This window comes from Nocardia macrotermitis (assembly GCF_009604405.1).
Taxonomy (GTDB): Bacteria; Actinomycetota; Actinomycetes; order Mycobacteriales; family Mycobacteriaceae; genus Nocardia; species Nocardia macrotermitis.
In genome coordinates this window covers 114888-345573 of record NZ_WEGK01000002.1, presented here as the reverse complement: position 1 = coordinate 345573, position 230686 = coordinate 114888, and the positions used below count along the sequence as shown (strand labels likewise).

The 230686-nt window shown below is 67.4% G+C and carries 178 protein-coding genes, 2 tRNA genes, 2 pseudogenes and 2 riboswitches (2 of these 184 only partly in view); of the genes and pseudogenes, 72 read left to right on the top strand and 110 right to left on the bottom strand.

Annotated elements, in window-relative coordinates:
- Positions 1-67 carry the final stretch of a DUF4190 domain-containing protein gene (locus tag NRB20_RS05345; RefSeq protein ID WP_153408687.1) on the top strand. The gene continues 236 nt to the left of window position 1, outside the view, so 67 of the gene's 303 nt are visible here — the last part of the coding sequence; its start codon lies beyond the left edge, outside the window; its stop codon occupies positions 65-67.
- 78 nt (positions 68-145) lie between these two features.
- Here NRB20_RS05345 and NRB20_RS05340 read toward each other — a convergent pair whose 3' ends face one another.
- Complete coding sequence (locus tag NRB20_RS05340) at positions 146-955, bottom strand: enoyl-CoA hydratase/isomerase family protein (RefSeq protein ID WP_153408083.1); 810 nt, start codon at positions 953-955, stop codon at positions 146-148.
- A gap of 291 nt (positions 956-1246) precedes the next feature.
- On the opposite strand from NRB20_RS05340, the gene NRB20_RS05335 reads away from it, so the two are divergent.
- From NRB20_RS05335 to NRB20_RS05325, 3 genes are all read left to right on the top strand, one after another.
- Entirely contained in the window at positions 1247-1987 is a 741-nt protein-coding gene (locus tag NRB20_RS05335; protein ID WP_319944497.1) for an alpha/beta fold hydrolase, read from the top strand.
- Between the two features lie 369 nt (positions 1988-2356).
- On the top strand, positions 2357-3529 hold the full coding sequence (locus tag NRB20_RS05330) for an acyl-CoA dehydrogenase family protein (RefSeq protein ID WP_153408082.1): 1173 nt from the start codon (positions 2357-2359) through the stop codon (positions 3527-3529).
- Between the two features lie 35 nt (positions 3530-3564).
- Complete coding sequence (locus NRB20_RS05325) at positions 3565-3879, top strand: antibiotic biosynthesis monooxygenase family protein (protein WP_153408081.1); 315 nt, start codon at positions 3565-3567, stop codon at positions 3877-3879.
- A gap of 88 nt (positions 3880-3967) precedes the next feature.
- Here the strand turns inward: NRB20_RS05325 and NRB20_RS05320 are convergent, their stop codons facing one another.
- A complete protein-coding gene (locus tag NRB20_RS05320) occupies positions 3968-4816 on the bottom strand; it encodes an ABC transporter permease subunit (protein ID WP_153408080.1) in 849 nt (282 codons plus the stop codon).
- Positions 4817-4872: 56 nt separating this feature from the next.
- Positions 4873-5790, bottom strand: coding sequence for an ABC transporter ATP-binding protein (locus tag NRB20_RS05315; RefSeq protein WP_153408079.1), 918 nt, complete (start codon positions 5788-5790; stop codon positions 4873-4875).
- 126 nt (positions 5791-5916) lie between these two features.
- On the opposite strand from NRB20_RS05315, the gene NRB20_RS05310 reads away from it, so the two are divergent.
- The 3 genes from NRB20_RS05310 (at position 5917) to NRB20_RS05300 (ending at position 9065) form a co-directional block, all read left to right on the top strand.
- A complete protein-coding gene (locus NRB20_RS05310; RefSeq protein WP_319944496.1) occupies positions 5917-7113 on the top strand; it encodes a sensor histidine kinase in 1197 nt (398 codons plus the stop codon).
- 398 nt (positions 7114-7511) lie between these two features.
- A complete protein-coding gene (locus NRB20_RS05305) occupies positions 7512-8189 on the top strand; it encodes a response regulator transcription factor (protein ID WP_153408078.1) in 678 nt (225 codons plus the stop codon).
- Positions 8190-8270: 81 nt separating this feature from the next.
- Positions 8271-9065 (top strand): LLM class flavin-dependent oxidoreductase, encoded by a 795-nt coding sequence (locus tag NRB20_RS05300; protein WP_153408077.1) that lies wholly within the window; start codon positions 8271-8273, stop codon positions 9063-9065.
- Between the two features lie 318 nt (positions 9066-9383).
- On the opposite strand, the gene NRB20_RS05295 is transcribed toward NRB20_RS05300, so the two are convergent.
- The 19 genes from NRB20_RS05295 to ftsH form a co-directional block, all read right to left on the bottom strand.
- Positions 9384-10247 (bottom strand): TrmH family RNA methyltransferase, encoded by an 864-nt coding sequence (locus NRB20_RS05295; RefSeq protein ID WP_319944495.1) that lies wholly within the window; start codon positions 10245-10247, stop codon positions 9384-9386.
- Between the two features lie 117 nt (positions 10248-10364).
- On the bottom strand, positions 10365-11144 hold the full coding sequence (locus NRB20_RS05290; RefSeq protein ID WP_153408076.1) for a phytanoyl-CoA dioxygenase family protein: 780 nt from the start codon (positions 11142-11144) through the stop codon (positions 10365-10367).
- Between the two features lie 278 nt (positions 11145-11422).
- Positions 11423-13963, bottom strand: coding sequence for an ATP-dependent Clp protease ATP-binding subunit (locus NRB20_RS05285; RefSeq protein ID WP_153408075.1), 2541 nt, complete (start codon positions 13961-13963; stop codon positions 11423-11425).
- Positions 13964-14640: 677 nt separating this feature from the next.
- The gene (locus tag NRB20_RS05280) at positions 14641-15264 is read right to left on the bottom strand and encodes an FHA domain-containing protein (protein ID WP_406603782.1); all 624 of its coding nucleotides are present in this window, start codon (positions 15262-15264) and stop codon (positions 14641-14643) included.
- A gap of 234 nt (positions 15265-15498) precedes the next feature.
- Positions 15499-15867: a histone-like nucleoid-structuring protein Lsr2 gene (locus tag NRB20_RS05275; RefSeq protein WP_153408074.1), complete on the bottom strand. Its 369-nt coding sequence runs from the start codon at positions 15865-15867 to the stop codon at positions 15499-15501.
- 116 nt (positions 15868-15983) lie between these two features.
- A complete protein-coding gene (gene lysS / locus NRB20_RS05270) occupies positions 15984-17450 on the bottom strand; it encodes a lysine--tRNA ligase (protein WP_153408679.1) in 1467 nt (488 codons plus the stop codon).
- A 242-nt stretch (positions 17451-17692) separates the two neighbouring features.
- A complete protein-coding gene (locus NRB20_RS05265) occupies positions 17693-18115 on the bottom strand; it encodes a rhodanese-like domain-containing protein (RefSeq protein ID WP_153408677.1) in 423 nt (140 codons plus the stop codon).
- A gap of 10 nt (positions 18116-18125) precedes the next feature.
- Positions 18126-18836, bottom strand: a complete 711-nt coding sequence (locus NRB20_RS05260) for a cupin domain-containing protein (protein ID WP_153408073.1) — start codon at positions 18834-18836, stop codon at positions 18126-18128.
- Positions 18837-19062: 226 nt separating this feature from the next.
- Positions 19063-19881: a type III pantothenate kinase gene (locus NRB20_RS05255; protein WP_153408072.1), complete on the bottom strand. Its 819-nt coding sequence runs from the start codon at positions 19879-19881 to the stop codon at positions 19063-19065.
- Between the two features lie 187 nt (positions 19882-20068).
- A complete protein-coding gene (panD, locus tag NRB20_RS05250) occupies positions 20069-20488 on the bottom strand; it encodes an aspartate 1-decarboxylase (RefSeq protein ID WP_153408071.1) in 420 nt (139 codons plus the stop codon).
- Positions 20489-20501: 13 nt separating this feature from the next.
- Positions 20502-21458, bottom strand: a complete 957-nt coding sequence (panC, locus tag NRB20_RS05245) for a pantoate--beta-alanine ligase (protein ID WP_153408070.1) — start codon at positions 21456-21458, stop codon at positions 20502-20504.
- Positions 21458-22438, bottom strand: coding sequence for a Rossmann-like and DUF2520 domain-containing protein (locus tag NRB20_RS05240; protein WP_153408069.1), 981 nt, complete (start codon positions 22436-22438; stop codon positions 21458-21460). Before NRB20_RS05240 ends, panC begins: the two co-directional genes overlap by 1 nt.
- 499 nt (positions 22439-22937) lie before the next feature.
- Positions 22938-23903 carry a DUF6779 domain-containing protein gene (locus NRB20_RS05235; protein WP_153408068.1) on the bottom strand — a complete coding sequence of 322 codons (966 nt, stop codon included), beginning with the start codon at positions 23901-23903 and terminating at the stop codon, positions 22938-22940.
- Positions 23904-23976: 73 nt separating this feature from the next.
- Positions 23977-24444 (bottom strand): DUF3180 domain-containing protein, encoded by a 468-nt coding sequence (locus NRB20_RS05230; protein WP_153408675.1) that lies wholly within the window; start codon positions 24442-24444, stop codon positions 23977-23979.
- Between the two features lie 213 nt (positions 24445-24657).
- On the bottom strand, positions 24658-25194 hold the full coding sequence (folK, locus tag NRB20_RS05225) for a 2-amino-4-hydroxy-6-hydroxymethyldihydropteridine diphosphokinase (protein ID WP_153408067.1): 537 nt from the start codon (positions 25192-25194) through the stop codon (positions 24658-24660).
- Positions 25191-25586 carry a dihydroneopterin aldolase gene (folB, locus tag NRB20_RS05220; RefSeq protein WP_153408066.1) on the bottom strand — a complete coding sequence of 132 codons (396 nt, stop codon included), beginning with the start codon at positions 25584-25586 and terminating at the stop codon, positions 25191-25193. Before folB ends, folK begins: the two co-directional genes overlap by 4 nt.
- Complete coding sequence (folP, locus tag NRB20_RS05215; RefSeq protein WP_153408673.1) at positions 25583-26419, bottom strand: dihydropteroate synthase; 837 nt, start codon at positions 26417-26419, stop codon at positions 25583-25585. The genes folB and folP overlap by 4 nt, the downstream gene beginning before the upstream one ends.
- A gap of 119 nt (positions 26420-26538) precedes the next feature.
- Positions 26539-27171, bottom strand: coding sequence for a GTP cyclohydrolase I FolE (gene folE, locus NRB20_RS05210; protein ID WP_319944494.1), 633 nt, complete (start codon positions 27169-27171; stop codon positions 26539-26541).
- A gap of 75 nt (positions 27172-27246) precedes the next feature.
- A complete protein-coding gene (gene ftsH, locus NRB20_RS05205; protein WP_153408064.1) occupies positions 27247-29601 on the bottom strand; it encodes an ATP-dependent zinc metalloprotease FtsH in 2355 nt (784 codons plus the stop codon).
- Between the two features lie 355 nt (positions 29602-29956).
- Here ftsH and NRB20_RS05200 point away from each other — a divergent pair, with 355 nt between their 5' ends.
- Positions 29957-30889 (top strand): hypothetical protein, encoded by a 933-nt coding sequence (locus tag NRB20_RS05200; RefSeq protein WP_153408063.1) that lies wholly within the window; start codon positions 29957-29959, stop codon positions 30887-30889.
- Between the two features lie 69 nt (positions 30890-30958).
- On the opposite strand, the gene NRB20_RS05195 is transcribed toward NRB20_RS05200, so the two are convergent.
- Positions 30959-31780 (bottom strand): DUF1266 domain-containing protein, encoded by an 822-nt coding sequence (locus tag NRB20_RS05195; RefSeq protein ID WP_153408062.1) that lies wholly within the window; start codon positions 31778-31780, stop codon positions 30959-30961.
- A 193-nt stretch (positions 31781-31973) separates the two neighbouring features.
- Here NRB20_RS05195 and NRB20_RS05190 point away from each other — a divergent pair, with 193 nt between their 5' ends.
- Positions 31974-32225, top strand: a complete 252-nt coding sequence (locus tag NRB20_RS05190) for a DUF2277 domain-containing protein (RefSeq protein WP_153408061.1) — start codon at positions 31974-31976, stop codon at positions 32223-32225.
- A gap of 100 nt (positions 32226-32325) precedes the next feature.
- Here the strand turns inward: NRB20_RS05190 and NRB20_RS37900 are convergent, their stop codons facing one another.
- Positions 32326-33885, bottom strand: a complete 1560-nt coding sequence (locus NRB20_RS37900) for a helix-turn-helix domain-containing protein (RefSeq protein WP_319944493.1) — start codon at positions 33883-33885, stop codon at positions 32326-32328.
- A 111-nt stretch (positions 33886-33996) separates the two neighbouring features.
- Positions 33997-34698: a hypothetical protein gene (locus NRB20_RS05180; RefSeq protein ID WP_153408060.1), complete on the bottom strand. Its 702-nt coding sequence runs from the start codon at positions 34696-34698 to the stop codon at positions 33997-33999.
- A gap of 157 nt (positions 34699-34855) precedes the next feature.
- Between NRB20_RS05180 and NRB20_RS05175 the strand changes: the two genes are divergently transcribed.
- From NRB20_RS05175 to NRB20_RS05165, 3 genes are read left to right on the top strand one after another with little or no spacing between them, the layout of a single operon-like run.
- Positions 34856-36445: an aldehyde dehydrogenase family protein gene (locus tag NRB20_RS05175; RefSeq protein WP_406603781.1), complete on the top strand. Its 1590-nt coding sequence runs from the start codon at positions 34856-34858 to the stop codon at positions 36443-36445.
- Positions 36442-37281, top strand: coding sequence for an SDR family oxidoreductase (locus NRB20_RS05170; protein WP_153408059.1), 840 nt, complete (start codon positions 36442-36444; stop codon positions 37279-37281). Before NRB20_RS05175 ends, NRB20_RS05170 begins: the two co-directional genes overlap by 4 nt.
- A 23-nt stretch (positions 37282-37304) precedes the next feature.
- Positions 37305-38189: a PfkB family carbohydrate kinase gene (locus NRB20_RS05165; protein WP_153408058.1), complete on the top strand. Its 885-nt coding sequence runs from the start codon at positions 37305-37307 to the stop codon at positions 38187-38189.
- A 330-nt stretch (positions 38190-38519) separates the two neighbouring features.
- Here the strand turns inward: NRB20_RS05165 and NRB20_RS05160 are convergent, their stop codons facing one another.
- Entirely contained in the window at positions 38520-39203 is a 684-nt protein-coding gene (locus tag NRB20_RS05160; protein ID WP_153408057.1) for a nucleoside/nucleotide kinase family protein, read from the bottom strand.
- A gap of 9 nt (positions 39204-39212) precedes the next feature.
- A complete protein-coding gene (locus NRB20_RS05155; protein WP_153408056.1) occupies positions 39213-41633 on the bottom strand; it encodes a serine/threonine-protein kinase in 2421 nt (806 codons plus the stop codon).
- Between the two features lie 140 nt (positions 41634-41773).
- Here NRB20_RS05155 and NRB20_RS05150 point away from each other — a divergent pair, with 140 nt between their 5' ends.
- Positions 41774-43189 carry an amidase gene (locus NRB20_RS05150; protein ID WP_153408055.1) on the top strand — a complete coding sequence of 472 codons (1416 nt, stop codon included), beginning with the start codon at positions 41774-41776 and terminating at the stop codon, positions 43187-43189.
- A 1-nt stretch (position 43190) separates the two neighbouring features.
- Here NRB20_RS05150 and NRB20_RS05145 read toward each other — a convergent pair whose 3' ends face one another.
- The 5 genes from NRB20_RS05145 to NRB20_RS05125 all read right to left on the bottom strand — a co-directional run bounded on the left by NRB20_RS05145 (position 43191) and on the right by NRB20_RS05125 (position 49249).
- Positions 43191-44087 (bottom strand): LysR family transcriptional regulator, encoded by an 897-nt coding sequence (locus tag NRB20_RS05145; protein WP_153408054.1) that lies wholly within the window; start codon positions 44085-44087, stop codon positions 43191-43193.
- Between the two features lie 950 nt (positions 44088-45037).
- Positions 45038-45595: a hypoxanthine phosphoribosyltransferase gene (gene hpt, locus NRB20_RS05140; protein ID WP_319944492.1), complete on the bottom strand. Its 558-nt coding sequence runs from the start codon at positions 45593-45595 to the stop codon at positions 45038-45040.
- A gap of 49 nt (positions 45596-45644) precedes the next feature.
- Positions 45645-46619, bottom strand: coding sequence for a tRNA lysidine(34) synthetase TilS (gene tilS, locus NRB20_RS05135; RefSeq protein ID WP_227833265.1), 975 nt, complete (start codon positions 46617-46619; stop codon positions 45645-45647).
- A gap of 8 nt (positions 46620-46627) precedes the next feature.
- Complete coding sequence (locus NRB20_RS05130; RefSeq protein WP_406603788.1) at positions 46628-47683, bottom strand: zinc-dependent metalloprotease; 1056 nt, start codon at positions 47681-47683, stop codon at positions 46628-46630.
- A 78-nt stretch (positions 47684-47761) separates the two neighbouring features.
- On the bottom strand, positions 47762-49249 hold the full coding sequence (locus NRB20_RS05125; RefSeq protein WP_319944491.1) for a D-alanyl-D-alanine carboxypeptidase/D-alanyl-D-alanine-endopeptidase: 1488 nt from the start codon (positions 49247-49249) through the stop codon (positions 47762-47764).
- 286 nt (positions 49250-49535) lie between these two features.
- Here NRB20_RS05125 and ppa point away from each other — a divergent pair, with 286 nt between their 5' ends.
- Positions 49536-50027, top strand: coding sequence for an inorganic diphosphatase (gene ppa, locus NRB20_RS05120; protein WP_319944490.1), 492 nt, complete (start codon positions 49536-49538; stop codon positions 50025-50027).
- Between the two features lie 2525 nt (positions 50028-52552).
- Here ppa and NRB20_RS37895 read toward each other — a convergent pair.
- A complete protein-coding gene (locus tag NRB20_RS37895; RefSeq protein WP_227833221.1) occupies positions 52553-54187 on the bottom strand; it encodes an AfsR/SARP family transcriptional regulator in 1635 nt (544 codons plus the stop codon).
- Between the two features lie 4 nt (positions 54188-54191).
- On the bottom strand, positions 54192-55013 hold the full coding sequence (locus NRB20_RS05110) for a crotonase/enoyl-CoA hydratase family protein (protein ID WP_153408051.1): 822 nt from the start codon (positions 55011-55013) through the stop codon (positions 54192-54194).
- Positions 55014-55114: 101 nt separating this feature from the next.
- Between NRB20_RS05110 and NRB20_RS05105 the strand changes: the two genes are divergently transcribed.
- The 3 genes from NRB20_RS05105 to NRB20_RS05095 all read left to right on the top strand — a co-directional run bounded on the left by NRB20_RS05105 (position 55115) and on the right by NRB20_RS05095 (position 56708).
- Complete coding sequence (locus NRB20_RS05105) at positions 55115-55519, top strand: 2-oxo-4-hydroxy-4-carboxy-5-ureidoimidazoline decarboxylase (protein WP_227833220.1); 405 nt, start codon at positions 55115-55117, stop codon at positions 55517-55519.
- A 40-nt stretch (positions 55520-55559) separates the two neighbouring features.
- Positions 55560-56033: a YbaK/EbsC family protein gene (locus NRB20_RS05100; protein ID WP_153408050.1), complete on the top strand. Its 474-nt coding sequence runs from the start codon at positions 55560-55562 to the stop codon at positions 56031-56033.
- A gap of 102 nt (positions 56034-56135) precedes the next feature.
- Positions 56136-56708: a flavin reductase family protein gene (locus tag NRB20_RS05095; protein WP_153408049.1), complete on the top strand. Its 573-nt coding sequence runs from the start codon at positions 56136-56138 to the stop codon at positions 56706-56708.
- Positions 56709-56774: 66 nt separating this feature from the next.
- Here the strand turns inward: NRB20_RS05095 and NRB20_RS05090 are convergent, their stop codons facing one another.
- On the bottom strand, positions 56775-57434 hold the full coding sequence (locus NRB20_RS05090; protein WP_153408048.1) for a LysE family translocator: 660 nt from the start codon (positions 57432-57434) through the stop codon (positions 56775-56777).
- A gap of 88 nt (positions 57435-57522) precedes the next feature.
- A riboswitch (SAM riboswitch) is annotated at positions 57523-57636 on the top strand.
- Positions 57637-57680: 44 nt separating this feature from the next.
- On the opposite strand from NRB20_RS05090, the gene NRB20_RS05085 reads away from it, so the two are divergent.
- The gene (locus tag NRB20_RS05085; RefSeq protein WP_153408047.1) at positions 57681-58994 is read left to right on the top strand and encodes an aminotransferase class V-fold PLP-dependent enzyme; all 1314 of its coding nucleotides are present in this window, start codon (positions 57681-57683) and stop codon (positions 58992-58994) included.
- A gap of 134 nt (positions 58995-59128) precedes the next feature.
- Here NRB20_RS05085 and NRB20_RS05080 read toward each other — a convergent pair whose 3' ends face one another.
- The 4 genes from NRB20_RS05080 to NRB20_RS05065 form a co-directional block, all read right to left on the bottom strand.
- The gene (locus tag NRB20_RS05080) at positions 59129-59317 is read right to left on the bottom strand and encodes a hypothetical protein (protein ID WP_153408046.1); all 189 of its coding nucleotides are present in this window, start codon (positions 59315-59317) and stop codon (positions 59129-59131) included.
- Between the two features lie 51 nt (positions 59318-59368).
- Positions 59369-59740 (bottom strand): DUF2752 domain-containing protein, encoded by a 372-nt coding sequence (locus NRB20_RS05075; RefSeq protein ID WP_153408659.1) that lies wholly within the window; start codon positions 59738-59740, stop codon positions 59369-59371.
- A gap of 885 nt (positions 59741-60625) precedes the next feature.
- Positions 60626-60997, bottom strand: coding sequence for a glyoxalase superfamily protein (locus NRB20_RS05070; RefSeq protein ID WP_153408045.1), 372 nt, complete (start codon positions 60995-60997; stop codon positions 60626-60628).
- Positions 60994-61629 (bottom strand): TetR/AcrR family transcriptional regulator, encoded by a 636-nt coding sequence (locus NRB20_RS05065; protein ID WP_227833263.1) that lies wholly within the window; start codon positions 61627-61629, stop codon positions 60994-60996. The genes NRB20_RS05070 and NRB20_RS05065 overlap by 4 nt, the downstream gene beginning before the upstream one ends.
- A gap of 117 nt (positions 61630-61746) precedes the next feature.
- On the opposite strand from NRB20_RS05065, the gene NRB20_RS05060 reads away from it, so the two are divergent.
- The 8 genes from NRB20_RS05060 (at position 61747) to NRB20_RS05025 (ending at position 98262) form a co-directional block, all read left to right on the top strand.
- A complete protein-coding gene (locus NRB20_RS05060; RefSeq protein ID WP_153408043.1) occupies positions 61747-62535 on the top strand; it encodes an SDR family oxidoreductase in 789 nt (262 codons plus the stop codon).
- 9 nt (positions 62536-62544) lie between these two features.
- Positions 62545-63609: an NAD(P)H-dependent amine dehydrogenase family protein gene (locus tag NRB20_RS05055; RefSeq protein ID WP_153408042.1), complete on the top strand. Its 1065-nt coding sequence runs from the start codon at positions 62545-62547 to the stop codon at positions 63607-63609.
- 883 nt (positions 63610-64492) lie between these two features.
- Entirely contained in the window at positions 64493-94633 is a 30141-nt protein-coding gene (locus NRB20_RS05050; protein ID WP_153408041.1) for a toxin glutamine deamidase domain-containing protein, read from the top strand.
- A 69-nt stretch (positions 94634-94702) separates the two neighbouring features.
- Positions 94703-95233 carry a hypothetical protein gene (locus NRB20_RS05045; RefSeq protein ID WP_153408040.1) on the top strand — a complete coding sequence of 177 codons (531 nt, stop codon included), beginning with the start codon at positions 94703-94705 and terminating at the stop codon, positions 95231-95233.
- 148 nt (positions 95234-95381) lie between these two features.
- On the top strand, positions 95382-96539 hold the full coding sequence (locus NRB20_RS05040) for an aminotransferase class I/II-fold pyridoxal phosphate-dependent enzyme (protein ID WP_319944489.1): 1158 nt from the start codon (positions 95382-95384) through the stop codon (positions 96537-96539).
- A 434-nt stretch (positions 96540-96973) separates the two neighbouring features.
- A tRNA-Thr gene (locus tag NRB20_RS05035) sits at positions 96974-97049 on the top strand.
- A gap of 214 nt (positions 97050-97263) precedes the next feature.
- Entirely contained in the window at positions 97264-97917 is a 654-nt protein-coding gene (locus NRB20_RS05030; protein ID WP_153408039.1) for a hypothetical protein, read from the top strand.
- Positions 97918-97920: 3 nt separating this feature from the next.
- A complete protein-coding gene (locus NRB20_RS05025) occupies positions 97921-98262 on the top strand; it encodes a hypothetical protein (protein WP_153408038.1) in 342 nt (113 codons plus the stop codon).
- Between the two features lie 729 nt (positions 98263-98991).
- Here NRB20_RS05025 and NRB20_RS05020 read toward each other — a convergent pair.
- Positions 98992-100155, bottom strand: coding sequence for an RNA-guided endonuclease InsQ/TnpB family protein (locus tag NRB20_RS05020; protein ID WP_319944488.1), 1164 nt, complete (start codon positions 100153-100155; stop codon positions 98992-98994).
- Between the two features lie 22 nt (positions 100156-100177).
- Here NRB20_RS05020 and tnpA point away from each other — a divergent pair.
- Positions 100178-100593 (top strand): annotated as a pseudogene (tnpA, locus tag NRB20_RS05015) (IS200/IS605 family transposase).
- Between the two features lie 102 nt (positions 100594-100695).
- Here the strand turns inward: tnpA and NRB20_RS05010 are convergent.
- Positions 100696-100962, bottom strand: a complete 267-nt coding sequence (locus NRB20_RS05010; protein ID WP_153408036.1) for a hypothetical protein — start codon at positions 100960-100962, stop codon at positions 100696-100698.
- 487 nt (positions 100963-101449) lie between these two features.
- Here NRB20_RS05010 and NRB20_RS05005 point away from each other — a divergent pair, with 487 nt between their 5' ends.
- On the top strand, positions 101450-102799 hold the full coding sequence (locus tag NRB20_RS05005; RefSeq protein WP_153408035.1) for an alpha/beta hydrolase: 1350 nt from the start codon (positions 101450-101452) through the stop codon (positions 102797-102799).
- 260 nt (positions 102800-103059) lie between these two features.
- On the opposite strand, the gene NRB20_RS05000 is transcribed toward NRB20_RS05005, so the two are convergent.
- The 4 genes from NRB20_RS05000 to NRB20_RS04985 all read right to left on the bottom strand — a co-directional run bounded on the left by NRB20_RS05000 (position 103060) and on the right by NRB20_RS04985 (position 108335).
- Entirely contained in the window at positions 103060-104259 is a 1200-nt protein-coding gene (locus NRB20_RS05000; protein ID WP_319944487.1) for a DNA polymerase III subunit delta', read from the bottom strand.
- Between the two features lie 53 nt (positions 104260-104312).
- Complete coding sequence (locus NRB20_RS04995; RefSeq protein WP_153408034.1) at positions 104313-104837, bottom strand: DinB family protein; 525 nt, start codon at positions 104835-104837, stop codon at positions 104313-104315.
- 82 nt (positions 104838-104919) lie between these two features.
- Complete coding sequence (gene topA / locus NRB20_RS04990) at positions 104920-107802, bottom strand: type I DNA topoisomerase (protein WP_153408653.1); 2883 nt, start codon at positions 107800-107802, stop codon at positions 104920-104922.
- Between the two features lie 326 nt (positions 107803-108128).
- Positions 108129-108335, bottom strand: coding sequence for a cold-shock protein (locus NRB20_RS04985; RefSeq protein ID WP_011206895.1), 207 nt, complete (start codon positions 108333-108335; stop codon positions 108129-108131).
- Positions 108336-108834: 499 nt separating this feature from the next.
- Between NRB20_RS04985 and NRB20_RS04980 the strand changes: the two genes are divergently transcribed.
- Positions 108835-111159 (top strand): DEAD/DEAH box helicase, encoded by a 2325-nt coding sequence (locus NRB20_RS04980; RefSeq protein WP_227833260.1) that lies wholly within the window; start codon positions 108835-108837, stop codon positions 111157-111159.
- 306 nt (positions 111160-111465) lie between these two features.
- Here the strand turns inward: NRB20_RS04980 and NRB20_RS04975 are convergent, their stop codons facing one another.
- The 7 genes from NRB20_RS04975 to ssd form a co-directional block, all read right to left on the bottom strand.
- Positions 111466-111831: an Rv3654c family TadE-like protein gene (locus tag NRB20_RS04975; RefSeq protein ID WP_153408032.1), complete on the bottom strand. Its 366-nt coding sequence runs from the start codon at positions 111829-111831 to the stop codon at positions 111466-111468.
- Complete coding sequence (locus NRB20_RS04970) at positions 111828-112142, bottom strand: TadE family type IV pilus minor pilin (RefSeq protein ID WP_319944486.1); 315 nt, start codon at positions 112140-112142, stop codon at positions 111828-111830. The genes NRB20_RS04975 and NRB20_RS04970 overlap by 4 nt, the downstream gene beginning before the upstream one ends.
- A 71-nt stretch (positions 112143-112213) precedes the next feature.
- Complete coding sequence (locus NRB20_RS04965; RefSeq protein ID WP_153408649.1) at positions 112214-112399, bottom strand: DUF4244 domain-containing protein; 186 nt, start codon at positions 112397-112399, stop codon at positions 112214-112216.
- Between the two features lie 90 nt (positions 112400-112489).
- A complete protein-coding gene (locus tag NRB20_RS04960) occupies positions 112490-113083 on the bottom strand; it encodes a type II secretion system F family protein (RefSeq protein ID WP_153408031.1) in 594 nt (197 codons plus the stop codon).
- A 393-nt stretch (positions 113084-113476) separates the two neighbouring features.
- A complete protein-coding gene (locus NRB20_RS04955; RefSeq protein WP_153408030.1) occupies positions 113477-114271 on the bottom strand; it encodes a hypothetical protein in 795 nt (264 codons plus the stop codon).
- A 587-nt stretch (positions 114272-114858) separates the two neighbouring features.
- Complete coding sequence (locus NRB20_RS04950; protein ID WP_153408029.1) at positions 114859-116046, bottom strand: TadA family conjugal transfer-associated ATPase; 1188 nt, start codon at positions 116044-116046, stop codon at positions 114859-114861.
- 252 nt (positions 116047-116298) lie between these two features.
- Positions 116299-117387 (bottom strand): septum site-determining protein Ssd, encoded by a 1089-nt coding sequence (gene ssd / locus NRB20_RS04945; protein WP_153408028.1) that lies wholly within the window; start codon positions 117385-117387, stop codon positions 116299-116301.
- A 769-nt stretch (positions 117388-118156) separates the two neighbouring features.
- On the opposite strand from ssd, the gene NRB20_RS04940 reads away from it, so the two are divergent.
- On the top strand, positions 118157-118939 hold the full coding sequence (locus NRB20_RS04940) for an HAD family hydrolase (protein ID WP_319944582.1): 783 nt from the start codon (positions 118157-118159) through the stop codon (positions 118937-118939).
- A gap of 369 nt (positions 118940-119308) precedes the next feature.
- On the opposite strand, the gene NRB20_RS04935 is transcribed toward NRB20_RS04940, so the two are convergent.
- The 5 genes from NRB20_RS04935 to NRB20_RS04915 all read right to left on the bottom strand — a co-directional run bounded on the left by NRB20_RS04935 (position 119309) and on the right by NRB20_RS04915 (position 125398).
- On the bottom strand, positions 119309-120049 hold the full coding sequence (locus NRB20_RS04935) for a Fic family protein (RefSeq protein ID WP_319944485.1): 741 nt from the start codon (positions 120047-120049) through the stop codon (positions 119309-119311).
- Positions 120050-120082: 33 nt separating this feature from the next.
- The gene (locus NRB20_RS04930) at positions 120083-121828 is read right to left on the bottom strand and encodes a dipeptide ABC transporter ATP-binding protein (RefSeq protein ID WP_153408027.1); all 1746 of its coding nucleotides are present in this window, start codon (positions 121826-121828) and stop codon (positions 120083-120085) included.
- A gap of 7 nt (positions 121829-121835) precedes the next feature.
- Positions 121836-122789 carry an ABC transporter permease gene (locus NRB20_RS04925; RefSeq protein WP_153408026.1) on the bottom strand — a complete coding sequence of 318 codons (954 nt, stop codon included), beginning with the start codon at positions 122787-122789 and terminating at the stop codon, positions 121836-121838.
- Positions 122782-123708 carry an ABC transporter permease gene (locus tag NRB20_RS04920; RefSeq protein ID WP_153408025.1) on the bottom strand — a complete coding sequence of 309 codons (927 nt, stop codon included), beginning with the start codon at positions 123706-123708 and terminating at the stop codon, positions 122782-122784. Before NRB20_RS04920 ends, NRB20_RS04925 begins: the two co-directional genes overlap by 8 nt.
- A gap of 79 nt (positions 123709-123787) precedes the next feature.
- Positions 123788-125398, bottom strand: coding sequence for a peptide ABC transporter substrate-binding protein (locus NRB20_RS04915; RefSeq protein WP_227833219.1), 1611 nt, complete (start codon positions 125396-125398; stop codon positions 123788-123790).
- Between the two features lie 375 nt (positions 125399-125773).
- On the opposite strand from NRB20_RS04915, the gene acs reads away from it, so the two are divergent.
- From acs to NRB20_RS04900, 3 genes are all read left to right on the top strand, one after another.
- Positions 125774-127726, top strand: coding sequence for an acetate--CoA ligase (acs, locus tag NRB20_RS04910; RefSeq protein ID WP_153408023.1), 1953 nt, complete (start codon positions 125774-125776; stop codon positions 127724-127726).
- Between the two features lie 717 nt (positions 127727-128443).
- On the top strand, positions 128444-128950 hold the full coding sequence (locus NRB20_RS04905; protein WP_227833218.1) for a phage holin family protein: 507 nt from the start codon (positions 128444-128446) through the stop codon (positions 128948-128950).
- Between the two features lie 22 nt (positions 128951-128972).
- Positions 128973-129941 (top strand): alpha/beta fold hydrolase, encoded by a 969-nt coding sequence (locus NRB20_RS04900; RefSeq protein WP_319944484.1) that lies wholly within the window; start codon positions 128973-128975, stop codon positions 129939-129941.
- Between the two features lie 497 nt (positions 129942-130438).
- Here the strand turns inward: NRB20_RS04900 and NRB20_RS04895 are convergent, their stop codons facing one another.
- The 4 genes from NRB20_RS04895 to nth form a co-directional block, all read right to left on the bottom strand.
- Positions 130439-131632, bottom strand: coding sequence for a MarP family serine protease (locus NRB20_RS04895; RefSeq protein WP_153408020.1), 1194 nt, complete (start codon positions 131630-131632; stop codon positions 130439-130441).
- Positions 131629-132345 carry an NUDIX hydrolase gene (locus NRB20_RS04890; RefSeq protein WP_227833259.1) on the bottom strand — a complete coding sequence of 239 codons (717 nt, stop codon included), beginning with the start codon at positions 132343-132345 and terminating at the stop codon, positions 131629-131631. Before NRB20_RS04890 ends, NRB20_RS04895 begins: the two co-directional genes overlap by 4 nt.
- 208 nt (positions 132346-132553) lie before the next feature.
- Positions 132554-133183, bottom strand: a complete 630-nt coding sequence (locus NRB20_RS04885) for a TlpA disulfide reductase family protein (protein WP_319944581.1) — start codon at positions 133181-133183, stop codon at positions 132554-132556.
- Between the two features lie 5 nt (positions 133184-133188).
- The gene (nth, locus tag NRB20_RS04880; protein WP_227833257.1) at positions 133189-133896 is read right to left on the bottom strand and encodes an endonuclease III; all 708 of its coding nucleotides are present in this window, start codon (positions 133894-133896) and stop codon (positions 133189-133191) included.
- A gap of 265 nt (positions 133897-134161) precedes the next feature.
- On the opposite strand from nth, the gene NRB20_RS04875 reads away from it, so the two are divergent.
- Together NRB20_RS04875 and NRB20_RS04870 are read left to right on the top strand one after the other, a co-directional pair.
- Positions 134162-134404: a hypothetical protein gene (locus NRB20_RS04875; protein ID WP_153408019.1), complete on the top strand. Its 243-nt coding sequence runs from the start codon at positions 134162-134164 to the stop codon at positions 134402-134404.
- 250 nt (positions 134405-134654) lie between these two features.
- The gene (locus tag NRB20_RS04870) at positions 134655-135329 is read left to right on the top strand and encodes a Crp/Fnr family transcriptional regulator (protein ID WP_040817786.1); all 675 of its coding nucleotides are present in this window, start codon (positions 134655-134657) and stop codon (positions 135327-135329) included.
- A gap of 77 nt (positions 135330-135406) precedes the next feature.
- Here NRB20_RS04870 and NRB20_RS04865 read toward each other — a convergent pair whose 3' ends face one another.
- From NRB20_RS04865 to NRB20_RS04855, 3 genes are all read right to left on the bottom strand, one after another.
- A complete protein-coding gene (locus NRB20_RS04865) occupies positions 135407-136201 on the bottom strand; it encodes an MBL fold metallo-hydrolase (protein WP_153408018.1) in 795 nt (264 codons plus the stop codon).
- Between the two features lie 74 nt (positions 136202-136275).
- On the bottom strand, positions 136276-136737 hold the full coding sequence (locus NRB20_RS04860; protein WP_153408017.1) for a RidA family protein: 462 nt from the start codon (positions 136735-136737) through the stop codon (positions 136276-136278).
- Positions 136737-136901, bottom strand: coding sequence for a DUF4177 domain-containing protein (locus tag NRB20_RS04855; protein ID WP_085997622.1), 165 nt, complete (start codon positions 136899-136901; stop codon positions 136737-136739). The genes NRB20_RS04860 and NRB20_RS04855 overlap by 1 nt, the downstream gene beginning before the upstream one ends.
- 322 nt (positions 136902-137223) lie before the next feature.
- On the opposite strand from NRB20_RS04855, the gene NRB20_RS04850 reads away from it, so the two are divergent.
- Both NRB20_RS04850 and NRB20_RS04845 read left to right on the top strand, forming a co-directional pair.
- Positions 137224-138270: an ArsA-related P-loop ATPase gene (locus NRB20_RS04850; protein WP_319944483.1), complete on the top strand. Its 1047-nt coding sequence runs from the start codon at positions 137224-137226 to the stop codon at positions 138268-138270.
- The gene (locus tag NRB20_RS04845; protein WP_153408016.1) at positions 138270-139472 is read left to right on the top strand and encodes an ArsA family ATPase; all 1203 of its coding nucleotides are present in this window, start codon (positions 138270-138272) and stop codon (positions 139470-139472) included. Before NRB20_RS04850 ends, NRB20_RS04845 begins: the two co-directional genes overlap by 1 nt.
- Positions 139473-139584: 112 nt before the next feature.
- Here the strand turns inward: NRB20_RS04845 and NRB20_RS04840 are convergent, their stop codons facing one another.
- Positions 139585-139908: a WhiB family transcriptional regulator gene (locus tag NRB20_RS04840; protein ID WP_153408015.1), complete on the bottom strand. Its 324-nt coding sequence runs from the start codon at positions 139906-139908 to the stop codon at positions 139585-139587.
- A gap of 366 nt (positions 139909-140274) precedes the next feature.
- Between NRB20_RS04840 and NRB20_RS04835 the strand changes: the two genes are divergently transcribed.
- Positions 140275-142638: a penicillin-binding protein gene (locus tag NRB20_RS04835; protein ID WP_319944482.1), complete on the top strand. Its 2364-nt coding sequence runs from the start codon at positions 140275-140277 to the stop codon at positions 142636-142638.
- 249 nt (positions 142639-142887) lie between these two features.
- Here NRB20_RS04835 and NRB20_RS04830 read toward each other — a convergent pair whose 3' ends face one another.
- Positions 142888-143352 carry a GatB/YqeY domain-containing protein gene (locus NRB20_RS04830; RefSeq protein WP_153408014.1) on the bottom strand — a complete coding sequence of 155 codons (465 nt, stop codon included), beginning with the start codon at positions 143350-143352 and terminating at the stop codon, positions 142888-142890.
- 116 nt (positions 143353-143468) lie between these two features.
- On the opposite strand from NRB20_RS04830, the gene NRB20_RS04825 reads away from it, so the two are divergent.
- The 5 genes from NRB20_RS04825 (at position 143469) to NRB20_RS04805 (ending at position 148736) form a co-directional block, all read left to right on the top strand.
- Positions 143469-144431 carry a metallophosphoesterase gene (locus NRB20_RS04825; RefSeq protein WP_153408013.1) on the top strand — a complete coding sequence of 321 codons (963 nt, stop codon included), beginning with the start codon at positions 143469-143471 and terminating at the stop codon, positions 144429-144431.
- A gap of 43 nt (positions 144432-144474) precedes the next feature.
- Positions 144475-146001: a hypothetical protein gene (locus NRB20_RS04820; RefSeq protein ID WP_153408012.1), complete on the top strand. Its 1527-nt coding sequence runs from the start codon at positions 144475-144477 to the stop codon at positions 145999-146001.
- A 56-nt stretch (positions 146002-146057) separates the two neighbouring features.
- Positions 146058-146131, top strand: a tRNA-Pro gene (locus tag NRB20_RS04815).
- A gap of 242 nt (positions 146132-146373) precedes the next feature.
- Entirely contained in the window at positions 146374-147921 is a 1548-nt protein-coding gene (gene istA / locus NRB20_RS04810) for an IS21 family transposase (protein ID WP_153408011.1), read from the top strand.
- A complete protein-coding gene (locus tag NRB20_RS04805; RefSeq protein ID WP_153408010.1) occupies positions 147918-148736 on the top strand; it encodes an ATP-binding protein in 819 nt (272 codons plus the stop codon). Before istA ends, NRB20_RS04805 begins: the two co-directional genes overlap by 4 nt.
- Positions 148737-148898: 162 nt before the next feature.
- Here NRB20_RS04805 and NRB20_RS38835 read toward each other — a convergent pair whose 3' ends face one another.
- Entirely contained in the window at positions 148899-149723 is an 825-nt protein-coding gene (locus NRB20_RS38835; protein WP_194289730.1) for a hypothetical protein, read from the bottom strand.
- A 39-nt stretch (positions 149724-149762) separates the two neighbouring features.
- Between NRB20_RS38835 and NRB20_RS04795 the strand changes: the two genes are divergently transcribed.
- Positions 149763-150500: a VC0807 family protein gene (locus NRB20_RS04795; RefSeq protein WP_194289729.1), complete on the top strand. Its 738-nt coding sequence runs from the start codon at positions 149763-149765 to the stop codon at positions 150498-150500.
- Between the two features lie 71 nt (positions 150501-150571).
- Here NRB20_RS04795 and NRB20_RS04790 read toward each other — a convergent pair whose 3' ends face one another.
- From NRB20_RS04790 to NRB20_RS04770, 5 genes are all read right to left on the bottom strand, one after another.
- Positions 150572-150754, bottom strand: a complete 183-nt coding sequence (locus tag NRB20_RS04790) for a hypothetical protein (protein ID WP_153408007.1) — start codon at positions 150752-150754, stop codon at positions 150572-150574.
- Positions 150755-151080: 326 nt separating this feature from the next.
- Complete coding sequence (locus NRB20_RS04785; protein WP_319944481.1) at positions 151081-151983, bottom strand: helix-turn-helix domain-containing protein; 903 nt, start codon at positions 151981-151983, stop codon at positions 151081-151083.
- Between the two features lie 123 nt (positions 151984-152106).
- Positions 152107-152559, bottom strand: a complete 453-nt coding sequence (locus NRB20_RS04780) for an SRPBCC family protein (RefSeq protein ID WP_153408005.1) — start codon at positions 152557-152559, stop codon at positions 152107-152109.
- Positions 152560-152561: 2 nt separating this feature from the next.
- A complete protein-coding gene (locus NRB20_RS04775; RefSeq protein ID WP_319944480.1) occupies positions 152562-152903 on the bottom strand; it encodes an ArsR/SmtB family transcription factor in 342 nt (113 codons plus the stop codon).
- A gap of 275 nt (positions 152904-153178) precedes the next feature.
- Positions 153179-154873 carry a GMC family oxidoreductase N-terminal domain-containing protein gene (locus NRB20_RS04770; RefSeq protein ID WP_153408003.1) on the bottom strand — a complete coding sequence of 565 codons (1695 nt, stop codon included), beginning with the start codon at positions 154871-154873 and terminating at the stop codon, positions 153179-153181.
- Positions 154874-155016: 143 nt separating this feature from the next.
- Positions 155017-155150, top strand: a riboswitch (adenosylcobalamin (AdoCbl) riboswitch).
- A 12-nt stretch (positions 155151-155162) separates the two neighbouring features.
- Here NRB20_RS04770 and NRB20_RS04765 point away from each other — a divergent pair.
- Complete coding sequence (locus tag NRB20_RS04765; protein WP_153408002.1) at positions 155163-156266, top strand: Nickel transporter NicT; 1104 nt, start codon at positions 155163-155165, stop codon at positions 156264-156266.
- Between the two features lie 254 nt (positions 156267-156520).
- On the opposite strand, the gene NRB20_RS04760 is transcribed toward NRB20_RS04765, so the two are convergent.
- Entirely contained in the window at positions 156521-158119 is a 1599-nt protein-coding gene (locus tag NRB20_RS04760; RefSeq protein ID WP_153408001.1) for a succinic semialdehyde dehydrogenase, read from the bottom strand.
- 124 nt (positions 158120-158243) lie between these two features.
- Between NRB20_RS04760 and NRB20_RS04755 the strand changes: the two genes are divergently transcribed.
- Positions 158244-159065 (top strand): crotonase/enoyl-CoA hydratase family protein, encoded by an 822-nt coding sequence (locus tag NRB20_RS04755; RefSeq protein WP_153408000.1) that lies wholly within the window; start codon positions 158244-158246, stop codon positions 159063-159065.
- A gap of 51 nt (positions 159066-159116) precedes the next feature.
- On the opposite strand, the gene NRB20_RS04750 is transcribed toward NRB20_RS04755, so the two are convergent.
- The 7 genes from NRB20_RS04750 to NRB20_RS04720 all read right to left on the bottom strand — a co-directional run bounded on the left by NRB20_RS04750 (position 159117) and on the right by NRB20_RS04720 (position 165692).
- Positions 159117-159809 (bottom strand): acetoacetate decarboxylase family protein, encoded by a 693-nt coding sequence (locus NRB20_RS04750; RefSeq protein WP_153407999.1) that lies wholly within the window; start codon positions 159807-159809, stop codon positions 159117-159119.
- 141 nt (positions 159810-159950) lie between these two features.
- Positions 159951-161558: an acyl-CoA synthetase gene (locus NRB20_RS04745; RefSeq protein WP_153407998.1), complete on the bottom strand. Its 1608-nt coding sequence runs from the start codon at positions 161556-161558 to the stop codon at positions 159951-159953.
- Between the two features lie 37 nt (positions 161559-161595).
- On the bottom strand, positions 161596-162831 hold the full coding sequence (locus NRB20_RS04740; protein WP_319944479.1) for a hypothetical protein: 1236 nt from the start codon (positions 162829-162831) through the stop codon (positions 161596-161598).
- Complete coding sequence (locus NRB20_RS04735; protein ID WP_153407997.1) at positions 162828-163379, bottom strand: nuclear transport factor 2 family protein; 552 nt, start codon at positions 163377-163379, stop codon at positions 162828-162830. Before NRB20_RS04735 ends, NRB20_RS04740 begins: the two co-directional genes overlap by 4 nt.
- 63 nt (positions 163380-163442) lie before the next feature.
- On the bottom strand, positions 163443-163634 hold the full coding sequence (locus NRB20_RS04730; protein WP_153407996.1) for a ferredoxin: 192 nt from the start codon (positions 163632-163634) through the stop codon (positions 163443-163445).
- Positions 163634-164440, bottom strand: a complete 807-nt coding sequence (locus NRB20_RS04725) for an SDR family oxidoreductase (RefSeq protein ID WP_153407995.1) — start codon at positions 164438-164440, stop codon at positions 163634-163636. The genes NRB20_RS04730 and NRB20_RS04725 overlap by 1 nt, the downstream gene beginning before the upstream one ends.
- Positions 164441-164486: 46 nt before the next feature.
- Positions 164487-165692, bottom strand: coding sequence for a cytochrome P450 (locus NRB20_RS04720; RefSeq protein ID WP_153408628.1), 1206 nt, complete (start codon positions 165690-165692; stop codon positions 164487-164489).
- Between the two features lie 364 nt (positions 165693-166056).
- Here NRB20_RS04720 and NRB20_RS04715 point away from each other — a divergent pair, with 364 nt between their 5' ends.
- From NRB20_RS04715 to NRB20_RS04680, 8 genes are all read left to right on the top strand, one after another.
- Positions 166057-166809 (top strand): SDR family oxidoreductase, encoded by a 753-nt coding sequence (locus NRB20_RS04715; RefSeq protein WP_153407994.1) that lies wholly within the window; start codon positions 166057-166059, stop codon positions 166807-166809.
- Positions 166806-167690 (top strand): NAD(P)-dependent oxidoreductase, encoded by an 885-nt coding sequence (locus tag NRB20_RS04710; protein ID WP_153407993.1) that lies wholly within the window; start codon positions 166806-166808, stop codon positions 167688-167690. Before NRB20_RS04715 ends, NRB20_RS04710 begins: the two co-directional genes overlap by 4 nt.
- Before the next feature lie 67 nt (positions 167691-167757).
- Positions 167758-168165, top strand: coding sequence for a carboxymuconolactone decarboxylase family protein (locus NRB20_RS04705; RefSeq protein WP_153407992.1), 408 nt, complete (start codon positions 167758-167760; stop codon positions 168163-168165).
- A 50-nt stretch (positions 168166-168215) separates the two neighbouring features.
- Entirely contained in the window at positions 168216-169691 is a 1476-nt protein-coding gene (locus NRB20_RS04700; protein ID WP_153407991.1) for an FAD-dependent oxidoreductase, read from the top strand.
- A 14-nt stretch (positions 169692-169705) separates the two neighbouring features.
- The gene (locus NRB20_RS04695) at positions 169706-170566 is read left to right on the top strand and encodes a TIGR03619 family F420-dependent LLM class oxidoreductase (protein WP_153407990.1); all 861 of its coding nucleotides are present in this window, start codon (positions 169706-169708) and stop codon (positions 170564-170566) included.
- Positions 170567-170599: 33 nt separating this feature from the next.
- Positions 170600-171835: a glycosyltransferase family 4 protein gene (locus NRB20_RS04690; RefSeq protein WP_319944478.1), complete on the top strand. Its 1236-nt coding sequence runs from the start codon at positions 170600-170602 to the stop codon at positions 171833-171835.
- Positions 171836-172567 carry a class I SAM-dependent methyltransferase gene (locus NRB20_RS04685; RefSeq protein WP_153407989.1) on the top strand — a complete coding sequence of 244 codons (732 nt, stop codon included), beginning with the start codon at positions 171836-171838 and terminating at the stop codon, positions 172565-172567.
- Entirely contained in the window at positions 172554-173627 is a 1074-nt protein-coding gene (locus tag NRB20_RS04680) for a glucosidase family protein (RefSeq protein ID WP_319944477.1), read from the top strand. The genes NRB20_RS04685 and NRB20_RS04680 overlap by 14 nt, the downstream gene beginning before the upstream one ends.
- A 243-nt stretch (positions 173628-173870) precedes the next feature.
- On the opposite strand, the gene NRB20_RS04675 is transcribed toward NRB20_RS04680, so the two are convergent.
- The gene (locus NRB20_RS04675) at positions 173871-174539 is read right to left on the bottom strand and encodes a class I SAM-dependent methyltransferase (RefSeq protein ID WP_153407988.1); all 669 of its coding nucleotides are present in this window, start codon (positions 174537-174539) and stop codon (positions 173871-173873) included.
- Positions 174540-174665: 126 nt separating this feature from the next.
- Here NRB20_RS04675 and NRB20_RS04670 point away from each other — a divergent pair, with 126 nt between their 5' ends.
- Positions 174666-175229, top strand: a complete 564-nt coding sequence (locus NRB20_RS04670) for a TetR/AcrR family transcriptional regulator (protein ID WP_319944580.1) — start codon at positions 174666-174668, stop codon at positions 175227-175229.
- A 322-nt stretch (positions 175230-175551) separates the two neighbouring features.
- Here the strand turns inward: NRB20_RS04670 and NRB20_RS37885 are convergent, their stop codons facing one another.
- The 3 genes from NRB20_RS37885 to NRB20_RS04660 are packed head-to-tail and all read right to left on the bottom strand — an operon-like array spanning position 175552 to position 177161.
- Positions 175552-176106, bottom strand: coding sequence for a hypothetical protein (locus NRB20_RS37885; RefSeq protein WP_227833216.1), 555 nt, complete (start codon positions 176104-176106; stop codon positions 175552-175554).
- Positions 176103-176417 (bottom strand): alpha/beta fold hydrolase, encoded by a 315-nt coding sequence (locus tag NRB20_RS37880; RefSeq protein ID WP_227833215.1) that lies wholly within the window; start codon positions 176415-176417, stop codon positions 176103-176105. The genes NRB20_RS37885 and NRB20_RS37880 overlap by 4 nt, the downstream gene beginning before the upstream one ends.
- Positions 176418-176471: 54 nt before the next feature.
- A complete protein-coding gene (locus NRB20_RS04660; protein WP_194289728.1) occupies positions 176472-177161 on the bottom strand; it encodes a Uma2 family endonuclease in 690 nt (229 codons plus the stop codon).
- A gap of 264 nt (positions 177162-177425) precedes the next feature.
- Here NRB20_RS04660 and NRB20_RS04655 point away from each other — a divergent pair, with 264 nt between their 5' ends.
- Positions 177426-178778 (top strand): cytochrome P450, encoded by a 1353-nt coding sequence (locus NRB20_RS04655; RefSeq protein ID WP_153407986.1) that lies wholly within the window; start codon positions 177426-177428, stop codon positions 178776-178778.
- Between the two features lie 78 nt (positions 178779-178856).
- Here NRB20_RS04655 and NRB20_RS04650 read toward each other — a convergent pair whose 3' ends face one another.
- Both NRB20_RS04650 and NRB20_RS04645 read right to left on the bottom strand, forming a co-directional pair.
- Positions 178857-179360, bottom strand: a complete 504-nt coding sequence (locus NRB20_RS04650; RefSeq protein WP_153407985.1) for a glutathione peroxidase — start codon at positions 179358-179360, stop codon at positions 178857-178859.
- A 52-nt stretch (positions 179361-179412) separates the two neighbouring features.
- Positions 179413-180645, bottom strand: a complete 1233-nt coding sequence (locus NRB20_RS04645) for a cytochrome P450 (protein WP_153407984.1) — start codon at positions 180643-180645, stop codon at positions 179413-179415.
- A gap of 268 nt (positions 180646-180913) precedes the next feature.
- Between NRB20_RS04645 and NRB20_RS04640 the strand changes: the two genes are divergently transcribed.
- The 6 genes and pseudogenes from NRB20_RS04640 to NRB20_RS04615 all read left to right on the top strand — a co-directional run bounded on the left by NRB20_RS04640 (position 180914) and on the right by NRB20_RS04615 (position 188556).
- A complete protein-coding gene (locus NRB20_RS04640; RefSeq protein WP_153407983.1) occupies positions 180914-182554 on the top strand; it encodes a GMC family oxidoreductase in 1641 nt (546 codons plus the stop codon).
- Between the two features lie 433 nt (positions 182555-182987).
- Complete coding sequence (locus NRB20_RS04635; protein ID WP_319944476.1) at positions 182988-183464, top strand: MarR family winged helix-turn-helix transcriptional regulator; 477 nt, start codon at positions 182988-182990, stop codon at positions 183462-183464.
- Entirely contained in the window at positions 183461-185323 is a 1863-nt protein-coding gene (locus tag NRB20_RS04630; protein ID WP_319944475.1) for a chloride channel protein, read from the top strand. The genes NRB20_RS04635 and NRB20_RS04630 overlap by 4 nt, the downstream gene beginning before the upstream one ends.
- 343 nt (positions 185324-185666) lie before the next feature.
- Positions 185667-186800: pseudogene (locus tag NRB20_RS04625) on the top strand (transcription termination factor Rho, short form); the annotation flags it as partial.
- Positions 186801-187107: 307 nt separating this feature from the next.
- Positions 187108-187755 carry an LUD domain-containing protein gene (locus NRB20_RS04620; RefSeq protein ID WP_153407981.1) on the top strand — a complete coding sequence of 216 codons (648 nt, stop codon included), beginning with the start codon at positions 187108-187110 and terminating at the stop codon, positions 187753-187755.
- Between the two features lie 363 nt (positions 187756-188118).
- On the top strand, positions 188119-188556 hold the full coding sequence (locus NRB20_RS04615) for a hypothetical protein (protein ID WP_227833214.1): 438 nt from the start codon (positions 188119-188121) through the stop codon (positions 188554-188556).
- Between the two features lie 214 nt (positions 188557-188770).
- Here the strand turns inward: NRB20_RS04615 and NRB20_RS04610 are convergent, their stop codons facing one another.
- The gene (locus NRB20_RS04610) at positions 188771-190141 is read right to left on the bottom strand and encodes a tetratricopeptide repeat protein (protein WP_153407980.1); all 1371 of its coding nucleotides are present in this window, start codon (positions 190139-190141) and stop codon (positions 188771-188773) included.
- 12 nt (positions 190142-190153) lie between these two features.
- Entirely contained in the window at positions 190154-191641 is a 1488-nt protein-coding gene (locus NRB20_RS04605; RefSeq protein ID WP_319944474.1) for an ATP-binding protein, read from the bottom strand.
- A gap of 434 nt (positions 191642-192075) precedes the next feature.
- Between NRB20_RS04605 and NRB20_RS04600 the strand changes: the two genes are divergently transcribed.
- A complete protein-coding gene (locus NRB20_RS04600; RefSeq protein ID WP_153407979.1) occupies positions 192076-193419 on the top strand; it encodes a serine hydrolase domain-containing protein in 1344 nt (447 codons plus the stop codon).
- A 259-nt stretch (positions 193420-193678) separates the two neighbouring features.
- Here NRB20_RS04600 and NRB20_RS04595 read toward each other — a convergent pair whose 3' ends face one another.
- Positions 193679-194095 carry a nuclear transport factor 2 family protein gene (locus NRB20_RS04595; RefSeq protein WP_153407978.1) on the bottom strand — a complete coding sequence of 139 codons (417 nt, stop codon included), beginning with the start codon at positions 194093-194095 and terminating at the stop codon, positions 193679-193681.
- A 90-nt stretch (positions 194096-194185) separates the two neighbouring features.
- Here NRB20_RS04595 and NRB20_RS04590 point away from each other — a divergent pair, with 90 nt between their 5' ends.
- Positions 194186-194776 carry a TetR/AcrR family transcriptional regulator gene (locus NRB20_RS04590; protein WP_319944473.1) on the top strand — a complete coding sequence of 197 codons (591 nt, stop codon included), beginning with the start codon at positions 194186-194188 and terminating at the stop codon, positions 194774-194776.
- Between the two features lie 30 nt (positions 194777-194806).
- On the opposite strand, the gene NRB20_RS04585 is transcribed toward NRB20_RS04590, so the two are convergent.
- From NRB20_RS04585 to NRB20_RS04570, 4 genes are all read right to left on the bottom strand, one after another.
- Positions 194807-195064 (bottom strand): Txe/YoeB family addiction module toxin, encoded by a 258-nt coding sequence (locus NRB20_RS04585; protein ID WP_319944472.1) that lies wholly within the window; start codon positions 195062-195064, stop codon positions 194807-194809.
- The gene (locus NRB20_RS04580) at positions 195061-195309 is read right to left on the bottom strand and encodes a type II toxin-antitoxin system Phd/YefM family antitoxin (RefSeq protein ID WP_153407977.1); all 249 of its coding nucleotides are present in this window, start codon (positions 195307-195309) and stop codon (positions 195061-195063) included. The genes NRB20_RS04585 and NRB20_RS04580 overlap by 4 nt, the downstream gene beginning before the upstream one ends.
- A gap of 60 nt (positions 195310-195369) precedes the next feature.
- Positions 195370-196404 carry an aspartate-semialdehyde dehydrogenase gene (locus tag NRB20_RS04575; RefSeq protein WP_153407976.1) on the bottom strand — a complete coding sequence of 345 codons (1035 nt, stop codon included), beginning with the start codon at positions 196402-196404 and terminating at the stop codon, positions 195370-195372.
- A gap of 232 nt (positions 196405-196636) precedes the next feature.
- The gene (locus NRB20_RS04570; RefSeq protein ID WP_319944471.1) at positions 196637-197902 is read right to left on the bottom strand and encodes an aspartate kinase; all 1266 of its coding nucleotides are present in this window, start codon (positions 197900-197902) and stop codon (positions 196637-196639) included.
- Between the two features lie 246 nt (positions 197903-198148).
- Here NRB20_RS04570 and NRB20_RS04565 point away from each other — a divergent pair, with 246 nt between their 5' ends.
- The 3 genes from NRB20_RS04565 to NRB20_RS04555 all read left to right on the top strand — a co-directional run bounded on the left by NRB20_RS04565 (position 198149) and on the right by NRB20_RS04555 (position 200258).
- Entirely contained in the window at positions 198149-198331 is a 183-nt protein-coding gene (locus NRB20_RS04565; RefSeq protein ID WP_153407975.1) for a DUF1918 domain-containing protein, read from the top strand.
- Between the two features lie 204 nt (positions 198332-198535).
- Complete coding sequence (locus NRB20_RS04560) at positions 198536-198994, top strand: SRPBCC family protein (protein WP_153407974.1); 459 nt, start codon at positions 198536-198538, stop codon at positions 198992-198994.
- A gap of 52 nt (positions 198995-199046) precedes the next feature.
- Positions 199047-200258: a low temperature requirement protein A gene (locus NRB20_RS04555; RefSeq protein ID WP_153407973.1), complete on the top strand. Its 1212-nt coding sequence runs from the start codon at positions 199047-199049 to the stop codon at positions 200256-200258.
- A gap of 5 nt (positions 200259-200263) precedes the next feature.
- On the opposite strand, the gene NRB20_RS04550 is transcribed toward NRB20_RS04555, so the two are convergent.
- The 6 genes from NRB20_RS04550 to NRB20_RS04525 form a co-directional block, all read right to left on the bottom strand.
- Positions 200264-201040 carry an ion transporter gene (locus NRB20_RS04550; protein WP_153407972.1) on the bottom strand — a complete coding sequence of 259 codons (777 nt, stop codon included), beginning with the start codon at positions 201038-201040 and terminating at the stop codon, positions 200264-200266.
- A gap of 61 nt (positions 201041-201101) precedes the next feature.
- A complete protein-coding gene (locus NRB20_RS04545; RefSeq protein ID WP_319944470.1) occupies positions 201102-202733 on the bottom strand; it encodes a GMC oxidoreductase in 1632 nt (543 codons plus the stop codon).
- Between the two features lie 224 nt (positions 202734-202957).
- Entirely contained in the window at positions 202958-203668 is a 711-nt protein-coding gene (locus NRB20_RS04540) for a type 1 glutamine amidotransferase (RefSeq protein ID WP_153407970.1), read from the bottom strand.
- A 145-nt stretch (positions 203669-203813) separates the two neighbouring features.
- The gene (locus NRB20_RS04535; RefSeq protein ID WP_153408608.1) at positions 203814-205034 is read right to left on the bottom strand and encodes a Mur ligase family protein; all 1221 of its coding nucleotides are present in this window, start codon (positions 205032-205034) and stop codon (positions 203814-203816) included.
- A 267-nt stretch (positions 205035-205301) separates the two neighbouring features.
- A complete protein-coding gene (locus NRB20_RS04530; RefSeq protein ID WP_153407969.1) occupies positions 205302-207038 on the bottom strand; it encodes a hydroxysqualene dehydroxylase in 1737 nt (578 codons plus the stop codon).
- Between the two features lie 135 nt (positions 207039-207173).
- Positions 207174-208163 carry an EamA family transporter gene (locus NRB20_RS04525; RefSeq protein ID WP_319944469.1) on the bottom strand — a complete coding sequence of 330 codons (990 nt, stop codon included), beginning with the start codon at positions 208161-208163 and terminating at the stop codon, positions 207174-207176.
- Between the two features lie 93 nt (positions 208164-208256).
- On the opposite strand from NRB20_RS04525, the gene NRB20_RS04520 reads away from it, so the two are divergent.
- The gene (locus NRB20_RS04520; protein ID WP_153408606.1) at positions 208257-209219 is read left to right on the top strand and encodes a LysR family transcriptional regulator; all 963 of its coding nucleotides are present in this window, start codon (positions 208257-208259) and stop codon (positions 209217-209219) included.
- A 68-nt stretch (positions 209220-209287) separates the two neighbouring features.
- Here the strand turns inward: NRB20_RS04520 and NRB20_RS04515 are convergent, their stop codons facing one another.
- The 4 genes from NRB20_RS04515 to NRB20_RS04500 all read right to left on the bottom strand — a co-directional run bounded on the left by NRB20_RS04515 (position 209288) and on the right by NRB20_RS04500 (position 215391).
- A complete protein-coding gene (locus NRB20_RS04515; RefSeq protein WP_319944468.1) occupies positions 209288-209791 on the bottom strand; it encodes an AAA family ATPase in 504 nt (167 codons plus the stop codon).
- A 210-nt stretch (positions 209792-210001) separates the two neighbouring features.
- Positions 210002-211867 carry a MinD/ParA family ATP-binding protein gene (locus NRB20_RS04510; protein ID WP_153408602.1) on the bottom strand — a complete coding sequence of 622 codons (1866 nt, stop codon included), beginning with the start codon at positions 211865-211867 and terminating at the stop codon, positions 210002-210004.
- 399 nt (positions 211868-212266) lie between these two features.
- Positions 212267-214066, bottom strand: coding sequence for a 2-isopropylmalate synthase (leuA, locus tag NRB20_RS04505; RefSeq protein WP_153407967.1), 1800 nt, complete (start codon positions 214064-214066; stop codon positions 212267-212269).
- A gap of 209 nt (positions 214067-214275) precedes the next feature.
- The gene (locus tag NRB20_RS04500; protein ID WP_153407966.1) at positions 214276-215391 is read right to left on the bottom strand and encodes a PLP-dependent cysteine synthase family protein; all 1116 of its coding nucleotides are present in this window, start codon (positions 215389-215391) and stop codon (positions 214276-214278) included.
- Between the two features lie 407 nt (positions 215392-215798).
- Between NRB20_RS04500 and NRB20_RS04495 the strand changes: the two genes are divergently transcribed.
- Positions 215799-216938, top strand: coding sequence for a DUF5685 family protein (locus tag NRB20_RS04495; RefSeq protein ID WP_153407965.1), 1140 nt, complete (start codon positions 215799-215801; stop codon positions 216936-216938).
- 319 nt (positions 216939-217257) lie between these two features.
- Here NRB20_RS04495 and NRB20_RS04490 read toward each other — a convergent pair whose 3' ends face one another.
- Genes NRB20_RS04490 through NRB20_RS04480 form a run of 3 tightly spaced genes read right to left on the bottom strand, consistent with a single transcriptional unit; the run spans position 217258 to position 218898 of the window.
- Positions 217258-217896, bottom strand: coding sequence for a hypothetical protein (locus NRB20_RS04490; RefSeq protein ID WP_319944467.1), 639 nt, complete (start codon positions 217894-217896; stop codon positions 217258-217260).
- A gap of 46 nt (positions 217897-217942) precedes the next feature.
- Positions 217943-218551, bottom strand: a complete 609-nt coding sequence (gene recR, locus NRB20_RS04485; RefSeq protein WP_319944466.1) for a recombination mediator RecR — start codon at positions 218549-218551, stop codon at positions 217943-217945.
- Between the two features lie 11 nt (positions 218552-218562).
- Positions 218563-218898, bottom strand: coding sequence for a YbaB/EbfC family nucleoid-associated protein (locus NRB20_RS04480; RefSeq protein WP_319944465.1), 336 nt, complete (start codon positions 218896-218898; stop codon positions 218563-218565).
- A gap of 122 nt (positions 218899-219020) precedes the next feature.
- On the opposite strand from NRB20_RS04480, the gene NRB20_RS04475 reads away from it, so the two are divergent.
- On the top strand, positions 219021-219596 hold the full coding sequence (locus tag NRB20_RS04475) for a hypothetical protein (protein WP_153407964.1): 576 nt from the start codon (positions 219021-219023) through the stop codon (positions 219594-219596).
- 160 nt (positions 219597-219756) lie between these two features.
- Here NRB20_RS04475 and NRB20_RS04470 read toward each other — a convergent pair whose 3' ends face one another.
- A complete protein-coding gene (locus tag NRB20_RS04470; RefSeq protein ID WP_319944464.1) occupies positions 219757-220188 on the bottom strand; it encodes an SRPBCC family protein in 432 nt (143 codons plus the stop codon).
- 588 nt (positions 220189-220776) lie between these two features.
- Here NRB20_RS04470 and NRB20_RS04465 point away from each other — a divergent pair.
- Both NRB20_RS04465 and NRB20_RS04460 read left to right on the top strand, forming a co-directional pair.
- On the top strand, positions 220777-222207 hold the full coding sequence (locus NRB20_RS04465; protein WP_319944579.1) for an FAD-binding oxidoreductase: 1431 nt from the start codon (positions 220777-220779) through the stop codon (positions 222205-222207).
- On the top strand, positions 222204-223520 hold the full coding sequence (locus tag NRB20_RS04460; RefSeq protein ID WP_153407962.1) for a class I SAM-dependent methyltransferase: 1317 nt from the start codon (positions 222204-222206) through the stop codon (positions 223518-223520). Before NRB20_RS04465 ends, NRB20_RS04460 begins: the two co-directional genes overlap by 4 nt.
- A gap of 24 nt (positions 223521-223544) precedes the next feature.
- Here NRB20_RS04460 and NRB20_RS04455 read toward each other — a convergent pair whose 3' ends face one another.
- The 3 genes from NRB20_RS04455 to NRB20_RS04445 all read right to left on the bottom strand — a co-directional run.
- The gene (locus tag NRB20_RS04455) at positions 223545-227225 is read right to left on the bottom strand and encodes a serine/threonine-protein kinase (RefSeq protein ID WP_153407961.1); all 3681 of its coding nucleotides are present in this window, start codon (positions 227223-227225) and stop codon (positions 223545-223547) included.
- 184 nt (positions 227226-227409) lie between these two features.
- The gene (locus NRB20_RS04450; RefSeq protein WP_153407960.1) at positions 227410-229554 is read right to left on the bottom strand and encodes a 3-hydroxyacyl-CoA dehydrogenase NAD-binding domain-containing protein; all 2145 of its coding nucleotides are present in this window, start codon (positions 229552-229554) and stop codon (positions 227410-227412) included.
- A 34-nt stretch (positions 229555-229588) separates the two neighbouring features.
- Positions 229589-230686, bottom strand: partial view of an acetyl-CoA C-acetyltransferase gene (locus tag NRB20_RS04445; protein WP_153407959.1) — the 3' portion only. Its footprint extends 114 nt past the window's final position; 1098 of the gene's 1212 nt are visible here — the last part of the coding sequence; its start codon lies off the right edge, out of view; it ends in the stop codon at positions 229589-229591.

The window sequence follows — 230686 nt, the reverse complement described above, 5'->3', positions numbered from 1 at the left end:
CGGGACGGTGCTGATGGTGCTGGTGGCGATCGTGTTCCTGCTGATGGTGCTCGGCGGACGCGCCTGACCGACGCGCCGACCGCACTGCTGCCAGCCGGCATTCGCACTCGCACGAATCAGCTCCGCAACCGCCGCGGGATCAGGGTCAGTCGAGCCCGGGGCGTTGCGGCTCGGACGGGACCTCCCACGCGGGCCATTCGCCGCTGATGCTGCCGGTCCATCGAGGCGGGCGGCGATCGCGGAATGCGGCCATTCCCTCGCCACCGTCGATGCTCTGTGCGACATAGCCGTTCAGCTCGGTCTCCATCCGGCCGACGGCCTCCTGGGTCATCCCCAGGCCCTCCCACAGCAGCCGCTTGGACAGTGCCGCGGGAAGCGGTGCGGATCCGCCCGCGATGTCGTGCGCGACGGACATCGCCGTGGGCAGCACCTCCCCGGCATGCAGGCAGCCGTTGGCCAGGCCCATGGCCTTGGCCTCCTCGCCGTCGAAGGTGCGGCCGGTGAGCATGATGTCGGCGGCGTTGGCCATGCCGACCAGCCGGGGCAGCGTCCAGTGCGCGTAACCGTCGGCCAGCACCGCGCGCCGGACCTGATTGAGCCCGTACACCGCGTCGCGCGCCATGTACCGCAGATCGCATTGCAGGGCCAGGGCCAGGCCGATGCCGACCGCATGGCCGTTGACCGCCGCGATCACCGGTTTGCGCACCCGCCAGGGCGGCGGATCGAGCGTCGCGCTGACCTCGCCGACCCGATGCGACAGATCCGCGCCCGCGCAGAACGCCGGCGGGGTGCCGGTGAGGACGACCGCGCGGATCGCGTCCTCGATATCGCAGCGGTGCAGCGCCGCGCTGAGTGCCTCGGTCATCGTCGGGGTCATCGCGTTCTGCTGCGCCGGACGGTTGAGCGTGAGCACCGCGACGCCGCCGGAAACATCGACGTGCAGTTCCGAACTCATGCATTGTCCTTCCGGCGCGAGCGGGCCCGTCGCGACACGACCGTCGCAGGTGTACCCGACCGCAATGTCTTTCCCGCACAGCCCGGCATTTGTTACGCAACGCTGCCGACCGGACGTGCTGTGTACCTACCGCGCGAGCCGATCCACATCCGCCCGCGCGTGCGAGATCATCCTAGGACACGGCCCCGACACGCCGTCGAGCGTCGGTGAACTGCGCCCATTTCGGACATATTCCGATACTTCGATCGACCGGCCGGGGCGTGCGACCGGGACGTCCGTAGGGTCGGGTCGGTGGTGATCGACGAGGGTGGCGCGGGTGTGCCGATTCTGCTGTTGCACGGGCTGATGGGGAGTGCGCGGACGTGGGACGGGCAGGTGGAGTGGTTGCGGGCGTTCGGGCGGGTGTTCACCTTCGACGCGGCCGGGCACGGGCGGGCCGCCCTCCCGGAGTTGAGCACCGAGGCGTTCGTCGCGGATCTGGCGGCGGCCACCGCGCGGATCGGGGAGCCGATGGTGGTGATCGGGCATTCCATGGGCGGGTTGCACGGGTGGATGTTCGCCGCGGCGTATCCCGAACGGGTGCGGGCGCTGGTGGTCGAGGATATGGCGCCGGATTTCCGGGGGCGGACCGCGCAGGACTGGGCGCGGATGATCGAGGCGTGGCCGCAGCCGTTCCCGGACGCGGACGCGGTGCTGAATTTCTTCGGTCCGGTCGCGGGGCGCTACTTCCTGCGGGCGTTCACGCACGGCCCCGACGGTTACCGATTGCACGGTGCGGTAACGACTTTCCGCGATATCTCCGAGGAGTGGGGCACCCGGGATTTCTGGGCGCAGTGGGATGCCGTACGGGTTCCGGCCCTGCTGATCGAGGGTGAGCACACCATCACCCCGGCCGGTCAGATGCGTCGTATGGCCGAGCGGCCGGGCACGCGGCACGTCGTCGTGCCCGATGCGGGACACCTCGTCCACGACGATCAACCCGCCGCGTATCGCGCCGAAGTCAGTCGCTTCCTCACCGAGGTTCTGGCCTGAGCGGTCGTCGAGGCCCCGACCTGAGTGGTCACCAACGCCCCGACCTGACCTGAACAGCCGACAAGACTCCAACCTGAGCAGTCGACGACGTCGCAACCTAATCCGTCGACGAAGTGCTGACCCGACGTGACCGGTCGTCGAGGTCCTGACCCGAACGGTCGCCGAAGTCCCAACCTCAGCGGTCGACGGAATCCTGGCTTGACCTGAGCAGTCGCTGAGGTCCTGAGCTGAACGGTCGCTGCGCCCGACGGGGCCAGTTGAGCCCGTGAGCTGCGGTGATATGCGTCTTCGGAGTTGATGGCGGCTGCCGTCAGTCCGGGGGCGGGTGCACCGTATGCTCGTCGCAGGCCAACGAACGAAGGTGATCCGATGATCGATTTCTCGATTCCCGCCGACCTCGCCGCCGAACGTGATCGGGTGCGGCAGTTCGTCATCGACAAGATCGTTCCGTACGAGCGCGATCCCCGGCTGACCTCGCACGGGCCGACCGACGAGCTGCGGCAGGAGCTGGTGGAGCTGGCGCGGGCGGAGAAATTGCTGACCGTGCAGGCCCCGGTCGAGCTGGGCGGACGCGGACTCACCCACGTCGAGCAGGCCGTGCTGTACGAGGCGGCGGGCTGGTCCACGCTCGGGCCGGTGGCGATGAACTGCGCGGCGCCCGACGAGGGCAATATGTTCCTGCTGTCCAAGGTCGCGAACCCGGAGCAGATCGACCGGTACCTGATGCCGGTGATCACCGGGCAACAGCGGTCGGTGTTCGCGATGACCGAGCCGGGCGGGGCGGGATCGGATCCCGGGCAGCTGAGCACCAGCGCCACCTTCGACGGTGAGAATTTCGTCGTCAACGGCCGCAAATGGCTGATCACCGGCGCGGACGGGGCCAAGACCTGGATCATCATGGCGCGGCTCGAGGCCAATCCGCATCTGCCCGAGGGGCCGACGCTGTTCCTCACCGAAGGTGATACTCCCGGCATCGTCATCGAGCGCACGATGAACACCATGGACCGCAACTACGTCGGCGGGCACGGTGTGGTGCGGTTCGAAAACCTCACGCTGCCAAAGGAATCCGTCCTCGGCGAGACCGGCCAGGCGCTGCGGTACGCGCAGTTGCGACTGGCCCCGGCCCGCCTCACGCACTGCATGCGCTGGCTGGGCGCGGCCGAACGCGCGCAGAGCATCGCGGTCGAGCACGCGCGCACCCGCACCGCCTTCGGCAAGCCCATCGGCGAGCACGAGGGGGTGTCGTTCCTGTTGGCGGACAACGAGATCGCGCTGCACCAGTGCCGCCTGACCATCTGGCACGCCTGCTGGCTGATGGACAACGGCCACAAGGCGCGGCACGAGAGTTCGATCGCCAAATCCAGTGTGTCCGAAGAACTTTTCAAGGTCGCGGACCGCTGTGTGCAGGTGCTCGGCGGGATCGGCATCAGCGACGAGACGGTGGTGGAGATGATCTTCCGGGATATGCGTGCCTTCCGGCTCTACGACGGCCCGACAGAGGTGCACAAGTGGGCGATCGGGCGGCAGGTGCTGCGGGGCTGAGCAGGGTGTCGGGGTAGGCGCGCTAGGGTCGGCTCATGGCTGTTGTGAAGATCAATGCAATCGAGGTTCCCGAGGGCGCGGGCCCGGAACTGGAGAAGCGGTTCGCCGGGCGGGCGCACGCGGTGGAGAACTCGCCGGGCTTCCTCGGGTTCCAGCTGCTCCGGCCGATCTCCGGGGACAACCGGTACTTCGTTGTCACGCAGTGGGATTCGAACGAATCCTTCGAGGCGTGGCGGGACGGTCCGGCGCGGGAGGCGCACGCGGGTGATCCGTCGCGCAAGCCGGTCGCGTCCGGCGCTTCGCTGCTGGAGTTCGAGGTAGTGCTCGACGTCACGGCCAAGTCCGAGTAGTTCTGCCGAACAGTTTCCGCTGATCAACGCGGTTCGAGCTCCCGGCGGGTAAGCCGGGAGCCGAACCGCATCCGGCGCGACGTCCGCGTCAGGCCATGTCCCGGCGACGCAGCGTCCAGATCATCGCGACCGTGAAGACGACGACGTACACCGCGAGAACCACGAAAGACGCTGGGCGCGAAAGGGTATCGAGCACACCCGGAGTGGACGCCCCCGAGACCGTGCGCATCGCACCGGCGAGCGAACCGGCCGCGGTGCCGGGCAGATGATCGGTGATCACCCGGATCGGCGAGAAGATCGCCGCCACCCCGCGCAACAGATTCTCCACCACCAGCACCCAGACCAGGCCCAGGCCGACCGCCAGGGCCGGACCGCGGGCCAGTACGCCGATCAGCGCACCCGCCAACGTCCACATCCCGAGAATCACTGTGCCCGTGACGATTCCGAGCAATGCCCGCCCGGCCCCCGGCAGCGCCGGCGACTGATGCTGCATCGCGCCGATGATCGCGGCCACACCGGTGTCGACCACGAACGCACTCAGCACCAGCGCGACCACGACGACCGCCAGCGCCAGCACCGTCCCACCGGCCACCCGGGTGCGTGACGGCCCCTGGGTGAACACGGTTTTCCAAGTGCCCCAACCGTATCCGCTGCCCGTCACCAGCGCGCCCAGCACCAGCATCAGCGCACCGCCGAACATCGCCATGCCCTGCGTGAACACCTCGGGCACCGCGGCGGGCAGCATCTGTTGCAGCAGAATCTCCCGGGGCTGCCCGTTGGACATGCGGCTCGACGAACCCGTGGTGTAGGCGAGATAGTTGAACAGATAGGCGAAGACCAGGTTGAGCACGAGCCAGGTGCTCAACAGGATCCAGAAGGCGGGCCAGCGTCGCAGACGGGCGAATTCGGCTCGGGTACAGGCGATTACGTCATTCATGAGAGATTCTCCGGATTGATGGTCTCGAACAGCGGGAGCAGCCGCCGACACCCCGGTCACGACGCCTGCTCCAGATTCGTCAGCTCGAAGAACACGTCCTCGAGCGAACGTTCGTCGGTGCGCAGTTCCAGCAGGTCCGCGCCGGACCCGACGACCGCACGCGCCACCTCGGCAGCCATTGCCGTACCGGCATCGACTCTGATGCCGTTGGCGGTCAGCAGTGCGGTGCGTCCGCCCAACACGGCGCGGACCGCCGGGAAGGCCAGCTCCACCGGTTCGGCTCGCAGGAAAAGCGTTGCGGTGCCGCGCAATTCGCTCACCGTGGCTTCGGTGAGCAGACGGCCCTGCGAGATGACGCCGACGCGGTCGCAGATCTCCTGCACTTCGCTGAGCAGGTGTGAGGACAGCACGACGGTGTGCCCGTCGGCGGCGAGTCCGGTGATGAGCTCGCGCATCTCGGCCATTCCGGCCGGATCGAGCCCGTTGGTGGGTTCGTCGAGGATCAGCAGGTCCGGATGTCCGAGCAGCGCCGCGGCGACCCCGAGACGCTGTTTCATCCCCAGCGAATAGGCGCGGAACCGGTCGTCACCCCGCCCGGCCAGCCCGACCCGATCGAGCGCCTCCTCGGCATCATCGCTGGTACAGCCCCGATACCGGGCCAGCACCCGCAGATTCTCCCGCCCGGACAGGTACGGATAGAACCCCGGCCCCTCGATCAGCACCCCGATCCGACGCAGCGCGCCGGGATCACCCGGCTCCCGCCCCAACACCCGCGCGCGCCCCGATGTCGGCCGGATCAACCCCACCAGCATGCGCAACGTGGTCGTCTTCCCGGCCCCGTTCGGCCCGAGAAACCCATAGATCTGCCCTGCCCCGACGGTCATACCAACCCCGTCGACAGCGATATGCGCGCCATAACTTTTCGTCAGCGCCTCGGTACGAACAACCGCCACGCCGGATTCCGATTCGTTCATACACCGAGAATCCGCCCCCGACCGGCCCTCATACATCCGCCGCCGAGCGCGACCCGGCATACGTATCTGGACGTAATTCGCCTTGTGGGAGGTCCGGAACGGGGGTTGCGGCGTTACGGTTCGGGTGTGGAAGCGCGGATGCGGGGCAGGGGCAAGGTGGTGTTGCCTGCGGTTGTTGCGGCCGTCGTGCAGGTGGGGGCGGGCGGGCAGGCGAATGCGCATTGGCATGGGAGCGGGGCTCGGGCGCTGGATGTGCTGGGGTATGTGTTGTTGCTGGTGGGGCCGGGGTTGTTGTTGCTGCGGCGCGCGTATCCGCGGGCGGTGTTCTATGCGGTGCTGGGGGTGACGCTGGCGTATCTGGCGTTGGGGTACGGGTACGGGCCGGTCTTTCTGGCGTTGGTGATCGCGTTCCTCGCTGCGGGGCACCGGGGGTCGCGCTGGTACACCTATCCGGTCGTGCCGCTGGGGTATCTGCTGATGGTGTGGCCCGCGCCGTTGGTTCGGGGGCATCCGACCAACTATTGGCAGATCGTCGGGCTGTTCGCCTGGCTGTCGGTGCTGGTGGCGCTGGCCGAGGGGATCCGGCAGCGGCGGGCGGTGGTGATCGCGCGATGGCAGCGGGCCGAGGCGGCGCAGCGCAACGAGCAGGCCGAGCGGGCCCGAGCGGAGGCCGAACGGGAGCAGCGTGCCACCCGGGAGCGGCTGGCGATCGCGCGCGAGCTGCATGATGTTCTCGCACACAGCCTTTCGCTGATCAACGTGCAGTCCTCGGTAGCCTTGGAACTGCTGGATCGCAAACCGGAACAGGCCGCGACCGCGTTGGCCGCGATCAAATCCGCCAGCCGCGACGCCCTGGGCGAGGTGCACGCACTGCTGCAATCCATTCGCGCGGGCACGGAAACCGTTGCGGCGCCGACGAGTCCGGCCGTGCGCATCGGCGATCCGGACGCACTGCTCGCCCCCGCTCGCACCGCGGGCCTGGACGTGCGGACCGAGGTCACCGGCGATCCCGTACGCCTACCCGCCGTCCTGGACGTGGCCGCGGCCCGGATCGTGCAGGAATCACTGACCAACGTCCTGCGACACGCCCCGGGCGCGAGTGCCGTTGTCGGCGTGCACTATTCCCCCACCGAACTAACCCTCACCATCGAGAACACCGCGCCCACGAATACTCCACAACCATCCACAACCCCGGGCGGAAACGGCATCCCCGGCATGATCGAGCGAGCCCACGCCCTCAATGGCACCCTGTCCGCAAACCCGTTACCCACCAACGGATTCCGAGTCACCGCACATCTACCGATTCCCCAGGAGACTCGATGAACCCCGCAACGCACGGCGTTCGAATTCACACGGCCGACGATCAGGTATCGATAGCAGACGGATTCCGCGACACCGCGCGTCTCCCGATTCCCCAGGAAACCCGATGAATCCGGCACCACACGGCGTTCGAATCCGCACGGCCGACGATCAGGTATCGATAGCAGACGGATTCCGCGACACCGCGCGTCTCCCGATTCCCCAGGAAACCCGATGAATCCGGCACCACACGGCGTTCGAATCCGCACGGCCGAGGATCGGGCATCGGCACCAGCAGGATTCTTCACAGCACCGCCCGCCCAGCAGGGTAGCAACGAGGCCGGTGCCGGTGATTCCGGTATTCGACCGTGCGCCAATGTATTTCGCGTCAACCGACGAACATTCGTTCTCCAGGAGCCCCGATGAGCCCTACAGCGCACGATATTCGAGTTCTGGTGGCCGATGATCAGGCTCTGGTGCGGGGCGGGTTCGTCGCGTTGCTGGACGCACAGGATGGCATTCACGTTGTGGGGGAAGCGGATAACGGGGAGCAGGCGGTGCGGATGGCTCGGGAATTGCGGCCCGATGTGGTATTGATGGATATCCGGATGCCGGTATTGGACGGGTTGGCGGCCACTCGCGCCATTGCGGCCGACGCCGATCTGGGGGCGGTGAAGGTGGTGGTGCTGACGACGTTCGAGTTGGACGAGTACGTGTTCGAGGCAATGCGTTCGGGCGCAACGGGTTTCCTGGTCAAACATACCGAACCGGCGGATCTGGTCCGGGCGGTGCGGGTGGTGGCCGAGGGAGATGCGCTGTTGTCCCCCAGCGTGACTCGCCGTCTGGTCGCCGAATTCGCCTCGCGCGCGAAGCCCGCACCCGCGACCGAACTCACCGAGCTGACCGATCGCGAACGCGAGGTGATGACGCTGGTCGCCGAGGGCCTGACCAATGCCGAAATCGCCGGACGCCTGTTCATGAGCCCGGCCACCGCCCGCACCCACGTCAGCCGAATCCTGTTGAAACTCAACGCACGTGACCGCACCCAACTGGTCGTGATGGCCTACGAATCGGGCCTGGTCCGACCGGGCTGGCAGTGACACCGATCGATGCGAGCGGGAATGATTCCCGCTCGCCGAAAGCTGTTCGAAAGTGACAACACTCACCCTTCAGGAGTCTCGATGAGCATACGATTCGGCACGATGCAGGCACCGGGTTCGGCCGCGGCCTGGCTCGAAACCGCCAGAACCGCCGAGCGACAGGGCTATCACACCCTGCTGATGCCCGACACACTGCGCACCGCGTCGCCCTTCCCGGCTCTCGCCGCCGCCGCGGCGGTGACCACCACCCTGCGGGTGCGCCCGAACGTCATCGCGGCGCCGCTGCGCACCGCAGCGGTCGCCGTGCGGGAAATCGCCGCGCTGCAACAACTTTCCGACGGCCGCTTCGAACTGGGTATCGGCATCGGCCGCCCCGACGCGGTGCAGGAGGCCGAAAAGCTGGGTCAGCCGGGCGGTTCGGCGTCCGAGCGCCGCGCCCACCTGATCGATATCGTGACCGCCGTCCGCGCCGAGGTCGATCCCGCGCCACCGGTCATGATCGCGGCCTCCGGCCCCCGCATGCTCGCCGCCGCCGGGCGGATCGCCGACCGCGTGCTGCCCGCCCTACAGCCGACCGCCACCGAGAAGGACCTGGCCGCCATCATCGCCACCGTGCGCGAGAACGCCGATCGCCCGGTCGCCTTCACCGGCCAACTGATCGGCATCGGCGACCAGCTGGCCCCGCCGCCCGGCAACTGGCAGATCCCGACCGCCGCCGAACTCCGCGAACTGGGCTCGGTCGGACTCCTGCCCGCCGACCCCGCCGAGGCCGCCGCCGTTCTCGAACACCGCCGCGACACCTACGGCATCGATGAGGTGATCGTCCCGGGAGCCCTGGCCGAAGCCTTCCAACCCATCCTCGACCGCCTGCGCTGAAACGTCCCGGGACGGTCGCTGACCGGCGCAACGCTACCGCCGCACATCTGCCGCCATCCGCCCCGTCAGTTCGAGCAAGGATGCGGCATCGCCGATCGGCAATGCTTCCCCCACCAAACTGCGGATCGTTCAGACCGCGGATCGTTCGGCCGCATCAGCGCGAGCACTGCCGTCGGCAGCGTCCAACTGCCGGTCGATTACTGCCGAACGGTCCGACGCTGCCGAACCGCTTCGCACAGCAATGCTCCCCACCAGACCACGGATCGTTCCGCATCAACGCGAGCACTACCGCCGGCAGCGTCCGACTGCCGATCCCGACTACCGCTGCACAATCCGACGCTGCCGATCGGCTTCGTACAGCAGCACCGATCCCGCGGTGGCGGCGTTGAGGCTGCTCGCGCCGCCGCCGATCGGGATGCGCACGATATCGTCGCAGACGTCCCGCCAACGCGCGCTCAGGCCGCTGGTCTCGTTGCCGATGACGATCAGGCGCGGCCCGGTCAGGTCGTAGTCGGCGATATCGGCGGTGCCGTGTTCGTCGGTGCCGACGATGCGCACCGGGACCCCCGCCCGCTGCCGCGCCCGCACCCAGTCCGCCACCTCGTCGGTGGACCGGGCCCGCACCACCGGCAGGCTGAACAGCGATCCGGTGCTGGCCCGCACCGCTTTCGGATCGTAGATATCCGCGGCATGCCCGGTGACCACGACGGCGGACGCACCGAAGGCATCGGCCGATCGGATCAGCGTGCCGACATTCCCCGGACTGGTCGGCCGATCGAAGACGATCCCGAAAAAGTCCGTCCCACAAGGGATCCGGTCGAAATCATCGGGCCGGATCGCACCCACCGCGAGCAACTCCGGCTCCCCCGACCCGCGCTCCCCCAACTCGGCCAGCAACTCCGGCGCGACATCGACGACCTCCGCGGCACCGTCCGCGATGATCCCGCGCGCCCACTCCGACAACTGCCTGCCCTCGGGCCGCAGCAGACTCTCGAACCGCCACCCGTTCGCCGCCGCCAGCGTGATCGGCCGCACCCCCTGAATCAGGAACGCCCCGGCCCGCTGCCGCTTGTTCCGATTCGTCAGCAACGCCTCCCACTGCTGAAACCTGGCATTCCTGACGGTGACCTTCAGCGGTTCGGCCTTTCTCGTCCGGGGTCCGGACGTCGCCGGGCCGCTCACATGACAACCGACCACAGTACCGGCCACGCGGCATCGGCCGTCGAACGGTTCACCGGGAAGACGGACCGGACGTCGAGATCACTTGCCGCGCACCATCATCGGGCCCGTCGACACGATTCAGCGAGCGCTGCCTTCGAGTCCCAGTCGAATCGCGCGCTCGAGCGGCGTGTACCTGCCGTCCGGCCGGTCCAGCACACAGGGCTCGCGCAGGACCAACGGCGGCTGGGCCATGAATTTCGGTCGCCCGGTCAGATTCGGCTGCGCCGCATGCACGAGGAAAGGATGACACAGGTACACATCCCCGGCCTGCCCGGTGGCGAGCGCCTGAGGCAGATCGTCGGTAGCGGCGTATACATCCAGCATCTCGCGCATCCTGAGGCCCCTCTCGCCGTGCGGCGCCAGCACCGGCGGCAGCCGCAGATGCGAACCGACTCTGATCCTGGTCGGCGCATCGTCGAAGTCCACATCGGAGAACAGGAACAGCATCAGCAAGGCGCGACCGCGAGTGCGGAGGTTGAGCCGCCAGGTCATGTAGTCGTTCGGATCGTCGCCGAAACTCGCGTCCACGTGCCAGCCGTCGTCCCCGGACGGCGTCAGGCTCGGAAATCGAATCGGCCACCCGCCCAAACTGTTTCGCGGCACCCACTGCTCCGGCCCGATGAGCTGATCGAATGCCTCATGCAGCGCACGAGCATTCACCGCCACCCGGAACGGCTCCTGCGGGAAGTCCCCCAGCCGGACCACCGGCTCGACCCAGGTCGACCGATCATCGGGATCGTAACCCGTTGCCCGCCAGAGTATCTCCCGCCCCGCCTCGGCGATCTCGCCCGAGAAGACCTGGTCCACCCGCACGAATCCATCCGTCACGAATGCCGCGATCTCGGTCTCGGTGAGCATGAGAACCTTTCGTCGCACGTCACCGACAACCATGAACGAACCCCCACCACCCCGCAACCGTTTTTCGGTCCGAGCGCTGACTCGAAGCACGAGCGAACAACATCGACGGAAAGCACGCCGCAAGTGTTTCCACCACAGCGCCGCGGGACAGCCAACCACGTCACGCGGGCCGACGCCACCAGGGCAATCCGGCCATTCGGACGGCCACCTCACATGCGACCGACATACGCAACGGCCCCCTCCCGACAACTCGGGAAGGGGCCGTGACGGTTCTGCTCTTACTCTCCGGAAGCCGCCGCCGACTCACCGGCGAGCGCTGCCACCGGCTCCTCCTCGGCAGGCTTGGCGGGCTTCGGGCGACCGGCGAAGGTGAACTTCGCGTCCTCGCCCTGCCCCTCGCCGTCCCAACCCTCGACGTCGACCGAGATGATCTGGCCGGGGCCGATCTCGCCGAAGAGGATCTTCTCCGACAGCTGATCCTCGATCTCGCGCTGGATGGTCCGACGCAGCGGGCGGGCGCCCAGCACCGGATCGAAACCACGCTTGGCCAGCAGGGACTTGGCCTGCTCGGACAGCTCGATCTCCATGTCCTTGTTCCGCAGCTGAGTGGCGACGCGGTTGATCATCAGGTCCACCATCTCGACGATCTGCTCGGTGGTGAGCTGGTGGAAGACGATCACGTCATCGATGCGGTTCAGGAACTCGGGGCGGAAGTGCTTCTTGAGCTCGTCGTTGACCTTGAGCTTCATCCGCTCGTAGTTCGAGCCCTCGCTGTTGCTCGCCGCGAAGCCCAGGCCGACGGCCTTCGAGATATCCGAAGTACCCAGGTTCGAGGTGAAGATCAGCACGGTGTTCTTGAAGTCGACCGTGCGACCCTGACCGTCGGTGAGGCGGCCGTCCTCCAGGACCTGCAACAGGGTGTTGTAGATCTCCTGGTGGGCCTTCTCGATCTCGTCGAACAGCACCACCGAGAACGGCTTGCGGCGCACCTTCTCGGTGAGCTGGCCGCCCTCCTCGTAGCCGACGTAGCCCGGAGGGGCACCGAACAGCCGCGAGGCGGTGAAGCGGTCGTGGAACTCGCCCATGTCGATCTGGATGAGCGCGTCGTCCTCGCCGAACAGGAAGTTCGCCAGCGCCTTGGACAGCTCGGTCTTACCGACACCGGACGGACCGGCGAAGATGAACGAGCCCGAGGGACGCTTCGGATCCTTCAGACCGGCGCGAGTGCGGCGGATGGCCTTGGAGACGGCCTTGACCGCGTCCTCCTGGCCGATGATCCGCTTGTGCAGCTCGTCCTCCATGCGGAGCAGACGGGTGGTCTCCTCCTCGGTGAGCTTGAACACCGGGATACCGGTCCAGTTGGCCAGCACCTCCGCGATCTGCTCGTCGTCGACCTCGGCCACGACGTCCAGATCGCCCGAGCGCCACTGCTTTTCGCGATCGGCGCGCTTGGCGACGAGCTGCTTCTCCTTGTCGCGCAGGCGCGCGGCCTTCTCGAAGTCCTGCGCGTCGATGGCGCTTTCCTTCTCCCGGCGCGCATCGGCGATCTTGTCGTCGAATTCGCGCAGGTCCGGCGGTGCGGTCATGCGACGGATGCGCATCCGGGCGCCGGCCTCGTCGATCAGGTCGATCGCCTTGTCCGGCAGGAACCGGTCGTTGATGTAGCGATCGGCCAGCGTCGCGGCCGCGACCAGCGCGGAGTCGGTGATCGAGACGCGGTGGTGCGCCTCGTACCGGTCGCGCAGGCCCTTGAGGATGTTGATGGTGTGCTCGACGGTCGGCTCGCCCACCTGCACCGGCTGGAACCGGCGCTCCAGGGCGGCGTCCTTCTCGATGTACTTGCGGTACTCGTCGAGGGTGGTCGCGCCGATGGTCTGCAACTCGCCGCGGGCCAGCTTGGGCTTGAGGATCGAGGCCGCGTCGATGGCGCCCTCGGCCGCGCCCGCACCGACCAGCGTGTGCAGCTCGTCGATGAACAGGATGATGTCGCCGCGGGTGTTGATCTCCTTGAGCACCTTCTTCAGGCGCTCCTCGAAATCACCGCGGTAGCGGCTGCCCGCGACCAGGGAACCCAGGTCGAGGGTGTACAGCTGCTTGTCCTTGAGCGTCTCGGGGACCTCGCCGTTGACGATGGCCTGGGCCAGGCCCTCCACGACGGCGGTCTTACCGACGCCGGGCTCACCGATCAGCACCGGGTTGTTCTTGGTGCGGCGGGACAGCACCTGCATGACCCGCTCGATCTCTTTGGCACGACCGATGACCGGGTCGAGCTTGCCCTCGAGCGCGGCCTGGGTCAGGTTGCGACCGAACTGGTCGAGCACCAGCGAGGTGGACGGGGTGCCCGACTCGCCGCGCGAGCCCGACTCCACCGGCTCCTTGCCCTGGTAACCCGAGAGCAGCTGGATGACCTGCTGACGCACCCGGTTCAGGTCGGCGCCCAGCTTGACCAGCACCTGGGCCGCGACGCCCTCGCCCTCACGAATCAGGCCGAGCAGAATGTGCTCGGTACCGATGTAGTTGTGGCCGAGTTGCAGCGCCTCGCGCAGACTCAGCTCCAGCACCTTCTTGGCCCGCGGGGTGAACGGGATGTGCCCGGACGGGGCCTGCTGACCCTGACCGATGATCTCCTCGACCTGGCTGCGCACACCCTCGAGGGAGATGCCGAGCGACTCGAGCGACTTGGCCGCGACACCCTCACCCTCGTGAATCAGACCCAGCAGGATGTGCTCGGTACCGATGTAGTTGTGGTTGAGCATCCGGGCCTCTTCCTGGGCCAGGACAACGACACGCCTCGCGCGGTCGGTGAACCTCTCGAACATCGCTCCCTCACTCTCCTGCTCCGACATTCCGGCATCCGGCGCTTCAGACGACTGAGCGCAAGCCTGCCATGAAGCCCTGGGGTTGCCTCCCCCGCCTCTACTCTAGTTGGCCGGGGTCGCGGGCGTCGTCCGTCCACCCTATTGCGAACGTCCGACAACTCGACTCATTCATGCATAACGCGAGGCCCCCCGTAATCGTTTCCACCCCAACTATGCCCACAGCGAACACAAGCTGTGTCTTTGGCCTCCGCTCCGCTCCGGCAGGTTTTCGGCGCCCATGTGGCTCGTCGTTCACCCCTCGAGACTCGGCCTCCGGCCATGCGCTGTGTCTTTGGCCTCCGCTTCGCTGCGGCAGGTTTTCGGCGCCCGTGTGGCTCGTCGTTCACCCCTCGAGACTCGGCCTCCGGCCATGCGCTGTGTCTTTGGCCTCCGCTTCGCTGCGGCAGGTTTTCGGCGCCCGTGTGGCTCGTCGTTCACCCCTCGAGACTCGGCCTCCGGCCATGCGCTTCGAGGGCTGAACGACGAGCCGCGCCGAAAACCCTTGGAGCTGGCCTTGTTGAGCCTTTCGCTTCGCGGGCAACTCCCAGCGGAACGGAGACGATTCGCCGCTGGGCACGTCGGTTGTCGTGTTCGGGCGGACGCTAGCGGAGGCCGAGGTTCGCTAGCCGGGGCCGAAGTTACAGGTCTCGGTCGGCGATGATGCCGCTCTGGATGGCCAGGCCCGCGAGGCGCACGCGCTTCTGGTTCTGGGGCAGGTCCTCTACGCCGAACTTCGAAAACAGTGTGCGCAGATGGGTTTTGATGGCGTCGACGCTCAGGAACAGTTCGTCGGCGATCTGCTGGTTCGAGGCGGGGGTGGCGAATCCGGCGTTGTTCTTGTAGGGGCGGCACAGCGCGATCAGCACCGAGCGTTGGGTATCGGTCAGTGAGCGCAGGGTCGGGAACGAGCCCGAGGAGATGCGCGTCGCGTCGTCGGGGGTGCCGCTGTAGTCGTGGAAGGACACCAGCGAGGTGCCCACCCGGATCCGGTCCCCCGCGGCGAGGCGACGCCGCCCCGCCAGCCGTTCACCGTTGACGAAAGTGCCGTTGCGAGAAAGGCCGTCGTCGACGATCGTCCACTGCGCGCCCAGATACTCGACCGCGGCGTGCAGCCGCGAGACCTCCGCGTCCCAGGACAGCGTCAGATCCGCCTGTGGCGAACGACCGATGGTCACGCGCTCCTGGTCGGGACTGAGCGTCAACTCCTGCTGACGCCCCGTGTCGTCGGCGAAGCGCAGGAATGATCCCCGAAAACCGCTCACCGCGACGACACCTCGGTCCTCGGAAGCAACGACGTATTCTGCACAGTTTCCATGGTGCCGCGCCCTCCCGACGCGAGCAAGATCGTATAGCGGATCCCCGCGCAACTCGGGTCACCGGTCATATCCGATATGCATGAAAATGCCGCCGCGCTCCGGATGTCGCACGATTCCTCCGGACCGCGGCGGCACAACACAATGGGAACAACCTTCTCGGCTCCCCGGTGGCCGACCCTACTAGTTGGCGCGGCCGACTTCCTTGTTGTACGCGTCGGTAATTTCCGCGGAGATACGACCGCGCGCGGAGACCTTGTGACCCTTGCGCCGCGCCCATTCACGAATTGCCGCGCTCTGCTCGCGATCCATCGACACGCGGCTCTTCGGCGCGCCGGTGCTCACGCTGGCAGTCTTGCCCCCACGCCGACGACCACTCACCCGACGGGCGCTCGAGACCCAGGTTTCCAAACCGTCGCGCAGCTTCGTCGCGTTGGTCGTGGACAAGTCGATCTCGTATGAAACACCGTCGATCGCAAACTCGATGGTCTCATCCGCGATGGACTCCCCGTCGACATCGTCGATGAGACTAACGGTGACCTTCTTTGCCATGAGATGAACGTCCTCTCGAAATCGTGCGACCCGCATGTTAGGCCGATACCCGAGTCGAGAATACCTCGAATTCGGAAATTTCCAAGCCGGGGTCACAGGAATGAATCCGGCAACGCTCAGCGGGCCGCCGGACGAACAATTGGGAACAGTATCGTTTCGCGGATTCCGAGTCCCGTCAACGCCATCAGCAAGCGATCGATTCCCATACCCGTTCCGGTGGTCGGCGGCATACCGTGTTCCATCGCGTCGAGGAAGTCCTCGTCCAAGCGCATCGCCTCGTCGTCACCGGCCGCGGCCAATCTGGCCTGATCGATGAACCGCTCGCGCTGAATGACCGGATCCACGAGTTCGGAATAGCCCGTTGCCAACTCGAAGCCGCGAACGTACAGATCCCACTTCTCGGTCACGCCCGGCTTGCTGCGATGCTGCCGGGTCAGCGGGGAGGTCTCCACCGGGAAGTCGCGCACGAAAGTCGGCGCGTACAGCTTGTCGCCGTAGACGTGCTCCCACAGTTCCTCGACGAGTTTGCCGTGCCCGTAGCCCTTGTCCTGCGGAATTTCCAGACCGACCCGTTCGGCCAGCGCGAGCAATTCCGGTACGGTCGTTTCCGGAGTGACCGGCACACCGAGTGAGTCGGACAGCGACGGGTACATCTCCACGGTGTTCCACTCGCCGCTCAGATCGTATTCGGTGCCGTCGGCCAAGGTCACCACCTGCGTCCCGAACACCTCCTGGGCGACCTCCTGGATCAATTCCCGCATCATCCGCGCGGAATCGTCGTAGGTGCCGTACGCCTCGTAGGTTTCCAACATCGCGAACTCGGGGGAATGCGTGGAATCCGCGCCCTCGTTGCGGAAGTTGCGGTTGACCTCGAAGACCTTCTCGATACCGCCGACCACGCAGCGCTTGAGGAACAGCTCCGGCGCGATACGCAGGTAGAGATCGATATCCAGGGCATTGGAATGGGTGACGAACGGCCGCGCCGCCGCACCGCCGTGCAGGGTCTGCAGCATCGGCGTCTCGACCTCGAGAAAACCCCTGTGCTCCAATGCATTTCGCACCGCGCGCACAACCTGCACGCGGGTGCGCGCCATTTCCCGGGCCTCCGGGCGGATGATCAGATCCACATAACGCTGCCGGACCCGCGACTCCTCGCTCATCTCCTTGTGCGCGACCGGCAGCGGGCGCAACGACTTCGCCGCCATCGACCAGGAATCGGCCATGACGCTCAATTCGCCGGTGCGCGAAGAGATCACCTCGCCGTGCACGAATACGAAGTCGCCCAGATCCACACCGGACTTCCAGGCCGCGAGCGCGTCCGCGCCGACGCCGTTCAGGCTGATCATCGCCTGCAACTTGGTGCCGTCGCCCTCCTGGAGGGTGGCGAAACACAGCTTGCCGGTATTACGCACGAATATGACGCGCCCGGCGATGCCGACCGTCAGACCCGTCTGGGTATCGGCTTCCAACTCGGGATACGCGGCCCGAATTTCCGCGAGCGTATGCGTGCGCGGCACCACCACCGGATACGGCTGCACACCTTGTTCGAGCAGCCGCTCGCGCTTGTCCCGGCGAATCCGCATCTGCTCGGGGACATCGACTTCCGCTGCGGCAGGACGGGTTTGCGACGCGGCTTTCGAGCCCGCGGCGCGACCGGATGACGGGGTGTTCGGGGTGCTCACAGCACATACCCTAGCGTGCCTGGTAAATCGTTCGACGCGCCGCCTGTGAACGCACACGAACGACCGTGCCGGAAAGGTGATATTCCGGGCATCCGGCCGAAATCTATTGCGCCGGTCCGCCGTTCGTCCGGGGAACGGGAGAATTACAGCGAGACGAGTGCACCGACCTCACGGCTGAAGTGCGTCGCTCCCGCCGCCACCGACAACAGTCCGGCCGCCTTCAGCGCCTGATATCCGCCCACCAGATCGGTGGCCCGGCGCAATCCGAGACGTTGCAGCGAGGCCGCGGCCAGGCTCGAGGTATAGCCCTCCGAGCACACGATGATCCATTCCACGTCGTGGTCGGCGGCCAGCGCCAAGCGGGCCGCACTGGTCGGATCCAGTCGCCATTCCAGCACGTTGCGTTCGATCACCAGCGCGCCCGGCAGGGTGCCTTCCCGGCCGCGCTGCGCCTGCGGCCGGATATCGACCAGCAGTGCGCCGCGTTCGACGGCCTGCGGCAATTCGAACGCGTAGATCCGCGTCAACTGGGCGCGGGCCTCGTCCAGCATGTCGTCGATCGTCAGATGGGTCATTTCACATCGCCTTCGGGGTATGTGTGGCCGGGCCCGGATTCGACGACAGCAGATCACCGGTGGCTGTTCCGGTGTCGGGCTTCGGCTCGGGCTCGGGTTCGTCGGTGAGTACGGTCCGGGTGCGGCGCAGCGTGCCGTGACCGGTGACCTCGTAGTAGGACATGGCGGTGAGCGGTGGGGAGTACGCGTGCACGGACAACGTCGGATCCATCGGTCCGAGTTCGTCTTTCGCGCCGACGACGGGCTCGGGCGCGCGCACGACGTCGTGCACCCAGCCCAGCGGGAACGACGCCTGATCGCCCGCGCTCAGCGTGCGCTCGCGCAATTCCCTTCCGTTCCAACGGAATTCGGACAACGCGCCGCTGAGCACGGTGAGCGCGCCGAGCGATCCGGCATGATCGTGCAGTTCGGTGTAACGGTCCGGGACCCAGCTGATCAACCAGACGTCGACCTCGTCGTCGGCGAGCAGCCTTGTGGCCCAGCGGTTTTCGGTGGGCCAGACGCCGCCCGCCGGGAACAGGTGATCGTATCGGCCCGCCAGCACGTCCTCGGCGCCCTCATCGGTCAGGCGCAGCAGATCGGCCGGACGCAACCGGGTGGGCAGCGCCGAGGCCACGGCCCGATCGGTGACATCGGTGGACAACCGCGAACCACCGGCCGAGAAATGCGAGGGGACGACGCGTGCGGGACGGGTGATACCTGCGGAACGCATGAGGGAGGCTCCAGGAGAAGTGGCGGTCGGGGGCGGATACGAAGCCCCGACATCAGCCGAGGCGAATCAGCCTCGACAACACTCCTGGATGCTCACGCGGTGGGACACGAGCGCAATAGTAACAGCGGATCGCGCGGGCGCACACCGGCGTGTGGTCCACGCAACAGACATCGAGTGGCCACCACAACGAACGCCGGGTGACCGGTGCGACGGCACAGCGGCCCGCCTACCGGTACGGCCGGGGACGCGCCGAACCGCCCGTACGCTGCTGGTTGCGCTCGTAGACCAGGCGCAGGCCCTGGTGCGTGAGATGCGGTTCGTGATGTTCGATGGTCTCCGATTCCGGCACGATCAGCGGCGCGCTCGGCCCGGTCGCGACGATCGCGACGTCATCTCCGGCGAAGGCGTCGACTTCGTCGCGGATCCGGTCGATCAGGCCGTCGACCAGGCCCGCGAAACCGAAGATCGCGCCGGACTGCATGCATTCCATACTGTTCTTGCCGACCACCGAGCGCGGGCGCGCGAGTTCGGCCCGGCGCAGGGCCGTGCGCGCCACCAACGCCTCGGTGGAGATCTCCACACCGGGCGCGATACTGCCGCCGAGGAACTCCCCCTTGGCCGACACCAGATCCACACACACCGCACTCCCGAAATCGACCACGATCGCGGGAGAATTGAAACGTTGATATGCCGCAAGACAATTCACGATGCGGTCCGCGCCGACCTCCTTGGGATTGTCGACCAGCAGCGGAATTCCCGTGCGCACACCGGGTTCCACCAACACGTGCGGCAGATGTTCCCAGTACCGGCTCATCATCTCGCGCAATTCGCGCAGCACCGGCGGCACCGTCGAGAGCGCCGAAACACCCACGACCTGCTCGATCTGATCCCCGACCAGGCCGCGCACCTGCATCGCGAATTCGTCCGCGGTCAACAGCGGATTGGTGTGCGTACGCCACGTCCGCACCAGGCTCGCGTGTTCACCGCTGCCGGAGAACAACCCGATCTCGATACTGGTGTTGCGCACATCGATCGTCAGCAACATGCGGTGCCCCGACCCTTCTCTTACGTCATACGATTGTTCGTGGGCGTGACTCACCCTGGGCCCCAGGGCAATTCACCGTCACATCGACCGGCTCCCGACGAAGACCGGCCGCGGCGGTCCACATCCGCCGAATGCGCTTCGGCCCGAAGTGATTTCGGATCCAACCGCACGGGCCGGGCGGAGCGGACTAAACGCTGCTCAGCGAGCGCGGGGAGGTCAGGCCCGAACCTTCGGGGGCGTGGGCGGGGTCGGTGCCCAGTTCCACGGGACGGTTGTGTTCGTCGACGAAGACCACGCGGGGGGCGTACTCACGCAGTTCGGCCTCGTCCATCATGCCGTAGGCGATGAGGATGACCAGATCGCCCGGGTGGACGAGATGCGCTGCGGCGCCGTTGATTCCGATGACGCCGGAACCGCGTTCGCCGGTGATCACATAGGTTTCCAGGCGGGCCCCGTTGGTGATGTCGACGATGCAGACCTGCTCGCCCTCGAGCAGATCCGCGGCCTCCATCAGGTCGGGGTCCACGGTCACCGAGCCGACATAGTTCAGGTCGGCCTGGGTCACCGTGGCGCGGTGGATCTTCGACTTCATCATGGTGCGCAACATCGTGGTGGTCTTCCTATGCGGTCGCCGGAGCGTGGTCGGGGGTGGTCGGGTGGCCGTCGATCGGGACGCCGATCGTGAGCGGCGTGTTGTCGATCAGGCGGGTCGCGCCGAGGCGGGCGGCGACGAGTAGGCGGGCGTTCCCGTTCCAGGCCGTACTCGCCTGTGCCGCACCGGGTTCCGGGATCGGGCGCAGATCCGAGGTGCGCAGTGCCAGATAGTCGACCTCGACGCCGGAGACGCTGTCGAGCACCGCGCGCGCGGCCTCGAGCACCCCGTCCGCGCCCAGGCCCGCGGCGTGCCGTCCGGCGGCCAGCGCCGCGGACAACGTGACCGCCAGATCGCGCTGTACCGGATCCAGATACCGATTGCGCGAGGACAGCGCCAGCCCGTCCGGTTCGCGGACCGTGGCCACCGGGACGATCTTCACGTCGAAATTCAGATCCCGCACCAGCTGCCGGATCAGGGTGAGCTGCTGATAGTCCTTCTCACCGAAGAACGCCTCGCGCGGGCGGGTGATCTGCAACAGTTTGCTCACCACGGTCAGCACGCCCGCGAAATGCGTTGGGCGGGAAGCGCCTTCGAGTTCGGAGCCGAGCGGGCCCGGATGCACCGAGGTGCGCGGGCCGTCCGGGTACATCTCGGCGGCGCTGGGCGCGAAGACCAGTTCCACGCCCTCGCCGCGCAGCAGTTCCACATCGGCGTCGAGGGTGCGGGGATATTTGTCCAGATCCTCGTTCGCGCCGAATTGCAGCGGATTGACGAAGATCGAGACGATCACGACCTGATTGGTGCGCCGGGCCTGCCGGACCAGTTCCAGATGGCCCTCGTGCAACGCGCCCATGGTCGGCACCAGCGCGACCTTGCGGCCCACCGCACGCAGCGCGGTGGATACCGCGGTCGTCGTGGCCGGGTCGTGCAGGACGGTCAGCTCGCCCGGTGTGTACGCACCGCGCAGTTTCGGATCGAACATCAGCTGTGCCTCTCTTCCGCCGGATCGGCTCCCTCGGTGCTCGCGTGATGCGGCACACTCGACGCGTTATCTTCCAGCAAATGGATCAGATCACTGTTCGCGCGCACCCGTTCGGCTGTCCGCAGCGACAGTGCGCGGTAGCCCTCGGCCAGCCGCGAGTCGGTTTCCGCGAGGGCTCGCAGGTGCGCGGCCACCGCCGCGGTGTCACCGCGCGCCACCGGGCCCGTGAGCGCCGCCTGACCACGCCGCAGCGCATTGTCCAGCGCGGCCGAGGCCAGGGGGGCGAGCATGCGCTCGGCAAGCCCGTTCGGCTCGTCGCCGACCAGTTCCTGACCGAGCAGGCCCGGACCGGCCAGGGCGGCGCGCAGGGCCGCGACCGCGTCCACCATGAGGGTGAGCAGGTGGTTGCTGCCGTGCGCGAGGGCCGCGTGATAGAGCGTGCGATGTTCCTCGGCCACCCGCACCGGTTCCCCGCCCATCTCGATCACCAGGGACTGGGCGATCGCGTAGCCGATCTCGTCGGCGGCGGTGATGCCGAAACAGGCGTTGGCCAGGCGGGTGAGGTCCTCGTCGTGGCCGGCGAACGTCATCGCGGGGTGGATCGCCAGCGGCAGCGCACCCCGTTCGGTCAGCGGCCCGAGCACGCCGATCCCGTTCGCACCGGAAGTGTGCGCGACGATCGTGCCCGGCCGCACCGCCTCCGCCGCCGCGAGCCCGGCCACCAGACCGGCCAGCTCGCTGTCCGGCACCGCCAGGATCAACAGCTCACTGCGGGCGGCCACCTCCTCGGCGGGCAGGATCCGCGAATCCGGCAACCGGGTGCGGGCACGCTGGATCGAGGCATCCGAAATCGCGGACACCCCGAAAACGATGTGCCCGGCGCGTTCGAGTGCCGCACCCACCGCCGAACCCACGCGTCCCGCCGAGACGATTCCCACCGTCAACCGTGCAGGCGCGAGCTCGGCCCCTGAGACAGGCATGTCCGAGGTCACCATTGTCCTCTCGAAAGTCGTTCCAGTCCCGCGAGGCGGGTACCGGACGTTACGTCCCGAGAATAGAACCCCACACCCCACCCGACCAGATCCCCACCCGGTGACATTCGCCGCACTCCACCCCCACCCCGAATCAGCCCACCCCACAAGCCCCAGCTCAGCCGCCCGCTTCGCCTGCCTGGGCTCATGGCCGACAGCAACCACAGGGATCACGAACGATCGGAGTTCGCCGCACTCAGATCAGGGTCCGCTGTCCCGATCGGACCGGAGATGATCACGCGGCACAACCACAGTTCGGTCGTGCCCTGATGAGTAGCAGCGGGCCCGCGCGGTCGGTGGAGCAGGCAGACTCGCTGCCGGTAGCTGCCAGCGGGTGAGTACTGATATGCCCGGACTTCGAGTCCTGTTCTCGGATCGCTGAACTCGATTCGACGGACAAGGACACCTGGTCAGGAGACACGAATCGGAGCAGCGGGCCAGCCGGGGATCAGCTCGCGCCGCGTTCGGATTGGAGGTTGGCCATGATTTCGGCGACGGAGAGTTTTCGGTCGGCGCCGTCGGCGGAATCGGCGCGGCGTCGGCGGCGGGCGGCGGAACCTATCGAGGTCGCGGGGCGGGTGGGCTTGGTCGCGGGCTTGTCGGGGACCGGGCGGGGGTATCCGTCGGTCGCGGCCGGATCCTCGGTGATCGAGTCCTGTGCGGCCACGGTCCAGCTCGACGCCGCCGGATCCGGTGCGGGCGCATCCTCGGTGGGCGCGGGCGCGTCCTGCATGATCGCGGCCAGGTCCTCGGCGGTGACGATGGAGGTTTCGGCGGTGACCGGGTCGTCGTAGGGGCTGGCGAAGGCGGGGGGTTCGGGGTGGTCGGCTTCGAAGACCGGGGTGATCGGGTAGCGGGCGACGACCGGGGAGCTCCAGGCGTCCCAGGTATCGGTTTCCTCCGGGTTATCGTTCGCTCGGAATTCGGTCGCGGTGAACGCGCCGGGCAGTTCCGGCAGGCGGATCGCATCGGCGCGCAGGGCGGGACGCTCGGTGCGCAGGTCGCCCTCGAACAGGCGCTGCAAGCTCTCCCGCAGCACGGTGAGTTCGGCGCGCAGCGCGGCCATCTCACCGGCGTCGGCGGCGACCTCCTGCCGCACCCGGGCCTCGACGCCGAGTTCGTACTCGCGCCGGGCGGCCACCTCGCGTTCGAGCTGGAGTTTGTACACCGCTTGCAGGTCGTGCACCTTGGCCTGGTCGGTCTCGGCCGCACGGCGGTACCGGGCCGCGGCCAGCGCGCCGATGACCGCGGCCCACAGCGCTACCACCAAGCCGACGCGGATCAACTGCACACTGCTGCTGAAGACCAGGAAGGCGCTCGCGATCAGGCCGAGCAGCACGAGACCGCCGATGAACAATTTCCCCGCGTCAACCCGTCGGCGGCGGGAAGTACTGCTTCGGGCGGGTGACACCATGCCCGACAGGGTAGCTCGCGTTCGGGGTTCCGGCTCGCAGCTCAGGGGGTAATTCCGGGCGGAAAGTTTGCTATTAAGTAGCCGGTTCGTCGGGCGGTTCGCTGGGCGCGCGGCAGCAATACTCCAGCCACAGCGCCGCCGCGACCAGCAGCACCCCGGCGATCAATCCCACGATCGCGCCCGGCGTATCCGAACCCGCCGCCCGCAACTCCCCGTGCTGCGGCAACACCCAGATCAGGAATCCCAGCCACACCCCCGCGGCCAGCGAACCCACCTGCGCCGACGCCTTCGCCAACGCGACCGCCCGCGCCGCGGTGATCGGATGCAACTGCTTGGGCCCGTCACCGATCCGCCGATCCCCGACCCGCGTGCGAATCACGAAGGCCAGCACCGCATCCAGCGCCGCGACCGGATACAACGACGCCCCCGCGATCACCGTGATCGGCGGAAAACTCGAATACGCCCACCGCGTCGCGATCCAGGCGACCACCGCCGCGATGAACACGTTCGCGGTCAGATCCAGCAGCCTGGTCGGCTTCATGACATTCATGCCACGGCACTCCCCATCCGCGTCACGCACTTCGCAGCCTCGCTCCCCCGCAGGCGGGCATTGCGCACAGACGCTACCGCGCAACCGATCCGGCTCATGAGCCCCCTCCGCTCGAATACCGAATGCCCGGCGCGGCTCGATGCGCGACATCGTCCAGTGCGCGAACGCGATTCGGCTGAGCATCGCAGCTCACGGTCGGCGCATTCACGAGGCGGCTCGCGGCAGGGTCAGTTCGGTGAGGCGCACGCCGTCGCGCTCGGCCTGGTCCAGTGCGGCGAGCAGCTCGCGTATCGGGCTCGGGTGGCCCTGGACCTCGAGGACCGCGTCGGGTTCGACCTCTGCCCAGGGCACCAGGACGAAGGCGCGGTTGTTGGCCTGCGGATGCGGCAGGGTCAGGGTCGGGTCCAGGCTCCGGCACACCCGCAGGCCCTCGGGGCGGTGTTCCGCGCACCAGATCACGTCGACGTCGAGAGTCCTTGCACCCCAACGGATCTCACGCACCCGCTCGGCCGCCCGCTCGAGCTCCTGGCCGCGCAGCAACCAGTCCCGCGCGCCCGCGGCCGCATCCTCCACCAGCAGTACGGCATTCAGGTAGTTCTCCTGCGGCACCCCACCCCAGGGCGCGGTCGAGTACACCGACGACACCCCGATCAGCCAGGGCGCGAAGGCATCCACGACGCTACGCAGATGGGCCAGCCGGTCGCCCAGATTCGAGCCGATCGACAACACCGCGCGGCTCATCGCGCGTCCGTCCCGGCGGCGACCTCGGCGCGGGTGCGCCTGGCGACCACCCGGACGTCGGCGAAGGTGTGCGGAATCGGAGCCGAGGGCTTGTGCACCACCACCTCCGTCGCGGTCACCCGGGGATCGGTCATCACATCGTCGGCGATCTCGCAGACCACCGTTTCGATCAGATTGCGCGGCGGCCCCTGCACGATCGCCAGCGCCCGCTCGGCCAGCTCACCGTAGTGCACGGTATGCGAAAGATCGTCCGTCGCAGCGGCTTCGGTGAAATCCAGCCACAACGTGATATCCACCAGGAACTCCTGTCCCTCCCGCCGCTCGAAATCGAAACAGCCGTGAAACCCGAACGCCCGCAAACCTACTAGTTCGATGCGGTGTTCTCGCGTCATCGGATGGTGGCTCCCTCCGTGGTACCGGAACGTGCGGCGGCGCGGGACCAGGCGTCGGTCACGGTGATGGCATCGAGGGAGGCGCGCACATCATGGACGCGCACACCCCAGGCGCCGTGTTCGGCCGCCAGCGCGGAAATGGTGGCGGTCGCGACCTCGCGGCCGTCGGGGGGACGCGGGTCCCGGCCCTCGGCCAGCAGTGCGCCCAGGAAACGTTTGCGGGACGCGCCGATCAGCATCGGCAGTCCGGTGGCGGCGTAGCGTGGCAGGGCGGCCAGCAGCGCCCAGTTGTGCGCGGCGTTCTTCGCGAAACCCAGCCCGGGATCCAGGATCAGCCGCTCGGTGTCCACCCCGGCGGCAACCGCCAGATCCACCTGGGTGCGCAACTCGTCCCACACCTCGGCGACCACATCGTCGTAGTGATCGGCCGGACCGGTGTGCCGATAGTCCGCGCCCGCCCGCCAGTGCATCAGAATCCACGGCACCCCCGCCGCGGCGACCACCTTCGCCATATCCGGATCCGCGCGACCGCCCGACACGTCGTTGACGATCCACACCCCCGCCTCGATCGCGGCCTCGGCGACCTGCGCGCGCATGGTGTCCACACTCGTGGGCACCCCCGCCGCGGTCAGCTCCCGGATCACCGGCGTCACCCGCGCGGCCTCGGTCGCCGGGTCGACCCGCACCGCGCCGGGCCGGGTGGACTCACCGCCCACATCGATCACGTCCGCGCCCATCGCGTACAGCGAAAGGCCATGTGCCACAGCAAGACTCGTATCGAGATAACGTCCACCGTCGGAGAACGAATCACTCGTGACGTTGACCACGCCCATCACCACGCACGATCGCCCACCGCGCGGCACAACCGCGAGCCCGGCGCCGGACTCGGCACGCGCGGTGTCCCGGTCTCCAGTCACACCCCGGGCGGGTTCGCGATCCGTGGCCAAAGCGCTCACTTCCGGAGTATCAGATCCAGCGCCTCGGCACGCGAGCTGGCGCTGCTCTGCAACAGCCCACGCACCGCCGATGTGGTCGTGCTGGCGCCCGGCTTGCGGATGCCGCGCATCGCCATGCACAGATGTTCGGCCTCGACGACCACGATCGCGCCGCGCGGATCCAGCTTGCGCATCACCGCGTCGGCGATCTGACTGGTCAGCCGCTCCTGCACCTGCGGCCGCTTGGCGTACAGGTCCACCACGCGCGCCAGTTTCGACAGGCCGGTGACCCGGCCGTGCGGGCCCGGGATGTACCCGACGTGCGCGACGCCGTGGAAGGAGACCAGATGGTGTTCACAGGTCGAATACATCGGGATGTCGCGCACCAGCACCAATTCCTGATGCCCCTCGTCGAACGTCGTGTTCAGCACCGAATCCGGCTCGGTGTACAGGCCCGCGAACATCTCCCGGTACGCCCGCGCGACCCGGGCCGGGGTATCGAGCAGGCCCGGACGGTCGGGATCCTCCCCGACCGCGAGCAACAACTCCCGTACCGCGGCCTCGGCACGGGCCTGATCGAAACCACGTCCGGTGTCGAGTGCGACCGGTTCGGTACTGACGCCGGAGAACCCATTGTTATCGGCCGACACAGGACACCTCCACAAACTCCTTGGATACCGGGCAAACTTCCGGTACCCCGACCGTCGAGCCTAATCACATACCGATCAGTTCCGGCCGTTCGGTCCGTCCCACTCGCCGTTCTCACCCTCGCGCGGCACCGTGTAACCGGTATCCTGCGCGTCGTTCGGATGCTGCGGCCGCTGATAACGCTGACCGCCCGCGGCCGCCCAGCCACCGTTCTGCTCGGCGCCCGGACCCGGCTGCTGCGGGGCCTCCGGCTGCGGCGGCCAGCCCGGAGCCGACCAACCCGCCGGAGCGCCGTAATCGGGCCGCGAACCCTGCGTACCACCCTGGTTCGGGTATCCGGGCGGCGGACCCTGATATCCGGGCTGCGGATTCTGGTAGCCCGGCTGCGGCGCGGGATAACCCGGCTGCGGGTTGCGGTACGCCGCCTCCTGCGGATAGCCGTTGGCCGGAACCGGTTGCGGCGCAGCGACTTCCAGCGTCTGCTCGTCCGGCCACGGCTCACCGCGCTCGGCGGCCAGCTCGCGCGGGGTCTTCACCGGCGGACGGTCCGAGGGGACCCGCTCGCCGAAATCGTTGAACGCGGTGATCCGCGGCCGCTTCACGACCGTCTCCAGCACCTGTTCGAGATCCTTGCGGTGCAGCGTCTCCCGCTCCAGCAGCGCGGTGGCCAGCGAATCCAGCTCGTCGCGGTACTCGTTGAGGATCGCCCACGCCTCGGTGTGCGCGGCCTCGATGAGGTTGCGCACCTCCTCGTCGATCTCCCGGGCCACCTCGTGCGAGTAGTCCGAATTCGTGCCCATGGACCGGCCCAGGAACGGGTCGCCCTGCTCCTGCCCGTACCGCACCGCGCCCAGTCGCGCGCTCATGCCGTATTCGGTCACCATCGCGCGGGCGATCTTGGTCGCCTGGTCGATATCCGAGGACGCGCCCGTGGTCGGCTCGTGGAACACCAACTCCTCGGCCGCGCGGCCGCCCATCGCCATCACCAGGCGGGCGATCATCTCCGAGCGGGTCATCAGGCCCTTGTCGTCCTCGGGCACCGTCATCGCGTGACCGCCGGTGCGGCCGCGCGCGAGAATGGTGACCTTGTAGACCGGCTCGATATCCGGCATCGCCCACGCGGCCAGCGTGTGCCCGCCCTCGTGGTACGCGGTGATCTTCTTCTCGTGCTCGCTGATGATGCGGCTCTTGCGCCGCGGCCCGCCGATGACGCGATCCACCGACTCCTCGAGCTGGGCGCCGTTGATCACATTGCCGTGCTCGCGGGCGGTCAACAGCGCGGCCTCGTTGATCACGTTGGCCAGATCCGCGCCGGACATGCCGACCGTGCGCTTGGCCAGCCCGTCCAGATCGGCGTCGGGCGCGATCGGCTTGCCCTGCGAATGCACCCGCAGGATCGCGCGACGCCCGGCCAGGTCCGGATTGCTGACCGGGATCTGCCGGTCGAAACGCCCGGGACGCAGCAGCGCCGGATCGAGAATGTCGGGCCGGTTGGTGGCCGCGATGATGATGACGCCGGTGCGATCACCGAAACCGTCCATCTCCACCAGCAGCTGGTTCAGCGTCTGCTCACGCTCGTCGTGACCGCCGCCCAGGCCCGCGCCACGCTGACGGCCGACCGCGTCGATCTCGTCCACGAAGATGATGCAGGGGCTGTTCTGCTTGGCCTGATCGAACAGGTCACGCACGCGCGACGCGCCGACGCCGACGAACATCTCGACGAAATCCGAACCGGAGATCGTGAAGAACGGCACGCCCGCCTCGCCCGCGACCGCGCGCGCCAGCAGCGTCTTACCCGTACCGGGTGGTCCGTACAGCAGCACGCCCTTGGGGATCTTCGCGCCCAGAGCCTGGTAGCGGGCCGGATTCTGGAGGAAGTCCTTGATCTCGTAGAGCTCCTCGACCGCCTCGTCGGCGCCGGCCACATCCGCGAACGTGGTCTTGGGCATGTCTTTGGACAGCTGTTTGGCCTTGGACTTACCGAAGCCCATCATGCCGCCGCGACCACCGCCCTGCATGCGGGCCATCACGAAGACGAACACGATCAGCAGCGCCACCATCGGCAGCACGAACAACAGGATCTGGGTGAGCCAGCTGTCCTGTTTGACCGTCGTGTCGTACGGCGCGCCCGAAGCCTGCACATCCTTGAGGATCTGCGCGGACACCTCGCTGCCGCCCGGGTACTTCGCCAGGATCTGGGTCTGGTTCCCGGTCGCGTCGTTGCCCTTGTTCAGGGTGATGCGCAGCTGCTGTTCTTTGTCGTCGATCTGGACCTGATGGACGTTGGACTTGTCGGCGAGCTGAGTGAGCGCCACCGATGTGTCGACGTTCTTCCAGCCGCGCGTGTCGTTGCTGAAATAGCTGACCAGATAGATCACGAGCAGGATGCCCGCGACTATGGCCAGGTTGCGAAACACTGTCTTGCGGTTCATAGAGCGTCGGCCGGCGGGCCAGTCCTTTCCGGTGATTCCGGTATGTGCCTGCGTGCGTCGCGGTGCAGCCGCACCATCAACCCGCCCCGGTCGGAGCGAACGGATGCGGACACGCCACGTTACCGCGTACGGTCTAACCGATACATCGCGCAGTTCGGCAGCTAATGCAGTTCATCAGGTAAACGGTCGGAGAACGCAGCTGGTTCCCCGGCCCGTACTCGGGCAGACACCCCGCGGCGTCTGCCCAAGCAGTCACAATCATGGCATGCACCACCTATTGTGAGCGACAACACAACCCCGTGGTGTACGTCATGGAAGCCCGCGACCACCGCAAGTCAGACAGAGCGCAGGGGGTATGGACATAGTCGAGCTACGGACACCCACAGCGATACTGCGCCACGGCGCCGGGCGGCTCCAGGTCCTGCGACCTGGCGCCGAAGGCGAGCGCGTACTCGACGTTCCGGTCTCCGACCTGCTCAAGGTCCGGCTCAACCGGCGGGTCGACGACGCGGTCGTCATCGAGATCTATCTCCGATATCCCAGCCCGGTCCTGACCGGCGTACCCGCCGACCGCACGCCGCTGCCGGTGCTGATCGCCGAACACGACATGCCGACCGCGACCGTGATCGTGGAGCGGATCAACAGTCAGATCCTGCGGACCCAGCGCATCGACATGTCGGTGCCCGATCTCACACCGCCCGCCCCGGAATGGGGCCGGTCCGGGCCGACGCGCGCGGATGTGGACCGCGCGGTCCGCCGGATGGCGCCGCGGCGCGAGGCCAAATCCGCGATCGGCGCGTTGCACCAGCTGGTCGGGGCCGAGGAATTCGCCCTGGAGACCGCGCTGGCCACCGCCGCGCCGCCCACCGGACGCGGGCGTGGACTGCTCGTGGTCACCACCGATCGGCTGCTGTTCCTGTCGGTCGGGTCGGGTGAGCAGTACGCCTACGAGGCGCCGGTCTCGGCACTGCTGTCGGCGCGTCAGGTGGACGAGCACCCCGCCGAGGACGGCGCGGCCGCCACGGAGTTCGGCATGTCGGTGTACGACGGCAACCAGACCATGTACTTCACCGGTGCGGATCGGGCCGATACCGATCGTGTCGTCGGCGCGCTCAACTTCGCCATTCAGCGCGATGCCGCGGACGGTGCGGTCGCCCCGCCCGATCCCGGTGTGGCGCAGCTGTATTCGGAGTGGGAGCTGCTGGTCGAGCGGCATTCGCTCGGTATGGTCGACGATTCGCAGTTCCAGCGGTACGGGCGCGGCATTCTGCGTTCGCTGCCGGATTGATGCTGCGCGCTTCGCGTCGGTGGATGGGATTTCGACGGATTTACTCGGAGGTCGAGTAAATCCGTCGTCTCATTCGGGCTGTAGTGCGATGCGACGCCACGGTGAGGTCTGGCGCTGCCAGAGGCGGATGAGTTCCAGGCGGCGGTCGACGCCGCCGGATTTGAGTTCGGCCAGGTCCTCGCAGGCCTGCCAGTAGGTCCAGCCGGTGAGGTAGGCGTCGCCGAACTGTCGCCAGTTGCGATAGCGGCGTTGCGCGGGGGTCAGGGCGCGCATGACGTATTCCCAGGCCACGTCGGCGTCGAGGTATCCGGCGGTGAAGGCCATCCGGGCCACCGCGACGACCCGCGCGAGATCCCAGGCCTGGATGTCGGCGGGCAGCGGCTGCACCAGGTGATCGACCAGATCCAGCTTGATGGCCTGGGACCAGATGTCGTAGTCGCGCACCAGCGCATCCGGGTTGTCCATCCCCCGGAACGCCCCGACCTGCCGCAGGAAGGCGCGGTGGCGGTCGGCGCGCTCGCCGAAACGATCGCGTTCGGGCGAGTTGATCCCGGCCATGACCAGCGGATGCACCATCGCGTACAGCGGCGAGTGCATCCCTTCCAGGAGTTGTTCCATCGAGGCCATCGCCTCGGCCCCGTCGGTGATGCCCCACGCGCCGGTCAACGTGTCGATGGCCAGTTCACGCCGGTCGCCGAGCGGATGCTCGCGCTCGGGACCGAGCAGCAACGCGTCGTGGAACGCGTCCCAGCGCGCCGAATAGAACGCGCCGAGCGACAGGGCCCGCAGTTCGTCGTCGGAGATCTGCGCGCCGGACCAGTGATCGTCCTCGCGCCGATCGAGTTCCTCGTAGGGAAATGTGGTCAGGGTCGGCAGGTCGCGGGCAGCCATATCCCGATTGTGTCCCATCGAACTCGACCCGGCCCGCTATTCCGGAGACACCGTGTTGGAGGGGGTGCGAACGAGGGTGCCGACGGGCCGTTCGAGGGGCTACAGCGGTCTGCGGAATTCCGCAACGCAGAGTTTTCAGATTCGACGCTCGTTGCGCTGCCATGGGAGCTCAGCGGGGATTACGCTCACCGCCATGTGTAGGAATATCACCGTCTTACGTGGGCTGGAGCCTGCCGCGACCGATCAGGAGATCTTCGCGGCGGCACAGCAGTACGTGCGGAAGGTCGGTGGGCTGACGGGGCTGTCCTCGACGACGAAACCGGCATTCGACAAGGCAGTCGCGGCCGTCGCGGCGGCGACCACCACGCTGCTGGCCGAACTGCCCGATCGCCGGGTGCCGCCGTCGACCGAACCGCCGCTACGCCGCCTCGCCGCCACCGACTGACCCGTCGCCCGATCGGGCGCGAATACCCGCAGTGTCGCGGGCGGTTGACGCGTGCCCGGTGCACCGCGAGCCGGCACGGGCGGTCGTCGAGCGGCATCGTTCACTCGCGGCGGACTCCGTAGATCGCCGCGCACTCCAGGGCGATTTCCAGGTGTACGCCGCGCTCCTCGATCGGGCGGCCGAGCAGTTCGGTGATCCGCTGTAGGCGGTAGCGGATCGTATTACGGTGTACGCCCAGTTCTTTCGCCGTCGCGTCGGGGCTCCGGCGGCAGCGCAGGTAGGTGTGCAGCGTTTCGCGCAGGCGGGCGGGGTTCGCGCCCGGTAGTGCCAGCGCTCCCAGTTCCCGGTCGATCAGCGCGCGCATCGCGGCCTCGTCGACGCCGACCAGGTAGGCCACCTCGACCTGTGCGTAACGCAGTGTCCGGCCGAGGTCGACTACCGCGCGTTCGGCGACCTGACGTGCGGCGACCGCCTCGCGATGGCTCTCCCGGAATCCGGCGATGTGCGCGGCCGGACCGCCGAGCGCGATCCGCACCGGTGCTTCGACCTCGAAGGGCAGCCGGTCCAGGTCCACGTCGGATTCGACGCCGACCCACGCCCACAGCGCACTCGCGCCGGACGGGATGGTGAGCACGCCGCCGCCGAGCGCTGCCGCCAATCGTGCGACCACGCGTTCGAGGGTTCCGAATGCCTCCGCGTCGGGGTCCGTTGTGGCCGTGTCGATTTCGGTGCGATAGCTTGTCGCGCGGCCTCGATGCGGTGTGGGGTCGGAGCCGCCGTTGAGGTGCGGGACATCGCTGCCACTCGAATGTCGTTGGAGACCTATGTCATCGGGGGCTCGTGCCGGATCGATGCCCGGATCGCCGCGGCGCGGCAGGAAATCGGTGTCACGTGGGTGGCGATAGGGGCCGATGTCCTCGTAGCGCCGCATGGGATCGACTTCGTCCGAATATGGCGTGAAATCGGCTGCGGTGCTTGCGGATACAGCGGGACCACCGGACGGATGGATGTCGGGTACAGCGGTGGGCGGTGGGGGTTCGTCGGTCCACAGGACGCAGGCGAGGTGGCGGGTGGCGAGGCGGTAGCCGAGGCGGGCGGAGGTGGTGTCGGGGTCCGGGGTGGCTCCGGCGAGGAGGGCGCGGACGATTTCGGCGCGTTGGTTCAGGGCCGCGCGCAGGCCGCGTTCGCGTTCCTGCATATAGGTTCCGGTGAGGGCTTCGACCGAACTGCTCACCCAGAGGCTGGACCGCTCGAACAGGCGCAGCAGCACCGCACGTTCGATATCCGGTGGGGGATGGCGCTTTTCGAGGGTTTCGGTGAGGTAATCCAGGACGGCTTCCTGGCCGAGGTGGTACACCCGCAGCAGCAGTCGCAGATCGTGGCCGCGGCGGGCGACCGTGCGGGCGAAAGCGTGCGCCTCGGGCGGTACCGGATAGTCCAGGCGGTCCTGGGTCAGGCCGCCGAGCATCACCAGGGCGTGCGCGCGGGTGCTGGCGGCCAGGTCGCGGCGCATGTCCCGATCGGCGAGTTCGGGGAGCCGCCCGACGATCGCGGCGTCCAACCGCCGCACGACCTGATCGAGGGTTTCGGTGCGCAGGGTCTCGGCGACGAAATCGGCGATCCACTGCCGCACCACCACGGCGGTCCGGGCATCCGTCACAGCACACCCTCCGATTTTGTCCCCGAAGCACAAAAACGCCGGGAATAGTTGACCGTAACTGCCAAGAACTCCGCACCCGATTGTGCCACGATCATAGGCCAGTGAACTGATTCACATTTTGCCCCGAAGTAGCCCAATGGGAGACCAGCTCGTGTCCGAACCCGAACCGCGCAAGCCCGCGGCCCGCAAGTCCACCGGCACCACCCCGGCGCGGAAAACCACCAGAACCACAGCGGCCAAGAAATCGGCCGCAGCAAAATCCACCCCCGCCAAAACCACGACACCGAAACGCGCACCAGCCAAGAAAGCGGCCCGGAAGCCGCCCGAAAACGAAGCGGCAGAGACGAATACGCCATCCGAAAGCACTGCTGACACCGGCACGAATTCGACGGTCGCAACCGAAAGCTCCACGGCCGCTGACATTTCCGCAGACACCCGGAACATCGCGCTCGACAGCGAGCCCGCTACAGCCGCCCGGACGGAAGTTGCCGAGCACTCGGAGAACGAGGCGAACACAACGGCCGCCGAAGCCATCGCAGACGGCAGTACGACAACCGAGAAGTCGACGGCTATCGATGTTTCCGGCTCCGGCACAACGGATTCGAGCGCCGGTGACGCCATCCAGGACGCGACGCTATCCGAACCCGCCACCGTGGTAACCCCGGACGGGGATGTGAGCGGCGAGAACACCGCGGTGACGAATGCTCCGAACGATGACTCCAGCGCCGAGCGGACGACAACCGCGGCGGATTCGGATGCGGGGAGCGATGTTTCGCGCGACAGCGCAGACGGTGTGACCGCCGTGGTCGACAACGAACGCACCGCCGAGGCCGCTGAGGTCGGCGGGGCGGATGGCGCGGTGACGGCGGATGTGGGAGAGGCGGATGGCATGGGGAGCGATGTTTCGGACAGGGTGGGTGATTCGGGGGACGGGCTTGTTGGCGAGGGGGGCGACGGTGGATCGGGCGGTGTGACGGAGGAGGTGGGTCTGGTGGTCGAGAAGGGTTCGGCGGCAGGCGGGTCGGGTGGGGGGATCTCGGTGCGGAATCCGGCTACCGGGGAGGTTGTGGGGGTGGTGGCGGCGCAGTCGGGGCAGGAGGTTGCGGCGGCGGTGCGGGAGTTGCGGTTGTATCAGCCGGAGTGGGAGGCGATGGGGGCCGAGGGGCGGAAGAAGTGGCTGCTCAAATTGCAGGATTGGCTGATCGACAATACCGATCGGCTGGCGGATGTGGTGCAGTCCGAGACGAGTAAGCCTCGGGTGGACGCGCTGATCGATCCCAGTTTCGCGGTGGATCTGCTCGGCTACTACGCGCGGCGGGCGGGGAAGTTCCTGGCCGACGAGCACCCCTCGCCGCACAGCCCGCTGGGTCGGATCAAGCGGCTGACCACGGCGTATCGGCCGTATCCGGTGGTCGGGATCATCACGCCGTGGAATTTCCCGCTGGCCATGCCCGCACTGGATGTGATTCCGGCGCTGGCGGCGGGTGCGGCGGTGCTGCTCAAACCGTCGGAGGTGACGCCGCTGTCGGCGGTCGAGCTGGCGCGCGGCTGGGCCGAGATCGGTGCGCCGCCGGTGTTCACGGTCGTCACCGGCGGCGGGGAAACCGGTGCGGCCGTGGTGGATTCGGTCGACTACGTACAGTTCACCGGTTCCACCGCGACGGGTAAGCGGATCGCCGCGGCCTGCGCCGAACGACTCGTGCCCTACAGCCTGGAACTGGGCGGCAAGGATCCGGCGATCGTGCTCGCCGACGCCGATATCGACCGTGCCGCATACGGAGTCGCGTTCGGCGGGCTGTTCAACTCCGGTCAGGTGTGCATCTCGGTGGAGCGCGTCTACGTCGAGGCGCCGGTCTACGACGAATTCGTCGACAAACTCACCGCCCACGTGCGCGAACTGCGGCAGGGCGCGGACGGCCGCGAACCGGAGCACGAACTCGGCGCGATGGCGAACCACACACAGAAGGACATCGTGGCCCGGCACGTGCAGGACGCGATTGCCAAGGGCGCCAAGGTATTGACCGGCGGCAAGGCCACCGGCGTCGGCACCTTCTTCGAACCGACCGTACTGGTCGACGTCGATCACGACATGGCGTGCATGACCGAGGAGACCTTCGGCCCGACCCTGCCGGTGATGAAGGTCGCCGACGAGGCCGAAGCCGTTGCGCTGGCGAATGATTCGATCTACGGCCTGTCCGCATCGGTGTGGACCGGCGACAAGGCGCGCGGGGAACGCATTGCGCGGCAATTGAATGCGGGCGCGGTCAATATCAACGACGTCTTCGCCAACCTGTTCAACTTCGCCCTGCCGATGGGCGGCTGGCAGCAGTCCGGCGTCGGCGCGCGCTGGGGTGGCGCCGAAGGTCTGCGCAAATACTGTCGCAAACAAGCGATTACAGCGCCGATCCTGCCGACCCAGCAGAAGGAACCGTTCTGGTTCCCTTACAGCACAGGCAAACTCGTCTTCGCACTGTCCGCCATGCGCGCGGCGGGCGCCCGCGGCATCCGGCGGCTGGGTGTGCGCGATGTGATCAATACCGTTGGAGGTAAGGGCAATTGACCAAGGTGAGCAACATCAGCGGAAAGGTCGTGGTGATCACCGGCGGGGCGCGCGGGATCGGCCTGTCCACCGCGAAGGCGTTGCAACGGCTGGGCGCGAAGATCGCCATCGGTGATATCGACGAGACGGCGGTCAAGGAGTCCGGCACCGCGGCGGATTTCGAGCACTACGGCCCGCTGGACGTCACCGATCAGCGGTCCTTCGATGCTTTCCTGGACGAGGTGGAACGGCAGGTCGGCCCGATCGACGTGCTGATCAACAATGCCGGAATCATGCCCACCGGCCGGGTGATCGACGAACCGGACGCGCTGACCCGCCGGATCCTGGACATCAACCTGTACGGGGTCATCCTGGGTTCCAAACTGGCCCTGGCACGCATGCTGCCGCGACACCGCGGGCACCTGATCAATATCGCCTCGCTGGCCGGTGAGACGCACGTTCCGGGACTGGCCACCTACAACGCCAGCAAGCACGCGGTGCTCGGCTTCACCGACACGTTGCGCGAGGAGTATCGCGGCAGCGGGGTGGCGATCTCCTCGGTGCTGCCGACGCTGACCAACACCGATCTCGGTTCGGGTGTGCACGCGCCGAAAATGCTGCGCGCGGCCGAGCCGGAGGAGGTCGCGGCAGCCATCGTGCAGATGATCGCCACGCGCCGCTCGAAGGTCCGGGTCACCAAGGTGGCCGGGGTGATCTCGCAGATCGTCGGGCTGCTGCCGCAGGCGCTCGGCGACGCGATCGGCCGCCCGCTGGGTTCGCAACGCGCGTTCCTGGGCGATGTCGACGCCGCCGCGCGCAAGAAGTACGAGGACCGGGTGCGCGGCACCGAGGAGTGAGCGGCCACCGCTAGGGTCGTGCCATGGCAACAGCGGTGTTCGTCGGGTTGGCCACGCTCGACATCGCGTATTCGGTGCGGCGGTATCCGAGCGAGGACTCCAAGACCCGGGCCCAAGACCAGTTCCTGGGTTCGGGGGGACCCGCCGCCAATGCGGCGGTCGCCTACGCGGCGTTGTCCGGACGGACGCCCGCATTGGTTACCGCGCTCGGCGAACATCAACTGGCACAACTGATCCGGCACGATCTGGACGAATTCGGCGTCGCCCCGATCGATGCGACACCCGGCGCGCGACATCGCCCACCGGTGTCCTCGATCGTGGTGGCGACCGAAACCGGTACGCGCACAGTCGTTTCCCTCGACGGCTCGCAGATCTCGGCCCCCTTCGATCCGGCACACGCGGGCCCGCTGAACGATGCGTCGGTGGTGCTGCTCGATGGCCACTACCCGGAACTCGCCTTCGGCTTCGCCACCGCCGCCCGCAAACGCGGCATCCCCGTCGTCCTCGATGCCGGACGCTGGCGCGACACCCACGCCGGACTGCTCCCCCTGGTCGACATCGCCGTCTGCTCAGCGGATTTCGCGCCCCCGAACCTGGTCGGCGACCTCTTCGACCACCTGCACGCACACGGCGTCCGCTACGCCGCGGTGACCCACGGCGGCGACCCCATCGCCTATTCGATGCCCGGCGAACGCGGCACGATCGACATCCCACCGGCCACCGCGGTCGACACCCTCGGTGCCGGAGACATCCTGCACGGCGCGTTCTGCCACTATCACGTTGCGGGACAACCCTTTCCGCAAGCCCTGCGCAGCGCCGCCGCCATCGCCACACTCTCCTGCGCCCACCTCGGCACCCGCGCCTGGATCAGCACCCTCCCCGATACGAGCAGACCAGCGACGGGATGACCGGCCTGCGCGGACGATAGAGGCGGGACGAAGCAGCCCGAACCGCCCCCGAACACGGTCCCCTCAATCGCACATGCGAGCGACCGGTAGACCTCGGCCGCCGGTCCCCACCCATGGCTACGGTCACGAAATCGACCGAATGCAACCGGATTGCCCGTGGCGGAGTTGCGCGAGCATTCATCCAGACAGCAGACGGTAACCCCAGCCGACTCAGAGCCCCCGGTCACGGGAGTCGGTCAGGCAGCACGCGGTAACCCAGCCAGCCCGGAGCCCCCGGTCACGCGAGTCGATCAGGCAGCACACGGTAACCCAGCCAGCTCAGAGCCCCGGTCACGCCAGTCGGTAGCCCATACCATGGGCACGCAACACCAGGTCCGCGCGGTCGCGGGTGGCGGCGACGAGTTCGGCGTTCACCAGATCGCTTCGGGCGACCTTGGTTTCGGCGAATCCGACGCTCTTGCCTCCGCGAATATGGCGTTCCAGCAACCGTTTTCGGAGCGTTTCGACCGGGACGTCCAGATACCAGACCTCGTCGAGACAGTGTCGTACCGCCGACCAGCGCGCCGTCCCGACATCCCCGAGCAGCAGATAATTCCCCTCGGTGATCACGATCCGCTGCCGATCGATCACCACCCCGCCCGGTACCGGATCATGTCGCACCCGGTCGTACAACGGCCACGAAACAGCCTCTCCCACAGGTACTTCCCGTAACTTCCGCAACCCGGCGAGATACCCGGCCACATCGAACGTGTCCGGCTCCCCCTTGCGCGCGGTAGCCCCTGCGAGACGCAACTCGGCATTGCTCAGATGAAACCCGTCCATCGGCGCGACCTCGGCCACCACACCCCCGGCCGACCGGTTCACCGCCGCCCGCAGCGCACCGGCGAACGTCGACTTCCCGGCACCCGGCGGGCCCGCGATCCCGAGTAGGAACCGCCCCGCACTCCCCTGCGCGTGCTCCCGGACCCGCCCCGCCAACTCCTGCAGCGACACCTCGGCATCCTCGCGGCCCATACGCCGACCCTACCGACCGCCCCGCTGCCCCGACACCACCGAACGACGCTGTGTCACAGCCGGATCCACCACCCGCTGCAACGCCTGCAAATCCGCTTCCAACGCGCGGAACAGCATGTAGGCGACGAGGAACGCGATGATCGCGCCGACACAGAGCAACCGGACCGTCGGGATCACCAATTGGATGTCCTCGGAGGACAGGAACGTCAGCCCCGCGACGGCCAGCAGCGGAACCGAGGCGGCGACAGCCAGGAAGGTGGTGCAGCGGCTGCCGAGACGACGCAGGTGAGCGGCGTCCCCGGTGGCAATATCGCCGTGCCGCAGGAACATCGGGTAGATGCACCGGATCGTGTAGAAGTTGACCAGGAAATACGGGTACGCCACCGCCATCGCACCGCAGATGAGCAGCGAGGCCAGGAAGTGCACCACCATCTGCCCGGTCACCTCGCCGGTCGCCACCTGCAAGGTGATCGGGAAGGTGACCGCGGCCAGCCCCCACAGCGAAAAGCTCACCAGCACAGTGCGATCGCCCAACAGCAACGCCGCGGATCTGGCCTCGGCCAGCACCTTCGGATCCACCTCACGCCCCTGGCGCAGGCGCCGCGGCACGGTCAGCAGCCGCCGCGACAGATACACCACCACCACGATCCCGACCGGGAAGAACACCCCGTTGATGATCGCGGTCAATCCCATGAAGTAGCTCTGCGCCGATTCGCTGAGCCGATCGACGATCAGCATCCGGTTGTGCTGGATGTTGAACATCGACGCGACCACATTCGGCATGCCGATGGCCAGCACCACCACCGGCACCAGCCAGGCCCGCACCCGCAGCCGCCAGCTCGACGGCGGCGGATCGACCAGATCCCGGCCGCGCTTGTCCAGGCACAGCTCGAACTGCTGGGCCAGGCCCGCGCCATCGGACCAGCGCCGCTCGCGATCGGGTTCCAGACAGGTCAGCAGCACCCGGCGCAGCGCCGCGGGGCAGTCCGGCGGAATCCGGTCGATGGCGGGGCCGTCCACGCCGGAGCGGCGACGTTCCAGCATCGCCGACAACGTCGTCGCATCGCCCTCCTCGCCGGTGCTCGAATCATCGAAAGGCTTTGTCCCGGTGAGCAATTCCCACAGCACCACGCCCAGCGACCAGATATCCGAGCGGGTGTCCAGATCCGCGGCGGTGCGGTCGCATTCGGGATGACAGGCCTCGAGCTGTTCGGGCGACATGTACGCCAGCGACCCGCCGAAGTAGGCGACCGGGCTGTCCCCGGCGAGGGTGCGGCTGAAGCTGATGTTGAAGTCCGCCAGTTTGGGCACCGCCTCGGCGGTCAGCAGCACATTGGCCGGTTTCACATCCCGATGCAGCACCCCCTGCGCGTCGGCGTAGGACAGCGCCTCCGCGAGCCGACGGCCCAGCCACGCAACGGTTTCCGGCCACGACAGCCCCGCGATCTCGGCGCGCACGCTGGAGTCCGCGGGCCGGATCTCGCCCTTCTCCTCCATCGCCGCGTCCACCGCGTCCAGCAGCAGCTGTCCGGTGCGCTGGTCGGGAGGAGTGGCGCGGACCCAGCGCAGCACGCTCAGCAGCGTCCCGCCGGGCAGGAACTGCATGTAGAGCAGCCGCAGCCGACGCGAGGCCGGATCGCCGATGCCGGGATCCTCCAGCAGACGCTGGTCGAACACCCGCACGATGTAGTCGTGGTCGAGCTGGGCGAGCGTCTGCGGTTCGGTGCCGCGATCGGCGGAGATCTTGACCGCCACCAGCCGTTGCAGGGTGCGCTGCCGGGCCAGGAACACGCGCGCGAACGCCCCGCTGCCGAGACCGGTCAGCAGGTCGAAATCGTCTACGCGCTGGCCGATCTCGAAACGATCCAGGACGTCGTCGGAGAGGGCGAGCGGCGCCACGGTGATGCCGGCGGTGGTGCGGGTGGCGTCGTCGTCATCCACGAAACCGGTCGCCGTCAGGTCCGGCCCCGCGCGCCGGGTGCTCAGATCCTCGTCGTCGGCATTGAGCAACTCGCGCAATTCGGCGGCCTGATCGGGAAATTCGCGCAGACACTCCCGCGGATCCACCCGGTCACCGCTGTGCCGCCGGATGACGAACTCCTCGTACACCAGCCCCGCCGGTACGAATTGCGGTGCGAGCTCGGGGAATTCGGCGCAGTAGTCCCGTAGCCGCTTCGGTGCGGCAGCGCCCGGCTCGGGTTCGCCGTCCTGCCGTCCCAGCGGATTGCGCAACCAGCGATGCCGCAGATCGACGCGGATCAACTCGACCAGCGCGCCCAGGCGCAGGGTCTGCGCGTCGGGCAGGTAGTCCGCGATCCGCGGCGGCCGCCGGTCGGACTCCCAGGCCTGCGCGAATTCGGCCGCGGCGGCGAATTCCATCCCGGTCGCGACCTGTCCGAACCGGTCGCCGGGGTCGGAACTGTTACTCATCTGCACACCTAACATCCGGACCCGACCCCAGATTCCGCCACACCCCACATCATCATCCTCCCGCCGCCGCCGAAATGATAATTTGCGCATCAGCACCGAATCAGCCCATATCGACCACGACGCGACGGGGGCTCGACAACATGCACAGTGAGGGCTCCGCGGTAGCGGACGCGACCCCGGCCATCTCGGTGTCACCCGCCGCACGGGCGGTGCCGGCGGATCCCCCGGAGACGGCCGTCGACGTCGCGGCGGCGGTGCGGGACGGGGCCGCCGAACCGGAGCAGATCGTCGCGGCGGCGCTCGAGCGTATTCGCGGTGGAGATCCGAAGATCAATGCTTTCACTGTGGTTCGCGCGGAGCGGGCCGTCGCGGAGGCGCGCACGGTGGCCGAACATCCCGAGTTGGACGCGCTGCCGCTGGCGGGGGTGCCGATCGCGATCAAGAACGACATCGACGTCGCGGGGGAACTCACCCGGGGCGGTTCGCTGGCCGGCGGGGAAAGCCCGGCCGCGACGGACCATCCGGTGGTGCGGCGGCTGCGCGCGGCGGGCGCGGTGGTCGTCGGACTCACCGAACTGTGCGAATTCGGCCTGTTCGGCACGACCGACTCCCCGGCCCGAATCACCCGCTCCCCCTGGGACATTCGGTACAGCGCGGGCGGCTCCTCCGGTGGCGCCGCGGCGGCGGTCGCGGCGGGGCTGGTTCCGGTGGCGCACGGGAACGACGGGCTGGGTTCGATCCGCATACCCGCCGCGTGCTGCGGGGTGCTCGGGGTGAAGCCCGGCCGGGGTGTGGCGCCCGCCGAGGTGGGGCTGGATTCCTGGGGCGGGATGACCGAGAACGGTGTGTTCGCGACGACCGTGGCCGATGCCGCGCTGATGTTGTCGGTGCTGGCCGACCGGCCCGCGCTGGCCGATCTGGAACCGCCCGCCGGGCTGCGGATCGCGCTGGCCACGGGTTCGCCCTCGCGGCTGCTCCGGGTCGACGAGCAGTGGGTGCGGGCGGCCTCGGACGCCGCGCTGAGTGCCGGGGCGGCCGGGCACACCGTGCAGGAGGTGCGGCTGCCCTATTCCGGTGCGGCGCTCGCGATCGCGCTGCGCTGGGTCGGCAATGCCGCGCGGGAGACGGCCGCGATACCGCATCCGGAGCGGCTACAGCGCCGCACCCGCACGCACGCGAAGCTGGGCCGCGCGGTGTTGCGCGCCGGACTGATCCGTCCCGGTCAGGTCGATCGCATCGAATCGCGGCTGCTGGACTTCTTCGATCAGCACGATGTGGTGATCACCCCGACGCTGGCCTGCCCGCCGCCGCGCGCACACGCCTGGCATCGGCGCGGCTGGTTGCGCAATACGCTTGCGAGCGTTCGGTTCTCGCCGTTCACCCCGCTGTGGAATCTGGTCGGCTGGCCCGCGCTGAGCATCCCGATGGGACTGCACCCGCGCACCGGGACGCCCGTGGCCGCGCAACTCGCGGGCCCACCCGGCAGCGAATCGACGCTGCTGCGCCTGGCCGCTCAGCTGGAAGCCGAACGCCCGTGGCAGCGGATCGCGCCCTGACTCAGTCCGCGACGGTGGCAGGTGTGGGGACGGGCGTACCGAAGCCGCCTTCCAGGACGCGGTTGGCGAAGTCGAGGATGGTGGCGCGGTCGTCGTCGGCGCGCCAGGCCACGGCCAGCTCGCACGGGGGCAGGCCGGTGACCGGACGGGCGGTCAGGCCGGGCCAGCGGTACATCGGGACGTTGCTCTCGGCCAGCAGGCAGACGCCCAGGCCCAGGCTGACCGCCTCGAGTCGCTCCTCCGCCGTGGCAGCCTCACCACCGACCTTGGGCTGGCGACCGCCGCGCGCGTCGTTGCCGAGCCAGAAGTCGCGGGCGGCTCCGGCCTCGGGCGGCATCGCGACGAACGGTTCCTCGGCCAGATCGGCGAAGTCGATCGAATCCTGGTCGGCCAGGCGGTGATTCTCCGGTAGCAGCACCCAGCGCGGTTCGGTGCGCAGGCCGCGCCAGCGGTAGCGGCCGATATCGGGGACGGGCAGCCACATCAGCGCCAGGTCGGCCTGCCGCCCGGCCAGCCCGCTGGAGGGATCGGTCCAGGACGCGGAGTGCAGCGCGAGCCGATGCCCGCTGGCGCTCTCCAGATCGGCGACCAGACCGCGCCCGATCGAACTCTCCACGCCGATCCGCAGCACCTCCCCGGCCTCCTGCAGGGCGACGTTGGTGACCTCCCACAGGTCCAGGATCTTGCGCGCCCCCTCGAGCAGTTCCTTACCCGCGACGGTGAGCGCCACGCTGCGCTGATTGCGATCGAACAGCACCACATCGAGCTGCCGTTCGAGCTGCCGGATCTGCCGCGACAGCGTCGGTTGTGCGATGCGCAGCCGCTGAGCGGCATTGGTGAAGTGCAGTTCCTCAGCGACGGCGACGAAATACCGCAGGTCGCGCAAATGCGGGTCCATAGCACCTTGCTATCAGAATCGGGGTTGAAAATCCAGCCGTATCGAGCCCTCGAGTCCGATTATGAGGACCGAAACAGCCAATAGGTTTGTTAAGGACAGCATATGGCGTGACGGAAGCAAATGCGCACCCACCTCCGCGAACCTCCGGACAACCCACCTCGCCCTCGAATCGCCCGCCGAGCGAAACCTACCGAACAGCAACGACTCTCGATTTCCCCACCAAAATTACCCTCCCCCGAACAGTCCCGCACCCCACCCGAATCTCCCAGCAACCCGCCCGGAAAACAGTCCGACAGGTACCGTTATCAAACGGTGATTTTAGTCACATTTCCCCAGGCCCAAGCCGTCCGGGCCGGCCTCAGAGACCCCCGCCGCACCCCCGAAACGTCACGCGACCCTGTCGGATGAAGCAACAACCCAGACTCACACCCCCACACAACCTTTCACGTATCGACACCGACCCGCCCGAATTCCGACGCCCCCGATCCGCCCACCTCGTCCCCCGATCGAACAACACACCCCGGCCCACACCGCAGGATTCACCCCATCGACAGCACATCCCCACCAACGCGCGCCCTCATGCACGAATCAGCCAGCCGCACAACATAACCGGAACACAAGACGCGCACCCCGCGCAGCGAACCGACACGTAGGAAAAACCTCAAACCGACACCGTCACGGCGCGAACCGATACAACAGGCCCTCGCCCGAACAACCACGGCGACAACACAACCAGCATGAGCCGCGCCCACACGAAGCCGACTTCCGCGCGAGAAGTCCGCGGTCGAATCACCCCGAATCGCCACCAGCGCAACAGAACCAACAGCCGAGCCGTGCACTGCCGAGGTAATCCACACGGAACGAATCGTCGAGCGAGGAGTCGCGGCCCGATCGCCGTTCGGTCTCCGAAACGTATGCGCGAAGACCGGACGGCGGCCGGAACCACGAGATCACACCGGTGTGTAGACCTTCGGGGCCAGGGTGCCGATGTAGGGCAGGTCGCGGTAGCGCTCGGCGTAGTCGAGGCCGTAGCCGACGACGAATTCGTTGGGGATGTCGAAGCCGACGTTGGCGACCTCGACGTGGGTGCGCAGGGCGTCGGGTTTGCGGAGCAGGGTGACGACCTCGAGGGAGGCCGGGTTGCGGGTGGACAGGTTGCGTTTGAGCCAGGACAGGGTCAGGCCCGAATCGATGATGTCCTCGACGATCAGGACGTTGCGGCCCGCGATGTCCTTGTCCAGGTCCTTGAGGATGCGCACCACTCCCGAGGAGTTGGTGGACGATCCGTAGGAGGACACGGCCATGAATTCCATCTGCGTGGGAATCTGCAGGGCCTGTGCCAGGTCGGTCATGAAGAAGATCGCACCCTTGAGCACCCCTACCAGCAGGAGATCGCCCTCCGGGGCGTCCGCGGGGTACCTCTTGGCGATCAGTTCGGCGAGTTCGTCGACCTTCGCCTTGATCTGCTCCTCGGTGATCAATACCGACGCGATGTCGTCCCCATACACGTGCGCGGGTCTCCTTCGGTGATGATCCGGATGACCCCGGTCACCCGGATCAATATGGTGTGAAAGCCATCGTCAGCTTCCCATGTTCGCGTCTGGCAACCAACCTCGTCCCCGGCTTCGCGCCGCCGACCGCGACCCCGCCCTGACCGCGCCAGTCCGTGACCAGCGCATCGACCGCGCGTAAATGCTTCTCCGTCAACGCTTTTGCCCCGCCGGACAGCAGCCAGGCGCGGATGACACGTCGTCGAATCGCGGCCGGGGCAGTGGCGATTATCTCGACGGAGAGTGCGCCGCCATCACTCGCGACGTTCAGCAACTCTTCGGCAATCGCGTCCAGGGCGGCCCCGTCCTCCCGCAACTGGGCCGCGGTCCGGGCCAGCGCGGGCGCGGCCGCACCGCCGAGCACGTCCTCCAGCAGCGGTAACACCTCGGTCCGCAGCCGGACCCGGGTGAAGGCGGGTGAGCTGTTGTGCGGGTCGTCGTACGGCCGCAGACCCAGGTCCGCGCACAGCTGCCGGGTCTGGGCGCGACGCACCTCCAGCAGCGGGCGACCCCACGGCTCGGCGAATTCGGCCATGCCCTGGATGGAACGTCCCCCGGAACCGCGCGCGAGCCCGAGCAACACCGTCTCGGCCTGATCGTCGAGAGTGTGTCCGAGCAGCACCGGCAATCCGGCACGCGCGTCGTCCAACGCCTCGTACCGCGCGCGCCGCGCCGCCGCCTCCAGCCCGCCCTCCCCCCGCACCCGCACCGTCAGCACCCGCGCCGACCGCACCCCCACCCCGAGCGCCGCCCGCGCCGCCTCGGCCGCCACCGCTGCCGAACCGTCCTGCAAACCATGATCCACGATCAGCGCGTCCACCACCGCGCCCTCGGCGACCGTCGCCGCGGTCAACGCCAGCGAATCCGCGCCGCCGGACAACCCGACCGCGACCACGTCGGCCGAAGCGTACCGGGACAACCATCCGCGCACCGCCCGCCGCAGCGCCAAGGCCGCCGGAGTCTCCGGAAAACCTTGCGGCAGTGCGGTATTCAGTCCAGCACCCGATCGATCCAGCGCTGCGGGACCGCGATCTCGTCGGTGCGCGGCAACGTCTCGCCATCGGTCCACACGGTGTTGAACCGCGTCATGCCGACCTTGCCGACCACCTCGTCCACGAACGCCTTACCGCGCACGTACTGCGCGACCTTCGCGTCCACGCCGAGCAGCGCGCGCATCAGCCGCTGCACCGGATTCGCCGGACGACGCCGCCGCTGATCGAAGGCCCGGCGGATCTGCTCCACCGTCGGCACCACCGCGGGCCCGACCGCGTCCATCACATGATCCGCGTGCCCCTCGAGCAACGTGCCCAGCATCAGCAGCCGATCCAGCGCCTCGCGCTGCGGCGGAGCCTGGGTGGCGCGCAGCAGGCCCAACACACCCCGATCGGCCGGATCGTCGGAATCCCTCGCGACCGTCCCGCGACGCCGCGCCCGCACCTCGTCCAGCAGCCGCGAGAGCATCTCGTTGACCGACTCGTCGCCGACGTCGCCGAGCACCTCGACGTTGTGCTTCATATAGTCCGCGAGCCACGGCGCGGAGGAGAACTGCACCCGATGCGTGACCTCGTGCAGGCACACCCACAGCCGGAAATCGCGCGGCGCCACGCCCAGCGCCCGCTCGACCATCACAATGTTCGGCGCGACCAGCAGCAGGGTGCCATCCGCGCCGCTGAACGGGTCGTACTGCCCGAGAATCGCGGTGGACAGGAACGCCAGCATCGCGCCCGCCTGCATGCCGGCCGGTTTACCGCTGAATTTGCCCGACTCGCCCTCGCCGGTGAGCGAGGCCATCGACTCCGCCGCCGCGTGAATCCAGCCGGGGCGGTCCACGATTCGGGCCGCGGGCACCGCGCGGTCGTCGAGCATTCCGGTCACCTCGCGGACCGGGCCCTCGGCGCGCGCGGAGGATTCGGCGAGTTCCGCGACGACCTGTTCGGCCGAATACCGCGAGGTCCGCGGCCCGGCCGGGACGACGGCCGCACCCGCGCGCGCGGCCAGCCGCCAGTCGACCGCACCGGCCAGCGCCGAATGCCGGGACCTGGTCACCCTGCCCGCGGGCCCGGCCGCATCGGGGGCCTGTTCGACGACGCCGTCACCTGGTCCGGTCATAGTTCACTCCGCCCGTCAGGAGCAACCGCAGTTGCGCAACGTGGCAACGACGGCATCGAGCGCGGGCCGACTCGCCTCCGGCGGCCGGTCGTTCGACATCAGTGCGAATGTCAGCACGCGGCCGTCGTTGTCCAGGACATACCCTGCCAACGCACTCGACACCGACAGAGTTCCGGTCTTGGCCCGCACCCAGCCCGCGGCCACGTGATCCCGGGGCGTGGTGAAGCGGTAGGCCAGCGAACCGGTACCCGCGCCGACCGGCAGATAGTCCAGCAGCGGGGCCAGCGGCTCCGCGCTCGCACCGGCGGAACTCGCGACCGCGGCGCTCTGCGTACTCGTCTGCGTCTGGGTGGCGCTGGTCTGCGCGGTGCCCGGGGCTCCGGCCGCTTCGGTGAGGATCTTGTTCAGCAGCCGGGCCGGGACGCGATCGTCGGTGGACAGGCCACTGTTGTCGTGCAGCACCACGCCGGTGGTGTCGAATCCGGCCGCGTTCAACGTCGTCAGCGTCGCCTGGGCCGCACCCGCGAAGGACGGTTGCGCACCGGCGGCCACGGCGATCTCGCGGCCGATGGTCTCGGCCAGCACGTCGTCGGAGTGCAGCATCATCTGCGTCAGCCGATCGTGCAGCGGGGCCGACTGCACCTTCGCGACCGCCGCCGCGCCGACCGGGGCCTTACCCGCGCGCACCGCGGCCGGATCCATGCCCAGCGACAGCGCGAGGCGGCGGCCGGTGTCCAGTGCGGGCGTCGCGGAGCGCGGGGAGTATTCGACCAGCGGATTCAACCGGCCGCCGTCGAGCATGACCGATTCGATCGGGGCCCAGGAACCGCCCGCGATATCGGCCGGATCCCAGCCCGGGGCCTGCGTCGGACCGGAGTACGCGGAGTTGTCCACCACCACGCTGCTGAAGGTGCGGCCGGTGGCGCGGATCTGCGCGACCAGATCCGCGAGTTTCGGGCCGTCGGCGTAGTACCCCTTGCCGTCGGCCTGCGCGGTCAGCGTCGGATCGCCGCCGCCGACCAGGACCAGGGTGTTCGAACCGGGCGCGGCCACGACCTCGGTGCTCACCCGGTGATCGGACGGCAGCACCAGCAGCGCGGCGGCCGCGGTGAGGATCTTGGCGGTCGAGGCCGGGATGATCGGCTTGTCGGAATCCTTGCTCCACAACACATCTCCGGTCACCGCATCGGTCACCGACCCGCTGAACGACCCCAGATCCGGACTCGCCGCGACCCCCGCCAGCGCACTGCTCAACCCCTGTTTCGACGGCGCCGGCGCGGTCGCCGACGCGGCGGCCAGCTGCGGGGACGGCGCCTGCGGGGCGGGCGCGGCCTCGATCTTCAGACCGCCGTGCCGGAACTCCTCGGTCCAGGGCCGCACGGTGAGCACCACCGCCGCGGCCACCGCGACCACCACCACGACCGCCGCACTCACCCAGATCCAGATGTTGCGACGCCGCCGCGCGGCCAGCGAACCGATGTTCTTGCTACTTCGACCTGCCACCTGACCGTAATCTCCCTAATAGCATGTGCGACATCGCCGTATCGCGTGGATCGCGCGGATTTCACGTCCCTGCCGCACCGGTCCCACAACATCATCTCGCATGCCCGTGAGCCCTACGTGGTTACGCTTCGCTGCCGCCTCCGGGCCTGACACGGGCATGCCGCGCAGTCCACACTATCCTCACCTCGCCGGCCTTCTGCCGAACGAGCTGGCGAGTCACCAGGCCCCCGTGGCCGCGATGCGAGTCGCGACATGTCGAATACGAGCAGCAGACGAAGGAGATGACGTGGAGTTCGACGTCACCATCGAGATCCCCAAGGGTCAGCGCAACAAGTACGAGGTCGACCACGAGACCGGCCGGGTGCGGCTGGACCGCTACCTGTACACCCCGATGGTGTACCCGGCCGACTACGGCTACGTCGAGAACAGCCTGGGCTCGGACGGCGATCCGCTGGACTGCCTGGTGCTGCTGCCCGAATCGGTGTTCCCGGGCGTGATCGTCGAGGCCCGCCCGGTCGGCGTGCTGCTGATGAGCGACGAGGCCGGCGGCGACGAGAAGGTCGTCGCGGTGCCCGCCGGGGACAAGCGCTGGGATCACATCCAGGACGTCTCGGACATCCCGGAGTTCGACCGCAAGGCCATCGAGCACTTCTTCGAGCACTACAAGGACCTCGAGCCCGGCAAGTGGGTCAAGGTCGACGGCTGGGGCGATCGAGCCAAGGCCGAGACGCTGACCGAGGAGGCGTTCGCGCGGCTGAAGGAGCAGGGCGGGCACTGAGCCCGGTCGCGGGCGGCTCGCGCACCGTGCGGGGCAGGCCACCGCAACCGTGCGGGGCAGGCCACCGCGACCGTGCGGGACAGGCCACCGCAGCCGTGCGGGACAGGCCACCGCAGCCGTGCAGGGCAGGCCACCGCAGCCGTGCGGGACAGGCCACCGCAGCCGTGCAGGGCAGGCCACCGCGACCGTGCGGAGCAGATCATCGCGACCGTGCGGAGCAGGTCGACGTTGTGCCGACGCAGCGAATGCCCGGCGTGAGTTGTCTACTCGCGCCGGGCATTCGGCATTTCCTGACGTGTCGCGCTCGTCACCGCCGACCCCCCGTGCGACGATGTCGGTCGCGGGTCACGGCCACAACGGAATTCATGGGCTCTCGACCGAATTCCGTTGCCTGGAACGCTAACCGGTGGTTCCCCTCGGGCGCATCTCGTGGCGCACAGGATCCACACAGGTCAGCGCATCGATGAGAAGAAAATGATCGAAAAATGATGTGACATCGATCGTTTTGGCTATTGCAGGGCGGCCGTAGAGCTACCGCAGCCTGGTTGTCGGGTCGGTCCGGCGCGGCCACCAAGTCCGGCGGCACGACCTTCGTGATCATGAAATTAGCGGGCCGCGGTCACAGCGCAGGCGCGCGAAGGTCACAAGATCGACGCGCGACGACCCGAGTTCGGTGCGGCCGCAGGATCGACGCTCGCGGTCGCCGAGTTGGCCTGCGATGGAACGCAGTTGGCGCGCTCCGCGGCCGGGCGGCCAGGTGGCCGGGATGCGTTGCGGCGGTACGAGATTCAGATTCGGCGGCCTTCGAACCCGGCCAGTACCTCGCCCACGCGTTCCTGCGTGGTGGGCAGGGTGTCATCGAAGCGAGGGAGCACGGTCCACAGCCGGGCGCGGGTTACCGTGCGGCGACTACGGTTCCGGCCAGGCGTGCCCGCAGGATGGCGAGGACGGGGGCCTCGAGTTCGGCGTCGACGCGTTCGTGGACCAGGTGGGTGTCCTCGAGTTCGGAGACGATCTCGGCTGTGGCGCGCAACACACGTTGTTCGGCGCCGGTTCGGCCCAGTGCGCCCAGAATTCCCGCGTGCAGCAGCATGATTCGCGCACGGTGGAGCGGTCCGGCCGCGCGGGTGACGGTGTCCACCGCTTCGGCCGCGATCGACTCGGCCGGTTCCAGCGCACCGGCCAGCAGACAGACCTGGGCGTGCCGGGCCAGCGCGAAACCTACTCGCAATTGCGATCCGCTGCTTCTCGCCGATTCGACTGCCCGCGTGCACAATTCGATGCCGCGTTCGAATTCGCCGAGGAAGGCCAGCGACGCGCCCCATTCGTGCAGGGCCATCCCGGCGAGCGCGAAATTGCCGATCTGCTCGGCCAATTCCCAACCTGCCCTTGCCTGTTCGGCGGATTCGGGATAACGCCCGGCATCGGACAACGTCTTGGCCGCGTGCACCAGTGCGGCGCATTCGATGGCCGGATCCCCGACCCTGCGCGCGATCCGCACGGCACGGGCGATATGCGCCAGGGAGGCCGCCGATTCGTGCCCCTGCCGGGTCGATCCGGCGAGCAGTTGAGCGGCGAACGCGGTCAGCCGAGCGTCCCCGGGATCGTCACTACCCAGCGACAACGCGATCCGCTGATGATCCCGGCCGATCCGCATCCGCGCCAGCGAATAGGTGAGCACCGACCCCAACGCCACCCGCACCCGACATTCCAACCCGCGATCCCCGGCCAGCAGCGCGGCGTCGAGCAGCTCCTCGAGCGCACGGGACAGCTCCTGCGCATTCGGCCCGCCATCGATCAATTCCGCCATGGCCCAAGCCAAGTCGGCACACAGCGTCAGCTCTACCGAGACCGCCGCCTCCCTGGCCGCCACGGAGTCCACCGCACCCGCCGACACCACAGATTCCACCGCGACGGTTGATGACGCCACAGACTCCACCGCCACAGCCGATGACACCGCAGGTTCCACCGCAACATTCGATGACGCCACAGACTCCACCACGACAGTCGATGACGCCACAGACTCCACCGCCACAGCCGACGACGCCACAGACTCCACTGCGACGGTTGATGACACCACAGGTTCCACCGCAACAGTCGATTCCGGCACAGGCGACGGACCGGATGCGATCGGCCCCACGGAGACAGGCGATTTCGCCGAATCTGCCGCGAGGCCGCCCGGGGGCACACTGCGGCGTGCGACCTGACCGAAGAGGCGGACGAGGTTGGGGCGTTCGGCGTTGAGCCAGGCCTGGGCGTCGATGCCGTTGCCGAACGAAAGTCCTTGTGCGCGGGTGTGACTGAGATGTTCGGGGAGTCTGGTTCCCGGGTTGCAGACGGCGACAACATTTTTCATGGTCGCGAGGTAGAACTCGAGCAGTCTGCGGAGGGCGGCGGGTTCGTCGGCGGGGTCCACGAGTTCCCGGGCGAACAGCCGCAGCAGGTCGTGGTAGGTGTACCGGCCGGGGGCGGGTGAGTCGAGCAGACTCAGGTCCACCAGTGTCTCGCACAGTAATTCGGCCTCGTCACGGCTCATGTCGAGCACCGCGGCCGCGCCGGGCAGGGACAGGTCCGCGACCTCGGGGACCGAGAGCATCCGCACGGCCTCGGCTTGCGACGGTTCGAGCTGGTCGTAGTCGACCCGGAAGACCGCGCCGACGGCCAGATCGCCCGTGCGCAACACCGCCCAGCCGCTGCTGTTCGTCGGCGAGCCGCTCGGCGATCGAGGCGATACTCCAGCGCGGCCGGGTGGCCAGGCGCGCGCCGATGATCCGCACCGCCAGCGGCAGCCGACCGCACGCGCGCACCACCGCGTCGGCCGAATCCGGTTCCGCGACAACGCGTTCGGCCCCGACGACGCCGCCCAGCAGCGCCAGCGCCTCGGATTCGCTCATCTCGTCGAGCCGCACCGTCGCCGCGCCGGCCAGTTCCGGCAGGGCCGCGCGGCTGGTGATCAGCACCGCCGAACCCGCGGTGCCCGGAATCAGCGGCATCACCTGTTCGGCGTCGCGGGCGTTGTCCAGCAGCACCAGCACCCGTTGCCCGTCCAGCAGCGAACGGAACTGTGCCGCACGCTGATCCGGCGTCGCGGCGATCCTGCCCTCCGGCACGCCCAGCGCGCGCAGGAAATCACCCAGGACGTCACCGGGCTGCGCCGCGCCGTGCAGATCGGTGTGCAACTGGCCGTCCGGGAAGTACTCCCGCACCCGATGCGCGACGTGCACCGCGAGCGTGCTCTTGCCGACCCCGCCCATCCCCGCGATCGCGCACACCGCCACCGCGCCGGTCGTATCGGTGAGCCGCTCGGTCAGCCGCCGCACCTGCTCCTCACGACCGGTGAAATCGGCGATATCGGCCGGTAGCTGCGCGACCCGCGACACCGGGTCGGCCACCGCGACCGGCGAACGCACCGGCGCCAGATCCGCGCGCAGGATCCGCGCGTGCAGATCGGTCAGCAGCGGCCCGGGTTCGATCCCGAGCGAATCGATCAGCGTGCGGCGGGTGTCGGCGAACACCTCGAGGGCCTCGGCCTGCCTGCCCGCGTGATACAGCGCGGTCATCAGCAGTTCCCGAATCTTCTCTCGCAGTGGATGTTCCGCCGACAACGGATGCAACTCGCCGATCGCCGCCGCGAACCGCCCCGACCACAGATCGGTCTCCAACCGCCGTTCCAGCAGGCTCAGCCGACGTTCGGACAACTGCGTCCGCAACCTTTCGGCGAACGGACCGGGAATGCCGGCCAGCGGCGGCCCCACCCACAGTGCGAGCGCGGCCTCCAGCCGCTCCCGGGCCTGCTCGGCGTCGACGGCGCGGTCGGCCTCGGCGGCGTACCGATCGGCCAGTTCGGTATCGAGCTTGCCGGGCGGCAGCCGCAGGGCGTAACCGCCGTCGAACCCGACCAGCACCGTCGGCGGACCCCCGGCGGCACGGTCGGGTTCGAGCGCCTTGCGCAGGTGCAGCACGTGATTGCGCAGCGCGCCCACGGCACTCGCGGTGGCCTGCTCACCCCAGACGTCGGCGATCAGATCCGACACCGTCGCCGACCGCCCGCACCGCAGCAGCAGCGCGGCCAGCACGGCCCGGCGCTGCTTGGGGCCCAGGTCCAGCGGGTGATCGCCGCGCCACGCGCGAACCTCACCCAGGACGGCGAAGGTGAGCATCGAACTATCGGCCCTTGAACTCCGGCGGACGCTTCTCGAACACCGACTGCATGGCCTCGGTGAGATCCTCCGAGGGCAGGAAGGCCGCATTCCACGCCGACACATACCGCAACCCGTCGGCAACCCGGCCGGCACGCGGCTGATCGAGCACATCCTTGACGCCCTGCACCACCAGCGGCGGATTGGCGGCGATCTCCCGGGCCAGGGTCCGCGCGGCCGCGAGTACCGCATCCTGATCCGGATAGACATCGTTGATCAGACCGATCTTCTCCGCGCGGGCGGCATCGATATCCTTACCGGTCAGCGCCAGCTCCCGCAGATGCCCCTCGCCGATGATGCCGGGCAGCCGCTGCAACGAGCCCACATCCGCGACGATGGCGACCTTCGCCTCACGCAGACTGAACTTCGCCTCGGCACTGGCCAACCGGATGTCGACCGCGGCGATCAGATCCAGGCCGCCGCCGATGCACCAACCGCTGACCGCCGCGATGACGGGTTTGCGGCAGTCCGCGACCGCGGTGACCGAGGCTTGCAGGCGACGAACGTCGTTCAGGAAATCGGTGCGGGGCGCGGCCAGCGCGCGATCGGCCAGCAGCGGTCCGAACGTCGGGGCCATCGCGGGCAGGTCCAGCCCGTAGGAGAAATGTTTCCCCGCGCCGGTCAGCACCACCGCGCGCACCTCGGGGTCGGAGTCGAGTTCGCCGAAGATCTGCGGCAGCTCACGCCAGAAGTCCGGGCCCATGGCATTACCCTTGCCGGGGCCGGTCAGCGTAACCGTCGCGATGTCGTCCGCGCGCTCGACTGTGAAAGCCTTCCAATCGGTCATCCGCCCAGCGTAGCGGCCCTGTGGAAGGACCCGGACGGGTGTGTAAAACCTGCGCTAAATATGCTGGGGCGCAGCATCTCCCCAGCTCTCCCGGGTGAATTATGGAGCAGATCACAACCGAAAACCGCCTCCGGCTTCGCTCCGGCGAACCCGGCGGCCTGCTGATCGAACAGGTGAGGCCCCGCACAGTGATGCACACCGGCATCGGTTTGGACCGATTCAACGAATACTCGCGCGCACGCGCCGTGCACGCGCTCTTCGAATGTTGCCCGAATGTCACCTGGGCGGAAAAACTCGCGGAGCTACGCCCGTATCCGGATCACGCGGCCCTGCTCGCCGCGGCCGAAACCGAATTGTCCGCGCTGTCCGCGGCGGATCTGGAGCGGGCCTTCGAACCGCTTGCGCGCGAGCCACTCTGCGCACGCACCCCCGCCGAGCTGTGCCGGATCACCCGGGAGCGGATCGACCGGATGCTCGGTCCCGCAGCGGGATTCCCCGAATACTGAACGCCCGGCGGAGAGCCGGGTTCGGCTCTACTCTGGTGCCATGTCCAGGTCGTTGCCCACCGTCGCGTCCCGGGTATCGGACACGCTCATCGCCCGTGGCCATCACGGCGTCATCGTCACCCAAACCCAACCCACCAGCACCGCCGCCGAGGCCGCGCAGGCGCTCGGCGTAGAGGTCGGCGCGATCACCAAATCGCTGCTGTTCCTGCTCGACGACGAACCGGTGCTGCTGCTGGTTTCCGGTGCGCATCAGGTCGACCTCGAGCGCACCGGGGAGCGTCTACAGGGCACGCTCACCCCGGCGCCCGCGCGCATGGTGCGCAAATTCACAGGTCAGCCGATCGGCGGGGTCGCACCCGTCGGGCATCCGGCGAATCTGTCCACCTATGTGGACAACGCGTTGTCCCGGCATCGCGAATTGTGGGCGGCAGGAGGGCATCCGAACACGGTGTTCCGCACGTCGTTCAGTGAGTTGGTGCGGATCACCGCCGGGTTGGCGATCGACGTCGACTGAGCGTTGAGTGGGACGTAGCGCCCACTCGGCGGGCTTCTGGACGTAGGTTGGGATTGTGTACGAGCTAGTGAGGGTCACCCGTCCCGACAGCGAGGCGGCGTGATGAGCAACTCCCGGCAGTCCGAGATCTCCGTGGCACCGGCCGATTCGTCCGCGTCGAAGCACCATCCGGACGAGTCCGGCGGGATCACCGCGGCGCAGTTCCGCGGGGCGATGCGGCATTATCCGGCCGGAGTGACGATTGTCACACTCGCGAACGACGGGCGGCCTGTGGGGTTCACCGCGACCTCGTTCGCCTCGCTCTCCGCCGAACCGCCGCTGATCTCCTTCAATATCGCGGAGACGTCGTCGAGTATCGAGGCCATGTTGGCGGCCGAATCGGTGGTCGTGCATTTCCTCGGCGACCACCAACTTCATCTGGCCCAACGCTTTTCCCGCACCGCCGACGAGCGGTTCGCCGACAGTTCGCTGTGGACGACGTTGGATACCGGTGAGCCGGTGCTGCACGACACCCCCATCTGGGTTCGGGCCACTGTGCATCAGCTCATTCCGATCGGTGATCACACGTTGGTCATCGGTTTGGTCACCCGGGTTCAGGACACCACCGACGACAATCCGATCGCCGCGCCGCTGCTGTATTACAACGGTTCGTATCATCGCCCGCGTGGGCTGTAGTGAGTTTTGCGTCGAAAGTTGTTGTGAGGCATCATTTTTCGGCGCAAAACTCGCACGCGGCACCCCTCACGCGGCCGAAGCGATCGTGCCGATGCCCAGCGCGCCCAGCACTCCGGCGCTGATCTGTTCCAGTCGATCCCGTACCCGAGGGCGGGTCACGAGCCGCACGGCACTTGCGGCTGCGACCGCGAGCAGCACCATTTCCGTTGCGGCAACACATGATTCGATCACGCCCAGGGTCAATGTGGCACCGAACGTGACACGGGTCAGGAACTGCGGCAACACCGCGAGGTAGAACAGGCCGACCTTCGGATTCGACAGGCAGGACAGCACCCCGGCGACGGCCGCGGACCGCGTCGATGCCGCACGGCCCGATAACGCCCCGCCCGATAGCGTTTCGCCGGACTCGGGCCGCCGCTGCGCCTCGGCATCCGCTCGGGCCCGGCGATGGTCACGCAGAGTGCGAATTCCCAAGTACACCAAGTAGATTCCGCCGACGACCTTCAGCACACGATAGGCGGTCGCCGACTGCTCCAGCAGCGCGGCGACCCCGGCCGCGACCACCACCGCCCACGCGATCCCACCCAGCGCGCACCCCACGGCGGCCGCGACAGCGGGGCGTCGTCCGGCGATCGCGTAGCGCAACACCAGAAGCGTATCGGGGCCCGGGGTGAGGGCCAGCAGCACGCACAGTCCGAGGAAACCGAGCAGTAGCGAAACACTCATCGGACCAAGCAAACGCAGTTCAGCGCCGAGCGCAAGGGAAAATCGACGGGGTTGACAAGGTTCGGGGGTGTCTGTCAATCTCGATTCAGGTCATGAGTGCCAGCGTCAAGCCCCGGCTAGCTGGTCGGCAACCCTCCTCCGCGGCGGGGTGCTCCGGGTGACGACCGGGCCGTCGCCCGACCGGGTGCGGCAAGCGCGGGCTCCCGTTCACCTTTTCCGGGGTCCCCTGTCCCGAAGAGGGTTGTGATGACTGCCGTACTCGATCAGACCTGTGCTCCGATCGCCCGTGTGTCCGGATGCGATCTGCGAGTTCCGTTGGTGCAAGGGGGAACTCGCGGATATGCCAATTTCGACTATGCGGCCAGCGCACCGGCGTTGACGCAGGTGTGCGACCGGGTGAACGAGCTGCTGCCGTACTACGCCAGTGTGCATCGCGGCGCGGGATACGCCTCGCGGATCTCGACGGACTGCTACGAGAATGCCCGGAACTCGGTGTCGCGCTTCCTGAACTGCGCCGACGATCAGGTGGTCGTATTCACCCGCAACACAACCGATTCGCTGAATCTGCTGGCTTCGTGCGTGCCCGGCGACACCGTCGTACTCGATATCGAACATCACGCCAACTTCCTGCCCTGGACCCGGCACGGCCGCCGGGTGGTGCGCGCCGCCGACACGGTGGACGAGACCATCCACCGCGTCGTCGCCGAACTGTGCGCCAAACCCGCTGCGCTGCTGGCAGTTACGGGTGCTTCCAATGTGACCGGTGAGGTGCTGCCGCTGCGGCGGCTGGCCGAGGTGGCGCATCAGTGCGGTGCGCGGATTCTGGTCGATGCCGCGCAGCTGGCCCCGCATCGGCGAATCGACCTGTGCGACATCGGAATCGATTATCTCGCCCTGTCCGGCCACAAGCTCTACGCACCGTTCGGGTCGGGCGTGCTGGTCGGCCGCCGCGACTGGCTGGACGCCGCCGAACCGTATCTGGCCGGTGGCGGCGCGGTCCGCCGGGTCACCACCACCGAGGCCGAATGGGCTTGCGCGCCACAACGTCACGAGGCCGGATCCCCCAACGTGCTGGGCGCGGCCGCCCTCGCCGCCGCCTGCGACGCGCTCGGCTCGATCGATGCCGAGGCCGCCGCGGCACACGAACGCGCCCTCACCGAACGCCTGCGTGACGGCCTGAAATCCCTTGCGGGAGTGAACTTCCTGCGTATCTGGCCGGACAGCGCCGACAGTGTCGGCATCCTCGCCTTCACAGTGGACGGATTCGCCCCGGGTCAGGTCGCGGCCTATCTGTCCGCCGAGTACGGCATCGGCGTCCGCGACGGCCGCTTCTGCGCCCATCCCCTGCTGGCCCGCCTCGGCGTCGACGGCGCGATCCGCGCGAGCATCGGCCTGGGCACCAGCGCCGCGGATGTCGACCGCCTGATCGAAGCCCTCGCCGCACTCGTCACGACAGGCCCGACCTGGGACTACACCTGCACCGACGGCCAGTGGAACCCGTCCCCCGAAACCCGCCCCGGGCTGTCGGGCGCATCCGGTGCCGCACCCTGCGCTTTCTGATCCGTCGGAGTACCGAACAACGCTGATCCCTCAAAGCACCGAACAACGCTGGCCCCTCGGAGCACCGAACAACGCTGATCCCTCAAAGCACCGAATAACGCTGGCCCCTCGGAGCACCGGGCAGCGTTGATCCCTCAGGGCACCAGATAGCGCGCGGCGAGTTCTTCCAGCAGCGGATCGTCCTCGGCGACCGCGTCGAGGGCCTCGAGATCGGCCTCGACCGCGATCTGCCGGGGATCGTCGCGCTCTCGATCGGGCACGCCGTCCTCGTTCAGCTGACGCACGAGCTTGTCCCGGATACGGGCCTTCAGAGAATCAGCCATACCACCAGCATGCCGAATGTCCGGGCAAACCACACCACGCCCACGCCGCGACTACACCGGAGCGAGCCAGCTACCCCACGGCGTATTGCGCACCACCGTGAACACCGTGAGCAACACCAGCACCACCACCAACGTCGCGCGGTTCATCGCCCACCGCCGCCCCGGCACCCCCCGCCACCGCCGCACCACCCACTCCACCCACCACAGCGAGAACCCCACGATCAGCGGCACCAGAAAAACATTGCTGTGCACAGCATCCAGCACATGCCCCTCGGTCAGATCATGCATCCCCCGCAACCCCCCACACCCCGGACACCACCACCCGGTCAACGCATAAAACGGACAGATCCCATACGACCCCTCCACATGCGGATCATAGAAATGCACCACCGCAGCCGCAGCCAGCGCGATCCCCCCCACCATCGCCGGAGTCCCCAACCCCCGCCACCGCACCGGAACCGCCGGACTACCCACGTCATCCACAATCACCCAAGGTAATAGCCACCCTCCCCTTCCGCCACGTCATCGAGCCCGACGGCGCACGATCGCGCCCGACAATTCGACCATCACGAACGGGTCCGCTCGATCGGCTCCGCCGCACCGCCAAGCGACCCTCGTCAAGCCTGTCGATCACCCATCCGTCATACCTGCGTCAGAACACGCTCACCCACAACAACCTCTCCGCACTCACACCCGCCGCCGAAAACGACCGGCCACCGCGAACCACACTCACGTGCCCTATCACCGGCGACAACGAATCCAACTCACCGCCAACGGAATTACGGCGACTCACCCCCGCCCTGCGAAGCACACGCCACTACCAACGACGCGGCAACCAACGTCATCCGACCCGAACAGCACACAGCACCAACAGATCACGCGCTCACACCCCCACCGCGAACCACGCCACACGCCGGGCTCCCGCCGACCGCGAACCCATCCGGCCGCCAACGAAATACGGCGACCCACCCCGCTGCGCGAACCACAGGCCACTACCGACGACACAGCAACCGACGTCATCCGACCCGACCCGCCGCCGACCCGAACAGCACACAGCACCAACAGATCACGCGCCCACACTTGTCGCGAACCACACACCGAACTCCCGCCGACCGCGAATCCGTCCCGCCGCCAACGAAATACGGCGACTCACCCCGCTGCGCGAACCACAGGCCACTACCGACGACACAGCAATCCGACATTGTCCGCCCCGACCCGCCGCCGACCCGAACGACACACGGCACCAACAGATCGTGCTCACAACACCCGCCGCGAACCAACTCGCCGCCAACGAAATACGGTGGCTCATCATCGCTGGGCGAAACGTAAGGTGTTGCCGAACGGGTCCGTGACGGCGAAACCTGGGCCGCCGGGGCCGGGTTGGGGTGGGCCGGGGCGGGCGTAGCCGTAGTTCTTCGCGGCTAGTTCGGCATGCCAGGTGTGGATGTCGTCGACGGTTGTCCACAGGACGGTGCCGGGGGTGCCGTCGCCGTGGTGTTCGCTGAGGTGGATGAGTGCGCCGGAGCGGGAGAGTTGGGCGTAGAGGGGGAGGTCGGGTTCGAAGCGGTGTTCCCAGTCGACGGTGAAACCCAGGTAGTCGCAATAGAATTCGTATGCCTTGGTGACATCGAAGATGCGTAGGACGGCGATCGGGGCGGCGAAGTCGATCGAGGGTGTCATGCCTTCATGCTATTGCCGAGGCGCGGTGCGGCGACCGGGGCGGTGAGGACGCCGGCCAGCATATCGATGAGTTCGGACCAGGCGGTGGTGTCGTCGGCGGCGACGCGGTCGTCCTCGATGGCGCGTTCATGGTCGGCGAGCAGGGAGAACAGCACGGTGGGGAGGGTGCGGAGGCGGCGCAGGCGCAGGGCGGGCGGAAGTTCGGGCAGGGCGCGGTCGAGGCGGTGCATGATGACGCGCACCGAGGTGCGGCGGGTGCCGCGCAGATTGGCCTCGTCGGTCACCGCGGGGTGGGTGCGGATCTGCTCGAGAAACCTTGCGTAATAACCGATTCCGTGCTGGGACCGCAATTCGAACATGGGCACGACCAGCGCTTCGAGCAGTTCGTGCACCCCGTCCGGCGCGTCGGCGGCGGCACGTTCGGCGAGCAGTTCCAGCCGACGCAGCTCGAGGGTCGCCATCCGCTGTTCCACCACGGCCTCGATGAGCCCGTCCCGGGAACCGAAGTGGTACTGCACCGCGGAATTGTTCCGCTGCCCGGCCGCCGCCGCGATATCGCGCAGCGGCACCGACTGCCCGCGCTCGGCGATCAGCCGCTCCGCCGCGAGGAGGATCCGCTCGCGCGCTGTCATCTCTGCCACAGGCAGCAGAATAACCCACTCACCAGGACAGACGGAACGAACTCTTGACAATTAAGCAATAATTCTTAAAGACTTTGTGATCGAAACCACACAACCGAGGAGATTTCGATGATCCTGGACACCTTCCGCCTCGACGGCCGCGTCGCCGTCGTCACCGGCGCGGGTCGCGGCATCGGCGCGGCGACCGCCCTGGCCCTGGCCGAGGCCGGCGCCGACGTCGCGATCGCCGCCCGCACCGCCACCCAACTCGACGAGGTGGCGGGCAAGATCCGCGCGCTGGGCCGCAAGGCGATCACCGTTCCCTGCGACCTGTCCGACCTCACCGCGGTCACCGCGCTGGCCGACACCGCCGCAGCGGAATTGGGCCGGATCGATATCGTGGTCAACAATGTCGGCGGCACCATGCCGAACACCTTCATGACCACCACCCCGGAATTCCTCGAGGAGGCGTTCCGCTTCAACGTGAGCACCGCGCACGCGCTCACTCAGGCCGCGGTCCCGCACATGCTGCGCGGCGACGGCGGTTCGGTGGTCAACATCTCCTCGATGATGGGCCGCTCCCCGGGCCGCGGCTTCCTGGCCTACGGCACCGCGAAAGCCGCACTGGCACACTGGACTCGGCTCGCCGCGACCGATCTCTCCCCGCGCATCCGGGTCAACGCGATCGCGGTCGGCTCGGTGCTCACCTCGGCGCTCGAGGTCGTCGCGCAGCAGCCGGCGGTCAAGAAGACCATGGAGGACGCGACCCCGCTGGGCCGGTTGGGCGAGCCGTGGGAGATCGCCGCGGCGATCGTCTACCTGAGTTCCCGCGCGGGCGGCTACATCACCGGCAAGATACTCGAGGTCGACGGCGGTATCGAGGCCCCGAATCTCGCACTCGGCCTGCCGGATCTGTGAGGAGTGAGCATGACCTATCGCGTAATCCAGTGGAGCACAGGCAATGTCGGGCACTGGGCGTTGCGGTCCATCATCGCCCGGCCGGAACTGGAGCTGGTCGGCGTCTGGGTGTCGAGCGAGGCGAAGGCGGGTAGGGACGCCGCCGAACTCGCGGGCCTGGACACCCCGACCGGCATCATCGCCACCACCGACGCCGACGCGCTGCTCGCCCTGAAACCCGATTGCATCGTGCACACCGCCATGGCCGACGATCGGCTGATGGAGGCGGTCGAGGACCTGAAACGCTTCCTGCGGGCCGGGATCAACGTCGTGTCCAGCAGTCCGGTGTTCCTGCAATTCCCTTACGGCACACTGCCTTCCGAAGCCATCGACCCGATCGTCGAGGCCGCGCGGGAGGGCGGGGCGTCACTGTGGGTGAACGGGATCGATCCCGGCTGGGCCAACGACTGGCTCCCACTGCTGCTGACCAGCGGCAGCGAACGCATCGACCGCGTCGTGTGCTCGGAACTCATGGACTACTCCACCTACGACAATCCCAAGGTGCTGTTCGAGATCATGGGTTTCGGCAGCGCGCTGGAGGAGTTGCCGCTGCTGTTGCAGCCGGGCGTGCTCACCCTGGCGTGGGGCAGTGTGGTGCGTCAGCTCGCGGCCGCGCTGGATGTCGAATTGGACGATGTGACACAGGATTTCGAGCGGATCGCCGCGCCCGGACCGCTGCAGGTGGCCGGACGTACCGTAGCCGCCGGAACCGCCGCCGCCCTGCGTTTCCGGGTCAGTGGGATTCGGTCGGGGCGTGAGGTTTTCGTGCTCGAACACATCACCCGGCTGCATCCGGAGCTGGCCCCGGAGTGGCCGCAGCCCACCGGAAAGGGTTGCTACCGAGTCGAAGTCGAGGGCGAACCCGATTACCGGCTGGATCTCCAGCTCTACAGCAACGGCGATCACGCGCGAGCGGGCCTGGTCGGTACTGCCGCCCGGCTGGTCAGCGCCGTGCCCGCGGTGATCGAGGCCCGGGCCGGATTGCTGACGGCCGTGGATATCCCGCTCACCACCGGTCGCGGACTGGTTTCCTGATCCCCGAGCCCGTGCACCGGTGGTTGTCAGCGGCTCATTGCGTTCATCCACCGGTGCCGGGTGTATCCGAGACAGTGCGCGACGAACCCGAATCATCGCCCGCCGTGCACCATCAAGTATTCGGAGCCGTCGGCACTGTGTATGGGGGTATACAGCCGATGTGAGCCGCGGCACATTCGACAGCTGCCGCCGAGCCCTGGCTTCCCCTTCGTAACATCACCGACTCGAGCCATCGATCAGCTATCGATGCAGTCGGTATAGACCAAACGCGCAGCTAGGGCCGTATGCGATCGAAAATGATCGCCGCCGAGCGCGATTCGCCATTCCGCCCGAGCCGATTCCGATGCCTGCCACAGCAACATCGAGTTCACGTTCACGTAACCTCACAAACGATATTCGGCGATTCACAGCCATCGCACAGACACCCCTCGATGTAGGCCTTATCACACGAACGGTGCACCCGGAGTGATTCCGTTGGGCCACCCCACCTGGCCGATCACTCCGGCTCACCTCGCGAGTTCCCGTCTCACACCGGCAAATCGGGCTTATCGGCCAGCTGCATTGGGCAGCAATGTTTTTCGGCTCTCGCCGCAGCATCCGCCCGGCGGCCTGTCCGAGTTGTCCTGCATTCCTGGGGAATTGCGGTACCGTTAACCGGGAGTCCATCTTCGGATCCGGGCCGGGCAGGAGTGCGCAACGTGTTTGAGGGAGCAGGGTTCGATCGCACCGAGATACCTAGTTCGACGTGCGTGCAGCGGTGCTCGAGCACCGCTACTCACCGGTTCGGGTTTGCTGTGACATCGCGGGCCGCGCTGCGCTCGGCACGATGTTCGGCAGCCGTCGGCCGCTGAGATCATGTGGCGCGCACGAGGTCTGTTGAACGATGAGTATCGAGATGCCCGCCGGGCTACAGTGGCTGTCCTATTTGGCCGGGTCGTCGTGGCCGAAAGGTGATGAGGACGCCCTCTTCGCATTGAGCGAGGATTGGACCGAGGCCGCCGAAGGGCTCAAGGGGATCCTGACACCGCTGCATCTGGCGTGCGACACTGCCTCGCAGAACTACAGCGGTAGTGGCGCGGATCAGATGAAATCCCAGTTCGACCAGTTCTTTTCGGGGGACAGTTCGGTCGAGAAGATCATCGAGGGCCTCGAGCAGCTCGCCGACTCGGTGTTCGACTGCGGACAGCAAACCGAGTACGCGAAGTTGCAGATCATCATCACCCTGGCGGTGATGGCCGCGGAGATCGCGTACGCGCTGGCCACACTGTGGGGCGCGTGGGCGGTGCCGCTGATCGAGGCCGAAGGCGCGGGGATCATGCGCCTGATCGCCTCGCGTCTGGCCGGAGCCCTCGCCGCACGAGCCGCGCGTCTGGCCGCGACACCGCTGTGGAAGCTCACCGCGATTCAGGTGCTCGAGCAGGGCGCGATCGGTCTCGGCACCGACGCACTCGCCCAGGGCATCGAACTCGCGCAGGGCCACAGCAAGGGCTTCAACGTCAAACAGATGTTCATCACCGGCGCGGTCGGCGCGATCTCCGGTGGCGTGGCCACCCCGATCGGTCACCTCGGCGGCAAGTACCTGGGCGGATGGGTCGCCAAGAACGGCGAAATGACCTGGTGGAAAGCAGGTTTGGTCGCTGTCGGATCCGGTATCCCCGCCGGTGTGGTCGGCGCGGGCGCGGGCATCGTCGCGTATGGCGCGATCACCGGGCAGTGGGAATTCGATCCCGCCGCACTGATCGGCGGTGTGGGTGGTGGTCTCGTCGGTGGCGTGCACGGCGTGCTCGGGCACTTCCAGGGCAAATTCACCGCAGCGGGCGGGTACGAGCCGCTACCCGCGTACAGCGCGGAGGACAAACCACCGGCCTACAGCACAACCGAGAAACTTCCCTCCTCCGGCGACGGCAGCACCGTCCTGTCCGACACGAAACCCGGGCGAGGCGACGTCAAGACCGACAACCCGGCCGCCGCGCAGACCCAGACCCCACCGGTCAACGGCAATTCGCAACGGACACAGAGCAATAGCTCGAATTCGCCCGCCAGCGAGATCTCACGCGGCGGACTCTCGAACGGCAACAACCGCAACGGCGGCAACGTCAACGGGAACACGACGAACGACAGCACCCGTAATGTCAACGGGAACAAGACGAATGGCAACTCGACCCAGCAGGTCGACAACCGCGGCAGCGTCAACGGCCGTAACGGCAGCAACAGCAGCGAATTCTCGCCCGCCAACGGCAAATCCGGCCAACCCGCCGCGAACCTCGACCAGCACGCCCGAAACCTCAACGGCGACAACAACACCAACCTCGCCGCGAACAGCCGCACCGACAGCGGACCCCACAACGAGGTACCCACCCGGAACGAATCGCTGATCGACAACCGATCCTCCGACAACGCCGCGCAACAGTCCCCCATCCACGGATCCACCGAACAACGCGTGAACGGGACCCCGGAAACCAACCCGGTGAACGGCAGTCGCAACGGATCCGAACAGACCAACCCGTTCCGGCAGACCGACCGGACGACGCCCCCGCAGAGCACCCCGATCCGTTCCACGAATATCTCCGACAACTCGAATTCCACTGTCCGACAGCCGGTATCGTCCAGTCTCGACAGCCGCCCGGCGCAGCAGCCCCGCGCCTACTCCTCCGTCTCGAAGGTTGCGGACGGCTCCAGCACCCCGCTCCGCACCGGTACCCAGGAGCAGGCCCGCCCCACGCTGGGCAGCAACAACCCCTACCGGATGGCCGCCGAATCGAAACTCACCGGCAACGGCACAGATCAGCTGCGCGCCACCCCCGAGTCCCGCAATCTCACGAACACCCCGGACCGGAACAAATATCGCGCCACCGTCGAGGACGCCCCGGACGAGTCGGGGATCTCGCGCTCGACCGAGAAACCGGCGGATTCGCAGGGCGGCAACCGATTCCGCAGCACCGACACAACGCGGAACGGCAAGGACGGCAACCCGTTCCGGACCACCGTCGAGGACGTCGTCGACGAATCGGACCCGCGATTCAACACGACCGACACCCGCAACGGCAGCACCTCTTTGCGCCCCGCCGAGAATCAGACCACCCCGCTGCCGCGAACCGGCGACGAGACCAGATCCGGCGGCACGAACCCGTTCCGGTCCACCCTCGGCAAGGACGGCAACGAACAGGGCGGCAGCAGCCCGCTCCGTCGCAACGATCCCGAAAGTCGTTCGCAGGAAAGCAGATCCGGTAGCGACCCGTTGCCGAAGATCACCGCGAACCGGCGCGATCCGCTCGAGAACCTCACCGCACCGCGGGCCGGTGCGAGCAGGTCGGGTGAACTGCCCGGCGCCCCCCACGAGCACACCCACACCGACTACCGCACCGGCCAGCGCGTCGTCAACGATTGCAGCCGACAAGTGTTGCGGCGCTTGGCATCCGAGTTCCCCGAGAACCGCCGCATCTTCCCGCCAGAGGAGCCGGTCGGCCTGCACGGTATGGACGCGCTCGAATTCGAGATGCGTTCCACCGGAACACTGCAGAGCTTCCCGAACCACGAGGCGGTCGGCGAGGCACTGCGCGCGCTCGGGCCCGGCGCCAAGGCCGCGGTCATCGAAAGCTATCGCGGCCCGGCCGATCAGCACGGCATCGGCGCACACGCGGTCGTGATGACCGTCAGGAACAAGAACGACTGGGTGTGGGATCCGGCCACCAATCGCGAAACCCCGCTGATCTTCCACGATCGCGACAAGGTCGCCGGGGTTACCGCCGTGCTCTACAGCGCCGACGGCAGCCCTACCCGCGCGCCCGGACGCACCCCGGACGGCGTCGAGTCCACCGGCAACGTCCGCATCGGCGCGTCGACCGTCACCGAACCACATCACACCGACACTCCGTCACGTGATGAACCCACCCCGCCGAACGACGTCCCCGCCGCCAGCACTCATGACGGCCCGCCGGGCCGCAACTGGGCCGACGTCACCGAACTCGGCACCCAGCCACAGCAGCTGTCCAAGGCCGCATTCGGTAAAAGTTCGTCCAGCGCACACGATCTCGTGGTTCTGGGCGACGACTCCGGCGCGCACTACATCTGGTCCCGCTCCGGCGGTCTGACCGATTCCGAGGGACGCGCGGTCCCGAGATCGACGACCCTGGACACGGTGCTGTCGGATCCGCGGATCACCGAGGTCCGGGTCCCCGGCAAGGCCGAACACTCCACCTCGCGCCCGACCGAACCAGCGGATCTCCACTCGCACAACGACTCTCCGGCCGAGTCCGGCTCGCCGAAGCGCGATCCCGAAGTGCTGCAACGCCTCACCGCCGGGCAGGAACGCGCCGAGCAGCATCAGCAGCAGGTCAAACAGACCATCGAACGTTCCGCCGAGAGCGTCGAGGAGGCCCGGCGCGCGCTCGAGACGGCCGAATCCACCCACGACGACGCGCACATCTCCGAGGCCCGCGCCGTCTACGAACAGGCCGCACAGGATCACCGGCAGACCGTCGAAACGGCCGTGGACACCCTCATGTCCGACGCCGAGAAGGCGGGTACCGACACCTGGAAAGCGTTCCAGGACGGCCACATCAGCCAGGAGGACGCCTTCCCGCTGATCCGCAGGCAGCGGGTCTCCGCCGCGAAGGCCGCGGCCGAGTCACTGCTGGCGCACTACGACATCCAGGCGGGCAAGGACAAGTCCGGCCCGCTGGCGAAACTGAGCAACCAGGAGCTCGAACAGCGCATCCTCGAAGGTTCGGAGAAGGATTCCCGCGCCGCCCAGATCGAACTGTTCCGACGCGGCACCGGCGGCGAGATCGGCGGTCCGGGCGGTAAGGTGCTGCGCTGGACGCAGCTCACCTCGGAAATTCTGATGCGGCACGGCCCGGTCGAAATGGATACCGGCGAGGGCAAGGAATTGACCGCGATCTCCCGGGCCACCCGCACGGTGCTGGAAAAGGGTATCGCGCATGTGATGACCAGTAGCGATCCGCTGGTGGTCCATATGCAGCACGAATTCGAAAGTCTGGTGGCGGGCGATCACGGCCTGGGGATCGATGTGTATCACCTGGATTCGGATCAGCCGTTCCCGGAACGGGTGGAGGGCCGCAAACTGATCGTCCTGGGCACCGCGCAGGATTACGGATTCCGCGCGGTCAAAGAGGCGCAGGCGGTGGTCGACAAGCTGAAGGACAGCGGTATGTCGACCGAGGAATTGGCGAGTTTGCGCGCGGATCTGGAACAAGCGCCCTCGATGCAGGAATACAAGAAGATATTGGATTCCGCCGCCGAGGCCCGGGGCCTGCCGGATCGTTTCGAACCGTTCCCCGGCGGCGATCTGATCATCGACGAGATCGATGCGCAGCTGATCGACGAGCAGACCCACTATGTGCTGTCGCCCGGTAAGTCCGGCCCGGCCGACGAGGCGTTCTCGAACCATGTGCACGAGATCTGGAAGACGTTGCAGGAGGCCAAGGAAGGCGGTGTCCTGGGTCCGGAGGACTTCGGTAAGGACCTGGAGAAACGCGGTGTCTTCGATGCGAGGATGACCCCCGCCGCCCGCGACAAACTGGCCGCCATGCTGGGCCGCGACCGCATCAGCGATGCCGACGCCGAGGAATACGCCCATGCGGCACAGGCGGAATGGGGCCCGGAGCGCAATTCGGACTACCACGTCAGCGACGACGGCAAGATCAAGATCATCTCCTCGCAGACCAACGATCAGGTCATGGACGATCCGGAGAAACAGAGTTCGAGCCGCTGGAACGGATTCGCCAAATATCTGGAGGCCAAGAACGGCCTGTCGATCACGGCGGATTCGGAACATTCGCTCAGCATCACCGGAAAACAGATCTTCAGCGGCGGCCATTTCGACCACATCACCGGCATGTCGGGCACCCTGCTCACGCCCACCGAGGGTAATCCGCGCGGCGTCGAGGACGTCATGCACCAGGAATACGGCACCGGCCCGATCTCCAAGGTGGACAGGTTCTTCAAATCACAGCTGCTCACCCCCGACGCCAAGCATTTCACCTCCGGTGCGAAGAAATTCGAGGCCATGGCGAACGATATCCTGGACACCGCGTTCGTCCAGGATTCGAAGACCGGGGCATGGGAGCAGAAGGGTTCACCGCAGCTGGCCATCGCCATGGACAACGCCGATGTCGCCCGCCTCGCCGACGCACTCCACCACGCCGCCGCCGAGCGGGGACTCGACGTGAAATTCGACGCGCTCGACGTCGCCTGGGTCGATTCGCACGGCAGTAAGGACCGGGCGAACGAGGCGCTCCAGCAGATCATCAAGGACGGCGGTGAGATGGGCCGAATCATCCTGGGCAACAAGATGATGGGCCGCGGCGTGGATATCACCCCGTCCGAGAAGGCCATCGCGAACGGCGGCCTCAAGGTGAAAATCAGTGGCGGCCCGGCATATTCGGAACGTGTCAACCATCAGGCCAAGACCCGCGCGGCGCGCAGCGGCGACCCGAACGGGGATTGGGAGACCGGTGGCACACCCGGTGAGGCCGTGCACTACATCTCGCCCGAGGACTATCGCAGTGCCGCGCCGAACGCCCGCGTCAAGACCTTCATCACCCGCTATCAGGAAGCGGCACAACAGCATCAGGACGCCACCGAGGCGCATCGCAACGACGGCAACGAGCAGACCGAGGCCAAACTGGAGGAGACCAGAGCCTCGCTGAATACGGCCGAGAACGACCTGCGCGACCTCGCCACACCATTGCAGAAGGCCGCAGTGGAACAGCAGTTGCTGAATTCCCGTCGCGCCGAATCGGATCCGGCGCGCGGCCCCCCGCTCGAGGACGGCACCGGCACCCGGCAACCCGTCACCCCGCCACCCAGATCCGGCGACGACGCGACGTCGCACCGTCCGGCCCCGAATACCGACGGCAGCAACGACATTCAGCGATCGACGACCCCGGAACAGCAGACCGGTACCTCGCCCGAACGACCGAGTATCGACCGGTCTCCCGGCGCGCGCCCCACGGTGTATCAGCCGCAGCGCGACCTCCCGTCGATCGAGACTGTTCTCGGCGATCCCGCCTTCGGCTCGACCGGCTCGGAGCGCGGCGGGTCCGAGACGACCTCCCACGACTTCGGCGAGGACACCAGCACCCCCTCGCCTGCCTTCCGCCCGGAAGACCTGCCCGGGACGACCGGTACCCGTCCGGCGTGGTCCAGCCATTACACGCCGAATTCGCTTGCGGCCCAACACAACAACCCGTTCCAGCAGTTCGACCGGAACCAGGCGGGCCCGTCCACGCCGTCGCGGCACGCCCCCGCGCTCGACGGTTCGACCCGATCGCCCGAGAAGCTCCCGCCGCCGGAAACGCAGGAGCAGGCCGAACCACACACCGAAGCGCCGCACACCCCGCCGACGCGCGATTTCCCCGCGAGAATGGCCCCCTACGAACGCCGCGGTTCGTCGCGTTTCGGGCTCAGCCGACTGTTCCAGGGCTTCTCCCGCCGCATACCGACCGTGCTGGTCGACGGCCGCCGCACCACCGTGCACGAGGAGCCGTGGCATCCGACCGCGACCATGCGCAACCCCTACCTGCACCTGACCGGCGACGCGAACAACCGCAGGCTGTGGGCCTACCCGCAGGGCCGCGTGGACTCGGTCGCGGGCGATACCGTGGGCCGGTTCGGCGGCTGGCTGGCGATGCACTGGCTGCGACACGGAACCTCCCGCACCAACGAATTCGATTACACGACACTGACTTCCAGCCAGCGCCAGGACGCGATCAACGTGATCTCGAGCCTGCGCGCACCCAGCGCGGACAACAGCCGGGAGAACTGGATCCGCTGGGCGGAACTGAGTCTGGGCGGCGGCGCGCGGCTGGATCTGCGCGAATCCACCGACTTCGCGGGCCTGCCGCGCGGTACCCGGCTGTGGATGGTGAACCCGATCGATTCGCGCGCGATGGCGGCCGAACACGTCGGCGGCGGCCACGGCTTCCGCGTCTACGATCCCGACACCGGCCGATCCGATTCGATCGACGTCTCCGAGCTGCAACTGCGCATGCGACAGCGCGGCTTCAACGAGTTCGTGGTGGTCGAACCCACGACCGACCGCACCACCGCCCCGATCCCGATGGATCACGCCGCCAGGCTCGCGGTCGACGAGTTGCCGACCTACCTCGACGCGCAGGACCAACGCCCGCCCGACTACCCGGCCCCGCCCGTCTACACCGCCCCCGACGATCCCGCCGGGGTGTGGGGCGCGGTCAACTGCGCGGTGCTGTCGCTGTCGCTGCTGTCCGCGTTCACCGGACGTCCCCGCCCTGAGATCCCCACCTCCCTGGCCGGTGTCACCGGTATGCCCGCGGATGTGTTGGCGCACAACGCCGGTGCGCCGCTGACCCGGTTCGACAACCACGATCACATCGCCGCGCAGCTGACCGCGATCGGTCCGGGCGCGGTGGCGCTGGTGGTCGACGACTACCGGGACTTCACCGACGCGAATGGCGTTGGCGCACACGCGTATCTGATGCGCGTCGACGAGAACGGCACCGTCTCGGTGCACGATTCGTCCGATCCGTCGCACCGGTCCTTCCCGCCGCAGGTCCCGCGGGAGCTGGCGGGTACGCACGCGGTGCTCTACTCCGCCGACGGCATCCCGAAGGCCATGGATCCCGCGCTGGCGGATCAGCTGGCGGCGACGACCATGATCGGTGCGCGGTCCACGGACGACTCGGAACCGACCGACCCCCCGGCCGGCTCGAATCTGAGTAGGACGGTCTGGAATTACGGCAGGCGTTTCAAAGGCGCCGAAGATCTCATCAAGATCGCGCCGATTCCGGAGAACACCATCAAGTGGCTGCGCCAACAGGTCATCCATCATGTGGAGACCGAGGCCGCCAAGAAACCGGTCGCCACCACGAGCAGCACGAAACCGGCGGACACCGAAGCCACCGAACCTGCGGAAAGTACGAAACCCGCGGACGCCGAAGTCACCAAAGCGGCCGATGCCGACATCAGTAAGAAAACGGTGACTCCGGCGGACAGCAAGGGCGCGGAGCTGACGGAGACCGCGAAGCCGAAGTACACCGGCCCCGACGCCAAGCGCAAGACCGCACTGACCAAGGCGCTCAAGGGCCCCCAGACCCCGAAGGACCCGTTCCACGCGGCCGTCAAACAGAAACTGACCTCACGCCTGACCACGGCGGAGGCGTACCGCCTGTTCAGCAAGTCGGGTATGCCGCTGGCCGCGGAACACAACGGCAACCCGTTCCCGGTGTTCCTGCGCCTGCGATTGGTGCCGCGCGAGATCTCGCGGCCGAACGACGGTCCGGCGGTGAGTATCCAGAGCTGGACCTACGGAAACGTCGATATCGGTAGTTCCGCGAGCGAACACAGCCTGCGATCGTTCAGTTTCCCGTACACCCACCTGTCCGATGTGAAGAACAAGGGCAAACTGATCAACTGGGGTGTGACCCCGCAGTTCAATTTCATGCACAATCAGCTGTCCTCGGCGATGGCCGTGATCGGATCGGTGCAGTCGGTCATCAAGAAGCGCAGCACCGACTCCGACGCGGTGCCGCACGATTTCGACATGCAATGGGAGATGCGGTACAACCCCGAGGGTCTCGCGGGCGTGCTGTCTCCCGATATCCGTGATCACGAAGACGACTGGGTGAAGATCGATCACGAAGCCGCCCCCGACCTCCTGACCGCCTGGTTCCCGAACCACCTGCACGACAACACGATCAAGATTCCGGAGGCGGGAAAGGACGACAAGCACACTCCGATTCCGTTCCATCGCGCCCCCGATTATTCGGATTCCGGCAAGAACGCGAACCCGTACATCTCCGTCGATCAGATGCCGTTCTACGGCCCGCTCGATTTCCCGGCCCACGACGAACTGTTCGCCGATGTGATGAAGGGATTCCCCGACCAGATCAAGCAGATCTCGAAGGCGTCGGCGATCCAGTTGCGCACCTTCTTCGGCGACAATTTGCGCGGCAATGTCCCGATGATGCACGGCGGCTCGGTGCAATCGCCGACGATGTACACCTCGTCCGGTAAACCGCTCGGATTCTTCGAGGTGGAGATCGTCGATTTCCACGGCGGGGACACCCTCACCGGCCCCGTCACCGCGGAAGGCCAGTCGCGGCTGGAATACAACGTGGTGCGCGGCCTGCGCACGCAGGCCAGAGCCGCGATCTCCAACCGGCTCGGCGCGGCGTTCGCATTCTCCCTGGGCCTGGCGCAGGGCAAATCCGACGAGGCGACCGGCTATGCGACGCGCGGCGGCAATATCACGCCTCTCAAGGCCGGGGTCACGCACCAGAACAGCCATGCGCTGTCCTACGGTGGCCGCGGCTATATATCCCGGGCGCTGCGCCTGGTCTCGCGCCTGCTGCACACCACACCCGAGATGGAGATCCGGGTCAAATTCGTCCGCCCCGACGGAGCACCAATTCTGCCGAAGTCGGGCACACCCCTGAACAACCCCGGAAAAAAGACATCCACGAAGGACACCGTCCCAGCGGAAGACAGCACGAAACCGAAAGACGCCACGAAACCGGCCGAAGACAGCACGAAACCGGCGAAAGACGCCACGAAGCCGGTCGAGGACAAGACCGCCGACGCCACGCCGACCGGTAAGCGGTATCCGATCAACATGCTGATGCCGTCGAAAGCGGCCCTCGGCCGCAAACCCCAGGCCGGTGAACAACGCTTCCTCCCCCTGCACCTGCTGCATCTGCAAAATCTCGACCTGCTGACCACCCCGCTCCAGGTCGAAATACCCGACAACATCTTCGACGGTATCGAGAAATTCGTCTCCGATATGGATTTCCTCCCCTCGGCGAGCAAGGCGAACGACCTCCTCGACCTGAGGTCCACCGCGGAGGAACGCCTGGAGAACTCCCGAAAACTCTCGCAGATGAAAGCACGGCTGACCAAGCTCGCGGCCTTCGACGAGATGCTCCAACTCGGTTTCCGCACCGAATTCAACGGCACCACCGCCGCGGGTCTGGATCCCGCGCGCATCACCGTCACCATCAAGGCCGTCCGGGAGTACAACACCCCGGACGGCAAGTACGACCCGAAGGCCGATCCGAACGACGGCGTCACCCACGACTGGCGCACACCCGTACTCCAGACGATGAACTACAGCGGCATCATCCTGTCCTCCGGGGAGGAGACCGAAAGTACCCCGCTCGCCGCGGATGCCGGCGCCAGCGCGTCGTTCACCAACCCGCTCAACATAATCGGCACCCAGCGGCTGTCGAGCATGACCGCCTCCTACGACTTCAACTACGGCAAGTCCAAGGGCGAGGGCGCCGCCCAGTTCCACGCCGAGGAGAACTACACCTTCAGCCCGAAGAATTCCGCGGAGGACGACTACAAGGGCGATGCCGGGCTCGAGATCTTCGGCATGCGCACCCGTTTCATCGCGGAGATCTCCTACAGCCACGGCCACGGCCCGGCTCCGATCGAGGGCGAGGGCAAGGTCAGCCTGGCCGTCCCGCAGTATCTGACCACCGCGAAAGCGAACAAGGGAAAGCTGCGGCCGCCGACGATGCGCGCGGATCACGGCCCCAAGGACGCCCTCCCCGCCGATATCGTCAAGGGCCTCGGCATGAAATCGAAGAAAGCCATCGAAGGCGGCGTCGGCAGGATCCCGCTGTCCGCCGTCGTGGCCAACCACGCGGTCGCCGAGATATTTCACGAGGCGACGACCGGCCTCATCGACGGCATAGAACTCGAGGCGGCCGCCGAGGGTCGCGACTTCGACCCCAGCACGTTGGATATCCCCGGGAAATTCCCCGAGGACCACGGCCCGATACTCCCGATCGCCGAACCGCGCACGGGGCAGACCGACGATCCGTCCTCCTGGTGGAGCAGCCATCGCGCGGGTTTCCACTCCTGGGTTCCGGATCTGAGCAAATGGCAGCCGAGCCTCGGTCCGTGGTTCCGCAAGCAGAACAGCGAGCCGGAATCGATCGATCTGCCCGAGCTCGGCAAAGGCCCGGTTGTTCCCGAGACGACCATCACCATCCCGAAGAAGGCCGTCACCACCGGAACCGAAGCCGAGGAGGCGCCCAAGCCCCTGAAGGAACTCGATCCGCTCCCGAAGCCGGATGCGAAGAAGCCGAAGGTCCCCGGCGCCTGGCCGGAGGAGACCGAGAAGGACGACGACGGGACGACCACCCCCGAGAACGGCGAGACCTGGGGGCACTGGGCCTGGAGCAAGGCCACCGGCATCGGAAAATGGGTGTGGCGCACCGCATTCGGCGATCCCGCCACCGACCCGGCGTCGCAGGCCAGCTCGGTCCTGCACGCCTCGATGTCCCCGCAGCACATGATCATGTACGCGCCGCTGATCTTCCGCGACTCGTACAAGTTCGAGACCGAGATCCCCGGCAAGGTGACCGGCACCGACTACAGCGTCGACATCCGCGGCTTCTTCGACAACATCAGGGCGGTGAAGCCGGCCGCGGTCGACACCGAGCACTGGCTGGAGGCCAACAACGCCACGATGCGGTTCAAGGGCTTGCAGAAGGGCCACAAAGGCGCGTTCATCGTCGGCGGAACGTACGGCGAGGAATCCGATCACAGCTTCCGGCCCAGCGGCGGGTTGCAGAGCAGCAACTCCAGCAACACCCATGTCACCAAGGGTGACGGCACCGACAGCATGCGCGTGACCTCCGACTACGGCGGCAAGGTGTACCGGTTCGTCGCGGACGGGCACTACACCGTCACCGTCAAGGCGGGCTTGCGCAACTTCATATCCGGCCTCGTGCACGGCAAGCCGTACGGCACCCGTACCCGTGTCATCGACGCCCCCGACCGGCTCGAGTTCTTCCTTACCGACAACGACCTGCACGACTATCCCGAATACAAGGCTCTGCTCATGAAGACGGCCGAGGAGCAGAAATGGGATCTCGACATCATCCCGGAGGGCCAGGAGGAGCAGAACGTATCCGAGACACAGGACGACGGCACCGTGAAAACGGTCAAGAAATACGTACCCGTCGAGCCCCGCCTGCTGTCGGACGCCTACACCGGAAAGCGCCGCGACGATCCCAAGACGGCCAAGGCCCTGCCCGCCTTCGGCGGCGCCACCGAGGTCATCTTCGACGACGGTCGCGGCGCGCTCGAGAACGCCGCCACGACGTTGCTGGAGAAGATCTCCCCCGGCGCGACCGTCGTCGGCCACAACAACTACCACCCCGGCGTCGCACCGCTGATCAACGAACACAGCACCAGCTACGGCGTACGCAACCTCGCCAACGCCGGATCCGAGGGCAAACACACGTTCCATTTCGTCGACCGGTCCATGGGCATCCCGCGCATGGTCGGCGTCACGTTCACCCAACGCCCCCAAGCGGACAAGGACATGCCGGACGGCCAGACGCTGGCCACCATCGAGGGCAAGATGGTCCCCCGGACCGCCGCCCTGGACAACGTCCACCGCCACATCCGCGCCGACGGCAACTCGCTGGAGGAACCGGGCGCGACCAGCGTGGGCAGCAGCCACAGTCACAGCAACCAGCTCAGCGTGGGTCTCAGCGGGCAGAGCAATCAGCAGCGTCCCGGCGCGACGCTCGCGGTCCAGCGCACGGGCACGCACAGCGAGGTACACAACTCGACCCGTGATCTGAGCGCGTGGCAGCGCAGCGCCGCACGTCAGTACGAGTTCAAGATCCCCTCCGAATGGACCGTCACGGTCGACTGGCGGATGATGGACGAGACGTTGTCGGGGTACGTGTTCGACAAGGTCGGTGATCTCCTCACCGCGAGCGGCAATGCGATCGCCGAGGGAAAGTCGCTCATCACGACCGGGCAGTGGCGGGGCGTCGTGGAGGGTCTGGATCCCGACGAGATTTCCACACCGAGTCAGTCCAGGTCCGACACCGTCAAGGCCACCACTTTCATGCGCGTGCACGAGGGTGACACGAAGCCGATCCCGAAGGTCGGGGAGAAGCCCGCGGCCGAGGTCGCGCGCACCGATCCGCAGGTGTTCGGATTCGATCCGACCAAGAGCAAGCTCGAGCCCGCCAAGGCCATCGGGACTTTCGAAACCATCGACCTCGAGGCCGCCACCGCCGTCAAGCCTGCCGAGAAGGTGCCTGGCAAGGTGCGCGAGCTGCTGTCCGTGCCCTCGTGGAAACCCAAGCTGGCGTTCGACATCCGGGAATTCGACGCGTCGCAGCAGTTCGCCGAGGCGCTGTTGCGCGTCGACCCGTCGCTGCACACCAACGACAGCACCCGGGTTGCCGAAGGTATGTACAACCGCCTGGTCACGCTGGTCGCGAACGGCGATTTCGTCACGCTGGGACCGCAGTCCACCGCGCCGTTCCTGAACGTCGAGGAGACCGGCAAGATGCCGGCCCCGCAGCAGCACGCGGCGGGCGTCAAGATCGGCGACACCGTCGTCAAGATGAGCCTGTACTCGCCGCGTGAGGAGGACGGCAACGACCAGATCGCCTTCGACGCCTTCGAATTCACCGTCGACAGCATGGGCTCCTCGTCGAGCAGAAACACCAGCACCGCACTGAGTGTCGGCTACAGCGGGGCCAAGCAGACCAACGATCGCGGCGGCCCCAGCAGCATTCCGCTGGGCGGCGACGTCTCGGGTAAGGGCGGCACCGTCGCGATCGGCAGTGTGTTGCGAAGCCTGTTCCGCACCAACGTGAAGGGTGGAAAGCCGGAGGGTAAGCGGCTGCGTTCGGTGGCCGTGGTCGAGGTGATCGGCCCCAAGGGGACGCTCTGGGTCACCGGTGATCTCATCCTGCGTTCCAACGAGAAGCCGCCGGACAGCGCGAACCTTCCGAAAAATATTGCGCCCAAGGATGATTCGTCTCTCGTGCCGCCGAAGGACGGTAAGCCGAAGGGCGACGAGACCGATGCCGCGAAGAAGGCCGCGGACGAGAAAGCCGCGGCGGAGAAGAAAGCGGCGGAGGACAAGGCCGCAGCGGACAAGAAGGCGGCAGAGGACAAGGCAGCAGCCGAGAAGAAAGCGGCAGAAGACAAAGCCGCAGCGGACAAGAAGGCGGCAGAGGACAAGGCAGCAGCCGAGAAGAAAGCCGCAGAAGACAAAGCCGCGGCAGAAAAGAAGGCTGCGGACGAGAAGAAGGCCAAGGAAGAAGCCGAGGCGAAGAAGGCCGCCCCCAAGAAGAAGAGCAAGCCCAAGAAGCAGCAGCCGACGAGCGACACCGAGGACGACGACACCAAGAACCCCGACAAGAACAAAGACGACACCGAGGCAGACAAGGCCGCAGCAGAGAAAGACGCAGCCGAGAAGGCCGCGGCCGAAGCCGCAGCGAAGAAGCTCGAAGACGAGAAGGCAGCGGCAGAGAAACTCGCAGCCGAGAAGGCCGCAGCCGAAGCCGCAGCGAAAAAGCTCGAAGACGAGAAAGCCGCGACCGAGAAATCCGAGGCCGAAGCGGCGGCCAAGAAGCTGGAAACCGAGAAGGCCGAGAAACTCGCGGCCGCGCAGGCCAAAGCCGATGCGGACAAACGCGAGGTCGAAGCCGCGGCCGCGGCAGAGAAACTCGCGACCGAAGCCAAGAAGCTCGAAGCCACGCTCGCCGCCGACAAAGAGGCCGCCGCCGCGGCGAAGACCGCCACGCAGAGCGGCAAAGAGAAGTCCATGTTCAGCTTCATGAAGGGAGCCCTGTCGTCGCTGCTGCCGGACACCGCCGCGACGCCGGCCGCCCGCGCGCGCGGCGCGCGCCGGTTCATCGTGAACGACGTCGTCGCACCACCGGGAATGGTGTGGGAGTCGATGCCCCTCGACGGCGACTGTTTCTTCCACGCCCTCGAGCGCATCTACTACCCCGAGCCGTACCGCACGGCAGGAGAGCTGGACCGCCGGATTCGATACCTGCGCTACCTGACCGCGCTCGAACTGGCCAACCCCGCCCGGGTGAACGATTACTTCGAGGTCTTCCAGAACCTCAGGAACACCGCGGAGAACAGCGGCAAGAAACTCACCGCCGCGCAGGAGACCGCCGGGATTTCACCGGCGGACACCAACCGTCACTTCGCGGAATACCTCCGGCAGATCGAACACGAGGTGCTGCCGCGTCACCAGTGGAACTCCGATATCTCCGATCTGGTGCCCCGCGCCGCCGCGGCCGCCCTGGCACATCTACTCCCGCCTACCACCGTGCGCCTCCACCACCGGCAACTCCCCGACGGGGCGACCTTCGGCCCGGACGACCAGGCGACATCCGACGGCTCGATCCTCGTCGCCTACGACCACTACCACCACGCGGTGCCCAGCACCGACGCTGTTCCGACCGGTACCTCGACCAGGCCCTGGAGCGCCGTCAACCACCTGTTCGCCGAAGGCGTCGAGCAGTACACCCCCACGACCGTCGCCACCGCGTCTCCCACCCGGCTCACGGTCTTCGGCGACCAACACGCCGTCCATCACATCTGGTATCCGGGCGTCAATGCCCAGCGCGGGCAGATGCGCGACGCCGACAACCGCGCGGTGAACCTCACCTTCGCCCAGGCGCTGGGCGGTGCGACCGTCGTGCGCGCGGCCGCCGTGCCCGTCGAGCCCGCCGCCCCCGCCAAGCAGCCGACCACGTCGGCCCAGCAGTCGGCCGACCCCGAGCTCGATGCCGCGATCGCCGCGTCTCTCGGTTACAAATCCGACTACGACCTCGACGGCGCCCTCGCCGAGTCTCTGGTCGTGTTCAACGAGTCCCTCGTTGCGACGGCCGAGGCCGCATCAGCCGCCGAAGCGGCCAAAGCAGCCGAAACATCGGCAGCCGCAACCGAATCCGAGAACGGAGGCAGCACCGAGCCGACGGCGAAGGCGGTCTTCGACAGCGGACTGGACAAGAGTTTCGACAAGGGGCTCTACGACGCGGACGGCAAGCTCATCCTCCCGCCCGCGTCCCCCACGGGCACGGTGATCCACGCCCCCGACGACGACATATCGATCCACGGCCTCGATCTGAACAACCCGTCCGGGAAGAAGTCCCCCTTCCCAACGGGAATCACCTCGCACCTCACCGACTCGGAGGAAGACCTCGGGGCCATCGGAGCAGTCAAATCACCTGAGCTGCTGGACGAATCGGCGCTGCAGCCTCCCGCGTCCCCTGTCGTTCCCGTGGTCTCCGAGTCGGAACTGTCCCACGACACGACCGCCTCGACATTGCCGCACACGTCATCCACCGATGCGGTTCAACAGATCCCCATTCCCGCTGTGGTGGAACATGATCCGTCCCTCACGGCCCACACACTCGACTCGCTGGACGAATTCACGGCCTCGACCACCCCCACGAAACTTCCCGAAGTCCCGCAGCCCTCGCTCGGGGACGACAAGAAGAAGTCGACCGACCTCGAGGAGCCGGCATCCTCCACGACCATCCTGCACACCCCTTCGGACGCCGAGCTCGCCGCCGCAGCGTCCGCCACGACCGGCCTTCACACCCCCTCGGAGAGCGAGGTACTCACCCCACTCCCCGCCGCGAACATCCCGCACACCCCCTTGGAAAGCGAGCTGCTCGACCCGACATCCGCCACAACGGCTCTGCACATACCCTCGGACAGCGAACTCGCCGCAGCGGCGTCCGCGACAACCGCGCTGCACACGCCCTCGGACAGCGAGGTACTCGACCCGATCTCTCCCTCGACCGCCCTGCACACGTCGTTGGAAAGCGAGTTGCTCACCGGGCCGGTCATGGCACCGACACTCCCCCCGCTCCGGCTCACCGACCTCCGATCCACCCTCGACGATGCGACCGTCCACCCGGGTTCCGACGACGAGGAAGCCCTTGTCCTCACGGACGAGTCGACCGTCGACCACACCGGCCGACCTCGCTCGAATTCCCTTCCCCCCGAGGGCAATGCAGTCGCCATCACCCCCGACGTGCCGACCCGACGCCCCAACCGAGCCAACTCGTTCACCGGTTTCCCCGTACTCCTGGACGAAACCACCCCCAGCATCGACCCCCGCATCTTCACCGCCTCCAAGAACACACTCCCCCTGTCCAAATCCATCGAAAACCTCCTACTGGCAGCCCCTTCCAGTTCATCCCCAACCTTTCCCGGCCCCTTCGTCCCCCACTTCTCCAACTCCCCCACCCGTCACGACTTCTTCACACACCAGGGTGCCTTCGAAAAAGCATCCCCCGAATACAACCTCAAACCGGCCACCTCGTTCGACGGCCTCGAACTGCCCGAAGACACCTCCTCCAAGGACTTCGAGCCGGTCGAGAAAACCACATCCGTCGACGACCTGAAGCTGTCCGACGACACCGGCCTCACCCACGGTGTCGAACCGATCGAAAAGTTCGACCCGGCCGAAATCACCACCCCCACGGACGATCTCGTCGCCCCCAAGGACTTCACACCATCGAAGGGCCTCAAACCGGCCACCTCGTTCGATGATCTGAAACCGTCCAAGGGCACTGTCTCTCCCGAGGCCGTCAAGCCGGTCAAGAGAGCCGCTTCCGTCGACGACCTGAAACTGTCCGACGACATCACCGTCACCGAAGGCATCATCCCGAAGGGCCTCGCACCGGCAGAGAAAACAGCGTCCGTCGAAGACCCGAAACTGTCCGACAGCACCACCACCGAGGACGTCAAGCCGGTCGAGAAGCTCGACTCGGACGAAGACAGCATGCTCGTCGTAGATCCCTTGGCCCCCAAGGATTTCACGGCACCCAAGGATGTCGAGCCCGCCGAGAAACTCGACTCGGAAGAGGACATCACGCCCGTCATGGGCCCCTTGTCCCCGATGAGATTCACGACCACCGAGGGCTTCGATTCAACCGAATTCAATCCGACCCACGGCCTCGCACTGCCGAAGAAGCCCACTGCGCCAAAGGATTTCACGCTCTCAGACGACCTGGTATTCCCCGAGGACTTCGCCGCGCCGAAGAACCGGAGGCGGGCCGCGTCCTTCGACGACACGAAGCTGTCCGGTGGCAACGCCTCCACAAAGGGCGTCAAACCGGTCAGGAAGCTGGACCCGAACGAAGACATCATGCCAGTCGTGGATCCCTCGGCCCCCAAGGATTTCACGGCCGCCGAGGGCTCCGAACCGACCAAGCGCGCCGCGTCGCTCGATGACGTGAAGCTGTTCGACGACGCCTTCGTCCCCGAGCTCACCCCTTTGAAAACACCGCGCACCGACCCCGCGACCGACGGCAGTACCCCGCTGCGCTCCGGCGAAACGGCCACACCGGCCCGGCGCTCGCGCAACCCGTGGAACCGTCTGCGTCGCTTGGCATCCCGCATCACCGCATCGGATCAGACTACCGGCGCCGCGATCCCCCGCCCGACCGCGGACACCCCGCGCCGCAGCATCCGCGACCTCTTCCGCCGCCCCCTGGACCGCCTGAACCTCCGCACGTCGACCACGACACCGACGCCGCGCCCGGTCCGCAGCGACGGCGCCACCGCCCACACGACGGTCACCAACCGCCCGGCCGACACCCTGCTCGCCCCGCCGCTGACACCGAACGACTGCGTCGTCGCGGCCCTCACGGCAATCCGAAACACTCTGCCCGGCACCAGAATCCGCGTGCCGCGTCTCCCGTTCTCGCTGTCCGGACACACCCGCCGGGAACTCGAGCGGGCCGCGGGCGGCAGACTCCGCGGCTACCCCGACGAGACCACGATCGTCCGCAACCTCCAGATCCACGGCCCCGGCGCACAGGCCCTCGTCGTCGCCGTCCACGCCGCCCCGAACACGAACGGCATCGGCGCGCACGCCTACCGGATGTACAACGACAACGGCCTCATCCGCGTCGACGACGCCGCCGACCCCACCCACACCCTGCCCGGTCAGCAACGCCCGGCCGGCGTGCACGCCATCCTCTACACCCCCGAGGGCAATACGGTCCGCCCCCTGCTCCCCCGCAGGACGACGGTCCCCAAATTCCCCGCCGACATCCGCATCGGCGCACCCGAAGACCACTCGGGCAGCAACCGAACCCTGTCCACCGCCCCCGACCGGACCGGTAGCTCATCGGCGATTCCGCACGGCGACGCGGCATCCAGCCGGACCGGCCACCGAAATGCAGGTCCGGGAGTCGACGGCACCGCTCGCGCCACCGACTCTGCGGCAGGCTCCGCACGCAGACGCGGACTGCAACGACTCCATGGCTTCGTATCCCGCCTGCGCAGCCGGGACACCGCCGTCGCGTCCTCCTCGACATCCGCTGCGGCACAGGGCAATAGAACCCTCCCCGCAGCCACGGATTCCCCCTTCCGCAGCATCCGCGCCTTGTTCGGACGCCGCGAATCGGGCATCGCCACCTCGGACGTCATCGTCACCCGGACCACACACCGCGTCGATGGAACCACCATGGATGGCGATGGAACCACCTCGCGCACACCGCAATTCACCACGCGCACGGCCACCTCCCTCGATCAGCTGAGCCCGCAACACCGATCCGCGGTCGTGGGCCACACCCGCAAACCCGATGTGGTGGACGACTTCCTCGCCGATCCAGACCGGTTCGTCCGGGACTGGGACGGGGCGGCCAGCGCCCCGGAAGGCATGGCGATCCTGTGGCCGGGCCAGCAACCGCCCGCATTCGAGGACCTCCACCGGGAACTCGAGCGCATGGCGCAGGTCCCGGAGGAGGAACTCGACCCGGGCGCACCGGGCATGCTCGACGTCCTGCGCAACCTGCTCGCCGCCGATGATCCGCGCCGCGAGTGGCAGACCGTGGTGGAGGACTTCCATCGCTACCACGAAGTGAACGACCACTTCGGCGCGAACCTGAACGCGCAGTTCAGCATCGACGCACTCCGCGACCAGATCCGGCGGCTGGACGAGGCCACCTCCGCACCGCTGCCGATCACCACTCCGATGCATCTGGTGAGCGATGACAGCACGCTCGCCGGTCGGCTCATCGCGGGCGGCGCGGGGGCGGAGATCCTGCACCACACCTTCACCGCCGCCGCGCAGACGTCATCGACGCCCCGGGTGGAGCTGACCGTGCCGCCCGGCGTCCGGGGCCTGCTGTCCGGCGATCCCGCGCACCCACAACTGCTGCTCCCCCGCGACACCGTGTTCCGTTTCACCGGCCTCACCGAGGACGGACGCGTCACGGCCGAGGTGGCCCTCGCCGCCCCGAACCGCGCGGGCGTCCGATACGTACCGACCGGCGAACCCCGCCGTTCATCGTGGGATTCGACTGAGCCGCAACCGGATTCACTCCCAGACCAGGGCCTGCTCGTCGGCGGCGTGCGCTACTTCGCCGACGACGCCGCCCGCGAGAGTTTCGCGCACAACGTCCTGCGCACCTGGGACGACCTGTCCGGCGAGGTGCGAAACACCCTGCGCCGCTACGAAGAGGGCGCGCTGATCAATATCGCGCTGCGCCGCGGCACGGCCGCCGGGATCGACCGGTGGGTCGCGCATCTGGTCGACAGCGCCGAGCTGTGGAAGTCTCGCGAGTACGAGTTGCAGCGCGCGGGGGTTTCCTCCTGGTCGCCCGATGCAGAGCAGCTGGCGGTACCGAGCACACTCCTGGCTGCCCGGCCCGGCGCGCGGTGGGACCAGATCCGGTCCGATGCCCGCATGTACGAGCTGATCCGCGATCATTTCGGCCCCCGGGACACGTCCGAACCACTCACCCCCGGCCCGCTGCACGAGCACATGCGGGTGCTCGACGAGGCGACCGCCGTCCCGCTGCGGCTGGACGGCGCGGTTCAGGTCACCCGCAGCCTCAGCACGATCGATTTCCTGAACGCCGCGGACGGGCAACCGCTCGGCGACCGGAACCCCGATCTGCTGGTCGGCGCGATCCAGCACGAACCCGGCTACCTGTCCACGTCGTTCTCCGCCCGCGGCCGGCACATGCCGGACACGACGAAATACCATGTGTCCCTGACTGTTCCGCCCGGAGCGCGCGGCGTCTACATCGGCAGCGACGCCCGCGATCGCCACAAGCTCGAACTCGTCCTGCAACGCGACGCCCGCTACCGGATCACCCGGATCGAGCGTCCTGCCCGCGGCCTGCCCGTACTGCACGCCGAGCTGCTGCTGCCCGCGGACCCGAGCCGCTCCGCCGGGCTCGCGCCGAACCCGGGACCGTTCACCGACACCCCGGACCTGCCCGGGGATCCGAAAGGCAAGGGCCGCAGCGACACTCATGACGTCACCGACACCACACCCGCCGTCGGCGAGCGCGCGTACGAGTCCGGCCCGCAGACCCGACCGGCCGGATTCGACACCGATGCAACGGATTCGACCCCCACACCCGAGCATTCGACCGATCCGCAGCAACAGCCCAGCCGACCGGCGTCGCCACCGCCACTGCTCGCACGACCGAACGTGCCGTCCACCACGAACTCCCCAACGCGCCAGCCCCACAACGAGATCCGCGATCTGACCGCCGAAGAGAACCACGCCCTGAGCGCGTACGCCGATATCGCACGAATTCTCCGGGACAAACTCTCGTACGCGGGCATCGATGACGACGACCTCTTCCACCTCATCGAGCAGATGAACCCCGACCTGCTCGACGACCTCGCCGACGCGGCGGCAGCCCTCGGCGCGACACCGCAGACCGCCGTGGACTGGCAGCGCCGAGCCGACAACTTCGACAAGAGCATCCAGGACGTCGCGCGCGAAAACAGCCGTCGATCGGACGATTTCGTCGACGACTTCGCCAGCTACCACCCCACCGAAACCGCGGACACCACCGACGACTCCGCAGCATTCCCCGGCGGCGAAGCCATGAACGACTTCGCAGGATTCTTCGCCGCGAACAATCTCACCGGCTTCCCGAGCAACAACCGCGGCGCGGACGCCCCCGACCGCGATACCGACACCGCCTCGACAGCCGACCTCGCACCCCGCACCCCAACCCCGGTCTTGCGCGACCTCACCCCAGCGGAAACCCGTGCGCTGCGACAATTCGCCCGATTCGACGAGGCCATCCGCTCCGCCGAACCCTGGGAAGCCCTGGAACTCGCCGAACAACTCCGACCGGACCTGCACGACGCCTTCCACAGCGCGGCCACGGCACTGCGAGTCCCGCCGACGCTGGCCGTGGATCTCCGCCTCGAAGCCCACGACCGTCAGGATGCCGAACCGGGTATCGGGGTGGAGGACATCCGACGCCGGATCACCGTGAACCGGGAACCCACACCGGACAACACCCGCGTCTGGGAACCTTCCGACCAGGACGCGAACCACGTCCTGGAGGTGCTCGCCCAGTTCTCCGGCCACTCCACCCCGACCGAAGCCCGCACCACCCTCGCGCACGGCTTGGCGGAACATCTCGACGACTACACCGATCAGATCACCACCTTCACCCCTGCGGGACTGAAGGAACTGAAGGTCGAAGTTCTCCGCCGCGCCCGCTGGGACGCCGAACGCAGCGGTGAGCGCTGGCGTCTGGTCCGCAGGCACGGCGACATGGTGGCGCAGGGCTTGGCCCGCCATGGCGATCCGCTGTACAGAACCCCCGAGGAACTCGCTGCCGAAACCCACCGCCGCGAGCAGTTCGAGGAATCGGTCCGGCAATTCGACGATGCCATCCGGCAACGCGCCCAGGACCGGCTCCGACACCTGCTCGACGTCGTGCGCGACCCGCAGCACCCCACCGACCATCTGATGAGCGCCGACCTGCTCCCCATCGCCGCTCGCGAACTCGGCCTCAATGTCATTGTCCTACACCCGGATTCACCGCGCGAAATATTCCAGCACGGCCCCTCCGACGCACCGTTCACCGTGCTGTACACCTCCGCCGAACACCCGGAAGGACTCCAGGTCGCCACCATCACCGGCGGCACCCCGCTGCGGTTGTCCCCGAACGACCTGCACACTCCGGTCGCCTTCGAACCGCCGCCGGGACAGCAGTGGCGTCCGGACACCCCAGCCGACGCCACGCACACCGGCCACCTCGACGCCACCGGCACCCGCATCTTCGATTCCGATGAAGCGGGCCTGAACTACGGCGAGACCGCCCTGAACCAGTGGCATCACCTCACCCCCGAACAGCAGCATGCGGCGTGGGCCTATCACACCTCGGCGATCCACAACACGCTGCTGCGGGAGGGTGCGGACCGAGCGCAGGAGGTACTCGACCGCAGTCGCACGGCCGCCGAGTACATATCACTGCTGAGCGAGCTGACCGGCTCGCGGGAGCCGTCGCTGGCCGAGCTGACGAACCACTACCGGGCGGGCGAAGCCCCCATCCACGAGAAGATCGCGGACCCGTACCGCGCGAATACGATGTGGCGGCTGATCCAGGCGATCGTCAACCGGAACAATGCGGAGTCGACCCTCGCGCAGATGATCGCCGACGATCAGTTCCAGCGGGTAACACTGCAACCATTCTTCCAACGCTATTTCGGCACGTCACCGAGCCTCGAAGTACTCGAACGCGCCATCGACACCCTCGACACGGCGACCCGCCCGCTGCCGAACACCGAACCGATCCGGGTCGTGCGCGGCCTGACGAGCATCGATTTCATGCGGGACATCAACGGCAATCCTCTCGGATTCCACGACGACCCGACCCGCCTGATCGGCGCTGTGCAACGCGAGCCCGGCTACCTGTCCACCTCGGTGGGCCGCGATCTGGCCACCATGCCGGACGGCCGCCGCTTCGAGTATCGAATGAACCTCACCGTTCCGCCCGGCGCCGAGGGCCTGTGGATCGGACCCCGCAGCGGCGTCCCTCGCGACAACGAACTGCTGCTGGCCCGCGACACGATGTACCGCATCACCGGGGCCCGGCGCGACGAAGCGAACGACCTGGTCATCCTGGATGCGGAAATCCTGACGCCGACCGACGACGTGCCCGACGCGCTGCGATCGGTCGTACCCGCCGCAAGCTCCGGTCTCGCCGAAAGCTCCCGCACGACAGCGGGTTTCCCGGACACGGCGGAATCGACGAGCCCGCGCTCGGCACCGGAGACCTTCGCCGCGGCACTCGCCGCAGGCAAGGCCACCGACCCCTCCGAGTCTCCCGCCGCCGAGGCGAGCGGATCGTCCCGGTCCGACTCTCGGCATGCCTACGCGCAGACCCTGAGCGCCATACTGGCCGGTGACCGCCCGATCGACTTCGCCCGGATGCTGACCGTCCTGACCCACGCGAACACCTCGCGTGACGCGCGGCCGCTCGACAACGCGTTCATCGACGCACACGGCCGCCCGTTGAAAGACGTTGTCCGCGAGGCAGTTCAGCAGGGTCGACTGTCCGAGTCCCAGGAACGTCGAATGGCCCGCCTGATGGGCTGGCAACCGAAACCGGACCTGCCCGCCGGAATCACGCCGCCCCGCACGGCAACCCGACCGGGGCAGTCGCCCGCGGATCTTCCGCCGGTCCGCGAGTATGTGAAATCGCTTCTGGCGGAACAGAATATCGAGAGCGCACTGACGTTCGTCGAAAAGTTGGACCGCAACCCCCGCCGACTGTGGGCGATCCAGGACGCCTACCGGGCCCAGACCAACGGCCGAGACCTGGCCGCGGATCTGCGCAGCGCCCTGCCGCAGGACAGGGACTACCTCGACCATGTCTTCGCCGAACCCCCTGCGCGAGAGTCGGATTGGGGCGCCGATGACAAGCGGATACCGGTGGAATGGGGTACCGCCCGGCAGTGGTTCGCCCATATCGGCGCCATGTCCTTCGAGCACTGGTCCGGCGACCACCCGCTGCCGCACGGTTATCTGGACACAGGTTGCGTCCAGTTGGCGCATCACGTTGCACTGGAACTGATTTCGCTCGGTACCCAGCCGCGCAAGATCATGGTCAACGGCGAGGATCTGGCGGTGGTCCAGCACCTGCCGGACGGCTCGGCGACATCGCTGAACTGGTTCCACCATGTCGCCAACCTGGTGTACACCCGCGACCGGGACGGGCACGCGCAATGGATGGTCTGGGATCCCGCGGTCGCCCGCGAACCGGTCTCCACTCGCGATTGGCTGGCACGGATCAACCTCGATGCGGACCGGGCAACGCATCTCGAGGGACCCGCCGAGCAGATCATCGAGACGTTCGCCGCACGCCGCGCCGCCGACGAGGCGAACGACAGCGCCTGGATGCGCTGGACGAGGGATGGATACCTGCGCGAGCCGACCGTCGTCGTCACGGACGCACATGCGATGGCATTGGCCGCGGGACGGCTGCTGCCGCCGCGCGCCGACGCCGACGTGTACCGCCCCGAGACGCTGCGCGAGCTCGACCGGGGGTTCGCGGACGTCGACACCGACAAGCGCCTGCTGCAAAGCCTGAACGTCATGGCGCGCCGCACCCTCGGCGGTAGGATCCGCGGCGCTGTCGAGGACTACCTGCACGCCCGCGAGGCCGAGGGCAACCCGCCGGCCGAGAGCGACATCCTCGACCTCGTGTATTCCCGACTCCGGGGCAATCCGGCACGAGTCGGCCTGCTCGACGACAACCCCGGCCTGGCCCGGTTCCTGCGGTCCCAGCTACCGACCCGATACCGCGAGTTCATCGTGGGAAATCTGGACACCGGATCCGATCACGAATACGCCGCGCAGCTCGCCGCAGCCCTGGACAGCACCGATCCGATCGACTTCCGCGCGTTGCTGGACACGCTGCGACATGCGACCGCGCTGCGCGATACCGCCTTCCTGGAGGGCGCCTACCAGGTGGCCAACACGACGCCGTTGGCCGCGGCGGTGCGGGAGGCTCACGAGGCGGGCCGGTTGACCGACGCCCAGACCTCACGGATCGGCCAGCTGCTGGGCTGGGAACCCGAGACGTTTCCCGCATCGGCGACACCACCCCCGACGCACGGCGAGAACGCCCCGCAGGTGCGCGCCTATTCCGACGCGCTGCGCGACCGGATCGACTCCGGACAGGCCTCCGCCGCGCTCGCGCTGATCACCCGATTGGATCGTGACCTGCGCGCGATACAGCCCGTCGAAGCCGCCTACCGCACCGCCACCGAAGGCCGCGACCTGCGCACCGACCTGCGGACCGCACTCCCCGACGAGCACGACTACATCGACCACGCCCTCGCCCGGCCGGCCCGCACGGACGCCACCCCCACCCCGGTCCTGGAGGACACCGCCACGGACTGGATCCAGGCCCTGAACACCCTTCCCTCCACCACCCACCCCGGATCCGCCGAACGCGCCCAGCTGGCCGCCGTAACTCTGACCGGCCTGGGCACCCACCCTCGCAAAATCGTCATCACCGCTGCGGGGCTACAGGCCCCCACCACCCGACCGGACCCCGCGGGCCGCGATACGACCACCCGCTATGTGCCCATCGACCAGTACGTCGGCAACCTCGTGTACACCGTCGAGGGCGGGATCGCCGCGTGGCAGGTCTTCGACCCCGCCCTGAGCAGCACGCCGATGCTGGTCCAGGAGGTGCTGGCCCACCTGCGAGCCCCGCGCGACGCCCAGGTCAGCGAATTCACCGCGCGTGAGGATCTGGACTTCGCCACGCCTGTACGGCCGACGTCGTCCCGCAGCCACGAGGCGATTCCCGACCAGGACACGTACTTCGGTCAGGACCTGCGGCAGCAGCTGGACAGCGAACCCGAGGGCGACACCCAGGTTTCCCGAGCGCGTCTGGACCGCGCCGATCCGGGTCCCCGGCAACTGGGCCCGGACCAGCAACTCCAGGCGCTGAGCCTCACCGAACGGGAACAACTGCTGCCCATGCCCGGGGTCCCGATCAGGGTCCCGCGTCCCGCCGGCGATGTGCTCACTTTCGTCGACCACAACGGCCGAACCGAACAACTCCCCACGGTCGGCGACAAAGTACCCGCGCGACTCGTCACACACCCCGACCAGCCCGCGCACTACCAGATCACCGAACCCGGAGGGCAGATCCGCTACATCCTGCGGGATATGGCGATGGACTTCACCTTCGAACACGCGCCGAACAGCACCGACACCGGCACACTGAGCTGGAAAACCCCGGCGGGCGCGGAAATTCGATTCCTCGGCTTCGACGAACACAATCGGCCGCTACCGTTGCGAATGCCGTACGACGTCCCGCTCGTGGCACGACCCGGTTTCGGATCCTGGCAATGGCTGAAGTATCCCGGTCGCCCCGAGTGGTTCCGCGTCAACACCTCCAGCGGCGTCCTGCCCGCACTGCCCGTGGTGCGGGGACGGCACAACGACCCGCTGTTCGGAGTGGACGGGATCCCCAAACCCGAAGAGACGCGCCAGGGTTCGGCCGGAGACTGTTCCCTGCTGGCCGATCTGAAATCGCTCGCCGAACACGACCCGCAGTCGATCGTGGACATCCTGCACGACCACGGCGACGGCACCGTCAGCGTCCGGTTCCTGGTCGATCACCCCGACGGCACCACCGGCTTGGAATGGGTGCGGACAGAGAAGACCATCTACGTCACCCCCGGTGCCGACACCGGTTACTTCATCCGGCACGAACCCGGAGAACCGCTGTGGGCCACCATGATCGAGAAGGCCTACGCGCTCCGGTTCGGCAACGGCGACGGCTACCAGGTCATCATCGGAACCCCACTCACCACCGCGGCCGCACGTCTCGGCGCCGGCTTCCACCGAGCCGAGAACGGCTGGTTCGCACAGCCCGTCACCCGTTTCCGTAACTACGACATCGCTCACCCACTCCGATTCGACATCGATACCCTGCATCAGCTCCTCGACGACTACCTCAGCCGCGCCAGCGTCCGCTCCGACCTCACGAACGCCCAAACCCCCACCGCCGACCTCGAATTCGCCCGTCGGCTCGCCGACACCTTCGACGATTGGCAGGCCCGGCAACTGGCCCTGCACAATTCGACCCGGGCACAGCTGAGCGCCCGCCACCGGAACGACCCGGCCGGATTCACCACCGCCTGGAACGACTTCCTACGCACCCGGGACCTCCGATCCCCCAGCGGTTTCCGTGGCTATCTGGATCAACGCTTCCCGGACCGGTGGGAATCGGAAAAACAAGCTCTCACAGACTATTTCAGCGATACCTTCGGATCCGAGCCCCAGCATCGGACGCTGCCGAGCAGGTCCACGGTCGCGGCCCGGGCGATCGGCCGGCAAATCGAATGGGCCCTGCGCCGAAACACCGCCGTGACCATCGGAACCCACGCCTTCGGCGGGCCCGCGACGCTGCCCGGCCTGACCCAGACACACGTATACACGGTGCTGGCCATCGAACACGACAGCACCGGCGAACCGGTACGGATCCTGCTGGACGACCCGTACGACAACCACGACAACTACCCGCTCCCCCTCACCGGCATCGAATACCGGCTCGATCCCAAGGGGAACGATCACATCGGTGAACCGGCCAGCGGACCCCGTCACGAACTCGAGGGCTCCGAGTACGGCACCCACCCCGACGGCACCCGCTACCGCCGCGACCCCGACGGCACCGAATACGGCACCGAGCCCGACGGCACCCGCTACCGCCGCGACGCCGACGGCACCGAATACGGCCTCACCCCCAGCGGCGCCCGATTCCACGAAGCGCCCGACGGCACGGTCCAATACACCTACCCTTCCGGCGGCCGACGCCTGCGAACCCCGGACGGCACCCTGTACTGGACCGCCCCCGACGGATACCAGGAACGCAAGCCGGCCGGTACGACCGACTGGATCCCGGACCCCGGTCGCACGGACCCACCCGACACCACCATTCCGCGCCGGGGTGGGATCCTCGCGGTCGACCTCACCCACCTGCCCAAATTCTTCGCACTCGGAATGAGCGGCCCTGGAGCCTACGGCCTCGCAGCACCCCGGCCCACCCCCGACCCTCCGCTGGACAGCAACGAAGACAACGTGCTGCACACCCTGTTCGATGAACTCCACGGCCGGGACACCGACGACAACCAGCCCGATTCACCCCCCGCCGACAGCAGCACCTCGCCCACGCACGGCCTGTCCGAGGACCAGAAAGCGGCCGTCGCGCTGGCACAGGACACCCGGACGCTGCTCAGCACGGCGACGGCCACGGGACCGGCCACTCCAGTGACCGCGAATCCGCACAGTGCCACACCCGCTTTCGATCACTTCCGGTATGAACAGGCCGGCGGCGAGGAACTCATCGCGCCGGTCGCGGTCGCGCGGATCATCATGCACACCAGGCTCGGTCAAGGCGTACTGCCCGATCAGGCCGCGAAATTCTGGCAACGAGCCCAGCTGGCAACGGATCTGACCTTCAACAAGGGCGAGATCCTGGAACCGATGCAGCTGCTGCACGTGGATCTCGTGCCCACCCCGAGCACCGCGGACACCGGTTCAGCGCATCTGCACGTGACCATCGGTCACGGGGACGGCGAATGGCATCCCGACCTGCCCATCGAATCCTTCGCCGAGAACCTGCGTGAGCACCTCGGCCTGCCGCGGTCCGCGGACCTGGAAGGGTTGAGCGCGGACGATCTCCGGCACCTCACCAACGCGATGGCGCGGGCGCTCACCGCGTCACAACTCACCGGCCTCGACAACTCCCGTCGGTTCGGCCCCAACTACCTCCAGGCGCTGGAGGACCCCGACTTCCAGCACGAGGTCGAGAACGCCCTGCGCGACGGCGACCGATTCCTGGTCGGCGCGGACCCGCGCGACAACGACTACCGCACACTGATCAATGCCGGCGGCACGGCCGAACCGGGCCGCAACAACAACTGCATCGATACCTCGCTGGCCGCTCTGGCGAGTTTCCTGGGCGACCCGCAGGTGGCGCTGGCGCGGTGGGTCGACGGCAACTGGGGTGAGGCGAACGGCTTGCAGCGTGCCCAGAGCTTCCTCGGCACCCCGATCGAAAGCTTCCATTCCACAGCGGGTATGGACAAGCAGTTCGCGGCTCTGCACGAACACATCCGGCAGCAGGGACCCGGCTCGGCGGCGCTGGTACACAACGTCTGGCAGGCACGGGACCCGGTCACCCAGCAAGCGCTGTTCACCTCGGGTGGGTCCCCGATCATGAGCAACATCGCCCATGCCACGGTGGTCGTCTACCCGAGGAATGTGGCACCGAACCGCACACCGGGTCCGGTCTGGTGGGACCCCCAGAAGGGCACCGTCTCCGACCACCCACCCGCCTGGCTGGTGAACGGGTCGGCGCTCCTGGAATATCTGATGGCGCCCCGGCCGACGACCACACCGTCCGGCCCCACCAACTGACGCCCGTACACCGCATGCTGGTGATGCAGCCGAACCCCCTACCCTGCTCACCCGACCGAGGAGACGCACATGCCCGACCTCAGTACCCGGGAGCACACTCGCGAGTACCTGGCCGAGATATTTCCCTCCGACGATCGGGAATGGCGGATCCACCAGTTCCCCCACGGCTGGATCTGCCAACCGGAACCGACGCCCGAACAGCTCGCGGCAGGCCAAGCCCTCGGCCGGACGAACCTACTGATCGACGCGCACACCGCAGTGGTACTCGAATACCCGAGCTGGTCCATCGATATGGTCGCGGACGACTACACAACCACCAAACAGAACGGCCTTCCCCCCAACGGCCGGCAGATCCACCCACCCCTGTGGCGCCTGTCCATCCACCGGCTCCACGAAACCCCGGACACGATCACCTATCACGTCGAACTCCTGTCCCTGGCCACCCCACCAGCCGAACCCGCGGAATACGACCTCACCATCGACAAGCGAACCTTCCAACGCACCGGCAACGGTCCCCTGTCCGGCATCGTGATCGCCTGGACGGAATCCCGGAACAGACAACACGGCGCCTGGCCCGCCCGAGGCACCTGGAACGTCTGACCCACCGCCCTGAAGTGAATGTCAGAGTTTCGTCACCACGTCGACCGGCCCTGCCGCGGTCTCGGCGGGTGATGATCGTGACGAGCGGTATCGAGGACAACCACGTTCTCGGCACCGGAAGCGGTCACGAATTCCAGGAGGCGCACAGGTGGCAACCGTTGCCGCACGGGTCAGGGACCGGGTCGAGCATTTCCATGCGGAACGGCTGAACGGCGCGCGCGGGACCAGGCCGTTCCTTCAAGGTCGCCGACCCACGGCCGAGGACGTCGTGCTGACCGGAAACGATTACCTCGCCCTGGCCGACGATCCTCGGATCGCCGAGGCGGTCGCCGCGGCATTCTCCGGTGCCAGGCCACCACAGCAGTGTGTCGACCAGGGCAGGCTGGGCGACCGACTGGCTCGGTACACACATGCCGGCGCCGGCATCGTGTGCCAGTCGGGCTGGGACGCGAATCTCGGCCTGCTGCAGGCGATCGCGGATCCGCAGACTCCGGTCTACGTCGACGAGAAGGCACACATGTCGCTGCGGCAAGGCGCCGCGATGGCGGCAGCGCCGATTCACCTCTTTCGACACCACGAACCCGACCACCTGCGCGTCCAGATCGGCGAGCACGGCCCCGGCATCGTCGCGGTCGACGCGATCTGTAGCACCAGTGGCAGCCACAGCCCGCTGACCAGGCTGTGTGAGGTCTGCGAGGAATCCGGCAGTGTGCTGGTGGTCGACGAGTCGCACTCGCTGGGTATCGACGGACCGTGCGGGGCCGGCACGGTCGTCGGACTCGGTCTCGTCGAGCAGGTGGCGTTCCGCACCGCGAGCTTGGCGAAGGCATTCGCCGGACGCGCCGGCTTCATCGCGGTGCACGACCCGGATTTCGTCGACTACTTCCGGTCGGCGTCGTATCCGGCGGTGTTCTCTTCGGCCTTGCGCTCCCACGACCTCGCCGGGCTGGATGCCACCCTCGACGTCGTGCGCACCGCCGATCATCGCCGGACCAGATTGCACGAGATATCCGCGGCGGTACGAGAAGCGCTGGCGGCTCTCGGATTCGACCTCGCGGGATCGGACAGTCACATCGTGTCCATACCCACCGGACCCGACACACACAGCCTGCAGGTGCGCGACATCCTCGAACGACACGGCGTGCTCGGCGCACCGTTCTGCGCACCGGCCACACCACCGGACCGATCCTTGATCAGGTTCTCACTGCGCGCAACCCTCACCGATCCACAAATTCAACGAATACTGTTGGCTTGCAGCGAGATTCGTGACCGAATCGGCACCGCACCACCCAAGCCGGCACACTGAATGCAGCGTGCCCGCACCGGATTGCCGCCCATGGTCTCAGACTTCGGCGCACAGTTGTTGCCGCGCTGAGACCGCGCCAGGCCATTACTGGGCACCAGCCGAGCGATCCGACTGTCGTCGAGGTCGATGACGAACCGGCACAACATGTTCCGGCGTCGCCGCCTGCCAGTCCCACTTCGGTCGATTCCAGCTGTTCGCCGATCAGCTGCACACCCGCGGTTCCTGGGCCTGCTCCATCCGCTGCGGCGATCTGCCGACAACCTCCACAGCAAACAGTCTGCGCAGCTTTCGGGTCGGCTGACGGCTGCCGTCCGATACCCGTTTCTTACCGAAACCGGTCGAACACAGCCGCCGACCCTGCCAATTGCACCGCATTGACCTGTAGTTTTCGTGATCCATGCAGGAGGCGATAGACTCGCACAGCCGAAAGGCACGCCGCCTTAGCTCAGTCGGTAGAGCGCTTCACTCGTAATGAAAAGGTCGGGGGTTCGATTCCCCCAGGCGGCTCCAGGTCAGCGGGGGTTTCCGCATCCCGGGAACCCCGCCCGGCACGTCGATTGTGCCGAGAACGTGCCCAGCCTCGGGACAAGCCCAGCAGCTCATGCAGCCAAAGCGTGGAATGGTGTTGAGCCAACATGGTTGCCGATATCACCGTGTACCGCCGAGCAAACTCGGGCCAAAAGTCCCCAGGCGCAATCGATCCCCACCACATAACATTCGAGACATGAACCGTGCCAACTGGTTCCGCATCCTGCTGTGTGTGGCGGTGCTCGGCGGTACCAGCGGATGTATCGGCGCGGTGGACCGCGCGGACTTCGAGAACCAGATCCGGACCCGCGGCGGCGGACTGGTCAGCGCTCTGCCGCGGGCCGCGGTCGCGGCGCTGGCCGAGCGCATCGGCGCCGGTGACCCAGATGTGAACGTCATCCTGCTCACGGCCCCGAATTCGACCCAGTTCCGGCTCGTCCTGAACGACCAGCCGACCCAGGTGACCAACTTCCTGGACAGTGGCGATCTCACCGCCCGCGAACCGACTGTCCGCCTGCGCGTCCGCCCGCCCGGGCAACCCCGCGTACTGGACGAATACTCCTTCACCCTCGGCGACCTGAGTTCCCCACGCCCCGTGCGGGTTTCGGCGCTCGACGATCTGGACGGCGAGAACTTCACGATCAGCGAGGTGCCCGGCCTCGCGCATATCGAAGACATCGTCGACACCGCCCGCACCCGCAGCGAGATCCCGGACGGCCAGGTCACCGCCATCATCGTGAGCCGCTTCGACCGCGATATCCGCATGGTCGCCAACGTGGTGTCCGCGCGTTCGGAGGCGGTCGTGGAATTCGACCGCACCGGCGCGTTCCTCCGAGTCCAGCAGGTGTAGCCGATGCCCCGTGTAGTAACCGCGCTGGCGACCGGCCTCGTCGGCGGCGGATTCAGCATCGTGATCCCCGTCGCCATCTGGCCCGGCGAAGCGAAACTCACCGCGCCCCTGTTCTGTTCACCCCCGACCCCCACCCCGATGGTCGTCTCCGACACCTTCCACGACTCCGACGGCACCTCCACCAACTACACCCTCTACTGCGTAGGCGACCACGGCACCCTCACCAACGAAGGCTTCGCCCTCCCCATGCTGGTGATGCTCACCGCCCACATCCTCATCGTGACGGCCCTGGTCCTACTCATCCGTTCCCGTTCACGAACGACCCCCACCCCTACGACTCCGTGAATTCGGCGATCATCACGACCGCTCGTGGACCGTCGACCAGCCGCCACCACGTATAGCCCGGCCCCGGCGGCATATCGGCCGACGACAAGACACCGAGCGGCACGAATCTGTCGAGCCATCGAGCGGGAACATCCCTTCAGATTGCACCACCGGACGGGCTCGACAGCCGTGACTCCATGAAACCGGTGCGATTCATCCACAGCCGAGAAAGTTATCCACCGTTTCAGCATTTCCCCAGGTCACACGAGACCGGCGAACGTGATGTTGCCACACACTGGAACCGTCTTGCCGAGCGATCAGGGAAAGCGTGATGAGCACCGATGACGACGACCATATTTGTGATCGCAGCATTATCCGTGACGGTCGCGTCCGTGGGCCGGACAGTGGCAATAGCGCTCACGGTGCACGGCATACACGGGAGGTACCGGGCAGAAGCACTGCGTGGACTGGCGGAGTGCTTCCGGTTCTGGCGCAAATGAGCATCTCGAAGCGCTCACAGGTCCGATTGCCGGGGTATGAACGTGCGGTAGGCCAGCCAGGCGATGAACGCCTGATGTTCCAGTGGAACGGTCGGTGGGAGTTCGAGCCATTGGCGGTGGATGAAGATGGCGGTAAACCAACCGTTGCCCAGTGGGGTGTCATGTTCGGTGACGGTTTGACGTCCTCCCTACCCTGAAGGGTGGAGATTCCTACCAGCACATTCCAGTGCTCTCGGTGGGTTACTGCTTCTCAGCCAAGAGCCGGAACAAGTTCCGGGCTTACCTCGGCTCCACAGTCGTTTCGACTGTCCGCACGTCCTGCGGCCAGAATGTTCTTCGCGGCGTTCAGATCCCGGTCGTGGGTCGTTCCACAGCGGCACGTCCATTCCCGGACATGCAGGGGCTTGTTCTCCCCGATCGCCCCACAGACCGAACACATGCGCGTTGACGGAAAGAACCGGTCCACTTCGGCGAAGACGCGCCCGTACCGCTGCGCTTTCTCCTCCAAGATGCGCGTGAACGTGCCCCAACCGGCGTCGTGCACCGACTTCGCCAACCGGGTTCGAGCCAAACCCTTCACGCTCAGGTCCTCCACGAACACCGCTTGGTTGTCGCGGATGATCTGCGTGGAGTGCTTGTGCGCCCAGTCTTTCCGGGTATCGGCGACCTTGGCGTGAGCGCGAGCGACCTTCACTCGCGCCTTGACTCGATTGGCCGAGCCCTTTTCCTTGCGGGACAACGCTTTCTGCGCCTTGCGGAGCTTGCGTTCAACCTGCCGCAGAAACCTCGGCGAGGCGATCGTCTTGCCGTCCGAAAGGACCGCGAACGTCGTGAGCCCCAGGTCGATACCCACCTCGCAATCCGAGGGCGGCAACGGGTCGTCCTCGGTCCGCACCACGAACGACGCGAAATACCGGCCTGCCGCGTCCTTGACGATCGTCACCGACGACGGTTCGGATGGCAACTCCCGAGACCAGCGCACCGGGATATCCCCGATCTTCGGCAACCGCAGCTTCCCGCCGGAGGTCACCGCGAACCGCGCGTTCTTGGTGAACCGGATCGCCTGCCGGTTGTCCTTGCGAGAACGCAAACGCGGCGCCGCGACCTTCGCACCCTTACGTTTCCCGGTGATCGACGAGAAGAAGTTGCGGTAGGCGGTGTTCAGATCCGCCAAAGCCTGTTGCAGAACAACGCTGGACACCTCCGCCAACCACGCCCGCTCGGGTGTCTTCTTCGCCTCGGTCAGACGTGTGGACAACTCCGAATCCGGCAAGTACGACGACCGGTTCCGATGCGCTTCCCGCCGCGCGGCGAGCGCATCGTTGTACACCACCCGCGCGCACCCGAACGCCCGCGCCAGCGAAACCCGCTGGCCCGGCGTCGGATAGACACGGAAGTTGTACCGGAGTTGCACGCCCCCACACTACCAGCGGCTTATGACCGCCAATGAGTCGATACACCCTGGCAGACACTGTATTTCATGCTTCACGCCCACTCGGTTTTCCGCACCAAGTACCAGCATCGAGTCTTCGACGGCCGCCATCTGGCCCGGATGGAACAGATCATGCGGGACGTGTGCGCCGACTTCGAATGCGAGCTGGTGGAGTTCAACGGCGACACCAACCACGTGCACCTGCTGGTGAACTTCCCACCCAAGGTCGCACTGTCGCGACTCGCGAACTCCCTGAAAGGCCTGTCGTCGCGGCGGATGCGTCAAGAGTTCCCGGACCTCGTCACGCATTACTGGCGCGCCCAACGCCTGTGGTCCGGATCGTACTTCGCCGGATCAGTCGGCGGCGCGCCGATCTCTATCCTGCGCCAGTACATCGAACAGCAGAACCATCCACTCTAGGACACGCTCGGGCCATGGCGACCCTCCCACGTCCGCCTTCACCACCGGGCTGAAACCCGGCGCACTAGCGGACATCCTGGTAGCGGTCGCCTCTGCCGGGCGTCAGCGGTAGTAGCGGTCCGGGGTGTGGATGTCCCAGCCGTAGCGTGCGACGTGGGTGTTGGTGGCCGTCATCATGGCCGGTACCGAGGGGGCGGCGTCGGCGAAGCCGGGGTAGGCGCGGATGTCGGTTCTGGAATGACTGTGGAAAATCATTGTGGCCGTGGGTAATTCAGCGATCGCGCGATGCCCTCGTTGCCGCAGCGCTCCGACCGGCCGGTCATCGTACGTCAACTCCAGACGCCGCCACTTGGCCCGCGCAACCAGCATGCGCCGACGATAACGCGCCCACCCCCTCGACAGCACCCGAGTTTCACGCCCTCGCAGCGCCCTTCACGGCCGAACCACCACCTGAGCCTCGCAGAGACACCCAGCGAGATCACCCACGCCGAACACTCACCGACCGAGAACACCCACCCCACCCCACGACCGGTGGCATCCGGATTCGATGCACGCTACATTTCTGCGAGTTGCAATGAAAGGAGGTCCGATGCCCGGTCGACGCACGCTCGTCACAGCGGTGACGATGCCGCGCGCGATCACGTCATCGAACTCCCCGACAGCACAGGCAGATCCGATCCGAATCGCGAACGCGCAGGTAGTGCGGCCCACGCCGCCGCCGAACCGCACGATCGTGCGGATTCCCGGATCCGGCGGCAGTGCGAGCGCGACCGTGTCATAGATTTCGATACGGGCAAACCGCCCGAAACGAACCCTGCCGCCCCGCGGCCACATCCAGTCGGAGTGAAGGAAACCCATGTCCCGGTTCAAGACCCGGTGTGTCGCGCTGCTCGCCGGATTATGTGCGGCACTGTCCCTGACCGGGCCCGCGACAGCCGCACCCGCCCCGACCGCCGGACTGGTACTGCGCTCCGACACCGCGATCAACGCCCGCCTGCACGAACTGGTCTTCACCACCCAGCACCTCGACGCCCCCACCTTCGTGAGAGTGCTACTGCCGCAGGGATATTCGCCCGCCCGGCGCTATCCGGTCCTGATGCTGCTGGAGGGCTGCTGCAACGCCGCCCCGCAGGCCCGCGACTGGACCGACCCGGCCAAGGGCAACGCCGAGGCCATCGTCGGCGGCGCGCAGGTGATCCTGGTCATGCCCGACTCCGGCAAGGGCGGCTTCTACAGCGACTGGTACAACAACGGCCACGGCGGCAATCCGCGCTGGGAGAGCTACCACATCGGCCAGCTGCTGCCCTGGGTCGACGCGCACTACAGCACCGTGCCCGGACGTCGCGGCCACGCGATCGCGGGCTTCTCGATGGGCGGATTCGGCGCGATGAGCTACGCCGCCCGGCATCCCGACCGATTCGTCTCCGCCGCATCGTTTTCCGGCGCACTGGACTCCAACGACCCCAAGGCCATCACCACCGACGAGATGCTCGCCGGTCTGGACAACCCCGTCCCCGGCAGCCTCTGGGGCCCGCGCTCCACGCAGGAAGCCCGCTGGCGCGCCCACAATCCGTGGGATCTGGCCGCGAATCTGCGCGGCATGCACCTCGCGCTGTACACCGGCAACGGCAATCCGGGACCGTTCAACAAGACGTTCGACGCCACCGAGGGCAACAGCGTCCACCCGCAGAGCGTCAGCATGCACAACCGTCTGAACGCCCTCGGCATCGCCCACGAATGGCACGACTACGGCGGCGGCTCACACACCTGGTCCTACTGGCGACGTGACCTGTCCCAGTACCTCCCCGGCATGATGGCGACCTTCGCGCGCCCGCCCGCACTGCCCGACCCGTTCGCCTTCACCGCCGCGGAACCCCGTTTCGACGCGTACGGATATCAGGTCACCGTGAACCGCACCGGCCCGGCCTTCGCCACCCTCAGCGGCGTCACCCGCAACGGATTCACCTTGAACGCAACAACTTCCGCGACGGTCGCCACCGCCACCCGCTACCGCGCCGGCGCCCCCTACCAGGTCACCGTCACCACCCCTCGCGGCACCCGGATACAAACCCTGCACGCCACCCGGGGCGGCCGCCTCACCATCCCGATCACCTTGGGCGCCTTCACAACCCACCAACCGGACATCGACGCCGTCCTGGGCCAACGTCCCGAAACCGCCACCATCACCATCGCCGAACACATCTGATCGTTCAGCGTTGCCGAATCTCCTTGCCTGACAACCGATCTGTCCGACAGTCGGTCCGATCGACAGTCGACCCATCCGACGGTCGACGTCCTGCGAGTCGCCGACGCGCACGAACTCTCCGACGTCAGCGACGAGCAACGAGCCGCCGTCTGGCTGGGCTTCGAAGGCGCGACCCTCCCGCCCACCGTCCAAGCAGGCCTGAGCGGCCGCCCGCCTCGACGAGCCGAAAGGTACGGACCCCCAGCACGCCACCCGACGATTCAGCGACTACGCGCGGCGATGAGGGTGGCGACCATGGCAGCCACCGCGAAACGTGGTTTGACGTTGGTGTCCAACGCTTCTCGGCAATGCAGCACAGCCTCGATCGAGCGGAGCAGCCCCTCGGGCGGGACCTCGCCGGCCAGATCGCGGATCTCGTCGCGGAGATCGGGGTGGGTGAGGGTGACCGAGCGCGAAGGCCCGGATATCCGGACCGCGAGGGCGTCGCGATAGAAACCCGCGACATCGATCAGGGCGCGGTCCAGCGAATCGCGGCTGGTGCGGGTGGCGCGGGATTTCTGGCGACGTTCGAGATCCTTGAGCACACCGGCCGAACCACGCGTCGCCGAGGCGGTGCCCTTACCGGTGCCGCCCGCGCCCAGAGCCGTCGCCAACTCCTCCCGTTCGCGTTCGTCGCGAGTCGCGCTGACCTGCTTGGCCTCTTCCTCCGCGGACTTCACCAGTTCATCGGCCGCGGTATAGGCGACCGCGGACCGCGCGGTCGCCGCGACCAGCGCCAACGCCCGCTTGCGGCGGCTCCTGGCATCTTCGTCGGTGGCCAGGCGACGCGCGCGCCCCACATGACCACCGCTGATCGAGGCCGCCCACCCGGCGGTCTCGGCATCAAGCCCATCACGCTCACGCAGCACCTGAGCGATCGAATCGACCGACGGCGTCACCAGATGCATATGCCGACACCGCGAACGCAGCGTCACCGAGATGTCCTCCGGATCCACCGACGGCGCACACAGCAGGAACACCGTGCGCTCGGGTGGCTCCTCGACCACCTTGAGCAGCACGTTCCCGGCGGCCTCGGTCAACCTGTCGGCATCCTCGACCAGCACCACCTGCCAACGCCCGGTACTGGGCCGACGAGACGCCACCTGCACGATCTCGCGCATCTCCTTGGTGCCGATACTCAGCCCCTCGGGAATCACCCGCCGCACATCCCCGTGCGTCCCCGCCATCGTGGTGGTGCACGCATGACACTGCCCACACCCCGGCACCCCCGGACCGGTGCACTGCAACGCGGCCGCGAAACACAGTGCCGCGACCGACCTCCCGGACCCGGGCGGCCCGGTGAACAACCACGAATGCGTCATCGCCGACGACGAAACCCCGCTGCGCGCGGCGACCGCGGCAGCGGTCAATTCCGACTCGACCGCATCCTGGCCGACCAGCCGATCGAAGACACCCGCCACGGCATACACCCTAGCCGCCCCCACCGACACCTTTCCGGGTCCACCCCGCGCCCTCAGGCCCCGCGCTGATAGGTGGAATTCGCGCCGTCCAGCGCCTCTCGGATGATGTCGGCGTGGCCGCTGTGCTGGGTGATCTCGCGGAAAACGTGCATCAGCGTGAAACGCACTGTCCACCAGACACGTTCGGGAACCCACGGCGAGATCGGCGTGGGAATCGAGGTATCGAGGCTGTCCACCTCCCGGACCACCCGGGCGGTGTTGTCCGCCACCGTATCCCACTCCTTCAGCAGCCCCTCGACGGTCTCCTCCGGAGCCATGCGGTACTCCGAATCGAACTGTGACACATCGAGTTTCGAGTTCTCGTCGCGTTCGACGACGATGCCCGTCCAGTGCCGTTCACAGTTGATCACGTGATGCAGCAGGCCTCCGAGCGTCAACTCGCTGACGGTGCTGCGCTCGCGCGCCTGTGCGTCATCGATACCGCGCAGGGTGATCCGGAACAGCTCGCGCTGTTCGTCGAGCATCGCGATCAGATCTTCCCGTTCCTGATCGCGGTGCTCGGTCAAGGGTGCGGTCATCGGATGTCCTTCCGCTCGAGCCGTGTGAAGCATCCCGGGTTGGCGACACACTACGGCAGAACACCGACAGAAGACCGCGCTATTACGACTTGGTCGTGGCTGTCCTGGCAGCGGTGGTTTTCTTGGCCGCGGTCTTCTTCGCGGTCGTCTTCTCCGCTGCGGTGGTGGTGGTCTTCTTCGCCGCGGTCGTCTTCTTCGCGGCGGTCTTCTTGGCCGGAGCCTTCTTCGCCGCCGCCTTCTTGGCCGTCTTCTTCGCGACCTTCTTCACCGGGGCCTTGGCCCGGCGATCGGCGAGCAGTTCCGAGGCCCGCTCATCGGTGATCGATTCGACCTCGTCGCCCTTGCGCAGACTGGCGTTGGTCTCACCGTCGGTGACGTACGGCCCGAACCGGCCGTCCTTGATCACCATCGGCTTCCCGGTCGTCGAATCGTTCCCCAACTCCCGCAGCGGCGCGGCGCTCGCGGCCTGCCGCCCCCGGCGCTTGGGCTCGGAGTAGATCTTCAACGCCTCGTCCAACGTCACCGAGAAGATCTGATCCTCGCCGGTCAACGACCGCGAATCGGTGCCCTTCTTCAGATACGGCCCGTACCGCCCGTTCTGCGCGGTGATCTCCTCACCCGACGCGGGATCCTTACCGACCACCCGCGGCAGGGACAGCAGCAACAGCGCGTCCTCGAGCGTGATCGTGGCCAGATCCATCGACTTGAACAGCGATCCCGTGCGCGGTTTGGGCGCGGCGGCCTTCTTCGCACCCTTCTTGGGTTCGCCGTCGTCCTCGGGCTCGGGCAGAATCTCTGTCACATAAGGGCCGAAGCGTCCCTCTTTGGCCACGATCCGATGCCCGCTCTCCGGATCGACACCCAGCGACCGCCCCTCCTGCGGGGTCGAGAACAGTTTCTCGGCGACCTCGGGGGTCAGCTCGTCCGGCGGCAGATCATCGGGCAGATTCGCGCGCTGCGACACCGGATCACCATCGGGATCATCCGGATTGACGACCATCCGCTCGAGATACGGCCCGAACCGCCCGACCCGGACCACCACGTCGCGGCCCTGCTCGTCGGCGAACAGCTTGATCGAGTTGACCGAGCGGGCATCGATGTCGTCGAGCTGCCCGCCGACCATCTTCTTCAGGCCGCCGGTGCGCGCGATCGAATCCTCCGCACCGTGATCGCCGCCGAAGTAGAAGCTGGTCAACCAGTTCCCGCGCTGCTCGCGTCCACCGGCGATGGCGTCGAGATCGTCCTCCATGGCCGCGGTGAAATCGAAGTCGACCAGGCGGCCGAAATACGCCTCCAACAGCCCGATGACCGCGAACGCCACCCACGAGGGCACCAGCGCGTTCCCGCGCTTGTAGACGTAGCCGCGATCGAGAATCGTCTTGATGATCGAGGCATAGGTCGACGGACGACCGATCCCCAATTCCTCCAGCGCCTTGACCAGCGACGCCTCGTTGTAGCGCGGCGGCGGATTGGTGGTGTGCCCCTCGGGCGTCAGCTCGGCCGCGGTGACGCCCTGCCCCTCGGCCAGCGCAGGGAGACGGGACTCGGCGTCGTCGGACTGACTGCCCGAATCCTCGTCGACGCTCTCCACATAAGCCTTGAGGAAACCCGCGAACGTGATCGTGCGACCCGACGCGGAGAACACGCACGGAATCCGGCCCTCGTCCAGCCCGGCGTGTCCGGTGATACGCACGGTCAGCGTGGTGCCGCGCGCATCGGCCATCTGCGAGGCGACCGTGCGCTGCCAGATCAGCTCGTACAACCGGAACTCGTCGTGATCCAGGCGCGCGTGCAGCTGACCGGGCGTGGCGAAGGTGTCGCCCGACGGGCGGATCGCCTCGTGTGCCTCCTGCGCGTTCTTGACCTTGCGGGTGTACTGCCGCGGCGTCGGATGCACGTATTCGGCCCCGTACAACTGGGTGGCCTGCGCCCGCGCGGCCGCGATCGCCGACTCCGACAACGTGGTCGAGTCGGTACGCATGTAGGTGATGTAGCCGTTTTCGTAGAGCCGCTGCGCGACCCGCATCGTGCGCTCGGAGGTGAACCGCAACTTGCGCGCGGCCTCCTGCTGCAACGTGGAGGTCATGAACGGCGCGTACGGCCGACGCGTATACGGCTTGGACTCGACCGAGGTGACCTCGAAATCGGCGCCGTCCAGCGCCGCCGCGAGCCGCCGCGCGTACGCCTCGTCCAGCACGGTGACGCCGCTGGCGGTCTTGAGCTGCCCGTCCGGACCGAAATCACGTCCGCCCGCGACCCGCGACCCGGCCACCGTGACCAGCCGTGCCCCGAAGGTCCGCGGATTGGCCGCATCGGCCTCGCCGCCGCCCGCGTCGAATTTCGCCGCGATATCCCAGTACTCCGCCGACCGGAACGCCATCCGCTCACGTTCGCGCCGCACCACGATGCGCGTCGCGACGGACTGCACCCGGCCCGCCGACAACCGCGGCATGACCTTCTTCCACAGCACCGGGCTGACCTCGTAGCCGTACAGCCGGTCCAGGATGCGCCTGGTCTCCTGCGCGTCGACCAGGTCGTTGTCCAGTTCGCGGGTGTCGGCGGCGGCCGCGCGTATGGCGGGCTCGGTGATCTCGTGGAACACCATGCGCCGCACCGGCACCTTGGGTTTGAGCGTCTCGAGCAGATGCCACGCGATCGCCTCGCCCTCACGGTCGGGGTCGGTGGCGAGATAGAGTTCGTCGGCGTCCTTGAGCAGGTTCTTCAGCTCGGAGACCTTGGCCTTCTTGTCCGGGCTGACCACGTAGATGGGCTCGAAGTCGTGATCGACGTCGACGCCCAGGCGCGCCCAGGACTCACCCTTGTACTTGGCGGGCACGTCGGCGGCGCCGCGCGGCAGATCCCGGATGTGACCGACGGACGCCTCGACGACGTAGCCGCGGCCGAGGTAGGGGGCGATCTTACGGGCCTTCGTCGGTGACTCGACGATGACGAGACGACGCACCAGGCTGCCGGTATCAGACGCTGCCTCGGAGTTCGGCGTTGCACCGCGGTCTCGTGTTGCCACCGGCGAACACACCTTTCCTGTCGACCCGCGCGGCACGGGGAGGCGCAGCGCGCGGCTGGGGCAAGCTGAGGGAACCGATGTCCCCTGCCAGAGACGTTTATACCCTGTTCATCTGCCGTACCGGTGGCACGGCAGGTCCGCAGCACCTCTGGTACGGCGAGTTGATAGCCCCGTTTTGCGGTCGAGTGTACTTGCCCCGAATACGGCTCGTCCCTCACCGCCGTGGGCGGTGAGGGACGAGCTTGCGGTTTGCCTCGGCTGCGTGCTCAGCTGAGCGCGCGGACGCCGGTGGCCTGCGGGCCCTTGGTGCCCTGGCCGACCTCGAATTCGACCTTCTGGTTCTCCTCGAGGGTGCGGAAGCCCGAACCCTGGATCTCGGAGTAGTGGACGAAGACGTCAGCGGAGCCGTCCTCGGGCGCGATGAAGCCGAACCCCTTCTCCGCGTTGAACCACTTCACAGTTCCCTGTGCCATTCTGTTCCTTCTCTTTCCATACCGGAACGGCGGACAAGGTAGGTTCGTCCACCGGGTCCGTTCCGACCGCTGTACCCTGTTCCCCCTGCGGGAAGTCCTAAGCACACCGTTCGCAACATCGATCCTGCTGATGGTTTTGGACCTTTGATCCGTTCCCTCGAACACAGAAGCTTGCGACCAGGAACCAGTGAACCATGTCTTCGAGCAATTCGACAGTCGGGTTACCGACAATTTGCAAAAAAGATGATCTTGCGAATGCGCAGGTACGGGGCACAATGCCCAAATCCGTACTTCAGGTAGGTTTGCTTGCTGATAACCGGCTGGAAGTCAGGCAAACGGGCTGTGACGCAGATCGCTACTCGGTAGTGAAAACGCTGGTGAGCCACACACGGCACACAGCTTTCGCACAATGCGCACGCATCAGGGAGCTCGCTTGCTAGAACCGGCCCACCCCACCACCGCCGCGATTCCCGGAACCGATTCGAGCTATGGGCGATCGTTGCTCAATCGTGTCCGAATCGGACTGCCCGACAGTTCCGAACGTCTCACCCATGTCACCGAATTACCGGCGCGTGCGGCACAGGTCACGGCCTGGCCGGGGTGGGTATCGCCGGATGTGATCGAAGCGTTACGGAATTCCGGTGTCGAGGCGCCGTGGTCGCATCAAACCCGTACCGCCGATCTGGCTGCGGCCGGAAAGCATGTGGTGGTGTGCACCGGCACCGCGTCGGGTAAATCCCTCGGTTATCAACTGCCGGTACTCACCGCATTGCGGGAGGATCCGCGCGCGACGGCGCTGTATATCTCGCCGACCAAGGCACTGGGTGCCGATCAGCTGCGCGCGATCGGCGAACTCAGCCACCAGGGGCCGCTGCGCGATATCCACGCCGCGCCCTACGACGGCGACACCGCCACCGAGATCCGGCAGTGGGTGCGGGCCAACGGGCGCTGGATCTTCACCAACCCCGACATGCTGCATCTGAGCATGCTGCGGTCGCATCAGCGATGGGCGCGGGTGCTGCGGCGGCTGCGCTATGTGGTGGTCGACGAATGCCATGCCTACCGCGGCGTGTTCGGCTCGCACGTCGCGTTGGTGCTGCGGCGGTTGCGGCGGCTGGCCAGGTATTACGGGGCGGATCCGGTGTTCGTGCTGTGCTCGGCCACCACCGCGGATCCGGCCGCGGCCGCATCGCGGCTGATCGGTGCACCGTGCGAGGCCGTCACCGCGGACGGGTCGCCGCAGGGGGCGCGCACGGTGGCGCTGTGGGAGCCGGCGCTGCTCACCACGGTGACCGGGGAGAACGGCGCGCCGGTGCGCCGGGCGGCCACCGCCGAGGCGGCGCGGATCATGACCGATCTGGTGGTCGAGGGCGCGCGCACGCTGACGTTCGTGCGGTCGCGGCGGGCCGCCGAGGTGGTGGCCATGGAAACCCGCCGCATGCTCGCCGAGGTCGATCCGGAACTCGGTCGCCGGGTGGCCGCCTACCGGGCCGGATATCTCGCCGAGGACCGCCGCGATCTGGAGGCCGCGCTGGCCGACGGCTCCCTGCTCGGGGCCGCGACCACGAACGCGCTCGAGCTCGGTGTGGACATCGCCGGGCTCGACGCCGTGGTCGTCGCGGGTTTTCCCGGGACGGTCGCGTCGTTCTGGCAGCAGGCCGGGCGGGCCGGGCGGCGCACGCAGGGCTCGCTGGTGATGCTGGTGGCCCGGGACGATCCGCTCGACACCTACCTGGTCCGGAACCCGGACGCGCTGCTGGGACGCCCGATCGAGGCGACCATCACCGACCCGCGCAACCCGTACGTCCTGGGCCCGCATCTGCTGTGCGCGGCGCTGGAGAATCCGCTGACCGACGCCGAGGTGACGGAGTTGGGCGCGACCGAACTGATCGCCGACCTGGCCGATCAGGGCCTGATCCGGCGGCGGCAACCAGCGAAGGGACCGGCGCGCTGGCATCTGACCGCGGACCGGCATCCGCACGACGGGGTCGACGTGCGCGGCGGTATCGGCACGACGGTGGCGATCGTCGACACCGAGACCGGCCGGCTGCTCGGCACCACCGACGCGGGCCGGGCCCCGGCCACGCTGCACCCCGGCGCGGTACATCTGCATCAGGGTGAGAGCTACGTCGTCGACGAACTCGATCTCGACGGCGGCGTGGCCTTCGTGCACGCCGATCAGCCCGGCTGGACGACCAGCGCCCGCGCGGTCACCTCCATCGCGATCGACGAGATCGACGCCGAACGCGCGCACGGCACGGTCACCACGGCCCTGGCGCAGGTGCGGGTGAGCCGCCAGGTGGTCGGCTACCTGCGCACCCTTCCCACCGGTGAGGTGCTCGACCTCGTCGAGCTGGACCTGCCGGAGCAGACGCTGCCCACCCGGGCCGTGCTGTACACGGTGACCCCGTCGCTGCTGGCTCGCGCCGGTATCGACCCGAAGCGGGCGCCCGGCGCGCTGCACGCCGCCGAACACGCCGCGATCGGGATGCTGCCCCTGGTCGCCAGCTGCGACCGCTGGGATATCGGCGGGGTGTCCACGGCCGAACATCCCGATACCGGACTGCCGACCGTCTTCGTGCACGACGGGCATCCCGGTGGTGCGGGCTTCGCCGAACGCGGCTTCCACCGGCTGCGCACCTGGCTGCGGGCGACGCTGGCGGTGATCGAGTCGTGCGCGTGTCCGAGCGGCTGTCCATCCTGTGTACAGTCACCCAAGTGCGGCAACGGCAATCAGCCGTTGGACAAGGCGGGGGCCGCGGCCCTGCTGACCGCGGTGGTCGCCGAACTCCCCGACGATGACGACGCCCGGCCCGTTTCGTGACGAGGCGGTCATCGACGCGATGCCGGACCGCGACTCGGAGCGACAGCTCGGACGATGCCCGTCCTGCGGGCGGCGTCACATACGGCGGCTCCGCGGTATGGGTCATGTGAAACATGTTCATGTTAACTGGACCGTTGCCAATTCCCCTGAACAATCTGAAGTCGAATGCCGTCAATGACACTTCATCGATCAATTCGTAAATCCCCGAAGCCGAATTGTTCAATTGTCCAAATAGCTCCTCGAAGGCATATGGGCGAACACAGATCGCCACTCTTGCACATTCTTTGAACACCAACCGCTCGGTATTCATTTGTCTTGTTCAATGCTTGCCGGGCCCGCCCGCGCGACGGCCCGGACATCCGGTGTGCCGAGCGGTCCCAGCGCGGCGGTGAGTTCGGCGACCACCGTGACGTCCCAGCCGTCGACCACGCAGGACCGCACCCGCACCCGCATGCGCTGCCCGAGGTCGCGGGCCCGGGCGCAGGCGTCGGTTCCGGTGGCCAGCGCACCGGCGGCGGCCAGGGCACCGAGATCCGCCGCGGCCTGGGCCCGGTGCCGCGCGATGATCACCACTCCGACCTGCACGAACAGCAGTGTCGCGGCCAGCAGTGCGGTCAGCGCCAGACAGGCCGTCACGGTGGCGGCGCCGCGTTCGGTGGGCCGGGGCGTCATCCGGGCTCACCTGGTTCCCGGACCGCGACCGCGTCGGCGTGCAGTCTGAGCATCGGCAGCAACGGCACCCGCACCGAGACGACGGCGATGATCTCGTCCCCCTCGGTGCGCAGGGAGACCTCCGCGCCGGTCGGGGCGACGCGCAACGCCGCCGGTTTCGCCTCGGCGTCCGCACCCCGGGCCGCCAGCCGCGCCGCCTCCCGCGCGGCGTCGACACAGCGCACCTGTGCCGCGGCCGCCAGTAGCGTGCCCAGGCACAGCACGACCACGACGAGGAGGGCGGCCAGCGCAATGGCCGCCTCCACCGTCACCGCGCCCCGATCGCCGGGCCCGCACCGCGAAACCGTTGCGGCCGTGGGTATCCGCTGTGCGCGGCCATGTCTCACACCGAGGTGTTGAGCGCTTTGTCGATGATCTTCGTGAGGGCGTTCACGATGGAATCGCCCGTGACCACCGAGTAGAGCACCGCACCGAAGGCCGCCGCCGCGATCGTCCCGATCGCGTATTCCGCGGTACTCATGCCCTCCTCGGCGACCAACGCCCGCAGCAGGCGCACACGTAACTCCAGTACCGCCGATCGAACCGCTACCAGCACCGTTCTCCCCTTTCGTCATCTTCTCCGTCACCGGCGCGGACGTTCCGCGCCGGAGTTCTCCGCTCACCACCCACCGCCGAGCACCCGCGTGGCCAGGCCGATGACGACCGGCACGATGCCCAGGCAGACGAAGGCGGGCAGGAAGCACAAGCCCAGCGGGCCGCCGATGAGCACCCCGGCCCGTTCGGCCCGGGCCGCCGCGGCGTCTTCGACCGTGGCACGGCACTGTCCAGCCAGTTCGCTCACCGCGTCCGCCAGACACGCGCCCGAGCGGGCCGAACGCGCCGTCAACCGGGCCAGTGCCCGGACATCGTCGGATCGGGCCTCCTCGGCCACCCGCCGCCACGCATCGGGCTGATCCGCACCCAAAGCCAGCAGATCCGCCACCCGATGCAGGGCCGCGCCGAGTTCGTCCGGAGCGGTCGAAGCCACCGCCCGCGCCGCGACGGCGACCGGCAGCCCCGCCCGCAGGCAGGCCGCCAGCAGATCGAACGCCGACGCCGTCCCGAACCGATCCGCCCCACCACCCCGCCCCCGCGGCCGCGAAACCCGTTGCGCCGCACCGAGTACCACCCGCCGCCGCAACGCCATCACCGCCGCGTCCCCGGGCACACAAACCAACGCGACCACCAACAACAGCAGCCCACCAACAACCATCACCCCTCCCCTCACTCGTATCCGAAAGCGCCCCAACACAACTCCCCTCATCCCCATCGGCACCACGCACACCACCGCCGCCACCCCCGGCCCACGCACACCACCGCCGCACTCGATGCACGTGCATTCCGCCACGGTCATGGCCCGATATCCCAACCGACCGGCACCGCAACGTCCTCACGACACACCCCCGACACCGCAAGCGCAGCCCCCTCGTGGCTACCGAACAGCTATGCCCCGAGAGCCACGCCGCACCGCCCCGACGCCACCTAGCGCGAAGATCTACACCCGTAAGACTGCGCCGGAGCAGGGCAGAGCAGTGCCCGGACCGAGCCTTGCGAGTTGTGCTGGGCGGCCGGATCGTCCGGTGATGTGCGGGATTCGGGTGGGGGCTCACGTTGGTACCTGGGAGGTGATGGCGTCGGCCCAGAGGAGGCCGGTGCAGATGAGGGCTGTGCCGAGAGGGAGGAGGAGGGTGCCGGGGCCGGGGGTCAATAGGACGTGTAGTGGGGCGGCGTGCATCAGGTGGCCCAGGGCCAGGCCCAGGAGGGGGAGGGTGGACAGGAGGACGGCGCTGGCTCGGGCACCGGCGAGGGCGGCGGTGGTTCGATCGCGGAAGCGGATGCGGCCGGCGAGGTCCGAGCGGGCGGCGGTGAGGAGTTCGGCCAGGGCCAGGCCGTGGTGGTCGGCGAGTTGCCAGGCGTCGGCGATGCGGGCGAGGTCGGCGGCGATGACGGAATCGGGGGTGCGCAGGCCGGCCGCGGCCGAGCCGCCGAGGCGACTGCGGGCCGAGCCGATGGCGAACGCGCGGGCCGCGATGCCCTCGACCTCCTCGGCCGCGACCGCGGCCGCCGCACTGGGATGCGTGCCGACCCGCAGCTCGCCGATCACGGTCTCCAAACCTTCCAGCAGCGCAACACATTCGGCTCGATGCCGCCGAGTCTCGCGCGCCCGACGCCGACGCAGACCGACCGTCGCCACCAGCAGCAGCGCGGCCAGAAACGCACCGATTCCGGCCACAGCCGCTGCTGCGACACCGAGACCCGCACCAACCCGGAACAGCCGGTGCGAAGACACTTTTCGAGCATCTCCGCGCACCCCGAACAGCGCCCGATAACGCCGGGTACCCGCCGAATGCGGCACCGCGAACAGCGCGACCGCCAGACAGACCAGGGCCAGCGGCGACATCACCGGACCCCCTGTTCGTCAAGCACCCGATGCAACGGTGCGACCGCGCGAACGGCCAAGGCCGGCGGCGACATCATTGGACGCCTCGTCCGTCGAGCAGCCGGTCCAGCGGCGCGACAGACCAGAGCGAGCGGCGACGTCATCAGAAACCCCCGTTCATCGAGCAACCAACGCAGCCGTGCGACCGCCCGACAGACCAACGCCAGCGGCGACGTCATTGGACGCTCCCGTCCATCGCGCAACCGACGCGGCGACGCGACCGTCCGACAGGCCAGAGCGAGCGGCGGCGTCATTGCGAACTCCGTTCGTCGAGCACCCCGACCCAGCGATGCGAACACGCGACAAGGCAGAGCTGGCGGCGACATCATTGGCCACCCCGCTCATCGAGCACCCGCCCCAGCGGCGCGAACACGCGACAAGCCAGAGCTGGCGGCGACATCATTGGACGCTCCCGTCCATCGAGCAACCGACCCAGCCGCCCAAACACGCGACAAGCCAGAGCAAACCGCGACATCATCAGGCACCCCGCTCATCGACAAGCCGACGCGGCGAAGCGACGGCGGGGTAGGCCAGGGCTGGCGGTGGTGTCATCGGATGTCTCGTTCGTCGAGTAGCCGATTTAAGGGTGCGGCGGCGAGAGTTGGTGCGTCGTCGGCGCGCCAGGCTGCGTCGATGTGTACCCGGCCGTCTTGGTCTCGGACGACCAGGCCGATCTCGCTCAGGGCGCGGGTGCCGTCGCGGTGGCGGTGCACGTGCAGGATCACCTGGATGGCTGCGGCGAGTTGACTGTGCAGGGCGGCGCTGTTGAGGCCGCCCAGTGCTGCCAGGGCCTCGAGCCGGGCCGGGACCTCGCGTGGGGAGTTGGCGTGTACGGTGCCCGCGCCGCCATCGTGGCCGGTGTTCAGCGCGGTTAGTAGGTCGATCACCTCGGGGCCGCGCACCTCGCCGATGACGATGCGGTCGGGGCGCATCCGCAGTGCCTGACGCACCAGATCGCGAACGGTCACCGCCCCGGCACCCTCCACGTTCGGCGGCCGTGCGACCAGACGCACCACGTGTGGATGTGGCGGGGCGAGTTCGGCGGCGTCCTCTACGCAGACGATGCGCTCGGCCGCGTCGACCTTGGCCAACAATCCGGAAAGTAGCGTAGTTTTTCCAGCCCCGGTACCGCCTACGACCAGAAATGCCAGCCGCGCGCGAATGATGCGCTCCAGCAACACCTTCGCCTCGGCCGGGACGGATCCGGTGGCGACCAGCGCGTCGAGCCCCTGGCTCGCGGGACGCAGTACGCGCAGCGCCAGACAGGTGCCGCCGGGCGCGATCGAGGACAGCACCGCGTGCAGCCGCACGCCGAACGAATCCCCCAGCACGCCGGTGCCTTCCGGCAGTCGCCCGTCCACCCACGGCTGCGCATCGTCGAGCCGTCGCCCCGCGGCCAGTGCCAGCCGTTGCGCCAGCCGCCGCACCGCGGCCTCGTCCGGGAACACCACCGACGTGCGCTGCAACCCCTGCCCACGATCCACCCAGACCGAATCGGGCGCTGTCACAAGCACATCCGACACCCGCGCATCGTGCAGCAGCGGTTCGAGCATCCCGGCCCCGGTCATCTCGGTCTGCAACAACCGCAGCACCCGCAGCAGATCCGTATCCCCGAGCACCCCACCCGCCTCGGCCCGGATCGCCGCCGCGACCCGCGCCGGATCGGCCTCCCCCGACTCCACCGCCAACCGCTCCCGCACCCGATCCAACAACTCGTCACTCACCGTGGCACCCATCACCCACCCCCTCCCGCACCTGCGCCGGTGACACCCGCAGCCATCCAACGCCTGCGCACCCCACGGCCGGATGCAGGAATCCGCCACTCCGGTCGGCCACATCTGATGCACTTGCATTTACAGAGCCGTCAACGGTGTCCGGGCGAATGTGGTTCTCGGGCCACGAAATACGGTTCACCTGGTCCGATAACCGCTTATGGACGATCTTGGGGTGTGGGTGTTCTCGCATCGGCGGATGCACAGACGGATGGGTCATCGGTCGTCCTCGCTGAGAAGAGACAGGACGGATTCGGCGGCTGCGCGGAGCGGGCCGCGGGGAACGGCCAAACCGGTGCGTTCGAGCTGGCCGGAGAGGCCGGGTTGAGCGCGAACGGCGGCGAGCAGGGGAATACCGAGGGCTTCGGCGACCTCGTCACCGTGCAGACCGCCGGGGGCAGGGCCGCGAACTATCAACGCCTGGTTGGGATTTCGATGACGTATATGAGCCATCGCGGCGCGAGCCGCGGCGATCGAACGCAACCTCGGCGTCGCGACGAGCACGACCAGATCCGCGCCGTCGAGCATCTGATCGGCGTGCGGGCCGCGTTCGCGGGAGATGTCGCAGACGACCAGATCACCCGCGGCACGGCCCGCGTCGAGCACCGCGCGCACCGCACCGGGACCGATCTCGGCCGGAGCGGCATCGGGGGCGGTCCGGCCGCAGGACAGCACGCGCAGGCCGGGCGCGGCCTCCGGGAGCGCGTCGCGCAACGTCGCTGCGGCCACCCGGCCGTCCTCGACGACCAGATCGGGCCAGCGCAGCCCCTCCTCGGATTCGATGCCCAGCAGCAGATCCAGGCCACCGCCGAACGGGTCCCCGTCGACCAGGATGGTGCCGGGGCGGAAGCGAATCGTGGACGCGGTCAACGCGATCGCACCGGCCAGCGTGGACGCACCGGCCCCGCCGCCCGTGCCGACCACCGCGACGACCGCACCACCGCCGTCGACCGCCGAGCCGGATTCGGCGAACACCTCGATCAGCTGATCAGCGCCCGCCGGTAGGCCGAGCACCAGCTCGGCGCCGCCGGTGATCGCGGCCTCCCACTGCTCGGCCCCGGGCTCGCCCTCGCCGACCAGGATGGTGCCCGAGCGACGCGGATATCCGGCCGCGGCGCATTCGTGCGCGGCCGCCGTGTCGAGAATCACGAGCGCGGCCTCGGTCCAGGCGAACCTGCCGATCGGCATGGAATGTTCGGCCAGCTGCCGATCCGCGGCCGCCGCGATGCGCCGGACCTCCTCGCGCAACCGATGTCCGGAGATGAGTGTCAGGACCGGGGACTGCTCCGCTGTAACGGTGTTCATGCAGGTCAGCCTCGCCCGAATACCGTTGCGCCACCAGAGGTTACCGGCCGGTTGTGGATAACTCGGGGGGTGTTGGCAAAAACAGAACTCCCGGTACCACCTATCTCCCCGCAGAATGCACCGCCCGAAGCGAACGAGCCGATCCCCAACGGCCACACGGAAATCCCCGAACGCCCGCGCAAGCTACCGGACGACCACCGCGGGTCCCGGACAACTGCACAGGGACTTCACCATGACCACAGCAGCAGTCCCCACAGACCCCCACTGGCAGTCCACAAACCGCGGCAACAGTCCACAGACCAAGGCGGCAGTCCGCATAAACCACGCCAACAGTCCGCACAAAGCAGGGCAACAGCCTGCGCAAACCACGCCAACGATCGGCGCAACCACAGAGGGAACCCGGAACGCCCCCGGACAACCTGTCCGGAAATAGAGGACGGCCCCAGCCGGGGGGGGGAGGAGGCTGGGGCCGTCGGGGTTCAGCCCCGGGGGGTCGGGCTGAACGCTCCTGGACTATGTCCAGGTGCCAGCAATACTACACCCAGAACCGGGCCGAAACGCAAGTGCAGTGGGCGAGGAAGTTTTCGGGGCCGATCCGGCATCGGGACGGCAAATCCGATCGGCGCGCGGATCGGCGGGGCCCGACGCCCCTCGGCAACCCTCGAGGGCGAAATTTCCCTATCCTGGACCGGTGACGGCCGAGGGCGACCAGACAGAACTCCACAGCACAGCGCTCCACTCATCGGAGACGAACGGGCATCGCGGACGCGTGGCGGCGTTCTTCGACCTGGACAAGACGGTGATCGCCAAGTCCAGCGCGTTCGTGTTCAGCAAGCCGTTCTTCGATCAGGGTCTGATCGATCGCCGGACGGTCCTGGAGAGCAGTTACGCGCACTTCCTGTACATGCTCTCGGGCGCGGATCACGACCAGATGGAACGGATGCGCGAGCATCTGACCAAGATGTGCGCGGGCTGGGATGTGGCCCAGGTGCGCGCCGTGGTCGCCGAGACGCTGCACGAGCTGGTCGATCCGCTGATCTACGCCGAGGCGGCGGATCTGATCGCCGACCACAAGATCCGCGGCCACGATGTGGTGATCGTCTCGGCGTCCGGCGAGGAGATCGTCGCGCCGATCGCCGCCGCACTCGGCGCCAAGTACACCGAAGCGACCCGCATGGTGGTGGAGGACGGCAAGTACACCGGCGAGGTCGAGTTCTACTGCTACGGCAAGGGCAAAGTCACCGCAATCGAAAAACTCAGCGCCACAGAGGGTTACGACCTGTCCCGCTGCTACGCCTACTCCGATTCGTTCACCGATCTGCCGATGCTGTCGGCGGTCGGCCACCCCACCGCGGTCAATCCGGACCGAAATCTGCGACGCGAGGCCATCTCTCGCGATTGGCCGGTGCTGACGTTCTCGAATCCGGTCTCACTCTGGGCGCGCATCCCGGCCCCGTCCTCGACCACGCTCGCGGCGACGATCGCGGTCTGCGTGAGTGCCCTGCTCGCGGGCGCGATCAGCTACCGGCTGCTGCGTCGGCGCGCTTTCTGAAATCTTTCCGCAGGTCTTGAATGTGAGGCGGCTCACAGGTAAGAATGGACTCACGGAAGGACGGAAGGCCAGGATCGAGGCGGAAGAGAAGCGTCGGGCCCCCATCCCACCCTTCCCAGCACGGACGCCGGGCACCCACGCGGAGCGCGCCGCGACAGGGCAGCAGCGTTGTGGGCCTGCGAGATTCGGGTTCTTGTCGGCAATGGCCTCGCACAGGTTGCGGGGATGAACCGCCAGGGTCCGGAGAATCGCCGAGGCCGCGGAATACACAACCCCAGAAAGCACGCCTGGTAACCAGGTGGTCCGTGCTAGCGGGCGGTGAGGTCGTCGACGACACGCCGCCCGTTTCGGTGTGTAGGCTACCCGCCCTCAGACGCTGTCGGCGATGGACCGGGCCTCACGCGCCCCGTCCTCGAATGCCCCGCAGCACAACACGACCCAGCCGCCGACGCCCTCGACCGTGCCCGCGCCGAACCCGGCCGCCGCATCCAGATACGCCTGCCGACGCCGCAACCAGAACACCTCGGGCACCCCGAGACTGTGCGGATCCAGCCCACTGGACACCGAGACCAGCCGCGAGGCCGCCCGCGCCACCACACCGTCACCGGCGCCGAACGGCCGCAGCGCCAGCAGCTCACCGTGCACCACCGCCGCGATGACGGGTGCGGGCGCGTTCGAGGTCAGCACGGTCTGGGCGAGCAGATCCAGCCGCTCGGCGATGTCCCCACCCACGCGCGGACGTCCCAGCTGTTCAGGGTCCTGGACCAGATCCGCGGCCGCGAGCAGATGCAATCGGGCCAGTGCCTGGAGCGGCGCGCGCTGCCAGACGCCGACCAGATTCTGCAGCGCCTCGCCGTCGAGGGCCTGCCCGACCCGCAACGCGCCGGTCAGGATCGGATCCCCGACACTCCCGGGTTCGGGCAGTTCGGTACTACCGCCGTCGATCGCCGCCGAGGACCGCGCCGCCCGCACCGCGGCCTCCGCGGCCGTCGTCGGCCAGCCCCGCCGGTTGGCCTGATGCCGATGCACCTCGGCCAACGCGTCACGGGCGCGATCGGCCGCGTCGCGTACGCCGGGCAGGTCGGCCAGGGGTTGCAGCACATCAGTCACGAACGCACACGCTACTCGAGCGTCCGTGTCCGGCTAGGACAGTGTCAGCAGATCCCGGCCCGGAATGGCCTCGAGCAGGTTGCGGGTGTACTCCTGACTCGGCGCGGCGAAGACCTCGTCGGTGGTGGCCGATTCGACGACCTTGCCGTTCTGCATGACCAGCACGTCATCGGCGATCTGCCGGACGACGGCCAGGTCGTGCGTGATGAACAGATACGACAACCCCAACTCGGCCTGCAACTCGTTGAGCAGGGTCAGGATCTGGGCCTGGACCAGCACGTCCAGCGCCGAGACCGCCTCGTCGCACACCACCACCTCGGGTTCGAGGGCCAGCGCGCGGGCGATCGCGACGCGCTGACGTTGCCCACCGGACAGCTCGTTCGGATAACGCCGCATCACCGACGCGGGCAACGCCACCTTGTCCAATAGATCGCGCACCTTCGCCTCGCGCTGCGCCGCATCGCCGATCTTGTGCGTGCGCAACGGTTCCTCGATGGTCCGGTAGATCGAGTACATCGGATCCAGTGAGCCGTACGGGTTCTGGAAGATCGGCTGCACGCGACGTCGAAAAGCGAACGCGCCCTTGCGATCCAGATCCGCGACGGGCTTGCCCTCGAAGGTGACCGTGCCCGAGGTGGGATCCAGCAGACCCAGCACCATCTTCGCGACCGTCGACTTCCCCGACCCCGATTCACCCACGATCGCCATCGTGGTCCCGCGCGCCAACCGGAACGAAACCTCGTCCACCGCACGGAATTCCGTGGTCTTCCAGGGGGATCCGCCGCGCACTTTGTACACCTTGGTGAGCCGGTCGGCGACCAGGACGTCGTCGGTGACCGAGGCGATCTCGGCATCGGCCGCGGCCACCTGCTCGGCGACGTGCACCGCCCGTTCCCGCACCTCCGCGCGCCGACTCACCGACGCGCGCTGCTGCGCCACCAGCGACGGCGCGGAACTCACCAGCCGCTTGGTGTACTCGTGCTGCGGATTACGCAGAATCCGCAGTGCCGGACCGGATTCCACCACCCGGCCGCGATACATCACCACCAGGTGTTCGGCACGTTCGGCGGCCAAACCCAGGTCGTGGGTGATCAGCAGGACCGCGGTACCCAACTCGCTGGTGAGCTCGTCCAGGTGATCGAGAATGCGCCGCTGCACCGTGACGTCCAGCGCCGAGGTGGGTTCGTCGGCGATGAGCAGCCGCGGCCGGCACGCCAGCCCGATCGCGATCAGCGCACGCTGGCACATACCGCCGGAGAACTCGTGCGGATACTGGTTGACCCGATTCGCGGCGTCCTCCATCCCCGCCTGCTCGAGCAGCGTGACGGCCTGCTGCTTGGCCTCCTTGCCATGCGCGATCCCATTGGCCGCCAACGTTTCCCGCACCTGGAAGCCGACCGTCCAGACCGGATTCAGATTCGTCATCGGATCCTGCGGGACGAAGCCGATCCCGTTTCCGCGCACCGCGAGAATCTCCCGGCTCGACGCCGCGGCGAGATCCTTTCCGTCGAAAAGGATTTCACCGCCGGTGATCTTCCCGGTGCCGGGCAACAGATCGATGATCGCGTGCGCGGTGGTGGATTTCCCGGAGCCGGACTCCCCCACGATGGCCACCGTCTGCCCCGGATACACCGACAGGCTCACCCCGCGCACGGCGGGCACCTGTTTGCGATCGGCCGTGAAAGATACTTCGAGATTACGGATTTCGAGCAGCGGGCCATCCTGGGAGGTCACGATCGCGGCCGCCGATTCCCCGGAAGTCTGTGTCGCATCGGTCATTTCGCCCTCACCTCTTGCGCGCTTTGGGATCGAGCGCATCACGCACCGCGTCACCGAGCAGAATGAAACTCAGCACCGTCAACGCCAATGCCGTTGCGGGATAGAACAGAATCGCCGAGGTCCGGATCGACTGCTGATCCGCGGCGATGTCCGCACCCCAGGACACGACCGTGCGCGGCAGTCCCACACCGAGATACGAGAGCGTCGCCTCGGTCACGATGAACACGCCCAGCCAGATGGTGGCCACCACGATCAGCGGCCCGGCCGAGTTCGGCAGCACGTGCCGCACCAGCGTGCGCAGCGGGGAAACGCCCAAAGACTTTGCCGCCGTGACATATTCGCTGTTCTTGGCCTCGATGACCGCACCGCGCGCGATCCGCGCGGCCTGCGGCCAGGTGAACGCGGCCAGAATCAGGATCACCGTCCAGATCGTGCGCGAATTCAGCAGCTGCATCAGCACGATCGCCGCCAGCACCAGCGGCAAGGCGAAGAAGATCTCGGCCACCCGGGACACCACCGCGTCCAGGATCCCGCCGTAGAACCCCGCGATCGCGCCGAGCGTGCCACCGATCAGCACGAACAGCACGGCCGCGCCGATACCGCACAGCACCGACGCGCGCGTCCCATAGATGGTGCGCGCGTACACATCACAGCCCTGCAGGTCGAATCCGAACGGATGTCCCGCGCGGTGCCCGGCCATACTCAGCGCGGTGTCGCAGTAGCGCGGATCCAGGCCGGTGAACAGCTGGGGCCAGGCCGCGACGAGCAGTACCAGCACGATCAACACGGCACCGACCACGAAGATCGGATTGCGCCGCAACTGCCGCCAGGCATCGCGCCAGATGCTGGTCGGCGAACCGGCGTCCTGCACCCGGTCGGTGGCCAGCACCTCGACCTCGTCCGGCGGTGCGACGTAGTACTCCTGGGTACGGCGCTCGACGCCGTAATCGTTGTCAGGCATAGCGAATCCGTGGGTCGAGGGCGGCGTAGAGCAGGTCGACGACGAGGTTCGAGAGCAGGAAGATGACGATCAGCACGGTCACGAACGACACCACGGTCGGCGCCTCACCGCGGATGACCGCCTGGAACAACGTGCCGCCCACCCCCGGGATATTGAAGATGCCCTCGGTGACCACCGCACCCGCCATCAACGCGCCCAGATCGGTGCCCAGGAAGGTGACCACCGGAACCAGCGAATTGCGCAGAATGTGCACGGTGATCACCCGGCGCCGACTCAGTCCCTTCGCCGTCGCGGTGCGGACGTAATCCGCGGACATGTTCTCCGCCACCGAATTTCGGGTCAGTCGCAGCACATAGGCGAACGACAGCGACCCGAGCACGATCCCCGGCACGATCAACTGTCCCCAGGGCGCTTTACCGGACACGGTGACCGGCGCGATCCCCCATTTCACCCCGAGCAGGAACTGCGCGAGAAAACCCACCACGAAGATCGGCACCGCGATGATGACCAGACTGATCACCAGCAGCGTCGAATCGAACAGTTTGCCCTTGCGCAGTCCGGCGACCAGACCGAACGCGACCCCGAGTACCGCCTCGACGAGGATCGCGATCACGCTGAGCCGCAACGTGATCGGGAACGCGCGGGCCAGTTCGTCGCGTACCGGGCGTCCGGAGAACGCCGTGCCGAAATCGAGGGTGAAAATCCCCTTCAGATAGTCCAGATACTGAATGATGAACGGCTGATCGAGATGGTAGCGAGCACGCAGTGCGGCCTCCAGTCCTGGCGTCATCGGTTTGTCACCGGCCAGTGCCCGGATGGGGTCACCCGGAATGAGGAAGATCATTGCGTAAACGAGCAGCGTCGCCCCGATGAAAACGGGAATCATCTGAAGCAGTCGCCGCACAACGTACCAGGCCATATGTGCCTCCGCGGTCGATGGCCGGGGCCGTGCCGAACCGCCGGTGGCGGAATGTCGGCGCGGCCCCGGCTCCGTGCAACTAGTTCTTCACGATGTTCTCGAAGTCGAACAACCCACACCAGGTGAGCTTTGCCGACTTCACATTCACCGAATATCCGCCCGTGCCTTTGTAATCCAGCACCGGGATATCGGCCATATCGCGGAACAGCACCGCCTGGGCCTGGGTGATCACCTTGTAGGAATCCTCCGGCGTGGCCGCGGACTGCGCCTGCACCAGCAGGTTGTCGAACTCGGGATCGGAGTAGCCGACATCGTTTGTCTCCGAACCGGTTTGGTACTGCGAGGTCAGGAATTCCAGCATCGACGGGTAGTCGCCCTGCCAGCCGTAACGGAACGCCTTGCCGATCGTCTTGCTGTGCACCTGATCCCGGATCTGCTTGAACGTCGGCAGCGGAGTCCCCGACGCGTCGATACCGAGAGTGTTCTTGATGCTGTTGGCGGTCGCCTCGACCCACGCCTGATGCGTACCGTCCGCGTTGTAGGCGATCTCGAACTTGCCGGACCACGGCGAGATCGCGTCGGCCTCGGCCCACACCTTCTTCGCCTCGGTCGGATTGTATTGCAGCACTTCGTTACCCGGCACGTTCGGGTTGAAGCCGGGCAGCGTGGTCGCGGTGAAGTCCTTCGCCGGGCCCTTGGTTCCGTGGAAGATGGTGTCGGAGATCTGTTCCCGGTTGATGGCCATCGAAATGGCCTTGCGCCGCAACAGTCCTTCCTGACCGCCGAAGTGCGGGAGCGAACTCTGGATGCCGATGTGCTCGCTCTGCGCGGTCGGCTTCACGATGGCGCGGTCGCCGAGATCCTTCTTGAACGTGGTCAGCGCGTTGTTCGGAATCCGGTCGATGGTGTCCAGATTGCCCGCGAGCAGGTCGTTGTAGCCCGCCTCGTAGCTCTGGTACATCTTGAACTGCAAGCCCTTGTTCTTGGCGGGCCGGCCACCGTGGTAGTCCGGATTCGGCACCAGATCGATCGAAACCTGGTGCTGCCAGGCGCCATCGCGCGCGAACTTGTACGGGCCGTTGCCGATCGGGTTCTCCCCGAACGCCTTCATATCCTTGTAGGCGACGCTGGGCAGCGGGTAGAACGGCGCGAAGCCCAGTTGCAGGGTGAAGTCGATCGACGGGTTCTTCAGGTCCACGGTGAAGGTGTGGTCGTCGACCACCTTCAGGCCCGACATCGTCTGTGCCTTGGGCGGATTCGTGGACAGGTCGTCGTAGCCCTGGATCAGGCTGAACGCCCAGTTCTGGTTCTGGCCGTTGGTGCTGAGCGCACCGTAGTTCCAGGCGTCGACGAACGACTTCGCCGTCACCGCTTCACCATTGGTGAACTTCCAGTCCGGCTTGATGGTGATCGTGTAGTGCTGCCGATCGGTGGTGTCGATCTTCTGCGCCATCTCGTCGTGCGCGTTGCCGTCGGCGTCGTAGTACTTCAGCCCGGCCCACAGCCGGTCCACCACGCGACCGCCCATGTTCTCGTTGGTATTGGTCGGGACCAGCGGATTCTGGGGTTCGGAGGCGAACGTGGTCACCACCCCCTCGTCCACACCGCCCCCGGACGAACAGCCGGTCAGTACCAGACCTGCCGCCAGTAATGCCGCCGCGGCCAGCGCGGTAATCGTCTTGACTCTCAACGCATTCTCCCGATTCCAGGACGGGCGAGACGACCGGCGGCGTGCACGGGGTCTCCATGCACGGGCCGGTCGATCGCCAGATGTGAATCGGACATTAGCCATACAACCGGATGTTGTCAGCGGATCCACCCCGGTTCGCGCGTCCTGTTAGCAAACCGGCAACATGACCGACCCATTGCGGGCGATTCGGTTGACACCTTGCACAATTGCCTAGGCACAGCGCCGAGTTCGCCGCCGACACGCCGGGACGCACCGGACAACGGAGTCGACGCCGGATCGACCCTCGGGACCCGCCCACGACAGGTGTCGCGGTCCGTTACTGTCGGAATGTGGCCGCGCTCACCCCCGGCTGAAGCATGCGAAAGAAGAGGCGAGATGACCGAGAACACCGCTGATCACCTGAAGGCGTATCCGCCGACCGCGGAATTCGCCGCCGCGGCCAATGCCGATGCGTCCCTGTACGACCGGGCCGCCGCGGACCGTGACGCGTTCTGGGCCGAGCAGGCCAACCGGCTGCATTGGCACGAGCCGTTCAGCCGGGTGCTGGACTGGGACGACGCCCCCGTCGCGCGCTGGTTCGGGGACGGGAAGCTGAACGTCGCCTACAACTGTGTGGATCGGCACGTCATCGACGGGCACGGCGATCAGGTCGCGATCCATTGGGAGGGTGAGCCCGGCGATGCACGCGCGATCACCTACGCGCAGTTGCTGGCCGAGGTGTCGCAGGCCGCGAATTACCTGACCGAGCTGGGTTTGCGGGCCGGTGACCGGGTCGCGATCTACATGCCGATGATTCCCGAGGCGATCGTGTCCATGCTCGCGTGCGCGCGGCTGGGGCTGACGCATTCGGTGGTGTTCGCCGGATTCTCGCCCAGTGCGCTACGGCAGCGGATCGATGACGCGGCCGCCCGCCTGGTCATCACCACCGACGGGCAGTGGCGTCGCGGTAAGGCCGCCCCGCTCAAGGAGGCCGTCGACGAGGCGCTGATCGGCGGCTCGCACAGCGTCGAACACGTACTCGTGGTGCGCCGCACCGAGATCGAGGTGCCCTGGACCGAGGGCCGCGACCTGTGGTGGCACGACACCGTCGCCGGGGCCGGCACCGAACACGAGGCCCAGGCGTTCGAGGCCGAGCATCCGCTGTACATCCTGTACACCTCGGGCACGACCGGGAAACCCAAGGGCATCCTGCACACCACCGGCGGATATCTGACCCAGGTCTCCTACACCCACCACAACGTCTTCGACCACAAACCGGGACAGGACGTGTACTGGTGCACCGCCGATATCGGCTGGGTCACCGGGCACAGCTACATCGTCTACGGGCCGCTGTCGAACCGCACCACGCAGGTCGTCTACGAGGGCACCCCGAACTTCCCCGATGAGCACCGGCACTGGCAGATCATCGAAAAGTACGGCGTCACAATCTATTACATCGCCCCCACGCTGGTGCGCACGTTCATGAAGTGGGGCCGGGAGATTCCCGACGCGCACGATCTGTCCTCGATCCGCGTGCTGGGATCGGTCGGCGAGCCGATCAACCCGGAGGCGTGGCGCTGGTACCGCGAGGTCATCGGCGCGAACACCGCACCCATCGTGGACACCTGGTGGCAGACCGAGACCGGCGCGATCATGATCTCCCCGCTGCCCGGCGTCACCACCGCCAAACCCGGCGCCGCCATGACCCCGGTGCCCGGTATCTCGGCGAAAGTCGTGGACGAGGAAGGCAATCCGGTCACCCTCGGCGAAACCGAGGCCAACGGCTACCTCGTACTGGATCAGCCCTGGCCCTCGATGCTGCGCGGCATCTGGGGCGATATGGAGCGTTACCAGGCCACCTACTGGGATCGCTACGGCGACAAGGGCTGGTACTTCGCGGGTGACGGCGCGAAACTCGACACCGACGGCGACCTGTGGGTGCTGGGCCGCGTCGACGACGTCATGAACGTCTCCGGACACCGCATCTCCACCGCGGAGGTCGAATCCGCCCTCGTCGGACACTCCGGCGTCGCCGAGGCCGCCGTCGTCGGGGCCAGCGACGACACCACCGGCCAGGGCATCGTCGCGTTCGTCATCCTCACCGCCGAAGCCAAGAACACCGGCCAGGACCTCGTCGCCGAACTCAAAGCCGAAGTGTCCCGCGAGATCAGCCCCATCGCCCGGCCCCGCGAGATCCACATCGTCCCCGAGCTCCCCAAGACCCGTTCGGGCAAGATCATGCGCCGCCTGCTGCGCGACGTCGCCGAGGGCCGCGAACTCGGCGACACCTCAACCCTCGTGGACCCCAACGTCTTCGAGGCCATCCGCACCCAGAAGACCAACTGGTAGGGCTGTATTTTTGGCCTCCGCTCCGCTCCGGCAGGTTTTCGGCGCCCGTGTGGCTCGTCGTTCAGCCCTCGAGACTCGGCCTTCGGCCATGCGCTGTGTCTTTGGCCTCCGCTCCGCTGCGGCAGGTTTTCGGCGCCCGTGTGGCTCGTCGTTCACCCCTCGAGACTCGGCCTTCGGCCATGCGCTTCGAGGGCTGAACGACGAGCCGCGCCGAAAACCCTTGGAGCTGGCCTTGTTGAGCCTTTCGCTTCGCGGGCGATTTCCAGCCGGACGGAGACGATTCGCCCCTGGGCGCGTTGGTTGTTGCGTTGGGTTGGCTCGGTGGCTTGCTGGCTCGTCGTTCAGCCCTCGGGACTCTGCCTTGGGTCTTGCGCTTCGAGGGCTGAACGACGAGCCGCGCCGAAAACCTTTGGGGTTGGCTTGTTGAGCCTTTCGCTTCGCGGGCAACTCCCGGCCGGACGGAGACGATTCGCCGCTGGGCGCGTTGGTGGTTACGTTGAGCCGAGACGTCGGCTCTATGGTGGTGTGGTTCGCCCTTGGACCATGCGCTTGCCGGGTTGAACGACAAGCCGCGCCGGTAATGGCGTGTTGGTGATGGTGCAGCGCCGCGTTCCAACGGTTCGGCGCTACTGTTGCGGCGGGCGGTATACGACGGAGTTCGGCGGCGTGCACCGAGCCCGAGCCGGACAGCACAGGGACAGGGAGAAGGGTCGAGCATTGAGCTTCACACAGGGCGGTAACGGGCAGGGCGGCGACGGTGGCCGGGCCATTACCTCTATTCCGCTGTCCGAGGTCGACACCACGCGCACCGCGAGCATCGGAGACCTGGTTCGCGATGCCACCGAACAGATGTCGACGTTGGTCCGCGCCGAGGTCGCGTTGGCCAAGGCCGAGGTGACCGGGGAGATCCGCAAGGGTGTGCAGGGCAGCGTCTACTTCATCGTCGCGCTGACCATCCTGCTGTTCTCCAGCTTCTTCTTTTTCTTCTTCCTCGCCGAACTGCTCGATGTGTGGCTGTACCGGTGGGCGGCGTTCCTGATCGTGTTCGCGCTGATGATCGTGGCGACAGTCGCATTCGCCCTGCTCGGATATCTGAAGGTGCGCAAGCTGCGGGCGCCGGCCAAGACCATCAGCACCCTGAAGGAGACCCGCAGCGTGCTGCCGCAGGGACTCGGCGCGCACGCCGTGGACGCCGACGATGCGGTCGGCACGTCGGGTCGATAGCGCGCCGATTACGCTTTCCGGCGTGTCGTCTACCCCGAGTCCGGATCCGTCGAGCGTCCGCTACGACGGACCGTGGACCCACAAGGACGTGCATGCCAACGGCATTCGATTCCACATCGCCGAGGCCGCGCCCGGATCCGTTGCGCGCGCGCATGATTCGGTAGCGGCCGAGACGACCGCCCCGCTGGTGCTGCTGTTGCACGGGTTCGGCGACTTCTGGTGGTCCTGGCGCCATCAGTTGACCGGACTGGCCGAACTGGGTTTCCGCGCGGTCGCGGTGGATCTGCGCGGTTACGGCGATTCGGACAAGCCGCCGCGCGGCTACGACGGCTGGACCCTGGCCGGTGACATCGCCGGACTGGTCCGCGCCCTGGGCCACACCGACGCCACCCTGGTCGGCCACGCCGAGGGCGGGTTGGTGTGCTGGGCGACCGCGGTCCTGCATCCGCGGCTGGTGCGGTCGATCGCGGTGATCAGTTCCCCGCATCCGGCCGCGCTCAAGCAGGCCGTGCTGCGCGACGGGCGGCAACGCCGGACCTACCTGCCGAACTTCCTGCGTTATCAGCCGCCCCGCTACGGCGAACGCCTGCTCACCGCGCAGGACGGTTTCGAGGTCGAACGACTGCTGCGGCAGCGGGCCGGAACCGGCTGGTCCGGATCGGCCGAATTCGTCGACACCGCCCGCCGCATGCGCGCGGCCATCCGCATTCCCGGCACCGCGCACTGTGCTCTGGAATATCAGCGCTGGGCGTTCCGCAGCCAGTGGCGTCCGGACGGCCACCGCTTCATGTCCGCGATGCGCGCGCCGGTCCACATCCCGGTCCTGGCCCTGCGCGGCGAATCCGACGACTACATCCTCGACGCCACCATCCGCCGCGGCCGACGCCTCTCCCCCAACCGCCGCATCGTAACCCTCACGGGCGCAGGGCATTTCGCGCATCAGGAGAGCCCGCAGCAGGTCACCGCAGAGCTGGCGAAGCTGCTGTCCTGAACTCTCAACGGCAACAACCGATTTCGGAGCGGCACGGATAGCGCCCGAACCACGATCGGCCACCGGGCACATCTCCCTGCGCCCGAATCGCTACCAGGTCGCCCGACACCTCGGCCCCGACCGAATCGCTACCGAGCCACCCGACATCTCGGCCCCCGACCGAACCGCTACCGAGCCACCCGACATCTCGGCCCCCGACCGAACCGCTACCGAGCCACCCGACACCACGGCCCCCGACCGAACCGCTACCGAGCCACCCGACACCACGGCCCCCGACCGAACCGCTACCGAGCCACCCGACACCACGGCCCCCGACCGAACCGCTACCGAGCCACCCGACACCACGGCCCCCTACCGAACCGCTACCGAGCCACCCGACACCACGGCCCCCGACCGAACCGCTACCGAGCCACCCGACACCACGGCCCCCGACCGAACCACGACCGGGCACCCCGCGTGCCCGGCGGATCTCCGAGGGCAAGCGAGGGCAGAAACCGTCAGCTCAGCACGCACTGCCCGGTGCCGACGGCGGCCGTGCGACTGGCCGCGACATCGAGATCGGACTTGATCTCCTTCAACGTCAACACATATCCGGTGTCCTCGTCGGTGACGGCCGCACCGAACACCACGCCCAGTACGTCACCCTGCGTATCCACCAGCGGCCCACCGGAATTGCCCGCGCGGACCTTGCCGCGCACCGTGTAGACCTCACGCTCGACGGTGTCGTTCTTGTAGATGTTGGGACCGGTCAGGTTCAACGTCTCCCGCACCCGGGCCGCGCTGGCAGTGTACGCACCGCCGCCCGGATAACCGAGCACGATCGAACTCTCCCCCGAGGTCGCCGCCTCCGAGGCCAGCGGGATCACCGGCGCCTGCAGGCCGGGCACATCCAGCACCGCCACATCCTTGGACGGATCGAACAGCACCACCGTCGCGTCCAGCGGTCCCTTGGCGGTATCGACCTGGAGCGAGTTGGTTCCGGCGACGACGTGCGCGTTGGTCATGATCCGCTCGGGCGCGACGACGAAGCCCGAACCCTCCAGCATCCGTTGACAACTCGACGCGACACCGCGAATCCGCAACACACTGTGCTGCAGGTTGACCGCGACCGGACTGTTCAGCACGCTGCCGTCCGGCGGCGCGACCGCGGCGATCGGCGCGCGGCTGAACGGGCCGATCACATCCGGCAGCCCGGAGGTGTTGAGCAGTTTGGAGAATTCGTTGGGCACCCGGCGCAACCAGTTCGGCGCGACCTTGTTGACCTCCGAGAGCACCCGCGACCCGTTCACCGCGGCGGCGATCGCCGGTTGCGAGGACGACGCCAGCGGCAACGCCAGCAGCCACGCCGTCGCGAGCACCGCGACCAGTTGCAGGCACGCGCCCACCACGCTGTCCACCGAGCGGATGAACGGATTGCGCATCCCGCTGCGGGCCGCGCGGCCCAGCACCATGCCCGCCACCTCGCCGACGATCACCAGCGCCACGATCAGCACCACGCCGACCAGGACGCGTTTACGCCCCTCGGAGATGTGCACCAGGATGTGCGGCGCGATCAGGATGCCCGCCACCGCGCCCAGGATCACCCCCAGGAACGCCAGCGCCGAGGCCACCGCGCCTTGGCGCCAGCCCGAGGAGGCGGCCAGCAGCGCGATGATCACCACCGCGATATCGAGCCAGTCCGACGAGGTCATAGTGTCATCCCCACTGCCGCCAGTGCGGCCTGTAGATCACGCACGTCGTGCGGATCCCATTCCCGCTCCCATCCCGAAACCGCGAGCAGACCGGCCAGCACGCCGGCCGTGAAACCCCAGACGAGCATGCCGTCGGCCTCGAACGCCGGGCTCATGTATCCCAGCGGATGCCGCACCACGAACCGGTTCGCCGGATCGATCAGATCCGCGATCCGCACCCGCGCCACCCGCGCGGCCTCGGTCTCGCTGACCACCCGCACCTCACCCGGGGTGCGCCAGTACGCCAGCACCGGCGTCACGTCGAAACGCGAGGGCGGCACGAAGATCTTCGGCAGCACCGCGAGCGGATCCACACCCGCAGGGTCCAGTCCGGTCTCCTCCCACGCCTCGCGCAGCGCGGTGTCGATCGGACCGTGGTCGCCGGGTTCGACTCCGCCACCGGGAAAGGCGACCTGGCCGCGATGTTGCCGCAAGGTGGCCGCGCGCTGGGTCAGCAGCACATCCGCGTCGGCGGGCAAACCGCCCGGCGCGGCCGGATCCGCCTCGGGCGCACCGCCGAACAACACCAGTACCGACGCCTGACGCGGCCGCATCGCCGCACTCACGACCTGCTTCATCGCCGTCCGGTTCAGTACCGGATTGGTTCCGGTCGGATCGGCCGGTTCGCGCTCGACGACGCCACGCAACCAGACCGGAACACCCTCGGTCACCAGCTCCGGACGCGCGCCGGACTCCTCGCGCCCCTCGCGGTCGCGCACTGTGCCTCCTCCGGCCACCTCGCCGTGATCACCGCCCGCGGCGGCCGGGCTGCCCGTGGCAACCGCATCGGACCGGTTCCGAGCACGGTAGCCGCAACCGGTACCGGGCGCGCGACGGCCACCCCGATCGCTCACCACCGCACCCCGCTCGATCCCGATGCGCTCACACCCGCACCCCCAGTTCGGCGGCGACCTTCGCGCTGATGTCCGCGATGTCGGCGAACGGGCGCGACACGACCTTCGCGATCGAACCGTCGGCCCGCACCAACACCGAAATCGGCAGTGCCGGAACCGCTCCCACCGCGGTCCGCACCCGGCCGTCGCCGTCCTCGACACCCGCCAGGTGCACCTTCAGGTCCTGCAGCCGGGCCAGCGCCATCGACTCGTTCGGATCGCTGTGCACGGTGAGCACCGTCATCGCCGAGCCGACGCGATCGGCGAACTGCTGCAGCGCGGGCAGTTCCTCGGCGCAGGGCGCGCACCAGTACGCCCACAGATTCAGCAGCGCGGGTTTACCGGCCAGCGCCGCGCCCAGATCCACCTGCCGACCGTTCGCCAGGCAGTCCAGGCCGATACCGGCCAGCGGCCCCTTGGCCGGGCCCGGCGCGGTGGCGGTCGGGCAATCGGCCAGGGCGGCGGCCGAGCGCTGCCCGCCACTCACGGCGGCAGGCACCTTCATCGCCGTCGCCGTTGTGGTGGGCAGGTTTTCGTGCGCTGCGCGCGGCCACAGCGCCACCGCGAGCGCGACGATCACGATCAGACCGACGAACGTCCATCGCCAGGCCGTGGGAATCGACTTCACCGGCCCACCAGTTCGAGCAGATGCTCCGCCTCCGGTCCCTTGACCAGTGCGGCCGCGGCGACCGGATCGGTCGGCCCGGCCCCGAAGGACGGGCAGTCCTTGGCCAGCAGGCAGGCGCCGCACGCGGGTTTGCGGGCATGGCACACCCGGCGACCGTGGAAGATCACCCGGTGCGAGAGCATGGTCCACTCCTTGCGCTCGATCAGCTCGCCGACGATGTGCTCGACCTTGACCGGATCCTCCTCGGTGGTCCAGCCCCAGCGCCGCACCAGCCGCCCGAAATGCGTATCGACTGTGATGCCGGGCACATCGAACGCGTTACCCAGAATGACATTCGCAGTCTTGCGACCGATTCCCGGCAATTCGACCAATTCGTCCAGATTTCCCGGAAGTACGCCGTCGTGCCGTTCCAGCAGCGCCTGGCCCAAGCCGATCAGCGAGGACGTCTTGTTGCGATAGAAGCCCGTCGGCCGGATGTACTCCTCGAGTTCGGTGCGATCGGCCTCGGCATAGGCGCGCGCGTCACGATAGCGGGCGAACAGCGCGGGCGTGGTCATATTCACCCGGACATCGGTACATTGCGCGGAAAGGATTGTGGCGACCGCCAATTCGAGCGGGTTCGTGAAATCCAGCTCGCAGTGCGCATCCGGGAATGCCACGGCCAGTGTCCGATTCATCCGGCGCGCCCGGCGGACCAGGCCCAACCTGGTCTCGGCGGCGAATTTGGCCGCACGGGCGGCCGACGTGTCGCGCCGCTGCGGCTCGGCGGCGGCGCTGGAAGCGGAGGTGGCGGGCTTACGCACGCGTCCACCATACGGAACCCCTCCGACAACATCCCGCCGATGCGGTGCCCGACCCGGGGAAATCGACTCGATCGCGGGTGCCACAGCGACGTTCGCGGCGTGATCGAGGCGACAGAGAATGCCTCCCGTGTTCCATCTGAGACCTTCTCCGTGTTTACTCCTCGATATGCAAGGACTCGCTGTGGTGCTCTTCCCGGTGGTGCTGATGCTGTTCGCGCTGTTCATGGAACGCGTCGAAAATCGGCTTCGCAAACTGCTCGAACCGGAAGAAGAGGTCCAGCAATACCTCGAACGTGCCAGCAATGCCGAGGTCAACGAGCTCGCGAAGCTGGGTGTCCCGGCCGCCGCGGCCCACACCGGCCGTAGGCGTGCCCGCGGCGACGAACTGGATGTCGCGCAGGCCAGCTGATCCGCCACGCCGCGTCGCGGAAAACACGCGGGCGGCGGGAACCATTCGGGCATCGCGGTCGTTTCACCAACCGCATCTACGTGGTGTCTGTCACTAGCCTGCCCGAATGCAAAGTAGACTGCACTGTCGGCCGCTCCGATCCCAGACCGGGGCGACAGCGACGGGCCCGCAGGCGGCAGCTTGCGTCGTCACCACGTAGGGACCCGCTGGCGCCGCCAGTACACCGTCAATTCCCATAAGGAGCACATTCGTGGACGAGGCCCTCGCCAGAGCAGGCATCTTCCAAGGCGTCGAGCCCACCGCAGTGGCCGCTCTCGCCAAACAACTACAGCCCGTGGACTTTCCGCGTGGACACATCATCTTCAACGAGGGTGAGCCGGGCGACCGGTTGTTCATCATCACCTCCGGCAAGGTGAAGATCGGCCGCCGCTCGCCCGACGGGCGGGAGAATCTGCTGACCATCATGGGCCCGTCGGACATGTTCGGCGAACTGTCGATCTTCGACCCGGGCCCGCGCACCTCCACCGCCACCACCGTGACCGAGGTCCGCGCCGTCACCATGGACCGCGATGCGCTCAAGGCGTGGATCGATCAGCGCCCCGAGATCGCCGAGCAGCTGCTGCGCGTGCTGGCGCGCCGCCTGCGCCGCACCAACAACAACCTCGCCGACCTGATCTTCACCGACGTCCCCGGACGCGTGGCGAAGGCGCTGCTGACGCTGGCCCAGCGGTTCGGCACGCAGGAGGCCGGGGCGCTGCGCGTCACCCACGACCTCACCCAGGAGGAGATCGCCCAGCTGGTCGGCGCTTCCCGCGAGACCGTGAACAAGGCGCTGGCCGATTTCGCGCACCGCGGTTGGCTGCGGTTGGAGGGCAAGAGTGTGCTGATCTCCGATTCGGAGCGGCTGGCGCGTCGCGCGCGCTGACGCATTTGCGCCATCTGTGACGTCATCCGGGGCCGTTCGAGGCCCCGGATGCGTTTACCGGTCCGGCGGCCGTCCGCTCAGTTCTGTTGGCTGCGTAGGTAGGCCAGCTGGGCCTTGACCGAGCTGCGGGCCGCGGGCCAGAGCTTCTTGTCGACGTCGGCGTAGACCTTCGCGACGACTTGCAGCGGTTTGGCGTTTGGGCCCAGTTCGCGCAGGGCCGCGCGCACCTGTTCCAGACGTTCCTGACGGTGCTGGATGTAGTAGCGCAACACGGGTTCCGCTTCGGGGTGATCGGGGCCGTGTGCGGGCAGCAGGGCCCGGCCCGGGGCCACCGCGAGCAGGCGGTCCATCGAGGCGAGGTAGTCGCCCAGTGCGCCGTCGCGGGATTCGAGCACGGTGGTGCCGCTGCCGAGCACGGTGTCGCCGGTGAGGACCGCGTCGTCGAGGACGAAACTCACCGAATCGGTGGTGTGCCCGGGGGTCGCCAGGACCGTGATGCGCAGTCCGGCCGCCTCGATGATCTCGCCGTCGGTCAGCGGGGTGACCGAACCGCGCAGATGTTCCGGTTCCATCGCGCGCACCGTGGTTCCGGTCAGCTTGGTCAGCCGATCGATGCCGCCGGTGTGGTCGTGATGGTGATGGGTGATCAGGGTGAGGGCGATATTGCCGTCGGTTTCGCGCGCGACGGCCTCGCTGTGTTCGCGATCCTTGGGCCCCGGATCGATCACGACGCAATCGGATCGTCCGGGGGCGCGCAGGATCCAGGTGTTGGTGCCCTGCAACGTCATCTGGTTGGGATTGTTCGCCAGCAGGACCGATGCGGTCGGCGTGACCGTACGCAGTTGCCCGTAGGCCGGATGGGTGAGCGTCATGCTGTGTCCTTCTGCCTCGCTCGGCGCGAATCTCATTCCTGCCTACCGCATTTCGCCGCCGCCCGCACCGTCGACTAGCTCACCTCGACGATGAGTTCCACCTCGACGGGAGTGTTCCTGGGCAGTTCGAAGACGCCGACCGCGGAGCGCGCGTGCACCCCGGCCTCGCCGAACAGCTCGCCCAGCAGTTCCGAGGCGCCGTTGATCACCAGCGGCTGATCGTTGAATCCCGGTGCGGAGGCGACGAATCCGACGACCTTCACTACCCGCACGACCGAGTCGAGCCCGACCAGATCGTGCACAGCAGCCAGCGCGTTGAGCGCGCACAACTGCGCCGCCTGCTTGGCCTGCTCGAGACTCACCTCCGCGCCGACCTTGCCGACAGCCGAGAGCTGACCGCCGACGAACGGCAACTGCCCCGAGGTGTAGACGTGCGACCCGCTGCGCAGCGCCGGAATGTACGCGCCCGCAGGTGCGGCCACCGCCGGGATCTCGAGCCCGAGCCGCGTCAGGTTCTCCTGCCAGAGCTGCCCCATCAGCCCTTCACCCGCTTCAGGTACGCCACGTGCTGCTCACCGGTCGGCCCCGGCAACACCGTGACCAACTCCCAGCCGTCCGCACCCCACTGATCCAGGATCTGCTTGGTCGCATGCGTCAGCAACGGCACGGTCGCATATTCCCACTGCGTCACATCACTCATACGCCAGAGACTATCCGCGCACCCCACCCTCCAGAACCCTCGGGCTCACCTCGATCAATACCTCGTTCCGCCAACCCCGTTGAACGCCGACAGCAGAGTTCGCGGCCCGGCTCGCCGGTCGGACGCGTGGCGGGTGCGAGGAACGAGTGCCCGACACGGGGCTCAGCGGTGAGCCTCAGGGGGCCGCGAACCCGCCGCAGCGAAGCGGAGGCCGAAGACACAGCACCGCCGGAGCGGAGCGGAGGCCGAAGATACTGTGGTGTACCAGACAGTTGCTGCGTCTCTTGGTGGACTCTTTACATCTGCCTATAGGCTCGCGAGCGTGGGAGCACCGATAGCGGCACCAGTTTCCAGTGAAGCGGGGCCCGAGTTAGGTTGGCCGGAGCGGGCGGACAAGGCCCGGCTGCACTACGTTTCCGGGAAGGGCGGGACCGGGAAGTCGACGGTGGCCGCGGCGCTGGCGCTGGCTCTCGCGGCGGGTGGGCGGCGGGTGCTGCTGGTGGAGGTGGAGGGGCGACAGTCCATCGCGCAGCTGTTCGATCTGCCGCCGTTGCCGCCGACCGAGACCAAGATCGCGACCGCCGACGGCGGTGGCGAGGTGATGGCCCTGGCGCTGGATATCGAACACGCCTTCCTCGAATATCTGGACATGTTCTACAACCTCGGCTTCGCGGGCCGGGCGATGCGCCGGATGGGCGCCATCGAATTCGTCACCACGATCGCGCCGGGACTCAAGGACGTCATCCTGACCGGCAAGATCAAGGAATGCGTGGTCCGGACCGAGAAGGCCGGCAACCGCACCCGCCCGGTCTACGACGAGATCGTGGTCGACGCGCCGCCCACCGGCCGCATCGCCGGATTCCTGGACGTCACCAAGGCCATGGTCGATATGGCCAAGGGTGGTCCGATCGCGTCGCAGGCCGAGGGCGTGTCGAATCTGCTGCACTCCGAGCAGACCGTCGTACACCTGGTGACCCTGCTCGAGGCGCTGCCGGTGCAGGAGACCGCCGACGCGGTCGCCGAACTGACCGAGTCGGATTTCCGCATCGGCACCGTGATCGTGAACCGCGCCAGCGAGGGCTATCTGCCCGAGACCGTCCGGGCCCGCGCCGCCGACGGCGACCTCGACGTCGAGGCCCTGCGCACCGGCCTGCACGATGCCGGAATCACCTTGTCCGACAAGGACTTCCAGGGAATTCTGGAGGAGACGGTCCAGCACAGCGCCACCCTGCGCGCCCAGGACGACAGCTCGGCAGAACTGTCGCGGGTCGACATCTCCCGGCTGTATCTGCCCGCCCTGCCCGAGGGCATGGATCTGGGCGGGCTGTACGAGCTGGCCGAACATCTGAGCACCCAGGGAGTCCGCTGATGACCATTCCGGATACCGCTGTGCCCCTTGATATCTCGGCCATCGTCGCGGATCCCTCGGCCCGCGTGCTGGTCTGCTGCGGCAGCGGCGGCGTCGGCAAGACGACCACCGCCGCAGCCATCGCCCTGCGCGCGGCCGAACTGGGCCGCAAGGTGGTGGTGCTGACCATCGACCCCGCGCGCCGCCTGGCCCAGTCCCTCGGCGTCAGCGATCTGGGCAACAGCCCGCAACGCGTACAACTCGGCCCGGAGGCCAAGGGCGAGTTGCACGCGATGATGCTGAACATGCGCCGCACCTTCGACGAGATGGTGCTCGAGCACACCACCCCTGACAAGGCCGAGCAGATCTTCGCGAACCCCTTCTACCAGACGGTGGCCTCCTCCTTCGGCGGTACGCAGGAGTACATGGCGATGGAGAAGCTGGGTCAGCTCGTCGGCCGCAAGGAGTGGGATCTGATCGTCGTGGACACCCCGCCCTCGCGCAACGCGCTGGACTTCCTCGACGCACCCAAACGCCTCGGAAACTTCTTGAACGGCAGGATGATTCGCGTCATCATGGCCCCCGGACGCGGTGTCGGCCGCCTGGTCACCGGCGCGATGAGCCTGGCGGTGCGCGGCGTGTCCACCATCGTGGGCGGCCAGATGCTCAAGGACGCATCGCTGTTCCTGCAATCGCTGGAGTCGATGTTCGGCGGCTTCCAGGATCGCGCCAATCGCACCTACGCGATGCTGTCGCGGCCCGGCACGCACTTCGTGGTGGTGGCCGCCGCCGAACCCGACGCGCTGCGCGAGGCGTCGTTCTTCGTCGATCGGCTCTCCACCGACGCGATGCCGCTGGCCGGACTGGTCCTGAACCGCACCCACCCGGTGTTGTGCTCGCTGTCGGCCGAGCAGGCCGCCGCGTCCGCCGACCGGCTCGCCCCCGCGACCGGCAACGGCGTGCCCGGCGGGACCGTCAGCGCGGAATCCGACGACGACGCCACCGCCGATCCGCGCGCGCTGGCCGCCGACGTGTTGCGCATCCACGCGCATCGCGCCACCACCGCCAGACGCGAACAGCATCTGCTGCACCGGTTCACCGGCGCGCACCCCCGGGTGCCGATCGTGGCGGTGTCGGCGCTGCCGTTCGAGGTGTCGGATCTGCGGGCGTTGCGCGCGGTCGCCGATCAGCTCTTCGATTCGACCGGAACCCACATCGCCTGAACCCGCACGGCCAGAACCGGTCCCGCAGACCGAGCCACGCCCGGAGCTCGAACCGACCCCGGAAACGGGTCGAGCCCGCGAATGCGGGCTCGGTCCGTCGTCGGGACAGTGCTCAGATCGCCACCTTCTGGTTCCGCTGGGCGCGGAAGAACTCCGCCCACGAGGTCACCTCGGGATGCTGCTTGAGCAGCGCGCGCCGCTGCCGTTCGGTCATCCCGCCCCACACACCGAACTCGACGCGATTGTCGAGGGCGTCGGCTCCGCACTCCATCAGGACGGGGCAGTGGCGGCAGATCGTCGCCGCCTTGCGCTGCGCCGCGCCGCGCACGAACAGCTGGTCGGGGTCCACTTCCTTGCATCGGGCCTGGGAGACCCAGGCGATCCTCGCTTCGGCCTGCTCCACGTCCAATCGAGCGATGGGGGTAGTCATATGCATTTGGTGTGCCCCTTTGCAGTCCGAACACCGGGTCAACGGCGCTCCGGAATCACGAGCAGTCCGCAGCAACCCAACCCCGCTGCGAACTGCACCACATTCCACTTTGAGTGTTAGCTCTATCACACTGGGTTCTCAATCTAGGTAAAGGTATGGGCCGAGCGCAAGACCGTCCCCCGAATTTCTGGTACGCCCGTCCATGCAAATGCGACATAAAACCGGGCAGTCTGATCGAATTGGGCGACACGCCGGGCTTTTACCTGCACGACTCGCCCAGGTGTGACGCGATGCACGCCACGAGCAGGGCGGGAACCGGCGGCCCGCACCGCGCAACGCTCGCTCCGAGGGACTGCATTTAGTCTGGGGGGCGTGCCGATCTCACAAACGCTCGCCAGACTGGCCGGGGCGTGCATCCTGGCGGCCGCTCTGATCGCCGGGCTGTTGTTCCCGCTCGCCGGTGGTTTCGGGTATATCTCCAACCGAGCCGCCGACGCTGTCGACAACGTCTCGGCGGAAGTGCTGGAGGGCACCGTGCCCGCGGTCTCCACCATGGTCGACGCCACCGGGGCGCCGATCGCCTGGCTGTACGACCAGCGACGGTTCCAGGTCCCCAGCGACAAGATCTCCAACAACATGAAGTTGGCCCAGGTCTCCATCGAGGACCGCCGCTTCCTCCAACATCACGGCGTGGACTGGCAGGGCACCTTCCGCGCGTTCCTGCGCAACACCTCCAGCGGTGAGGTGCAGCAGGGTGGTTCCACCATCGACCAGCAGTACGTGAAGAACTTCCAGCTGCTCGTGGTGGCCAAGACCGACGCCGAGCGGCGTGCGGCCATCGAGACCACCCCCGCCCGCAAACTGCGTGAGATCCGCCTGGCGCTGACGCTGGACAAGCAGCTCACCAAGGACGAGATCCTCACCCGCTACCTGAACCTGGTGTACTTCGGCAACGGCGCGTACGGCGTCCAGGACGCCGCGCAGACCTACTTCGGCGTGGACGCCAAGGACCTGACCGTCCCGCAGGCCGCGATGCTCGCCGGCATCGTGCAGAGCTCCTCGCACTTCAACCCGTACAGCCGCCCGCAGGAAGTGCTCGCGCGCCGGAACACCGTGCTGGACACCATGATCCAGAACATTCCCGGCCGCGCCGAGGAGTTCCGCGCCGCCAAGGCGACCCCGCTGGGCGTGGTACCCGAACCCAAGGGCCTGTCCAACGGCTGTATCGCGGCCGACGATCGCGGCTACTTCTGCGACTACGCGATGCAGTACCTGGAGGACGCGGGCATCAGCAAGGATCAGCTCGACAAGGGCGGTTATCTGATCCGCACCACCCTCGATCCGGCCGTGCAGAATTCGATGAAGACCGCGATCGACGCCATGACCAACCCGAGCCTGGCGGATATCGCCGAGGTCTCCAGCATCATCGCGCCCGGTCAGGACTCGCACAACGTGCTGGCCATGGTCTCCAGCCGCACCTACGGCCTGGACGCGAACATCCATCAGACCGTGCAGCCGCAACCCTTCTCGATGGTCGGCGACGGCGCGGGCTCGATCTTCAAGATCTTCACCACCGCCGCCGCGATGGAGAAGGGCCTGGGCATCAACGCCAAGCTGGACGTGCCCTCGTTCTACGCGGCCAAGGGCATGGGCTCGAGTGGTACGCCCGGCTGTCCGGCGATGACGTACTGCGTCAAGAACGCCGGTAACTACCGCTCGCCGATGTCGGTGACCGAGGCGTTGGCGCAGTCGCCGAACACCGCGTTCGTCAAGCTCATCCAGGCCGTCGGGGTGACCCCGACCGTCGATATGGCGATCCGGCTGGGCCTGCGGTCGTACACCAAGGCCGGGACCTCCGGGCACGGCAACACGAGCATGGCCGACATGTTCAAGCAGCAGAATCTGGGCTCGTTCACGCTGGGTCCGGTCGCGGTGAACCCGCTGGAGCTGTCGAACGTCGCGGCGACGCTGGCCTCGGGCGGCAAATGGTGCCCGCCCTCGCCGATCAAGCAGGTCCTGGACCGCAACGGCAAACCCGTCTCGCTGACCCAGCAGGCCTGTGAGCAGGTCATCGATCCGGGTCTGGCGCATACGCTGGCCAACGCGCTGGGTCAGGACGCCGTCGGCGGTACCGCGGCCGGGTCGGCGCGGGCGGCGGGCTGGAACGTCCCGGTGGCCTCCAAGACGGGTACCACCGAGACCAACCGGTCCTCGGCCTTCCTGGGCTTCACCGATTCGCTGGCCGGGGCCGCGTACATCTACGGCGACTCCCCGACGCCGGACCAGATCTGCTCGTTCCCGCTGCGCAACTGCGGTAGCGGAAACCTGTTCGGTGGTAACGAACCGGCCCGCAGCTGGTTCATGGGCATCAAACCCGTGCTGGGCAACTTCCCGCCGACATCGCTGCCACCGCTGGACGACAAATACGTTCGGGGATCGAACAATTCACAGATCCCGGACGTGATGGGGATGACCCAGGCCGAGGCGACCTCGGCGCTGGTCGGCGCGGGATTCCAGGTCTCGGCGGTGACCCAGCCGGGTTCGGCCGCCAAGGGCACCGTGCAGGGCACCACGCCCAACGGGTCGGCGATCCCGGGTTCGGTGATCACGCTGTACCTCAGCGACGGCACCGAACGTCAGATACCGCAGGCGGGGACGCCGCAGCTGCCGAACCTGCCCGGCATCCCGATTCCGCGGCTGCCACCCATCCCCATCCCGATCCCGCTGCCTCGATAGGCGTTCGGACACATCTCGGGCGGACCTCCCAACATCATGGAGGTCCGCCCGAGGTATGTCGGGGGCCGGCGGCAGGACTCGATCACCGCAACCTCATGAACGCCGACAGCAAAGTTCGCGGCCCGGCTCGCCGATGAGACGCGTGGCGGGTGCGAGGAACGAGTGCCCGACACGGGGCTCAGCGGTGAGCCTCAGGGGGCCGCGAACCGCCGGAGCGGAGCGGAGCGGAGGCCGAAATCACAGCCGAAATTACAACCGGGACTTGACCGCGGCGGACAGGCGGGAGCCGTCGGCGCGACCGGCGGCCAGGGCGCCGGCGATCTTCATGACCTGACCCATCTGCCGCATCCCAGGACGCTCGCCGAGTTGCTCCGCGACGTCGGCGATCGCGGTGTCGGCGATGTCGGCGACCTCGGCGTCGGTGAGCTGGGTGGGCAGGTACTCGTCGATGATCTGTTCCTCGGCCCGCTCGTTGGCGGCGAGTTCACCGCGACCGGCCTGCTCGAAGACCACCGCGGCCTCGTTGCGCTTCTTGGACTCCTTGCTCAGCACCGCGAGGACGTCGGCATCGGAGAGCTCGCGGGCTTCCTTACCGGCGACCTCGGCGGTCTGCACGGCCGCCAGCAGCATGCGCAGGGTGTTGGTGCGCAGGGCATCCTTCGCCTTCATCGACGTGGTCAGGTCCGCCCGCAGCTTCGATTTGAGTTCCGACATGTCGCCCACGCTATCGGGTCCGGCAAACTACTCCCAGTACTTTTGCCGCGGCGTGCATGTGACGCTGTGCGGAATCACACTCGGTAATCCGCACGCATCTCGCCTATCCTGATCGAATGCCCGTACTCTCGTCTGCCGCATTCCGACGAGCCGCGCTGGGGGCCACCGGGGCCGCAGTCGCCGGAATCGGCTATGCCACGTTGATCGAACGCAACGCATTCGTCCTGCGTGAGACCACGTTGCCGGTGCTACAGCCGGGCTCGTCGAGCCTACGGGTGCTGCACATCTCCGATCTGCACATGACGCCCGGCCAGAAGCTCAAGCAGGCGTGGGTTCGCGAACTCGAGGGGCTCGAGCCCGATCTGGTGATCAACACCGGCGACAATCTGGCCCATCAGCGCGCGGTGCCCGCGGTGGTGCAGGCGTTGTCCGGGCTGCTGTCGCGGCCGGGGCTGTTCGTGTTCGGCAGCAACGACTACTTCGCGCCGGTGCCGAAGAATCCGTTCAAGTACTTCAACAAGAACCACAAGCGCGTCTACGGCGATCCGCTGCCCTGGCAGGATCTGCGCGCGGCCTTCGCCGAACGCGGCTGGCACGACCTGACCCACGTGCGGCGCGACGTCGAGGTGGGCGGGATCAAGATCGCGACCGGCGGCGTGGACGATCCGCATCTGCGGCGCGACCGCTACGAGACCATCGCCGGTGCGCCGAATCCGTTGGCGGAGTTGAGCATCGGGCTCACCCACTCCCCCGAGCCGCGGGTGCTGGACCGGTTCGCCACCGACGGTTACGACTTGGTGCTGGCCGGGCATACGCACGGCGGGCAGCTGTGTGTGCCGGGCTTCGGCGCGCTGGTCACCAACTGCGGGATCGATCGTTCGCGGGTCAAGGGCGCGTCCCGGTGGGGTGCGCACACCCGGCTGCACGTGTCGGCGGGTCTGGGCACCTCGCCGTGGGCTCCGTACCGATTCTGCTGCCGTCCGGAGGCCACGCTGCTGACGCTGGTCGCGGCGCCACCGCAGCGTCCTGCCGCCGACAGCGGCCATGGGGTTTCCACCTCGGAGGCCGTGGCGCGTTAGGGTTGCTCGCGCCGATCCGATACGTCAGGGGCGAGGGTGATCTATGAGTTCGACGAGCGGTGATTCCGGCGAGCAGTCCTCCTCGAAGGACCATCCCCGGTCACAGCAGGCGTCGGTGCTGCGCGGGCTGGATCTTCCCCATCCGACCTCGCCCGCCGATACCACTCATACCGAGATGATCGATATGCGTGGTGCGGATGACGCGCGCACGCAGGCGATTCCGCAGGCCGGGCCGCGGATCGACAACTCGCGCACCGAGGTGATCCGACAGGCCGAGCCGCGGGGTCCGCAGCCGGACGCGCCGCGTGCGCAGCCGGACCCGCCTCGCGCGCAGCCGCCGCGTGGGGCCGCGAATTCCCCTGGGCAGGGCCAGGTTCCGAACGATTCGGCGCAGACCGAGGCGTTCCATCAGTTGAGTTTCGGGCAGCAGGGCGCGTCGGCCGGACAGCAGCCGCTCGCGTTGTCGCCGGAGATCGCACAGTACGCGCCGGACGGTCGGCCCGACGCGCGCACGAGTCCCATTCCGCAGCAGGCGGTTTCGCCGCCGCGACGGGCGCGGTCCGGGTCGCCGAAGGACGCGCCGCCACCACAGCCGGTCGGGCGGGGTCGTCCGCACGGCGGGCCGACGAGTCCCATTGCGCGGCAACCGCTTGCGGAGCAGGGGGTGCCGCAGCCGGAGCAGGCGTGGCAGCTGGGGACGCCCGAGCAGGCCGGTTCGCGTTCCGAGACTTCGGCGAATACTTCTGCGCGGCAATCGGATTCGGCCCGTCATCCGGAGACCGCGCCCCGGCCCGACGCCGAGGACGACAAGCACGCCGATCGGCCGTTGTCCGCGCGCGAACGCAAACGCTGGCTGTTCGCCGGGATCGGCGCGGCGGCCGTGGTGATCCTGGGTATCGGCGCGACGCTGCTGCTGACCGGACGGCATTCGGACGATGCCACGGGCACGGTGAGCGCGTTGAGTTCCGGCGCGAGCGCCGCGCCGCTGGCCACCCCGGCGCAGACCACCGCACCGGCCACGATTGCCGGTGTGGCGCCGCTGATTCCGGGATATCAGGTCGTCCAGGTTCCGGAGCGGGGCGCGGCGTTCGACGTGCCCAAGAGCTGGCAGCTCGACGCGAACGGGACGAAGACCTGGGGTACCGCCCCCGAGACCGTCGAGATCGCCGGGCTCGTCCAGGACGGTAAGGGCTACTGCCCCAACTACATTCGCACCAACGCCTTCCTGACCATGTCCGGGAAGCCGGATCCGGCCGCGGCCGCGGTGGACATCGGCACCCGGCTGGCCAAGATCGGCTGGGCCACCTCCACCGGCACCACCCCCGGCAAGGCCGAACCGCTCACCTCCCTGGACGGCCAGCTACACGGCTCGTTCGCCGAAACCGATGGCACATTCAAGCCACCGGCTCCCGGATGCGCCAAAACCTACTCCGTCTACACTTTCGCGTTCCCCAGCGAGAACGGCAGCTTTGTCGTCACCGTCACCGCCGACACCGGCGTCCCGCACGCCATCGACCGCGCCACCGCCCAGAAGATCCTCGCCAGCATCCGCCCCCTACAGGCCAAATGACCTGCGGATTTAACGTCTGACCCCACCCTGTTGTAAGCTACTCCAGGTTCACAACACGGGGTGTGGCGCAGCTTGGTAGCGCGCTTCGTTCGGGACGAAGAGGTCGTGGGTTCAAATCCCGCCACCCCGACTCGTGTGTGGAGACACGACAGGGCCCCTGATCAGCACGTCTGATCAGGGGCCTTACTCATTGCCGCACCATGGCCGTGTCGGCTGCCAGGAGAAAGGGACCACTTCGGAGCTGTTTTTGCCATGAGTATGGGACCACCCTGTTTGCCACGTATGGGACCACCTGACTAGCGGTTTTGCCAGTTATGGGACCACCCGGCGTGGCTTGCGGGTTTCCGGTCGCTCGGCCGCTGTATTGGCCAAATGAGCTACCGGGAGGTTTCGGTGATCGAGATCAGGGAGATGCTGCGGCTGTGGCTGCAGGGTCGCGGGTTGCGGGAGGTGGCCCGGCTGTCGGGCACCGACCGCAAGACCGTGCGCCGGTATGTCGAGCGAGCGCAGTCGTGTGGCGTGGACCGCGACGACGGTGTGGAGCAGTTGACCGACGAGTTGCTGGCCGCGGTGATCGCCGGGGTTCGTCAGTCTCGGCCGAACGGTAAGAGCGATGTGTGGGAAACTCTCGCCGGTCAGTCCGAGCAGATCAAAGAATGGCTGGATCAGGGCCTGACCTTGACGAAGATCCATATTCTGTTGGCCCGCCGTGGCGTGGTGGTGTCGTATCGGACGTTGAACCGTTATGCGACAACGGAATTGGGGTTCGGGAAGCGGCGCACGACCGTGCGGGTCGCCGATTGTGAACCGGGCGCGGAGGTGCAGGTCGACTTCGGCCGGCTCGGCCTGCTTCCCGACGCCGAAGGCCGTCGGCGGGTGGTGAAGGGCCTGATCTTCACCGCGGTGTATTCGCGGCACATGTTCGTCTTCCCGACCTACCGGGAAACGCTCAACGACGTCATCGCCGGGTTCGAGGCCGCATGGGTGTTCTTCGACGGCGTGTTCGCCGTCGCGATCCCGGACAACATGAAAGCCATCGTCGACCGCGCGAACGCGACCGATCCCCGGCTGAACGACTCGTTCCGCGAGTACGCCGAATCGCGTGGCTTCGTGGTGGATCCAGCACGGGTCCGCAGCCCGCAGGACAAGCCGCGCGTCGAGCGCTGCGTTCCTTATGCACGGTCGAATTTCTTTGCTGGAGAACAGTTCCGGGACCTCGACGACTGCCGGGAACGCGCTGCGCGGTGGTGCCGGGAGACCGCGGGCATGCGCATTCACGGCACCACTCGACTACACCCGGCGGAGGTGTTCGCCAGCGACGAGCATCCGAAGCTGAAACCGTTGCCCGACACGGTATTCGACATCCCGGCCTGGGTGAATCCGAAGGTCGCACCGGACCGGCATGTTCAGATCGCCAAGGCCCTCTACAGCATTCCCGGCGATCTGGTCGGGCAACGACTGACCGCCCGCATCGACACAGCCACGGTCAAGCTCTATTTCCGCGGCGAGCTGATAAAGGTTCATGCTCGCGTGCCTGCCGGTCGTCGGCAGACCGATCCGGCGGATCTGCCCAGTGAGCTGACCGCTTATGCGATGCGGGACTTGAATACGTTGCAGCACAAGGCCGAAGCCGACGGCCCGCATATCGGCACTTACGCGGCGGCGGTGCTCGAGCATCCGCTGCCCTGGACGAAGATGCGGCAGGTCTACCGGCTGCTGGGGCTGGTGCGCCGTCACGGCGCCGACGTCGTCGACGATGCCTGCCGCCAGGCCCTCGAGGCCGAGGTCGTCGATGTCGGTGTCATCGACCGCATGCTCACCCGCGGGGTCACCGGCACGCAGCTGACGCTGCTGCCACCACCGGCTCCGTCCCGATTCGTCCGTTCCACTACCGATTTCGCGGTCAGGAGGCCGTCATGAGCACCGATACTCGTCGTCCCGCTGCCTCCCCGGCGGTCAAACCGATCGAGATCTCACCGGAACTGAAGTCGTTGATGCGGCGGCTCAAGCTCGGCCAGCTGCTCGACACCCTGCCCGAGCGTCTGGCCCTGGCCCGCTCGAATCGGTTGCCGCACCACGACTTTCTGGAGATGTTGTTCGCCGACGAAGTCGCCCGCCGCGACCGACAATCCGAGCAACGCCGCGCCAAGGCCGCGCACCTGGACCCGCAGATGCAGTTGCAGGCATGGGACGATTCGACCGCTGTCAGTTTCGACTCCGAACTCTGGGCCGAACTGACTTCACTGCGGTTCCTCGCCGACGCCTACAACGTGTTGATCATGGGCCCGGTCGGGGTCGGAAAGACGTTCCTGGCCAACGCATTAGGACACGTCGCGGTCCGCCGCAACCGCACTGTTCACACCGAACGCGCCGACAAACTGTTCAAACGGCTGCGCGGCGCCCGGCTGGACGGCAGCTACGAAGACGAGATGCGCAAACTGCACCGCGTCGATCTGCTGATCATCGACGACCTGGCCCTGCACCGGCTCGAGGCGCCCGAGACCAACGACTTCTACGAGCTGATCGTCGAACGCCACCGCAAGGCCTCGACCGTGATCACCAGCAACCGGGAGCCGCCGGAAATCCTGACCATGATGGCCGACCCGCTGCTGGCCCAATCGGCGATGGACCGGCTGCAATCGGCAGCCTACGAGCTCGTCGTCGAGGGCGAGTCCTACCGGCAGCGGCAGAAGCCCCGCCGGGGCAAACCAGCCGATCCCAGCACCCCGGATTGACCAGCGGCCCGGTCGTCGGTCACCATCAGCACACGGCCCACGACCGGACGCAACCCGGTCCCATGCTCATGGCAAACCGGTGGTCCCTTCAGGCTGGCAGCCGACAGGCCGGGACCCCGGGTGGGGAAATCAGGAATCCCGAGGCCCCGGGGACGGCCGAGATCACAAGGGGCCGTTGAGGGTTCGGTCGACGTGGGCCTTGGCTGGGGGGCCGTATCGGTGGTTGATTTCGTCGAGGTCGGACCAGAGGGCGGGTAGGGGCCAGTGGTCGGGGAGTAGGTCGGGGGGTAGGCGGGGGGTGGTGAGGATGTCCTGCATCGGGGGGTTGAGGAGTTCGTCCAGGCGGCGCAGGGCGGCGGGGCCGGGAGTGGGGGCGTTGTCGCGCAAGGCTTTTCGCAGTTGTCGACGGTGGTGGTCGAGGCGGTCGGCGCGGGCGGGGAGTTGCCAGGCGGTGGCGGCCGCGCGGGCGGCGTCGGCGGCGGGGAGGGCCAGGCGGGCCGGGTAGAGGGTGGCGTCGGGCGGGCGTGGCGGGAGGGTGTTCGACAGTGTCGGCCAGTGGTCGGCGAGGCTGATCAGGACGCCCTGCTGGAGGATGCCGTAGCCGCACATGACGGCGGATCGGCGCAGGGTGTCACGGAAGGGGCGGTGGGCTTCCGGCACGGAGAAGAGCAGGGCATGGAACTCGCCGGTCCAGTTGGGGGCGGCCGATGCGTCGGTGAGCCTGTCGAATCCGGCGGCCAGTTGGCCTGCCAGCCGATAGTGCACGTTCCGGCCTTCGCGGCGGCCGACGAGATTGCCCGCGCGCCGCAGTCGCATGATCGTGCCGCGGGCCGCCGACGGAGTTTGACCGAGATCGGTCAGCAGGGTGGTGAGCGCTGTTCCGCCCAGCTCGGATCGTTGCGCGAGCCCGAACAGGAACGGCACCAACGCAATCGATGACGAGAACGCCTGCGCGCCCTCGAGTTCTGGTGATATTCTTTCGCTCACGTTCGTGACAACAACTGTATAGAATTGGACGCAGATCCCGTGCCAACGCCCTCCCCCGCATCCGGCCGCTCCCGCGCGCTCGCCCTGGCCCTCAACTGGTTGCCCACCCTGCTGTTCAGCATGGTCCTGCCCTTTCTGACGTATTCCCAGCTGGTATCTCATCACTGGTCGCAGGTGTCGGCACTCATGGTGTCCGGACTCTGGCCGCTGGCCGAGTTGCTGGTGATGTTCGCGATCCGCCGTCACCTCGACGAGCTGACCCTGTTCATCCTGATTTTCATGGTGCTCGGCGTGGTGTCGTACGTGGCGTTCAACAGTCCGCGGATGCTGCTGGTCAAGGACTCCGCGCTGACCGGACTGTTCGGCGTCGTGATGCTGGCGAGTCTCGCCGCGCCCCGGCCGCTGATGTTCTATTGGGGTCGCAAGTTCGCCACCGATGGTTCATCGGCGAAGGTCGTCGAGTGGAACGCGCTGTGGCAGTACCCGGGGTTTCGACATGCCCAGCGGGTGATGACCGTGGCGTGGGGTCTGGCGTTCCTCGGCGAGGCGGTGCTGCGGGTGGTGCTGACCTATGTGGTGTCGGTGCGGACGATGGTCGCGATCAACGGCATCCTGCCGGTCGTGGTGATTCTGCTGTGCGTCGGTTGGACCACGTTCTACGCGCAGTGGTCGCGTCGGCGGAACACCGCACAGACGACTCCACCCGCGGTGGTCACGGGTGGAGTCGACGCCGACGGCAGCATGGTGGCCGTCGAAGGGGAGATGCGCATCCGGTGACCGACCCTCGCGATCGAGCCGGACAGCCCCGCGCATATTTCCGATGCGCCGGTTCCGGCATGCGGCCCGGATCAGATGCAGAAGACGACACTGCCGAGCGGGAAGCACAGGCTCACGGAGCCCACCGGGCTCGCGGTGTTCGCCGACACGGCCGGGGTGAGCGTGGTGGCGGCGGATGCGGCCGGAGCTACCGCGAAGAGCAGCGGTAGAGCGATCGCAGTGGCGGCCACGGTCCTGATCATTTTCGTTGACATGGTCCATACCTCGATAGGTCTGCTCGGGCGAAGGTCCGAGCCTTCGGATGACGAGCGCTGTTCGATAGCTGCGAGTCTGACCGCGGCCGATCGGCCGGACTCCCGGGCCGCCCTGATGCAAGCAAGGTGCCCGCCTCGTGGATTTCACATCGGCTCGGACCTGGCCCGAACCGACCCGAACATCACCAAGCTGTATGGGCGGGAACCCTTTCCACGTCATCGGAGAAAGGATGCTACAAGATTACTGCCGCCGTCCGAACTGGACGAGGGACTAAAGTCGTCGCTTACCGGGGATGACCTGGGATCCGTCCGTGAGGCGCCCGGGCTCAGACCGCGGCCCCGCAGGCGACACCCTCGATGATCCGGGTCGACCGTTCGGGCTGAAGTGCCTTGACGGACAAGTGATCCCAGATCGAATGGTAGGCGTCCAGATCGCCCGACCTATCGAGGAACTGGGCGCTGGTGGCGTGATGGATGTGCACGATATCGGACAGGTCCGGATTGCCGAATCGCATCAGCGCGAACGGTCCCGGACTCAGCAGCGGACCGCAGACGTGATCGGGCACGATCTGGATCGTGACGTTCACCAGCTCCGCCACCCGGCCCAGATGCGCGAGCTGCGCCCGCCAGACCTGGGTACTGCCGAGCTGCCGGCGCAGCACCGACTGCTCCAGCAGTACCCACAGCCGCAGCGGATCGGGTCCGGTGAGGCGGCGCTGACGCAGTTCCAGCAATTCGATGTGCCCCGGATCGGCGGGCTCGCCCGGACGCACGATGTGCAGCAGCTCGCGCGCGTAATCGGGGGTCTGCAACAGCTCGGGCACCAGGCCGGGCGAATAGCTCCGCACCAGCGTGGCCGAATCCTCGAACGCGAGGTACGTCTCGTACCAGCGGGGCACGGTATCCGCGTCGATGTGTCGATGGCCGGGCGCGTTGGCGCGTCGCGCAAGGTTTACGTACTCGGTGCGGCGCGCGGAATCGCCGACTCCGTACAACGTCAGCAACTTCTCCAGATCCGGTAGCCGGAACCCGAGCAGTCCGGACTCGAGCCGACTGATCTTCGAATGGGACGCCCCGATCGCCCGCCCGACGTCGTACCCCTTCAAACCGGCCGCTACCCGCAACGTCCGCAATCGAGTACCGAGCAGGCGACGTGCGATCGCCGGATCCTCCCCGGAGTCCTCATCTCCATCGCGCGCCCGCGCGATGGAGCTCGTACTCTTGGCCACCGCCGCTCCCAAGGGGACTCTGCTATCGCTGTCTCCGAGTTTGCCACAGCCCCGGCCGAGCGGCGAATCAGACCGAGCACCGGTCCAGATTGATGCTCGGTTGTCCCGACGTGACCGGGGGCGCTACTTCGCCACGGCGGCAAGCACTTCGGCCAACGCGGTGAGCTGGTCGCCGGTGCCCTGCTCCCGCCATTCCGGCTTTTCGCGGCCGTCGAGATACGCGCCGTGTTCGGTGAGGGTGAGGCGGGTGCCCGCGTCGGTGGCGGCGAATTCGACGGTGGCGACCGAGACGGTGGCCAGCACCGCCCCTTCGCTGAGCGCGGTGGTGTAGACGAGGCGGGCATCGGGGACGATCTCCCGATAGACGGTCTCGGCCGTGATCACCGTGCCGTTGACGACGCCGCGCGCGACCTCCCGGCCGTCGACCCGGAAGTCGAGTTCGTGATCGGCGCTGCCGCCCGCGAACCAGCGGGCCTTGGTCGCCGGATCTGCCCAGGCGGCGAAGACCTCCGCCGGCGTGACGGGATATTCGCGTTCGATGGTGAAGGTGGCGTGGAGCACGGACTGTTCGGACATGACTACTCCTGATCTGGTTCGGAGCGTTCGGCGAGCACCTCGCCGAGCGCGTCGAGACGGCTCTCCCACGGCGTCCGACGTGCGTCGATCCACTCCCGGATCGGCTCGAACGCATCGGGCGCCAACTGGCAGGTACGCACCCGGCCGACCTTCTCGGTCCGGATCAGCCCCGCCTCCTGCAAGACCTGCACATGCTGAACGACCGCCGCCAGCGACATGTCCAACGGCTCGGCCAGCGCACCGACCGCCGCCGGACCCGCGCTCAGCCGCTCGATCAGCCCGCGCCGCGTGGGGTCGGCGAGGGCCCGGAAGATCCGATCGATCGCGTCAGCATGGTTAAGCACAGACTTGAGTTTGCAGCGTTGGATCGAAACAGTCAAGCATTTACTTGACTATTGTCGCGTCGTACCGCCTCGACGGCCACGGGCCGTTCGATGCAGAGGCAGCACCTTCAGCGGAGCTTCGACGCCACGCCGAAACCACACTCTCTCCACCTGGATAACTCGATATCCGATGTGCCACAGCAGAATTCGCTACCGACAACGATCCACGCACGACAACGATCCACGCACGACGAAGAGCCCCGGCGTCGACCGGGGCTCTCGTCGAAGTCGATCTGTCAGATCGGGGTGATCGGGAGGCGGAGGGCTGCGGGGGCGGCTTCGGGGACTACCGGGGACTTCGGGGCGATCGGGGTGACGCGGCGGTAGGGGGCGCCGAGGGCGGGGCGGGGGTCGGGCTCACCTTTGTTGGGCCACAACGACATTGCGCGTTCGGATTGGGCGGTGATGGTGAGGGAGGGGTTGACGCCGAGGTTCGCGGAGATGGTGGAGCCGTCGACGATGTGCAGGCCCTCGTAGCCGTAGAGGCGCTGGTAGGGGTCGACGACGCCGGTCTCGGGGGAATCGCCGATCGCGCAGCCGCCGATGAAATGGCCGGTGATCGGGACGTTCGCCAACTCGGTCCAGCTGCCCTGCGGGATGCCGTCGATCTTCTCCGCGACGCGCCGGGTGACGTCGTTGCCCTCGGGAATCCACGCGGGCGGGGCCTGACCCGAACCCGGTTTGGTGGTCATCCGGCGGCCGAGCAGGCCGCGCTTGTTGTAGGTGATGACGGAGTTGTCGAGGTTCTGCATGACCAGCAGGCCGATCATCCGCTCGGACCAGTGCCGCGGGTTGTGCAGCGTCGGCAGATCCCTTCGCTGCCTGACCATTTCGCGCAGGCCGAGCACCCAGCGGCGCTTGCCCTCCTGGCCGTCGACCAGCACGGTGGTCAGCAGGCTCATCGCGTTGGAGCCCTTGCCGTAACGCACCGGCTCGATATGGGTGTGGTCGTTGGGGTGGATCGAGGACGTGATCGCCACGCCCCGAGTGAAATCGGTGTCCTTGCGCCGCGACCGCGCGGCGAGCACTGCCTCGGAGTTGGTCCGCGCGAGATGCCCCAGCCGCGGCGAAATGTCCGGCAGCACACCGCGATCGCGCAGATTGTGCAGCAACTGCTGGGTACCCAGGGCGGCCGCGGAGAAGATCACCTGATCGGCGGTGAATGTCTTGCGCCCCTTGCGAACCCACCGTCCGGTGCGCACGGTGTCGACCGCGTATCCGCCCTCCGGCAGCGGCCGCACGGTGACCGCGGTGGTCAGCGGATGCACTGTGGCACCGGCCTTTTCGGCGAGATAGAGGTAGTTCTTGACCAGCGTGTTCTTCGCGCCGTGGCGGCAGCCGGTCATACATTCACCGCAGTGCGTGCAGGTCCGCCGCTGCGGTCCGGTACCGCCGAAGAACGGATCGGCGACCTCGCCACCGGGCTTGGCGTTCTCCCCGGCGAACAGCACGCCGACCGGGGTCCGGCGATAGGTGTCGGCTATGCCCAGATCCTCCGCGACCTCCAGCAGCACCCGATCCGAGGGCGTGGTTGCCGGGTTGGTGGTGACGCCGAGCATGCGGCGGGCCTGGTCGTAGTGCGCGGCGAGTTCGTCGCGCCAATCGGTGATGTGCGCCCACTGCTTGTCGCGATAGAACTGCTCGGGGGCCTCGTAGAGGGTGTTGGCGTAGACCAGCGAACCGCCGCCGACCCCGGATCCGCTCATGATGAACGTGTCGTTCAGCAACGTCATCCGCTGGATCCCGAAGCAACCGAACTTCGGCGCCCACAGGTACTGCCGCATATGCCAGGAGTTCTTCGCGAATTCGTCGTCCTCGAAACGACGGCCGGTCTCGAGCACGCCGACCCGATATCCCTTCTCGGTCAGCCGCAGAGCCGTGACACTGCCCCCGAAGCCGGACCCGATGACCAGCACATCGTAATGAGTCATGGGCCACACCCTAGGCATTCGACGCGAGATCGAACGAGAGCCTCGCGGCCAGAAAATCGGCATATTCGGCCAGTCCGCTAACCGGCCGCGAATTCGCGGAGTCGCAGGTGGGGCCGGGGTGAGCGGCGAGTGGGCTATATTCCATCGGAGTTTCACTTCGCGACGAGAACGGGAAACCGGTGGAAATCCGGTGCGGTCGCGCCACTGTGTCCAGCTTGCTGGGAGTCAGACCCCGTCTCGTCGCGTACCACGGACGGGGACGCGAGATCCCCAGAAGGGCGGTGCCGCTATGGCCCCCGACGCAACGACCCACCGCGTCCTGCGCGATGTCCTGCACGACTGGCATCGGCGCGATTGGATCGAGGCCGGGGTATTGCTGGGCGTTGTCGTGCTGATGCATCTGATCGGGTTCGGGCTGCTGTTCGGCGCGATCGCACCGCACGGGTATCACATCGGCACCCAGGTCTTCGGGGTCGGACTCGGGCTGACCGCCTATACGTTCGGGCTGCGGCACGCGTTCGACGCCGATCACATCGCGGCCATCGACAACACCACCCGCAAACTGATGTCCGACGGGAAGCGGCCCAAATCGGTCGGATTCTGGTTCGCCATGGGACATTCCACGATCGTGTTCGTGCTGGCCGCGCTGGTGGTGGTCGGCGCGCGGGTGGTCGGCACCCTGGTCGACGACGACTCGCCCACGCGAAAGACGTTGGGCACCATATCGACGCTGGCGTCGGGGTCGTTCCTGTATCTGATCGGATTGCTGAATGTCGTTGCGCTGATCGGGATCTGGCGGGTGTTCCGGAAGATGCGCGGTGGCGCGTTCGATCACGCCGAACTCGAGGCGGCGCTGGACGCGCGCGGATTCCTGGCCCGGCTGCTGCGTCCGGTGATGGGGATGGTCACCCGGCCCGCGCACGTCTATCCGGTGGGTGTGCTGTTCGGCCTGGGTTTCGACACCGCCACCGAGGTCGCGCTGCTGGCCCTGGCCGGATCGGGGGCCGCGGCCGGGCTGCCCTGGTACGCGATCGTGGTGCTGCCGCTGCTGTTCGCCGCCGGGATGAGCATCATGGACACCGTCGACGGGCTGTTCATGAACATCGCCTACGACTGGGCGTTCGCGAATCCGGTGCGCAAGATCTTCTACAACCTGACCATCACCGGGCTGTCGATCGCGGTCGCCATCCTGGTCGGGTCGATCGAGTTGATCACGGTGTTGCACGATGACGTCGGGCTCACCGATCCGATCACGGACTGGATTTCGGGGATCGACCTCAACAATGTCGGGTTCGCGATCGTCGGGTTGTTCGTACTGGCGTGGGTCGGCGCGGTGGCGTACTGGCGGCTGGCGAAGGTCGAAAAGCGTTGGGCAGTGGAAACTTCCGAATAACCCGGCACATCTCGCCGCACGCACATCCGATCCACGCGCACGCGTCTGGCCCGTAACACCGGGCACCATCCCCGGGGTCGAATCTCGAACAGGCTGTCCCCCAATCGAAATGGGCTGCACAGCCGCCAACCATCCGGCACGCATGCAGCGACCGGAAGGCGAATTCATCTGTTCCGCACGCAAAAATGGTTACGCGCTGCGGACCGCTCCCTCGGGAACCGGACCGCAGCGCGCGACACAACCACGAAATACACTCAGCGCAAACGCAATTTGCGCATCATCCGCAACGTCAGCAACGTGGTCTGCAACTGCTTGGCGTACGGCATGGCCGCGCGAGCCGCCATCACCTGACGCTTCTGCACCCCGATATTGACCGAATCGGTGTACTTGAGCAGGCCCGCATCACCGTGCCGGGTGCCGACGCCGGACTGCTTGAGCCCGCCCGAGGGCGTGGCCTTGGACGAGTAGGTGACCACGAAACCGTCGTTGACGTTGACGTTCCCCGCCTCGAGCTGCCCGGCGATCTTTTCCGCGCGAGCCAGGTTCCGGCTCCACACGCTGGCGTTGAGGCCGTAGGTGGTGGCGTTGGCCTGCGCGATCGCGTCCTTCTCGGCACTGAACTTGTAGATGGTGACCACCGGGCCGAAGGTTTCCATGGTCGCGTGCGTCATCTCGGCGGTGACATCGGTCAGCACGGTCGGCTCGTAGAACGCCGGGCCGATGTCCGGACGCGCCTTGCCGCCGGTCAGCACGGTCGCCCCCTTGGCGCGCGCATCCTCGACGTGCTCGGACACGCGCGCGAGCTGATCGGGCGAGACCAGCGACCCGAATTCCGGATCGGTGCCGTACGACGCGCCCGCCTTCGAGCCCAATTCCTCTGCGGCAGCGACGAATCGGCGCACGAACTCGTCGTACACCCGGTCGTGCACGTAGATGCGCTCGATGTGCATGCACGCCTGGCCGGTGTTGCCGAAGACCGCGAAGATCGCGCCCGGGATCACGTCGTCGAGGTTCGCGTCCTCGAGCACGAGCATCGGGTTCTTGCCGCCGAGCTCGAGGCTGCACCCGATCAGGTTGCGGCCGGCCTGTTCGCCGATGGTGCGTCCGGTGGCGGTGGATCCGGTGAACATGACGTAGTCGGAGTTCTCGATCAGCGTCGGGCCCACATCGGGTCCGCCGCCGCATACGACCTGCATGAGCCCGCGCGGCAGACCCGCCTGGTACAGCAGCTCCACGCCGAACAGCGTGCACAGCGCGGTCTTGTTGTCCGGCTTGAGCACCACGCCGTTGCCCGCGATCAGCGCCGGGGTGGAGTCGGACATCGCGATGGCGAACGGGAAGTTCCAGGGCGCGATGACCGCGACGACGCCCTTGGGCCGATGCTGCTGGATCGAGGTGGAGATGACCGGCATGTAGCCGCCGCGCTGCACCGGCTTCAGCACGCGCGCAGCGGTTTTCAGGTAGTGGCTGATCACCATCGGCGGATCGCAGGACTCCTCGATCGCCATCCGGCGGGTCTTGCCGGAGCCGATCTGGATGAGGTCGGCGATGGTCTCGATCTCGGCGAGGATCAGTTCGTGCCAGCGCGCGAAGACTTCCAGGCGGCGTTCGACCGACCAGGAGGCCCACTCTTTCTGTGCGCTGCGCGCCTGGGCCGCGGCCGCGACGACGTCCTCGGGCGAGGACTGCGGCAGCTCGCCGACGACCGCGCCGGTGTACACCTCGATCATCTCGTAGGGTTCGCGCTTGTCACCGGCGGTGCCCGCAGTCACCATCGCGGTCAGCCGGTCGATGAGCGTCTTCGTGATCCGCGGCGGCAGCGTGGTCGCGCCGCTCTGCATGCTTGTCTCCATCCGCACTCTCCCTCACTTGCCGCCCCGTGACGGCGGTCACCTCCTCTAAACTAGAACACGTTATTGTTCAGGACAACGTCCCGGGGTAGCTTGCCCCTATCCACGAGAGAGAAGAGAGTCGGCGATGACCACGGCAGCCACTGAAACCGGTAGCAGTACCGAGCCACACGCGCTGGTCGAACAGCGCGGCGGGACGCTGATCATCACCATGAACCGGCCCGCGGCCCGCAACGCGCTGACCGGCGAGATGCTCGAGATCATGCTGAACGCGTGGCGGCGCGTCGACGAGGATCCGGACCTGCACTGCTGCATCCTGACCGGCGCGGGCGGGGCGTTCTGCGCGGGCGCGGACCTCAAGGCGATGAGCCGCAACGATCCGAGCAAGTCCATGGGCGCGGGCGGCAAGTTCGACGCCTCGAACATTCCGGGACTGCTCAAGGGCTACCGGCTGAGCAAGCCGCTGATCGCCGCCGTCGAGGGCGCGGCCATCGCGGGCGGCACCGAACTGTTGCAGGGCACCGACATCCGCGTCGCGGGTGAGAGCGCGAAATTCGGTGTGTCCGAGGCACGTTGGAGCCTGTACCCGATGGGCGGCTCGGCGGTGCGGCTGCCGCGGCAGATCCCGTACACCATCGCGGCGGAGATCCTGCTGACCGGACGGCACGTCACCGCGGCCGAGGCCAAGGAGATCGGGCTGATCGGCCACGTCGTCCCGGACGGCACCGCGCTGGACAAGGCCCTCGAACTGGCCGAGATGATCAACGCCAACGGCCCGCTGGCCGTGCAGGCCATTCTCAGGACCATCCGCGACACCGAGGGGATGCACGAGGAGGAGGCGTTCAAGCTGGACGCGAAGGTGGGGCTGTCGGTGTTCGCCAGTGAGGATGCGAAGGAAGGGCCACGGGCGTTCGCGGAGAAGCGCAAGCCGCAGTTCAAGGGGCGCTGAGCAGGTAGGACCGGCGGGTGGCGCTCCCCCGCCGGTCTGTCGTCGCGCGCCTCAGCCGACTTCTCGGGCGTCCTCGAAAGTCATTCGCAGCGAACCGATTTCGCTGGTGAACAGGGCGCGGCGGGGTAGGCCCAGGGCGCGCATCTGTTCGGCGATGGGGTGTTCGCCGAGTTCGACGCGGGCTCCGCCGGGGCGCATGCGGACCTCGGACGGGTTCATCACCCATGGTGTGCTGCGCAGGACGCCGTCGAGGTTGGTGTAGGCCGCGATGGACGCGCCGCCGAGTTGGGCGGGGGCGGGGATGCCGCCGCTGGTTTCCAGGGCCACGACCAGGCGGCCGTCCATGAGGACCTCGCAGCGTTTGCCGCGGCCGTGCGAGGTGATCCGGATATCGGCCATTTCCTTTGGGAAGCCCCAGATTTCGCGTCCGGCGGCCAGGGTGAAGGGCTGGTTCACCGGGAGCCACGAGATGTAGATGCCGATGCTGGAGCGGTCGCCGGGGAGCTGGGCCATCACCGCGAGTCCGAACTCGTGGTACGGGCCCAGATCGCCGTCGATGTAGCGGACGAAGACGAGCGTGCAGATCGCCCGCCCGGCGATCGTGACGGGCTCCAATCCGGTGCCGCCCAGGATGTTTCGCGTGGCCTGGGCATCGGCGAGGAACATCGCCGATGCCGCGTCCGCGACCCGGATCTGCACCGGCATCGTGACTTGTTCACCGAGGATCGTATGCACTGCCGCCATATCCTGATTAGAACACGTTCTCGTTTTGCGCGGAAGGCTCTCTTTCGGACACCCCGGGGGAATCATCCGAACCCGTTGCACCGCAGTCGAACACGATCCGGACACGCGCGTCGGCGCACCCGGATCGCTACCGCACCGAACTCAGCCCTCGTGATCGGGGCTGTTCGTGGCGGCGTACTCCTTGGCCCAGCGGTAATCGGGCTTGCCGCTGGGAGCCCGGACGACGGCGTCCACGACCCAGATCCGCCGGGGCAGCTTGTACCCGGCCAGGTGGGCGCGCACATGCTTGCGCAACGCCTCGAAATCGATCGTCGCGCCGCTCTCGGCGGAGACCACGGCCGCGACCTGCTGCCCCCAGCGCTCGTGCGGAACGCCGATGACCAGCACGTCGAAGACGGTGTCGTGGGCCTTGACCACGGCCTCCACCTCCTCGGTGAAGACCTTCTCGCCGCCGGTGTTGATCACCATGTTGCCGCGGCCCAGCAGCGTGATCGAGCCGTCCGCCTCGACCCGGGCACGGTCGTCGGTGACGACCATGCGCGCGCCGTCCACGGTCTGAAAGAGCTTGGCGGACTTGACCGGATCCTTGTAGTACCCGATCGGCACCGACCCGGTCTTGGCGACCCAGCCCTCACCGCCGGGACCGACCGGCGCACCCTGCTCGTCCACGACCAGCGCACCACGCCCGGTCTGCACCCGGGGACCACGGCTCGGATCGTCGTCCTTCTGCGCGAAACCTATTCCGCCGAAACCGGTTTCGGACGATCCGATGGAATCGGTGATGACGGTGGTCGGGAACATCTCGATCATGTCGTTCTTCACCGCCTGCGACAGCAGCGCCGCACCGGACCCGACGGCCAGCAGCGAGGAGGCGTCCACCGGGTTCGCCCGGAAGGACTCGACCAGCGGCCGGGCCATCGCGTCACCGGTGATGACCAGGATGTGCGGCTTGACGCTCGCCATCACCTGCCACACCCGGTCCGGATCGAACCGAGGCTCGAATACCACGGCGTTCCCCGACCACAGCGCGGTGAAGGTCGGCATCATCGCCGCGGCGTGGATCAGCGGCGGCAGCACGAACCACATGCTCGGATCAGCTTGCGCCCCAACGCGGGACTGCTGGTACTCGTCGGTGACCGGCTCGTTGTTGTAGAAGTCGATACCGCCGCCGAGCACCCGCCACATGTCCTCCTGCCGCCACATCACGCCCTTGGGCATGCCAGTGGTACCGCCGGTGTACATCATGAACAGGTCGTCGGCGGTACGGTCCCCGAAATCCCGCGCATCGGAAGCACTTTCGAAAACCGATTCGTAAGGCGTCGAGGTGCTCTCCACCCCTGCACCGCCCTGATCGTCCTCCACGACCAGCGAGTGCCGGATCGAGGGCACCGCCGCGCGCGCCTGCTCCACCGTCGGCGAGTAACACCGATGATGAACCAGCGCAACGAGATCCGCGTTGTCGTAGATGTACTTCAGTTCCTCGGTGCCGTACCGGTAGTTGATATTGATCGGCACCGCGCGCACCTTGAAGCACGCGATGAGCGTCTCCAACGTCTCCACCGAGTTGTGCATCTGGAACCCGACGTGGTCCCCCACCCCGATGCCGACCGAATCCAGGTGGTGCGCAAGCTGATTGGCGCGCTTCTCCAGTTCCCGGAAACTCACCCGCCGATCGCCCTGGATGACCGCGATCCGGTCGGGCATGATGTCGACGGAGTGTTCGAACAGATCGGCGAAGTTGTTCGGCATATTTCGGCCCTTTCGCTGCGAACGACCCGAAAGGGCCTTATACGACGGTGAGCGGCAGCGAGCGCCGCTCGGTGAAGCCGAAGTCGGCGCCGGTGCTGAACCGGGTGATCGCGACTTCCGGAATTTCCTTGAAAGCTGTTTCCACAGCGGCGATCTCGAAGACGATCTCATCGTCGCCGGCCGCCCGGACGCGGGTGTCGAAATGCGGGTCCACACCCCGGGCCATGGCATTGATCGGCTCGATGTACTCGGCGTCGACCAGCGCGGGCCAACCGCCGTCGGCGACGCCGGGGCTGTTGCGACGCAACCGCAGCACCACGGTCTCCCGCTCGAAGCTGACGTCGATATCGGTGTAGGGCAACGGATTCCACGCCGGATGCAGACGCAGGATCTGCGCCAGCGCGGCCGCGTCCCGGCCCAGCCCCAGCGCGTTGCGCAACCGCTCGGAGGTCAGCCCGGCGATCCCGGTGAACTGCTTGCGGGCAATGTCGGTGGCCTGCTCGGCGCTCGCACGATCCCGCAGCGCAATCTGGAAACCCAGTGTCAGCAGGTGCTGTTGCAGGCAGACCTCGTCGGCCATCCGGACCAGCGCGGATTTGGAGAAGTCACCGAAGGTGAGATCGCTCAGCAGCGGACCGGCGTAGTCGCCGTTACCGGTATCGGCCGAATCCACCGGCGCGAGTTCGATTTTCGCCGCGGCCGTGGCCTCGATCTCCGGCGTGTGCGCCGGAATCGCGGGCGGTTCGTGCGCGTCGTCGATCACAACGGTCCACGCGCACACCGGAACCCGGTCCGCGGGCACCCGCGGCGGCCGGTGGATCGGGCGCACCTGCGCCAGCGGATTGGTGGCCAGCGCGGTCGCGTCGAAGGTCGGGTCCTCGATGGTGTGACACATCGACACCACGAAATCCTCGCCCATCGGCTCCACATCGGCGAGCGCGCCGCAGTGGTCGAGCCAGAACTCGCCGTGATTGTCGTCGGTGATCCGGAAACGGAAGTCCATGAACTGCGGGGGCGCGCCGATATCCAGTTGCAGCCCTTTGAAGATCGTCTCCACGCCGGTACCCGGAATGTTCAGCGCCGCACGCATGCGCCGGGTGTAGATCGGGCTGGCCAGCTGCCACTCCTCGATCGCGACCTCGGCCATCCCCTCGCGCCCGAACGCGCCGATCGTGTGCGCCATCCCGGAACGGTCGATCAGATGTCCGCACAGCAGCAGTTCGGGCAGCAGAATCGCGAGCTGGTCACGGCTCAGCTCGCTGTACCGGCTCACCACAGCGGCACCGGCGATTCGCCGATCCGGTACCACCCGGGCAGCGGCTCCGCGGACATCGAACGCTCGATCCGCTTCTGCATACCGGGCGAGAGCGCGTCCGCGGACATCATCTCCACGAAAAGCGCTGCGACATTACCGAAGTCGAAGAAATCACGTTGCCACGACCACTGGAAATCACCGGCGTAGCGGAACCAGCTGCCGCCGATGCCCTCCGGGCTGTAGTGGCTGCCGTCCGCGCGGGTGCGCTCGTTGATCTGCTTCCAGAGTCCGATCACGCTGCCGGACCGCTCGTCCACGACGAAGTCCTGGTAGGGATAAGTCCACCCCTCCAAACCCGCCATCTCCTGGCCGAGCGCCAGGTCGCGGATCTCGTCGCGACCCACGGCCATGAATTCCTGCTGCGGACCGTAGTTCCAGCCGTAAGTCGCCTCGACGGTGTACATCTCGGCGAGGGGACGCCAATCCCCTTGCGCCTCACAGTTCTTGTTCTCCTGCACCCAGCGCTCGATCATCTCGTCGAGTTCGTCGCGGGAATAGCCTGCCATCCGAAATTCCTCTGTTCTCAGGGCTGTTGAGGGGCTCTCATGGCTGTTGAGAGCCCGAAGGATCTAGTCTTCGACGATGGACAGTGCCTGGGTCGGGCAGTAGCGGACCGCGGCACGCGCGGCCTCGAGGTCCGCGCCGGGATCCTCGCGCAGGATCCGCACGGTGCCCGTCTTGGGCACGTCGAACAGGTCCGGGGCCTCGGCCTGGCAGACCGCGTGCCCCTGGCACAGATCACTGTCGACAACGAGGCGCATCACCGGCTCCCTTGTTCGCCATCGGTTTTCGGTTCGGTCAGCGGGGCCTCGGGCTGCACCTCGACCAGCACCAGATGCGCGCCGCGCGGGGTGCCGACCACGGCGGTGACGGCCGCGGCCAGATCCGACGCGCGCAGGAAATACGGGTGCCGGGCGAATCCCCATTTCACCCAGTCGTCCAGCAGCGGACCGACGACCTCGGGTTTCGCGTTCATGCCCATACCGGTCTGCGTCGCGCCGGGCCGAACGACCGAGGCGCGAACTCCGGTGCCCTCCAACTCCTTTCGGAGCTGCACGGCCATCGCCTCGAGTCCGGTCTTGGCGGCGTTGTAGGCACCGACGCCCGGACGCGGCACATCCACGCAGTCCGAGCCGATCACCACGAAATCTCCCCGGCGTCGCGCGATCATCTGCGGTAGTAGGTGATACGCGAACCGCTGCGCGCCCTGGAGATGCACCTGCACCTGCGAGCCGAACTCGTCCGGGTTCAGGTCCCAGACGTGCCCGAACTCCAGATCACCCGCGCCGTAGACGACGATTTCCGCAGGGCCCAAAGCCTTTTCGGACTCAGCGATGAACTCCTCGACCGAGGCGTTGTCCGAGACGTCCAGCCGGTGGGCGAACGCCTCGCCACCGTCCGCGCGGATCTTCTCGGCCAGTTCCTGGCAGACCTCGATCCGGCGCGCGCCGAGCGCGACCGGATATCCCTGTTCGGCCAGGGCGACGGCGGTGGCCGCGCCGATTCCCGAAGAGGCCCCGGCGATCAGCGCCGGACGGCGCTGCGGGTGTGGATCGAATCTGGGCATCAGTGGCTCACCTCGTCGGCTGTAGCAGTGGTCGCATCATGGCGTGTCATCGAACCTGTACCGTCACAGGCAATTTCGCGAAACCTCGGACATTGGTGGAGTGCACCCGCTCGATCCCGGCGGGGTCCACCTCGTAGGCGCGGACCCGATCGGCGAACTCCCGCAACGCGATCGTCGCCTCCAGCCGCGCCAGATGCGCGCCGAGGCAGAAGTGCACGCCGCGCCCGAAGCTCAGCAGCCCGCCCTTGTCGGGGCGTTCGATGTCGTAGATCTCCGGATCGGCGAATACGTCCTCGTCCCGATTCGCCGCGCCGACCAGCAGCAACACCTTCGACCCCGCGGGCACCGTGCCGCCGTGGAATTCCAGATCGGTCGCGGCGGTGCGGGCCAGGATCTGGCTCGAGGTGTCGTACCGCAGCGTCTCCTCGACCCAGTCCGGCACCAGCTCGGCCTGCGCCGCGACCTTCGCGTACTGCTCGGGATACCTTGCGCCCCAATACAAGGCGTTGCCGAGCAGTTTGGTGGTGGTCTCGTTCCCGGCGATCACCATCAGGAACATGAACCCGAGGATCTCCTCGTCGGTGAGCCGGTCGCCGTCGGCCTCCGCGTCCAGCAGCGCCGAGGTCAGATCGTCGGTGCGGGCGCGGCGGCGCTGGGCGATCATCTCGGCGTAGTAGCCGACCAGCTCGAACGTCGCCTCGACCGCGGCCATCGGGACGTCCAGCACGCCGTCCTCGCGATGCACCACCAGATCGGCGAGCCGCCGGATCTCGGCGCGATCGGGTTCGGGCACGCCCATCAGCTCGGAGATCACGTCCATCGGCAGTTTGCCCGCGACCTGCTCGGTCCAGTCGAAACTGCCGGCCGCCAGGGCGGGTTCGAGATGTTGCAGCGTCAGTTCCCGGATCCGGGTGTCCATGGCGGCGACCCGGCGCGGGGTGAACCCCTTGAACACCAGCTGCCGCAGCCGCAGATGCCGCGGATCGTCCAGCGCCAGGAAGGACATCGTCTTGTGCGCGTGCGGGCCCCACGCAGCCGGGTCCAGCGATACTCCGTTCGCGCTGGACAGCCGCACGTTGTCCCGGAAGCCCGCGCCGACATCCGCGTGCCGCGACAACGCCCAGAATCCGAGCTCGGCATTGTGATAGAGCGGCGCCTCGGTCCGCAGCCGCTGATACAGCGGATACGGATTCTCGTGGAAGCCGTAGTCGTACGGGTCGAAAGTGAGCGCCTGCGCGGCCACACCCGTCATCGCCGTCACCTCCCTCTCGAGAACGTGTTCGGTCCCCCGGCAATCATCCACCGCCTTGGGAGACACGTAGCTGGACATGTGTCTGGACCGTACCACCGGCAGGCCCGGCCGACAATGCTTCCGGTGGAACTCGGCCGCACCCGACGTTCGAGGACCGCGCCATCGGGCAACCGCGCCGAACTGCAACAGGTTCTTGCGCTGGCGGCGACTTCGATCATATAGTCCGTACACGTGTCCAGACAGCATGGGAGCTACCGGTGAGCGAGCGGACGACGCAGGTGCGCGGGCAGTATCGCGCCGCCGGGCACCACTGATTGCGACCGCCGAACAAGCCGAAACCATCTGCCACAGAGGAGTTTTCACCATGGCCCGTTTCACCGGACGATCCGCGATCGTCACCGGCGCAGCGCAGGGTATCGGCGCTGTGTACGCGCAGGCGCTGGCCGCCGAGGGCGCGAAGGTCGTCGTCGCGGACCTGAACACGGAGAAGGGCGAGGAGGTCGCCAAGCAGATCGTCGCCGACGGCGGCACCGCGGTCTTCCACCGCGTCGACGTCTCCGATCCCGAGTCGACCACCGCGCTGGCCGAATTCACCGTCGCCGAGTTCGGCGGCATCGACCACCTGGTCAACAACGCCGCCATCTACGGCGACATGAAGCTCGACCTGCTGTTGACCGTGCCGTGGGACTACTACAAGAAGTTCATGAGCGTGAACTTCGACGGCGCGCTGAACATGACCCGCGCGGTCTGGCAGCCGATGTCCAAGGACGGCGGCGGTTCGATCGTCAACCAGTCCTCCACTGCCGCGTGGCTGTACTCCGGCTTCTACGGCCTGGCCAAGGTCGGCGTCAACGGCCTGACCCAGCAGCTCGCCACCGAACTCGGCGGTTCCAAGATCCGCATCAACGCCATCGCCCCCGGCCCGATCGACACCGAGGCCACCAAGACCGTCACCCCGGGCAATATGGTCAAGGACATGGTGAACCGGCTTCCCTTGAAGCGCATGGGAACTCCGGAGGATCTGGTCGGCGCGTGCCTGTACCTGCTCTCGGACGACGCGAGCTGGGTGACCGGGCACATCCTGAACGTCGACGGCGGACAGATAATCCGATCATGACCGAGAACGACACCCGCGTCGGGTTCATCGGACTGGGCAACATCGGCGCGCCGATGGCCAAGCGCCTGCTGGATTGGCCTGGCGGACTTGTGGTTTGCGATATGCGGCCCGAAGCGGTGGAGAAGTTCGTCGCACGCGGCGCGAAGTCCGCCGCCACCGCCGCCGAGGTCGCTCAGCAAGCCACGGTCATCTCGATCGTGGTCGTCAACGACGAGCAGGTCCGCTCGGTGATCTCCGGCCCCGATGGCATCCTCAGCGCCGCGCAGCCGGGCACCGTGATCGCGGTGCACTCCACCATCAGCGACGAGACCGCGGTCGCGTTGGCGAGCGAATGTGCCTCGCGCGGTGTGGAATTCGTCGACGCGCCGATCAGCGGCGGTGCGGGCGGGGCCAAGGAGGGCAACCTCGCGATCATGGTCGGCGGCACCGAGTCCGCGTACGAGAAGGTTCGCGAGCCCTTCGGACGCTTCGCGGGGCTGGTCGTGCACGCCGGTGAGGTCGGCGCGGGGACGCGAATGAAGTTGGCGCGCAACCTGTTGCACTTCGTCTCCTTCACCGCCGCGGCCGAGGCGCAGCGCCTGGCCGAGGCCGCCGGGCTGAACATCACCGACCTGGGCAAGGTGGTCCGGCACTCCGACGCCATCACCGGCGGTGCGGGCGCGATCATGTTGCGCGACACCACCGCTCCGGTCGCCGAGGACGATTTCTGGCATTCGATCCTGACCCACGTGCGCGGCCTGGGCGAGAAGGATCTCGCGCTGGCCCTCGGCGTCGGCGAACGACTCGAAGTTCCGCTACCGTTCGCCGAACTGGCCCTGAAGGGCCTGGGCAACGGGCTGGGCGTCGGCCCGGGCGATATCGCGAAGGAGCAGCAGGCATGAGCGATCAGGACCGAAGGCAGCAGCGGAGCGTCACGCAGGCCCCCGCTCATGCCGGAAAGGACGCAGCATGAGCGAGGAAACCGAAACCGCCGCCGAACGTCGCGCACGCGGGCTGGCGAAGATGTCCGAGGTGTACGGCTGGGACTTCGCCGACGGTCCCGGCGAGCACTTCGCCGTCACCGCGGATCACCTGTTCGCCGACATCTGGTCGCGTCCCGAACTCAGCATCCGCGATCGACGGCTGCTGCTGATCGGGGCGCTGACCGCGCAGGGCCTGTTCGACGTCGCCGAGATCCAGGTCGGCTCGGCCCTGGGCAACGGCGAATTCACCCCGGCCCAACTGCGGGAGATCTCCCTGTTCCTGTGTCATTACGTAGGCTGGCCTGCGGGAACCAGTTTGGACAGCGTCGTGGGCAAGGTCGTCGCGCAGCACGAGAAAAAGGCCGCGCGGGCCGCTAAGAATCCCACCGAATGAACCTGTGACCGGCGAATCCGGCACACGCGCAGCAGACAGGAATGGCACTCATGTCCGAAACCCCCACCGTCCGACCAGCGCGCGCGAACGCGATCACCACCTGGGATTTCGAGGCCGACGTGGTGATCGCCGGATACGGCGTCGCGGGCGCCTGTGCGGCCATCGAGGCCAAGCGGGCCGGCGCCGATGTGCTGGTGCTCGAGCGCACCGGCGGTTGGGGCGGCGCGGCGTCGATGTCGGGCGGCTTCATCTACCTCGGCGGCGGCACCGCGCTACAGAAGGCGCTGGGCTTCGAGGACACCCCGGAGAACATGGAGAAGTTCATGACCGCGGCCCTGGGCCCCGGCGTGGACGCCGCCAAGATCCACGACTACTGCCAGGGTAGCGTCGAGCACTTCGATTGGCTTGTGGCCCAGGGTGTTCCGTTCAAGGAGGCGTTCTGGGGCGAGCCGGGCTGGGAGCCCGCGCACGACGAGGGCCTGATGTACTCCGGTGGCGAGAACTCCGCGCCGTTCAAGGACATCGCCACCCCCGCGCCGCGCGGTCACCTGCCGCAGATGGAGAACAAGCGGATCGGTGAGAAGGGCGGCGGCTACATGCTGATGAAGCCGCTCATCGACACCGCCGAAAGTCTCGGTGTGCGTGCGGAATTCGACATCCGCATCCAGCGCCTGATCGTGGACGAGGACGACCGCGTCGTCGGCGTGGTCGCCAAGCGCTACGGCGATATCGTGCACGTGCGCGCGCGTCGCGGCGTGGTCCTGGCGACCGGCAGTTTCGCCTACAACCAGGAGATGATCGAGGCGTACGTGCCGCGGCTGCTGAACCGTCCGGCCGCCTCGATCGAGGAGCACGACGGCATCGGCATCCGGGTCGCGCAGGCCCTGGGCGCGCAGGTCGCGCACATGGACGCGGCCGAGGTCGCGTTCTTCGTGGATCCGCAGATGGTGGCGCGCGGCATCATGGTCAACGCGCGCGGTCAGCGGTACATCACCGAGGACACCTACTGCGGCCGGGTCGGCCAGGCCACGCTGAACCAGCAGGACAACAAGGCGTACCTGGTGATGGACGAGCAGGCGCTCGAGGCCGCGCTGGCGACCGAGAGCTCGGTGACGTTCTTCCGGCAGCCGCCCAAGTGGGCCGCGGAGACCGTCGCGGAACTCGAATCCGACATGGGCCTGCCCGAGGGCACCTTGCAGACCACCGTCGAGGTGTACAACAAGCATGCCGAGAAGGGCTCGGATCCGTTGCTGGACAAGAAGACCGAGTGGGTGAAGCCGATCGGCACACCGCTGGCCGGTTGGGATCTGCGCGAGCACACCGGCGGGTTCACCCTCGGCGGTTTGAAGACCGATCTGGATTCGCGGGTGCTGCACGTGTCCGGGGATCCGATCGCCGGACTGTACGCGGCGGGGCGCTGCACCTCGGGTGTGTGCACCGGCGGTTACGCCAGCGGGACCTCGCTCGGCGACGGCAGCTTCTACGGGCGTCGCGCGGGTAAAGCCGCTGCCGCGCAACAAGACTGAAAGGAGACGAGCCCATGCGTTTCGGTATCGTCCTGTTCACCAGTGATCGCAACATCGCCCCGGCCGCGGCCGCCAAGGGTGCGGAGGACCGCGGCTTCGCGTCGTTCTTCGTGCCGGAGCACACCCACATTCCGGTGAAACGTGAAGCGGCACACCCGACCACGGGCGATGCCAGCCTGCCCGACGACCGCTACACCCGCACGCTGGACCCGTGGGTCGCGTTGGCCACGGCCGCAGCGGTCACCGAGCGCATCGAATTGTCCACGGCGGTAGCGCTTCCCACCGAGCACGATCCGATCACCCTGGCCAAGACCATCGCGACGCTCGATCACCTCTCGGGCGGCCGGGTCAGCCTGGGGGCCGGATTCGGTTGGAACACCGACGAACTCGCCGATCACGGCATCCCGGGTGCGCGACGTCGCACCGCGTTGCGCGAGTACGTCGAGGCGATGCGGGCGCTGTGGACGCAGGAAGAAGCCTCGTACGACGGCGAATTCGTGAAGTTCGGGCCGAGCTGGGCGTGGCCCAAGCCGACGCAGGACAAGATCGAGGTGCTGATCGGCGCGGGGGGCACCGAGAAGACGTTCCGCTGGATCGCCAAGTCCGCCGACGGCTGGATCACCACCCCGTACGAGCAGGATCTGCTGCTGGAGCGGCTGCAACTGCTGCGCAAGATCTGGCAGGAGTCCGAGCGGGACGGCGCGCCGCGCGTGGTCGCGCTGGCGGGTAAGCCCGATCCGGCGCAGCTGACCTCGTGGGCCGAGGCCGGGGTGACCGACGTACTGTTCGGTCTGCCCGACAAGCCCGAGGCCGAGGTGCTGGCCTATCTGGACCGGCTCTCTGCCAAACTGGCGCCCCTGGGCCTACCGGCCTGACCTTTGTCCTTCGCCCGAGAGTGAGACCTTAGCGTGCGCATCGCCCTGCTGTCCTACCGCAGCAAGACCCACTGTGGGGGGCAGGGGGTGTACGTGCGGTACCTGAGTTCGGGGTTGGCCGAACTGGGCCACGACGTGGAGGTCTTCTCCGGGCAGCCCTATCCCGAACTGCTCGATCCGCGGGTGCGGTTGACCGAGGTGCCGAGCCTGGATCTGTACCGTGACGAGGATCCGTTCCGCACACCGCGGCCGGGTGAGATCCGCGATCGGATCGATCTGCTCGAACTGGGCACGATGTGGACCGCGGGATTCCCGGAACCGCGCACGTTCAGTATGCGTGCGGCGCGGCTGTTGGCAACGCGCACAGCGGATTTCGATGTGGTGCACGACAATCAGTGCCTGGGTTCGGGGCTGCTCGACATCGCGCGGCAGCTGCCCGTCGTCGCCACCATTCATCATCCGATCACGCGGGATCGCGCGGTGGATCTGGCCGCCGCGCCGTGGCGGCGCAAGCCGTTCGTGCGGCGCTGGTACGGATTCCTGGGGATGCAGCAGCGCGTCGCCCGGCAGATTCCCGAGTTGATCACCGTCTCCTCGTCCTCGGCGACCGATATCGCGGACGATTTCGGCGTTGCGCCAGGGCAATTGCGCGTGGTGCCGCTGGGTGTGGACACCGAACTGTTCCGGCCGCGCGCGGGCCGGGTGCCCGGCCGGATCGTCGCGGTGGCCAGCGCCGACAAGCCGCTCAAGGGGATTTCCCATCTGCTGCAAGCGATTTCGCGGCTGCGGATGGCGCACGACGTGGAATTGCAGTTGGTCGCCAAGCTGGATCCCAACGGCCCCACCGAGAAGTTGATCGCCGAACTCGGCCTCGCCGACGTGGTCACGGTCAGCAGCGGGCTGTCCGACACCGAACTGGCCGAACTGCTCAGCTCCGCCGAAATCTCCTGCATCCCTTCGATGTACGAGGGTTTCTCGCTGCCTGCCGTCGAGGCCATGGCCAGTGGTACGCCGCTGGTGGCCAGTCGCGCGGGCGCGCTGCCCGAGGTGGTCGGCGACTGCGCCGAACTCGTCGAACCCGGGAACGTCGGGGAACTGACCAGGACCATCGGCGGTCTGCTGGACTCCCGGCGTCGGCTCGACGAGCTGGGGGCCGCCGGGCGACGCCGGGCGCTGGCCGTATACAGCTGGGAAGCCGTTGCCGCGCAAACTGTTTCGGTCTACGAGCAGGCCATTTCGAGGCACCGCACAGACGAGGAGAAGAACTAGATGTTGACCGTCGATTTCGACCGGCTGGGCGTCGGGCCGGGCACCCGCGTGATCGATGTGGGCGCGGGCCTGGGACGGCACTCCTTCGAGGCGTACCGCCGGGGCGCGGATATCGTCGCCTTCGATCAGAACGCCGACGATCTGGCCCAGGTCAAGATCATGTTCGGGGCGATGGCCGAGGCGGGTGAGGCGCCCGAGCAGGCGCGCGCGGAGGCCGTGCAGGGCGATGCGCTGGCCCTGCCGTACGAGGACGGGGAGTTCGATGTCGTCATCGCGTCGGAGATTCTCGAGCACATCCCGTCGGACGAGCGGGCCATCGCCGAGCTGGTGCGGGTGCTCGCGCCCGGTGGCGCGCTGGTGGTGACGGTGCCGCGCTGGCTGCCCGAGCGGATCTGCTGGCTGTTCTCCGACGAATACCACGCCAACGAGGGCGGGCACGTGCGGATCTATCGCGCGGACGAGTTGCGCCGCAAGGTCGCCGGGCTCGGTATGCGATTCATCCACAGCGCGCACGCGCACGCGTTGCATTCGCCGTACTGGTGGCTCAAATGCCTGGCCGGGGTCAACAACGACAAGCACTGGGCAGTCACCTCCTATCACCGAATGCTGGTGTGGGACATGATGAAACAACCCTGGCTCACCCGCACCGCCGAATCCGCGCTGGACCCGCTGATCGGCAAGAGCGTCGCCCTGTACTTCACCAAGCCCGCGGTGCGGCGTGGCGGCTTCTGAGCTGCCGTCGATCTCCGGCGTGCTGACCGCCTCGCAGATCCGACGAACCGCCGAATCCATTGCCGCACAACAGGAGAGCGACGGTGCGCTGCCCTGGTTCAGCGGCGGGCACACCGATCCGTGGGACCACCTCGAGAACGCCATGGCGCTCACGTCGGCGGGGCTGCTGGACGCCGCCCGCGCCGGGTACGCCTGGTCCGAACGGACGCAACGTCCGGATGGCAGCTGGCCCAGCGAGTTTCGCGATGGCGCGGTGGCGAGTGAGGACACCGATACCAATTTCTGCGCGTACATCGCCACCGGGGTCTGGCATTACGTGTGCAGCACCGGGGACCGCGAATTCGGGGCCCGGATGTGGCCGACGGTACACGCGGCCATCGACTACGTCGTCTCGCTGCAACAGGGCCGCAACGGCGAGATCTATTGGCTGCGTGGCGATTCCAGCGTACTGCCCGAAGCACTGCTGACCGGCTGCGCGAGCATGTTCCACAGCATTCGCTGCGCCCTCGCACTGGCCGAGTCGCTCGGCATCCCGCAACCCGAATGGGAGGTCGCGGCCCTGCGGCTCGGACACGCCATCCGGCATCACCCCGAGGCATTCGGCGAGAAGGACCGCTACTCGATGGACTGGTACTACCCGGTCCTGTGCGGCGCGTACGACGGCACCGCCGCGACGGCCCGAATCGCTTCCCGCTGGGACGATTTCGTGGTCGGCGACCTGGGTATCCGCTGCGTCTCCGACCGCCCCTGGGTGACCGGCGCGGAAACCTGCGAACTGGTACTGGCCCTGGACCGGATCGGCGACCGTTCCCGCGCACTACGCCTGCTCGCCGCCATGCAGCACCTACGCGAAGAGGACGGATCCTATTGGACCGGACTGGTTTTCGCCGACGACAAACGCTGGCCCGAGGAACGCACCACCTGGACCGGCGCGGCGATGATCCTCGCCACCGACGCCCTGTCCCGCACCACCCCCGGCAACGGCATCTTCCGCGAACTCGCCACACCGATCGACATCACCGACGGATTCGCCTGCGACTGCGTCGCTTCACGCCGCTGAACCGCGGGTTCACACTGCCCGACACCAAGCTCGCACCGCCGGGCGACACACCCACACCGCCGGACCGGACTTCACACCCACAGAATCAGCGCTACCCAACCGTTGCGCACGTGCGGGGTCATCGCCGCTGAGCAGCAAATTCGCGCTGCCTTGTGAGGCTTCACACCGGCGGGTCAGTGCCACCGAGCACGGTGGCGCACGAGCGGGGGTCGCGCCGTCGAGCTACGGCACGACCCTGGGCGTCTAATTACTGCCGCCGCACCCGGTGTCGCGCTCGAGGATGCGCAGCGACCCAGTCACCGAGACTTCGCGGAACTTCCCGCCGTCCAACGCTTTTCGATAGATGTTGTACGGTGCCTGGCCACCGTCGGCCGGGTCCGGGAACACGTCGTGGATCGCGAGCGCGCCACCCGCGGCGACCCAGAGCGCCCAGTTGTCGTAATCGCGCTGGGCGGCTTCCTCGGTGTGGCCGCCGTCGATGAACAGCAGGCGGATCGGGGCGCGCCACATCTTCGCGACCGTGACCGAGGAGCCCAGGACGCCGACGACCGTGTCGGTGAGTCCGGCGCGGACGATCGCGCGACGGAATTCGGTGACGGTGTCGAATTTCCCGGTTTCCGGATCGACCAGGGACGTGTCGTGATATTCCCAGCCGGGCTGATGTTCCTCGGAACCCTGGTGGTGATCGACCGTATAAACGGTGGCGCCGGTTTCTCGGGCGGCCGCCCCCAGATATATCGACGACTTTCCGCAATAGGTGCCGATTTCGGCGATAATTCCGTCACCGGCATATCGGAGCGCGGCCTCGTAGAGGGCTCGACCCTCCTCGGGCGGCATGAAACCGGTTGTTTGCTCGGCAATGTCGAACAATCGCGTCGTATCCGTGGAAAGCACCGAATCGGCACGAGTCATCAGCGGAGAACCTTTCTGTCGGCAAGCCCGCGTGCGGATTGCCGCGGCGGTGCGAGTTGCCCTCGAAGCGGCACCATAGTAGCATCCGGACACGTGTCCGATCCCCTTTCCGCAGAGCCGCCCGCGGTGAATATGGAGGCTACCCGCCGCCGTCTCACCGAGAAACAGGCCGACACCGTCGACCGGCTGACCAAGGCCGCGCTGGAAGTGCTCTCGCGCGAGGGTTTCGCCGGTCTGACCGTGCGCATGGTCGCGGCCACCGCGGGCGTCGGCACCGCCACCGCCTACACCTACTTCTCCTCCAAGGAGCACCTGGTCGCCGAGGTGTTCTGGCGTCGCCTGGCCGCCACCCAGCCCCCGATCGCCGATATCACCGATCCGACCCGCCGCGTGGTCGCGGTCCTGCGCCAGATCGCCATGCTCGTGGCCGACGAACCGGCCCTCGCCGGAGCGGTAACCAGCGCATTGCTGGGCACCGACCCGGACGTCTCCCACCTGCGCACCCGAATCGGCACCGAAATCCGCAAACGCCTCCTCGAGGCCCTCGGCCCCGACGCCGACCTCGACATCATCGAAACCCTGGAACTCCTCTACGCAGGCGCCCTGGTCCGAGCCGGAGTCGGCTACGCCTCCTACTCCGAAATCGCGGATCGCCTCGAGAAATCCGCCCTCCAGGTATTGACAGACTGACATTCGGAAGAGAATTCCACCGAGGAATTTCCGGCACGAGATCGCTCCACCGAATTCAGTTGTCGCCGAGGATCTCTCGCAAGCGGCGCACACAGGTCGCGTCCCAGCCCGACTGGTCCGAAATCCAGCCGGTCGACGCAGTGAATTGCGTTGCCGAGGATCTCGCACCAGCAGCGCGCCCAAGTCGTGCCCCGACCCAGTTGGCCCGAAATCCGGGCGGTCGACGCGGTGAATTGTGTTGCCGAGGATCTCCCACCAGCGGCGCGCCCATGTCACGTCCCGGCCCAGCCGGCCCGAACTCCGGCCGGTCGGCGCAGCGAATTCAGTTGTCCCCGAGCACCTCTCGCAAGCGCCGCGCGAAGGCTTCGGGCTGCCCCGGGTAACCGTTCTCCGGGCCGGTGAAACCGCCGTGGTGGCTCGGGAAGACAACCGGGCGGGTGCCCAGCCGGGACGCGATGGCTTCGGAGGTGCGGGCGGTGAGGGTGCCGGTGGATTCCTCGCCGACTGCGATCACGATGCGCGTGGGGGCTGCGGCGAGGGCATCAATGTCGGGGCGGTAGGCGATGATCGGCGCCGAACGCTCGGACAGCAGCGGGTCGTCACGGGAGCCGTCGTCCTCGGTGGGCATGCCGAACATGGCCGGATCGGCCGGGGGCTGCGCGAAGAATTCATCGGTGAACTCGCCCGTCCACATGGTCATGGCCATGAAAGCCGCCATTCCGGCCCCGACCCCCTTCGCCTCGTACGCCGCCCGCATCCCGAGAGCGGCACGTTCGGCGGACGCAGCATCAGGCAGCACGGAAATCATCGGCGGCTCGTGCGCAACCAACGTGGACACGTCGTCCGGATACCCCGCGACCAACGCCAACGACGTCACCGCACCCCCGCTACTGGCGAACTCTCCACCGGCCCCACCCCCAGCGCACCGATCACCGCATGAATATCCGCAGCCTGCGTCTCGGGCACACTGTCGTTCCGCCCATCACTCCGAGCACTCCGCCCCAACCCACGCGGGTCATACGTCACCGACGTGCGATCGGCCAACTGCTCGACCAACGCCCCGAACCCACCCGCACACATCGGCTGCCCCACCATCACCAGCGGCGGCCGCCCATCCGCGGCCGGCAACGGCCCGTGCACGTCGTAAACAATCCGCGCCCCATCGGTATCGAGCGTATGCGTCGTCATACCTCTACCGACGCCCTCGCGCCCCGAAACTCATCGGTCCCGACGCCCCGAGACTCACAGCACGAGATCGCGCAAGCGATTCCAATCGAGCTGTATCCGAATCGGCAGATCCACCGCGAAACCGGTCCCCGGTTTCAGGACATGCACCTGACGGTAGTGTCCGACGCCATGATCGAGGGCGTAGGTCTCGATCACGGTCACCTCGGTGTCCGACACACTCACCAGCCAGTACCACGGAATCCCGGCCGCGGCGTACTCCGACATCTTCTCCAGCCGGTCGGTCTTCACATGACCGGGCGAGACGACCTCGACAACGACCCTCAGGTATCGCGCCGGTACTGGACGGACATCCGGCGGAGCACAGTCGAACAATGCGACATCCGGACGCCGAATGGTCGCCCGCGGCACCTCCCACAACACCGTGTCGAAGTCGTGGTTGGCGTCCAGACGGGTTGAAGGATCCCGCGACATACATTCTCGCGCTGCGTCTTCGAACATCCCGAGCAGCCGATGCACCGCCTTCTGATGCGCCCGCGTCGGCGATTCGCACCGCACAGCTTGTCCGTCGACAACCTCGACCAGACGGCAGAACTCCTCCGGCAGCTCACGCCAGATATCCACCGAGATCGGCTCGGGCTGCACATTGTCCGGGCGAGCCCAGTCGAAGATCGAAGGCATGTACCGAACTCTAGGCGGCGGGCGCTCACCGCCCGACCTCACCGATGCACAGAAGATCTCCGCCATCGACGCGGACTGAACCCGCCGGGCGACACAGCCACTCGTCCGGCGAACCGTGGCGATATGACTCCTGAACCTCAAAGCAGACCGATGCCCGACGACCGCGCCGCCGCTGCTGCGGCCTCGACACCACCTGCTCTCGGACGAGACCGCCCGGCACAGGCGGCCGCGCACGCATGCACTGTCCGGGGTTGTCCTGCCCAAACTTCTGTAGTAGCGTCCAGACAGGTGTCCATGAGGATGGGCTGGTACGTCGGAAGGGTGTTGACGATGACGTTGGTCAAGCCGCGGCAGGTGTCCGGTGGCGAGCACGAGCACGGGCATCTGGAGGAGTTCCGGACCGATCCGATCGCGCTGATGCGGCGGGTGCGCGAGGAGTGCGGGGATGTGGGGTCGTTCCGGCTCGCGGACAAGGACGTCATCCTGCTGTCCGGGTCGGAGGCGAACGAATTCTTCTTCCGCTCAGCGGATTCCGATCTCGATCAGGGTGCGGCCTACCCGTTCATGAAGCCGATCTTCGGCGAGGGCGTGGTCTTCGACGCGAGCCCCGAGCGCCGCAAGGAGATGCTGCACAACCAGGCGCTGCGCGGCGAGCACATGCGCGGGCACGCGGAAACCATTGCGCGCGAAGTACATGCGATCGTCGAGCGGTGGGACGACGAGGGCGAGATCGACCTGCTGGAGTTCTTCGCCGAGCTGACCATCTACACCTCCTCGGCCTGCCTGATCGGCAAGAAGTTCCGCAACGAACTCGACGGCCGGTTCGCGCACCTGTACCACGAACTCGAGCAGGGCACCGACGCGCTGTGCTACGTCGACCCGTACGCGCCCATAGACAGCTTCCGCCGGCGCGACGAGGCGCGCGCCGCGCTGGTCGAGCTGGTCCAGGGCATCATGGACGGCCGGATCGCGAATCCCCCTGTGGGCAAAGAGGATCGGGACATGCTCGACGTGCTGGTCTCGATCAAGGACGAGGAGGGCAACCTGCGCTTCTCGGCCAGCGAGATCACCGGCATCTTCATCTCGATGATGTTCGCCGGACACCACACCACCTCGGGCACCGCCGCGTGGACGGTCATCGAACTGCTGCGGCACCCCGAACAACTGGACCGCGTCGTCACCGAACTCGACGAGCTCTACGCCGACGGCCAGGACGTGAGTTTCCATGCGCTGCGCCAGATTCCGCAGCTGGAGGCGACCCTCAAGGAGACCCTGCGGCTGCACCCGCCGCTGATCATCCTGATGCGCGTGGCCCGCGACGAGTTCGACGTGTGCGGAAACCTCATCGCGCCAGGCGATCTCGTGGCCGCCACCCCCGCGGTCTCGAACCGGATCCCCGAGGACTTCCCGAACCCGGACGCCTTCGACCCGGGCCGCTACATCGATCCCAACCAGGAGGATCTGCTCAACCGCTGGACCTGGATCCCGTTCGGCGCGGGCCGTCACCGCTGCGTCGGCGCGGCGTTCGCGACCATGCAGTTGCAGGCGATCTTCTCGATCCTGTTGCGGGACTGGGAATTCGAGATGGCTCAGCCCTCGGACAGCTACCGCAACGACCACTCCAAGATGGTCGTGCAGTTGCAGCAGCCGTGCGCGGTGCGTTACCGCCGCCGCCAGCGCTGACCCCAGGCGACGAAAACGAAAGCGGGCCACACCTTTCCGGTGTGGCCCGCACTGTATGTTCCGAAAGAATTCTGAAAGCTACTGCGGCAGTACGGCTTCGATGGCCGCGATGACCGCCGCATCCTTGGGTTCGGTCCGCGGCCGGAACCGCCCCACGACCTCACCCTTGGCATCGACCAGGAACTTCTCGAAGTTCCACTGGATGTCACCGGCCGCGCCCTCGGCGTCGGCGGTCTCCACCAGCTCCTGGTACAGCGGATGCCGCGCCTCACCGTTGACGTCGACCTTCTCCAGCAGCGGGAAATCGACACCGTAGGTGGTGGAGCAGAACTCCGCGATCTCCTCGGCCGACCCCGGCTCCTGCCCCATGAACTGGTTGCACGGCACGCCGACCACGCTGAATCCGCGCGGCCCGTAGGTCTGCTGGAGTTCGACCAGGCCCGTGTACTGCGGGGTCAGGCCGCACTTCGAGGCCACGTTGACCACCAGCAGCGCCTTGTCACCGGCCAGTTCGGCCAGCGTGGTGGGCTCGTCGGCAAGCGTTTTGACGGGAATCTCTCGAATGCTCACACCTGCCGACATTACCTCCGAATCGCCTCGTCGCACCGCCTCCGGCTACACCGAAAACAAGTGTTCAACTGCCGTAATCCACCGGCCAATGTTTGATGCCGTTGATCCAGCCCGACCGCAGCCGCACCGGCTCGGCGAGTTCCCGCAGCTCGGGCATGGTGTCGGCGATCGCGTTGAACATCAGATCGATCTCCAGCCGAGCCAGATTCGCCCCGACGCAGTAGTGCGCCCCGGTCCCGCCGAACCCCAGATGCGGATTCGGATCACGCAGAATGTCGAAGGTGAACGGATCCGCGAACGCCGCCTCATCGAAATTGGCTGAGCTGTAGAACAATCCGACCCGCTGCCCCGCACCGATCCGCTGCCCGGCCAACTCCACCTCGCGCGTCGTGGTCCGCTGGAACACGCTCACCGGAGTCGCCCACCGCACGATCTCGTCGGGCGCGCTCACCGGCCGCCGCTCCCGATACAACTCCCACTGCGCGGGGTGATCCACGAACGCCTTCATCCCGTGCGTGATCGCGTTGCGCGTGGTCTCGTTCCCCGCGACCGTCAGCAGCATCATGAAGAACCCGAACTCGTCCGAACTCAACGCCTCCCCGTCGACATCCGCGCTGACGAGCCGGCTGACGATGTCGTCGAGCGGATGCCCCCGCCGCTGATCGGCCATCGCGTACGCGTACCCGATCAGCTCCGCGGTCGCGATCTTCCCGTCGCGATATTCCGGATCGTCGGCGCTGAGCATCTCGTTCGACCAGGTGAACAGCTTGAACCGATCCTCCTGCGGCACCCCGAGCAGTTCCGCGATGGCCTGGAGCGGCAACTCGCACGCCACCTGCTGCACGAAGTCCCCGCCGCCGATTCGTTTGGCGGCGTGCACAATTCGCTCGGCCCGCGCGGTCAGCACCGCCCGCAGACTCTCGACCGCACGCGGCGTGAACCCCTGCGAGATGATCCGGCGCAGTTTGGTGTGCCGGGGCGGATCCATGTTCAACATCAGCGAGGTGTTCGCGATCTCGCGCTCCTCGGGCGTGCTGTCCGGCGCGATCCGGATGAGCGCCCCGTTGGCCTGCGAGGAGTAGATCTCCGGATGACGCGAGATCTCCCGGATGTCCTCGTGCCGACTCACCACCCAGTACCCGCCGTCGTCGAACGGCGCGACGTACTCGGCAGACTGGGCGTTCCACCAGACCGGTGCGGTGCGCCGCAGTTCGGCGAACTCCGCGACCGGACTGCGCACTTCCCACAGGGCGGGGTCGGTGAAGTCGAATCCGGCGGGAATCGAAGGTTCGGTCATGACCCCTCCTCACCGTTCGCGCCGCTGCGAACCGGGGATGGAAATGTAACGAGTTCTACGATTGAAGCACTTCACGGCCGCTCTCCGCAGGCATCCGAGCAGGTTTCTCCGACCATGATCAACCCCGCCGAACCGGGCTCGCGCAGAGAAGTCCGCAAACCGGACCTTCACCGTAACTAGAACTTGTTCTACAGTGGCCTCAGGCACGTGCCCCGACATGCCCCCGACGACTTCGAGCACGACTACTTCGAGGATGAGGTACCGAACCATGACCGACTCTGCGCACAGCGCGGGAACCAACGAGGCCGATTACATCGTGGTGGGCGCGGGCAGCTCCGGTGCCGTGGTCGCGGGCCGCCTGGCCGAGAGCGGCGCGCGCGTCATCCTGCTGGAGGCCGGGCGCAAGGACAACACCCGGCTGGTCACCAGCCCGGGCATGATCACGATGGTGCACACCGTGCCCCAGCTCAAGCACCGGGTGACCTGGAGTCAGTACTCGATTCCGCAGAAATACGCCAACGACCGCGCGATCCCGATGACGCGCGGCAAGGTGCTCGGCGGCTCGAGCTCGGTCAACGGCATGCTGTTCGTGCGCGGCAACCGGGCCAACTTCGACTCCTGGGCCGCGGAGGGCTGCACCGGCTGGGAGTACGAGAACGTGCTGGCCGCCTACAAGAGGCTGGAGAACTGGGAGGAGGGGGCCAGCGAATACCGCGGTTCGGGCGGCCCGATCCAGGTCACCCGGCAGCAGGAACTCACCCCGATCTCGCAGCTGTTCATGCAGGCCGCCGCCGAGACGCTGAACGTCCCGCGCATCGCCGACTACAACGGCGAATCGCAGGAGGGCATCAGCGTCTTCCAGCAGAGCGTGCGAAACGGCTTGCGCTACAGCTCATCTCGCGGCTTCATCACCGAACGCCCGAACCCGAACCTGACCGTGCTGACCCACACGCACGTCGCGCGCGTGGTCATCGAGAACGGCCGCGCGACCGGCGTCGAGGTGATCGACAAGTCCGGCAACCGCCGCATCATCCGCGCCGCGCAGGAGGTCGTGGTCTCCGGCGGCGTGATGGCCTCGGCGCAGATCCTGATGCTCTCGGGCATCGGCCCGGCCGGGCATCTGCGCGATGTCGGGATCGATGTGAAGGCCGATCTGCCCGTCGGACAGAACCTGCACGACCACCTGTTCGTGCCGATGACGTTCGTCTCGAAGAAGGCCATCCACCACGGCACCCCCGCCTACTTCGCCCGCGGCATCATGCGCGAGCTGATGAAGCCGGGCAGTTCCTGGATGGGCCGGACCGTCTTCGAGGTCGCCGGTTTCGTCAAGACCAAGTTCGCCACCGGTGACGTGCCGGACATGCAGATCCACGCCCTGCCCTGGAGCTATCCGGTCCCGAACCAGGACGAGGACAAGCTGCACATGGTCGACAAGCGCTCGGCGCTGACGGTCTTCCCGACGCTCATCTACCCCAAGAGCCGCGGCGAAGTGCGCCTGGCCTCGAACGATCCGCTGGCCTCGCCAGTGATCGACCCGGGCTACCTGTCCGATTCGGCCGACACCGAATTCCTCATCGAGGCGATCCGGCTGATCCGCGAGGTCATGGCGAACAAGACCATCGCCGGGGACATCACCGAGGAGTACTCGCCGGGCCCGGACCTGATGGACGAGACCGCGCTGCGCGCCGAACTCCCCAACCGCATCCACTCCGTCTACCACCCGGTCGGAACCTGCCGCATGGGCACCGACGAGCGCGCGGTCGTGGACCCGACCCTGAAGGTCAACGGCATCGAGGGCCTGCGCGTCGCCGACGCCTCGATCATGCCCAGCATCACCGGCGGCAACACCAACGCACCGTGCTACATGATCGGCGAGATGGCGGCCCAGTTCATCACTGCCGGAAAGTAATTCGCCGCATTCGGACCCGGGCTCAGCCTCGTTGCGAGCCCGGGTCCGCCGCTGTCCGCACCCATGCACCCCGCGCCGCGCGCACTATCGATTCGCACCTCTCGTCGCGGGGCATCAGCGCACCCACAACCGACCGACACATCCGCAACCGGCCCCACCCATACTCTCGATCTATCCGCATTCTCACCACTCCGCGCACACTCGCCAGCCGACCCACGCTCGCAACCAGCCCGCGCACAGGCAGCCAGCCCCCACAGTCCCGTAGCCGCCCACACGCTCCGTAGCCGATCCCACGCGCGCAAGCCGCGCAGGACTGCCGCCGGTCCTGGTGTGGAGTTGTCCACAGTCGTCACCAGCACTGTTCACATGTGATGACTCGCACAATCTCGTAACTTTCATTGACCAAACATTTGCTGTTCGCAACTCTTGATGAGTGCAAGCTGATGACGAACCCGACCACACCCTGTGCCCGGACGTCGCCGCGTTGGAGGTGCTGACCCGGACGCTGGTCGGGATCGCCTGGGACAGCGCGCATGCCGCGCCGCCCGGGGTCACCTTCCCGCAGATGCGACTGCTGCTGGTGCTGCAAACCCTGGGCCGGGTGCCGTGCTCACATCTGGCAACTGCGCTGGGGGTGAACGCCTCGTCGGTCACCCGGCTGGCGGACAAGCTCGAGGCGCACGGCTATCTGAGTCGCGGCACCGACGCGCACAACCGCAGCGTGGTCACCGTCGAGGTGACCGCGGCCGGGCAGCGGGTCGTGGACGAGGTGCTCGAGGTGCGGCACACCGCGTTCCGGACCATCCTCGATCAACTGCCCGAGGAGAAGCGACAGTCGGTCACCGCCGCCGCACACGACCTGGTGCGCGCGGCCGCGGAGTCCTCGGTGAGTCCGGTGGGTGCGCTGTGAACATCCGGCAGAACTCGGCCCAGCGCGCGACGCGCGAACACGCGGCACATCTGGGCGACTTCAACGTCAAACCGCGCATGCTGGCCATCGCGGGCCTGGCGATCCCGGTCGGCGCGGCCGCGGCACTGGCGGCCTACGGGCTGCTGAAACTGATCGGCCTGATCACGAATCTCGTGTTCTACCAACGCATCAGCACCGAGATGATCGCGCCCGGCGCACAGCATCATCCGTGGTGGCTGATCCTGACCGCACCCGTCATCGGCGGTCTGATCATCGGATTGATGGCCCGCTACGGCTCGGAGAAGATCCGCGGACACGGGATGCCCGAGGCGATCGAGGCCATTCTGACCGGCGGCAGCCGGGTGGCCCCGCGCGTCGCGGTCCTCAAACCGGTGTCCTCGGCGATCAGCATCGGCTCGGGTGGTCCGTTCGGCGCGGAGGGGCCGATCATCATGACCGGCGGCGCGATCGGCTCGATCCTGGCGCAGCTGCTCAAACTCACCGCCGACGAACGCAAGGCCCTGCTGGTGGCGGGTGCGGCGGGCGGTATGGCCGCGACCTTCAACGCGCCGCTGGCCTCGATCCTGCTCGCGGTGGAACTGCTGCTGTTCGAATGGCGGCCACGCAGTTTCATCCCCGTCGCCACGGCGGTCGTCGTCGCGACGATGTGCCGCTGGCTGCTGCTGGGCAATAGTCCCGTCTTCGCCGTGCACGCCCCAGCCGTCACGCCGGGCGCGTTCACCGACGTCATGGCCCTGATTCCCGGCATCACCGGCGGTCTGCTGGCCATCGCCGCGACCGCGCTGGTCTACCTCGCCGAGGACGGTTTCGGGCGGCTGCCGGTGCACTGGATGTGGTGGCCCGCGATCGGCGGCGTCATCATCGGCATCGGCGGACTGATCGAACCGCGCGCGCTCGGCGTCGGATACGACGTCATCGATCAGCTGCTCACCGGCCGCGGCACGGTCTCGCTGATCATCGGAATTCTCGTGGTCAAGACGCTGATCTGGTCGATTTCGCTGGGCTCGGGCACCTCCGGCGGCGTGCTCGCGCCGGTGTTCATGATCGGCGCGGCGCTGGGCGCGGCCGAGGGCGGGCTGCTGCCGCACGCCACCGCCGGACTCTGGGCGATGTGCGGGCTGGCCGCGGTGGTCGGCGGCGTGATGCGCTCGCCGCTGACCGGCATCATCTTCACCTGCGAGCTGACCCACGCCTGGAACGACCTGATGCCGCTGGTGGTGGCGTCGGTGTCGGCGTACGCGGTGTCGGTGCTGCTGCTCAAACGCTCGGTGCTGACCGAGAAGATCGCGCGCCGGCGCCTGCACCTGACCCGCGAATACACCACCGATCCGCTGGAGACGTTCTTCGCCGCCGAGGTCATGCACACCGATCCGGTGGTGCTCGCGGCCGACGATCCGATCGAGGAAGTGTTGCCGCGCACCAGATTCGCGACGTTGTATCCGGTGCTGGACACCGACGAGCAACTCGTCGGCGTCACCACCCGCAACCGGCTGGCGCTGCACGCGGGCGGCGATGTGGCGGCGTCGGCGGTGGACGCCCGCGCGGTCGTCCACCCGGACGACACGTTGCGCGAGGTGGCCAACAAGCTCGCCGCCGCGAACGTCACCTACGCGCCGGTGGTGGATCGCGGCACGCCGACCCGGCTGCTCGGGGTGATCGCGTTCGAGCAGCTGCTACACGCGCGCCGGCGGGATCTGCACGAGGAGCATCACCGCGAACGGGTGCTGACGCTGCTGGATCAGCGTCCGGCCGCACGGCGTCGTCCGCCACGTTTCCGGCACACCGAGAACGAGCGTGCCACCGAGTCGTCGGCGGATTCGACGAGCACGAATACCTAACGGCCGCAACATAATACACCTCGAAGGGCCCCGCCTCGCGATACCGTGAGACCGGGCCCTTCGGCATCTCCGCAACCCGATCCCCCGCACCGGGAACAATCCCGGACCATTGCGTGTTGTCGTGAGTGCGGCTATGGTTGGCATCGTTCGCAGCTTGTGGATGTAGGTGGACACCGTCCCTCCCACAAGAATTCTCCACCCCGTACCCGCACCGGATATCGCGCCGATCGACATCTCCGATCCCCCCGCATCCGAACGGTACGGCCCCCTCGGCGAAGCGCTGCCCGCACGATGCGGCACCCGCCGCCACCAACCACACTTTTTCCTTCAGGAGTAGAAGACCATGAGAGACAACACCATTCACGATCCCGGCGCCTCGGTGACCGGCATCCTCGACATCATCGGAACCCACGCGTCGCGGCGGGTCGACGGCTATCTGCCCGGCCCCGACGATCTGCACGTTCCGCCGCGCCTGATCCGCGATCACGGCCTGCGTCGCGGCGACACCGTCACCGGCACCGTCGGAACACCGCGCGAGGGCGTCAAATTCGCCCCGCTCGCCAGCGTCGAGCTGATCAACGGCCTGCCGCCCGAAAATGCCAGGCACCGGCCACATTTCGGCGATCTGACCCCGATCTACCCGAACGAGCGGCTCCGCCTCGAGACCGAGCCGCACCAGATGACAACGCGCGTAACGGATCTCATCACCCCGATCGGCAAGGGTCAGCGCGCCCTGATCGTCGCGCCGCCCAAGGCGGGCAAAACCTCTGTGCTGCAATCGATTGCGCACGGTATCGCGAAGAACCACCCGGAATGCCAGCTGATGCTGGTCCTGGTCGGCGAACGTCCCGAAGAGGTCACCGATCTGGCCCGCGCGGTACCCGCCGATATCGCCGCGGCCACCTTCGATCTGCCCGCCCGCGATCACATCGCCCTGGCCGAACTGGCCATCGAACATGCCAAACGGCTCGTCGAAACCGGCCGCGACGTCGTCGTGCTGCTGGATTCGCTGACCCGCCTGGCCCGCGCCTACAACCTCGCCGCGGCGGGTTCGGGGCGCATCCTGTCCGGCGGCGTCGACGCCGGAGCCCTCGCCCCGCCGAAGAAATTCCTCGGCGCGGCCCGCAATATCGAGGGCGGCGGTTCGCTCACCATCATCGCCACCACCCTGGTCGAGACCGGTTCGCTCGCCGACACCGTCATCTTCGAGGAGTACAAGAGCACCGGCAACGCCGAACTCAAACTCGACCGGCACATCGCCGATCGCCGCACCTTCCCCGCGGTCGACATCGAACGCTCCAGCACCCGCAAGGAGGAGCTGCTGCTGACCCCGGACGAACTCACCGCGACCCACGCGCTGCGCCGCACCCTCTCCGGCCGCGACCCCGGCCAGGCGGTGGAACTGCTGCTCACCGGCCTGCGCCAGACCCAGACCAACGCCGAATTCCTCACCCAGATCCGCACCGCCGCGCACTGATCACGACCTGCGGCTTCTGGTACACGAACGTTCCAGAACCGCTCGGCTCAACGTCCCTGGAGCGAACCTGTCGCCCACCCCGGGTAGCCTGTGGTGGAGATCAGACCAGCGCGCTCGCCCGCACGGGTGTGCGCCGAGCACCACCCGCACAGCTCGTCGCGCCCCGGATACCGGTGCCGCAGGTTTGCTGCGCAGCCGGTGAGAAAGGGGGCCGCCACATGCGCACGGCGTCCGTCATCCGTGGCACCGATCCGCAGACCCCGCCCAGCGTCGCGGCCGATCGATCTGCCCCCGGCGGGTGCCGCTGATGTCACGGGAGGAATTCCTGCGCCGAGTCCGCGACGGCCTCAAGGCGCTGCCCGACGACGACCGCACCGTCACCCTGTTCCCCAGTCACCGGCACAGTGCCGCCGAGCTCTCCGATGCCGACCGCAGCACCATCGTCGAACTCTTCGTCGAACGCCTCGAACACCACGGCGCGCGCATCGCCCGGGTCACCGAATCCACCATTCCCGAGGCCGTGGACGCGGCCCTGCGCGCCCAGCGCGCCAACATCGTCGTCGCACCGCACGGTTTGCCCGAGGAGTGGCTCGAACTCTGGGCGAAGACGCCGGACAACCAGGTCCTCACCGACGATTCCCCCGTCACCGCCGACCAGTTGGACGACGCCGACGCGATGGTGACCACCTGCGCGGGCGCGGTCGCCGACGCCGGAGCCGTGGTCCTGGACGGCGGGCCCGGTCAGGGTTTCCGCGACCGCACCCTAGCGCCCGAATGCCACATCTGCATCGTGCGCACCGCGCAGATCGATTCCTCACTGCCCGAGGTGCTCGACAAGCTCGACTCCCGCCGCCCGATCACCTGGTGCGGCGGCCCCACCGCGCCCTCGGATGCCAAGGCCCGCAATCACGGTCGGCATCGGCAGCGGCAGTTGATCGTCCTGATCGTGGACTGATTTCCCTCACAAGTTCTCGTTAAGTCCGCCGCAAGATCGCGGCGGCATTGTTCTCTTCGACGCCGGTGGTGAATTTCTCATCCGGCCCCGTCCGGGCCTGTGCACGAGGGGTGACAGGCCCGGACGGAACGACGTTGCCCCCTTGTGATCTTGGTCCTCGGCAGGTCACCGTATCCTCGAAGGTGATGGGAGCGCGGGACGCCGACTAGATTGGGAGCGACGATGGAAACAGCGGTCGTCTTCGTACTGGCCTGCCTGATGTATTGGTGGGGCCTGCTCTAGCCGGAACGGGTTCACCGGGCGCGACACTTCTACTACAATCGATAGTAGAAGTTCTCGATTCCTGCGGCACGGGAGAGCCCCATGATCGAATCCACGGCCCGGCAGGCCGGTACGGCGCTGCATCCGGCGACAACTCTGCGTCTGGTCACCGTGATCTTCACCGTCGCACTGCTCGTGCACGCCAGCGACCATCTGCGTCGCGGTATGAGCAGCATCTCGTCCCTGGTGATGACGCTCGGATTCATCCAACTGGCCCTGGCCCTCGCGACCGTCGTGCTGATCGCGCTGCGGCACCGCTGGGCGCCCACCGCCGCTATGGTCGTCGGCTTCGCCAGTGCCGCCGGATTCCTCGTGGTGCATCTACTGCCGGACTGGTTCGGGCCGCTCAGCGATAGTTTCATCAACCCGCCCGCGTCGGCGAACGTCACCGGATTCTCTTGGTTCGCAGCGTTGTTCGAGATTCTGGCCGATCTGGCGCTCGGGGTCGCTGCGGTCCGGGCCCGGCGTAGTTGGCCCTGAGCCCGCCGCCAACCTCGGCACTGCGCTGACCTCGGGCGATGCGGTGACTTGAGACGATGCGGTGACCGCAGGCAAATGCACCGACCTGAGACGATGCGGTGACCTGAGACGATGCGGTGGCCTCGGGTGATGCGGTGGCCTCGGGTGATGCGGTGACCTGGGGCGATGTAGCGACCGCAGGCAAACGCGGTGACCGCAGGCAAACGCGCCGATCTCAGGCGATGCGGCGCAGGATGATTCCGAGGGCCAGTAGCGAGGGTTCGGCGATGCTCAGGAATACGCGCAGGCCCGTCGCGACGCTCAGGACGCAGACGAGCAGGCCGACGCCGAAGACCACGAGGCGCAGCGCCGTCGGCGGACTCGACCACGCCGCGCGCAGCACGAAACGCCAGCGACGTCGCGGGATCGCCGTCAGCCACCACAGCGAGACCAGCACGATCAAGCCCATGCCGATCGCGCCGACGCCTCGGCCCACCGCGCTCAATCGCGTCGGGTCGTTCGTGTCCGCTGCCGACGAGCTCCGATCACCGGGCGGCGGCGTGGGTACCTTCGCCGAATCGTCATGCCCACCAACGTTGTTCGAGGGGTACGCAGATTCGGAAGCAGCGGGCGGCCGCGTGGCCGAGGGGGCGCTCTCCGGCAAGACCTCCGTACCTCGCGACACGACGCCCGATCCCGGTGCCGGCGCGGCCGTAGGGATCGGAGAAGTGGGTTGCGGTACGCCGGAATCCTGCGCGACTCCCTCCGGGCCGACCGGAATCAGTTGTGGTGCTGGGAGATCCTGCGACTCGTAGACGGCGTGGGCGTAACTCGAATCGAGCGGGACGGGGGCGACCGTGTCGTACAGGCCGCCGAGGGTCAGAGCCACGAAACCGACGGCGGTGAGCACCCAGTGCATGCGGCGGATGGCGTGGCGGATCACCGTCGCGACGTTGGTGCGCACCAGATCTCCGAGACCCGGATCCATGGCGGCGGCCTTCAACACACCGCGCAGGGCGTTGCGCAGGCGATGGCCGTTCAGCTCGACGATCGCGAGATCGTGTACGGCATAGGCACTCTCGGGTTCCAGACGCAACGCCGTGCGGTACGCCTCGGCGGCAGGGCCGGTCCGGAAACCGTTGCCGCAGCGACCCATTCGACGCAGGATCGAACCACGCGCGACGTGGATGTCGGCCTCGTCGGGATCGAGTTCCACGGCTCGATCGATGGCGACCAACGCCTCGGGCAGCTGGCCGCACTCGCGCAGTACGATCGCCAGAATCCGGTGGTTCTCGGCGAATTCGGGCCCCATCGCGACCACCTGCCGGGCCACCTGCTGCGCCTGCCAACGTCCGGCATCGTCCGTATTCAGCAGTGCCAGTGCGTGAATGCGCAGGGCGAACTGGTTGCGCGGCTGGATCCGCAGGGCCGCGGCGCTCTGTTCCACGGCCTCCCGGTAGCGCTGATCCAGATAGGCCGCCTGCGCGAGATACGTTGCGGCCTCGGCATTGTCGGGTTCGGCGGCCAGCACCGCGGCCAACTGCTCCCGGGCCTCGCCCAGTCGCCGCAGCTCGATGAGGACCTTGGCCCGTTCCAGATCAGCCATGATCGCGGCGGCTCACCGGAATTTCTTCTCGCGCATGTACTTTGCCAACTCGTCGTAGGTGCCGTCGTTGTTGGCGAATTCCACCACGTTGCGGGCGGATTCGAACCAGGCCCCCGCGCTGGGCTTCACCTGGGCGAGCGCGTCATCGATATCGCGCATGGTGACCGGGCGGACGGTGCCGGTGCGCATCGAATCGGCCATCGCCAGCTGGGTCGCCGAGGTGCACACGTGCGCCAGATCCGCGCCGGAGAAACCGTCGGTGCGCTTGGCGATCACGGCCAGATCGATGCCACTGACCGGGCGATCCTTCAGGTGGCGCCGCAGAATCGCCGTGCGCGCCGGGCGATCGGGCAGCGTCACCAGGATCATCCGGTCGAAGCGGCCGGGACGACGCAGCGCGACGTCGATGTCCCACGGATGGTTGGTCGCGCCGAGCAGGTAGACGCCCTCGTTGTCGACGGTGGCCGAATCCATCTCGGTGAGCAGCTGATTCACCACGGTCCGCATTGTCGCCGAACCCGACATCTGACTTCGCTTGTGCCCCAACGCATCCACCTCGTCGATGAACAGCACGCACGGCGCGTTGCGACGGGCGACCTCGAAGATCTGATGCAGATTGCGCTCGCTGGATCCGGTGTAGATGTCCAGGATGTCGGCGATCTCGACCGGATAGAAGTTCGCGCCCAGTTCACCGGCGACCGCCGCCGCGATGAACGTCTTCCCGCATCCCGGCGGCCCGTACAGCAGCAAACCACCGCGCGCACTGGTGCCGAATGCCTTGGCCAACTCGGGATTTCGCAACGGCCCCAGCAGCGACACCTCCAACTGCCGCTTGACGTTCTCCATCCCCCCGACATCCGCCAACCCGACCCCCGGCCGCTCGAACAGCCCCACATCCCCCTCCGCATGCGCCACCGGTTCCCCCTCCTCGTTCACCGACAACTCCCCCTCCCCGGCCACCTCCGCCTCGTTCACGAAAGCCGGCGCGATGATATCCCCCACCTCCCGCTCCGCAGCCGCCCAATCGAACGGAACAGGTTGCGTCGCATCGGATTCCGCCCCAACTTCCTGCCCACCCGCGTCGTTCCCGGCGGCACCCGGCCGACCTGCGGTATTGCCTGCCTGATCGGCGCTCTCGCCCCGCTGCGGCGTGGTGTCGGCCGACTGGTTTCCGGTGGTGCCCGCTCGGTTGTCGGTGGGCGTTCGGGTGTCGGTCGCGCCGGGCTCGGGCACGCGGTCGGGCGATGCGCCGTGGGTTTGCCCGGATTGTGCGCTCGGCTGCGGCGCGCCCGATGCCAGCGCGGCTGTGCAGCGTTGCAGGAGATCGAGTACCGCGGGGTTACCGGGGGCCATGCCGAGGGCGGTGGCGCAGTGGGTGAGGGCCTCGGTGTGGCGTAACCGGTCGGCGAGCAATTCGATCACCCGGATCCGCACCGGCAGCAGCTCCGGGTTGGTCTCGAGTATGCGCAGCATTTCGCTCAGAACCGGATCGTCGGTCACAACTCCCCCTCGCTCGGCAGACTCCTGCGATGTTAGCCCGTGGCACCACGGCATGACCAGGCGTTATGCCGGATACCTCGGCCCGGTGGACTATGCGCTAGCTCACAGCGCCGCACGCGGAATAGATCTCGCGGCCGCGCGGTTGACTCGTATTGCCGATGCCGGGACAGCCCCGGGCCGCACAATTCGTCGCTACGAGCGACCACTCGCCGAGAGGCGCATGTTGGGCATCGGCACCCCCGGTTCGCGGGGCTGGCGTGGCGTTCGCGAAACCGTTGCAGTAGTGCAGATCGAGCGCCGCCGGATTCACGAGATCCGGCGGCGTTCGGCATCTCCAGCGGCGAATTCGGTCGTTCGGCGCAATAGGTATCGATTTCGCCGGTGCGCGTTTCATCCTCACGCCGCGGCACCGGTCACCCGCTAGCCTCACACCCATGTGCCGCATTCTGGGGTGGTTTGCGACGATTGCGATCCTGGCGACGATCGGTGTGGTGCCCGGACCCGCCCGCGCGACGACCGATTCCGAACTCCACTGCGGGGTGAGTTCCGCGCGGGCCTTCCCGCGCGCCACACCGCGGCAGGCCGGTTTCGATCCGGCCCGCCTGGCCGACGCACTCGCCTTCGCCATGTCGCGAAATCGCTTGAACATACAGGTCTTTCACCACAACTGTCTGGTCGGCACCGGCCCGAGCGACGATCACACCGGCCGCACGCCCTGGAACGTCTGGAGCGTCACCAAGAGCGTGGTCTCGCTGCTGGCCGGAATCGCTTCGGACAGGGGCGAACTCGACCTGACCGCACCCATCGGCCGCTATCTGCCGCCGGGTCTGGGCGATGCGGAACATCGGTCGATCACGGTCACCGATCTGCTCACCGAGACCTCCGGACTGCACGTCGGCGCGATCAACGAGGGTGTCACCGGCGTCTTCCCGATCGATCCCGACAGCGCGGTGCAGGCGCTCGGCGTCCCGTTCGACACGCCGCCCGGCACCGCCTTCGCCTACAGCCAGCGCAATGTGGATCTGCTGTCGTACGTGCTGGAACTGGCCGTGCGCGAGCCGCTCCAGCAGTTCGCGCAGCGCGAGCTGTTCGATCCGCTGGGCATCGCGCGCGGCGACTACTACTGGGCGCGGGACCGTTCCGGGCACACCTACGGGTACGCGCATCTGCTGATCCCGCCCGACGATCTGGCCAAATTCGGTCTGCTGCTGGACAATTGGGGGCGATGGGGAAACCGGCAGATCGTCTCCTCGAAGTACGTGCACGCCGCGCGCACGCCCTCGGCGACCAATCGCTGTTACGGCTATCTGTTCTGGGTCGGGCCCGGCTGCGCGGAGGTGCCCGCCTTCCTGCCGAGCGGCAGCTATCAGATGTCGGGCATCGGGTTGCAGGACGTCTTCGTCGTTCCGAGCCTGGATCTGACCGTCGAGTGGACCGGCGTCTTCGGTAATCACAGCAGCGAGGGGCCGTCCGGCATCCTGCAGAACATGGGTGAGCTGTCCCACGAGTTCTTCCGCAAACTGCTCGCCGCCTTCGTACACCCGCCGATCCCCGATCCGGGCCCGTACGTCGAACCGCCGCTGCAACTCGACCCCCGCTCGTACTTCGACCCGAACATCACCCTGGCCCTGTTCGGCATCGGCCCCGACGCCTACCCGAACTGTAATGTGCTGTCCTGCTTGCGAACTCCCCTCGCGCCCCCGTTCTCCGACGCACCCCCGGGCTGCCTCATCCTGACCTGCCTCGGCCCCGACCCCCGCACCCCCGGCATCCGCTGACCGGCGCCGCTGCGGACTTCCACCGGGCCGCCGCGGCGGCCACCCACCGCATGACACGGAACAGCCGCCCCGCACACCCAACCCGACCGTGACTCAGCGGGCGAACCGCCATCGGGGCCGCGGCAGCGATCCATCCACCACCGCCGTGTGACACGGGACGATCCCGCACGCCCTCGCTCTCACCGCCAGAGCGGCCACTTGTCCTGCAAGCCCGTCCCGCCCGACGCATCGACCGGGCGGGGCGGCACACCTCAGCGCCTCAGCGCGCGACCAGAGTTGCCAGGCGTCCGGTGTCCATGTAGTCGCGGAACAGCACGATCTGCCCGTCCCGGACGCGAATCAGGTTGACCGAGGTGCGGCCGCGCCAGCGCACGCCATCGGGCCCGGTCATATCGACCTCGTTCTCCGCGAAGAACAGTTCGGGATCGGTGGTGTCGTACACGTGCGGGTAGACCCCGTGTATCCGGAGGCTGGACCGGCCCGCCCAGCGCTGCGCGAGATGTTCGCGGATCGCCTCCCGGCCCTCGAGGCGTTCGGGCAGGCCGGGCACGGTCCACGGAATTTCGAAGACCGCGTCCGGCGCCATCGCGTCGGCGAACGCGTCGGCATCGGGGCTGGCGAGCCCGGCGAACAGCCGTTCGACCCGCTCTCGTGGTGTGAACTCCTGATCTGTCATGACTTACCCCTTAAAATCGGAACGTATGCCCCGGTTATAACCCGGAACGTACGCCCCGCTTGTCAACAGTGTTCCGGGTAGACTCACGCCGTGACCGAAATACAGGCGAAGGCGGCCACGCCCTCCGGGACGGGCCGCGCGCTGCGCGCCGACGCCCGCCGCAACCGTGAACGCGTACTGGCCGCGGCCCAGGAGGCGTTCGCCGCCGAGGGCATCTCGGTCCCGCTGGACGAGATCGCCCGGCGCGCGGGCGTCGGCCCCGGCACGGTCTACCGGCACTTCCCGACCAAGGAGGCACTGTTCCACGCGGCGATGCTGGACCGCGTCGAACGGATGGTCGCCCACGCCCGGACCCTCGCCGATGCCGCGGACCCCGGCCGCGCCTTCTTCGACTACCTGGACTTCATGGTCGTGGAAGCGGGCGTGAAACGCGACCTCGCCGAAGCCGTGGGCGGCCATGAGAGCCTCGAAAACCCCGGCCCCACAGTCGAATTGCTCGCCGCCATCGACGTCCTGCTACGCCGCGCCCAAACCGCCGGCGCCGCCAGATCCGATATCGACATCGACGACCTGATGCGAATCCTCAAGGGCGGCTTCCTCGCCACCCACACCACCGGCGCCAACGCCGACCAACGCCACCGCACCTTCACCGTCCTCTTCGACGGCCTACGCCCCCGCTGAACAGGCAGCCGCACACAGCAGGCACCCGGATCACTCGTAGTGTGTGCCTACCTGAGCGATCCAAAGCTCCTCGCCCACAACTCGATACACGAGGCGATGCTCCTGGGTTATCCGGCGAGACCAGTAGCCCGCAAGGTCATGCCTCAGCGGCTCCGGCTTGCCGATGCCGTCGAAAGGGTCCGCGAGTATCGCCTTGACGAGAGCATTGACCTGCCGCAGTACGGCCCGGTCATCCTGCAGAAAAGCCGTGTACTCCTGCCACGCCCGCTCCGAGAAGACGACCCTCACTCGAGCAGCTCACGCTCGATACCGCGTCCTGACTCCAACTCTCTGATGGACTGACGCAACCGAGCCCCGCCCGGGCCACTCAGCAACTCGACCGTGGTCATCAACGAGTCGTAGTCGTCTTTCGACATCAACACGGCATTCCCCCCCTTCGACACGATCTCGATCGTGTCGTGATCCTCGTTGACCTGCTTCACCAGCGGAAATAGATTCTTCCGCGCTTCAGATGCGGTAATCGCTGATGCCATGTCAACCTCCATTGTTCTGGTACCGGATATGGTACCAGAACAATGGGCGAGCCGATCGGCTCAGCGGTCGGCGAGGAGGACCTCGGCGATCTGGATCGTGTTGAGGGCGGCGCCTTTTCGGAGGTTGTCGCCGGAGACGAACAGGGCCAGGCCGCGGCCTTCGGGGACGCCCGGGTCCTGGCGGATGCGGCCGACGAGGGAGTCGTCGACGCCGGCGGCCTGGAGGGGGGTGGGGACGTCGACCAACTTGACGCCGGGGGCGTCCGCCAGGAGTTTGCGGGCCTCGTCGGGGGATAGTGGGCGGGCGAATTCGGCGTTGATCGAGAGCGAGTGGCCGGTGAAGACCGGGACGCGCACGCAGGTGCCGCTCACCAGCAACTCCGGCAGGCCCAGGATCTTGCGGCTCTCGTTGCGCAGCTTCTGATCCTCGTCGGTCTCGCCGGAACCGTCGTCGACCAGCGAACCGGCCAGCGGCAGCACGTTGAACGCGATCGGCGCGACATACTTGTCCGGCGCGGGGAACTGCACGGCCGAACCGTCGTGGGTCAGCTTCTCGACATCGTCGATGACCGCGCGCGCCTGCGAGGCCAACTCGTCCACACCGGCCAGTCCGCTACCGGACACCGCCTGATAGCTGGACACGATCAGCCGCTGCAATCCGGCGGCGTCGTGCAGCGGTTTGAGCACCGGCATCGCGGCCATGGTGGTGCAGTTCGGGTTGGCGATGATGCCCTTGACCAGGTTGCGGGTCTGCTCCGGATTGACCTCGCTGACCACCAGCGGCACCTCGGGGTCCTTGCGCCACGCCGAGGAGTTGTCGATCACGGTCACCCCGGCGGCGGCGAAGCGCGGGGCCTGCACCCGCGACATGGTCGCCCCGGCCGAGAACAACGCGATGTCCAGCCCGCTGGGGTCGGCGGTCTCGGCATCCTCGATCACGATCTCGCCCGAACCCCACGGCAGCGTCTTGCCCGCCGACCGCGAGGACGCGAAGAACCGCACCTCGTCGGCGGGAAAGTTCCGCTCCTGCAACAGTTTTCGCATGACAGCGCCGACCTGTCCGGTCGCGCCGACGACACCCACACGTACGCCCATGGCTAGGCCCCTTTCGACATGCTCGGGAGCGCTACGTGGTTACGCTCCGCTGCCGCCTCCGCGCTTGACCCGATCATGGCTGTGCCCCTTTCGACATGCTCGGGAGCGCTACGTGGTTACGCTCCGCTGCCGCCTCCGCGCTTGACCCGATCATGGCCGTGCCCCTTTCGACATGCTCGGGAGCGCTACGTGGTTACGCTCCGCTGCCGCCTCCGCGCTTGACCCGATCATGTCAGCGCCCCGTTCCCGCGTGCACGACCGCGACCTCGTCGCCGCCGAGATCGAAGGCCCGGTGCAGCACCTGCACGGCCTCGTCGAGTTCGTTGTCCCGCACCAGCACCGAGATGCGGATCTCCGAGGTGGAGATGAGATCGATGTTGATCCCGGCGTCCGCGAGCGCCTCGCAGAACGTCGCGGTGACGCCCGGATGACTCTTCATCCCCGCGCCCACCAGCGACACCTTGCCGATGTGGTCGTCGTAGAGCACCTGCGAGAACCCGATCTCGCTCTGGCGGCTGGTGAGCATCTCCACCGCGCGCGAGCTGTCGGTCTTGGGCAGGGTGAAGGTGATGTCGGTCTTGCCGGTCTCCACCTTCGAGATGTTCTGCAGCACCATGTCGATGTTGATCTCGGCGTCGGAGATCGCGCGGAACACCTTGGCCGCGTAGCCCGGTTCGTCCGGCAGTCCGACGACGGTCACCTTGGCCTCGCTGCGGTCGTGCGCGACGCCGGTGAGGATTGCTTGCTCCAAGGGGATGTCCTCCATCGATCCGTAAACGTAGGTGCCCGGCTTGTCGGTGTAGGACGAGCGCACATGCACGGGCACGTTGTAACTGCGCGCGTACTCCACGCAACGCAGCATCAGCACTTTGGAACCGCAGGCCGCCATCTCCAGCATCTCCTCGTAGGAGACCTGTTCCAGGCGCTGGGCATCGGAGACGATCCGCGGGTCGGCGGTGAACACGCCGTCCACGTCGGTGTAGATCTCGCACACGTCGGCCTCGAGCGCCGCGGCGAGGGCGACCGCGGTGGTGTCCGAGCCGCCGCGACCGAGCGTGGTCACGTCCTTGCTGTCCTGCGAGACGCCCTGGAACCCGGCGACCAGCACGATCGTGCCCTCGTCCAACGCCTCACGCAGCCGCGACGGGGTCACGTCGATGATCTTGGCCTTACCGTGTGCACCGGTCGTGATGACGCCGGCCTGCGAGCCGGTGAACGAGCGCGCCTCCGCACCGAGTGAATGAATCGCCATGGCCACCAACGCATTCGAGATGCGCTCGCCCGAGGTGAGCAGCATGTCCATCTCGCGCGCCGGGGCGGCGGGCGAGACCTGCTGGGCCAGATCCATCAGCTCGTCGGTGGTGTCGCCCATCGCCGAGCAGACCACGACCACCTCGTGCCCCTGCTTCTTCGTCTCGACGATCCGCTCAGCGACGCGCCGGATGCGCTCGGCGGTGGCCACCGAGGATCCTCCGTACTTCTGGACGACGAGAGCCACGAGGGATCCTCCAAGGTCGACTACTAGCTGTTACCAGCACCCCACAGTACCGACTCGGGTCCGGAGGTCGACCCCGCACCTCATCCGGAAGGCCCCGAGAACGCGGGAAAGCGGACTGGACACGCTTCCGATACCTGCCGAAGGGAGCGTATAGGTACCCGACAGTGTTATATCCCACGCGAACGGGCAATCTGAAACGTTCCCAAACCTTGTGAGCTTCATCACAAGGGACGGATAATTCGCATCATGCAGGCAAATGTCGGAGATCGATTATCTGTGCACAGCCACATGGTCGGAATGCCCGATCGGACGGGCGAAATCCTCGAGGTGCGCGGGGCCGACGGCACACCGCCGTACATCGTCCGATTCGACGATGGCCACGAGAGCCTGGTGTTCCCCGGCCCGGACTGGGTCGTTCAGCACCACTGAGCCGATTCGGCGGGTTCCGCACCGGGTCGCACGGACATCCCATCGATCGAGTCGACGCGAGCGGCGGACGCTCCCGGCGGCTCGATAGCCAGCTGTACATACTGGACGGTTTGCGTTATCCCGGGCTTCACATCATGGTTGACGACCACATGTGACCACGGAGACAATCGGGCGCGAGTATTTCGGGGGGTGGAGGGCAAGGCTATGCGCACGAAGACCGACCACCGATTCATCGTCGACGTCGATCCAGACCGAGTGATGGAGGCACTGCTCGCGATCGAGCGGACCCCCGACTGGTCCCCCTCGCACAAGGATGTGCGCGTGGCAACCCACGACGCGTACGGGCGACCCAAGCGCGTCTACGCCACGGTCAGCCCGATGGGCAATTCCGACCGTCAGGTGCTCGAGTTCGACTGCACCGCCGACCGCATCTCCTGGCAGGTCGTCGAGAGTGGCGCGGGCGGCGGCGGCAAGGGCTGGTTCGAACTCGAACAATCCGACGAGGGCACCGAGGTCTGGTACCACTCCGAGGTCTACCTGCCGATCCCGGTGCCGGGCATCCTGATGAAACGCAGTATGGCCCGGGCCAACGAGGAAGCCGTCCAGAACCTCATCGAATTCATCGAGAAGTTCCAGTTCGGCGAGAACTACGACGTGGGCTGAGCACGCGCCGGGTCGCCCACGGCCCGTCCGAAGACCTGTCACGATGATGCTCATGATTCGTGGCAAACGATCCCGGATGCAGGCGGTCACGGAACAGTCCTCGGTGACCCAGCTGGAACTGTTCTTCGATCTGGTGCTGGTCTTCGCCTTCACCCAGGTCCACGGCCTCGCCGAACACGAGACCACCGCGGTGAACATGCTGCGCGCGTTCCTGGTGCTGGCGATCATGTGGTGGGTCTGGATCGCGTACGCCTGGCTCGGCAACGTCGTGAAGGCCGACGAGGGCATCGCGCGGCTCGCGCTGTTCGGGGCCATGGGCGCGGCGCTGATCGTGGCCATCACCATTCCCGAGGCATTCCACGACATGCCCGGCGGCTGGTTCGGGCCGCTGGTGTTCGCGCTGGCGTACCTGTTCATCCGGCTGGTGCACCTGGTGATGTTCTGGTGCGCCAGCGCGCAGGATCCGCAACTGCGCGGGCAGGTGACGCGCTGGGCGATCGGGTCGATCACGATCGGTACGACGCTGCTGATCATCGCCGCGCTCAACCACGGGACCACGCAGCTGTGGTTGTGGATCGCGGCCGTCGCGGGCGATATGGCGTGGACGTTGTTCTCCGGCAACGAATGGCGGGTCAACTCGACCTCGCACTTCGCCGAACGACACGGCCTGATCGTCATCATCGCGCTGGGTGAATCGGTCGTCTCCATCGGCGTCGGCGTGGCCGGACTGCCGATCTCCTGGCCGATCGCGGTGGGATCGATTCTGGGACTTGCCGTTTCGTTCCTGCTCTGGTGGGCGTACTTCGACGTCGGCGCGGCCGTGGTGGAGGAACACCTGGCCGGCGCGAGCGGGGAACGGCAGATCAAGATCGCGCGAAACTGCTACACCTACTGGCATTTCCCGATGGTGGTGGGGATCATCGCGATGTCGCTGGGACTGAAGTACGTGCTCGAATACCTCGGCGGCGCGGAGGAACACACGTTACACGATGCGCTGCACGGGATTCCGCTGTTCGCGCTGTACGGCGGCGCGGCCGGATATCTGCTCGCGCTGGTCGGATTCCGGCATTACGCGACGAAGGTCGTGCTGTGGCCGCGGCTGGTCGCGGCGGTGGTGATCCTCGCGCTCGTCCCGTTGGCCTCGATACTGCCCGCGATGGCCGCGCTCGCGGTGTTGTGCGCGGCGCTCGGGGCGCTGATCGCTTGGGAGACAGTGCGTTACGCGGGGCCGCGGGAACAGGTTCGGCACCCGGCAACGCACTGAGGCCACTACCCGTTGTTGTCCACGGTTTCCTCGACGCGCACCCCCTCGTGCACCGCGCGACGCATCTGATGGACGTTCTCGCGCAACACATCTCCCACCAACTCGTCCGTGCGCGGATCGGCCAGCACCTGGAACACGATGCGGAAACTGGTGCTGGCGATACCGCGGATGATCTCCTCGTGGAAGGGCAGATACTTCACCCGGCCCAGCGCCGGATCCCGCTCGATCAGCTCCATGATCATCTGGTCCATTTCGGCGCGGTTCTCCTCGAGCGCCGCGGCGATGTTCCGGGTGTACTGGCCCACCCGCAGCACCTCGGAAACCTCCTCGAGGACCGCCATCGTGACCGGGCGTTTGACCGCCTCCACGATCGCGTTGATCGCGCGGTTCACGATCGCGACGGTGACCCGGTCGCCGAGCGCGCGATCGGCCACGCGCAGCACCCGGACCAGCAACACCAGGATCTGCACCACGTACGAATGCGCGAAATACGGTGCGGTCGCCGGGATCAGGCTCAGGATCTCGTACCAGTACAGGAACGGATAGTTCCAGGACCAGTCCTCGCGCCGCCAGCGCCACAGGAATTCCAGGGCGAAGACGCCGCACGTCGCGTAGTCCACGATGACGATCGGCTGCGCGGCCGGATGCGGCACCGGGAAGATGTCCACCCAGCAGATCGCCGCCGCCGAGACCACCGCCACGACGAGCATCAGGTAATCGGTCCACAGAACCGGTGGTTTGCGCGGATATTCCTGCGCCGACACGACGGTGTTCTTCGGCACGACGGGCCCCTTCTGGCGGCGAAATGATCTCGCCGAGACTAACCCGCCGATGTCCCGGACATCAGTGTCCGGCGCGAACGATGTTCTCGATATTGCGTTCCGCCAGCGCGGAGATGGTGAGCGACGGATTGACCGTGCCGGTGCTGCCCGGCACCGCGGCGCCGTCCATCACGTACAGCCCGGGATGGCCGAGCACCCGGCCGTAGTTGTCGGTGGCCCGGCCCAGCACCGCGCCGCCGAGCGGGTGCGCGGTGAACACCGCGTTGGCGTCGTAGCCCAGGGCGGTGTACTCGACCATCGAGCCGCCGCGTTCGGCGATGCGGTGATCGACCGCGCGGGCGGCCGCGACGACCCGGTCCTGCGCCTGCCTGGGCCAGCGCAGCCCGACCGTGCCACGGGCCTTGTCGTAGCCGAAACGTGCGCGGGTGGGATCGAAGACCAGGCCGAGGGAGGCCAGTGCGCCGGTCTCCACCGGAATGCCCGGGATGTACCAGCTCTCCAGGCTCAGCGGCATGCCGGATTCGTCGAAGACGCGGCTGGCGCTGGGCACGCCCTGGCCCAGGCCCTTCAACGAGCTCTCGCCGCGCGCGAGCACGACGTCGCCGTTGGTGCCCCAGCCGTCGCCGATGTGCTCGTTGAGGTGCGGCAGCGTGCCGGTGGCCTGGGCGCGCACCAGCAGTTCGGAGGTGCCCACCGAACCCGCGCCGAGGAACAGGCGGTCGCAGGTGAGGGTGCGGCGGCGCAGGACCGCGCCGGTGGGGTCGAGCTTGGTGACCGTCACCGAGTAGCGGCCGCCGGGTTCCTGGGCGATGGATTCGACCTGGTGTCCGGCGAAGATCTTCGACTTGCCGGTCGCCTGGGCGAATTTCAGATAGTTCTGGTTGAGGTCGAATTTCGCGCCGTTGGAGTTGCCCAGGTTGCTGCGCGCGGCCGTCGCGGAAGCCCTTGACCTGCCGGACAATTCGGCGCGCAGGACATCCCAGTTGAAGACCGAGTCGTTGCGGCGCGGGGTGTATCCGGCCTTGCGCGCCTGGGCATCCCACGCGCGCGAATGGGTGAACGGCGTCGAGTTGTAGATGTCGGCGGGCATGGTGTCCAGCCGCAGCATCGTGCGCACGCGCGGGTAGTAGACCTTGTCCATCTCGTCGAAAGCGACTGTGCCACGGAAGATCTGGTCGAAGAAGCGGCGTTCGGGCTCGATCATCGCGCCGGTGTACACCACCGAACCGCCGCCGACCGCGGCGCCGCGCCAGACGTCGATCCCGTCGAACGAGGTGACATCCAGGACGCCGCCGAAATCCGCGAAACGCATCGGCACCTTGGTGACGCCGGTGAATTCGGTGCGATGCCAGAACCCGCGCCCGTCGGGCAGGTCGTCACCGGTGAAGATCTCCCGCTGCGGATCGTTGGGCCAGCGCGATCCGCGCTCGAGCACGGTGGTGGCGACGCCCGCCTGCGCCAACCGCAACGCCGTGATCGCGGCCCCGAACCCGGAACCCACGATGATCGCCTCGGTGTGTTCCGGCGGATCGGGAAGTGGCGCAAAGATTTCCGGCACCCACTGCCGGAACAGATTGCCCCAGACCGGATCGGTGGACGCGCGCGCGGGCCCACTCACACCCGCCGCGGCGGAACCCGCCGCACCGAGCAGCACAGCCGCACCCGCAGCCTTCACGAACGCACGTCGACGCACGGCCACCTCCCTCATCACGCATGGCCGCGCGCGAGATTACCGGGTCGAGGAAGGTTTTCTCAACCGAAACGGTTCCCCGTTTCCGGTATCACCCCCTGGCCACAATCGAGCAACCTCATATTGGGGAGATGTCATGGCCGCTGCCCCGGAAAATTCATGCGGAACCACCGATCCGGGGTTGGTTCGGATCGGTGGTTGCGTGGGATTTCGGAGCCGGGTAATCCCTAGGCGCGCAGGCGTTCTCGACGGAGTTGGGTGACCTCCGGGAGGTCCAGCGGGGCGAGGGAGTCGACGCCGAGCGCCTTGATCAGGAGGTAGTCGGCCAATTCGGGGTTGCGGGCCAGGGCGGGGCCGTGCATGTAGGTGCCCAGGACCGACCCCTGGACGACGCCCTCGAGACCGTCGCCGACGCCGTTGCCGACGCCTCGGGTGACGCGGGCCAGACCGGTAGCATCGGGGCCGAGAGTCGTTCCGCCACGGTGGTTCTCGAATCCGGTGAGCGGTTCGGACAGGCCGGGGATCAGGGGGGTGGTGGCCACCTCGCCGATCGAACGTTCGGCCTGGGGGGAGGTGGTGACATCGAACATGCCGACGCCGTCGACCCGCTCGCCGCCGGAGGTTTCGTACCAGTGGCCCAGCACCTGGATGGCCGCGCAGATCGCCAGCACCGGCGCACCGCGCTCGGCCGCCTGCCGCATGCCCGGATAACGCTGCAGGTGGCGGGTGGCCAGGCGCTGAGCGGAATCCTCGGCGCCGCCGAGCAGGTAGACGTCCAGGGAGTCCGGGACCGGGTCGTTCAGGGTGATCTCGACGATCTCGGCGTCGTATCCGCGCATCCGCAGCCGCTGCCGCAGCACGACCGCGTTCCCGCCGTCGCCGTAGGTGCCCATCACGTCGGGCAGCACCAGCCCGATCCGAACGGTCGACTCACTCATGCTGCGTCCTTTCGGGCATGATCGGGGGCCTGCGTGGTAACGCTCCGCTGCCGCCTCCGGCCCTGACCGCTCATGCCCGTGCCCTTTCGGGCATGATCGGGGGCCTGCGTGGTAACGCTCCGCTGCCGCCTCCGGCCCTGACCGCTCATGCCTGTGCCTCCAGATCGCGATTCAGATCGCGGAACGCGGTGTAGTTGGCCAGCACCTCGACCTGACCAGGCGGGCAGGAAGTGATGGCGCGCAACGGATTCGGCACCGTCGTGTGCTCGACACCGGCATACGTGAGCCGCACCGCCAGATCGGTGGCCCGCTCACCCGCGGCCACCACCTGGGTGCCCTCGAAGTGTTCGAACCGCACATCCCACAGCCAGGACAGATCCTCGCCGTCGGGCACCTGGCCGTTCACCGCGATCACCAAACCCGTTGCGGCAGGGTCGATCATGGACAACGCCTCCTGCCAGCCCGCCGGATTCTTGGCCAGCAGCAGCCGCGCGGTGTGGTCACCGACCTGGACCGTGCGGTAGCGGCCCGCGATCTCGCGCACCGTCCCGGCGGCCTCGGCGGCGGTCTCCGGCGCGACACCCAGCGCGACCGCGGCGGCCACCGCCTGCGCGGCGTTACCGCGATTGGCCCGACCCGGAAGGGCAAGGTGCAGTGGGATTTTCACGCCGTCGGGACCGTGCAGATGTTCCTCGTCGACCCACCAGTCCGGTTCGGGCCGCCGGAAATCCGCGCCGGTACTGCGCCAGTGCGTACCCTCCCACACGATCGGCTCACCGCTGCGCGGGCAACTCGTCGCGTCGACCGCCCAGCCGCTGCCCGCGGCCACCCACACCACGTTCGGGTGGTCGTAGGCGATCGAGGTGATCAGCACGTCGTCGCAGTTGGCGATGAGCACCGCGTCGGGGTGCCGGGCCATCCCGGCCCGCAGCTTGCGCTCGATCATGTTGATCTCGCCGACCCGGTCCAGCTGATCGCGGCTCAGATTCAGCAACACCACGGCGGCGGGATGCAGCGCGTCGGCGACGTGCGGCAGGTGCAGTTCGTCGACCTCGATCGCCGCGACCGGCGCGTCCCGATGGGCGTTCAGCGCGGCCACGATGCCCGCGTCCATATTCGCGCCGTCGGCCTGCGTGGCCACCGGACCCAGCGCGCCCAGCGCCGCAGCGGTCATCCGCGTGGTCGTCGATTTGCCATTGGTGCCGGTCACCAGCACTGTGTGCCGGTTGCGTCCGAGCTGCGTCATGATGGTCGGATCGATCTGCAGGGCGATCAGCCCGCCGATCATCGACCCCTTACCGCGCCCGGCCCGCTGCGAGGCCCAGGCCGCAGCCGCCGCCGCCCGCAACGCGACCCGTCCGCGCATCGAGATGTCTGCCACCCCGCGAGTTTAGGGGCAGGTGGGCTACTCACACCTCTCGGGAGCGCCATCGGGGAGGGGACGTGGGTCACAGTCCGCCCATCCACACCCCCACACGATCTCGACCACGTCGCCCCCGGAACTCACGGGAGGCCCGAGCCATCGTGCTGCGGTCGAATCCGGCCGTGCCGTACGAGTTCGCCCGAGCGACGCGAGCAAACCCGATCACCTCTCGGAGCCGAGGAGAACGTGTCGATATCCGGGTCGGCCGAATCAGACCGAGGTATCGAAGGAGTTCGGTTGACCGGCGGCGTAGCGAGTGGCGTCGAGTTGGCGGAAGGGTTCGAGTTCGGGTGCGCGGTAGAGGGGAAAAAGCTTGCAGCGCGGGGCATTCGAAGCGACGGTGTCCAGCAGGGCGTTCACGGCGCGGCGGGCGGATTCGCACGCGCCCTCCATGGTGGCCAGGTCGATGGTGGTGCGGACGTAATCGCCTGCGAGGAAAAGGTTTTCCAGCGCGCCGTGCGGTTGCGGGCGGGCCGCCCAGGAGCCGACGGTGTTGATCAGCAGCGGGTCGGCGTTCGTATTGCGTTGCCGCGCGGCGTCCCACGCGACGCCCGTGTCCAGGAACCAGGAATGCAGATCGGCCTCGGGCAGGTCCGTCTTCCCCTTCAGATGCGCCTGGATCTGCGCCCAGACCTCGCGGGCGATCTGCTCGTGCGTACATTCCCGGGCCGGTTTGTGATACAGGATTCCGGGCGTGTTCCAGTTCGAGATGTCCACCGACAGGCAGTCCCGCACGGTTCCGTCACCGAATCCGGAAAGCGGTGTGCGCGACCAGAATTGGTTCTGCGCGATGGAGGTCAGCGCCCACGGCGAATCGACGTACGCGACGTGTCCGCGCGCGATCCGCGTCGGCCGCCGCAGATAGAACTGGATACCGGACATCCAGTCGATCACCAGCCGGTTCATCGCCGCCAATTCCGGTCGCACCGCGAGGATTTCGGGCGTCCACAGTTGCCGGGCCACCTCGGCGGGCACCGCCATCACGAAATGATCTGCCGCGACGGCACTTTCGGCGCCGCCCGCGTCGACCACCCGAGCGCCGGAGATCCGCCGATCCCGCACCTCCAGCCGACGCAGCCGCCCGGTCACGAACCGGACCCCGAGTTCGCGCAGTCGCCGCGCCCACGGTTCGATCCAGACCTGCGAGGTCGGGCCGTTCAGCAGCCGGTCCAGCGGGCCGTCGTCGCCGGTCAGCAGCGGGTTGCCCAGGAACTGCTCACCCATCGAGCCGATGGTGCGGGTGCTGGCCCGATCGTCCTTGGCGGCGACCAGCAGCGTGGTCAGCGTGCGGGACATCAACGCCCGGAATTCGACCGAATGCTGTTGTGCACCAATGAAATCGCGCCAGGCGATATGCTCCCACCGGCCGGTCCGACGGGCATCGCAGCTGGTCATGAAGACCAGCAGTCGTCCGGCGAAGTAGGCGGCGTCGGTCATCGGCATCTTCGCCGACGTCGCTATCACCGAGGCGAGCGTCTGCCGGAAATCGTCCGGATTCGACCACGCCTTACCCGGCCCCATCGGCACGATGGTGTCCGGTCCGATGCTGCGCGAGAAGCGCGCCTCGGTAGCCGCGACGAGATTGTCCCAGACACCATTTGCGTTGCCCGAGAAGGGAATTCGCCGCATCGTGTCCGGAATGTGGTGATAGAATCCGGGGAAGAACCGGAACCCGTGCTCCCCCGGCAGCTCCGGCCGCCCGCCGCGCGCGCTGCCCGGCACCGCGATACTGCGCGCCTTACCGCCCAGCGCCCGTGGCTCGTACACGGTGACCTCGAACCCCCGCTCGGCCAGCTCGTGCGCCGCCGTCATCCCGGCAACGCCCCCGCCGAACACCGCGACCCGCCGCCCGGTCGCCGCTCGCGCGGGCACCCGCACACTCAGCGCACCCGCCGTCAGCGCACCCGCCACCGCCGTCCCACGAAGAACCGTTCTCCGCGAAACCATCTCGCCCTGCTCAACCATCCGGACCTCCACGCCGCGAACACTGTAAGCGTTCACAACGCTCCCTGCGCGCACGGGCGGCCGATCACGGACCCGGTACCCGGTTGCCGAGACATCGCTCGCGTCGGGAGGAACGCATCAGCCGGTCACCCGTACTTCGGCGGGAATCGGCACTTGACCCTCGGTTTGCGGCTCCCGGTGGGATTCACCGCTCACATCGACACGCGCCGTGGCGACACGCGATCGCCGAGCCGACGTCGCCGCCAGCGCACCGGCGATCACGATCACGCCCCCGACCAGCGACCACACCGTCGGCCGCTCACCCAGCACGAGCCACGAGGAGGTGATGCCGACCACCGGAACCATCAGGGACAGCGGGGCGACCGCGCCCGCGGGATAGCGACCCATGAGATAGGTCCACAGGCCCGAGCCGACCACCGTGGCCAGGACGGCCGTGTAGCCGAGCGCGGCCAGAGCGGGCCAGCCGGTTGCCGAGAACGCCGTGCCGAGAGCGCGCATGCCGGAGCCGGGTCCCTCGATCGCGAACGACAGCGCGAACAGCGGGATCGGCGGCACCACCGCCATCCACAGGGTCAGGTGCAGCGGGTCGGGCTTGTCCCCGGTCTCGGTGCCCGCCGCAGCCAGCCTGGAACCGAGGTTGCCGAACGCCCAGCCCAACCCGCCCGCCAGGGTCAACAGGACCGGCAGCAGGGTCGCGTGCCGGGCACGATCCCAGCCGATGAGCACCATGCCCAGCACCGCCGCCGTCAGGCCGAGAATCTGTGCGGCGCCGAGCCTTTCGCGCAGGAACAGCGTTCCCAGCAGCACCGTGAACGGCGCGGAGGACTGCAATACCAGAGAGGCGAGCCCGGTCGGCATGCCCGCCGACATCGCGATGAACAGGAAGGCGAACTGCGCCACCCCGAATCCCAGCCCGTACAGCAGCAACCACCGCATCGAGACCTTCGGCCGCGGCACCAGTATCAGCACCGGCACCGCGATGACGACGAAACGCAGCCCGGCGAAGAACAGCGGCGGGAAATGCTCCACCCCGATGTGCAGAGCCAGGAAATTCAAGCCCCAGAGCAGGACGACGGCCAGTCCGAGCAGACGATCACGCTTAGTCACATCGTCCAGCATGGGAACGACAAAGGATAAGAACAATCGAATATTTATTCATCAATAATGTAGTAGAACTTACCTATGCCCAATCCGGTGCCGCTGTCCGTCGAGCGATTGCGAATCCTGCGCGAACTCGCCGACCGCGGCACCGTCGCGAGCGTCGCCGAGGCGTTGTCGATGACGCCCTCGGCCGTCTCCCAGCAACTGAAGGTGCTGGCCCGCGAAGCCGGGGTCGCGCTGCTGGAACCGGACGGGCGACGGGTCCGGCTGACCGACGCCGGACACGCACTGGTCGTCCGCGCCGACGAGGTGCTGGCCGCCATGGACCGCGCCGCCGCCGAGATGGCGCTGTATCGAGGCGCATCCCACGGCCGGGTGCGAGTGGCGATGTTCCCGTCCGGCGCCGCACTGCTGCTCCCGCGCGTACTCACCCTGCTCGCCGAGAGCCGAGTGGATATCGCCGCCAGCGACGTGGACGCACCACCGTCCGAGGTCTCGGGCCTGCTCGCCGACTACGACGTGGTGCTCACCCACCGCGACGAGCACGCCCCTTCGGTCGCCGGCCCCCGCGTCCACTCCGAACCCCTGCTACGCGAACCGATCGATATCGTCGTGTCGCCCGGCCACCGCCTCGCCGGCCGCGAATCCGTCACCGCCGAGGAACTGACCGACGAAACCTGGCTGAGCGAACGCGGCGGCTTCCCCGTAGACGACGTCCTACGCACCATCGCCACCGTAACCGGCGTCCAACCCCGAATAACCCAGCGCCTCAACGACTTCCGAGTAATCGAAGAACTGGTGGCAGCCAACCACGGCATAGCCCTCATGCCCCGCTACTCCGTATTCCACCCCCACCTGGCCATCCTCCGCCTCTCCGGCGTCCGCGCAGGCCGCATCTACGACCTCACCACCCGCCCCCACACCACCCACCGCCCCGCCATAGCCACAGTCCTGTCCGCCTTCCACACCGCCGCCACCGAAGTGGCCGCGGCGATCAATTCCAGGGTCGGACCGACGACTGCGGCATCTGCTCACGCCGACGAAGATGTCGCACCCCGATGAAGGGCGAACCAGCGGTCACCAGCATGCCGATCCCGATCGGAACCCATCCCTGCCAGGTGTTGTGCGAATCACGAGCGACCACCACCACCGCCCCGGAACGGCATCGGCCGTAACACGTGCGTCAGTACGATGTCGGCCACCTGCGCAACCGGCACCGTCGTCACGACCTCGAGCGTGGCGGATGCTCTCAACAACGGCTCGACGGTCCGCACATACCCGAGCGTCTCGGCGAGTTCGGCCGGACTCTTTCCATACGAGTTGTCCGTACGAGTCCCCAGCCGCTCGACGAGAACCTCGACCGGTGCGCTCAGCAGGACGATCCTGTCGAAACGCGGGTAGAACACGGTCTGATTGCGGGTCGTGCCCTGCACGAACAGCGCTCCGTGCAGCTCCGATTCGGCCCGAGACAGCAGAGCGTCGATCTTGTCTTCACGCCACAACATTTCGCCGTCAACGTCATGGTGATAGTCACCGTAGTCGGTGTCGACAGTCCAATATCCGCGTGCGGCAAGCTCTTTCAGCAACGATGACTTACCGGCTCCCGACATGCCGGTTATCAGCACACGCTTCACCGCCGCCACGGTAGTCGAACGAGCCTGCGTTGTTGCCAGGTCGGACGCAAACGAAATCGGTTCAGTCACAACGTGAAGCGGCGACTGCGCGACCGGGTCGAACCGAATTCGGTTGCAGCGCAGACGTAATCGACGTTGCGGTGTGGCGACGTCCCCGGAACGTACAGCACCGCACCTCGACCGGGTGGTTGAGGTGCGGTGCTGGGGAGGTCAGCGGCCGTAGGGGTCGCGGCCGTACTGGTCCGGGACTCCGTACTGGCCGGTTTGGGGGCCGGCGGGGTAGGGGTTCTCGGGGTATGGGGGGTTTTGCGGGCCCGGGTATTGGGATTGGACGGGCTGGAAGTTGGGGGACGGGATGTTGTAGGCGAAATCGTCGGCGACCATGGCCGCGAGTTCGAGCAGGGCGAAGCGGGTGGGTTTGCTGACGAGTTCGAGGTCGATCTCCGCGCCCTCGGCGAGGTGGTCGTCGAAGGGCACCACCTGAACCGCGCGGGTGCGGTCCAGGAACAGTTTGCGCAGCTGATCGAGGTCGACCGTGGAGGCGCCGCGGCGAGAGGCGTTGACCACCACCACGGTTCGTTCCACCAGCTTGTTGTAGCCGTGGTGCTCGAGCCAGTCGAGCGTGGCCGAGGCACTGCGCGCGCCGTCGATGGCCGGGGAGGTCACCAGGATCAGCGAGCTCGCCATATCCAGCACACCGGCCATCGCCGAGTGCATCAGACCGGTACCGCAGTCGGTCAGGATGATGTTGTAGAACTGCTGCAGGATATTGATCGCGCGCCGGTAGTCCGCCTCGCTGAACGCCTCCGACACCGCCGGATCCTGTTCGCTGGCAAGCACTTCCAGTCGGCTCGGGGCCTGCGAGGTGTGCGCCCGCACATCCGAGTAGCGGCTGATCCGCTGATCCTCCAGCAGATTGCGCACCGTGGAACGGGTCTGGCGCGGCACCCGGTGCGCGAGCGTACCGAGGTCGGGGTTGGCGTCGATGGCGATGACGCGGTCACCACGCACGGAAGCGAAGGTGGAGCCGAGGCCGACGGTGGTCGTGGTCTTGCCGACGCCACCCTTCAGCGACAGGATCGCGATCCGGTAATCGCCGCGCACCGGCTGATTCACCCGCTCGGTCATCTCGCGGAACAGCACGTCCGCGGAGGACTCACCCGGGTTGATCGCACCACCGGACATCTTGTGCACCGCACGACGCCACCCACCGCGCGGCGAACGCTTGGCCCGCTTGAGCAGGTTCAGATCGTTGACCGACTGACCGGGCTGACCCAGCTGCCCGATCGGTTGCTGCTGCTGCGGCGAAGGCGACTGGAATCCCGGCTGCTGCGGCGGCTGATGCTGTTGCTGCACAGGCGGATTCGGCTGTCCCATCGGACCGCCCTGCCACCCCGACTGCTGCGGCGGCTGTTGCTGCGGAGGCTGCGGCGGCTGATACATCTGCGGCTGCGGCGGAGGCGGCGGAGCCCAACTCTGCGGCTCCTGCGCGAACTGCGGCGGCTCCTGCCCGGCGGGCGGCTCGGCCCCCGCGGGCTCCTCGTTGAACGTCCGGCGCACCATGCCGTCGCTGCCGATCTCACCCCGGACCTCGCCGTACGGCGTCTCCTGGCGAACCTCACCGTAATTCGGCGCGGGCGGCTCGTTGAAGTTGTGCGGCGCGGCCTCGGCGAAATTCGGCGGCGGGGCGTCGGGGAACGGCTGTTGCTGCGGCGCGGCGAAATTCGGCGGCGCGAACGAGGTCGGCTCACCCGCGCCACCGGGCGGCGCGAACGGACCACCCTGCTCGGCTGCCGAAAAGTTGCCGGGCGGCGCGAAACCTGGCTCGGGCGGCGCGAACTGCCCGGCTCCCGGCGGACCGTACTGCATTTGCGGCGGCGGGAACGCACCCATCTGCGGCGGCGCACCCGGAGGCGCGAACGGCCCCGGCTGTTCCGGTGCGAACGGTGACCCGGGCACGAATTGCTGCGGCTCGGAACCGAAATGCTGCTCCGGCGGGAACTGCCCGTCCGGACCGGGCGGCGGCCCCGCCGGGAACGGCGACTCGTCCATCGCGTCGGGCACCGGCGGGAACATCCCCGATGCCTGCTCCTGCTCGGATGCCGAATCGTGGTCGCCCGGTTCGGATCCGGTGTCGGCGCTCGCGACGGGGTCGTCCGTCTTCGCCTCGTCGTGCGCCGTTGCCATCTTCGGGTCGTCCTGCTCGGTGTCCGTATCCGTGCCTCGGCCTTGCAGCCAAGCCGGTGAGTTCGAGTTTTCGTTGGTCGTCACGTATCCCCCATCTGCTCGGGAGTTTTCGAGCAGTGAGCTCGGCGCTGATGCTGTCCAACGCTAGCACGCTGTGCGGATGCTCGTAGTGCCACAGAGCGGCTACGCACCCATACGACGGGGAGTTGTCCACATGTGGACAACTCCCCGTACGACAACTACTGTGACTCGCCCGGAACCGCTGCCGGACACCCGGTTCCGCGCGAACTACCGCCGCTCGCGACGCGACCGGTTGACCGCCGAGACCACCGCCCGCAGCGAGGCCGTGGTGATGGAGGTGGCGATACCCACACCCCAGCTCACCGAATCCCCGATCGCGCATTCCACATACGCCGCGGCCTGCGCGTCGTCACCGGAGGACATCGCGTGCTCGGAGTAGTCCAGCACCCGCACGTCGTACCCGATGGTGGCCAGCGCATCGACGAACGACGCCAGCGGACCGTTACCGGAACCGGTGATCTCCTGCTCGACGCCGTCCACCTTGACCACCGCGGAGATCGAGTCGGTCCCGGTGTCGGTCTCGGCGGCGGTGACCTTCTGCCGCATCCGCTCCAGCGGCAGGATCGGGTTCAGGTACTCCTCGGCGAAGACGTCCCACATCTCCTTCGGGCTGACCTCGCCGCCCTCGCCGTCGGTGATCTTCTGGATCGCCTGCGAGAACTCGATCTGCAACCGCCGCGGCAGCGCCAGCCCGTGATCGGTCTTCATGATGTAGGCCACACCGCCCTTGCCGGACTGCGAGTTGACCCGGATCACGGCCTCGTAGGTGCGCCCGACGTCCTTGGGGTCGATCGGCAGGTACGGCACCTCCCAGGTGATGTCCGCGACGTCCGCACCCGCCGCGTCGGCGGTCGCCTTCATCGCGTCGAGGCCCTTGTTGATCGCGTCCTGATGGCTGCCCGAGAAGGCGGTGTAGACCAGGTCGCCGCCGTACGGATGACGCTCGTGCACCGGCAGCTGGTTGCAGTACTCGACCGTGCGGCGGATCTCATCGATGCTGGAGAAGTCGATCTGCGGATCCACGCCCCGGGAGAACATGTTCATCCCCAACGTCACCAGGCACACGTTTCCGGTGCGCTCACCGTTGCCGAACAGGCAGCCCTCGATGCGATCCGCACCGGCCAGATAACCCAGCTCGGCGGCGGCCACACCGGTGCCGCGGTCGTTGTGCGGGTGCAGGGACAGCACGATCGACTCGCGGCGGGCCAGATTCCGGCTCATCCACTCGATGGAGTCGGCGTACACGTTCGGCGTCGCCATCTCCACGGTCGCGGGCAGGTTCACGATCAGCGGCCGCTCGGGCGTCGGCGCGATGATCTCCGAGACCGCGTCGCACACCTGCTTGGCGTATTCCAGCTCGGTGCCGGTGTAGGACTCCGGGCTGTACTCGTAGCGCCAGTTGGTGTCGGGGTAGTTCTGCTCGATCTGCTTGCACAGCGTGGCCGCGTCGGTCGCGATCTTGCGCACGGCGTCGCGGTCGGCGCGGAAGACGACCTTGCGCTGCAGTATCGAGGTCGAGTTGTAGAAGTGCACGATCACGTTGGCCGCGCCGCGGCACGCCTCGAAGGTGCGCTCGATCAGCTCGGTGCGGCACTGGGTCAGCACCTGGATCGTCACGTCATCGGGGATCGCGTTCTCCTCGATGATCTCCCGGACGAAGTCGAAATCGGTCTGGCTGGCCGACGGGAACCCGACCTCGATCTCCTTGTAACCCATCCGCACCAGCAGATCGAACATCCGCCGCTTACGGGCCGGGCTCATGGGATCGATGAGCGCCTGGTTGCCGTCGCGCAGGTCCACCGCGCACCAGCCCGGCGCACGATCGATGACCTTGTTCGGCCAAGTGCGGTCGGGCAGCGTGATCGACTCGACCTCCTCGGCGAACGGCCGGTACCGGAACGTCGGCATCGAGGAGTTCTTCTGTTCGTTCCACGCGGGCTGGTCGGCCGGGGCGGGCTTGGACGGCGCGGTGATGGCGCGCGTTACGAAGGCGTCAGCGGATGGCATGCAATTCTCCGAGGGTGTGGGTTGGTGTATCCCAGGTGATGGGTCGACCGGCACAGCTGAACCCCGCGACGGGAGCCGGTCCGTATCAGACCCCGTCGCGGCGGCCGAGGAGGAGTGCCCGCTGCATGATGACGGCCAGTTTACAGGCCGCTCATGATCGTGTGTAGCCAGGTTCGACACATACTGCCCGGTAGATTGCCGTGCGCCGGTCAGGCGGGCAGTTCGCCGGTGGTCAGGAAATCGCGTAATCGGGCCCGGTACGGGGCGATATCGATGTGCTGGGCGGCCAGCCACTCGGGGCTGTAGTACTTGTCGATGTAGCGGTCGCCCGGATCGCAGATCAGCCCGACGACGCTGCCCTCGCGACCTTCGCGCGCCATCTCGGACATGATGTGGAACGCCGCCCACAGGCCGGTCCCGGTGGACGCGCCCGCCTTGCGGCCGATCACCTCCTCGAGCACGTGCACCGCGGCGATGGCGGCGGCGTCGGGGACGTGGATCATCCGGTCGATGGCCGAGGCGACGAAACTGGGTTCCACGCGCTGCCGGCCGATGCCCTCGATGCGCGAACAGATCTCCGTGGTGACCTGGGCGTCGTCGTCGCGCCAGCCCGGGAAGAAGGCCGAGTTGTCCGGGTCGGCCACGCACAGGCCGGTCGCGCGGCCGGTGTAGCGGATGTAGCGGGCGATGGTGGCCGAGGTGCCGCCGGTGCCCGCGGTCGCGACCACCCAGGCCGGGTCCGGGAAACGTTCCTGATCCATCTGATCGAAGATGGATTCGGCGATGTTGTTGTTGCCGCGCCAGTCGGTGGCCCGCTCGGCGTAGGTGAACTGGTCCATGTAGTGCCCGCCGCTCTCCCGGGCCAGCCGCGCGGCGACGTCGTACACCGCGTTCGCGCTGTCCACGAAATGGCAAGTGCCACCGTGGAATTCGATCAGCCGCACCTTCTCCCGGCTGGTCCCCCGGGCCATCACGGCGATGAACGGCACCCCGATCAGCCGCGCGAAGTACGCCTCGGACACCGCGGTCGACCCGCTCGACGCCTCGATCACCGGCCGATCCGGGCGCACCCACCCGCTGCACAGCGCGTGCAGGAACAGCGACCGCGCCAGCCGATGCTTCAGCGAGCCCGTCGGATGCGTCGACTCGTCCTTCAGATACAGATCCACCCCCGGCAGCGCGGGCAGCGGCACCCGCAGCAGATGCGTATCGGAGGACCGCCGCGCGTCCGCCCGCACCTTCGCCACCGCCTCGGCCAACCAGCGCCGACGTTCGGGGTCGTACCGATTGATATCCACCGTGCCCGGTTCCGCGGACGTCGTCATGAGCACCTCCAGGCTGATTACCTGCGAGGTTACACAGCGAACCCTCGCCGCGCCCCGCCCGGGACAACCGCACCGCGCCGGACCCGAACCGGCGCAACCACCGCGCCGAATCACCTCGGGCAGCCAGGATTCCGCCCCCCGAACAACGCCAACCGCAAGGCCGCGGCCCGGGTGGTTGCGGATCCGCACCCGAACATCGCGCCGCAAATCCCCTGGTCCGCAATACCGCTCCGACACACCTGGTCCGCCCGCCCGTCACCGCAACCCGAAAGCCGCGTGCGTCGCCGGGCACGGCCCATCCGAGTGGAGCGGACTCAGGGGGCACGGCACCGAAAAGGCGCGCGCCCTTACGGAATTCACAGCGAAACGTAAGGGCGTGCCGGGCAGATCTCGGTACCGTCGGAGGCATGTTCGGCATCATCCGTCCGTGTAGACACCGGCTGGGCGAAGAGTTGAGTTCGGCGTGGTTGGCGCAGTTGTGCGGGCTGTGTCTGGCGCTGCGGGACGATCACGGTCAGGCCGCCCGGATGGCGACCAATTACGACGGGCTGATCATCTCCGCGCTGGTCGACGCGCAGGCGCCGGCCACCACCAGGCGTTCGGCGGGGCCGTGTCCGCTGCGGGCGATGCGCACGGCCGATGTCGCCACCGGTGACAGCGTGCGGCTGGCCGCGACGGTCTCCCTGGTACTGGCCGCGGCGAAGGTGCGCGACCACGTCGAGGACGGGGACGGCGTCGCGGGGACCGCGGGCGTCCGCCCGGCCGCGCGCCGAATCGCCGAACGCTGGGCGCGACAGGGCGCGGAAACCGGTGCGGGCCTGGGCTTCGACACCGCGGTCCTGCTGGACGCGGTGGACCGGCAGATCGCCGTCGAGGCGGCCGCCGGACCGCGCACCACCCTGCTCGAACTCACCGAACCGACCGAGGCCGCCACCGCCGCGGCCTTCGGGCACACCGCGCTGCTGGCCGGACGTCCCGGTAACGAGGCCGCGCTCACCGAGGCGGGCCGGCTGTTCGGCCGCGTCGCCCATCTGGTCGACGCGGTGGAGGATCTGCACGAGGACCTCACGCACGGCAAGTGGAATCCCTTGGCGGCCACCGGAACTCCCGCACAGGAGACGCACCGCCTGTGCACCGACGCCCTGCTCGGCATCGAATTGGCGCTGGCCGAGGTCGAATTCACCGACGGCCGACTCGTCCGCCGCCTGCTGACCAAGGAACTGAGCCGTTCGGTCCACCGCACGCTCGGGCACCCCGGCCACAAGCACTGCCGCGTCGATCACCACGGCGAGCAGAAGATCACCAACCGGTGGGGCCGCCGCCGCGGTTACGGCCCGCCGCCGCCCGGATACGGTTATCCCCCACAGGGTTACGGCGGATATCCCCCGCCCGGCTACAACTACGGACCCCCGCCCCGCCGCCGCTCCGGCTTCTGCCTCCCCTTCTGCGAGGGCATCGCCTGCTGCGAATGCTGCCGCTGCGGCGAGGACTGCTGCTGCGCCTGCGAGGGCTGCGCCTGCTGCGGAGACGCCTGCTGCGACTGCTGAAACTGGTTGCCCGGGAACCGATCTCGCACACAACAGCGGGTTCGGACCCGGCAGCGGGTTCCGGCCGACTCGCAGTGGCGACATGCCGACGATCGGCGAACCACTCAGCCCGGCAACGCCAATACCGTTGCGCCGCAGAATGATTTGCGTCCAAACGCGTCAGAGGACGACCGCGCGAACACTCCGCTCGACAAACGCCAATACCGGCACGCCGCAGAAACGATTCGCGTCCAGACACGTCAGAGGACGACCGGACGAACCACTCAGCCCGGCAAACGCGAACACCGGTGCACCGCAGAACGATTCGCGTCCGGACGCGTCACAGATCGATCTTGTCCCAACTGAGCGTGTTCAGGCGGCTGCGGTCGCCGTTGGTCCAGTCCCAGATGAGGTCGGCGACGCGGGCCGGGTCGGTCAGGTTGGCCCCGAAGTGCTTGTCCGGGGAGCCATCCCGGTATTCCAGGATGTAGCTGTTCTCATCTTCGCGGAAGGTCTGGACGTAGACCTCGGGCTCCCGCTCCACGATGAGGTAGGGCCCCGGCTCGGATAGTCGCGGAATCCATTGGTGCACAAGTGATTCGGTCAGGTAGGGGAATTCGCCCGCGCCGCCGTGGGTGACGGTCACCGGAACGCGCCCGGCGGGATCGATCAACCAGGACAGCTGCGGATCGTAGATCGCGTAATCGCGCGGGGTCGCCAACTCGAACAGCAGTGCGCGCACATGCCCGATCGCATCGTACGGGCTCGGCACGTGCAGCGCGCCGCCGAGCGCGTCGATCGGCGCGACGCTCAGGAAACTGTCCTGTTCGGACATCTCCGCGTTGCGGCGGTTCACCTCGGCGGCGATCTGCGCCGCGACCTCGGATGCCGGCTGACCCTGCTGAGCGGTCAGATAGGCGTCGGCCGCGGCGGGCGTGGCCGCGACACCGGACGGCAGCAGGATGTGGTCGTAACTCACGCGGCCAGGCTACGTGGTCCGGTGCCGGGCGACGCGCAGCAACCCACTACAGCGCGCGCCGACCGGACAACGCCCGCCCGAGGGTGAGCTCGTCGGCGAATTCCAGATCCCCGCCCATCGGCAGCCCCGAGGCCAGCCGGGTCACCGACAGACCCGGGAAATCGCGCATCATCCGCACCAGATAGGTGGCCGTCGCCTCCCCCTCGGTATTGGGGTCGGTCGCGATGATCACCTCGGTGACATCCACCCCGTCGGACTGATTTCCGATGCGCGACAACAGTTCCCGGATCCGCAACTGATCGGGCCCGATCCCGGACAGCGGATCCAGCGCGCCCCCGAGCACGTGGTAGCGACCGCGGAACTCGCGCGTCCGCTCGATCGCCTGCACATCCTTGGGCTCCTCGACCACGCAGATCATGGTGCGATCGCGACGCGGGTCGGCGCATATGCGGCACAGTTCGCCGTCGGAGACGGTCCCGCAGACCGCGCAGAACCGCACCCCGTCCCGCACCTTCTGCAACGCGGCCTGCAACCGGTCGATCTCCGGCGACTCCACCGACAGCAGATGGAACGCTATGCGCTGCGCGCTCTTCGGACCGACGCCGGGCAGTTTGCCCAGCTCGTCGATCAGATCCTGAACCGGACCCTCGTACACCTACGCCCCCGTCAGAACGGCAGGCCGGGCATGCCGCCGCCCATCCCACCCGCGAGCGGGCCCAACTTCTCCGCGGCCAGCTGCTGCGCGTTGGCCATCGCGGCATTGAGCGCGCCGACGAGCAGATCCTGCAGCGTCTCCACGTCCTCGGGGTCCACGACCTTCGGATCGATCAGCAGCGAGGTCACCTCGCCGGTCGCCTTGATCGTCACCTTCACCAGGCCGCCGCCGGACTCGCCGGGCACCTCGGCCGCGGCGATCTCCTCCTGGGCGGCCATCACGGCCTGCTGCATCTGCTGTGCCTGCGCGAGCAACGCCTGCATATCGACCTGTCCACCGGGTTGCACGAGGTTGTCCTCTCTGCGGGAGTTAGTTGCGTTCCAGCGTAGTCACGGTTCGGTCTACCGCCCTACCGGCATGGTGTCGGCCACCTACCATCGAAACGTCGGGAGTACGGGTGGAGGTAGTGATGAGGGTGAGCGGTGCGCGCGTGCGCAAATCTCTGGCGCGGTTCGTGGCGCCGGCGGGTCTCGTGGTGTCGATGACGATGGTCGCGGCGCCGGCAGCGACGGCCGACACCGGCTACGGCGGCAACTGCGTGCTCTACCCGAACGACCCTGCGGCAACGGTGAATTCGCTGCGCTTCAACTGCTCGATCCAGCAGCAGGTGCAGATCTTCGCGGCCTCCCAGCGCGGCGACGTACCGCACGGGGTGACCAACGGGTGGGTGACCAGCCCGCAGTTCATGCAGGTCGTCGCGCCGCCGTTCTGGATCGGCAAGACCTTCTACACCGGCCCCGACGGCGGCACCCTGATGAACCGCGTCACCGGCGCGAATATCCCGGGCTGGCCCGCCAACGTCTATTCCGGTCCGGCCATCACCGACAAACAACCGGCCTGGCTGCTGGATTACGGCCCGTCCATCACCCCGCAGATCCTGGACGAGATCCGCGAGGTGACGCCGAACGTGTGGTTCGGATATTCCTGGTGGCGTGGACATTTCCAGACCACCCTGCTGCTGACCTTCGTACTCACCTATCCGTAATCTCGGCCTCCGCTCCGGCGGGTTTGCGGCGCCCGAAGGCTCACCGCCCGGCCCCGTGTCGGGCACTCGTTCCTCGCACCCGCCACGCGTCCGGGCGGCAAGCCGCGCCGCAAACTTTGTTGTCGGCGTTATCCGGAGTTGGTGGAACTGGGCAACGTAATCAGAGTTGACCCTTGAGGTTCTCCAGCACCTGGGCCTGAATCTTCTTGAGCCCCAACGGCGCGAAGATGCCCTCGAAGAATCCGGGGACGCCGCCCGCGCCCTTCCAGCTGGTACGGACGGTCACCAGCGAACCGGTGCCCGAGGGGGTCACGGTCCAGGTCGTCACCATGGTGGAGTTCGAATCCCGTTCGGTCACCATGGAATCGGAGACCGAGATGGTGGCATGGACGTTGCGCGAACGCTTCTGGGTGGCCTGCAGCGTCCAGTCGACCACGGTCCCCGCGCCCTTACCGCCCTCGATCACCTTGTAATCGCGGTAGTTCTCGACCAGGATGCGCGGGCGCACCGTCTCGTAGTCCGCGATCGCCTCGAGCGTGCGCTGGGGATCGGCCGGAACGACGATCGAACTGGATGCGTTGACCTGTCCCACAATGAGCTCCTTCATTCGAGTCCGCGGAGGCGACTGCCGCCGAGACATGCTACGCCGCGATCGGCCCGCGCCGGAGTATCGGAGTTGCCCGAATCACGCCCGGCCGGGCGACCGTATTTCACCGGTCGACACCGCGTGCGGCGGTATCGGTTTCCGGATCCGCGTACCCCCGTCTCATTCCCAGCAAACCGGAACGTCGTCGGCGCGAGCGCATCAAGGCCGGAACGACCGTTCACGCGAGCCGAGCACACGCCGCGAGCATCCGCGTGGCATACCCGCTGTCCGACATCGCTCGAATAATTCGGAACGCAGCCTCCACATACGCCTCGTAGCTCGGTATTTCCGACTTCGGTGTGAGCACTGTCGCAATTGCGCCGCCCGGCGCGGCACCCGAGGCGCGCCCATCGCGATCCGCGCGGCCGCCAGTTGCTTCCGGCCGGAAACATCCCGACTACCAGTGCATACGCCGAGGCGGACGGATCGCCCGAGCAACATCGACGCAATGCCGCGAGCGATGAAAAATTCCGGTTTCGAGGCCCCCTCCCGGTGGCCTACCGAACCCCTGCGCGATAGCGTCTGGGTGTGGCAGTGAGTCTGTTGGGGAAGACCGGCCGCGCGCCGGCCGCACGCGAGTCAGGTTTTGCCGCGCACCGGGCAGGAGTCGATCGTCTGCTCGCCAGCTACCGCGCGATCCCCCGGGACGCGAACGTCCGGCTGGCCAAGAAGACCTCGAATCTGTTCCGTGCGCGAGCCAAATCCGACGCGCCCGGATTGGACGTCTCCGGTCTGACGCAGGTGATCTCCGTCGACCCGGTGGCGAAGACCGCCGACGTCGCGGGGATGACGACCTACGAGGATCTGGTCGCGGCGACACTGCCGTACGGGCTGGTCCCGTTGGTGGTGCCGCAGCTCAAGACGATCACCCTCGGCGGCGCGGTGACGGGCCTGGGCATCGAGTCCACCTCCTTCCGCAGCGGGCTGCCGCACGAATCGGTGCTGGAGATCGACATCCTCACCGGCGCGGGCGAGATCATCACCGCGACGCCCGACGGCGAGCACGCCGACCTGTTCCATGGTTTCCCCAATTCCTATGGGACGCTGGGTTATTCGACGCGCCTGAAGATCGAGCTGGAAGCCGTGCCGCCCTACGTCGCGCTGCGGCACGTGCGATTCCACGAGCTGGCCGAACTCGAATCCACCATGGCGCGGATCATCGACGAGGGCACCTACGACGGCGAGCGGGTCGACTATCTCGACGGCGTCGTGTTCACCGCGCAGGAGAGCTACCTGGTGCTCGGCCGCCAGACCGACGAGCCCGGCCCGGTCAGCGACTACACCGATATGGACGTCTACTACCGGTCCATCCAGCACGATTCGGATACACCCAAACGCGATCGGCTGACCATTCACGACTACATCTGGCGCTGGGACACCGACTGGTTCTGGTGCTCCCGCGCATTCGGCACCCAGAATCCGCGCATCCGCCGGATGTGGCCGAAGCAGTACCGCCGCTCCAGTTTCTACTGGAAGCTCATCGCGCTGGATCACAAATATCACATCGGCGACAAACTCGAAGCGCGCAAAGGCAATCCGCCGCAGGAGCGCGTGGTGCAGGATATCGAGGTGCCGATCGAACGCACCGCGGAATTCGTGCAATGGTTCCTGGACGAGATTCCCATCGAGCCGCTCTGGTTGTGCCCGTTGCGGCTGCGCGACCGCGACGCCACCTCCCGACCGTGGCCGCTGTATCCGCTCGACCCCGGTCGCACCTATGTCAACGTGGGGTTCTGGTCGGCGGTGCCGACCGTGCCCGGACAGCCCGAGGGCGCGGCCAATCGCGCCATCGAACACCGGGTCTCCGAATTGGACGGCCACAAGTCCCTCTACTCGGATTCCTACTACGGTGAGGACGAGTTCGCCGAACTCTACGGCGGCGACACCTATACCGAACTCAAAAAACGATATGACCCAGATCAGCGTTTGCTGGACTTGTATTCGAAGGCGGTGCAACGCAAATGACCACATTCAAGGATCGCTCCGATGTTTTCGCGGAGCTCGGGACGAAACTCAGCATTGCCGAGATCTTCGAAACCCTCGTGGACGGCGAGGTACCGATCCGCTTCTCCGCGCACGACGGCAGCAGCACCGGGCCGAAGGATTCAGAATTCGCACTCGAGATCCTGAACCCGCGCGGTATCAACTACATCGCCACCGCGCCCGGCGACCTGGGCATGGCCCGCGCGTACATCTCCGGTGACATGGCCGCGGAGGGCATCCACCCGGGTGACCCGTACGAAATCCTGCGTGCCATGGGCGAATTGAAGTTCCAGCGGCCCTCGGCGCTGGAGCTGGTGACCATCGCCCGCTCGCTCGGCTGGGACGCGCTCAAGCCCATCGCGCCGCCGCCGCAGGAGACCGTGCCGCGCTGGCGGCGCATCGCCCTGGAAGGGCTGCGGCACTCGAAAACCCGTGACGCCGAGTCGATTCACCACCACTACGACGTCTCCAACACCTTCTACGAGTACGTGCTGGGCCCGTCCATGACGTACACCTGCGCCTGCTACGAGGACGAGGGCATGACGCTCGAGGAGGCGCAGGAGAACAAGTACCGCTTGGTCTTCGACAAGCTGAAGCTGAAGGCGGGCGACCGGCTGCTCGACATCGGTTGCGGCTGGGGCGGAATGGTGCGGTACGCGGCCAAGCGCGGTGTGCGGGTGATCGGCGCGACGCTCTCGGCCGAACAGGCCGAGTGGGCGCAGCGCAAGATCGCCGAGGAGGGCCTCTCGGAACTGGCCGAGGTGCGCCACTCCGACTACCGCGACGTGCGGGAATCCGATTTCGACGCGCTGTCCTCGATCGGCCTGACCGAACACATCGGGGTGCAGAACTACCCGTCGTACTTCGGTTTCATCAAGAGCAAGCTGCGCGAGGGCGGGCTGTTCCTGAACCACACCATCACCCGCCACGACAACACCCGCACCACGCGCGCCGGGGATTTCATCGACCGCTACGTGTTCCCCGACGGTGAGCTGATCGGTTCGGGCCGGATCATCTCCGACATCCAGAACACCGGCCTCGAGGTCCTGCACGAGGAGAACCTGCGCCCGCACTACGCGCTGACCCTCGCCGAATGGTGCAAGAACCTGGTCGCCAACTGGGACGCCTGCGTCGCGGAGGTCGGCGAGGGCACCGCCAAGGTGTGGGGCCTGTACATGGCCGGTAGCCGGCTGGGCTTCGAACGCAATGTCGTTCAGCTGCACCAGGTTCTGGGCGTGAAGCTGGGCCCGAACCAGACCTGGGACGTGCCGCTGCGTCCGTGGTGGAACGCCTGAGCGCGCTTCCGCGTTCTCCCGGCCTCAGAGTGAGTTCAGGAAGCGGTGGGTTTCCTCGGTGATCTCGGAATGCTCTGTGCCCAGGAGCATTTCGTTGCGCATCGAGTGCAGGATGGACAGCACCCGGGGTCCGGCGTCCAGAAGCGGTCTGCGCCAGCCCAGTTCGGCGCAGCGGACCACGACCGGGGTGAGGGTGGCGATGGATTCGCCGGTCCAGCCCGCGGCGCAGAGGCATTCGGCGAGCAGCAGCGCGGTGTCCAATTGCGCACGGGGGCGGTGCTGTTCGACGATGCGGCTGTAGAGTGCGCGGGCTCGTTTGACGGCCGAGTCGTCGATGCCGAGCGGGGCGAAATCGGCGCTGCCGAAGTACGGGTCGTAACCCCGCGACGTGTCGAGGCCGCCGTGCGCGGCGCCGCGCGCCAGCAGTGCGCGGACCGCGGCGAGTTCCTCGGCCTCGGCGGTCAGCGCGGCAGTTCCGGTGAGATGCCGGATCGGACGCAATCCCTTGTCGCCCAAGGGAGTCGGCGCATCGAGCGCGAGCCCGAGGCGCAACTGTTCGGCGCGGATGTGCGCGGCCAGCCGGGGCAGCCTGCGATCGGCTGCGAGCCGAGCGCCCTCGATCAGGCGGGCGGCGGCGGTTTCGGTGTCCCCGCGTGCGGATTTCACCCGCGAGCCGATCACGAACGTGGTGATCATGAAGTCCGCGGGCCCCACCCGCGCGACCAGCTGATGGCTCTCGTCCAGCAGCTCCTCGGCCGCGTCCAGGTCCCCGCGCCGGTACCGCACCTCGCCCAGCAGCGCGGCGGCCGCGCGCGCAGCATGCGAACGCGGGCCCGAGCGATCCCGCGCGACCTGCCATGCCCGCTCGTAACACGTTGTGGCCGTGTCGATGTCGAGCTGCTCGTAGGCGGCCGCCCCTCGGTTCAGCAGCCCGAGCACCTCGCCCAGCGGCTCCTTGGAACGCGCGTGATACGGCCTCGCCCACTCCTGCATATCGCGCACACCGTCGAAATCGAAATCGCACAGCCGCAGGTACGACATCAGATTCGCGGCGGTGGACACGGTCCAGGCGGGCAGTTCGGTGGCGGCGGCCAAGGTGTCCGAAACCCGTTCCGCCACACCGTCGGTGCGGTCCCGGGCGACCAGATCGGCGGCCGCCAGCACATCCGCCTCGCAGCGCTGCCGGACGGTGTCGGCGTCGTCGGGTGCGGTGCGGGCCAACATACTGCTCACCCGTCCCAGCGCGGTGCGCGCGGCACTGGACTGTTGCAGATTGATATTCGCCCGCGCCAACGCCAGCATCAGTTTGGACCGCGTCGCGACCTGCTGCACCGGCAGTTTGGACACCGAACCGAGCAGCGTGGCCAGTTTCGAGGTGTCGATCAGATCCATCCCACCGCCCTCGAGCAGATCCAGCGCCAGTTTCAGATCGGTCGCGGCCAGCGCGTGGTCCACCGATTTGCGCAGCAGCTGATGTTCGGCGTACCAGCGGGAAGCCTTGCGGTGCAGGCTCTTCGACGCGCCCGGCGATTCGCGTTCGAGACGGGTGCGCAGTTGCTCGGCGAACAGCGGCTGCAACCGGAACCAACCGGGGTCATGATCCAGGCGTCGCACGAAAAGCTCACGGCTGCACGCCTGTTCGAGCAGATCCTCGGCGTCGGCCTCCCCGCTCACCGCGGCGGCCAGGGAGCCGCACACCTTCTCGGTCGCGGACAGGGACATCAGGAATTTCAGCATCCGGGGTTCGAGCGCGTCCAGGACGTTCTCGGCGAGATATTCGCCGATCGGCTCGTTGCGCTCGGACAGATGGCCGATCAGTCGATCGGTGTCCACCTCCGACACCGCGGCGCCGCTGTCCTCCCGCCCGTTCGCCCGCGCCCGCAACGCCAGACCCACCAGCGCGATCGCCGCGGGCCAGCCGCCGGTGGCCCGCCCGATCCGCTCCAGCTGCGTCTCGGTCAGCTCGAACCCGTTGCGCTCCACCAGAATCCGTCGCATCTCCGAGGGCGTGAGACGCAGATCCACCGCGCCGATCTCGACCAGTTCGTCCCGCACCCGCAGGCGGCTCAGCGGCAACCCGGCCCGCTCCCGCGCGGTGATCACGAATCGCAGATGGTGACATCCGTTGTCCAGCAACGTATCCATCGCCCGCTGCGCCCCGGCGTCGGTGATCCGGTGCCAGTCCTCGATGATCACCACCACGGTCCGCCCGGCGGCGTGGATCTCGTCGATCAACGTCGAGATCGCATACGGCACAGCCTCATCCGAGCGTTCCTCGAGCACCTGTTCGAGCCCGGCCCCGATATCCGGGCACACCCGCCGGATCGCGTGCACCAGATGCGCGAGCAGCCACACCTCGTTGTCGTCGTCGCGGTCGATCCCTATCCACGCCACCGCGTTTCCGCCCGCGGCCAGTTCGGCCTGCCACTGCGCGGCCAACGTGCTCTTGCCGAAACCGGCCGGGCCGTGGATGAACGCCAGCCGCCGCCGATCACCCGCCCGCAGCATTTCCAGCAGACGCGGCCGCGACAACGGTTCGCGCGTCGGTGTCGGCGGCCGGAATTTCGTTGCGGCAGTGGGTGGTACGGCGCTGTTCGGCGCAACGTCCGAACGCAGCGTCAGCACCGTGCGCGGACCGCTGGACAGCATCCCCGTACGAGAGGGCGTATTCCCCTGCACCCCGGGGAGATTCGGATCCGGCCCCGGATTCAGCAACGCCATCTCGTCGGGCTGCTGCCCGTGATCGTGCTGCACCGCGCGCAGCAGCTCGCCGAACTCCAGCGCCGAGGCGGGCCGATCGTCCGGATCCACCGACATGGCCTGCTCGATCGCGGCGGCCACATCGGCGGGAATGTCCTGCGCGCGCAGATCCGGCACCGGCTGGGTGGTGATCCGCAGGAACTGTGCGACGATCTTCTCTCCCGACTGCCGCTCGTACGCCGCATGCCCGGTGAGCAGCGCGAACAACGTCGCACCCAGCCCGTAGACGTCCGAGCGCACGGTGGCGTCCTGCCCCTTGAGCACCTCGGGCGCGGTGAACGCGGGCGACCCGGTGATCATCGCCGTGGAGGTCCGGAACCCGCCCGGAATCCGCGCGATCCCGAAATCGGTCAACTGCGGTTCGCCGTACCGGCTCAGCAGCACATTCGCCGGCTTCACATCGCGATGCAGCACCTGCACCCGATGCGCACTCTCGATCGCCCCCGCCAGCTTCACCCCGACCCGCAAGGTATCCGACCAGCTCAACGGCCCGTTGTCGCGCACCAGCTGCTCCAGCGAACCGTGCACCGCATAGGGCATCACCAGGCACGGCATCCCGCTCGCGGTCACATCCACCTGCAACACGTCGACGATATTGGGATGACCGGACAACCGGCCCATCGCATGTTCCTCACGCAGGAACCGCTCCCGGCTCTCCGCGTCGATCATCGGCGCGCCCGGCGGACCCGGAGAAGGCAGCTTGCGTAACCGCGCAGGGTCCTCGGAAGCGCCGTCATCGAATACAGCGGACAACACCTTCACCGCGACCGTGCGGCTCAACGACTTCTGGACACAGCGATACACGACCCCGAATCCACCGCGGCCGATCTCCTCGGCATCGAACAACCCCAGCGCCCCGAGCTCCTCGGCGATGGTGACCGGTTGATACTGCTGCGTGTTCGACTCCTCGGGCGTACCGCGGACCTCGTCCCTGCGTGCATTCATGGGAACCGTCCTCGATGTCTCCGCTGAGTCCAACGTAGCTCGCGCGAGCACCGCGCGTCCGCAATTCCCGCCCGCGCGCGCCCCGACCACCCCGAACGCGAACGGCCCGAACCACCGCATCAGCGGAGGTCCGGGCCGTCGTGACCGCTACCGGCGGTTACCGTGGCAACCGCCGGAACTCGATTCAGCGCAGCGAGGCGGGCACCTGGAAACGGTCGCCGTACTTGGCGGCCAGATCATCGGCGCGAGCCACGAAGGCCGCCTGTCCACCCGGGTAACCCACGATGAACTGGTGCACGCCACCGGTCCACGCCGGGAAACCGATACCGAAGATCGAACCGATGTTCGCGTCCGCGGTGGTGGTCAGCACACCCTCGTCGAAGCACTTCTGCGTCTCGATCGCCTCGGCGAACAGCATCCGGTCGATCAGATCCTGGAACGGAGCCCGCTCCTCGGTGCTGGTCTTGAAGTGCTCACGCAGCCCGTTCCACAGGCCGATGCGCTTGCCGTCCTCGTCGTACTCGTAGAAACCGGCCTTCTCGAGACGACCCGGACGACCCTCGGCCACCATGTAGTCGATGACGTCCAGCGCCGGATGCCGCGTGGTGCCCATGGTGAGGTCACCGGACTTGGCGGCCTCCTCGGTCTCCTTCGCGATCTTCTGCATGAGCTTGAGGTTCAGCTCGTCCGACAGCTGCAACGGCGCGGCCGGGTAGCCCGCCTGCAGACCCGCCTGCTCGATCGTCTGCGGCTCGATGCCCTCGAGCAGCATCGCGATCGCCTCGTTCACGAACGTGCCGATGACGCGCGAGGTGAAGAAACCACGGCTGTCGTTGACCACGATCGGGGTCTTGCGGATCGCGAGGGTGTAGTCGAACACCCGGGCCAGCGCCTCGTCCGAGGTCTTCTCACCGCGGATGATCTCCACCAGCGGCATCTTGTCGACGGGCGAGAAGAAGTGGATGCCGATGAAGTCCTGCTCACGCTTGACGCCCGCGGCCAGGCCGGTGATCGGCAGGGTCGAGGTGTTCGAACCCAGCAGCGCGTCGGGCTCGACGATGTCCTCGATCTCCTGGAACACCTTGTGCTTGAGCTCGGTGTTCTCGAAGACGGCCTCGATCACGAAGTCGACGCCGGCCAGATCCTTGGCGTCCGCGGTCGGGACGATGCGGTCCAGCAGCTCCTTGGACTTCTCCTCGGTGGTCTTGCCACGCGAGAGGGCCTTGGCCTCGATCTTCTCCGAGTAGTTCTTGCCGCGCTCGGCCGCCTCGATCGAGACGTCCTTCAGCACGACCTGGTAACCGGCCTTGGCGGAGACGTACGCGATGCCCGCGCCCATCATGCCCGCGCCCAGCACGCCGACCTTCTTGATCTCACGCTTGGGCACGTCCTTGGGACGCGAACCACCGTTGTTGATCGACTGCAGGTCGAAGAAGAACGCCTGGATCATGTTCTTCGCGACCGGGCCGGTCAGCAGGTTGACGAAGTAGCGCGACTCGATCAGCGAGGCGTTGTCGAAGTCGACCTGGGCGCCCTCGATCGCGGCGGCCATGATGTTCTTCGGCGCCGGCATGTTCGCGCCCTTGAGCTGCTTGCGCAGATTCGCCGGGAAGGCCGGCAGGTTCGCGGCCAGCGCGGGGCTGGACGGGGTGCCGCCGGGGATCTTGTAGCCCTTGACGTCCCAGGGCTGCACACCCTTGTCCGGGTTGGCCTTGATCCACGCCTTCGCGGCCGGGACCAGCTCCTCGACGGTGCCGACGACCTCGTCGACCAGGCCGATGCCCTTGGCCTTGTTGGCGTCGAACTCGTTGCCCTGCAACAGGATCTGCAGCAGCGCGGTCTGCAGGCCGAACTTGCGCACGGTGCGGGTGACACCGCCGCCGGCGGGCAGCAGGCCCAGCTTCACCTCGGGCAGACCCAGCTTGAGGCCCTTGACGTCCGCGGCGATGCGGTGGTGCGTGGCCAGGGTGATCTCCAGGCCGCCACCCAGGGCGGCGCCGTTGATCGCGGACACGACCGGCTTGCCCAGCTGCTCGAGCCGACGCAGCGCACCCTTGATGACGGTGAGCTCCTCCATGATGGCGGGCGCGTCGTCCGGGCCCGTCTGCATCATGTTCTTGAGGTCGCCACCGGCGAAGAAGGTCTTCTTCGCCGAGGTGATGACGACACCCGTGATGTCGTCCTTCTCGGCCTCGAGCCGGTCCACCGTGGCCGACATCGAGGTCTTGTAGAGCTCGTTCATCGTGTTGGCGCCCTGGTTCGGGTCGTCCATGGTCAGCACGACGATGCCGTCGGCGTCCTTCTCCCAGGCAATCATGTTGTCGCTCATTGTATTTGGTATCTCCTGAAGGAAGTCTGGTGGATTAGACGCGCTCGATGATGGTGGCCACGCCCATGCCGCCGCCGATGCACAGGGTCAGCAGGGCGTAGCGGGCGTTGCGGCGCTCCAACTCGTCGACCATGGTGCCGGTGATCATCGCGCCGGTGGCGCCCAGCGGGTGGCCCATCGCGATGGCGCCGCCGTTGACGTTCAGCTTCTCGTCCGGGATGTTCAGGTCCTTCTGGAACTTCAGCGCGACCGACGCGAACGCCTCGTTGATCTCGTAGAGGTCGATGTCCTCGGCGCTCAGACCCGCCTTGGCCAGCACCTTGTGGGTGGCCGGGGTGGGGCCGGTCAGCATGATGGTGGCGTCGGCGCCGGAGGTGGCGGTCGCCACGATGCGGGCGCGCGGGGTCAGACCGGAAGCCGCGCCGGCCTCCTCGGAACCGACCAGCACCACCGCGGCGCCGTCGACGATGCCCGAGCTGTTGCCGCCGTGGTGGACGTGGTTGATGGACTCCACATAGTGGTACTTCTGCAGCGCCACCGCGTCGAAGCCGCCCATCTCACCGATGGTCGCGAAGGAGGGCTTGAGCTTGGCCAGATCCTCGACGGTGGTGCCGGGACGCATGTGCTCGTCGTGGTCCAGGATGGTCAGGCCGTTGAGGTCCTTGACCGGGACGACCGACTTGGCGAAGTAACCGCCGGTCCAGGCCGCGGCCGCGAGCTCCTGCGAGCGTACGGCGAAGCGGTCGACGTCCTCGCGGGAGAAGCCCTCGATGGTCGCGATCAGGTCCGCGCCGATGCCCTGCGGGGCGATGTAGTTGTCGTACGAGGTGACCGGGTCGGCGAACAGCGCGCCGCCGTCCGAACCCATCGGCACGCGGGACATCGACTCGACGCCACCGGCGATGACCAGGTCGTCGAAGCCCGAGCGCACCTTCTGCGCGGCCAGGTTGACGGCCTCGAGGCCCGAGGCGCAGAAGCGGTTGATCTGGATGCCGCCGACGGTGTCGGGCAGGCCCGCGGTCAGCACCGTGGTGCGGGCGATGTCGGCGCCCTGGTCACCGAGCGGCGAGACGACACCGAAGATCAGGTCCGAGATGCGATCCTCGTCGAGGTCGGGGAAACGGTTCCGCAG

What these genes read in the sequence shown, in the direction of transcription:
- NRB20_RS05340 (WP_153408083.1), bottom strand. Translation starts at nt 955, where the DNA reads ATGAGTTCGGAACTGCACGTCGATGTTTCCGGCGGCGTCGCGGTGCTC.
- NRB20_RS05330 (WP_153408082.1), top strand. Translation starts at nt 2,357, where the DNA reads ATGATCGATTTCTCGATTCCCGCCGACCTCGCCGCCGAACGTGATCGG.
- NRB20_RS05325 (WP_153408081.1), top strand. Translation starts at nt 3,565, where the DNA reads ATGGCTGTTGTGAAGATCAATGCAATCGAGGTTCCCGAGGGCGCGGGC.
- NRB20_RS05320 (WP_153408080.1), bottom strand. Translation starts at nt 4,816, where the DNA reads ATGAATGACGTAATCGCCTGTACCCGAGCCGAATTCGCCCGTCTGCGA.
- NRB20_RS05315 (WP_153408079.1), bottom strand. Translation starts at nt 5,790, where the DNA reads ATGAACGAATCGGAATCCGGCGTGGCGGTTGTTCGTACCGAGGCGCTG.
- NRB20_RS05305 (WP_153408078.1), top strand. Translation starts at nt 7,512, where the DNA reads ATGAGCCCTACAGCGCACGATATTCGAGTTCTGGTGGCCGATGATCAG.
- NRB20_RS05300 (WP_153408077.1), top strand. Translation starts at nt 8,271, where the DNA reads ATGAGCATACGATTCGGCACGATGCAGGCACCGGGTTCGGCCGCGGCC.
- NRB20_RS05290 (WP_153408076.1), bottom strand. Translation starts at nt 11,144, where the DNA reads ATGCTCACCGAGACCGAGATCGCGGCATTCGTGACGGATGGATTCGTG.
- NRB20_RS05285 (WP_153408075.1), bottom strand. Translation starts at nt 13,963, where the DNA reads ATGTTCGAGAGGTTCACCGACCGCGCGAGGCGTGTCGTTGTCCTGGCC.
- NRB20_RS05275 (WP_153408074.1), bottom strand. Translation starts at nt 15,867, where the DNA reads ATGGCAAAGAAGGTCACCGTTAGTCTCATCGACGATGTCGACGGGGAG.
- lysS (WP_153408679.1), bottom strand. Translation starts at nt 17,450, where the DNA reads ATGCGGATTCGCCGGGACAAGCGCGAGCGGCTGCTCGAACAAGGTGTG.
- NRB20_RS05260 (WP_153408073.1), bottom strand. Translation starts at nt 18,836, where the DNA reads ATGCGTTCCGCAGGTATCACCCGTCCCGCACGCGTCGTCCCCTCGCAT.
- NRB20_RS05255 (WP_153408072.1), bottom strand. Translation starts at nt 19,881, where the DNA reads ATGTTGCTGACGATCGATGTGCGCAACACCAGTATCGAGATCGGGTTG.
- panD (WP_153408071.1), bottom strand. Translation starts at nt 20,488, where the DNA reads ATGTTGCGCACCATGATGAAGTCGAAGATCCACCGCGCCACGGTGACC.
- panC (WP_153408070.1), bottom strand. Translation starts at nt 21,458, where the DNA reads ATGTTCGATCCGAAACTGCGCGGTGCGTACACACCGGGCGAGCTGACC.
- NRB20_RS05240 (WP_153408069.1), bottom strand. Translation starts at nt 22,438, where the DNA reads ATGCCTGTCTCAGGGGCCGAGCTCGCGCCTGCACGGTTGACGGTGGGA.
- NRB20_RS05235 (WP_153408068.1), bottom strand. Translation starts at nt 23,903, where the DNA reads ATGGTGTCACCCGCCCGAAGCAGTACTTCCCGCCGCCGACGGGTTGAC.
- NRB20_RS05230 (WP_153408675.1), bottom strand. Translation starts at nt 24,444, where the DNA reads ATGAAGCCGACCAGGCTGCTGGATCTGACCGCGAACGTGTTCATCGCG.
- folK (WP_153408067.1), bottom strand. Translation starts at nt 25,194, where the DNA reads ATGAGCCGCGCGGTGTTGTCGATCGGCTCGAATCTGGGCGACCGGCTG.
- folB (WP_153408066.1), bottom strand. Translation starts at nt 25,586, where the DNA reads ATGACGCGAGAACACCGCATCGAACTAGTAGGTTTGCGGGCGTTCGGG.
- folP (WP_153408673.1), bottom strand. Translation starts at nt 26,419, where the DNA reads ATGGGCGTGGTCAACGTCACGAGTGATTCGTTCTCCGACGGTGGACGT.
- ftsH (WP_153408064.1), bottom strand. Translation starts at nt 29,601, where the DNA reads ATGAACCGCAAGACAGTGTTTCGCAACCTGGCCATAGTCGCGGGCATC.
- NRB20_RS05200 (WP_153408063.1), top strand. Translation starts at nt 29,957, where the DNA reads ATGGACATAGTCGAGCTACGGACACCCACAGCGATACTGCGCCACGGC.
- NRB20_RS05195 (WP_153408062.1), bottom strand. Translation starts at nt 31,780, where the DNA reads ATGGCTGCCCGCGACCTGCCGACCCTGACCACATTTCCCTACGAGGAA.
- NRB20_RS05190 (WP_153408061.1), top strand. Translation starts at nt 31,974, where the DNA reads ATGTGTAGGAATATCACCGTCTTACGTGGGCTGGAGCCTGCCGCGACC.
- NRB20_RS05165 (WP_153408058.1), top strand. Translation starts at nt 37,305, where the DNA reads ATGGCAACAGCGGTGTTCGTCGGGTTGGCCACGCTCGACATCGCGTAT.
- NRB20_RS05160 (WP_153408057.1), bottom strand. Translation starts at nt 39,203, where the DNA reads ATGGGCCGCGAGGATGCCGAGGTGTCGCTGCAGGAGTTGGCGGGGCGG.
- NRB20_RS05155 (WP_153408056.1), bottom strand. Translation starts at nt 41,633, where the DNA reads ATGAGTAACAGTTCCGACCCCGGCGACCGGTTCGGACAGGTCGCGACC.
- NRB20_RS05150 (WP_153408055.1), top strand. Translation starts at nt 41,774, where the DNA reads ATGCACAGTGAGGGCTCCGCGGTAGCGGACGCGACCCCGGCCATCTCG.
- NRB20_RS05145 (WP_153408054.1), bottom strand. Translation starts at nt 44,087, where the DNA reads ATGGACCCGCATTTGCGCGACCTGCGGTATTTCGTCGCCGTCGCTGAG.
- NRB20_RS37895 (WP_227833221.1), bottom strand. Translation starts at nt 54,187, where the DNA reads ATGCTCACCTTCGCCGTCCTGGGTGAGGTTCGCGCGTGGCGCGGCGAT.
- NRB20_RS05110 (WP_153408051.1), bottom strand. Translation starts at nt 55,013, where the DNA reads ATGACCGATTGGAAGGCTTTCACAGTCGAGCGCGCGGACGACATCGCG.
- NRB20_RS05105 (WP_227833220.1), top strand. Translation starts at nt 55,115, where the DNA reads ATGGAGCAGATCACAACCGAAAACCGCCTCCGGCTTCGCTCCGGCGAA.
- NRB20_RS05100 (WP_153408050.1), top strand. Translation starts at nt 55,560, where the DNA reads ATGTCCAGGTCGTTGCCCACCGTCGCGTCCCGGGTATCGGACACGCTC.
- NRB20_RS05095 (WP_153408049.1), top strand. Translation starts at nt 56,136, where the DNA reads ATGAGCAACTCCCGGCAGTCCGAGATCTCCGTGGCACCGGCCGATTCG.
- NRB20_RS05090 (WP_153408048.1), bottom strand. Translation starts at nt 57,434, where the DNA reads ATGAGTGTTTCGCTACTGCTCGGTTTCCTCGGACTGTGCGTGCTGCTG.
- NRB20_RS05085 (WP_153408047.1), top strand. Translation starts at nt 57,681, where the DNA reads ATGACTGCCGTACTCGATCAGACCTGTGCTCCGATCGCCCGTGTGTCC.
- NRB20_RS05080 (WP_153408046.1), bottom strand. Translation starts at nt 59,317, where the DNA reads ATGGCTGATTCTCTGAAGGCCCGTATCCGGGACAAGCTCGTGCGTCAG.
- NRB20_RS05075 (WP_153408659.1), bottom strand. Translation starts at nt 59,740, where the DNA reads ATGGTGGGGGGGATCGCGCTGGCTGCGGCTGCGGTGGTGCATTTCTAT.
- NRB20_RS05070 (WP_153408045.1), bottom strand. Translation starts at nt 60,997, where the DNA reads ATGACACCCTCGATCGACTTCGCCGCCCCGATCGCCGTCCTACGCATC.
- NRB20_RS05065 (WP_227833263.1), bottom strand. Translation starts at nt 61,629, where the DNA reads ATGACAGCGCGCGAGCGGATCCTCCTCGCGGCGGAGCGGCTGATCGCC.
- NRB20_RS05060 (WP_153408043.1), top strand. Translation starts at nt 61,747, where the DNA reads ATGATCCTGGACACCTTCCGCCTCGACGGCCGCGTCGCCGTCGTCACC.
- NRB20_RS05055 (WP_153408042.1), top strand. Translation starts at nt 62,545, where the DNA reads ATGACCTATCGCGTAATCCAGTGGAGCACAGGCAATGTCGGGCACTGG.
- NRB20_RS05050 (WP_153408041.1), top strand. Translation starts at nt 64,493, where the DNA reads ATGAGTATCGAGATGCCCGCCGGGCTACAGTGGCTGTCCTATTTGGCC.
- NRB20_RS05045 (WP_153408040.1), top strand. Translation starts at nt 94,703, where the DNA reads ATGCCCGACCTCAGTACCCGGGAGCACACTCGCGAGTACCTGGCCGAG.
- NRB20_RS05030 (WP_153408039.1), top strand. Translation starts at nt 97,264, where the DNA reads ATGAACCGTGCCAACTGGTTCCGCATCCTGCTGTGTGTGGCGGTGCTC.
- NRB20_RS05025 (WP_153408038.1), top strand. Translation starts at nt 97,921, where the DNA reads ATGCCCCGTGTAGTAACCGCGCTGGCGACCGGCCTCGTCGGCGGCGGA.
- NRB20_RS05010 (WP_153408036.1), bottom strand. Translation starts at nt 100,962, where the DNA reads ATGCTGGTTGCGCGGGCCAAGTGGCGGCGTCTGGAGTTGACGTACGAT.
- NRB20_RS05005 (WP_153408035.1), top strand. Translation starts at nt 101,450, where the DNA reads ATGTCCCGGTTCAAGACCCGGTGTGTCGCGCTGCTCGCCGGATTATGT.
- NRB20_RS04995 (WP_153408034.1), bottom strand. Translation starts at nt 104,837, where the DNA reads ATGACCGCACCCTTGACCGAGCACCGCGATCAGGAACGGGAAGATCTG.
- NRB20_RS04985 (WP_011206895.1), bottom strand. Translation starts at nt 108,335, where the DNA reads ATGGCACAGGGAACTGTGAAGTGGTTCAACGCGGAGAAGGGGTTCGGC.
- NRB20_RS04975 (WP_153408032.1), bottom strand. Translation starts at nt 111,831, where the DNA reads ATGACGCCCCGGCCCACCGAACGCGGCGCCGCCACCGTGACGGCCTGT.
- NRB20_RS04960 (WP_153408031.1), bottom strand. Translation starts at nt 113,083, where the DNA reads ATGGTTGTTGGTGGGCTGCTGTTGTTGGTGGTCGCGTTGGTTTGTGTG.
- NRB20_RS04955 (WP_153408030.1), bottom strand. Translation starts at nt 114,271, where the DNA reads ATGTCGCCGCTGGCCCTGGTCTGTCTGGCGGTCGCGCTGTTCGCGGTG.
- NRB20_RS04950 (WP_153408029.1), bottom strand. Translation starts at nt 116,046, where the DNA reads ATGGGTGCCACGGTGAGTGACGAGTTGTTGGATCGGGTGCGGGAGCGG.
- ssd (WP_153408028.1), bottom strand. Translation starts at nt 117,387, where the DNA reads ATGAACACCGTTACAGCGGAGCAGTCCCCGGTCCTGACACTCATCTCC.
- NRB20_RS04930 (WP_153408027.1), bottom strand. Translation starts at nt 121,828, where the DNA reads ATGACCGATGCGACACAGACTTCCGGGGAATCGGCGGCCGCGATCGTG.
- NRB20_RS04925 (WP_153408026.1), bottom strand. Translation starts at nt 122,789, where the DNA reads ATGCCTGACAACGATTACGGCGTCGAGCGCCGTACCCAGGAGTACTAC.
- NRB20_RS04920 (WP_153408025.1), bottom strand. Translation starts at nt 123,708, where the DNA reads ATGGCCTGGTACGTTGTGCGGCGACTGCTTCAGATGATTCCCGTTTTC.
- acs (WP_153408023.1), top strand. Translation starts at nt 125,774, where the DNA reads ATGACCGAGAACACCGCTGATCACCTGAAGGCGTATCCGCCGACCGCG.
- NRB20_RS04895 (WP_153408020.1), bottom strand. Translation starts at nt 131,632, where the DNA reads ATGACCTCGTCGGACTGGCTCGATATCGCGGTGGTGATCATCGCGCTG.
- NRB20_RS04875 (WP_153408019.1), top strand. Translation starts at nt 134,162, where the DNA reads ATGCAAGGACTCGCTGTGGTGCTCTTCCCGGTGGTGCTGATGCTGTTC.
- NRB20_RS04865 (WP_153408018.1), bottom strand. Translation starts at nt 136,201, where the DNA reads ATGACGCTCACCCATCCGGCCTACGGGCAACTGCGTACGGTCACGCCG.
- NRB20_RS04860 (WP_153408017.1), bottom strand. Translation starts at nt 136,737, where the DNA reads ATGGGGCAGCTCTGGCAGGAGAACCTGACGCGGCTCGGGCTCGAGATC.
- NRB20_RS04855 (WP_085997622.1), bottom strand. Translation starts at nt 136,901, where the DNA reads ATGAGTGATGTGACGCAGTGGGAATATGCGACCGTGCCGTTGCTGACG.
- NRB20_RS04845 (WP_153408016.1), top strand. Translation starts at nt 138,270, where the DNA reads ATGACCATTCCGGATACCGCTGTGCCCCTTGATATCTCGGCCATCGTC.
- NRB20_RS04840 (WP_153408015.1), bottom strand. Translation starts at nt 139,908, where the DNA reads ATGCATATGACTACCCCCATCGCTCGATTGGACGTGGAGCAGGCCGAA.
- NRB20_RS04830 (WP_153408014.1), bottom strand. Translation starts at nt 143,352, where the DNA reads ATGTCGGAACTCAAATCGAAGCTGCGGGCGGACCTGACCACGTCGATG.
- NRB20_RS04825 (WP_153408013.1), top strand. Translation starts at nt 143,469, where the DNA reads ATGCCCGTACTCTCGTCTGCCGCATTCCGACGAGCCGCGCTGGGGGCC.
- NRB20_RS04820 (WP_153408012.1), top strand. Translation starts at nt 144,475, where the DNA reads ATGAGTTCGACGAGCGGTGATTCCGGCGAGCAGTCCTCCTCGAAGGAC.
- istA (WP_153408011.1), top strand. Translation starts at nt 146,374, where the DNA reads ATGAGCTACCGGGAGGTTTCGGTGATCGAGATCAGGGAGATGCTGCGG.
- NRB20_RS04805 (WP_153408010.1), top strand. Translation starts at nt 147,918, where the DNA reads ATGAGCACCGATACTCGTCGTCCCGCTGCCTCCCCGGCGGTCAAACCG.
- NRB20_RS04790 (WP_153408007.1), bottom strand. Translation starts at nt 150,754, where the DNA reads ATGTCAACGAAAATGATCAGGACCGTGGCCGCCACTGCGATCGCTCTA.
- NRB20_RS04780 (WP_153408005.1), bottom strand. Translation starts at nt 152,559, where the DNA reads ATGTCCGAACAGTCCGTGCTCCACGCCACCTTCACCATCGAACGCGAA.
- NRB20_RS04770 (WP_153408003.1), bottom strand. Translation starts at nt 154,873, where the DNA reads ATGACTCATTACGATGTGCTGGTCATCGGGTCCGGCTTCGGGGGCAGT.
- NRB20_RS04765 (WP_153408002.1), top strand. Translation starts at nt 155,163, where the DNA reads ATGGCCCCCGACGCAACGACCCACCGCGTCCTGCGCGATGTCCTGCAC.
- NRB20_RS04760 (WP_153408001.1), bottom strand. Translation starts at nt 158,119, where the DNA reads ATGGAGACAAGCATGCAGAGCGGCGCGACCACGCTGCCGCCGCGGATC.
- NRB20_RS04755 (WP_153408000.1), top strand. Translation starts at nt 158,244, where the DNA reads ATGACCACGGCAGCCACTGAAACCGGTAGCAGTACCGAGCCACACGCG.
- NRB20_RS04750 (WP_153407999.1), bottom strand. Translation starts at nt 159,809, where the DNA reads ATGGCGGCAGTGCATACGATCCTCGGTGAACAAGTCACGATGCCGGTG.
- NRB20_RS04745 (WP_153407998.1), bottom strand. Translation starts at nt 161,558, where the DNA reads ATGCCGAACAACTTCGCCGATCTGTTCGAACACTCCGTCGACATCATG.
- NRB20_RS04735 (WP_153407997.1), bottom strand. Translation starts at nt 163,379, where the DNA reads ATGGCAGGCTATTCCCGCGACGAACTCGACGAGATGATCGAGCGCTGG.
- NRB20_RS04730 (WP_153407996.1), bottom strand. Translation starts at nt 163,634, where the DNA reads ATGCGCCTCGTTGTCGACAGTGATCTGTGCCAGGGGCACGCGGTCTGC.
- NRB20_RS04725 (WP_153407995.1), bottom strand. Translation starts at nt 164,440, where the DNA reads ATGCCCAGATTCGATCCACACCCGCAGCGCCGTCCGGCGCTGATCGCC.
- NRB20_RS04720 (WP_153408628.1), bottom strand. Translation starts at nt 165,692, where the DNA reads ATGACGGGTGTGGCCGCGCAGGCGCTCACTTTCGACCCGTACGACTAC.
- NRB20_RS04715 (WP_153407994.1), top strand. Translation starts at nt 166,057, where the DNA reads ATGGCCCGTTTCACCGGACGATCCGCGATCGTCACCGGCGCAGCGCAG.
- NRB20_RS04710 (WP_153407993.1), top strand. Translation starts at nt 166,806, where the DNA reads ATGACCGAGAACGACACCCGCGTCGGGTTCATCGGACTGGGCAACATC.
- NRB20_RS04705 (WP_153407992.1), top strand. Translation starts at nt 167,758, where the DNA reads ATGAGCGAGGAAACCGAAACCGCCGCCGAACGTCGCGCACGCGGGCTG.
- NRB20_RS04700 (WP_153407991.1), top strand. Translation starts at nt 168,216, where the DNA reads ATGTCCGAAACCCCCACCGTCCGACCAGCGCGCGCGAACGCGATCACC.
- NRB20_RS04695 (WP_153407990.1), top strand. Translation starts at nt 169,706, where the DNA reads ATGCGTTTCGGTATCGTCCTGTTCACCAGTGATCGCAACATCGCCCCG.
- NRB20_RS04685 (WP_153407989.1), top strand. Translation starts at nt 171,836, where the DNA reads ATGTTGACCGTCGATTTCGACCGGCTGGGCGTCGGGCCGGGCACCCGC.
- NRB20_RS04675 (WP_153407988.1), bottom strand. Translation starts at nt 174,539, where the DNA reads ATGACTCGTGCCGATTCGGTGCTTTCCACGGATACGACGCGATTGTTC.
- NRB20_RS37880 (WP_227833215.1), bottom strand. Translation starts at nt 176,417, where the DNA reads ATGACGACGCATACGCTCGATACCGATGGGGCGCGGATTGTTTACGAC.
- NRB20_RS04660 (WP_194289728.1), bottom strand. Translation starts at nt 177,161, where the DNA reads ATGGCGGAGATCTTCTGTGCATCGGTGAGGTCGGGCGGTGAGCGCCCG.
- NRB20_RS04655 (WP_153407986.1), top strand. Translation starts at nt 177,426, where the DNA reads ATGACGTTGGTCAAGCCGCGGCAGGTGTCCGGTGGCGAGCACGAGCAC.
- NRB20_RS04650 (WP_153407985.1), bottom strand. Translation starts at nt 179,360, where the DNA reads ATGTCGGCAGGTGTGAGCATTCGAGAGATTCCCGTCAAAACGCTTGCC.
- NRB20_RS04645 (WP_153407984.1), bottom strand. Translation starts at nt 180,645, where the DNA reads ATGACCGAACCTTCGATTCCCGCCGGATTCGACTTCACCGACCCCGCC.
- NRB20_RS04640 (WP_153407983.1), top strand. Translation starts at nt 180,914, where the DNA reads ATGACCGACTCTGCGCACAGCGCGGGAACCAACGAGGCCGATTACATC.
- NRB20_RS04620 (WP_153407981.1), top strand. Translation starts at nt 187,108, where the DNA reads ATGTCACGGGAGGAATTCCTGCGCCGAGTCCGCGACGGCCTCAAGGCG.
- NRB20_RS04615 (WP_227833214.1), top strand. Translation starts at nt 188,119, where the DNA reads ATGATCGAATCCACGGCCCGGCAGGCCGGTACGGCGCTGCATCCGGCG.
- NRB20_RS04610 (WP_153407980.1), bottom strand. Translation starts at nt 190,141, where the DNA reads ATGGCTGATCTGGAACGGGCCAAGGTCCTCATCGAGCTGCGGCGACTG.
- NRB20_RS04600 (WP_153407979.1), top strand. Translation starts at nt 192,076, where the DNA reads ATGTGCCGCATTCTGGGGTGGTTTGCGACGATTGCGATCCTGGCGACG.
- NRB20_RS04595 (WP_153407978.1), bottom strand. Translation starts at nt 194,095, where the DNA reads ATGACAGATCAGGAGTTCACACCACGAGAGCGGGTCGAACGGCTGTTC.
- NRB20_RS04580 (WP_153407977.1), bottom strand. Translation starts at nt 195,309, where the DNA reads ATGGCATCAGCGATTACCGCATCTGAAGCGCGGAAGAATCTATTTCCG.
- NRB20_RS04575 (WP_153407976.1), bottom strand. Translation starts at nt 196,404, where the DNA reads ATGGGCGTACGTGTGGGTGTCGTCGGCGCGACCGGACAGGTCGGCGCT.
- NRB20_RS04565 (WP_153407975.1), top strand. Translation starts at nt 198,149, where the DNA reads ATGCAGGCAAATGTCGGAGATCGATTATCTGTGCACAGCCACATGGTC.
- NRB20_RS04560 (WP_153407974.1), top strand. Translation starts at nt 198,536, where the DNA reads ATGCGCACGAAGACCGACCACCGATTCATCGTCGACGTCGATCCAGAC.
- NRB20_RS04555 (WP_153407973.1), top strand. Translation starts at nt 199,047, where the DNA reads ATGATTCGTGGCAAACGATCCCGGATGCAGGCGGTCACGGAACAGTCC.
- NRB20_RS04540 (WP_153407970.1), bottom strand. Translation starts at nt 203,668, where the DNA reads ATGAGTGAGTCGACCGTTCGGATCGGGCTGGTGCTGCCCGACGTGATG.
- NRB20_RS04535 (WP_153408608.1), bottom strand. Translation starts at nt 205,034, where the DNA reads ATGCGCGGACGGGTCGCGTTGCGGGCGGCGGCGGCTGCGGCCTGGGCC.
- NRB20_RS04530 (WP_153407969.1), bottom strand. Translation starts at nt 207,038, where the DNA reads ATGGTTTCGCGGAGAACGGTTCTTCGTGGGACGGCGGTGGCGGGTGCG.
- NRB20_RS04510 (WP_153408602.1), bottom strand. Translation starts at nt 211,867, where the DNA reads ATGTTCCCGCCGGTGCCCGACGCGATGGACGAGTCGCCGTTCCCGGCG.
- leuA (WP_153407967.1), bottom strand. Translation starts at nt 214,066, where the DNA reads ATGCCATCCGCTGACGCCTTCGTAACGCGCGCCATCACCGCGCCGTCC.
- NRB20_RS04500 (WP_153407966.1), bottom strand. Translation starts at nt 215,391, where the DNA reads ATGACGACGTCCGCGGAACCGGGCACGGTGGATATCAATCGGTACGAC.
- NRB20_RS04495 (WP_153407965.1), top strand. Translation starts at nt 215,799, where the DNA reads ATGTTCGGCATCATCCGTCCGTGTAGACACCGGCTGGGCGAAGAGTTG.
- NRB20_RS04475 (WP_153407964.1), top strand. Translation starts at nt 219,021, where the DNA reads ATGAGGGTGAGCGGTGCGCGCGTGCGCAAATCTCTGGCGCGGTTCGTG.
- NRB20_RS04460 (WP_153407962.1), top strand. Translation starts at nt 222,204, where the DNA reads ATGACCACATTCAAGGATCGCTCCGATGTTTTCGCGGAGCTCGGGACG.
- NRB20_RS04455 (WP_153407961.1), bottom strand. Translation starts at nt 227,225, where the DNA reads ATGAATGCACGCAGGGACGAGGTCCGCGGTACGCCCGAGGAGTCGAAC.
- NRB20_RS04450 (WP_153407960.1), bottom strand. Translation starts at nt 229,554, where the DNA reads ATGAGCGACAACATGATTGCCTGGGAGAAGGACGCCGACGGCATCGTC.